Raw genomic sequence first — 179,134 nt, 5'->3', positions numbered from 1 at the left:
ATTAAAATGTCTGTCGGGTTGTGAGATACTGTACCAGCTAGTAAGAAAGAGAAGTTCATCACCATTCCGAAGAAGGCAGCTGCTGTTGTGAAACATCCAAGCATTAAACCAAGTCCTACTAACACTTCACCCCATGGAACAAGGATGTTGAAAAGGTCCGCATTTGGGATTGCGAAAGCTTGTAAGAAATCAACGTACCATCCATAAACGACACCATCTGGACCTGCGACTGGATTTGCCACTGCGCCTTGTAAAAATCCTGTTGCATCAAATCCACCTGTAACTTTTCCTAAACCTGCTGTAAACCACATATAGCCTAGATAAATTCGAATGATTGTTAAAACCCCAGCTACAACGTTATTTTTTCTTAATAATTCAAACATGTCGATCACTCCTAATTTTAGTTTTATATTGTTCATCATTTCACATATAGTTTTTCAAGAATTCTTGTTTGTGTCTTTCTATGTTTTTATATTAACACGTATAATAAGTATAGAAAATAAGTTTGTGTAATACTTCACAAATAAGAAACAAAGTTATGACAAATGCGTGAAGAATGGAAATTAATATTGACAGGTGGAAACAGGGGGACGGTTCTTGTGCACACAAAAGTGTGCACAGAAGAACCGTCCCCCTGTTTCCACCTCCCTCTGTATCGAGATTTTTAGATAATATGATTTTCCAAATGTAGCATTGGATAGTAAAATGATGGTTATGATTGAAAGTAGGAGTGGGCTATGGATAAATATATACAAACACTAGTGAAAAATGTAAGAACAAAGCTTGATGAATGGTTTAATCAACAAGAGAATATTCAACTAGAGGATTTGTATCGGTTTCTGCATTCGATAGCTGGAACTGCAGCAACGATTGGCTTTGATGAAGCAGGCGAAGCGGCAAAAGCATTGATGCTGCAATTAGAGACAGTAGAAGATCCGGAATGGACACAAGCAAAGCTCAAGGATTTCTTATACCCGTTAATTTCCGTTTTTTATTATCAAGATGTAAATGAAGACATCGAGGATTTAAAAAACGCAGTAAATACAGAGCAGAAACTCATCTTAATGATCGATGAGGATACGAGCTTTTTAATGATGATGAAGGAAGAGTTAGAAAAGAACAATTGGGTAGTTATGTCTGTTGCGAACCCCGACCGTACGATCCAATCATACTATGACTTTCACCCAGATTGCGTCATGATTAATATCTCGAATAATGATTCGATTGGGATAAAAAACTATCTCCAATTAAAGGACAATATGAGAAAGAAATTCATACCAACGATCATGATGAGTCAGGATAATGCAAAAGAAATACGTCTGAAAGCCTACCAATTAGGTGCTGACGATTTTATCCATAAAACGATGGACATGGATGAATTGACGATTAGGATTAATCGACAATTGGAAAGAAAGCAAGAGCTTGATGCGTTAATCATGATCGACAACTTAACGAATGTTTACAACCGAAATTATTTGCATCACCTATATAGTCAATTGATTCATCATCGTAAACAAAGCCGTCATAACTTTTCGATCGCGATGGTTAATATCGACGATTTTAAAGCTATCAATGATACCAATAGCCATGTAACTGGAGATTATGTGTTACAAACATTTGCCAATCATATGAAAAAAGGGCTAAGTGTGCATGATGTAATCATTCGATATGGTGGAGACGTGTTTATTTTTCTACTTCCAGAATCAACAGCAGATCAAGCAAAAGAAGTCCTAGATATTTTATTGGAAGAATTCGCTACGATTCCATTTGAATATGGAAAACACCACTTCATCTGTACTTTTTCTGCAGGAGTAGTGGAAGTAGAAGAGAATGACGAAGATCTAATTAAAAACATCGAGATGGCAGAGGCAGCCTTGCATCAAGCGAAGGCTAATGGGAAAAAACAAGTGAGACTTGTGCAACGTGAACAGTTGCCTAGTCTTCCGAAACATCTTCATATTGGGATTGTCGATGATGATCCAATTATCCGTACGATGCTAGAAGAGTTAGTGCATAAAAGTAAGATTACCGATGGGTATTCCTTGGATATCCAAACATTCACAAATGGAATGGAATTTCTGGAGTCTGAATGGCACAAGCGTTCAGAAGATCCTTACTTAATTGTGTTGGATGGAATGATGCCGAGAATGGATGGTATCGAGGTCTTGCAAAATGTAAGAGAATATCGTGATCAAGATAAATATACGGTTATTATGCTAACGTCGAGAAAAAGTGATCGTGATATCGCACGTGCGTTGACATTAGGAGCCGATGACTACATTACGAAACCTTTTAAATTGCTCGAGTTAGAAACGAGAATAGGTCATCTGATCAAGAGGATGAAATAGCGATGGAAGTAACTTTTTTATCTCTTTTTATGGTATTCGTTGTGATGCTTTTTATATTAATAAGTATTTTTCTTTACCTTCTTACGAAAAAGGTAGCAAACAATCAAACGAGAGCGAAGATTAATCAGTACAAAGAGGCGTATCGCTTGGATATGTTTCAATTTTTGCAAGCAGGAAAAGCTGTATCTTTTGGCAATTTTCAAGACGATCAGGAAAAGTTTATCGCTTGTAAGGAGTTACTGCAAGAATATGCGAATGTCATTGCTAGCGAAGATATGAAAGAGAGAATCAACGACTTCGCTAAGGATTATTTGACGTCGTATATCCAGAAAGAACTGAAACGTAGACGGTGGAGCTTAAGGATGAATGCCTTATATTTAGTAGAAGAATTTGAGATGGCGCATCTAACCAATGAATTATCTAGACTGTATAACAAAAGAAAGTTAGGTGTATTGGAAAAAACGCAACTTTTAAAGCTATTTGCCTTATTTGATCATGCCGAGATCATGGATTACTTAAAAAATAATACAGATGATTTATCTGAATTCGCACTGATGGATATTTTGTCCGTGATGACGGAAGCGCGTGTTGAGCAGCTTGCCGATGGAATGAATGACCTTCCAATGCGTTTTAAGTACATCGTTGTAGAGGTCATTGGAAAAAAACAGTTGATCGAATATCATCCACTGCTTCGTAACCTTATCATCGAAAGCAAGGAAGAAATCGAGCTTAAGATCAGAGCGTTTAAGGCGATGGTGCTTTTGGGTATGAAACTAGATAGCGACATCATAGAGGAAGCTTTGGAATCAGAACACTGGCAACTTCGAATGATGGCCGCACGGTTAGCTGGGGTTCACCGTTTGGAGGTTTTCAAGGATAAATTAATCTCACTTCTAAGTGACAGCGAATACGCTGTGCGTGCGGAGGCTGCAAAGGCAATTTTAACGTATAAAGGTGGCGCCAAAGTGTTGCAAAGGGTTGTAACCGAATCTAGTGATCCATTTGCAAAAGATATGGCCACAGAGTGGCTTGAAAAGGAGAGCGTTTTCTATTAATTGGTCCAATGTATTAGTTGTGGGTAGTTGGTTTATTTTAATTTACATGGTTCTCATTATTTTAGTCTATGGCGCGATGTTACTGCTTTCTCTTTTTCAGATTCGAAAAAGCTATCAACTAGATGATTATGAACCGTATGAGGATTTGTTGCATTCCGAAGAAACAAAGCCGGTGTCTATTCTCGTCCCAGCTTATAATGAGTCGGTCGGGATTAATAGCAGTATCAGGTCGTTGTTAAGTATTGAATACCCTGAATACGAGATTATTATCATTAATGATGGCTCGAAGGATGACACGCTTGAAAAGCTTATAGAGAAATTTAAATGTCAGAAAATCAATCGTGTGATTCGAAAACAAATTGTTACGAAACAAGTAAAAGCAGTCTACCGATCTACCATATATACAAACTTAGTCGTCATAGATAAGGAAAACGGCGGCAAAGCAGATGCGTTAAATGCCGGCATTAATTGCTCTAGTTATCCATATTTCTGCTCCCTTGATGGGGATTCCATTATTGAGCGAAGTGCATTTCTGAAGGTGTTGAAACCGATTATTGAATCGGACGATGAAGTCATTGCGTCTGGCGGAAGTATTCGGATCGCGAACGGCTGTAAAATTGAAAACGGTGAGATTGTCGAGACGGGGTTATCCAAGAAACCTTTAGTCATAATGCAAGTAGTTGAATATTTGCGTGCGTTTTTAACGGGAAGAGTTGGACTCAGTCATAACAACCTTTTACTGATTGTATCCGGTGCATTCGGTGTATTTTCAAAAAAATGGGTCGTAGAAGCTGGTGGTTATGCCCACACAGTTGGAGAGGATATGGAGCTTGTCGTTAGGCTACATCGACTCATTAAGGAAAAAAAGGTAAACAAAAAAATTGTCTACGTGCCGGATCCAGTTTGTTGGACGGAAGCGCCAGAATCGATCAAATTTTTACGTCGACAGCGGAAAAGATGGCATCGAGGCTTGTTTGACAGTCTTTGGAAGCATCGAAAATTAATGTTTAATCCAAAATACGGTTCAATTGGTCTCGTATCGATGCCATACTTCTTTTTTATTGAATTTTTAGGACCGTTAATTGAACTAATTGGTTATATTTTACTTGGCGTATCGGTGATAACTGGAAGTATTTATATCGAATACGCGATCATCTTTTTCCTATTGTCCCTTATTTATGGGTCGATTTATTCGATGGCATCCGTCCTTTTAGAAGAGTGGAGTATGGAAAGATATACAAAAGTTCGTCATTTCGTCGCGTTATTTTTTGTTTCCCTTACAGAAACATTATGGTACCGACCAATGACTGTGCTTTGGCGTGTTGAAGGAATGGTCGAGATGTTATTTGGTAAAAAAGGTTGGGGAGAAATGGTAAGAAAAGGTGTATCAAATGACTAACAAAAAAGGGTTATTTATAGGGGTGTTTCTACTGGTGCTTTTATTTTCCTCACCGGTTTGGTTATGGCAACTAAAAGGATCAGAAGAGGTAAATGTATTAATTGTAGATAAAACTGTTCCAGATCAAACCTACCGTGAACATAAAGGTTTAGTTTGGTTGTTAAATCATTTGAAGGTAAAACAGGCCGTGGGAAAGGCTTATGATGTGCAAGAAGATTATGTTGGCTTTGTTCCAACAGATCAGCCTCCCGAGTTCGAGGTAAGAGAGCTTCCTGATGATTTATCCGCCTATGACCTTTTGTATGTTGCAGATGGCTACGGGGTTTATCAAGATGAATACACGGGCAACAATCAGAATGGTGCGCGTTCTGAACTATTATATGGTGGCATGACAGCAGATGAGGTGACCCGGATACGGTCATCTTTAATCGAGAATCACCAAACATTAATTGCGGAGTTTAATACATTTGGTTCTCCAACAGAGCAACATGTGAGGGAAGGATTCTATGATCTACTAAATGTAAGATGGTCGGGATGGATGGGGCGTTATTTTGTTGATTTGCAAAATAATGAGGTGCCAATCTGGCTTAAGCAAAATTTTGAAAAGCAATACGGGGAGTCCTATGATTTTGAAGGAAGCGGACTTGTATTTGTGCATGAAAATGATCAGGTAGTGGTCATCACCGACGATGAACTGTCTGGCGATGATGCGGTAACTTTCGAACCAACTGAGGAAGCTCTAGATCTTTATGATATCGATAAAGAAATTGCTTATAATTATTGGTTCGATATTGTTGAGGCAGGTGATCAGGAAGAAGTACAAGCCGATTTCAACCTGCATTTATCGAAATCGGCAGAAAAGCAACTGACGGAAAATGAGATACCATTAACTTTTCCTGCAGTGATCCATCATGAAAATCAATCGTACGATAGCTATTATTTTGCTGGTGATTTTGCAGACCAAGAGCAGGTGCCTAGTATGCACGGCCTGAGTGGAATTGCTTGGTTACAAAAGCAATTTGCGTTTGATAAAGCAGGCAGAACAGACTTATTTTACTGGAAAGCGTATGTGCCGGTGATGAAGGAGATCGTATTGAATTTGGAAAACGAAAGAAAGGAAGAAGCAGTATCGACACCAGATATAAAAGTACAAGATGATATGAAGTACACCGGTCAATCTGGCGAAAACTACTTGCAAGTATATAAAAATGGGGAATGGCAAGATATATTAGTCAAAGGTGTCAACATGGGGATTGCCAAACCAGGTGCCTTTCCTGGTGAAACGAAAATAACGAGAGCCGAATATGCAAGATGGTTTGAGCAAATAAGTGAGATGAATGCAAACGCAATCCGAGTGTACACGATTCATCCACCAGGCTTTTATCAAGCACTTTATGAACATAATCAAAATAGTGAGAATCCGTTGTACCTGTTCCACGGGGTATGGGTGAACGAAGAGATTTTAGTTGAAAAACAAAATGCATATGACCCAGAAGTAACGGAAGAGTTTAAAGCAGAGATTAAACGAATCATTGACATTGTAAATGGCAATGCAAGCATAGAGGCTAGACCTGGTCATGCAAGTGGAGAATATGTGCACGATCTTTCCCCTTACCTATTGGGATGGGTAATTGGTATCGAGTGGGATCCAAACGTCGTGGTCGCAACCAATGATAAAAATCCGAACAAGGCAGCTTTTGATGGGAATTATTTTACGACAGACAATGCTTCTCCGTTTGAGAATTGGCTAGCGGAGATGATGGATTTCACGGCTACATATGAGGCCGAGAATTACCAGTGGCAGCATCCAATGAGCTTTACCAACTGGGTGACAACCGATTTATTAACCCACCCTGCTGAGCCGAGTGAGGAAGAAGACATGGTTTCGGTTGACCCGAACAAAATAAAGGCAAAGGATGCCTTCTATCCAGGCCAATTTGCTTCGTATCATATTTATCCGTATTATCCAGACTTTTTAAACTATGAAAAGAAGTATGTGGAGTATCTCGATCATCGCGGCGAGAAAAACAACTATGCGGGTTATCTAAATGATATGAAACAACACCATAACATGCCTTTGCTCGTTGCGGAGTTTGGTATTCCTGCATCACGGGGACTGACACATGAAAATGTGTATGGTCTTGACCAAGGGCATCATTCGGAACAAGAACAGGGACAGTTTTTAAGTCGATTGTTTGAAGATATTGTGGAAGAAGATGTAGCTGGTGGTCTTGTCTTTACGTGGCAGGATGAGTGGTTTAAACGAACATGGAATACGATGGACTATGATAATCCAGACCGCCGACCTTTCTGGGATAACATCCAGACGAACGAGCAGCATTTTGGCTTGTTAAGCTTTGAGCCAGGAACGAAAGAGAAACAATATCTCGTGGATGGGGATACATCCGATTGGCGTGCAAATGATGCAAAGCCAATGATAGAAGCCTCTAATGGTCCAATAAAAAATGTGTACATGGCTAGTGATGAACGAGCGTTGTATTTCCGTATTGATTTTGAGGATGAAAATGTATCGCTTGCGGATGTTAACACATCGATTCTTTTAAATACGATCCCAGACCAAGGACAATCTAGTATGCCAAACGTAGTTAATTTGAACGAGCAAGGCATTGATTTTCTTGTTGATCTAAACGGACAAGAAAACGCAAACGTGTTGATCGATAGCTATTACGATACGTTCTATTATCACTATGGTCACGTATTAAATATGATACCGCAAAAGGACTACGCAAGTGAGAGAAACAATGGGGTCTATCATCCGATTCGTTTGGCTTTAAATAAAGAGTTAACGATTGAAAGGCCAGATGGCGCAGAGATAATCCCTTTCTCAGCCTATGAAACGGGTGAGCTTCTATACGGAAACGGAAATCCAGCTGATCCAGATTCTAACACGTTGGCGGACTTTTTCTTGAAGGATGGTACACTTGAAATTCGTTTACCTTGGCTACTCTTAAATGTAAAAGATCCGAGCCAAAAACAACTAATGGGAGATATTTGGGGACGGCATGGCCTTGATAGCTCTGTGACTGTGGACCAAATTGCTGCCAAAATCATCACGACCAATGCTAACAACAAAGTGATGCAGAAAGTCCCTGCTACGGATGGGGAATGGATTGAGTATAGTTGGAGTAACTGGCAAGAACCAACGTACCATGAACGGTTAAAGAAATCGTATGGTATATTACGAGATACGTTTAGAGAGATAAACCTTAAATAGCGAATAGCTGGACTGGTTTTTGAAAACCAGTCCGGTGAACAAGTGCCTGTGATGTTACCTGTATTTTGTCAACTTCACAATTCTACGGGAAGTCACAGGCATTACCTTATTGCAAAAGCAAAAAAATTACAAATATATTCAAATTATTACAATTTTGTGATACTATCATACTAGGTAAAAAGTTTTTGTATGCGTTATTTCTATTGCAAGATAATATAGGGTACGAAAAGACTTCAAAGCAAGTAGTAGAATTAAAGAGTGCTTTATCTTTACTTGTAGGTAGAGGTATATGAAAATCTTTTTGCAACTACGGAACTATGTTCATTAATTTAAATGGTGTGCATATTGCACGCCTTTTTTTCGTAGAATAGAGAAGCAAAACTATATGATAAAGGCAAATCTATTGAAAAATAGAGACGCAAAACCACAGGTCTAACGTTATACATGACAATGACGGCTGGGTTACCAAGTAGTGTTTTTCCTTTGGTTTCCCTTACATTGTTTAGAAAAACTTAGGGGGACCAATGATGAAGAGAATGGAAGAAATACTTGGGACAAATAAGGCCAGAGTATTATTAAGCTTACTGGGCTTTGCGTTTTTGTTGTTTGGAACATATCGATTTTGGATTTTCTCTTCCCAGTCGTTGGAGATAAACGCAATTTTAATAATCATTATTGTATTATTTGTGATGACTATTTTTTTCAGTTCAAAAACATTTATGTCCTATGCTCTATCCACATTAATTTTGTTACTTATATTATACGTTATACATAGTAGTGATCTGAATACAGCTGAAGTTTCGCATATTGTATTTAACACGATCGTTGCCATTTGTTTTATGCAAAAAAGAGCGCTTATTCCTTGTCTGTATGGTTTCACGCTAGCGATCAATTTTTATATAAGTGATCCAAATAACTTAAACCATATTTCTATGGCAATAGGAAGCGCCTTTATGGGAACATACCTTGGTATTACTAATTATCTCGTAAGAAGAATCTACCACGAAAGAAACAAGTATTATTTGGCAAGCATCACCGACCCGTTGACAAGTGTGTACAGTTTTAAATATATGATTGAAAAAGGGCAAGCGTTGCTAGATGATGGGAAAAGTATCGTTGTTTTTGTGATAGATTTGAATGATTTCAAGATGATTAATGACCGTTTTGGGCATGTGAAAGGAAATGAAGTACTGATCGCATTTGCGGACTCATTAAGGAATGTTGTAGGAAATAGTGGACTAGTTGGTAGATTGGGTGGCGATGAATTTATCATTATAGCAGAAGAAGAACGGATTCCGCATGACCTTGAGAATCAGATTAATACGGAAGTGCTGAAAGATGCGTTTCTATCTGATCATAAACTCACCTATTCTATTGGTAAAGTAGCTTCCAATAATTATACTGCGAGTGAGATCAATGAACTGCTCCATATTTCGGATGTGAGCATGTATCAAATGAAAAATCAGGATAAACTAAAGCAAATATTATAAGTGTGTTGTGCTTGGATCACGTTAATAGGTGAGTGGAAGGAGGAATAAGAGTATGGTGCTTATTCCTCATTTATTTTTTTTGTAATTAAAAAAGCGTACAACATTTGGCTAACGGGTTCCGTGATTGCAAAAGTATTGATTGGGTTCAAATTTTGATGGATAATATACTCGTACTATCAATTAAAGGGCATTAAGAACGGAATAAAAATTAGCTTCCTTTTTTATTAGGGGTATTTTTAAATGGAGAGGCTGATTGGTTTTGACAATATTTCTATTTATTATTTCCTATATTCTGTTAAGTACAATTGGTTCCTTATCTTATGTTGGATTATTGCTATTGTTTTTTACGACCTTAAAAAAGATTTTTAATATGAATGAAGATAAGTGGACCACACTTTTTAAATATAAAAGAGGGAAAGGCTTGTATTATGTGATGTTTTTCCCTTATTTAGTAATGCTTATTATAATGTTTCTATTAAGTCTGTTTTGGTTTGAATTGATTAACTTTGAATATAGGGTTTTAGGCTCCTTAGCTGTAATTATATTATTAACGCTTACTCTATTCTTTAAATTACCTAAACTTAAAAAAATTCTAAAGGGAAGTCATTGATGCTAGTATAGTTATTTTTCGCATACAAAAAGCGCTGCAATATACAGCGCAATTTTATATACATTTTTACTTACATATTGATATACAAAAGTGTGTTTTGCAATAGAAAACGGAACTCGTTAACATTTGGCTGCACGCTTTCTTTCTATTAAACTTCTACCGTTTCTTTCCCTTCTTTTTGTTCTCTTCTTCTTGCAATAACTGTTCTTAGGTAAGGTAATACATATCTGTCTAAACCGAATTTACCAGCGTTCGCTCCAGCAACAAGGATGACTGTCCCGATTAAAATGTCTGTTGGGTTGTGAGATACTGTACCAGCTAGTAAGAAAGAGAAGTTCATCACCATTCCGAAGAAGGCAGCTGCTGTTGTGAAACAGCCAAGCATTAAACCAAGTCCTACTAACACTTCGCCCCATGGAACAAGGATGTTGAAAAGATCCGCATTTGGAATTGCGAAAACTTGTAAGAAATCAACATACCATCCATAAACCACACCATCTGGACCTGCGACTGGGTTAGCCACTGCGCCTTGTAAAAACCCCGTTGCATCAAAGCCACCAGTAACTTTTCCTAAACCTGCTGTAAACCACATATAGCCAAGATATATTCTTATGATTGCCAACACACCAGCTACAACGTTATTTTTTCTTAATAATTCAATCATGTTAATCACTCCTAATATTTTATTATGTTCATCATTTCACATTTTGGTTTTTCAAGAATTCTTGTTTGTGTCTTTCTATGTTTTTATATTAACACGTATAAAAAGTATAGAAAATAAGTTTGTGTAACACTTCACAATTAAGAAACAAAGTTATGACATATCAGTGAAAGTTGGAGTTTGGTGTTGACAGAGAGAATATGCAGGGCACTGGAAACATGGGGACGGTTCTCCCGTTCACGTTGTGAACGGGAGAACCGTCCCCATGTTTCCAAAGAAAAAGTTTTATGATGTTTTTTTTGGGAAATACAGACTAAAGTAAGCTTTAATTAGGGAACATAATCTAAGTGAGCTCAGACTATTAGCTTGAAAAGTGTGAATTATTAAAAGGAGTGTTATAGATGCGTGCAGTTGTCATCAACGAATATGGTAGTAAAGATGTGTTAGTCGAACAGGAACTACCGAAACCCGAAATAAAAGCAAACCAAGTACTTGTAGAAGTGTATGCAACTTCTATTAATCCGATTGATTGGAAGCTTCGTGCGGGTTACTTGAAGCAGATGTTAGATTGGTCCTTTCCGATCATACTTGGTTGGGATGTTGCTGGTAAGATTGTGGAAGTTGGAAGTGAAGTGAAGGCTTATCAGGTAGGGGATGAAGTATTTGCGCGTCCGGATACGACCCCGGAAGGTACTTACGCTGAATTCACGACGGTGGATGAGGAATTGTTAGCCAAAAAACCGAGTAACCTGAGTTTTGAGGAAGCTGCTTCGATCCCTTTGGCTGGTTTAACCGCTTGGCAGTGTCTTGTTGATACGACAAAGGTAAAAGAGGGAGACAAAGTGCTGATCCATGCTGGGGCTGGTGGTGTAGGTAGTCTAGCAATTCAAATGGCTAAGCACTTGGGTGCATATGTTGCAACAACAGCGAGTGAAACAAATGAAGCATATGTAAAACAGCTTGGTGCAGACAAGTTTATTAACTATCGCACACAGAATTTTGAAGAAGAACTTAGCGATTATGATGTGGTTATTGACACCATGGGTGGTGACATATTAAATAAAGGCTTTGAAGTACTGAAGCCTGGAGGCAGACTTGTTACGATTGCAGGACAACCCGATCAAGCATTAGCGGAAAAACATCAAGTAACTGCAAACTCATATTGGTTAACGCCAAATGGTAAGCAGTTGGGTGAATTAGGTGAATTGCTCGAGAAGGAAATCATTAAACCGCAAGTAGGGCATGAGTTTGGCTTTTCTGCAGAACAATTGCAAAAAGCCCATGAACTAAGTGAAACACATCATGCAAAAGGCAAAATCGTGATTAAAGTTAAATAATGCAGAAACATGGGGACGGTTCTTGTGTGCACGAATGTAATATAGTGGTAAAAACGTGAACGCAAGAACCGTCCCCATGTTTCCTAATGCTAGTTTGTAGAGTTAGGAAATGCACTCTGTTACACTCATTTTAGGATAAACTAAAATTGGAGTGAATGAATTGTTAATCGGTCATATTAAAGAAATTGTTCGTCATCCAGTGAAATCTTTCCGTGGAGAAAGTATAGAAAAAACAAAAATTATGGACTATGGTTTGTACGGAGATCGTAGCCATACTTATGTAGACGATACAAAAAAAGGAGATTTTTTAACCATATCACAATTTCAAGAAATGGTTCGATATCAAGCGAGATTTGTTGGAGAAGAATCCATGGACAAGTATCCTAAGGTTGAAGTAATCACCCCAGAGGGTAAAGTTTTTGATTGGGTTGATGAAGCGTTAATTGAAGAATTAGAAAACAAATCCAAACGAAAAATTCCCACAAGGAATTATACGCCATCACATGTGCCTATTGGACCTATTGCAGTAGAACACGTTCTGCTTGCAACAGATGCTTCATTAGATAAGTTAGAAGAGTTATGGGGACAAGGTAGAGTAGATGCAAGACGCTTTCGTCCAAATGTAATTATTTCCTTAAAGGAAAAGAAACCTTTTATTGAAGAAGAATGGATTGGCCGACGGATAAAAATAGGAAGTGATGTAGAAATGGAGTTCGTAGGACATTGTGAAAGGTGCATGATTATTACTGTTAATCCTGATAGTGCTGAGCGAGATGCAAGTTTACATAAAACAGTTATAAGAGAAAATAACAATAATTTTGGTGTTTATGCATCAGTGATAAAAACTGGCGACATACATGTTAATGATGAAATTCATCTTCTAGATTGATTTTTTTATGAAAAGAATGTATATGAATAAAATGCTCCCCTTTAGTAGTCTATTACTGAAAGAGGAGCATTTATATTTAGTATTCAGTTTGCTTACTCTGCAGGTTCGAGGTCTTCAATAGAATCAATTTCCATATAGCTTGGTACAGCTAAACCGATTCGAGCCCCTTCTACGTTCGCGCCTAAGTCTTCAAATTGACCTTCGTACTTCTCGTAGTATGCACCGTGAGTTGCAGGCATCCATGGTGATAGCGTAGCATCTGAATCTCCTGATGCTATTGCTTCAAACATAATAGATGGATCAACTGGTGTTAGCGTAACATCAAACCCTTGTTGTTCTAATACAAGTTTAGTCACATTCGTTGTAAAAGCTTCTGCATCCCAAGGTGTTAAAACCAAGTCTATGGAAGCACCATCAGCAGGCTCTACCCCTTCTGTCCATTCTGCAACTTTTTCTGCATTTTCATCCACCCACTGTTGTGCTATTGTTTCGAAATCAAAATCAATTTCTTTTGCTGCGAGTAAAGCTTCTTCCAATACTGGTAGTTCGAAGTAAATACTATCAAGAATCGTATAAGCATTTGGCATATCGTCTTTTAAGCCGTTTCTAACAATGGTTGTAATATGCTCTTCTTCACCAAAGATAAGTTTAGGGTCTTCCAAGTATTTTATATCATATTGTGCAAACATATAGTGAGGTGACCATGCTGCAACAATAATCGGTTCTTCGTTATCAATAGCTTCACCTAATGCGGTTAGCATGGCCCCTGCTGAAGAAGTTTCTTGTTCCCAACCAGCAAGACTTTCATACTCAGCTATAGCTTGATCATTTGTTTGCGTTTGTCCAGCACCAGGTTCGATACCAGTAATTGTATATTCTAATTCTTCACTAACGCTTGATGTAGTCTCCTCAGCTTGCTCATTTCCACCGTCATTTGACCCACACCCAGCGGCAAAAAGGGCTAAAGATAAGCTAGCAGTTAGACCTATTTTTTTCCATTTTGATTTAACCATGTTGAATAAAATCCCCCTAATTCTACTAATTGCTACTATTGTATTTATATTTATGTAGCAAATGTCTATTAACCTTTATCTTTATCCTCTATCATTTATCAAATCGATAAATCTATGAAGACCAAATAAAAGCTACTTATATATGTTATCTCTTTTTACTTACATCATTCAAACATCAAAAATGAATAAAAACCATACAAATAGTACGTTGGGCTCACAATCTAAAAGTTTTCTAAGTCGAATACTTACAATTGCACTACCATCCAAAGTATTATACCCCCATGTGAAATTCTTCCATTTTTAAATGGAAACATGGGGACGGTTCTCGTGTACATAACTGTAATAAAGTGGTAAAAGTGTAAACGAAAGAACCGTCCCCCTGTTTCCATCATTCTTGAATTAGCTGTTCGACGGCTGGAATGTCAGCGGGAGCCCATTGGAGGGAGGTCAGGTTCTTTCTGTTTAACCATATAAGCTTGGAATGTTCGCTTTTCTTAGGTGTGCCTTTAACGATTTTACTTTTTATAGCTATAAGATTGATAATGAAGGCGTCGTATTCATGCGTATGATCATGAAACAATTCAATTGTTTCGATTGTGCAATCTAGCTCTTCTTGGATTTCTCTAATCAAGGCGCTATGTATGTCTTCCTCTTCTTCCACTTTACCACCAGGAAACTCCCACATATTTGGAATAACCATCTCAGGAGATCTTAGCGCACATAATATTTCTTCGTTTTCATTTTCGATAATAGCCGCAACTACTTTCACAGTTTTTTTCATATAACCCCTCCAATCTTTTACAATGATAGCATGATTTTGGGTTAGACTCCTAGCTGGTGTGATATATCTTGGATCAGTTTTGAGAATTATTGGAATTTTATGTTAAAATAAATGTGAATCTGTCATCTTAAATTAAATGGCAGGAATGTGGAAGAAAAAATATCAAGCCTGATTCGCAACATACTTTGTAACTTTTTAATAGAATGTCGTTGTTGTTATAAAAAGATAGGAGAATGTATGTGAATAATAAAAAAATTGTATCATTATATTTAGCATTTATGTGTGTAGCTTTGGTATGGAATTCAGTAGGATTTTTCAATGATCAAATCGCTTGGGCAATAGTAGGGGGAGTATTTTCACTATTATTTTTTCTATCTGCAATCGGTTCCAATAAAGATAATAAATCTTTTTTATGGTTAGGAATTATTTGTGTGGCATTCTACACTTTGTATACAATCGGAGCAGTTATATGGGCGTTATTCTCTCATTCATTTCCTATATTTCTTTTGTTTGTAGTAGTTATATTTACCTTAATAAATGCCTATGCAGTTCTTCTAATGTCAAAACGACTAAATTACAATAGTTGATAATGAATAATCATCAATAAGCATAAATATTGTGAATAATTACAATTAAAATTTATTCGATTGGCAGAGAGCCCTTCGGATAATGAAAAATTAGAAGAAGTTGATTTGTTAGCAAAAGAGATTTTAGAAAGTATATAGAATTCTCTTTCAACTAAAGTAGTAATGTTGTATAAGGAAGCTGTTGAATTTTAGGGGGAGTTTATGCGTAAAAAATGGCTATTCATATTACCATTGATTATTATACTATTCTTTATTTTATTTTTAAGTGGATATAGGTTTAATGCTCTAAGTGCTGCTAAAAGTCATGAATTCCTTCCAGTAGATGCAGAGTTGGTGGAACAACATGATATAGGTTCAACTGGTATTTTCTTATTTAAGAGTGATAAAGAGAAAATGTATCATACAGTAGTATCTATAAAGAAAGGTTTTTTCTATCATAGTGGTGTATCAACCTTTACTCCTTTTAGGTCTGATAAAATTCAAACAATTGGCGGTATTAATTATTCAACAAAAGAGGGAGTGGCCTCTATGCTGAGTATAATATCCTACGATGAAGAAGTTGCATATATTGAAGCTGGTGTAGAGCCATACACGAAGAAAAAGGTTATAAAGATGGGAGAACCCATTACTTTCTTATTTTCAAATAGAAAACAAATGGACCACCTTAATGCAGTTGCAACCAATAAAGAGGGTGATGAGCTTTATTATTTTGGTTATCCTGAACATGCAACACATATTAATCTAAATGAAGATATAAGGTGGTATAAAATAGATGAACAGTAAAGTCTACCTTTTTCATTAACGAGAGCAAATATATGACAAGTGGATCGTCACGAATCGTGGCGGTTTTTTTCTTTTGAATTTAAAAAAGTTCGTTGGGATATTATGTTAAAATTTTAACAAAGAACTATTGCAATAAAGGTCGGAATGTTTAACAAGAAATATGTGGAAGCGGGGGAATGAATTTTGGAAAAAAGTATAGCTTTAACTTTATTACTATTCGTACTTTTTGTTTCGGGATGTTCCGAGAAACAAGAATTGACAATAGAAGATATCCTGTTAGCTCTCGATAATGAAGGAATAGAATATAATGAGATGTCGCAGATTCCAGAACTAAGAAGTACTAAGGAAAATTATTCCTATGAATTAAGTGAGGGTAGACTTCGTGTCCATCTTTTTTCATCAGATGAAGATAGAAAAGAGGTTCAAGCAGACCCATATCCAACAGCTATGTTTGCAACTCCAACTGCAACCTATGGATTGCATAAAGTGTTGATCTTTTATATGCAAGGTAACGATCGTTTAGTAACAAAACTTGATAGTGCTTTCGAGGATTTTGAATGAATGTTTCATAAAGCTAATTCAACTATAGGGAACTTAGTTAAGTTAGAAGTACTAAATCAAAGGGAGGTTTCAATTAGATGCTCAGATATATTGCCATTGGAATGTTTCTAGTAATTCTCTTATCAGCATGAAACTTTGGACCCTGTAGAATTGGAACCTTCAGAGGCTTATGATATGGAAGAAGCAATAAAAAGAGGAGATTTGGTCTCAACAATGAGAGATGAAGGCTATAAGAACAAAGAAAGCTTCATAGCGTTTTTTAATAATGTTAAAAATGGTAAAGAAGATAGAGTAAGGCGTACGCATTATAGCGAAGGTGTTCCACTTTTCATTGATTTAATATATAAAGGTGGAAAAATCCATGTACTAATAGATACTACACATGCAACGTTAAGTTCCGAAGATTACGTAAAAAAAACGCATGACACCTGTTCTGAACTCGAAAAGCAAGAAGAAAATAATAAGATAACTTATACTCTAGATGATTGTACTTCATCATCAAGACAAGTAGAAAAATTATTTTCGATTGTATTTGAAGAATGAATTGTGCTAACGGGTGCAAATAGACAAGAAGAAAAAATAGAGGGAGGATAGAGTCGTGATATTTTTTGACATAGATGCAACATTACTTGACCATGAGCGAGCAGAACAAATGGGAGCGATCGATTTTCATAGAACTTTTAAAAGTGATATGGAGTATAGTGAAAACGAATTTATCGAACGATGGAATAGCTTATCTGAAAAGTACTTTGAAAAGTTTCTAGCCAACGAATTATCTTTTCAAGATCAAAGAAGAATGCGAATCAAAGATTTGTTTGGCCATCATTTAAACGACGAACAAGCAGATCGTAAATTCAATCATTACTTGAGTTTATATAAAAGTAATTGGTTAACTTTTGAAGATGTGATTCCTTGCTTACAGCAACTGAAGAAACAGGAATTTCGCCTTGGAATTATAAGTAATGGTGATTATAACCAACAATTAGAAAAGCTAGGTTTAATAAAGATACATCATTTTTTTGATTGTATTGTTACTTCAAGTGAAATGGGAGTAGCTAAACCTAATCCTACTATCTTTCAAAAAGCATGTGGTAAAGCGTACGTTCAAGTGCATGAAAGTTATTATATAGGTGATCGACTGGAAACCGATGCAATAGGTAGTGAAAAAGCAGGGATGACGGGAATATGGTTAAATCGAAAAAATAACATCACGCATACTGATGTAGCAGTAATACATAGCCTTGATGAATTAACAATGTTATTAAAAGATTTGAAAGCTTAGTTGTCGTTGAAGTTTGGTTAGATTCTACCGTTTTTCAAAATAAAAATTCTTAGTTAGGATGTGAGAAAAATGAAGATTGTCGGATTTGCTCTTATCATTATAGCTCTAGTCATTTTCTTTTTGAACTCTAAGGAATTGCCACGTTTGTATTCTATTCCATTTTTGGGCTGTGGTATTGTGTTTTTGCTTGTTTAAAAAATTCACTTATCAGTTATCCACAACTTCAGGAAACGCTTTTTAGGGAGCTGGATAATGAAAAGGAATTCTTAACATAGTACATCTCATAATTTAATGTATCACTTTATGATATATCTATAGACAAATATATCATAAAGTGATACATTAAAAATAAGCAGATATATCACAAAATGATATATCATAAGAAGATATAGAAGGTGATTAGTTGAAAACGACTGAACAATTAACGGATTCAATGTTTTATATTATGGCGGCATTAACAAAACCAAGGCATGGTTACGCGATCATGAACCTAATTGAAGAAAGAACAAAAGGAGCAATAACGATAGGACCTGCTTCAATGTACACGATCATCAAGAAATTATTAAAACAAGATTGGATATATCTTTATGATGGATCAGATCCAAGGCGGAAAACGTATCTGCTTACCCAGAAAGGTAAAGAAGTTTTAGAAGCAGATGTGAAACTGAGAAAATTAATGATTGATTTAGCAGAAATGGGACTTAAGGAGGCCGAAGAATGAGAAATACAAAGTATGTAATGTCAGGTGGTTTAGCTTTTTCTGAGGGTAAGGATATGGACAAATTACGAAGATTTTCTTTAAAAGGTTGGCATGTCCGTGACTTTACATTAATGGGGTATAAACTTGAAAAGGGAATAAGCACAGATTACATTTATAGTGTTGATTATCGTTCATTAGAAGAGAATGAAGCAGAGGAGTATTTTGACTTTTTTAATTCCGCTGGATGGAGCCATGTTACTTCAGAGGGGAATATTCACTTATTTCGTGCATTACCAGGTATAAGGCCCATTTATAGTGATCGTGAAACAGTTGTTGAAAAACATGATAACTTAGGAAGTTCAATGAAATGGTTCACCCTTTCATTGCTTTTTATAACAGCACTTGTATGGCTTGGAACATTCATAAGCACAGGCTTATTACAAACGATACTCAATATAGCGGCTGTTATTCTTAGTGTAATTGCAGTTCCAACTCTTTGGACTGTACTAACGATATATAATAATAAATGGAGGGTAGAAGGAAAAAAAGGTTTATCTAAATTAATAAAATTACTGCCATTTCTATTCTTAGGTATTGCTATTATCATTTTGTTAGTGATTGATGACTCAAGCAATGCATTTCTTACCCTTGCATATATGATCATAGGAGCAGTCATACTTCCAACAGTTATATGGATTATAATGTCTCTTTACCATAGGTTGTTTGGTGAAAAAGTATAGTAAAAATATAGAGGATCTGAAAGTACAGAACATGTATGTGTACTAATAAGTATTCACATTAAAAAAGTAGTGCTTGTTGCAATATCGGGAGTTTAGTTGAATAAACTTTTCATTAAATCACTATCAGGACATATTGTTGACAGGTTGTTATAAGTAAATAAGAGAGCTGATTTCTTTTATAAGAAGTCGGCTCTCTTATTTTAAATGTTAGATTTATATTGCATTTCACTTGCGAGTAATGTAACATAAATCTAACATACTGTTACATATATATTTCATTGCGTAGGTGAGAATATGGTAAGCAAAATGAAACTAGCTAGGATTGAAAAAGGTTTAACTCAAGAACAGCTTGCAAGACGAGTGAATGCTACAAGACAAACTATCGGATTGATTGAAAAAGGAGAGTACAATCCCAGTTTGAACTTATGTATCGCTATTGCCAAAGAATTAAGTAAAACATTAGATGATTTATTTTGGGAGGTCGAGTTGTAATGAAATCTTGGATAACTTTTTTATTACCGAATGATGAGTATAAGGAAAAAAGGATGTTGTATTTTCTCTCAGAAGGGGCAATAATCCTTATGCTTACCCTTATAGGAATGATTATTATGAACAACTACCTTAAGTTAGATGCTGAAACTTATTTATTACTATCTATTGCGGTATTCCTCTTTTATGTCTCAGTAAGATATACAATGTCTGGTATTGAATATACAGATGTTTCAACAGAGAGGTCTTATAGAAAAGAGTTAAAGCACATTTTTATCAGAACAGGTAGTTTTGTAAGTATTTACATTTTGGTATATCTAATATTTACAGGTGTACCCAGCCATAAAAATGAATGGATTGATATAATCGGATTATTAGTATGTGTTGGCTTGGTTTGGTTTATCACGAGCTACATTTCTTTAAAGCGTTCCTATAAAAAAAATAAAGAATTGCTATAATTAAGGCGTTTTGAAAATATTTATTAATGTTTTTTAATCATTTTCAAAATAAGAAACTCGACAAACAATTAGTTTAATTGAAAAAGGAAACTATAATCCAACCTTAAAGTTATGTCTGGAAATGTGCTATACAGTATATAAAAGTTTGGATGAAGTGTTTTGGAAAAGAAAGGGAGAGTGATGAACAATGAAAAAAATACAAGATGAACGTTTAATCTTGGTGAATCTAAAAAACATCCGTATTACGTATGTTATTCAAACAGTTGGTATTATTGGTATATTGGGATATGACTTAGTTACAAAAGGATTAGATGGAATGAGAGAAAATCCGTTATGGATTGTTTTCGTGCTATCTATTGTCGTTTCTGCTTATCTATCAATGAATGTTAGTGTTGACCATGAAAACAATGAAAAATCACCAAGAAAAGGATTCTTTTTGTCATTGATTATAGTGTCCCTGGTTTCAATAGTTATTGGTATTCTAACATCATTAAGTGAGGGATTTACTTTTATTAACGGAGTATTGATAGGCAGTATCATGTTTGTTTGTGGTCTTATTCCAGTTATATATATTTTTTATTTGCGAACTAAACGGCAAGATTCTGATGAATAAAGGTAATCAGTTTACCTATTGCTAACGTATTTTCAAAGTAAATACGCTTCTTGACTATTCGTTAAATTACTCAACAATTTTAAAAAAATGTTAAAATTCATATATACATTAAAGAACGATCTAAACTTGTGATAAATCTAATCCCCCAGATTTATCCTTATTGGAAGGAGTAAACAGTCAATGAACAGTCCAATTTAAAATTCCCCTAGATACGAAACATTCAATTTAGATGGGGGATACAAAATGAAATTGAATAAAAACTTTTCGTTATTACTATTGGGTCAATCACTCGCTAATATTGGCGATGTATTATATATGGTCAGTGTAATAAGTGCGATTTTTATTTTAACAGGTTCTGCAACTGCATCATCGTTTGTGCCATTTACGATTACTTCTTCCATGTTTATATCCAGCCTGTTAACACCTCTTTTAATAGGGAAAGTAAATCTTAAATGGTTAATGGCAGGATCGCAAATTGGAAAAACTATATTGCTTTTTATTCTGGGGTTTATGTTAATTAAAATTACAGCATCAAATTATTATTTCATTTTCTTATTAATAGGATTGATTGCTTTTCTTGATGGATGTGCAAATCCTATAAGACAGACATTGATTCCACACTATGTTGATCGTAAATATTTAATTCAAGCTAACGGAATTGCAGAAACTGTTTCACAGGTTATACAAGCAGTTATGTGGTTTATAGGAAGTTTATTTCTAATTATTATGAGTGCTCAACAACTCGTTTGGTTAGTAGGAGGTTTGTTTGTAGTAGCAAGCATTTTACTTTGTCTTTTAGAGAGTGTGAATGATAAAAGAACGGAGCCGAAAGGGAAACTCGATCAGATTAAAGAGGGATGGTTAACTATATCTAACACTCCAGTATTAAGAAGGATTGCTTGGATTGATTGTTTCGAAACAATTGCAGGAACGGTTTGGATAGCTGCTATATTACTTGTGTTTGTCAATGATGCTCTACACGTTGGTGAAAAATGGTGGGGATTTATCAATGGAGCTTTCTTTCTAGGTTTAATTTTAGGAAGTGTTTATTGTATTAAATATTCTTCATATATTGAAAAGAAATTGGGAACCTTTATTTTTGTAGGTTCATCCCTTAGCTTTATAATCACAATACTATTTAGCCTAACCACCATTCCAATTATTGCCTTACTTTTATCACTCTGCGTGGGACTGTTTGGGCAAATAAAAAATATACCTCAACAATCAGTTATACAAACGAGCGTTTCAAAAGAACAGTTGTCAACGGTTTATACTTCATTAGGTGCTATCGGAACTGGCCTTTTTGGGATAGGTTCTCTTGTTATGGGGCTTCTAGCAGATTTAATGGGTATTAGAATCGTCTTCCTTATTTCAGGAGTGTTGCTTGCAATAGTAAGTATAATTGTTCAAAAAAATAAGATGTTATTTATAAGAAATATGGAGCAGTAAAAAATCATAAATGGAGGACTTTGGTACGCTGCAAAGTTCTCCATTTTATAATGACTGATAAAAAGTTTGTGAGTTTTGCACCTAAAGTATCCGGAGTATTAAGTATCAATTCCATTGTTACTAAGTAAAAGATTATAGAGGATCTGAAAGTATGATATTTAATGCACTAAGCGCTAAAGGTTATAATAATGTCTGAAGATGATGAGTTGAAAAGAGAAATCTTCTAGCAGCTTCTTATTTCAATAACGTAGCCATAGTCCAACAAAAGGATCGCCATTTATTATCGGTGATCCTTTTCTGTTGGAGTGGTTTTAAGAATTTTTGGAATTTTATGTTAAAATAAAAAGTGAATCAATGATCTAAAAGTAACAAAGCAGAAATCTTTAGTAAGGAAAGGACGATGTGAGTATGAGTCAACAAAAGCAAAATGGTTTTAAATTGATGCAATGGTTGGGACTTATAATTGTAGTGTTATCATTACTAGTTGATGTAAATATTATCCGTCCTGAATATGGTCTAGGTCCTATAATAGGTTTTTCATATTTGGCTTCAATAGGAATAGTGGTTGGTGCCACAATAACACTTGTTTACGCATTTAAAAGTAAGAAAATGAAAACTTAATAGTGCATATCTACAGTACACTCAATTAAAGATTGATAGAATAAAGGACTTCCCTATTTTATGTAAGAATGTATATGATGAAATTAATGATAATGCAACCACTTTTTTTCTTTTCGTTATCGATACTCACGAAAAGTGTATTTATACTAATAATTTGCATAATAACGAAGTAGCGCTTGTTGCACTAACGGTTAGTTTAAGAAGAAAAGTGAAGTACATAACGGTAATTTAAATAGTCATTTAATTACTTGTATTAGCATTTTTGGGGGGAATAAAGAATGAAGGGTAAAAGTATTTTTAAGAAACGCAAGTTTGCTATTTTAGTATTACTATTGATAATATTTTATTTCGGTCCTACCTTCTTAGGAGGGTATTATTGGACAGAGAAATCTGCAATAAGAAATGTAGATTCGATTCCAGCAGGGAAAGTAATCTTTGAAAAGGAATTTAAAAACAAAAAGGTTGTTGTTTGGGATACAGGTCAAATTAAATATGTCAGACTTATAGAAAATAATTTTTGGTTTCTGTATCGTTCTACCTCGGTAAGTGGGATAGATGGTGAAACATCAGATGAAAAGATGAAAACTACTTGGTTAGTTAGTCAAGGGAAGGATGCACTCTTTGCAGCAGAAATTCTTGATGAAGACATTGTAAAAGTTATTGTTAGTAATGAAGCAAATTTAGAGGGGGAAAATTTATCATTTAAAGAAGTAAAAGAACAATCATCTTTATTTGTAGAGATGGATGTTAAAGACGGGGTTGCAGCACAATATACCTCATTACTACATTCTGAGAGTATAAACTTTGTATTTCGTGGAGTTAATGCAGATGGTAATGATGTATCCACTTTTTAAGCAAAACAGCTAATAGTAGCTCATTGCTTATTATAGTAAAGGATGCTTAATGTTTAAAAGCTAAAGGAGATTGGAATGGGAAAAAAAGTTCTTATTTGTATGTTTATAATTGCTTTTATTGTTATTGGTTTTTACCTTTTAAATTTAGAACCCAAAGACGATATAAAGGAAATTCAAAAGGCTGTTATGGCATTGGAGCAGTATTATGACATAAAGGTAGCTCATATTGAAATAATTAAAAGAAACAAAGCTATCGCCTTTTACGAGTGGGGTCATGGTGAAGATTTATCGTTTGGGAATGTAATCTTGGAGAAAAACTTCTTAGGGTGGGAAGTTGTTCGTGGGGGGAGTTTGCATCTGTTAGAGGACTCTAAGTTGAATTGGGGGCATTTAGAGTTAGGCGATTATTTAACTAATTATACAGATTTACTTAGAGGGAAAATAACTGACCCTGAAATCGAGAAAGTACATATTATCACGAAGGACGGAAAAGAGTATCAAGCCAGAGTGGTAGAATACCATAATGATGATAGGTTTTGGTTTGTAATTGCAAATGGAGAACTACTGGATGCTACCGTAACAGGACTTTCTTTTGAAGGTGATGTAATTGAGAAAACTCAAACAAGTTATTAGTCTTCAACTGACGGGTGCGAATGTTGAATAAGGGGTTGTCGTTGCGGCAGTCTTATTGTGTTAAAGCACGCTTAGTTGAATTAGGAGCACAATCACAATCCATATACTAAATCAAAAGGAGGTATTAAGTAGGTGGTCAGATATTTAGTTTTGGTGTTATTTTTAATGATTATTTTATCAGCTTGTGACCAGGAAACTTTGGACCCTTTAGAGTTGGAACCTTCAGAAGCTTATGACAAAGCGGAAGCACTAAAAAGAGGAGATTTAGTATCAACAGCGAGAGGGGAAGGCTATAAGAACAAAGAAAGCTTCATTGAGTTCTTTAATAATGTTCAAAATGGAAAAGAGGATAGAGTAAGGCGTACACATTATAGCGAGGGTATCCCACTTTTTACCGATTTAATTTACAAAGGTGGTAAAATCCATGTGCTAATAGATACTACACATGCAACTCAAAGTTCTGAAGATTATACAAAAAAAACACATGACATATGCTCTGAACTTGAAAAGAAGGAAGAAAAAAATAAAATAATATATACCCTAAATGATTGTACGTCATCATCAAGACAAGTAGAAAAAATTTTTTCAGTTATTTTTGAAAGATAAAATATCTTGTTGTGCTAACGGGATGCGTTAGTGCAGTAGAGCTAGTTGATTCAACATAATTATCTACGTAAGAACAGGGTGCTTATCAATGATTTTATGGAGGAGGAATTTAATGAACACCTTATTTATAATACATTTTTTAATTGCGATTGCACTTTTTTATTTACTAACCAGTTGGAGTAGAGGTTTAAAAAAACGTTACAAAGCTTATCTTTACTTTCTTATAAGTGCATCTATTGTTCCAATATATTCTGAGGCAACGGAAGAGGGGGATTTTCATCTATGGTTTCCTCTGGGATTTATTTTCTTAATGCTTTACCTAATTATTTGTTTAAGGAAAAATGTGAAATATCCAGCTGCAATATGGAAGGCAACTTTACTGGGCTTTGGTGTTTCAGTTTATCTTTCTCTTCTAGCTTACGGCGTGATTATTTTATAAAGTAAAATATGCTATGATTTGTGAACTGTTGTACTTAAACAAACGGTATGCTTATGTTCAGTAACTCCTATATCTAGAAGAGCAAAACATACAATACTTTATTCATTAGACTGTATATTTTGGCTTTTTGTTATCCACCTTCATTGAATATTATCAGGATAACGATTAACATATCTCTTGCTATTAGAGGCTGAATTTAATATAAAATGGGGATGATAATTTCCAGTAAATTGTGTCTATTGATGCCAAGAGCGTTTCTTTCATAACGAAGAAACGTTTTTTTCTATGTATGCATCAAAACAGAAGGGAAATAATGTTAAACTAATGTTATTGGAAAGTAGAGGTGGAGAATAGTGACTAATAAAATGAAAAAAGTCGTGATAAGTGTAGTTGGATTATTTGTGTGTTTTGTTCTGATAATTACCTGGTTTTTCCCGTATTCTTCTATCAGCTTTTATAAAAAGTTATTCATTCACACCTGATCCAGTTGTTGTAGATCACTATATTAAAGATCTAAATAAGTTTAAAAGTTCTTATGAAAAAGATTTAGACAAATCAACAAAGGAAGGTAATTATGATTTAACAGTAGACCGTACGCAGTATTTGCTTCCTTTTTTTGAACAGGATTGGTTAGTCAGTAAGGAACCTGTAAAGATGAGTAAAGAAGACTTAGATGATATTTTGTTCGAGGTTAAAAACGCTAGAAAGACTTTACTAGAATTTATAAGTAAAGAAGACTATACACAAGAACAAAGACAATATTTAGTCACTAGTATTGAAAGTTTATTAGCATTAGAAGAAGAAATTGTTAATATAAAAACTGGGAGTGCAGAATCAAGAAAAACACTAAAAATCCAATTTAGTAATCTTCACGGGAGTTTTTTAAGCAACTTTATGATGTTTGAAATTTTTTATGAAAGGGGGTCATGAAACGGTTAGTAGTCTGCTTCTCAATGTAAACAAGAAAACACAGAAATGGAGGGAAAATGAAAGAATATGCTCAGAAGTAGTCGTAGAAATAGGGGAGGGGTAGAATGTTAACAAACATCTTATGGGGATTGTTTATCGTTGGGTTTATTGTCCTCATGATTTATCTAGATAAGCGAAATCAAAAAAAGAATTTTCACACTCCCTATCGTGACAAAACGGAACAACAAAAAGAAGTGGAGAGAGCAATTGAAATAGAAAAGTCACGAAGAGGTGGTCCTCCAGATGGTGGAGGGTTTGGTGGTATGTGATCTGTGAAGGAGGTAGTTATACAGTGCAAATTTACAATCAAATAGTTTTGTAGTTTTAGATCATTTCAATGTAATGTAATAAGCCATACACAATTGTACCAACTATAAATAATCCGCATGAAACCGCACTTAAAAGATATGTTCTATTTTGCTTAGCAAACTTCCACTTCATTATTGTGCGATAAGCAAACGTAATACCTGGACCAATAAAAATGAATAACCTAAGCTGTTGAAAATCAGTGATTGATAAAATCATTATGATCATAGTTATCCAATAGAGTGTTTTCTCACCATATTTATGCAGCTTATTTACATATTTAATCCCTAAGTCTGACACATCAATCTTTTTCTTTTTTATTTGGTGTCTATTGATAAGGTGGTCCAAAATTACGATACAAATTAGAATGATGAAAATAGGTATCATAGTAGTCCCTCCTTACAGAATCCTCCATTTATTCTTATGGAATAAACCTGCTATTTAGCACAATAAGAGCTAAGGCAACGACAACCACTTATTAGAACATACGCGCCCATTATCTCATTATTTTAATTTACCTCTTCTACTTCAAATTTTAATCTTTCTAGATCCCAGACATCCTCAGCATAATTTTTGAAAACTTTTACCGATACTTTTTGCCCTTCATCATATTCTTCTGGATTGGCAACTCGAATAGTTTGAGATTCTGACTTCTTTCTAAAACCATATGTAGCATGAGAAGTTCCTTGCTGGCTAACTGTTGACCAGAATTCAATATCAATTTTCATATCTCCACTTTTTTCGTTAATTTCAGTTATGTTACCTTGAATAAAAGTTCCATTTTCAACCTGGGAGCAACCGAACAACGTAATAGTTATAGTTGCAACAATGAAGAATATCTTGCTTTTCGGCATGAGGTAAACCTCCTAACTATTCAATAATCCTACCCATTCCAATAACTTTATTATTATCTTAAATGATCACGCAAAAGAATGAATTTCGTAGCGAGGTCTCTGCTACATCAAAATTTATATAATCTTTCCAACTTCCACTTGGACACAAACAAATATATTCGGTCTAAAGTTGGAGTTGTATATAAAACACCATAATCCTTTACCGTCCCCCTGAAATTATGTATTTAACAAATTGCCGCACCTAATCTTTAATATTTAGCACCTTGTAAAAAGCAAAGACCACAGTAGAAAGACCAATTCCCAATAGAATACTACCAGTTACTATAAAGATACTTGTATTTTTTTTAACTTCAGATAGGTAATCTGACATTTCGTATTCATTTTCTACAAGCCAACCTTCCGCTAAGCTCGCGCCAAGATTATTACTAAAAAAGATAAACAGTAGTCCGATAATCCCTAGTAATGAACCTAACATTATCAACCATTTAAAATTATCTTTTCTCATATTCCACCCTCATTGACGTACTTCTTGTTATACTAAAGCACCCCATTTGATTAATAAAGTGTTAAAAATCATATGCTATTAGAATAAACACAATCGGAGTAAGAAGACCCAAGCCAAGACAAATGATTGCTACTAATTTTGACTGTTTGGCGATTCGTTTATCCCCTTGATGTATGTTTTCAATAAAAGTAAGGGTATAAGAAAAACATAGAATAATTAGCAAAACTGAAATAATACTTATCCAACCTAAATTCACATTTACACTCTCCCTAGCTATTCAATTAAACCTCCGCGTTATAAAAGCATTTATGCTTGTTCCATAATCGCATCCCGTTAGAATTTGAAAACAAATCTAATCTATCTGAGGGAGTTTAATAAGATACTTCAATTTTTGTTTTCTTTTTAAAAAGTAAAATTACCCAATAAAGAAGAAAATAAAGTAAACCCATTACAATATAAATAGACCAGATTGAACCTTGTCGCAAATGAGCAATTAAGTGTTCATATTCATTGACACCTTTTGCTCTTCCGATGCTATTTATTATTCCTACAAATGGAATACTTATAGTTGTCACAATAGTAACAATAGATAGTCCTCTAACTTTCCCTCGAGTTACATTTATTATTGCAGTTCCCAATGTTGCCAATAAAAACAAGTAAAATATTGCCCAAAACAAACTTGGAAGTGTCTCCCAATACATATTTTCACCTCTTTTGTTTTTCTTTTTTATTTACTATTAATAATTCAGAAGGAAGATGAAACCTTTATAAACCTTCTCCCAATAACTTGCCATTTAACGAATAAGGCAGTAACCCTTGTTCCAAAGTTTACGTTTTTATCTTTTTCTCGAATAAATAATCTAAAAGCAAAACTCCTCCCAATAGTAATGGGAAGCCTATAATTATATAATATATGTTTTTGGAAACTCCAAATGCTTCTCTGAGATAACTAAAAAGAACCACCCAGATAATTATTGTAATGTATTTTACCAAAGTCCACATGGAACACACTCCGTTTAGTTACTTGAAATCTTTTTAAAGAAAACTTTACCGCTGTTCTACTAACTGCACTTTAGTTGAACTATGAAAAATGTGTATTTAGGGCTGTTTCGGAAATAAATATGACATTAAAAGTAAAATGATTCCTATGGCAAGCCCTGTCCACGTTATTGCATCAAGTGTACTATAAGCTAAATTCTGGGCTATTCCTGACACAAATAACACTATTCTCATAGTAAGAGTAATCACTACTATTGCATAAGCAATCCCCTGAATAATATTACGATTGCTTCTTTTTTTACTTTCCATAAAACACATCCTTTCAAAAACCTAATTTAATAATACTGCTCTTTACTTTAAGATCATTCATTCACAATTTATTTTAACATGAAATTCCAAAAGTTATCATCATACCAAGAAAAGAGGATCGCCAATAATATGACGATCCTCTTGTTGAACTGAAGATTTTTAACATTTATATTCCATCCTCAGAAATTCATATGTACTTCCATTTGTATCTTGCATAAAAGTCTCTACATCTTTAAATCCGACTTTTCTATATAAATGTATAGCTCTTTGATTAAAAGTTGCAACTGATAATGTGATTTTTTTAGATTTAAAATCTGTTTGAATAAAGTTAATACCTGCGCTTAAAAACTCTGCACCATAGCCTTTTCCAGTTAAATCTGGTCTCATTCCTAAACCAATTTCACAGGTTCTGTCGGCAACTTTACTAATACTAATGAACGCAACCAATGCCTTTTCTTTTGTTACAGCAAATGTTGAGTTACCTCTTTCTTCTGGGTTTAAAAATTCAACTAAATCTTCTTGATCAGCTTCCATATCATAAAATGAATATTCACCTTCATAATGCCAGTTAAATGCAATATTTTCTGCTTGTTCCTGTGTCATGATCGTAAATTCATAAGCCATTTTGTTCTCCTTCATTTCTCTGCCCCTTCGTAGAATAAGGGCTGTGGTAACAACGCATTATGGAAGATGAACGCTCCATAGAGTAGTTACTTGTTACTTAATCGTATCAAACAACTCTACATCTAGATTTTCAGTATCATTCCAACTATAAAATTTTTCTAAATGCCATTTTTCTTTTAGTCTTGAATAGTTGTTAGCAACAATCCAGTTATGTAATTCTTCATACCAGTTCACAATCTGATAATTAGCCCCTTTATGTCTTGATACAGCATATCTTTGGGGTGGGACTGTAATTGTAACCATATCAGATGGAATATCTTCATACTCTTTTACTTCAACACATACCCAATAACCATCATCTTCAGTAGTTTGGTTATCGACTACAAATGCACCATATTGTAGTAACGGGTTAACCACCTGTTTTATTTCATTGATCCGTTCACTTAAACTTAGTGAGGCTTTTGGGATTTCTGTTATGTATTGATCACCAGAACACAAAACTCTAAAACCTACTAATTTAATTTCTTCAAGTTGTTTAATAGTTTTTATCATATTTGTTGCTTCTGCCATTTTGATCACTCCTTTCAATTTAGATTCCTGCAAATCAAGGATGATTTTTTCCGATTTGGAATATGTATATTACTGCTTCGAAAGTTGAAGGTATATTATTTGCTCAGATACTTATATTAGCACCAAATTTATACCCCAACTAAATGTAATCAAAGAGGTGAAAATAGAAACGATTCCTAGAGTTCTTTCCTGTTTTTGTCTTAGTTCACTCATTCCAGAAATAAGTGTAAGAATTCCCACACCTATCAATACATAAGGTAATAATGTGTCATTGTTAGTTATAAGTCCAAATAATGAAAGAACCGTTACTATTACTGCGAAAAAGACAAAGTATTTTTTCATTGTATTACCTCCCTAAATAATATGTACTCAAACTAACAGAAACGATCGGTTCTACAATTTCCTTCTTTATAATACTATTAAAGTCTGGGTTTCTTGTTCCAGATAAGCATTCCTTTAACGAAATAACATATTCATAACTTATCTTTCTTATCCTTCTTAAAAAAGCCAACTATTACAATGAGAAATCCTATAGCTAAAAGAAAAATCTCTGAACCAGCAGTTCTAAAACCAGCTTCATGTGGTATATATATTGCAATAAGCATCAATGCAATACCTAATAACATTATTTTAGTAGAACTCATTATAATCCCCCTTATCTTATTGAACATTACTGCCACTTTACTTTAAGATCATTCACAATATATATTAACAAAAATTCCCTATAATTCTTAACACCATCTAGAAAAGAGGATCGTCCCTCATGTTAGTAGTCATTTATATAAATCTATCTTTAGTCTTGTATTACATGTGCCATATAAATAGAGCTTATCCTTTTTAAAGATTAGCACACGAGTTTATGTACCACTTTTCACAATTATTTTACCTTTCCTACTATAAAACCAACCGTAAACACGCATAGCATCGAACAATAAGCAATAATTGTTATGGTTGTCCCATGAATAACATCCGTAAACAATAATGACAATTTAGTACCAGACCAAATAAACGGTAGCATATAATATTGACTAATACTTGCTAAAAACATATTTCTGCTTTCATCATCTAAAAATACAAATTGCCATAAATATATTAAAAATGAAAGTAGCCAAACACTATTACCAATAAAGAAAATCTTCACTTTGTTTCCACTTAAACAAGATAACTTCATTCCTACCCAAAACCAAAATATTGCAAAGACAAGTTGGCTCAAAAATGGAGGTATTATCAGCATAAATGTGTTGGATACCAATCCATAGATAAGTGGGATTAGTATCCATATAAGCATTTTTTTATTTTCTGTCACTTTTTCATCTCCCTATCTTTTATTTCAGTAACCTACTGAAAAGCTCTCCATTTGTTTAATACACAGTTCATGATTTTCCCTCTAAATCATCAATTCTCTGTTCAAGTTCTTTTACTTTATTACTACTAGTCACTGCTGTTGTAAAAGCAATAAGGCCAAAAATAAATCCCATAGTTCCGAATGAGAACCCCATAATTCCGAAAACTTCCACATAATCCCTCCTCGTAATTGAAAACTTTAAGATATAACTCTAATTTTCGAGTATTACTCAACTATCCTAATCAGTCAGTTTAAGTGAAATATTTAAAATATCACCAATCATCATACTTAAATCATAACAGAAGAAAATGAGTTATTGTTCCCATCCATTCTATATATTTAATAGAATTTCTTCTTTACTACTAGCTCTTTATACTTCTGCATTCACTACTGCTCGTAACACGTACTCTTTGTTTAGTAAAAACACAGAATGGAAATAGTATATATAATAGAAAACTTTAAAAATACATTTTTTTACAAGTGCAATGGAGGAATTTTATGGATGAATGTCGAAAAGGAATAGATAATAAACCTAACAATAATTTAAAAGGGGTGATTCAAGTGAGTACAATAGCAGAAGTTAATAATCAGAAACAACAAAAAGAAACTAATCAGGAAACAAAATTCCATATCTTGAGAAAGCAAATCGCGGTTTCTTCAATGACAAAAAAGGGATTGGTAGAACTGTATAAGGAAGGTAAGTAAATGACTAACAATTTTGTAATTGAATATGAAGATATGAAGGAAATTGACTTTCAACAAGCGTCAATTTATTTGGATGCTTGTTTTATTTTGTCTTATTTAGATTCTAGTGATATTTGAGGTGACAATGTAGCCGAAATATTATCTAAATGGGAGAAAGATGGAGTTAATTATATTGCTATAAGTAATATGGTTGTTACAGAAGTTATACATAATTTATTTAAGAATCATATTCGAAATGTATTGGTAATCACTCATAAAATAATTAATAAGCCCCACTATCGTTTATCACACGAGGAAAAGATTGAAATTGGTGATATTGAAACTTCAAAGCGTCTTCATTCCCTTATTCCTAAACAGAAAATACAACGGTTGGTAAATACAGGGGAATTCAGCCACTCTATTGAACAACTTATGAAGGGCTTTAAACTTCAATTTCCTCAACATAGAGACTACCTCGAGCACTATTATAAAAATAGTGTACAAACATATTCCGACTTTGAAAGAAAGATTGGTTTCAAAATTATTACTCCTAATTCTGATGAAACGACACAATTCCATGCCCTCAATCATATAAAATTTTTTCAACTTGGTCCGGCAGATGCTATACATCTAGCATTGACTGCACAACATAATATCAATTACTTTGCAACATTAGATTCCGATTTTGTACACACCTATTATTCGGAAGTATCAATTGGAACAGTAAGAATTCTTAAGGTTGCTTGAGTTTTTAGGAAGCACAAATCGAAACACTCTAGTTTTATTTTTATAAATTTCTTAAGGAGGAAAGGATATGCCCCTATTTAAAGATAAGTGGTGGTACTCAACTGGTCTTATTCTCATACTGTCATTATTTAGTTTTCTTTTAATACCAGCAATAGTAGCTATTGCACTGTACATTATTCAATTGATCAATAGAAAAAAGGTAATTTCGATTCTTAGGGAAGATGAGCTAGTGAATACCCCAATAAAAGAAAAACAGGAAATGTTATTAGAACTAGGTCGAAGGATAGAAGAGAAAAATACGGAACTAGAAGAGAAAAATACAATCCTAAGTGATAAAAACGCTCTAATTCAAAATGTGATAAAAGAGACAGAGGATTCGATAAGGATTGAGAATAAAGCTACAATTGAAGATGCAGAGTTACAAGCCAAGAGAATAGTAGAGGAAGCGAATGAGAGCCTACGAGCAGTTGTTGAAAAGACGGCAGAGTATCAGAGTAATATAAGTGGACTTACAGTAGAATACGAAGCTTTAGAAAAAGAAGTAAATAGATATAAGAAACAAGCTCGGAAGTTCAAGTCAGAAGTGACGGGCTTAAAAAACTTTGATCAACGATTTCCTCATACCATAAATTTCGAAAAAGTAGAAAGTTCAATACAAGAAATAGAAGATACTTTAAATAAAGATTCTCTACTAGGAACCGTAATTAGGCTCTATTTACATTCAGATAATTCAAAAGAATTACGTAGTCTTTCCAATGCAACGAATAAAGAGATTAAGAACGTGTTAGAAAAATATGAAGACCGTTATACCACTAAAGGAAATAAGACCATTTACAGCTTAATGATTATAGGATTACAAGCAGAAATGCAGCTCTTACTTTTTCAACTAAGATACAATAAGTTGGAAGAATCTGTTCAGTCGGTGAAAGATATTATAACGAAATATCTAGCAATTTGTGGAAATGGTAATCAAGCAATCCTCCCGACTATAACAAAATTTTTGACCGAGATTGAGCCACTATATGTCGAATTACTTAATATTGAATACAAATACTATGTATATAGAGAACGTGAAAAAGAAGAGCAACGATTGATTAAAGAACAAATGAAACAAGAGGCTTTGGAAAGAAAACAACTTGCTGAAGAACGCAAGAAACTTGAAAAAGAAGAGCAAAAATTTGAAATAGAAATGAATAGAAATAAAGAATTGCTAGAATTAGAAACGGACCAAGAAAAGATACAACAACTATTGGATAGATTGACCGAATTAGAAAGCCAAATGAAAAATATAAATGACAAGAAAGAGGAAATAGCTAGCCTATCATTGGGTAAAGCAGGATATGTTTATGTCATTTCTAACTTAGGCTCATTTGGTGATGAAATGTTTAAAATAGGAATGACGAGAAGAATGGTTCCACAGGACAGAATTGATGAATTAGGTGACGCTTCTGTTCCATTCAAATTTGATGTTCATGCCATGATCTTTAGTGATGATGCAGTTGGTTTAGAGCAGAAACTTCATTCGATCCTAAATGAACGACGAGTAAATAAAGTGAATTATCGTAAAGAGTTTTTCAAAACGAATTTGGATAGCTTGAGAGAAATCGTTGAAGAAATTGATCCTACTGTTGAGTTTGTGACAACAATGTTAGCTGAAGAGTATAATCAGACGTTGTCTATTGAAAATTCAGTTGTTGCTTAAATTATTGCCCAGTGTCTGTCATACCCACAAATATCAAGTTGGACTTTTGAGGGTGTGACAGGCGTTTTTTTCATAATTTCATTATGAACAACGTGCTACCATAATAGTTTTTTCTTCGTGTAATTTAAGTACCTGCCCCACCGTAATATGCAGAACTCGACAATAACCGGTGGGCCAAGTACTATTTTCATAAAAAAAACCCAATTTTATGTCTATTTATGCTACATTATAAGAAACATTTCATCCATAGAGGTATAAAAATGAACACTGCATTGACAGCTTATATTACCCTTGTCTGCACATCGAGTGTATTAATTATTTATCTTTGTTTCTATGTTTTTCTTAAGCGTCATAAGTTTAGAAATATAGCAAACTGGTTTATTTTATATTCGATTAGTATTACCATCTATTGTGTTGGTTCGGCATTTGGGCTTATGTCCACCACTTTAACAGAAATGAAGTTTTGGACAATAATCCAATATATTGGAATGCCTATCTCTTCGCCGCTCGGCTTATTATTCATTATGCATTACCTTGGAATTAACATTACCAAAAGAAAATGGATTCCTTTAATCCTGATACCATTTGTTAGTTTCATCATGGTTCTAACCAATGATTTTCATCATTTGCATTATCGCGTGTATGCTTTTGATCCGGAATTAGGAGCACCTTATGTCCATCAGGAAATAGGGATATGGTACATGATTCATGGTATGTTCACCTTTGCTTGTATGTTTATCGCATTCTTTCTATTGATCTCGCATTGGAAGGAAACGGCCAAGGTTTATCGACCTCAATTAATCGCACTACTGTTTGGACAACTAGTTCCAATGCTAACTGCTTTTATTTATTTAATTGGATTGACACCACCAGGAGTTGATCCCGTTCCAATGGTATTATGGTTGACTTCTTTGTTCTATGTATGGGCGATTAGCTCCTCGCGTTTATTTACGATTATGCCTATTGCGAAAGATGCTATTTTTAATAGTATAAATGATGGTGTGATCGTACTTGATGAATCGAATAGAATGATAGAATTCAATCATGCCTGTAAAGCTATGTTTCCGAATATAAATAAGTCTATGCTTGGTGATAACTTTGTCGATGTCTGGCGTAGGATATCTGGCAATCCGTTCCCGTATAACATAGAGCCTAATATTCACCATGAATTACACCATACAAAGCCTGGAAATGAAGAAAGAATCTATCAGGTACGTTCTACCAAGATGCAAGAAACGAATAATAGTAATGGTCTCCTACTTCTGTTTACCGATATTACGGAGGTAAAAGAGCTTCAAGAAAAGTTAGAGCACCAAGCCTATTATGACGACCTTACACAGATCTACAATCGTCGTGCCTTTTTTGAACAATGTCAACAACGTTTAGACGAGACAATAGAAAATGAATTCGCATTTAGTGTGATCTTGATCGACATTGATTATTTTAAAAATGTGAATGATACGTTCGGTCATTATGTTGGTGATCAGTTGCTTGTTCATGTAGTAAATGTATGTAATGCACAACTTACAGAAGATATGCTTTTTGCTAGATATGGTGGTGAGGAGTTTGTGCTTGCTTTACAGGGTTATTCAAAACAAGAAGCTAAAGATTTAGCAAATCAAATACGTTGTGAAGTGGAGTCAAGTTCATTCCTAACACAAGCAGAAAAGATTTCCGTAACGTTAAGCCTTGGTTTAGCGGAAGCAGCTACTGGAGAGCTACTATATCAGATTCTTAACAAAGCAGATAAAGCCTTATATGCAGCAAAGCAGTCGGGGCGTAATCAAGTATGTGTGTTGTAAACATGGGGACGGTTCTTGTGTTTCCAATTTTGGAAACGCAAGAACCGTCCCTCTATTTCTATTATGGTAATAGGACTTGATCGATCACGTGAATGACACCATTAGATGCTGCGATGTCTGGGGTTACGACGTTTGCTTTATTGATTCGAACTGGGTCAAGTTTAATTTTTGCTTTCTTCTCTGCTAGCGTATCTACTTTCATTCCATCTTTTAAATCAGTAGACAACACTTTTCCTGCTACTACATGATAAAGTAGAATATCCTTCAAATCATCTCTTGCTAGTAATTCTTCTGCTGTAATGTCTAAATCTTTCAATAGCTTTTCAAATGCTTCATCTGTTGGGGCAAAAACAGTAAATGGTCCATCTCCTTTTAACGTTTCCGCCAATCCTACTTTTTCTAAAGCTGCAACCAATACAGAAAAGTTACCTGCGTCCTTAGCTACCGTCACAATGTCTTTCTCGCTTGCTTCATTCTCCGCAGCAAACACATTACCTGCAAATGTCATCCCTACTAATACAACTAACACCATCATCATTAACTTTTTCTTTAACATACGAAAATCCTCCTTAAGATTAACTTTTAAATAATACAAATTACGCATGGAACGAACTAATCTCTTTGTTTTTTTAATCCCCACCCCCAAGTAAAATAATGGTATAGGGGTAGTATTTTATTAACGTGATTTTTTATCCTAATTTTCTTAGAATTTTCCAACGGTGGAATGATGTTCTTTGATATGGTTAAGACGAAACGGCAAAGCATAATGCTTGTGCAGTTAGACATAGGTAAGATTGGATGGAAATTTGTGTTAAAATAGACGGAGGATTTGTGAAAGATTTGTACTTAAGCCTTCGGAAAATAAAGCCCACCAAATATGCTATCTGCTGAAAATAAAGTCCCTCAAATCATCAATATAATAAAGGAGAAAATGATCATGATGGAGAAAAGTGAAAAAGAAATTTTAATATTGAATAGTGAACAAAATTTAAAAACAATATTTGAGGTAATTGAATCAGTACCTAGTAAAAACAGAAAAATATCGATCGAAACGCAAGATAGAGATAAGAATTTTCGAGATGTCCTCATGCATCTGTATGAATGGCACGCCATGCTTGAGAGATGGTATAGAGAAGGTATGGCCGGGGATATTCCATTTATACCAGCACCTGGTTATAAATGGAGGAATATTAAGCTCCTGAATATGAAAATATGGGAAAGCTATCAAGATGTAACATTAAATCAAGCTATAAATAAATTGAGATTAAGCCATGAAAGAGTGGTAGATTTAATTCGGTCACACACCGATGACCAATTAATGACAAAGAAGTACTATAAATGGACGAAAACAAGTAACCTTTATAGCTATTTTGCAGCAAACACCTCTAATCATTACAAATGGGCTTATAACAAATGTGAAATTATTGCTAAGTCTATAATGGAAGGAGAAAAACAAGGAGCAAAGGACAAACTTGTGAAATAATCAAGTATAATAACCTCTTATCTTTTATAAATAAATGAGAAGTGCATTTTTTAAATATCAGACACCGATCGATAAACGACTAACCTTTTAATAGGTGCGTGATTATACCGTGTACGTTTTGTTACCACTAGTTTTTGGCATAATTCTTATCCTAGTATTGATTATTTTTATATATAAAATCATAAGAAATAAAAAGCATCCGTATTCTTGGTTTATCCTAGTAATACTTATATTCTTTTTGTACGTTACATTAAAATCGATGCTGGGATATACCAATATTTTTTAAAGGGGTCAGCCCCCTCACATGGACAGTTGTCCACGGCAGGGGTCTGACCCCTTTTAAGAATCTTTCCTTCTATATTCACCAGGTGCAACGCCGTAGTGCTTTTTGAAAACGCGGTGGAAGTAGGAATAGGCACCAAATCCGCAGTTATATGCGATGGTCTCTAGCGTTTGGTTGGTATAGGTCATTTGGTCGATTGCAGCGGATAATCTTACTTGTTGGGCATATGCAATCATTGTTTTCCCAACATAATCTTTAAAAAGATGAACGGATCGTGACACACTTAGATTTGCACATGTAGCTACATGATCAATGGTAAATGTTTGCTCTATGGCATGCTCTTCGATGTAACGCATCATTCTTGTTACAACATAAGGCCGCTTAAATCCAGGAGATCTTTCCGTGATTGTTCTTTCTAAGGATAAGCACAGCGCCCGTAACAGATGATTGGTTAATGCATCGTTTTTCTCCATGTCTGGTCGTCTAAATTCGGAAATGATAAAACGCCATAACGATAGAAATTCATCATCTAAATCAACCCGGACAGTAGTTGGTTTAGGGCTTTGGTTCCACCAATCATCCATCCATGTTCCAGAGAATAATAGGTGATAATCACCACTATTTTGTCCTTCTGCAATTAAAATTTCATATTCATCCTCAGGTTTAACTAATAATAGGTCTCCTTTTTCAATAAGTATATGTTCCCCTCTTACTACAACTTCACATGTTCCTTCGGTTTGGAGCCTGAAAAGGTATCCCCCCATACCGGTTTTAAAAGAAGAATAGAAGCCTTCCGTGTGAAAAGAGTATCCACAAAATTCAATATGCATATCCATTACCTTCTTGTATCTGATTTATAGTAAATAGCAAAATAGTTCATGTTATAATCATATCATTTATATTCAAAATACTGTATTTCTATTATCATGTAGTTAAATAAGTAATTTATGATTTCTTTTACATATATATAGCATTTTGCATAATGGAGGGGGAAATAAGGATGAATGAAAAAATAGGTGTTCCGTTAGAAGGTTTTGCTGCATTTAGTAGAAAAGTTGCCGCAGAAGGTGCAGTGCTACTAAAAAATGAGGATCATGTGCTACCAATCAAAGATGGAGAAATGGTTTCTGTTTTTGGAAGGACGCAAATCAATTACTACAGAAGTGGTACGGGGTCTGGTGGAAGTGTCAATGTGGCCTATACGACTAACCTACTAGAAGGTCTCCGTAATAAGGAAAATATAAACGTCAATGAAGATTTGGCGCATATTTATGAAAATTGGGTGAAAGAAAATCCATTTGATAATGGCGGTGGCGGCTGGGCTGCTGAGCCATGGCATCAACAGGAAATGCCTTTATCCGAGGACATCGTTTCAAAAGCTAGAATTAATTCTGAGAAGGCCATCGTTGTTATTGGACGGACTGCAGGGGAAGATCAGGACAATAAAGATGAAGAAGGAAGCTACCAATTAACGGCGGAAGAAAAAAATATGCTGAAGCTCGTAACGACGTATTTTGAAAAGGTGTCGGTGGTATTAAATGTTTCCAACATTATCGACATGTCATGGCTTAATGACACCGCGCATGTCCACCCGATCAAAAGTGTTATCTATGCATGGCATGGTGGGATGGAAGGTGGAAATGCCATTAGTGATGTCCTAGTTGGGGATGTTACGCCAAGTGGTAAATTAACGGACACGATTGCTTATTCGATACAGGATTATCCATCTACACATAATCACGGAGATGAATTTATGAATTTCTATCAAGAAGACATTTATGTAGGCTATCGTTATTTTGAGACTTTTTGTCCTGAAAAAGTTCAATTTGCCTTCGGATACGGCATGTCTTATACGGATTTTGACATGACGCCTAGTGAAGCAAAGCTAATCACAGAAAATGGAGAAGCGTATGTGGATGTAAAAGTCACGGTGAAAAATACGGGCTCCACATACACAGGTCAAGAAGTGGTTCAAGTCTATTATGAAGCACCCCAAGGGAAGCTCGGCAAACCTGCGAAAGTATTAGCAGGGTTCGCTAAAACAAGTGTACTGAGACCAGGTGAGTCAGAGAAAGTATCGATTCGTTTCTCTGTGAAAAGCATGGCTTCTTATGATGATGAAGGCGTGACAGGTTATCCATCAGCGTATGTGTTGGAAACTGGTGTGTATCATTTTTACGTCGGAAACAGTGTGAAAGATGTTGTGAAGGTAGACGTGGAGGGCAGCAGTGGATATACCGTCGATCAACTCCAAGTGGTTGAACAATTGGAGGAAGTTTTGGCACCTACGGAGGATTTCAAGCGAATGAAACCAGGTGGACAAAGAGAAGACGGTTCCTATGAATTGCTTTATACAGAAGTCCCGAAGCGAAAAGTATCATTAGCAGATCGGATAAAAGAAAACCAACCACAAACATACGAGCAAACAGGCAATCAAGGGTACACGTTACGCGACGTTTATGATAACAAGGTCAGTATCGAAACGTTTATTGCACAATTGTCCGATGAAGAATTGGCGACGATCGTTCGTGGTGAAGGGATGAGTAGTCCGCTTGTCACACCTGGAACGGCATCGGCATTTGGTGGTGTTAGCGATCAATTGTTTAATTATGGTATTCCAATTGGCTGTACAGCAGATGGTCCTTCGGGGATCCGAATGGATAGTGGGCATAAGGCAACACAAGTGCCTATCGGGACGTTGCTTGCAGCAACGTGGGATCTTGAACTAGTAGAGGCGCTTTATGAATTAGAAGGGCAAGAACTGATTCGAAATGAGATCGATATGTTGTTAGGACCAGGAATAAATATAAGAAGAAGCCCATTAAACGGTCGTAACTTTGAGTATTTTTCAGAGGATCCACTAATTACAGGTGCTTTTGCGATCGCGAATACACGTGGAATTATGACAAGTGGAGCGCATGCAACACCGAAGCATTTTGCGTGTAACAGTCAGGAGTTTTCGAGAACGAATGTAGATGCAGTTGTCTCAGAGCGTGCGCTGCGAGAAATCTACCTCAAAGGATTTGAAATGGCTGTCAAAGAGGGTGGCGCGAAAGGAATCATGACATCCTACAACCCGATCAACGGGCATTGGGCTGCTTCGAATTATGACTTGAATACAACGGTGCTTCGTAAAGAATGGGGCTATACAGGCATTGTGATGACCGATTGGTGGGCGAAGATGAACGACTGCGTAGAAGGCGGACCTGCTGATCGACAAAATACGGGTGCCATGGTCCGGGCGCAGAATGATTTGTATATGGTTGTGAATAACTACGGAGCCGAGATTAATGCGTCTGAAGATAACACGATGAAGGCGTTAGAGAATGGGTCACTAACACGAGGGGAATTACAACGTTCAGCTATTAATATCTGTAGATTTTTAATGGATGCACCAGTGTTTTCCCGAAAACAAGAAATCAATGAAACAGTGAATCATTTTACTGCTAATCCAGCTCTTGCGTCCTTAAATGCTCAATCTTTATCTGAGAATGCAAAAGTTGAGCTGCTGCATCCGGAATCGAGCATCATCCAAGTAGAAGAAGCAGGTTTATATCGGATTATAGTTAAGATTATGTCGCCTGAAACAAACCAATCCCAAACAGCTTGCAACGTCACTTTAAATGATCGATTAATGACAACGATTCAAACGAATGGAACAGATGGAAAATGGATCAGGCAGAAGCTAGTAAAAGTAGATTTAGAGCCAGGTTTATATGAGTTGAAGCTTTCCTTTATTAAGCCTGGAATGGAAGTGAAATGGATTGAGTTTAAACAGTTGTAGATCAGTCGAAATGCGTGCCTTAGTAACTCCATATATTTAGCAGTAAATTAGTAGAAGGCTCTATATTTTCTGTTGACATAAGTCACGTTATGGATGGGTGGAAAAGGTTTAATTCCACTCCATCCATCCTACTGACTTTGTCCGATCGCTGCCATTACAGCACCTATGGCTTGGATCCAACTTCCAACTACATTAAGGGTTTGTGCTTCTCCACCTCTTAGTTCCGTACCGGTAGAAATGGCTTGTAAAGTATTACCAATGACTTGTAGGATATTTCCATAAGTTATATAAATGTCTTGTATGGAAGGTTTGTGCTTCCAATCGGTTGTGGAAGTACTTACTCCAGCACCCAACGCTTGGATGAGATTACCTTTTATAACTAACTCCAGTTCAGTTGTTCGAGGAAAGTCTATCAAATATTTTGCTACGATAGTTGTATTACCAATTGCTTGTATTTCAGCCCCGATTTTATTTAGCGTTTGATTATCTATGCTATCCGCCATTATTGCATTTCCAGTTCCTTGCATTACATTACCTACTAAATTTAAGTCGTTAAGTAATTCTTTGGAAATATTTTTGTAGGGTGTACTTCCCACAGCAGCTACGATGGTACCGATTGCTTCCATCCATGTTCCAAGAATTACATTAGATTCCTTTTCCATCATTATCACACCTGATCAGCATTCTTCCATTATTGTACGTTAGAAAGAATGGAGTGTTATAGGCAGGTTGATAGGAAATGGCTATAATTTTAATAAACAGTAAAATTGGGTGGAAACAGGGGGACGGTTCTTATGTCCACAATTTTGTGGAAATAAGAACCGTCTGTTTTTTACTAAAACAAAACAGCCAACAATCAGCAGCCTTTCAAATAGGAAATACAGTACAAGTAATTTGTATTGGATTTCCTATTTTTTTTTATTAATCCGACTGAATAACTTAAGATATTACCACGATTTTTCGTCTCCAATATTTGTTGCATGGTTGGTCAGGCGACACTTGCATTTCAACTGAAGGAATCACCCTTCAAATAATAGAATCTTCTCGGTCCTAGGTGCTAAAATTCTCGCATGCGAAACGGAAAATTACCATTAAACAAATCAAAAGATTATAATATGTATTGGACGGATAAGAACTGAATTTAGTATTTCCGTGCGAAAACAGTAATGATTTGCTCTTGCCCAAATCAATAAAAATACAACTAGTTTAAGGATAAAGCGCAAAACCATAAATTTCCCTCTATGAAGAAATTACTTTAACATCAAACTAAGAAAAAAGGTGGAATACGTATGACACAAGCAAATCTCCAATCTAAGATACTTTCCGTTCTCGAAGATAAAATTCAATTAATAAAATCAGAGAAAGGTGCCATCTATTTAGTTGGACCGATCAAACTTCCTGTTAATTTGTATGGTGAGACAGTGGAGTTCAACTGGTATTGCTGGTTAAACTGTGACGAGGTAACGGAGGATTTCAACCGGGTTATCGAAAAGTTATCCTCAGCCAATTTAGCTGAATTCCAACAATCCAGTGTGTTAACATACGGCGATTTTAGCTATAGCGATGATGCGATTATTAGAATGCATTCGATTTGTCACACAGGAGATATATTCGGGAGCAAAAGGTGTGATTGTGGTTTCCAATTAAAGCAGTCCATGAAAAATATCGTCGAACACGGAACAGGCGCTTTATTTTATTTAGCTAATCATGAAGGAAGAGGCATTGGTCTATTCAGTAAAGCGATGGCATACATTCTTCAGGAGAATGACTATGATACGGTTGAAGCGAATGAAGCACTTGGCTTTGTTGATGATTCTAGAAATTATAGTGATGCCATTGATGTTTTAAAAGCATTAAGAAGTAAGCCTGTAACGCTAATGACGAATAACCCGAAAAAATTAGAGGCGTTAATCAATGCTGGTCTGCCGGTATCAGGAAGAGAACCTATATGGGGAGATCGTTCAGAATTTAATGCGAAATATTTAGAAACAAAAGTAAATCGCTCGGGTCACATTGGAGAAGAGCAGTCATGAGCTCTACATGGTTCTGGCTATACAATGAGGTGAATTAGTTTATGAAGTTTGGATTCGACATTGATGATACATTGATCAACTTAAGAGAACATGCTTTTCATATTTACAATAAAAAACTGGGTAAAAATATCCCCGTTGATATTTTTCACAAACTCGATCGAGTTGAGATACACGAACCCTTTGGTCTGACAGACGAGGAAGGGAGTACCATGTGGACATCTTCATTGGAAGAGATTTATTATACATCTTGTCCACCCTTTCCAAATGCATTAGAAACATTACGGGAATTAGATGAAGAAGGCCATGACATTTTTTATATCACATCAAGAAATAAAGCGCATGGCGAACGAACAAAGGAATGGCTGAAAAGGCGAGGGTTTCCTGTAAAGGATGATCACTTTTTCTATGGCATGAGAGATGACGAAAAGGTAGAAATTATCCAACAGCTACAACTCGATTATTACTTTGATGATAAACCAGATGTGTTAAACACACTAGTAGATAAAGGAAATACGGTGGTCTTTGTAAAAGATCAATCGTACAATCGGCACTTGGATTTCCCTAGGATAACAGACTGGGGAGATTTACAGAGAGTAATAAGTAACCAGTGATTTGGAAACAGGGGGACGGTTCTTGTGTCCACAATTTTGTGGACACAAGAACCGTCCCCCTGTTTACGAGTTGGCCATCCAACAATAAAATGGGTTGTCATAGGCATTATTTTATTGTAGGGATAATTAATGGAGGTCTGTCAAAAGTGTACTATGAAAACGGTGGTCTTTTGGTACAGTTTGTCCTATGATCGTTACTAGGCACCATTTTGGATCTTAAGGGAAAAAGGATTTAATAATTTCAGAAAAACATGTCATTTACATACATGCAACCGTGAGTTGACAAAGTGCAACTGCAACATGATGGTATCTACATCAGTATTTTCATACAATTTTGGTATCAAAAGTGGAAGGAGTTCATGTACATGATTTTCGGTGAAACATTATACAAATTGAGGAAAGAAAAGGGTTTATCTCAGGAAGCGATGGCGGAGAAATTAAATACGAGCAGGCAGGCCATTAGCAAATGGGAGAATGGGCAAGGGTTTCCAGAAACAGAAAAACTACTAATGATCTCAAACATGTTTGAGGTGTCAGTTGATTACTTACTCAAAGGAACTTCCAAAGAACAGAACAAGAATGAGCGAGGTCATTATGTAAGTAAGGAAATGGCGGAGGGTTTTTTAATGCATGTAAATAAAACAACCATACCTTTTGCATTAGGAATAAGCTTGTTAATCTTATCTACAATTCCATATCTTGTATTCAAGGATCGTCCAGAGGTTTATTCATTTCTTATCATTATCATTGCGACACTTGGGGTTTTACAAATAGTAACTGCTGTAATGAGAACAGATAATAGTTATGCAGTGTTGAAACAGGACCCGTTACTTTTTGATCATCATTATCTTGAAGCGTTGAAGCAGAGATATAAGGAAGTTAAGAAGAAATACACTACGGTAGCGACGATTGGGATTGTACTAATCGCAATTAGCTTCGTAGGTTTTTTATTAGAAAGCAAAGATATTAGTCACGGTGTTCTCGTACCTTATTATCCGGTGCTAGTTGTATTTATTGCTATCGGTGTTTCCCTTCTTATTCCGATCATTATGATGATAGAATCGTATGAATTACTCGTGAAAAACGAAGCGCATTTGGAGCGATTAAATGCAAAATCAAATAAAAAGTGGAAACGCAAATGGAAAGAATGGTTCTAATGGAGATGTGAATGTGAAAGGATTATATTCATTAATCTAGTACTAGAAGTTTTAAAATAAATAGAATGGAGTAGAGATAACTCTGTTCCATTCTTTTACTTATATGCATGTTTTCTTTCACTATACTAAAATTTCATTCGAAGCGAAGAAATACTTTCGCTCCCTTACTTTATTGTGGTAGAGTAATAAAGAAAAAGAGTTTTAGATAAAACTAGATAATAAAGTGGGGGATTATCAATGCGAATAGCTGTTTTAGGAAGTAGCGGGGGGAATTTGTACAATCTTGGCGGGAAAAATGCTAGTAAGTTGCTAAGTGAAATAAAAATACAAGCTTCCTCTGCACAGATGGAAATTGTTGCTACACAATTTATTGCAGCACAAGAATCTATGGATCATGCAAAACCTAATACGAGGGCATCTTTGTGGACGATAGATCCAAAGCAATCTTTTGTAGAAAGCGATGTTAATACATTAGAAGAGATTAATAAAAAAGTGGAAAGTCTAGATAAAGAGATTGCAGCTCAGATCAAAAATGGGGAGATTGATGGAATTATTCTCATGAGTGCGGATCCAAAAAGTGCGAATAAAGAAGCGCTTGCTGCAGCTGCAGACAGGAAAATTCCAATTGTTGGAACAGGCGGCACATCGATGGCGATTGTAAGTTCGCGGGGCGGTAACGTGATTGCGACTTCTGGCACAACAGGTACAACAAATAGAACAAGAGCCGTTTCTTTTGTGACTTCCTTAAGTAAGCATTTTGGCGTAAGTTATAAACCTTTATTGGGGAGTAGCAATAATAGTGCAAAAGCCACACAAGGTTCTGCGCTAAAAAACATTAATATACGTGGAATTATGATGTCAGCACTTCCTGGCTTTATTGCAATGGCCTTAGTATTGGCATTTAGTAAAATCCCTGGATTAGGTGTACTAAGTGATGTGTTTGATGTATTAATTGGTGCCTTACCAGTTGTAATTGCTGTAATTGCGGCTAAGCAGATTTCAGAGTTGGATGAGGTTTCGATTGTAGCAGGGGTCATTGCCGGTGTTCTGTCTGTGGATGGTGGAATTATTGGTGGAATGATCGGTGGTATTATAGCTGGTCTACTTGTCAGATATTTATTCCAAGTTTTTGTGGGATGGCGTTTTCCAATGACTACTGTAAATATTGCGGCAGGAGGACTTGCTGGTCTGCTATCAGGTCTATTAATTTACTATTTCATTGGTCCAATAGCACTCGCACTAGGAGATCTTATTAAACAAGCAATTGAGACAACAGTTGCGTTTAATCCAATTTTGGCCGGCTTAGTTGCCGGTGTGTTAATTTGGCCGGCAATTCTTGGGGGTGTCTATCATGCGGCAATTCTGCCAATTGTATTGCTTGAAATGGAGCGGACTGGTAATAGTTTTTTAGGTGCAGTGGACATGGTTGGCCTTGTGATGGTTGCAGCAGGTATCAACTTAGCAAACATCATTTCTCCTCGCGATAAAGGGGAAGCAGCTGTTGCCGCACCTGGATTTGCTATAAATATGGGATTTGGAACATTTGTTGAATCTGCTTACCCATTCATGTTCTCAAGTAAGTGGATATTTGCCGGTGCACTATTTTCAGCTGGAATTGGTGGAGCATTAGTTGGGGCTTTTGATGTAAGAGGAACGGCTTATGTACCAACGTTTACAGCACCATTATTAGCTAACAATGTTATTGGGTTCGTCATTGCAATGGTTGTGCCGTTTTTATCAGCATTCATTATTACGTTTGTTGTTAATAAAATATCCAAACAAAAAAATACGGTATTGGATGAAGGTATTAGTAAAAGTGCTTAGGCGCTTAATGTAATGGAAACAGGGGGACGGTTCTTGTGTCCACAATTTTGTGGACACAAGAACCATCCCCTTGTTTACGAGTTAACTCAATTCCCTTTTCACTTCTCTTGGCAAGTCCATGAAGGGCTGGATATCTTGCACATATTCTAAGATTCCTAGGAACTCCTCGTTTTCGTCGAACAAACCTTTATACGTAATATGAACATATTGATCTTTCTTTTTGAACCACATTGTTTCTGATTCTTTTGTCCTCGACTTCAGGTCACGGATGATTTGCATGACTTTCCCCATACTCTTAGGTGGGTGGCACATGCCGACATTTCGCCCAATGGAAGTTGGTGTGCGGATAAACATCATCTCGGATGATTCCACTACTTCATTGAAGTATTTAAAAATGCCATTTTTATCAACAAACGTTAGCTCTAGTGGTATGTTGTTGAGAATATGGTTGGCTTCTTTGATCGTTAAAAACCCTCCACCAAAACGCACATGTTCTGTATCGTTTGCTTCCGTATTTATTTCTTCTGCCTCCGCTAACTTGTCTTTCGGAATCCAGCTTTCTTCTGGTACTTCTACTGCATAGCCAAATGCTTTACTTTCCATTGTAATAGCAATCCAGTTGTCTTCATTAAACAGAGACTGGGCAACAGGTAATAGTGTGTACGCTTCTTCAAAAAGCATGTCTTTACAAGCTTTTTCTAAATCAATGAAAGCTTGCTTAACGTGTTTGAAATCGATGTCTGGAATTTTTTCCATCATGCGATTGGCACCTTTATATAATGTCCGAATATGATCATCGTCCGCCCACATGATTCGTGGAAGCGTAAAAACGCCATAACGCTCTAAAATCGGGAAAAAGAGTTTTTCTTTACGATTATAATGACTGTAAAGCTGCCCTAATTGTTTCATTTCAAGCAAGAGCTGATCTGTCGGGTGTTGTAGATCTTGATCAATCGCTTTTATTTGATCATTTATTCGCACTAGGAGGCTTTCAAAAAACTGATTTTCCTTTTTGAAAATATAAATAGGATGACTCGGATGCGCAGCAGTGGGAACATCAATATCTAGAAGCGATTGCCCGTATATGTCTTGATACATATCAAAGAACTTTTTGATATCTTCATTTGAAAAACTGTTGGTATCAAAGTTTAATTCTTGTAAAATCAACAAAATATCCAACGTGTCTAAGTGCTGAACGTGCTGCTCAAAACCTTCTTTGATGCTTTGTTCTGCCTCCTCTTGATGTATATGAAGCAATAAACCTTTTATTGAATCAATGACTTTAAAATCTAAATGTGCTTCCATCACTTTTCACCTCGTTGTGATTTTTATTGTTAAAACTCATTCTTTGTTAAGGATTGAACATGGATCGGCGGATTTTAAAATGTATGAATTTGGGTTGATAAGCCTCTTATTATTGTACTGTCTTCATTTTACTATATAGAAAAAGGAAAGATTGTGATGTGGAACACAGGTGTTTTGACTAAGGCACTTATTTTTATTTAAATGGATATAAAGCTAGGAAGATGAATCGACTAAACTGTGCACAGATTGTCGGATGAGTAAATGTAACCTTTGCTATTATTGATGTTGAAAGGGGGGCATTACATGGATTCGTTAAGCAGTATGAATCATGCACTAGCCTATATCGAGGAGCACTTGAAAGAGGAAATTGAGTCTAGCGAACTTTCAAAAATTGCATGTTGTTCGGAGTATCATTTTAAACGCATGTTTTCTTTTTTATCTGGTATTAGTTTATCTGAGTACATTAGAAGAAGGAGATTAACATTGGCTGCACTTGAACTAAAAGACTCTGATTTGAGAATAATCGATGTAGCTGTCAAATATGGATATGGTTCGGCTGATTCATTTTCACGTGCTTTTCATTCAATGCATGGTATTCTGCCATCTGAAGCAAGAAATGAAAGTGCAAAAATAAAAGCATATCCTAGAATGACCTTCCAACTATCCATTCAAGGAGGATGCGAAATGAATTATCGAATTGTTGAAAAGGAACCATTTAAAATTGTTGGATTGAAGAAGAAAGTCCCAATCATTTTTAATGGGGTCAATCCAGAGATTGCTAAAATGTATGAATTACTAACACCTGATATTATAACGAGATTTAAAACACTTTCGGATATGGAGCCAATAGGGATTATTAGTGCTTCTACAAATTTCTCTGAAGGAAGAATGGAGGAAAAGGGCACGTTAGACCATTATATTGGAGTAGCGACTTCAAGTAAGGCAACTGAAGGATTTGATGTACTACAAGTGGAAGCCAATACCTGGGCAGTATTTGAATCGATTGGTCCTTTCCCTGAAACACTACAAAACATATGGGGAAGAATATATGCAGAATGGTTTCCGTCATCAGGATATGAGACAGTTAAAGGGCCTGAGATTTTAAGGAATGAGAGCAAGGATATGAGTAATCCAAAGTACAGAAGTGAAATTTGGATTCCAGTGAAGAAAAAGTAACTCAAGGGAAACAAGCAGGGGTCAACAAGCAGGGGTCAGACCCCTTATGTATGAAAAGATTCAGGCATTTGTCATAAAAATTCGCAAAATCAGGATAACCACCCAAGAACATTCACCCAATCCTTCATAAGATCTAGTGAGAGCTTTTTTAAAGAGGAGGATGAAAGTGAATTCATATTATAATGAATTACCCTATCATGTTTGTGAACCAACTGACTACTGCGATCCAATGGATGAAAGGGGACGTCCTGGAATTGGATTTGGCCCCGGTTTTGGCCCCGGTTTTGGTCCCGGATTTGGCCCTGGTTTTGGCCCAGGACTAGGATTTGGTGTTCCATTTCTAACAGGATTGGCAGCAGGTGCTTTAATACCACCTAGACCACCAAGACCAGTATATGGATATCCATATCCGGTGTATCCACCATATCCACCATACCCATACCCACCGTATCCTTACTATTAAGCTTTGACATTGGGGTCTGACCCCTTATATGGACAGTTGTCCACGTAAGGGGTCAGACCCCTTAGTAGGAAGTGGGGCATGGTGCCCGTGAACTACTTTTGTACCAGATGTATGGTAAAATACTGATAAATCAGATTTTATTGGAGGTAAATGATGAATTGGGTCGATCCATACATATTTTTGTTAACGATGCTTGGTCTATTTGTACTATATTTATCGATTGCACTGCTTCGTTCGCCAAGAAAATTATCTCGAACATTACTTGCATGTGCTGCGGGCTTATCAGGTGTCTTTATCCTTTTAACGGTCATAGAATTAGTTATTAGTCTGCCAAGTCTCATGATAGGTTTACGGAATGTACAACAAATCTCTTTAGTCTTTACCCCCATATTTTTACTGGGGTATGCAATAGAGTTATATCAGGAAACTCCAAGGAAAACAATTCGTTTAGTGAGCATTTTATCTATTCCTTCCATTATTGATATCTGTCTTGTTTTTACAGATTCCTTTCATGGGTTAATGCGGGAGAGTGTAACAATAACTACAATTTTGAATTATACGGAAGTCTCAACGAACACAACAGCTCTTAATTCCTTTTTTGGTGTGTACCCATTTGTCATATCGTTAGTCACGATCTTCTTATTGATTCGAAATATGTTTGATGTACCTAAGCATTATCGAATGATTCATTTCTTGTCGGCTTTGGTACTTACTCTACCAATAACAATGATTATTATAACCTCGCTATTATCTTTTCAAATTCCAGGTGTGTTTGCTTTATCCTATAGTTCGATGGCACTGTTATTAATTATAGTAAATAAGCGAATGGATATTAATAAAGTTTGGCCAATATCACGACAAGAAATATTAGAGAATCTCTCAGAAGGTATTCTATTAATTGATCGAGAAGGAAAAATACTGGAATGTAATCCAGCAGGTTTTGAAATCATTAAAAATATATTTGGCTTTGATGATTATCGAAAACAAGTCCTTCATCAATCAGCAATAGCTGTGTTTCAGGATGTTACGCCACTGATTGATGCACTTGATCGGTGTACGGATGCGACATTCCAATATGAGCGAGATGGGTCTTACTATGATGTAACGTCATCCATACTTGGAAAAAAATCGAATTACTTAAGGTTAGTTGTTTGGAAGGACATAACCGATAAAAAGGAAATTGAACATCAATTGAGAGAACTAGCGGAGAGAGATCCATTAACAAAAATAACAAATAGAAGGGCATTTATGGAAGCTTACGATCGAGATATTGCCGAGCAAGAAAGGTGTTTTATGTTAATAGATATCGACCATTTCAAAATGTTTAATGATCAGTATGGACACGTGGTTGGTGATGAAGTTTTAATCCATGTTGCACGCTTGATGCAAAGACATTTCAGTGATCATCTAGTCACACGTATAGGTGGAGAAGAGTTTGCTGTCCTTATGAAAATAACTGCAGATCAATCCATTGAGCTAGCAGAGGCCTTTCAAGCTGCATTAAAAGAAGAAGTTTTTCACATGGATTCGGACATAAAGGAAGAAATAACCGTGAGTATTGGTATTTGTACAGTAAGACCAAATACGCCTTTTAAAAAAGCGTATCAACAGGCTGATCAAGCGATGTACAAAGCAAAGAATGCAGGACGCGATAAAGTACTTACTTACTAGGGGTCTGACCCCTCATGTGGCCACAAATAAGTAACTGCTTAGTAAAGCGCATAGCTATAGGAAGTTATTATAATTAATCATGTTTAGTCGTGCTTAATAAGGGAAATACTACTAAAGCATAAAGTTGGAGATGAAGCGTCGTTTATGGTGATGAACAACGCTTTACTTTAACGAAGAAGGTGTCAGATACCACAGATGGACAATTGTCTTTTGTGGCATTTGACACCTTTTTCATTTGCCTAACATATGGCACCTGCATATCAGCTTAGTTTTCGCGATAATCTCTACTAAACAAGGTATAATGAATATATGCTGTAGATTTATCTATTTTTGCATAGTGGGGGAGTAGCAAATGAATCAAGAAATTACGTTTGAAAACATTCATAAAAACGGAGCGATTGTGGAAGAAAATGAACGATATAAACAAAATCAGTTCTTAAAAATACCGAATATGTATGACGCAAATTATATAGCGTTTAAACAGATGCCTACTTTGGCAGAATTTAAAGAAGCAGAAGAGTACTTGAGAGGCTATCATATGAGACTTGGCCAAAACCATGTTAAGTTTTATTTTCCTGAAGGTATAAAAATAACGGATGAGCTAGATAATTACTTATCTACTTCTGGATATGATACAGGCTTTATGGAGTTGTATAAGGTCGATCCATCAAAATTTCCAGAGGTGCCAATGAATGATGCGATAAAAGTAAGGGAAGTTTCAGAGAAGAATCTCGAGCCATTTCTCGATTTAATCTACAAGCACACCTTAGCATTTGGAGAGAAGTTTGCTCAATATAAGAGGAGCTTGATCCGCGAGCAGTGTTTGGATGACAGTCAAAAAGAAAGACACTTGAAGCTGTTTGCAACGTATGATGGGAAGGCTGCAGGATACGCGCATGTTATTATTTCCAAAGCATTCGTAGAAATAGACAATCTAGAAGTAGATGAGGTTTTTCAGAAAAAGGGAATTGGCAGTGCGCTGCAACGAAAGGTAATGGATCTGTTCTCTGATCGAACTGTCATATTGGTTGCAGATGGAGAGGATACTCCGAGGAACATGTACCGTAAACAAAACTACCAGTATGTTGGGTTTCAGTATGAGGCGCTTAAGGTGTTGGAGTGAGGTAGCAGAGTAATCGACAGGTGCCTGCACCTGTCGATTTTGTTCAACTAGAAAAGAGCGCCATTTTTATTCCAGATGGAACTATCTTTAGGACCTTTGATCTCTTGGTGGTGATAGGCACTTTTTTCTCAACTACTTTTGAACAATATATGATTTCTTCCTTACTATATCCTGCAAGCGGCGTTTTCCTTCTTCTGTCAAATAGACATTATCATCTTTTAACAGCTTCTTTGCTAGACTGACGGTCATATCCGAGTGTTTATTTTTACTCAAATGAACTCCTCCTTACGTTTTCTACATCATATTCAAGCCAGTCTTGCCCGACATGGACAACTTAATTGAATAATCAGTGGATTTTCAGAAGATGAACGCTAGAGCAGTTATCACCTGAGATTTTGCCGTAAGATAAACATGGGGACGGTTCTTGCGTTTACGTTTTCGTAAACGCAAGAACCGTCCCCATGTTTCCATTAACCATTACCGAGAGAGTGCATTCCATTTGTCACATGATGCCTTCCTATTGGTACTACAGAAGGAGAGCCAGAAATGGGATCTTCTATCACGGTGCAATCAAGTCCGAAAATTTCTTTGATTAAGCTACTCGTTATCACTTCTGATGGTTCGCCCTCTGCGACGAGCTTACCTTCACAAAGTGCAAAAATATTATCAGCGTAACGTGCGGACAAATTAATATCATGAAGTACCATGACAATAGTTGTTCCGCGTTTTTGATTAAGATCAGTAAGTAGGTCTAGAATTTCGACCTGATAGGTGATATCTAAAAAGGTGGTCGGTTCATCCAAAAATAAAATATCTGTTTGTTGCGCCAAAGCCATTGCAATCCAGACTCGTTGTCTTTGACCACCCGAGAGTTCGTCAATGTGATGGTTGGCAAGCTCCGTAATATTCATAATTTCCATTGCTTCCGCTACTGCCTCATAGTCTTCTTTAGTCCACCCACTAAACAGAGATTGATGTGGAAACCTTCCTCGTCCAACTAAATCAGCGACCGTTATTCCTTCCGGGACTATCGGTGATTGCGGAAGAAGTCCTACAAACCGTGCGAATTGTTTAGGGGGAATTTTACTAATCGACTTCCCGTCAAAGGTTATTTTTCCGGATGTTGGTTTAATAAGTCTTGCCAGCGTTTTAAGAAGCGTAGACTTTCCGCAGGCATTTGCCCCGATAATAACGTTTATTTTATTACTAGGGATTTCAAGGCTTATCTTATTAATAACCGCTTTATCATCATAGCCAGCGACAATTCCCTCCGCTTGAAAAATATGTTTCGGTTTCATTATAATTCTCCCTTTTGATTCATTCGGATTAACAGGTAGATCAGGTACGGTGCTCCTATTATACCGGTTATGATTCCCACTGGATATCTAACGTCAAAGGCAAATTGTCCGATTAGGTCTGATGCTAAAACTAAGTTTGCGCCAACTAACCCCGCTGGAATTACATTCGAGAACCCAACACCGACAAGTCTTTTCGCAATTGGGCCAGCAAGGAAAGCTACAAAAGCAATGGGCCCTGTCGTAGCTGTCGCCAATGCAAGGATGAAGACAGCACTAATAATGAGAATGATTCTAGTTTTATCCGTATTTAATCCTAGTGAAGTAGCAGATTGTTCACCAAGCTCCAAGATACTAAGATGCTTGCCCAACAAGATAATTATAGGTGCAAAGATCACTACGAAAATAACTAACGGTGGGAGCTCATGCATTTGGGCGCCATTAAGACTACCAGTAAGCCATCTTAGTGCGGAAGGGATATCCTGTTGTGCCCCAACTAGCAGAATATAAGATATCGCAGCGTTGAGCATCGCCTGAATGCCAATGCCAACTAAGATTATTCTCCCGATGGAAAATGACTTACCCTTAGAAAACAGGTAAATGAATAGGACTGTTGCAAGACCAGCAATGATTGATGCAATCGATACAATCGACTCACTCGTATGTAGAATGACAATGCAAAAAACAGCCGCTGCACTTGAGCCAGTAGTAATCCCAATGACATTCGGATTGGCTAGTGGGTTGCGCAACATGGTTTGGAAGGTGTTCCCACCAATACCGAAAGCAATACCTGCAAAAAAGCCTGCTAACATTCTTGGTAAGCGTATCGAGTTGACTGCAAAAGATACACCTTTCAGCTCATATCCTAGTAGTGCTAACATCACATCTTTTACAGGATATATCGTATTTCCCAGTAAGAGCATCGCGCAGCAAAGTACAAATAAAAGTGCTGCAAGCGAGGTCGTAACAACGATCCATCGGCGACGTCTTTGACGTCTGCCTGCTATAATAATTTCAATAGATTTATTCATCATAAGCCACGCACTTTCGCTTTCCTAGCAATAATGATTAGGATTGGAGCTCCTATGAATGCTGTAACAACGCCAACCTCAAGCTCTCCAGGGCTACCTAGAACTCTGCCGCATACATCTGATATAGTTAAAATAATTGCTCCTGCAAACGCGGACATTGGCACAACATATCGCATGTCAGGTCCAAGAATAAGTCGTATGACATGTGTAGCTAACAACCCTACAAAACCAATTGGTCCTGCAAGTGCCGTTGTGGCACCGCACAACAGAACTGCTGCTAAAGCCGCAGTAAGCCTCAATACTCCGGTTCGCACACCCAATCCTTTCGCAACCTCGTCCCCAAGGGCTAGTGCATTGAGTGCAGCAATAGAAAGAATGCCTAACAAGATTCCTACGATCAAAAACGGAATAAACGTAGTAATAGAGCTCCAGTTTGCCGCACCAACACTTCCAACTTGCCAAAACCTGAATTGATCCATCACATAAGATCGGGGAATCATGATTGCGATCACTAGCGATGACAGGGCAGCGCTTGTCGCTGCTCCTGCCAATACAAGCTTAAGGGGCGTAGCACCGCCACGCCCCATAGAACCAATTCCGAAAACGAAAACAGCGGTAATCATTGCCCCGGCTAAAGCAAGCCAGATATATTGAGTGGCTGTGCTTATGTTCAAGAATGCAATTCCACCAACAACAAACAAAGATGCTCCTGTGTTAACACCAAGTATGCTTGGGTCAGCAATTGGATTGCGCGTAACTGCTTGCATAAGTGCTCCTGAAATGCCAAGCGCAGCACCACAAAACAAACTGAAAACAGTTCGAGCAACCCGTTGACGAACTACGTTTGCGCCGTAGGAATCGACATTTTGATGAAATAAACCGGCTATTAATTCATTAAAGCTTATTGCTCTAGAGCCAAAGACTAGGGAAGCAATAATGCATAGGACCAACATGACTAAACATGCGACTAGTACCGCTATAAAATGTCTCGGTATATGTGGCTTCAGCAAGTTGTTCTTAGAATCTATCGAACTATTCATCGACCTTGTCGATCGCGTCCCCGATTAATTCTAGATACTGATCAATCGTATAAGCGATCGAAAGTGGATTTGGATTTCCAGATGCCGCTAAAGGTGTATTGTTACCAATAAATACGACAGAACCTCTTTCGATTGCTGGAATCTTGCCAAGCAGTGAATCTTCTTTAACTGCTTCATATAAGCTTTCATCACCATACCCAATTAGTATATCAGCATCATTAAGCACATCAGCATTTTCAGCACTTAATGATGTGTGGAAACTATTCGGATCCTCAATCGCATTCAATAGACTTTCAGGGTATTCCATTCCTAGTTCAATCAGGAACGCACCACGTGGGTCAGCAGGTGTATAAATAGATATTTTAGATAGATCCTCAGCAGAGAAATTCGCAAAAGCAACTTTTAACCCGTCCATCTCAGGGTATTCGCTTGCTTTTTCTTTAATAAGGTTCTCTGTATCCTGAATAAGTTGTTCGCCTTCCTCTTTCATACCCATTCCTGTAGCATTTAACATTACTTGTTCGCGCCATGTTGTTACCCAAGGACCAGCAGTATAAGGAACAACTGGAGCGATTTCACTTAGAATATCGTAGTCTTCTTGTGTGATACCAGAGTATCCTGCAAGAATAACATCTGGGGTTGAATCGGAAATTGCCTCAAAGTCAAGCCCGTCCGTATCTTGATAAATATTAGGGTTGTCTGCACCCAGTTCCTCAAGCTTTTCCTTCGTCCAAGGCAACAATCCACTATCATCCTGGACACCGTAATTTGCCGCAGAGAATCCAACAGGTACAACACCGAGAGCAAGGGCGACATCATGATTTGCCCATTGGATCGTGGCAACGCGTTCAGGTTTGCTTTCTATTGTTGTTTCACCAAAAGCATGCTCGATCACGATCGGATATTCCGTAGCTGCTACTTCTTCATCAGAAGAAGTAGTATCTGATTCATTATTTTCAGTATTACTTGTATTTTCTCCGTTATCTTCTGTATTTGCTGAACTTGCTTCATCAGCTGCACAACCAAATAAGAATAGTAGACTTACAGCCAAAATAAATAAAAATGAGCGTGACATTTTGTGCTTTACATTCATTTGTATATCCATCCTTTTTATGTAGTTTTTAATAATTGCTAAGTTAACTTGTTTCAACCTCCCATGGATGCCCATAAGTACATTGAATCACCATGTACAACAATAGAAAGGTTGAAGTTTTCAATTAGAGCTCTTTTAATTGAAAACGATTATCATTATCAATGATAATTTCTCTTTGCCTAATTGTCAATGCTATCTTAATAGATTTATAAAGTACGAACACCGGTAGGACGATTCTATCCATATATATCTATAGGGGATATGCGGTCATTTCATTAGTTGTTGCTTCAGTAATGCTTCGTTTTTTTCCTTGAAAAGTTCGTTATGAGAGGACACCATCGCATAATTGCTGGCCTCTGGTTCCACATATTGCTTTGCTTTATTTACTGCATTAATGGCATCTTGAAATGCTCCTGCGATGAGACCAACTTTGCCATCGTACATAAGAATATCACCAGCTGCATATAAGCCATCCACAGACGATTGACTTTTCGTTGTGCCTTCTATGTAATAATCTTGTACCTGCTTAATGCCTAGGTTGCACTGGTTTAATAATTCGGCATCACGTTCATACCCGTGGTTAATGATGACATCATCGATGGGCAGGTTTGTCACTTCGCCTGTAAGGTGATTCGTTAATTCTACACTTTCGATGGATTCCTGGTCAGATGCACCATTTATTTTGGTGATAGAAGTATTGTAGAAGCACTGAGCCGAACTATTCGTCAACAGTTCCACCTGGGCTTCATGCCCTTTTAAGGATTCTTTTCTATAGGTGACATACACTTGTTTGGCGTATGGTAATAGTTCAATAGCCCAATCAACGGCAGAATTTCCCCCACCTGAAATAATAACTTTCTTGTTTTCAAATTGTTTCAAGGATTTGACAGTGTAATGTAAATGGGATTCCTCATAACGTTCGACGCCTTCAACATTAAGCTTCAAGGGTTTCAAGATTCCAGCACCGATGGCGACTATAACGGTTTTGGAATAGTGCTTCTGTCCAGATTCACCATAAAGTACAAAGATTTTATCCTCATTTTGCTCAATTTTTACTACTTTTTCATTTAAAGTCACGGTTGGATCAAAGGTTAATCCCTGCGTAACTAATTGCTCAATAAGTTTTTCACCTGTTACAGGAGTTAATCCGCCGACATCCCAAATCATTTTTTGAGGATAGACATGTACTTTTCCACCTAATTTTGGCTGAAACTCAATAATTTTAGTTTTCATCGATCTTAGCCCACTATAAAAAGCAGAATATAATCCAGCGGGACCGCTTCCTATAATGGTTACGTCATATAAATCTGGTGTCTCCATTTTTTATTCTCCTTTACCTATTTAATATTTTCCCTTGTGGTAACAAGAGCATTTTTTTACTACTGTTATGTATATGGTTTGTTGTACCACTAAATGATAATGATTTTCAATATCATCTGTATAGTATCATAGATTAGAAAGGGGAACAACATGCTATTTAGTAAAGAACTAATGTAGATAGGCTGTCAGAATCATCATGTCTTTTTTAAAAAGAGAGGCATATGAAATTACAACTTTTACTAGTGATGACAGGCGTATTTTGTTAGGAGGTGTGGAAATATGTTAAGCGGGAGGGTGCCACAGTTTATCTTCTAAAAAAAGCAGAAGTGCCATTTGTAGGCTAACTTCTGCTTTTTTTTATAATAATGTAGAAATGAAAACAATTGGAATAGCTATGATTATATATAAGATACCTTTAGGCATAAACATATTAAAAAAGTAGAAAAAAAACGTTACCTAAAAAAGTACAACTAAAATTCCAAGTATCTTTTTCACAGTAGAAAATCCTCCTCCTCTTATGCCAATAACTGAGTTAATGCATGTATTAAAATAGATAGTTTCTCACTGATTTAAGTCTTCTATCCCTACTATTCTATTTCGAATTCCTCTTATCGAAGTACGAGTTAACAAGTAGACGAATCTTTTTGCTTCAATGTTTCACCATCAGTCTACATTTCATTTCTAGTATTGATTCGGTGGGCAATCATCGCAATAATACCAATTGGAACTCCGAATAATATATATAAGGTTATAACTGGAATAAACCCGCTGATCGTCATCGTATTGTTTAGAATAATAACACTAAGCAGAAATAAAGTGATGAAAGTAAAGAATAAGCCTATTCCTTTTCTTTTTTTTAGAAAAGCAGAGATACCCGATATCAACACATGCGCTGTCACATAGCCTAGAATAAGTTGAATGAGCGGTGTTAGTAATAAACCGTCATTTTGACTAATTAAAGCAAAACTAACAAAAATCGTGGTGATAACTCCAATAAACATAGAAACACTTTTTTCGCTTAACATAAATTCTCTCCCTTTTTTATTCAAATATATATACGTTGTTGTCGATTTTCTCCAAAACTTAAAATTAATTAGGACTATTCATTACATCGCAAGTGGACGAATAACTTAATATAAAAGCATAAAGGAGTGACATGGATGCCTATCGTAAATGGTAGCTCGTTTGTTTACACTGTCAAACAAGGAGATACATTGTATTCCATCGCATCAAGCATAGGAGGAACCGTTCCACTGCTAGTAGAAGCCAATGCTATTTATCCTCCTGTGATAGACCCTTATCAAATTTTTCCTGGTCAAGTGTTAGTTATTTCTACACCAGGTAACAGACAAGTAAATCATATTGTTAGTGCTGGAGAAGCACTCTATCAAATTTCCCGGCGATATGCCACAAGTGTGGATTTACTTCAAGGAATAAATAAGCAAATAACGAACCCAACTCTTATCTATCCAAATCAAATGCTTCAAGTTCCTGCACTAATCTATCTAGTTGAACAAGGGGATACATTATATAGAATAGCTCAGCGTTTTGGTGTTTCGACATCAATCTTGCTTGAAGCGAATCAGAATCGACCGGGTTTATCGCCAGATGTCATCTATCCTGGCTATCAACTCATTGTTCCGCTTCCAACTTCTAATAATATTGTTGTTTTTCAACCTCTTCCAGGTACAACCATACAAGTGGGCCAAACGTTGCAAGGGTATGCTCGTGCATTTGAAGGAGCGATTTTGTACCGTATTATCGATCAGAATGGTCAGATTGTATTAAAGGAATCACCGATCCAAACAGCAGCAGGTGGCCCTGCGTATGGGGCATTTTCTACTTCGATTATGTTTGATAATCAGCCTACTACACAATCAGGTGAACTGTGGGTTTACACGCGTAGCCCTAGAGATGGAAGTGTTCAAGATCTAGTAGCAGTCCGTGTGATGTTTTAAGTTGATTTTTTGCTGCGTTAATTTAAAAGTGTAAGATATGGAATTAGATTAAAGGATAGACAGCAAAGCTAACATACCAATGCAAAAGACGATCAGAAACAGGTCGCCTTTTGCTACTTTTCTTTTTTCGGCTATGTCATAGGTAACTAATTTTACTCCAATAAAAGTAACCATGGCGATAGCTGAAACCTGTAAAAATGCCATTACAACAGCTTCATTAAACATGAATTGTAATAGAGGCAATAGAATGGCAAATACATACCCAAAGCCCTTTTTTTGTTTCTTATGTACTTCATCATCAAAGATCATCTCTTTTAAACTATATTCTTCATTCATGATGCAATCCCCCTCAGCCTCAATTTTAACATAAAATTCCAAATATTTGGATGCTGTCTTTATTTGATTCCTTCAGGATTAGTTCAGTGACTGCAATTTTTTATTGAGAAAACTTTTGTTTAATTTCCATGTAAAGGCCTCTTTTTAAAGTTATAATTGGAATAGTAATGGAATTTTCACATAGGGAGGGATATCTAATGGAAACTGTAAGTCATAAGCCATTTAGACCATTCATACAAATGTGGACGAAACCAACAGAAACGATGCAACGTATTTTTAATGGGGAAACGTTTAAGGAGAATAGTATGGTGATCCTGTTAGCTATGCTAGGAGGGATTAGTCAGGCTTTTGGCCAAGCTTTTAACCAAGAACTCGGTAATGATTTTTCTCTCATCGGCATTATTCTTCTTGCATTAGTTACAGGTCCTATTATGGGTATTATATCGCTGTACCTGATGGGGTGGTTAATTCAACTAACTGGTAAGTGTATTGGTGGAAAAGGGGAAAGAAAAGATATAAGAAAAGCAGTTGCATGGGGGCATGTTCCAATTGTATGGTCTCTGGTATTCATTTTGCTTAGTATAGTTTTATTTGGTAGGGAATACTTCATGACTAATCCGTCATTTAGTTCATTTCAATCGATTATGTTTTCCTACACTCGTCTTATTGAAATCATTGTGATCATATGGTTTATCGTGGTTCTAACAAAATGCATAGCTGTAGCACATAAGTTTAGTGCTTGGATGGCACTGTTGAGTCAGATCATAGCATTTGCTATAGCATTTGTTTCGATGATCTTCATTGCTGTATTCGTTGTTTTGCCTATTACACTTTTAGGCTAGATGTCTATTTATAAAAGCATCGTGCGTTTCCGGTTAGGTGTGTAAGTGGAGAGGAGGAGAGAATGAAGGTATGAAAAAAATGCTAATCCTATTTGTTGCTACTTCGATACCATTTGGATTAATTATGGGCTTACTGTTTAGGGATCTCACGCTTGGGGTCATGGCAGGGTTAGGATATGGGCTTTTTATGACGCTTATATTGGGAAGTCTTCAACTCATTCTTGGAGCTAAGCTAGGAGCTAAGCTAGGAACGAGTGTTAAACAAAAAAATGAAATGGAGTTACCATTGCCTTTAAAAGAAGCAATTCTTTCGTGCAGAAATTCAGTAATTGCAATCCATGGAGCAAAAATAGAGCAACAAGATTATACGAATGGTACTGGTATTATTCATGTGAAAACAAAGGTTAACATAAGAACATGGGGAGAAAAAATTACATTCCGCGTTCAAAAGGTTAGCGATGAAGTTACCAAAGTATGGGTGGAAAGTAAGCCTGTTATTCCAACTACCTTGTTGGAATATGGCAAAAGCCTAAAGAACATAAATGCGATTACTAGTTATCTGGAAAAGGAAAGATTTTAAGAGCACGACCAGACACCTGTCGATAAGGAAGCTGCTAGTCAGCACCTAAAATATAAACCTATCCGTTAGAGCCTGAAATCTACAAAATATGCCCTAAAGAGGGCATGTTGTAGATTTCACTTTTATCATAATTCTATAATATAAACACTCTTCCTATTGAACTTGACATTTATTGTTGGTTACATGTACTTCTTGAAGCATTGTTCAGTGTCGAACGATTGATATTGACAAGCATTTAATTAAATGGAATAATTTTGTAGAAAATCCTCTAATTATTTCCTAGTCACACCCTTCACCTAAGTACTTTTCAATAGCTTCACATAGAATACTTATCTCATTTAAACTATTTCTTTGAAATCTTCAAAACCATTGAACCGTTTTTACATATCTTCCAAGCTTGCCTGAAAGGGGTGATCCGTTCTTTTTACCTAATATTCTTTTTCTTAACATGTTGAATTTCAAAAACTAAAAGGAGGAACATTCATGAGCCACGATATTTGCGGATATAATATTGCAGGAGAAGAGATTGCGTATGCTCGTTTCACTAAGAATAATCCCTTCGCAAACATGCTTTATAGCTTACTTGAAGCATGGGAATACAACGGAGGAGTAAGTGGTATTGGTAGTCACGTGATTTACTCATTGCAACAGATGGAAAAGGCAAAAGATACTTATAGGCAAATGTTTGATGATCATGCATCATTTAATACTGATCGTAATGAATTATATTATGATCAAAAACAAATCTTAGCGTTTATTGAAAATTGTATGGCAACTGCACAAGAAGAAGGAAGCGTAAGTTTATATTTTGGCTAACACTAAACGTTTAGCGTAAATCTTCATAATAATACTTCAAACAAAGCCACATAGATGCATCCCAATCTCCAGCTAACTTAAAAATCCCACATTAAAGCTATTCCAGGAGTAACTAAAAAGAAAATATTAGATGTAATCTACATATTTTAACGTGATATAATTATAATACGAATGAAAACGGAGTGATTTTAATGGAAGAAACATTAAAATTAATAGTTGATGAGCTAAGAGAGCTTAAACAAGGTCAGCAACAACTGATACAAAGACAGACAAAAGTAGAACAAGGCCAGGAACAACTAATACAAAGACAGACACAATTTGAACAAGGTCAGGATCAGCTGATACAAAGACAGACACAATTTGAACAAGGTCAGCAGGAACTAATACAAAGACAGACACAATTTGAACAAGGTCAGCAGGAACTAATACAAAGACAGACACAATTTGAACAAGGCCAGCAAAACCTAAAACAAGGCAAAGAGCAACTGGTGCAAGGTCAGAAACATCTAGAACAAAGCCAATTACAGCTATTACAAAGCCAGAAAAACTTAGAGCAAGGCCAGAAGCAACTAGAGATGGGACAAGTAGAATTGAAGAGTGAAGTTCTCAAAATGAAAGACAATTTGATTTTTGGGCTTGGACCTTATTTTGAAAATATCGAGAAACATATCGATACCAAAACAGATGAAGTAAAAGACATCATAAAGGACCAGCAAAAAGTTATTGAAACTTTATCGATCCGTTCTGTTAAGCATGAGAGTGAAATAAGTGAGATTAAACAAAAATAATGAGGGTGGATTATTTGTAAGTGCCTGTCATCATCAGAGAAATTTTAAATTTGAAAATAGACGGGTGGTGACTAGGCACTTTTTTATCAATATATTGTGAATGATTACACTTAAACAAATGGGTGCTTTAGTGAAGTAAGATAATTAATTGTGGACTGATCGATTATTATGGATTAGTCTTTCCTTTTCTTTTCTGTTCTCCTATAAGGTACATATATATGAAACGTGTTAATCACTCGGGAAAGTACATTTTTTTCAATTTTAACAAAATCACCGTTGGAAAATAAACACTGATTATGAAAAGATAGAAAATCATAATCCAAAAGTATCATTTTAAGTCACTAATTAATGAATATTAAAAACAAACGAATTGACAGCGCATAAATTACAACTTACTATAAATTGGAATAATTTATTGATTAAACCAACTAAGGAGTGAGGATAAACGATGATTAAAGGCATTGGCCATCTTGCATTTGTAGTAGAAAATATGGAGAAGTCCTTAAGCTTTTATTGTAATGTTCTTGGCTTTAAAAAAGCGTTTGAATTAAATAAAGAGAACGGTGAACCTTGGATTGTTTATTTAAAGGTTCGGGAAGGACAATTTATTGAGCTGTTCTACGGCGGAAGCAAAGAAGTAACTACTGACTTTTCTACTATTGGTTATTCACACTTATGTCTAGAGGTAGAGGATATAAATGAAATCGCTAATCATATAAAGAGCCATGGTTTAACCCTAGATGATGAACCAAAGCAGAGTGCAGATCTTAATTATCAATGCTGGGTAAGGGATCCGGATGGCAATCGAATTGAATTTATGCAGTTGCACCCGGAATCGCCCCAAAATAATGCTTAGAGAGTGTTAATAAAAGGAAAAATGATAAAAACAATTAAAATTGATCTAACGAAATCTACTGTTACGTGCTAAAGATCCACTAGTTAGCAATATCGGTGGTATGCAGGAGCAATAGAAGGACCATTAAATGGATGAATAAACTAATTCATCGCTTAATGGTCTTTTTTCTTCCTAATAGTATTTAGTAACAATCTGTTCAAGTTAAAAAATAGCTAAAAGGATAATTATGTATGTTCGTGCAGTTATGAATATCTTTTGTCAAGAGTTGCAGGAACAGTTGGAGTTGAGGATGCCGGATAAGTATTTAGAGCACTATGGATGGAAGTAAGAAAGTATTGCATAAAATTTAAAGGACCAGACCCTTATATGGATAGTTGTCGGCAGAAAGGGTCTAGCCACTTGGTGTAAGATTAATAGATATTAAAAAAACGTAATGCCAGTCACCACCAGAGAAATGTCGAGTTCGACAATTTACGGGTGGTGACTTCACCTATTATTAATAGGATAAAAAACAGTCAGAAGCTAGTGGAAGTTTCTGACTGTTTATTTAGGTATTTTCTACTTCATTATTGCTGCCTGAAAACCGTAGGCAACTATTGCTTTATTAAGCCGTATCCTCAACTGGTAAATCATGCTTAACAATTGCCTTTTTCTCCCAAGCCTTGCTCTTCCAACGGAAATAGACAAATAATCCCCGGGCCCACTCATCTGCAATAAAGGCAATCCAAATACCGATCAATCCATACCCTAAATGGATTCCGAGTAAATAATAGAGCGGGACACTAAATAACCACACAACCGCGAGAGACTCGATCATAACGAATCTAGCATCCCCTGCTCCGTTCAAAATACCTCCGTAAACAAGGTTTAAACATCTTCCAGGTTCCAGTAAGAAACCAAGAAGGAGTAGCAGAATACCCATGGAAATGATTTCAGGGTCGTTTGTAAATAGATTGAGTAATGGTTTACTGAATGCTGTAACAAGTACAGTGACTCCTAAAGCAGTGATGATACTCCACCGTCCGCTACGCAACCCTTGTTTATATGCCTCATCCATCTCCCCTGCACCAATTAAGTGGCCGATGATAATTTGGGATCCGCGCCCTAACGAGATTCCTAAGATCATTACCAAAAATAAAATATTTAACGTATAAATTCTCGTTGCTAGCATCTGTGTACCTAAAAGTGTAATAAATCCAGTTGTAACAATCTGACTAAAAGAATAGGAAATCATGGAAATCGATGACGGAACGCCGATTCGTAATATTTTCATGATCCGCTCTTTTTGCCAGCTGACAAATTCCGTCCATCCAATTTTTAAATTCACTCGCTTATTTAGCAATATTGCATAAGCGATCATTGCTAAAAATTGACTGACTGCTGTAGAAATTGCCACACCAGGAACTCCCCACTGTGGAAATCCGAACGCCCCATAGATAAATAAATAGTTACCTGTAATGTTTAAAACGTTCATTCCCAAGGTTACCAGCATCGTTTCCTTCGTGTAACCGTGTGTTTGTATAATGGTTGCCATCGTCACACTAACTGCCTGAAACACAAGTGCCCCTCCAACGATTAACAAGAACGTATTTGCCTGCTCAAATAGTTCCGGTTCCAGGGAAAAGAAACCTAATAACTGTCTACTAAAGATCATGATGCTTGATGCAATGATTATGCCAAACATCAAATTAAGTAAAATAGCGTTTCCTGTAAGGAATTTGATATCATCGAATTTTTTAGCTCCAAGATATTGTGCGATCACAACCGATGCTCCAGTTGAAATTAACTGAAACAGGAAAAACATAAACATGATTAACTGATTGGCTACCCCTACCGATGCTACAGCTTCATCAGAAACTTGACTTAACATGAATGTATCGGCTGTCCGCAACGACATATGCAAAAGAGACTCAATAAAAATCGGCCAGGTAATGGCGATGATGGATAACTTTTTAATATCTGGATTGTTCATCTTAATCTCCTATTCTTGATTGTTCATAAAGAAGGAGTGACCTCATGATACATAGACCACTCTCCAAAACAATAGATTTGTTTTTAAACGCAGGATAAAACTTGTTGGATTTAATTCGTGTACCGAAAGAATCGATTCTTTTATATTACTACAATAGCTAGAAGAAAAGAAGAAGTTTTTGAGGGATAAATTTGGAAACAGGGGGACGGTTCTTTTGTCCACACTTTTGTGGACAAAAGAACCGTCCCCCTGTTTCCTAGTGGGGTGTAATTGGACATACCTATAGTGAACAAAGTAACATGGAAAATAATACTAAACTTACATAATTAAATTTAACGAGGTGAAACGATGTTATTTGCTGAAAATACACCTAACTATGCCGGAGTAAAAGTGTACGGTGATTTTATGGACTTTGAAAGTTTATATGATTCTCTGCATGAGATTGTAGGAGAGGAGGGGGAGTTCACTGCCTACCAAGGGGGCAGATTGCGCGTGCTAGGTGTTTGTTATGATATTCGACATGCGCTTATGGGTAATCGCGATTTTAATTTTGTTGATAATGGGTTGGATCAAGATAAGATGAAGCGCATATCGATGATAACGAGCGATAAAAACGTGTATATGTCCTTCCATGTCTATTGGCCAGAGGTTATCTTTGTTAATATGGTTCTAAACGACTTTATTAATATCTATGCAGCCAAAAAGTCCAACAAAGCCTATCGTCGACTAGAGCATAAGAACACCATATGGGATGCTACTATTGCAAACGTACGGATGTTTCAAGCAGCCATTGCAAAAACAATAAAAAGCAGCATAGCAGAAACGTCACATGCACGTGTGATGGGTTTAATGAACAGGGAATATAGTGATATGGCAGGTTTTGCTACGCAATATCTTGATTTGTTAAATGTTAAGTTTTTAAACATGGAAAAGGAAAAAAGACAGAAAAACATTACTGTGATGATCAAACGACTAGCGGAGCAGGGAAAAGACTATCAAGATGTCAAAAGTGAAGTGAGAGAAGCTGCTAAGAAGTATAATTGTTCAACAGAAGATATAAGTCTAAAAGAGGAATACCCGGAAGATGTGGAGTGGTAAGGACTTTCGGTAATGTAACATATCTTGGAGTTAGGATGAACAAGACCCCATGGGATATCCCTTGGGGTCTTTCCTATGTATTATTACTTTACCTGTCGTAGTAATTATGCTATAGTTAAATTACTACGACAGATGAAGTACGACAGGTGCAGTAATTAGATTTTGCAGAACAGGACTAGGAAGGAGGATATGAATTGATTAGTAGTGATGTTATTCGTGGATATAATGATACGATTATTCTTTATCTACTGTTAGATCATCCTTCATACGGATACGAAATATCAAAAAAAATTAAAGAAATGTCAGATGAAAAATACATTATAAAAGAAACGACACTTTATTCCGCCTTTAACCGCCTACAAAAAAATGGGTATGTGGAGTCTTTTTATCAAGAGCAATCACATGGAAAAAGGCGTACGTATTACCGAATAACGGAATCTGGAGTGAACTATTATTACGAGAAATGCCAAGAGTGGGAAGTAACAAAAGAGGTTATTAATCAATTTATTAAGGAGGTTAATTTCAAATGAATACAATAATAAGTTACTTGGATAACATGTTCAGGAACTTGCCAAAAACGCAGGAGATGGAAAAGCTCAAAGAAGAGATCCTAGCCAATATGGAAGATAAGTATCATGAATTACTAAGTGATGGTAAAAAGGAAAATGAAGCGATCGGGATTGTCATTTCAGAGTTTGGCAATATAGATGAGTTGATCGAGGAATTTGAAGTTGAACAACAGCATGTGGGAGATGAGAAATCACTTCCATTTATGAGTGAAGAAGAGGTTAATGATTATTTACGAATGAACAAAAGGTCTGCTAAAATGATTGGTCTCGGTGTCATGTTATGTATTTTAGCGCCAGCCTTACTTATTATAACTAACCAGTTTATTTTTGGATTTGATGAAAGTTTTGGTGGTGTTGCTGGTCTCGTTCCATTATTTTTATTCATCGCTGTCGCTGTTGTGCTCTTTATCTATGCTGGTATGGAAATGGAAAAGTATAAGTATATCGAATACGGAGTAGAAATTCCGCGTGAGATCCGTTCCATGCTTCAACAAAAAAATGAGGACTATCACCCAACGTTTGTGAAGTTTCTTATAGTAGGTGTAGTGTTAATTCTATTGGCGCCTCTAACTCTGATTGTTATTTCAACATTATTAGGAGCAGATGCAGGCAGTATTGGAGTTTTTGTGTTGCTTAGCATGGTTGCTCTTGCAGTTTATATTTTTGTCTATTTTGGAATGGTTCGAGATGGATATCGAAAACTATTGCGGATAGGTGAGTATTCAAAGAAAGAAAAAGAGGAAAATAGAGTGATAGATGCTGCTTCCTCTATCATTTGGCCGTTAGCGGTTGTTATATTTTTAATCAGCGGCTTCATTTACGAAGCATGGGCGATTAATTGGCTTATCTTTCCGATCACAGCTTTACTTTCTGCCATGTTTTATGGTGCTTATAAACTCTTGAAAACGAACGGAAGGTAATGCATTAGTGCCTGTCACCACCCGTAATTTGTCAGATTCGACAAATTACGGGTGGTGACTTTTATTAAACTAGCATAATGTATGAACAAAGTTAACTAATGTGCATAGTAAATAATATTGGTTGGGATACTTCTAAGACAACAATTCAAATAGGGATAATCATGGGAGATTTAAGATAAAACCACAGTAGAAGTAGGTAGGTAATTAATTGTCTAGAAATATAGAGTGAGACTTGTCGAATGGCCAGCAACTTCGATAGGTCTTACTTTTAGTTTATATAAATTGTGTTCTTTAGACAAAGGTTGGTATAGTAATTGTAACAGAGAGGGGGCGACATGGTGCTTAAGGGAATGTTACCTGCAGTTAAAAATATGAAAAACTTTGAAAAGTTGCTAAAAAGTGAGCATGAATATATTGTAATTCTAGAAACTAGATTATCACAAATAGGAGATTTAGTGGCTTATGCAAAACGAGCAAATAAAAAAGTGCTAGTGCATACCGATTTAATTCAAGGATTAAAGGCAGATGAATATGGTGTTGAGTATTTAATTCGGAACGTGCAAGTGAATGGGATTATTAGTACTAGGGGGGCGGTTGTTTCGATTGCCAAGAAGAATAAAATTATCGCCATTCAACGATTGTTCGCTTTAGATAGCCATGCGTTAAACCATAATCTCAAAATGATAAATAAGGTAAAGCCAGATTATATTGAGGTGTTACCTGGCGTGATTCCAGCAGTTATACAAGAAGTTTCTGAAACAACGAATCTACCAGTAATTGCTGGTGGGTTAATTAAGACGAAGGACGATGTTAATCAAGCACTAGATGGAGGCGCTGTTGCGGTTACAACATCTAGAATGGAATTGTGGGAACTCTAAAGTTTGAGGGAATAAATTGAGCTCATGCTCCTACTACTTATTAAACTTAAATACATAAAAAGTATTGACAACGCTTTCAGAATAGTTTATGTTTTTAATTAACAAGTTAAAGCACGTGATGGGAGATTGGAGACCTTCACTATAAATCTACTTTGGGGAAAGTATGATTTATTTAGTGGGGTCTTTTTCTGTGCTTCAAGAAATTCATGTAGTCTAACTTGTTATCTAGTAGGAATAATAAAGGGGGAAATAAGATGATGAACAAGAACAAACGCTTTTTTTCTAGACCGTTAGCAATTATCGTATCTTTAGTTGTTATTTTAATTAGTAGTATCATTGCTCACTCCGTGCAAACGAGTGGTGGAGATGTCGAGGTAAAGGATATCCGCTTTGTAGGGGATAATGGGATTGTACACAGTGCCTTAATGTACATGCCGAGTGATATGAACTTAGAAGAACAATATCCTGCTGTTGTTTCGATGCACGGTTACATTAACTCAAGAGAAGTACAGGAACCGTTTAGTATAGAATTTGCTAAACGTGGTTACATTGTTCTTTCATTAGACATGACAGGACACGGGTATTCAGAACAGTTTCCCGCAGATTTAAGTCGAGGTGTTACTTCAGGATTACACTATTTACACAACTTACCATTTATAGATGGTGACCAAGTTGCAGTTGAAGGACACTCGATGGGTGGTTGGTCAGTATTAAAAGCGGCAACTGACAATCCAGAATTAGTTAACACAGTAATTCAAGTTTCTTCTTCAACAGAGACTTTTGGTTCTGGTGAAGTAACAGCAGAAACACCCTTCAATTATGCGATCCTATTTAGTGAATATGATGAGTTTTCACTAACTATGTGGGGAACTGAGAAGGCGGCAGATGTTAATTCTACTGAAAAAATGATGAAAATATTTGGTGTAGAGGAACCGGTGGAGGAAGGTGAATTATATGGATCTTTCGAGGACCAATCTGCACGTATGTTCTTAGCACCACCTGTAATTCATCCAGGCACCCACTGGTCTACAGAATCAATTGGTGTTGTTCTTGAATTTTTGAATAATGCAATACCTGCGCCTAATCCGATAGACTCAGACCAACAAACATGGAAAGCAAAAGAATTTGCAACACTTGCAGGTCTAATCGGTGCGATTATGTTACTAATTTCGGTTTTAGGAAACTTATTACGTACTAGTTATTTTGCAAATATTGTTAGAGAATTACCTGAATCTAAGGCAGTATCAAATAAATGGGTATGGATTGTTAGTGGCGTTGTAGCAACAGTTATTCCAGCAGTAACATTTATAAAGTTTATTGAATTAGGACAAAATTGGTTCCCGGCAGGACCAATTCTTCGTCAAAACTTCACATCGGGATTTGCGGTATGGGCAATATTTAATGCGGCTATTGCTACAATCTTATTAACGATCTTCCATTACACAAATAAGAAAAATGCTGCTTCATTAAAGCATTATGGATTCACTATGGAATGGAAACTAATCGGTAAAACAATTCTATTGGCTGCTGCTTCAGTAGGAACAATGTATAGTGTAACCGTATTAGTTGGTGCTTTCTTTAATATTGATTTCCGAATTTGGGTTATGCCATTTAAAGCAATGACTGCATCCCATTTCTATCTATTCTTGACGTACTTGTTACCATTCCTAATCTTCTTTATTGTTAATGGTCTTGTGCTTCACGGACAATTACGAATGAAGGAATCCGGTACAGAAACGAAGACCTTCTTAAAATGGTTTGGTGCAAACTTCTTAATAAATGCACTTGGTATTATTGTCTTACTCGTAATTCAATATTCTGTAATGTACTTTAACGGTGCGCTATTATGGGATAAAGCATTAATTACAGTAATTGCATTCCAATTTGTATTTATTAACATTTTGGCAGCGCTAGTGTCTACATATTTGTTCCGTAAAACAGGAACAATTTGGGCAGGAGCATTTGTCAATGCGTTTTTAATTACTTGGTACATTGTTGCTGGTCAAGTTATGCATATGTAATGCTGGATAAAAATGTTTCTGGCCAGCGTTTAATCCCTCGATATCATTAGAGAGTAAAGTATATCGAGAGTGTTAAGAAAAATGTACCTATGACCACCAAACAATCAAGTTTTTTAACGTTGCTAAAAGCTTTTCTAACTACACACATGTTGCAACTAGCTGCATGTGTGATTTTTTTATAAGGGATGAGGATCTAGAGTGAGTGAAACATTTATTCTTTCAATTGATCAGGGGACGACGAGTTCTCGTGCAATTATATTCAATAAGTTTGGAGATATTGTCGAGACAGCACAACAAGAATTTGAACAATTATTTCAAAAACCTGGATGGGTGGAGCACGACGCGAATGAAATATGGAACTCTGTATTAGCATGTGTTGCGGAGGTGTTGCGTAAATCTGATGTTGAAGCACATCAGATTGCAGGAATTGGTATTACCAATCAGCGAGAAACAACTGTTGTTTGGAATAAGCATACAGGTAAGCCAATTTATAAAGCAATTGTCTGGCAATCTCGTCAAACAGAGGATATTTGCAAGCAACTACGCGAGCAAGGTCATACCGAACTATTCAGAGAAAAAACAGGCTTACTAATTGATCCATATTTCAGTGGTACGAAGGTAAAGTGGATTTTGGACAATGTCGAAGGTGCACGGGAACAAGCGGAAAATGGTGACCTTTTATTTGGAACGATTGATGCTTGGCTTGTATATAAATTTTCTGGTAATAAGACACATGTCACAGACTATTCAAATGCATCGCGGACTTTAATGTATAACATTCATGAATTAATATGGGATGACGAGCTGTTGGATATTTTAACCGTGCCAAAAAGCATGCTTCCAGAAGTACGTCAATCTTCTGAGATTTATACAAAAACGGTCGATTACCATTTTTTTGGCCAGCAAATTCCAATCGCCGGTATTGCTGGTGATCAACAAGCAGCATTATTCGGCCAGACGTGCTTTGAAAAAGGAATGGCAAAAAACACGTACGGGACCGGTTGCTTTATGTTGATGAATACTGGTGAAGAAGCGGTGAAATCGGATCATGGACTACTAACGACGATTGGTTGGGGTATTGATGGAAAGGTAGAATATGCTCTAGAAGGCAGTATTTTCGTTGCTGGCTCTGCATTGCAATGGTTACGTGATGGGTTGCGCATGATTAGAAAACCTTCTGAATCGGAAATCTATGCAAAAAGAGTAGCTTCAACAGAAGGTGTTTACATCGTTCCCGCTTTTGTAGGTTTGGGAACTCCATACTGGGATAGTGATGCTCGGGGTGCAATGTTTGGGATTACACGCGGCACGACTAAAGAACACTTAATTCGAGCTACGCTAGAGTCACTCGCATATCAAACGCGAGATGTTCTAGAAGCGATGATCACTGATTCTGGAATAGAATTGAAAACTCTCCGGGTGGATGGCGGTGCATCGAACAACAACTTTCTAGTACAATTCCAAAGTGATATGATCGGCGACACAGTTGATTTACCTGTAATTAAAGAAACTACAGCATTAGGCGCTGCATATTTAGCTGGTTTGGCTGTTGGGTATTGGAAGAGTACCGAGGAGATTGCTAGACAATGGAAGGTCCAAGAGACATTTAGACCTAATATATCTGATCAAGACCGTGAAAAATTGTATGCTGGCTGGAAAAAGGCCGTCGAGGTTACGAGGGCCTTTAAGTAATTTAGTTTTAGTTTTGTGTTATAATAGTCACAAGTTAATAATTTGGACGGAGAATTAGAGAGACCGCAAATAACTTAAGTAAAAAGCTTAAGTTGATTTGTGGTCTCTTTTTTAAGTTTCCGTCGTAAATAAATCAACATGTGACATATAAAGAGGAGCGATGGGATGTTATTGTCTAGTTTAAAACGAAGTGATACATGTATAAAAATGAAAAATGGCTCGCTTGATTTACTTGTGATCGGTGGAGGAATTACTGGTGCTGGGATTGCGCTTGATGCGGCAGCGAGAGGGTTGAAAGTAGCGGTCGTTGAAATGCAGGATTTTGCCGCTGGTACATCAAGCAGGTCAACCAAATTAGTTCATGGCGGTTTACGCTATTTGAAACAATTCGAATTTGGTGTGGTTGCAGAGGTAGGTAAGGAGCGGGAAATCGTCTATGAGAATGCTCCACATGTAACGACGCCGGAATGGATGTTACTTCCTTTTTATAAGGGTGGAACATTTGGCCCTTTCACTACGAATATTGGTCTAAGGGTATATGATTTTTTGGCAGGTGTTAAAAAAAGTGAACGAAGAAAAATGTTTGGTGTAGAAGAAGCGTTAAAAAGGGAGCCTTTACTAAAACGAGACGGGATAAAAGGTGCGGGTTACTATGTTGAGTATAAAACCGATGATGCGCGCTTAACAATTGAAGTAATGAAAAAGGCTGTCGAGAAAGGTGCGCATGTGCTCAACTATACGAAGGTAATAGATTTAATCTACACTAATGGCAAAGTAATTGGTGTTAAAGTAGAGGATCAAATTGATGGTGCTCAGCATGATATTTATGCGAAAACAATCGTCAATGCAGCAGGACCATGGGTCGATACAATTAGAGAAAAGGATAATTCTAAAAAAGGGAAGACATTACAATTAACAAAAGGGATTCACCTTGTCTTTGATGGTGAAAAATTTCCATTACGACAGGCGGTTTACTTTGATACCCCAGATGGACGTATGGTTTTTGCAATTCCGCGGGACGGTAAAACTTATGTAGGTACAACCGACACTGTCTATGAAGGCGATATTGCTCATCCAACAATGACTATGGCGGATAGAGATTACGTGTTAGGTGCGATTGATTTTATGTTCCCATCGGTGAACATCTCTGCTGAGGATGTCGAATCTAGTTGGGCAGGATTACGACCATTAATTCATGAAGAAGGTAAAGATCCATCAGAAATTTCACGTAAAGATGAAATCTTTGTATCAGATTCAAATTTGATATCCATTGCAGGTGGGAAATTAACTGGCTACAGAAAAATGGCTGAAAGTGTTGTAAATACTGTTATTAGACAATTTAAGGAAGATGGCATTCTTTATAGTGATTCCAATACGAAGCATATGACACTATCTGGTGGAGACGTTGGTGGATCAAAAGGATTCGCAGATTTTTGTATTAAAAAAGTGGAAGAAGCGTTACAAATCGGTGTTTCTTTACAAAATGCGAAACAACTTGTACAAACATACGGTTCCAATATAGACAAAGTATTATCCATCTATAAGAATGGTGAAACAGTGGCGAAGGATGCAGGGATCGACTTACTTGTATATGCACAGTTACAGTATGCAATCGAATATGAGTTAGCCTACAAACCAGTAGATTTTTTCATTCGACGAACAGGTGCCCTTTTCTTTTCGATAGACTGGGTTCGTGCACATAAAACACCAGTCATTCGATACATGTCCAACTTATTTAAGTGGACAGATGAACAGGAGCAGCAGTACACAGAGCAGCTAGATCAACAAGTGCATGAGGCGACGCATCCGGTTGAGGAATAATTAATATGTATGAATCTAAGGTTTTTAGTCCTTATTCGTCATTCAAAATCAACTTCGTCAAACTACTTTTCACTTGACTCTATACAAAATTAATAAATCGACAGGTACCAGGTACCCGTCGATTTATTGTAACTATTTTCGTATATCTAAACAAAAAGAAATAGCCGTCATCCTGACTAAGGCAACGGCTTACTTCTTATAACAACGAATAATTCGGTCAAACGCTCTTATGCGGACAATAGTTGCATTGCGGTGTTACTGCCACTTGGCTTTGTTTCTTTAATTATAATTTTTTTAAATATCTACAGTCAATTATCCCATTAGTGCCTGTCACCACCCGTAATTTGTCAGATTCGACAATTTACGGGTGGTGACAGGCACTTTTTTTAAAAAATTGGAAGGGAACGGAGGTTTAAAATGGAATATATATAATAGTATTAGAAATAAAGCTAGAGCTAGAAACTGGCTCATATGAGCTGAAGTTTTCCTTTATCAAGCCTGGAATGGAAATAGATTGGATTGAATTTAAACAAGTATAGGAACAAAACGGACACCCAAATGAAGGAGTGGATGGCATGATTAATAAGAAGTTGCCGAAAGTATGGTATGGCGGTGACTATAATCCAGAACAATGGGATGAAAAAGTTTGGCAAGAAGATCTTCGGATGTTTAAGCTAGCTGGCATTGATGTAGCAACGATCAATGTGTTTTCATGGGCACTCAATCAACCAAATGAAGATACGTATGATTTTAGTTGGTTAGATGAAACCATCGACAGACTTTATAACAATGGTGTTTATGTTTGCTTAGCGACAAGTACAGCAGCACACCCAGCATGGATGGCAAAAAGGTATCCAGATATTTTACGTGTTGATTTTGAGGGCAGAAAAAGAAAGTTCGGTGGCAGGCATAACTCATGCCCAAGCAGCCCAACCTACCGGAAATATGCTGAGAGAATGGCGACAAAATTGGCAGACAGGTACAAAAATCATCCTGCTGTATTAATCTGGCATATTTCGAATGAGTATGGTGGCTATTGCTACTGTGACAACTGTGCAAATGGTTTCCGTGAATGGTTAAAAGAGCGATATAAAACAATAGATACAGTTAATAAAACTTGGAATACACGTTTTTGGGGCCATACATTTTATGAGTGGGATGAAATTGTTCCTCCAAACGTTTTGAGTGAGGAATGGCAAGGCGGTATGAATTCCAATTTTCAAGGGATTTCCTTAGATTATCGTCGCTTTCAATCAGATACCTTACTCGATTGCTATAAGCTTGAGCGAGATGCAATTCGTGAACATACACCAGCTATTCCGATTACTACGAATCTGATGGGATTGTACCAGGAATTAGACTACTTTTCATGGGCGAAAGAAATGGATGTAATCGCTTGGGATAACTATCCAACGATTGATACGCCTATCAGTTTAACTGCTATGACCCATGATTTAATGCGAGGTCTAAAAAGTGGTCAGCCCTTTATGTTAATGGAGCAAACACCTAGCCAACAAAACTGGCAAGCATATAATGCTTTAAAACGGCCCGGTGTCATGCGACTGTGGAGTTACCAAGCAGTAGCACGTGGGGCAGACACGGTTATGTTTTTCCAACTTAGACGCTCGATTGGATCTACCGAAAAATATCACGGTGCTGTGATTGAACATGTTGGGCATGAGCATACCCGCGTATTTAAAGAAACAGCACAGTTAGGAAAAGAACTTTCCCAAATGTCTGATCATTTTCTTGATGCAAAAGTGGACGCGAAAGTCGCTATTGTGTTCGACTGGGAGAACCGCTGGGCAATTCAACTATCCAGTGGTCCATCCATCGCATTAGATTATGTAAGCGAAGTGCATAAATACTATGATGCGCTTTATCAGCAAAATATCCAAGTTGATATGATTGGTGTAGATGAGGATCTAAGCAAATATGATATAGTGATCGCGCCAGTTTTATATATGGTGAAAGATGGTTATGCGAGAAAGCAAGAAGCATTTGTGGAGAACGGAGGAACCTTCGTAACCACGTTCTTTAGTGGGATTGTTAACGAAAATGATCTCGTTACACTTGGTGGTTACCCTGGTGAACTTCGTCAATTATTAGGAATATGGGCGGAAGAAATTGACGCTCTTGATCCTAAGGTGAACAACCAAATCGTCATGCAGCAAGCTTGGGGAGATTTACAAGGTGGATATGAATGTAATGTTCTATTTGACCTCATTCATTCTGAAGGTGCAGAAGTACTGGCAACGTATGGATCTGATTTTTATAAAGGTATGCCGGTGCTGACGAAAAATAGCTATGGTAGTGGTGCGGCGTATTATGTTGCATCCAGTCCAGACCAAGCGTTTTTACAAGGATTCCTTGCTAACTTGTGTAAAGAAAAAGGAATTGCTTCTCACGTCCTCCGTGCGGATCAGGGTGTAGAAGTTTCAGAGAGAACAAAAAAAGGGAAATCCTATTTGTTTATAATGAACCATAATGATGGTAATTCTCATTTTGATTTAGGTGAGATGGAAAGGATCGATCTAATCAGCGGTGCATCTTTAACTGGCGTAGTAACGATTGAGGCCAAGGGCGTTATGGTATTAAAAAACTAGATTTCTCCTACAGGGAGTAGCCCTTCAAGAAGCAGGTATTGATTAAATATTTAACCGGAGTTTCAAATAGGAAATCTAGAATAATTATGTAAAAGAACATAGTCTACGATAAATCTATCATAATGGAGTCGAGAAACCATGACATCTTTCATTCATGTGAACAAAAGTGAGAAAAAGGAAGTGATCAGTCGACATATTTATGGTCACTTTGCAGAACATTTAGGTCGATGTATTTATGAAGGGATTTGGGTAGGGGAAGATTCTTCGATACCAAATACACGAGGGATTCGTAATGATGTAGTAGAAGCATTAAGGAAATTGAATATCCCTAATCTGCGTTGGCCAGGTGGGTGTTTTGCTGATGAATATCACTGGAAGGACGGCATTGGTCCTCGTGAATCTAGGCCAAGCATTGTCAATAATAACTGGGGAAAAGTAGTGGAGAATAACCACTTTGGTACCCATGAATTTTTGGATTTATGTGAACAGTTAGATACGGAACCTTATATTTGTGGCAATGTTGGTAGTGGAACAGTACAAGAAATGCAAGAATGGGTGGAATATATCACATTTGACGGGGAATCCCCGATGGCCAATTTAAGAAGAGAAAATGGTAGAGATCAACCGTGGAAGCTTAAATATTTTGGGGTTGGAAATGAAAACTGGGGATGCGGAGGTAAAATGAGAGTAGAATACTACGCTGATGTTTACCGTCGTTATCAAACCTTTGTAAGAAGTTATACGGATACGCCAATCTACAAAATTGCATGTGGACCACAGGAAGCAGACTATCACTGGACAGAAGTCATGATGCGGGAAGGATTAGGAAGAACGGAACCAATCCCAGACGAGGTTGTCACAGATATTTGGGAACATCACCGCCCGGAAATGGACGGACTTGCGCTTCATTTCTACACCCGTAACAGAGCAAACTATGATTCTGCCACAGAATTCACAGAAGAAAAATGGTTTGATTATATGAAACGAACATTAGTGATGGAAGAGTTAGTAGAAAAACATACGGCAATCATGGATAAATATGATCCCGAGAAAACGGTGGATCTAATTGTTGATGAATGGGGCACTTGGTTTAAAGTGGAACCTGGTACAAATCCTGGATTTCTCTATCAGCAAAATACATTACGTGATGCACTTGTGGCAGGGATTAATCTTAACATTTTCAATAACCGATGTGATCGTGTACACATGGCTAACATAGCACAAATGGTCAATGTCTTGCAGGCGATGATTTTAACGGAAGGGGAAAAAATGATTTTAACACCTTCCTATCATGTGTTTGAGATGTATAAGGTTCACCAAGATGCGACGTTACTTCGTGTAAGCGTTAGCACAGATACCTACACATACGGGGAGGATAGTGTTCCGATGCTGAACGTCTCTGCATCGCAGGATGAATCGGGAAAAGTCCACATATCTGTTTGTAATCTAGATCCAAATAATGCAGAACCATTGACATGTAACCTTGATGGTATCGGTAGCTTTTCAAAAGCTTCCGGACGTGTATTAACAGCTGAAGCGATGAATGCACACAACACGTTTAGTGATCCAAACAGAATTAAGCCTGAAGCCTTTGATGAAATAGAGCTTAAAGACAATGAAGTTTCTGTAACTGTGCCGTCTAAATCAGTACTTGTTTTTGAAGTTCAATGAGACTCTCATCACCTTAAGTGACGGATGACAGGGCACTATTTACTTGACTTCAAGTCACTCAAAAGTTGTACAATGATAGTACTACTTCACTTTTAATGTTGTATTAGTAGTACTTGCTTAATCAGATGAAAAGAGAAAAGTTTTGAACAAAAAGGAGTACATACGATGAGATATGTTGAATTAAACAATGGCGTTAAAATGCCGATTTTGGGCTATGGCGTTTTTCAAATTAACGATCAGGAAGAATGTGAAAGATGTGTATTAGATGCAATCAGTGTAGGTTACCGATCCATTGATACGGCACAAGCATATGGTAATGAAGAGGCTGTAGGTAGAGCGATTAAGAAGAGTGGTGTTCCAAGAGAAGAGCTATTCATTACCACAAAAGTATGGATTTCTAATGCTGGTTATGAAACTGCAAAAAAATCTATCGAAGAATCCTTAGAAAAACTTCAATTAGACTATGTAGATTTAGTATTGATCCATCTACCTTTTAATGATTATTATGGAACCTATCGGGCAATGGAAGATTTATATGAAGCAGGGAAATTGAAAGCAATTGGGGTAAGTAACTTTTATCCAGATAGATTAATGGACCTCATTCAGTTCAATAAAGTTGTTCCTGCAGTCAATCAAGTGGAAACACATCCGTTCTACCAACAGAAAAAGGCTCAGGAAATCATGAATAAATATGGCGTGCAAATGGAATCATGGGGACCTTTTGCTGAAGGGAAAAATAATATATTTTCAAATGAAACATTGAAATCTGTAGGTGAAAAGTACAATAAATCCAACGCCCAAGTTGCATTAAGATACCTTATTCAAAGAGATATAGTCGTTATTCCGAAAACTGTAAATAAGGAAAGAATGATAGAAAATATGGATGTATTTAATTTTGAACTTACAAATGAGGATATGGAATTGATTGCAAGTTTGGATCAAGAAGAAAGTTCGTTCTATTCTCTTCATGATACTTCTATGGTAGGATTTTTTATTGGTTTAGGAAAATAAGAGCTGGATAGAATGTAATCTCTTCATCTTCTTTTTCAATATATAGCTGCTCATTTGAGTGGCTATATTTTTTTTTGCTTATAAAAAAATAGAAGGTTTTGCGTATATTTATAGGTGTGAGGATGATCGTGTATCGAATAAAGTGAAAATTGCATATGCTGAATTGATTGAAGGACTTCCAAGAAATACGTAAAGGTGAGAGATCATGGAAAATAGAATAAATACAAAAATAATAAAAATAGTCAGCAGAAACAGGGAAACTAAATTAACCGTTGGAGTTGCGGATACGCAAAGAAAGAGAGAACAGGGCTTACAATTTGTGATGAAATTACCCGAAAATGCAGGAATGTTATTTGTGTTTCCCAAAAAAACATATGGTGGCTTTTGGATGAAAAATACATTTATTCCTTTATCTATTGCTTTTCTTGATTGGGATGGTAGCATAATAAGAATACTAGATATGGAGCCTTGTTATGTGAATACATGTCCGATGTATGATCCAGGGATTTTTTATCATTATGCAATCGAAGTGAATCGTGGTTGGTTTGAAAAAAATCAGATTGAAGAAGGGGATTATGTGCGTCTATTTTAATAGTTGTTCTGTCCAACTAGGCACTATTCTTATCCTATTCGGACTCATCCCCACTCTCCCACCATTTGCTTTCTGTGGCCAAGTCCATTGACTCTTTTCAACAAGCGTTAAGATGTCAGCCAACACAACATCAAAATAGTTAGAAAAGAACAGATTTAATACCCCGATTGCACATTATTAAGGACTAAGCATAGTAAAATGATAGGATCATAGAAAGCATAGTACAAATAATATTTCGTCCTATACATAATCTTTACTCGTTTAGGTTCCATACCTTTTCATGTGTGTGAGCATGGAAGAGGATTGGGACCTTTTTTTATTAAAAAGTTTTAGAAAATATGTAACAAACTAGAAGCAACTTCGTTATATAGGTAAACAGGAGGGGAGTCGAGTGAAAAAGGTTATATTTACAGAGTTATTTGAGCAATATCGGCTCCCGCTCTTCAGATATCTCATGCAAATGTGTCGGAACCGCGAGTTGGCAGAGGAACTCTTGCAAGAAACCTTTTATCGAGCAATGGTTTCTTTGAAAGTAAAAGATGTCTTACAAGCTAGAGGGTGGCTATATAAAGTGGCTCGGAATCTATATATTGATTCCACCAGAAAAGCAAAAGCAGAGCAGCAGATGGTTGGAAGAGTCCAGTCAGCATATCCATCCGTTAGTAGTCTAGGAGATCCGCAGCAAGAGCTAGAAAGTAAAACACGCCAACAAGAGCTTAAAGAAATTTTGCACATGCTACCCGAGCGCATGCAGACCATTTTGTATTTAAGAGAGGTGCAAGATTTTTCTTATAAGGAACTTGCTCTAGCCATGAATTTATCAGAAAGCCAAGTCAAAATTACACTTCACAGAGCTAGGGAAAAGTTTCGATACTATGATCGTATAAAGAAGGGGGATGAATTTGATGGATAAAGATGATGTGTTGAACGAATGGACAGAAGAAGAGAACAAAGTAGATAAGAAGAGTGCGAAAAAGTTGGTCTGGCGCACACGAATTTCGATTACATTTACGGTCATTCGAACGCTGCTTGCTATTTTACTACTTTATATAGTTTATATGATTCCTACTTCCATCTATTATGACACGTCAGGAAAAGCAGATGAATTTAATCGAGTGGTTACCACGATGGTGGAATTGAGGTACCCGGGCATAGCCGTAGATTTACATGAAACTTGGCATGCAGCGGAGATTACTCCTTTTTTAACACAGAAAACGACCCTTCCCATCTATAGGCAAGTGGGTGAATGGAAAGTAGCTGTGGGGGAAGTGACTGCAAGCAAGTCTATATTATTTGGCAAGATAAACTATTCCGTTGATCTGGACAATAAATATATAGACGAAGGGGAAATGGGGTTTGCTTTGTCCTCCTATGCGCTTCATGACAAACCCGCAACACCCCCTAGTAATCCAAATCCATCTCCATTATTTGACCAGTTAGAAAAAATAGATGATGGGCACGTAGCGCAAGTTAGCTTTTCGACTAGGGAAAGAATGGAACCGGAACAGTTGAGAAAGATTATTTCCAAGTATGATGTAGAGATTCACCAAATGCCAATTTATGCAGGAGAGCTTAAAGCGTTTAATGTGGGCATGAGTAGCTCAGGTAGTCTAACATGGGTTGATGGCCTCCTATTAAGACCTTTTATCGAATACGATGATAAAAACAGATGGTCGTCCAAAAATCATGCTTTAACACGACAAGAAGACTTAGCGCATGCAGTGGATCAATTTTATCAGGATTTAGAGTGGTTGATTGAGCATGGGGATTATTATGACAAAGAAACGGATGAAAAGAGACTTTCCTATCTCAAGGAAAATGAATTGGCGGTTTATGGTGCAACCGTCACTGGTCCGATCCGTGAAATTGAACGACTAAAAGAAGAAGAAATGTTCTACGAGTTTAACTTAGGTGGGATTGAAGTGTGGAACTGGGAATAATTAGTGCCTGTCACCACCTCGATAAATGTCGAATTCGACAATTAACGGGTGGTGACAGGCACTTTCTGTTCCTATTGTTCATTCCAATTCCAAAATGCTACTTCATCCACTTCTAGTTCAGCAATCCATTCTTCATTTTGTAGCTGTAATATTTCTTTCGTTGGGCCTGTGACAACTGCCCCGTAGTGCTGGAATCCGTGTTCGTTCAGATATTCCATCCGTTCGCTAAGATTCATGTTGCCCCAAACTAATTTATCCGCTTTACTTTCATGCTGTTCTAAGAACGCTAACGTTTTGATGAATTGTTCCTGAAGGACTCCATAATCACCATCTTCATAATTCGGTGACACCGCAGTTTCACCGACTACTTTACCTCCAAATAACCCAAACTTTTCTTCTGTGTGTTCCGTTACAGTAAAATCATCATCATGCCAAATAGGAGAGGTTGGAAAGCCGATCGGATCAAAAATAATTCCTTCATCTGGCGACTTATTTTCCATACCTGTATCAACAGCCAACCAAAGTAAGTCCATATTTTTTCCTTGAAAAGAATCAAACACTTCATTTGTTTCTAGTAATTCAGAAAAAGAAACATAGGCAGAAACTACGGTACCTTCAGGTAGATCCTCCAACTGGTTCCAGTCAGACATCCCTCTTGAGCCTGATTTAGGATATGTGAAGGCAGGATCGTCCTGGGTTTTCCGTCCATAATGTTTTTCTTCGGGTATTGCCATCAAGGAAAAGAGGAAATTCACTTCTAATTCACCAACTTGAATATATTCATGTCCTACCATTTTATTTAGGTCTCTAGTTGCTTCTAAGTTAAAGTAAGCCTTTGTATTCGTACTTGTTCCACCCATATAACCATAAGGGTCTGTTACTGTTAGCGTATGGTCAATGATACTGCGGTACACTTCTAACCGATCCGGTTTTCCCCAAGTAAAATAAATAGAAGTAAAGATCGACGCAATTATAGTAAATGCAATAAATAACCCAATCGCCATGAACGCAGTTTGAAACCTTGCTTTCCATTTACCACGTCGTAATATTTTTTTCTGGTTCTTATCTTTTATAGGATTTTTCACCTGTTCTTGTGGACCATTCTCTTGTAGATGCTCCTGGTATGCTTCAAATTTATCTAACTCTTTTTCAAATGCTTCCAGCTCTGTTTCAGATAATTCACCTTTTTCATAGGCTTCAAGTTTCCTTTTAAATTCATCACTCATTTTCTCCCGCCTTTCTCCGTCTGATCGCGGACCTACCTCTGAATAACAATACTTTAAAATGACTTTGCTGGATGTCCATCACCGCTGCCGCTTCACGTTGAGTCAATCCATGGAAATCATGAAGTAACACAGCATATTTATGCTTATCAGGTAAGCTATCTAGTAAAGTAACAATCTCTTCTATTTCTTCTTTTGTTACAAGAGAATCTAGAAGTAATTTCTTTTTATCAAATAGCGTTGCAAAAAAGCCCTGTTCTTTCACTACTGTGCGTTTATGCTTCCGATAATAGTCGATGTAAGCGCGGTATGCTACAGAGAACAACCAAGATTTAACTGTTTCCCCATCATAATGCTCAATGTTCAGATGGGCACGAAAGAATGTCTCCTGTACGAGATCTTCCGCTGTATAGTGATCTTTACTTAGGGAGAGCAAAAATCGGTAAATATCATGAAAATATTGATTATAAATACTATCGATGGATTTCTCCATTTGCTCCCCCCCTCATTAATAAAACGAACCAGACTCAAAAAGGTAACAGAAAAAATAAATGTATGAAAAATTAATTCCGCACTAGCTTATTTTAGGATAATCATCTAGCGACATATAAGGAATGGTTGTATCATTATGGAGAAAACAGATGTGAATGAAAATCGACAGGTGCCTGGCACCTGTCGATTTAGTATTTTCCTATGGCCGATTTTCCCAAGGTTCAAGTTGACCAACTGTATGTACTCGCTCTTTCTTTTTAATCCCTTCCATAACCCCAGCCGAAATCTCCGCATTTGTTAACCACCTTGAATGACTACCATCATTCACAAAGCCCAATTGGATTTGATAATATAAACAGTTTTCTGGTACAGATGCCTTTTGTTTTATCCTATCTAAATCTGAACTGCTGCCTAAAATATGAAATAACTCCCATTCATCTTGCTTTTGTGATACCTCATTTATAATGACGGATAGTGCATGTTCAGCAACGGAATGAATCCACGCTACTACAATGTCAATACTCCCATTCTTTTCAACTGTATAATGAATTTGCTCCTGCAATTTTTCTCCATCTGTGTAATCTACTAACAGAGGTGTTATGTTGTCTTTAAGGTGTGTTGTGCTCATTAGTTTTTCCATTCGATTAGAATTTCGTGCAATTATAGATACATGGTAACCACGATCTACTAACCAAAGTGATACGTCAGACAACATACCTGTTCCGCCAACTACTAATGCATGCTTCATTTTACTATTCCCCGCTTTCTTCCGCTGACCTGTTTTTTACTCTGTGATTATAAATTTATCTTTTATTTTAACATGAGATTCAAATAATACTTGAAAACCATGGAGTAAATTAAAGATCGCCAATTAGACGATCATTTTTTGTGCTAAAGCAAAGGAAAAAAGATTGTCATCAACTGTAAATTTAACGAATTCGATGATTTTACGGGTGGTGACTAGGCACTATTTGTAAACAAGCCGGAATCCATACAAATGGCTATCTACCCCTTGACTATAGTCCTACTCTATACTTTTAAATATAGAGGATAATAAGGTAAAGCATATGATGTGCGGAAAGGATTACACAAGATGACAGCTAATATTGAACAACTCGTTACGCTTCTTCCGGTAAACAAGGATGAGCTAGCTAATTTTAAGCAGGAATCGCGCGAAGCTTTTTTGAAAGGATTAAAGGATAGCTTTCCAGAACACCACAATCCGATTGAAATAGCACCCATTCCACCAGAAGAGAATATTGAGAAGACACTTGCGGAACCAGGTGCAGCTATTTATCATCTCGTAATGAACGGTGAAAAACTAGGTGGAGCTCTATTAAAAATTGATGAAGGCACGCAGCATAATAAAGTTGTACTTTTATATATGAACGCAAATGCACATGGTAAGGGAATCGGAACAAAAGCTTGGCAAGCAATAGAGGCTGCGTACCCTCATACTAAAGTTTGGGATCTATACACACCGTATTTTGAAAAGCGCAATATTCATTTTTATGTCAATAAATGTGGATTTAAAATTGTAGGATTTTTGCATAAAGGTAATCCTGGTCCAGACGTTGAAGTGGATGAAACGAAACCAGATACAAATTATGAATTTTTCCACTTTAAAAAAGTGATGGATTAGATTCATCTAAATTTATAGGAGAGACAAGAAGATGGATTTTAAGCTTTTACCTCTATGTACAGAGGATTTAAAACAGTTTAAAAGAGATATGCAAGAGGCTTTTCAAAAAGGTGCAGAATCTGAGTTCGAAGATTTAAATGAGGGAATTTTGCCTGAAACGGATATAAATCAATCGCTTATAAAAAAAGGAGCAATTGCATATAAGGCGGTTGTTGATGGTCAGATGGTCGGAGGCGCTATTATTGTAGTTGACGAGACAACCCAGCACAATGAGCTATATGTGAAGTATGGAATTCAATAATTGTGAGTGCCTGCCACCACCCGTAAATTGCCGAATTCGACTGGGTGGTGACTAGGTACTATTTATTAATGATTATATAGCTTTTGGTATAGCAACACCCAAATCATAAAGATTTGGGTGCAAACGCTTCATCTATTTGAACTTAAAAGCGTGAGGTACAAATAACAAGATTATCCCTTTACTCCACCCACGGTTATCCCCGATACAAAGTAACGTTGGAAGAAAAGGAATACAATAAGAATTGGAATAACAGTTAAAGTAGAACCTGTTAATAGCATGCCATAATTATTTCCATAAGGAGAAATTAATGAAGCAAGTCCAATTGGTAAAGTCATGCTTTCGTTACTTCTTAATACAATTAATGGCCATAAAAAGTTGTTCCAACTATTCATAGCTTGAATAATACTCATCGCACCAAACGCAGGTAACATCATAGGAGCCATAATTCGCGCATAGCACCCAAATTCTGTGCAACCGTCAATTCGAGCTGATTCAATAATTTCTTTTGGTAATCCAATCGCGTATTGTCTAAAAAAGAATATAACAAATGGCGTAACTATAAACGGTAAAATCACTCCTGAATACGTATCTACTAAACCAAGAAAAATCATAACTTTGTATAGAGGAAGCATTAAAATGTCCACAGGAACTAACAGTAAAAAGATAACCAATCCAAAAATTAAGTTTCTACCTTTAAATTTGTAAATAGCTAGTGCATATCCAGCAAAGGATGATAGGATAACAGAACCGATCGTAGTGATAATTGTAATAATGATGCTATTAAAATACCAACGGAAATATTCTTTTCCCTCCGTAAATAGGTAGATATAATTTTCAATCGTTAATGTGTCTAAAGCCATACTCACATTTAGTCCATTACTAAATAGTTCTGATGCGGGCTTAAATCCAGAGATAAACATAACATAAAACGGAAAAAGCACGATAAAGCTTGTGAAAACGAAAAACAGAATTAATAATGTTTTTTTAATTTTAGATGTAGTATTTTGTCCCACTTCTTAATCCTCCTTAAAAGCACCGAAGTACTTTAGTTGGAACATGCCAATGATTAGTGCTAGTAAAAGTAAGACTACACTAACTGCTGCCCCTAACCCCATAGCGTTATAGTCGAAGGCCTGTTGATACACATATCCAACAATTGTAAGTCCAATGTCATTCGGAGAACCATTTTTCCAGAAAACATAGGATTCCTCAAACATTCTGAGACCTCCGAAGATACTGATAATAAGAACAAACAATGTTACTGGTTTTAACATAGGGACGGTGATCCTAAAAAACTTTTGCACCGCATTCGCTCCGTCAATATCCGCAGCCTCATATAATGAATTTGGGATACTCTGCAAGCCTGCCAAGAAATAAATGACATTAATACCAAGTATGCGCCAACAATTCAGTGATACCATTAGAAACATTCCTGTTGCTGCCCCTAATTTCCACTGCTGAGGAGAGAAACCTATTTGCACTAATAAACTGTTAATAAAGTCTTTTTCAGTATCTCCAAACATTAGTCCAAAAAAAACACCACCGACAATTACGGATACAAGAGAAGGGATGAATAGAGCGCTTTTAAAAAAATTCTTAAATGGTAAATACTTCGAATTTAATAAAGTTGCTAGGGCCATAGGTATAGGAATCAGTATTACTATGATCCAAAATGTGTAAATTAAAGTATTCTTTACAGCAGTATAAAAATGAGAATTCATCATCTGCTTGTAATTTGCCAATCCAACCCATTCTGTTTGACCTATTAATATATTTTGGAAACTCATTCTGAATAGTTCGAAAATTGGATATAAAAAGAAAATCAAAAAAACTAGAAAGAAAGGTGTTAAGAAGAAGAAGGGTGCTAACTTTTGAGAAAATATCATTTTTTTGATTGGATTACCCTTAGTCATTTTCTTGATTTGCGTCATTTGAGCCGTCGTTTCTTGAGGCTTCACTTTGTTACCTCCTTTTAATAGATTTTGTATGAAAGAATAGGAGATTGAATCTCCTATTCTCCATTATTCTATTATTAGTTAGAACTCGATTGATTTTTAACATCTTCTTCAGCAAGTTGAAGCGCTTCTTCAGGAGTCATATTGTTATTTTGTATTACATTGAATATTGCATCTTGTATCGCTGACACACCCTTAGGATAGTCTTCAGGAACATTAGGTGCAATAACGGTCTCTGTAGCTACTTCTATTACATCAAAAACATTCTCGTTTAGGAAAAATTCAGTGAATTTTGTTGTTTCATTAAATACCTCGTTATCATAAACATGCATTGGTGGAATTTTACCCATATGCGTATATATACCTAAAACACTTTCTTTCGTTGTTTTAGTATATTGAAGAAATTCTTTGGCTAATTCAACATGTTCACTTTGTTTAATTACCGCAGTACCAGTACCACCGATACCTACAGAAGTGTAACAATCAGCATCTGAGCATGTTGGCATTGGACGAATTAATATTTTATCTTCTAAATCTGGCATGTAATTAAGAAATCTATCAATATACCATTCCGGCATTAAATTTGCCGCTACACCATTGTTGTTCATGAATCCAAAATAGGATTCCTCTGTAGGGCCACCACCTGGTGATGGGATTGCAATTTCATCTTTATAAACACTATCATGTAAAAATTGAAGCATATCTATATTTGTTTGATTTGTTATAGTGACGTTACCTTCTTCATCAAATAGATCAGACCCACGTTGTAAAATTAATTCTTGGAAAAGAACCGGATCAGAAGTTGGAACTGTAAACATTGGTTTCCCTGTAGTTTCTTTAACTGTTTTGCCAGCTTCTACGAAGTCATCCCATGTCTCAATATCATCAGGATGAACTCCAGCTTCATCCATAATATCCATGTTATAGAACATAACGGAAGAAGCTAAGTTATTCGGGGCACCATAGTAATTACCGTCTTTTGCATATAGATTTAACCTCGACTCAATATAGTCATCAGGATTGATAATATCGTTAAGTGGAGCCAGCTGAGTGTCACCTTGAAGATAGTTTGCAAATTTCTGAACCTCAATATCCACAAGATCAGGGGCGCCTTTTCCAGACTGTAGTGAAAGTGTTAACTTCTTCCACATGTCACTAAATGGTAGTAATTCTGCCTGTAATTCGATTTGTCTGTCAGGATATTCCTTATTCCATTCTTCGGCTTTATACTTATAATAATCTGAGTATGTCTCTACGAATGACCAAACTGTTAGTTTTGTTGGCTCTGAACCACCATCGTTATCATTTGATTGATTAGAATTTGAATCGTTGCCATCTGATGAAGATGTTGTTGAACTGCCATCTGATGAACAAGCTGCTAATAACAGAAACATGACAAGTAATAACAATGAAACTATTTTTTTCATAAACACACTCCTCTTTATAATTAATGAATATGGTTAAGGTTGTAAACCTTCTAGAATTTTCCTTCTTTCTTTTGTATAATTTAGTTAACTATCGTTTCCTCATTCATTATTTCTTATTAGTTTTGGATGACTAAGGAATGAGGAAACATAGTTAGTATTCTTTCAGTTATTAACTCAATTCTAAGTATTCACTTTTTTTCAATGTTCCATCTTCATTAAAGAAAACGATGCGTTGTTCTTTGGCTGACTGATAAGCTGCCTCTAATAGAGAAATAGTTTTTAAGTTATCTTCAGAACTATTTAATGCAGTCACACCAGTTTCCATCGACTCGAATAATTGCCTTAATCCTTCAAACGCTGTATCTGGTTTTAATTCTGGGCCACCTGTTGGGAATTTCCAAGTTGTAACAGGTTCTTTACTACCCCTGCGATATAGCGAAACATTAGTATAATCTGCTAAAAGTGTTCCTGTTTCTCCAACTACTACTAATTGGGTACTGTTGTATGCAGATGATAGGCTCTGGGTATAAGTGACGGGCACCCCATTTTGGAATAAAATTTGAACAGTTGAGTCAGTATCCCCAGCACATTCAACAGCAGGGGAAGAATATGTCTGACAAACGAGACTTTTTGCTTCACTACCCAAAATCCATCTAAATCCATCAAACCAGTGAATACCCATGACCGACATAGAGTTTCTCTCGCGCTGTGTTCGCCAACCTTGGTCCTGACGGAAAAAATAGTCGTGAAAACGAACGGAGGATACACTCCCAATTTCATTTTCAGCAATTAACTTTTTTACAAAGTCAAAAGAGAAATGAGTTCTGAAATTTTGATCGATACTAATTGGCACTCCATGTTTTTTTGCCTTTTCTGTAATTTCTTCTGCTTCCTCAAGCGTTTCACAGAAAGGTTTTTCACAGAAGATAGGAATACCGGCTTCAATTAATGGAAATAAGATTTCTTTTCTAATGGCTGATGGTGTACACACTACTGCTACATCGACGTTTGCTTTAGCGATAAATTCACTTAAGCTAGTAAATCGGTTCTCGATGTCATAAGCATCCGCTCTTTCATTTAGAACTTCTAAATTCGGATCGCAAATTGCAACTACGTCAACTTTATCTTTATTTTTCTTCAGACCATCCAAATGCATCCGTGTAACATTACCCGCACCAACGATACCTACTCGATAAATTTTATTAGTCAACAAAATTACCCCACCTCAGTTTAGTTTTTAAATAAATTTGTAATATAGTTAATTTTCTTACTATTTATAAGAAAATTGTTCCACACCTTTTTTCATGTGAGTGAGACACTCTTTCATCCCACCTAATATTGTTCCTCCGCTTTCTTCGTCTGCAGACATCCAACCACTAAATTCGATATCACTGATCGCTTTAAAAATTGGTCCAAAATCAATTTCTCCTTGACCAAGAACTTTCCAATCCCCTGCAGCAAAATCCTTCATATGAAAGTTATCAATTTTGCTTCTAAAACTAGTAATTACTTCGGCTATATCATTTATACCGGACTTATATAGGTGTGCAGTATCTATAGTTAATTTCACTGAATCATTAGCATTGTCAAAGAATATATCAAAGTCTTCCCGGTACATTACTGGTTGATCAAAATGATGATGAAGTGATAAAACGACACCGTACTTTTCTTTAGACTCTTGCCCTAATTCCGACAGTACTTTTGCGTAGTGCTTAATATCATCCTGCGATACTTGGTCTCTTGGTATCCCGTGGCAATACAAAATCCGCTCTGTTCCTATCGCTTTAGAAAACCTCATCAAATCTTTTAAATCCTGTTGATTTTGATTATCTAGTTTCCCGCCAAAAATAAGTCCAGATGCAATACCTTTATGTTCTCCCCACAATGCATTAAACTTTTCTGGATCTTTAATAAAAGGAGCATATTGAGCATGTTTCAATTGAAGACCGTCATATCCAATAGTTTCATAATGTCCAAATAGTTCATCACGTTCCTTATCAGAAGCTGTAGGTCGTGAAAAAGCAAACTTCATGTAATTCCCCCCTTAATTATTAGAAAAGAAAAGGGTTATGTATATGCATTAGTTGTAAGCGGATACATTAATTATTTCGTGTTCCCGGCTCTTCTTTTCGATTGATGGGTTAATTATAATTCAACAATGTTGAATATACAACCCATTTTTTCAATTTTATTAAACTTTTATATTTATTAACTGCAATTCTATAGTATAATATGCTTAGATTGTACAACTCTTTTCTTTGTGAGAGTGTTATTATACAATTATTAATATAGATATCCTTGTATGTTATTTTATTTTCATTTTATAAAATGTAGCGTGAGAGTAAACAAATAATGCTAAAGTAGAAAGGAATTAAACGAAAATGGATTTAGGACCTAAATTAGGAAAACAGATAAGATACATTAGAAAGCAACAAAACAGAACACTGGATGAGATCGCATCTACATGCGGATTTAGTAAAAGTCTTCTGTCTAAGATTGAAAACGGAGTTACCACACCCCCGATAGCTACTCTGATGAAAATCGCAGAAACTTTAGGGGTAACAGTATCTGACCTCTTAGAAGAGAACAAAGAAGTGGGTACCATTTATACACAAGCATCTACCTATAAGAATAATGATAAACTAATCAAAACGGAGAAAGGATATTCTTTCTATGCTTTTGCAGCAGCGAGGCAAGATAAAATAATGCAACCCTATTATTTTGTTGCAAGGAAAAGTGAAGTGTATAATCATGCGCTATCGCATAAAGGGGAAGAGTTCGTTTTTGTATTAGAGGGTGTAATGAATTACAAAGTTGGTGACATGGAGTACACTTTAGGACCGGGAGACTCGATATACTTTACATCGCTAGAAGAGCATACGTTAACTCCTATTTCAGATGAAGTTAAATATATGGCGATTTTCAGTTCTAATTAATCAGAAAATTCCCTCTTGTTTATTCAACAATGTTGAATTATAATTAACTTGTGTTCATGACAATAAACTTTTGAGGAGGCTATTATGGCTACGATTTCTGATTTGAATCTAGAAAAGCACATCCTAAATATGGATTGGGGTAAAATTCAATGGTTATGCGGCCAGGAAATTGACCCTAATTGCGAAATGACATTTGGCATGGTTTATATTGATGCTGGGAAGTCCAATCCGAAGCACATGCATCCAAATTGCGAGGAAATCATTTTTGTTTTATCGGGAGAATGTGATCATTCACTTGGTGACGAGATCCATCACTTAAAACCGGGTATGATGTTAAGAATTCCACGAAATGTATGGCATGATGCTAAAGTTACCAGTTGGGAACCATGTCGCATGTTAATTATGTACTCATCTCCAGACAGACAAACAATTGGTGAATAATATCCATATCGTTTAGAGAGGAGAAATAGGATGTCCGGAAAAGTTGTATTAGTTGGTGCGCTAGATACAAAGGGAGAAGAATATCTTTTTGTGAAAAACATCCTAGAGAGTCAAAATATCAAAACAATCACAGTTAATACAGGTGTGTTAGATCAACCACTCTATACACCTGATGTAGCATCTGATGTTGTTGCTCGTGCAGGCGGAAGTGATTTAAATACTTTAGTCAAATCAAATGACCGAGGGAATGCGGTTGCTGTAATGACAAAAGGTGCTAAAGTGATAATGGAACAGCTAATGGATCAAGAAGAGGTAGTAGGAGCATTTGGTATGGGCGGGACAGCAGGTACTACGGTTGCAGCTTCTGCAATGCAGGCACTTAATGTAGGAGTACCCAAAATTTTAGTTTCTACCGTAGCATCGGGTAATACGAGACCGTATGTAGGTGTGAAGGATATTACAATGATGTATTCCGTCATCGATATTGCAGGAATAAACACGTTATCTAGTAAAATACTAAGTAACGCTGCCCATTCCCTTGCTGGAATGGTGCAAGGGAACAAAAATGAAAGCGTTGTCAACAATGATAAGCCGATGATTGGAATGACTATGTTTGGTGTTACTACGCCATGTTGTACCCAGATTAGAAATAAATTAGAAGGATTAGGATATGATGTCTTAGTGTTTCATGCAACTGGATCTGGTGGATTGGCGATGGAAGAATTAATTCGGGCCGGTTTTATTAAAGGTGTGGTCGATGCAACTACAACAGAATTAGCGGATGAATTGGTTGGCGGCGTTTTTAGTGCTGGACCAGACCGGCTCCTCGCAGCTGGTGAATGTAGCATACCTCAAGTAGTTTCTGTAGGAGCATTGGATATGGTTAATTTTGGTCCTAGGGAAACAGTTCCTGACAAGTTCTCTGATCGCCAGTTTTATCAACACAACCCAACTACTACATTAATGAGAACAACTGTTCAAGAAAATCGTGAACTTGGAAGACAATTAGGGGGAAAAGTAAGTAAAGCTACATCTCCTGTTGTCGTTGTTTTTCCAAATGGCGGTGTTTCCATGTTAGATACAAAAGGAAATGATTTCGATAGTCCAGAGGCAAGAGAAGCATTATTACAAGGTATGAAAGAAACACTTCGTACAGATATTCCTTTCATAGAGTTAGAGGAAGACATTAATGATGCAGTTGTTGCTAATACAATGGCAGATAAAATACATGAATTAATCAAGGCAACCAGTTTAAAGGAGGTCTAGAAATTGGCTTTAAGTAGGAAAGAAATATTGAATAATTTAAATAATCAAATGAAAGAAAATAAGGCTATTATTGGTGGTGGAGCCGGTACAGGAATTTCAGCCAAATGCGCAGAAGCTGGCGGCATTGACTTAATCATCATCTATAACTCAGGAAGATATCGAATGGCAGGAAGGGGATCTTTAGCAGGTCTTATGCCATATGGTGATGCTAATCAGATCGTAGTAGAAATGGGAAATGAAGTATTACCTATTGTAAAAAATACTCCCGTACTTGCTGGTGTCTGTGGTACGGATCCTTTTAGATCGATGGATGTTTTTCTAGCTGATTTAAAACGGCAAGGGTTTTCAGGTGTCCAAAACTTCCCTACTGTCGGTTTATGTGATGGTACATTCCGTCAGAATCTTGAAGAAACTGGGATGGGATATGACTTAGAAGTAGATATGATTCGTAAAGCGCACGAATTGGATTTATTCACTACGCCATATGTATTTAATGAAGAAGATGCAGTTAAAATGGCAGAAGCTGGAGCAGATGTACTTGTTGCACATGTTGGGCTAACAACAAAAGGTAGTATTGGAGCTAGTACTGCGTTAACTCTTGAAGATGCTACGAATCTTGTTCAGCGAATTCATGATGCTGGCAAAAAAGTTAATCCTGACATCATTGTGCTATGTCACGGCGGACCGATTTCTGAACCGGAGGACGCTGCATACGTATTAGAAAATACAAACGGCGTTGCGGGTTTCTTTGGTGCATCTAGTATTGAGAGGTTGCCAACTGAGAAGGCGATAACGGGGCAAGTGGAGACGTTTAAAGCAATAAGAAATTAAGTGAGTGTTAGTTTAGTGGCAAGGGTAATACTAGTTAAATATAGAAAAGGTACTGATCAAATTTCTTTGATGATTGTTAACTGCTGCCTGTCACTATCCGTGAAATGTCTAATTCTTGGGTAGTGACAGGCACTTTTTAATTAAAAGTCCAATAGGGGCACTACACTTTTAATTGTAATAAGACAATCTCTCATAAGAATATCCATTCTAAAAAGGAATGGGGAGATACATCATGAATATACGAAAAGTTAAACTAGCACAAATAAAGAAGTTGGAAGAACCTTTTCGAGAAGAAAAAAGAGATGAGATGCTCGAATTAGATATATCTAGATATGGTTTGACCAGTCCACTTGTAGTAGAACAAGTATCTGAAAAAAGTTATGTGTTAGTCGAGGGATACAGAAGGTATAATGCGTTAGATTATATTGGTAAGAATGAGGCATTGTGTATCGTAGAGGAGGTAACCTCACCAGATGAAAGAATAATTAAAAGACTTAAGACAGAATTCCACACGAAAAAAAGAACTCCATATGAGCTAGAGCGTATGATAAATCATCTCTTAGCAATAAAGCCCTACAAAGTGACAGAACTATCGGAAAGCTGTAGTGTCACTGTTGAAACAATAACAAAATATATAAAAGGCAAGAATGTTAATCCGGAATGGGTAAAGACCGGTGAGGAGAAAAATTTAGGCAGACACGTAATAACTGATATCCACTACCTAAAAAACATCAAGTATCAAACGAAAGAATATATATTTGAGTTATACAAGGAAGGACAAATCACTGGGAATGCAGTGAAAGCAATTGATACTTTTACAAAAATCCCAGGCTTTAAATTATTGAGGGAGGTCACTAAAAAAGAATGCATTGATGAAGTTGTTCAATCTGGAATTAGAGATAGAGACAGAGACAAACTAGAGGAAATCATATCAAGTAAAAAAATGAATACCAATTTTGATGCCGAAAGTCATAAGTCAATCTATAAGCTATTATTGAAATATATAGATAAGATAAATAACATCCTTCGAAATACTATTTTTGTAAATCACCTTTCTTTAAGCCAGCGACAGTATTTAATAAACTATTTTGAAGGTTTTATCATTCTATTGGATGATCCAGAGGAGGAATCAGAGGGTCAAACTGATGGTGTACCACCTAACTTAGAGCATTAGGATTGTTAATTATGAGTGCCTGTCATCACCAATAAAATACCAAACTTTATCGTTGAGGAATACTGACAGGCACTCTAAATATTTTAATTTGGCATTCTTGTTGGAGTAGGAGGATGCTTAAGCATAAGTTTGACTTCAATCTGTTTTATAAAAATTTCTAAATAAGTTTTTAGTACTTCTAGGGATAGTTCATCATTTTCATTATCCCAATGATGGGCATATCCGTTTCCGAGTTTTCTAACAACATCTGCAGAGATAATGGACTCTTCACCCTTGAAAAATTTACCTATGGCATTGTTTAAACTAAGATTAGCAATACTATCTTTTGAATCTAAGTCGAAATCTAATGCATAATCCTTAATTAGCACTTCCAGACTAGCTCTATATCCCATTCCAGCTAACTCAGTATTTTTTAGCTGCTCAGCAGTATATGCTTGGTTATATAACTTGATAAATTGCGGAGATAAACCTGACAATAATTCACCAAAGGCTTTATTTTTTGCTCTTGGATAGCTTGATATAATGTTTCCTTTTTTATCCTCTACCATCTGTAATGTGAAAAAATTTTTAGAACATCCAGTACAATTGTGAAGAAGACCTAATAATGATTTTCCTTTTACATAATTCTTAACGAATAAGAAAGCATTTGTTGGGTTGTTTGACACTTCGCAATGCGGGCACAGGTAAGGTATTTCGATACTTATATTGTTAGTTATTGTATGTTGGGGGTAATGAAACTTTATTGTTTTAATATCCATTGAATCACCTTATTAATATAATTTTGTATAAAAAAAATAATCGATATGCATATAACCTCAATTATAGACTTCCGATTTCGATTTATGTTTTTGGGGAATGTTGTAAAATTATGCAATATTAATTCCAGCCTTATCGGCTTTAGTTACTAAATAATTACAAAAAGTGGAACAAGATACTAACATAAATTTAGCATCTTCAAAGTCGACTGAAGAGTCATCTTTTAATGCGTGACGTATTCCTGCTGCATCACTCGTATAATGGTAAATTTTTTTAAAACCCTCATTTAAATCATCATGTATGTCTACTAGCCCACTTTGCTTAATTTTATTTAATGCTCTACCTAATGTAGTATTGGGTTCATTAACTATTGATTTAACTACACATTCAACTGCACTGATTGATTCTTTGATTGAGTTACGATAATCAGGATTTTCTCGGTCTGATAACAATTCTAAAGCATTTGAAATATGTGTTTTTACTAGAGTATTTGTAGAGGGGTTTGTTATTGCTTCCTCTACTTCTTGTATTTCTTCAGGTGAAGTTATTCTCGTAATTTCACCTGCAACGAAGCGGTATGCGGAAACCTCCTTTTCAAGAACGCCATTGCATAGTTTCATGTAGATTGTTTCAACACCATTCTGCTTACAATTCTTTGAAATAAATTCTATTAAATCATATATCTCATACCACTCTGTGTTTTGATCAAAAAAATACTCTTTTAATTCTCTGATGCAATAACTGGACTCAAAATTAATACTGTCGATTGGTTCTTTAAAGTAACTTATCCATATGTTTTTGGATAGTTGTACAATTTCATCATGACGGTCATAAGAGAAATAATGCTCGTAATAGCAATGCCAAAATACGTTCCAGAGACTATTTTTTAGGTCGTCGTCAATTGAATCAATTTGAATAACCTTTTTCACTTCTGAAAAACCCATTCTTTCAGAAAATAACATCATACTCACCTTCTATGTAAATATTTGTTAATGTTATAATTCGTCAAGAATACATACTATTCCTCCAATTTAAACAAAAAATTTGTTTATTCGTCCCGCAAATCACCATTTAAGGAACTTAATTCCGAATAAAAGGTTTATATCTATATTTATGATCGAGATTTGGAATTTTTCGGGAAAATTACTACCATCTAACAAGTAACTAGATAAGTGCCTTATGCGATAACCCATACATACGGTTCATTGAGAGGTGTATGAGTAAATCTTGTGCAAGCTTATATTTAATTAAGAAAAGAATCAGGTGCCCACAAAAAAATCCACCCAAATCCACCCAACATAGACACCAAACCCCAACCTCCTAACGATTATAAATACGAAAGACAAAACCAAAGGAGGCCATAACATGGAACAATGTACAATCACAGTCAAAGACGTAGCAAAGTATCTAGGCGTACACACCGACACAATTTACGACCTAGTGCGCGAAGGGAGTTTCCCTCACATTCGGTTCGGAAGAAAGATTTTATTTTCAAAGGATGCAATTGATGCGTGGATACGTGCGCAGGCAGATGCATCTGTAACGAATAATGGGGAGTGATGATCATGAACTATTTGAAAGAGTTGAATGCGTTCAAGGAGTGGACAAGGTTTCATAGTCTTCCAGTGTGTGCCGTTGCCTTATGGCACACACTGATGCTATTAAACAATGCGGTCAGATGGAGACGTTCATTTAATGTTCCGAATACGACCATCGAACAGCTGTCAGGATTAAATCCCCAACGACTTTCGGAAGCTAGAAAAATTCTTGCTGCTCACAACTTAATAAGTTATCAACCTGGTACGAAAGGTAAAGCACCGATCTATCAAATGATGTCTTTGGTTGCTTATTTTGATGGGTTATCAGCATCAACGGATCAATCTATTACACAATCAGAAGAGCCACACGAAGCAATACATGCACCAATGACGGAAGAATCTCAGGATACATTCCAGGAACCAATGCCGGAAGTATATCCGGAACCATCCCGTAACAATTCCCGGGACATACATAAAGGAAAAGAAAAAGATAAACAAAAAGAAAACAGAGGAAGAGGAGACGCGCTAAATGCGTACACGGTTTACGAACAAAACTTTGGGATTTTAAAACCAATTGTGCAGGAATTGTTTCTATCATGGTGTGACGATCTGGGGGATGCGCTCATGATTGAAGCGATCAAGCTTGCTGCACAAAAAGGTGGGCGGAGCTTTTCGTATATCGAATCGATTTTGAAAGAGTGGACCCAAGCAGGCGTAAAGACGTTGGAGCAAGCACGGAATTATGAACAACAGAAAAAGCACCACCAACCAAATGTTTACCTGATGCAAAAGAAAAGCAAGAATAAAGCAATCTTCGATAAGTTACGAAAGGACGCACAGGCATGAACAGAGACCAAGCGATTGATGTGTTAGAAACAATAGATGAACTGTATCCAAAGTATGAGTTAACGGAACGAAAAGCAAACATGCTACTGCCACAGTTGATGCGCATGGATTATGATCGTGTCTTGCAAAATCTGTCTACCTATATTGCACAGTACCCGTATCCGCCAACACTTGCTGAAATAGCTGCCTATCCGAAAGAGGAACAAAACTACGTAGACCAGTTGCAACAGTGGAAGAAAGAAGCGGATCTCGTTTCGGAGGAGACAAAGCAAAAATTCAGGCAGCAAATGGACAGGCTCTTAAAGGAGTGTAGATCCCTATGACGTTAGTAAACGATGATGCCGAGGTAGCGGTGTTGGGATCGATCCTCCTTGAAGGTACACTGTTCAAAAAAGTAACGGTCACAGAAAATCAATTTGATTCCAATCCGCACAAACTCATTTTCGGTGCGATGAAACAAGTGGCAGACGCAGGTCAGGCGATTGATCTTGTCACAGTCACAACGAATCTAGGGGATGCCATTCGCGAGGTGGGTGGAACCACGTATCTATTAAGTCTTGCTGAATCTGTTCCGAGCACAGAGAGCTTTGCCCATTATGAGCGACTGCTATATGAAGCATATCGCAATCGCAAGTCTCGTGAACTAGCGATTCGCTATTCGGAAAATCCGTGTGAGGAAAAGTTAGACAAGCTAATTGGCTATTTGCAGGTGTGTAGAGAGATGGGGCCAGGGACGACTGAGACGGAAAACGCCACATCCCTGGAGGAGATTGCCCACATGGTTTTGACAGGAGAATGTGCAAGCGCTGGTTTACCTACACCCTATACGGACTTGGATAACTTAACAGGAGGATTACAGCCAGGGGAACTAATCATTGTTGCAGCAAGGCCGTCGGTAGGAAAAACAGCGTTCGCACTTAACTTAGCTGCAGGGCATTGTCGCAACCATGGCATGAGTTCGTTCTTTAGTTTTGAAATGGGAAAAAAACAATTGCTGCAGCGCCTAATTTCTGCAGAGGGAAACATCCATAATCAAAAGTGGCGCAACATGGCATTTAATGAAAAAGACTATAGCGCTGTGGCATTTGCAGTTGGTGAAGTGTCCAACTGGAAACTAGCAATTCATGAGAAGCAACGGACGATTAGTGACATTCGTGCAGTTCTGAGAAAAACGATCCATGACCATCCAGAGGAAAAGCATCTCGTATGCATTGATTACTTACAACTTATCACCCCACTAAACAAACAACAACGACGGGATTTAGAAATCGGGGAGATCACAAGAGAATTAAAGCTACTAGCGATCGAGTTAAACATACCGATTGTACTGTTGTCACAGTTATCAAGGAGTGTTGAGCAACGGCATGATAAGCGACCATTCATGTCTGACTTACGAGAATCAGGCAACATTGAGCAAGATGCCGATGTGATTGCTTTTCTCTACCGGGATGATTATTACGATCATGCATCTGATAAGAAAAACATTGTCGAAATTACACTAGCCAAACAACGAAACGGTCCGACTGGCACTGTCGAACTTGTCTTTTTAAAGGAATATGGAAGTTTTCAAAATTACTATAAGGATGCGAGGAGGGAAAGGCATGAGGAAGTCAAAGGTGTTCGAAGTTAACAAGCATGTAGAAGGAAAGGAAGTAGAGAAAGCTTTGGTACCGGAAACGGGTAAAGGCGATAGAGATAGGGTGGAGCAACTAAGTATCTTTGATTTTGTTGGGGTGGGGGAATCTATGAGGATCAAGATATTGCCTTTGTGAAAAGGGTGGTGGATGCGGATACGATTGAAGTAGATTTAAGTAGATGCACCAGAGACGGTTCATCCTGACATACCAGCAGAGCAATTTGGTGTCGAAGCGGTTGTTTTGGCAAGGAAGACGCTTCTAGGTAAACAGATTCATTTGGAATATGACGGACCTAGGTATGATGATTATGGTAGATTGCTAGCTTATGTATGGGTGGATGGGAAGTTGTTTAATGAGATGTTGTTGGAAGAAGGATTGGCGCATGTGGCTTATGTGTTTGCTCCGCCTTATAAGTATTATGAGAGGTTTGTGGTGGCGCAGGTTAGGGCGAGGGAGGGGAGGGTTGATAGTACAATAAGTTCAGTATATTATTGATTTTCCAATTTTTCAGAGCTTCACTAGTCATTATTTTAAATGAAAACGATAAAATCAATCAAATGTGATATCATAAAATTAGAAAAAACAGGAAAGGAGTCGAAAACGTGGTTTTTGGTCATAAGAAAGTAAAAGAAGATATGATAAATAATTTATACTTAGAAGACTCACCTACTATTGAAGATAGGTTTGGTTACAATGATATAGCCTTATCACTACAAGAAGCTCTTGAGCAATCAAATTTTCCTACGCATATTAGTCTGATGGGAGAATGGGGATCTGGTAAAAGTACTGTCGTGGAGTTATTAAAAGAAAAACTAAAGAGTAGTGAAGAGTATGCGCTTGAATCTATCAGTGTTTGGAAATTTTCTGATAATTCCACATCACTACAAAGAAAAATTATTCGAGAGATTCAAAGTACATTGAAAATAGAAGACAATAATGGTTTGGATTTTCAGACGGAAAATCATGAATCTTCCACAGCAACAGGGCTACCAGCATACTATTATTCATTACGATTAAATAAGAAAAGTCTGACTATTACAAGTATATCTTCATTAGCCGTAGTATTGGCTTTGTTTACACTCTTTGCAAATACCTATATTTCTAACTGGATTCTTTCGCTCTTCGCATCATTAGGAGTAGGATCAGTTTTAGTAATTTCTTATCTGGTTACGCTATTTAATTCTAAGATACAAGTTCAATTGCGTCATACTTCTAAATATCTACCCTTAGACTATGGTGACCAATTTGAGGAGCGATTTAAACGAGCTGTATCTCAATTCTTGGAAAGGGAACGCAAGAAAAAGTTAATACTAGTGTTTGACGATATGGATAGACTTCCTCCTAATCAACTATACTCAACACTTAATACAATTAAGACTTTTTTACATTCTAAGCAATGTGCGTTCATTGTACCTTGTGACGAGAAGGTGCTTAGACTAGAATTGAAAGAAGCATTTAATCAACAAAGTAATAATAGTGATGTATCGGAGTTCCTCAATAAGACATTTGATATAACAATTAAGTTACCACAAGTAGAACATACCAATATGAAAATATTTGCCGAAAACCTTCTAAGAGAAAGTGAGATTAAGTGGTTTTTAGAACCATTAATTCAGGAGAATTATCGCAATATTCTTGGAATCCTTTTGCATCCAGAGATTGATACTCCAAGAAAAGTAAAAAAAATTCTTAACTCTTTTGGAAGTGATTGGTACATCGCTAATGAACGAGATAAGGGGAACAGTTCCAATGTACTGACAAAGTACCCTGATATGTTAGCTATTTACACTGTATTTAAAACAAGTTACCTGGAAGTTTTTGAAATAATTCAGGAGAACCTCGCAATATTCAAAGATAGTGAAGATGTTGATGACTTAATTAGTCTAATAGAAAGTTTAATGCTATATAAAGAGAAGAATTCAAAATATGAAAAAGAGGAATTGGAGAATACAAGTTCTACTGTAATAAAGGACGATATTGCGAGAAAAGTACCAAGGCTTTTTATAAAAAGGGTATATGATAGATTAAAGAAGCATAACGATCCGAGACCGTATTTGTATTTCTCTAACCAAAAATTAAATGCAATAACAACAATAAAAGAATTAACACAACTAAAAGACTTAGTATTAAATGCAGATGTAAAAGGATATAGAGAGAAGTTTAATCTATTAAAAGATGAGCAAAAGACTTCATTTTTAGACTTTATTATACCTGAATTCTACTCTGATGATGAAATAATAAATGGTATAAAATGTATTTTTTCATATCCAGAGAGTTTAGCCTATGTAGATATAATGCGTGCAGAATGGGAGGATCTTCTGTCTCATCACATAACAACATCAATCAATGAAATTGGATTATCCAATACAATAGATGTTTTAGAGTATCTTCAAGGAAACGACTTAACATGGTCTAAATTAGGTGAATGCATTAAGGATGAAGAAAAAGTATTGGACTTGATGAATACTTGGGTAGAAAAACCATTCATTTATACTAAATTACCATTTAATATTTCTGGACTTATTCAAGAGCATTGGAGTATGTTAAATAATGAACTCGGAGAATACTATGTATCTTCTTTATTATTAGATCTTCCTAGTGACCATACAATGACTACTAGTATTTCGTGGGACCGTTACTTATTAGAGGATGTCAAGTCAATAGTTATTAGAAATAAGGGAATAGATAAACGTAACAAAGAAAGGGAAGAGAATTCCGAAAATGATGAGGAGTTAGAAAAGAAATTACCTCTACAACTGCCTTATAAGCTAATTGACTGGATAGAAGCATTAGAAACAAAAACCGACACTATTATTAGTGGGGAGTGGTTATACAAGTTTCTAAACGCTTATAGAATATATGGAAATATGGATACTTTATCTGGAATTGGAGAGTATTGGGGCAATAAGGTGAAAAGAACGAATGACATCAATGAGGTTAAAATTTTCACAGATTCATTGGCTCGTAAGGGAAATATACAACTTTTATTTAATCAAGATACTTGGATTATATTGAAAGAGAAAATTAAGAAAGGCTACACAACAGATGAGATCGAAAGAAATATTACTGCATTTGCAGAACGGATGCTTGATAAAGATGAAGAAGTACTTAAAGAATTCTTGTTAGAAATGAAGGATAGTAATGTTTTAACATCCTGGGCACTAGAGAACTATTCATTCAGTGAATCATCTATTGATATAGCACTAGAAACATTATTTGTGGAAAATTCTAGTAGTATAAATCTTGAGGGATTTTTTGAAAGAGCAGACGAATATGTGAAAAGTAAAGAAATAGAGGCTATCATGGCTCTTAATCGAATTATAGCTTCGTCTAAAATATTCTATAAATTCGGAGAAACAGAAGGGTACTTCAGCAATTGGTCTGATTTAAATAGTAATGACGTTCTTAACTATAAACATGATGATCTGCAAATTTTTCTAGAATTCGTGAACTTGGTTTCCGAAGACAAGTACAAATATGTAAATAACAATGTATCAATTATGGAATATCTGTTAAGTTACAGTAATTATTGGACATCTAACAATAATACTCCCCCGGGGCTTTATAGAAAGAATTGGACTCATCATTTGTCTCATCTTTATAGTTCAATTGTAAAAAATAGTTATTTTGTGGAATGGGAGGAAGTAATAGAAACGTTACAGTCTGTAAAATTGAAAAGTAACCCTAATCATAATGTATCCATTGTTTCGCATGTAAATAATACAGAGATTGAGACTTCGATACCTATTATAGCTGAAAGTACAAGCCTGTCTAGTAGAATTGTAAATGAGTTTCTAATAAACAGAATAAATATTTTGAACAGAAATCACTTGAAGGTCCTAGTAAACAGATGGAAATACTTAAAACAAGCTGAAAAAGAATTTTTGTATGACAAGATAAGAGAAGAAGATATGGAAAAAGATTTTGGAGGAGAATTTATCACATCACAAATTAAAAATCCACAACTTGATTATTTGGAGGACTTAAAACAAGAGCCGTTTAACGATAATGAAAAAGAAAAAGTTATGGAAACAATTATTCGAAATAGTAAAGCTGAAGATTTAAATAATTGGCTAGTTCACCGATTTGATAACATATCTGAAACGTTTGAGTATTGGGAAAACAGAGCAGCAGTGTTTATGATAACGGAAAAGAGAGTTACTCCAAAAATAGATGTGGAAACTATTAGAGATGCCCTTTCTTATGGAGATGTGCGAACAAGGATTGCTTTGATGTTAATACCTCTTATTTTTTCGAACTCAAAGTTGGAGACGAAGAAATTAAAGCCATATCTTCGTCAAAAAATATTGAATATTGAGAATGAAAATGATGCTATGAAAGACTTAGCTAAAGAATCAAGGTTATATTTCAATTGGCAAAACCGCGAAAGGGTAAAAATTAGATGATTGAAACAGACTGTATCTAATAAAGTTAACTTTTTAAAGAAGTTTTTTCTACAGAACTTTCTAAGAGGCGATGATTAGTCGTCTCTTTCTTCTGTTAATGATTAAGTAGTACGTAAAAGGTAATATAAATTAAGGTGATCTGTTTAATATGAACAGAAAGAAAGCTCAGAATAAACCCAAAGTGCCTAGTATAGAAAATAGGTTCAATAATGAATAAACCACCGTTTTCAACTCCTTTGGTTGGGATAAGTAATTGGAAGTTCTGTGATAGGTACTTCTATTTTACTATGAAAACGGTGGTCTTTTTGTATTTATCGAACCTATTTTCTATACTAGGCACTTTTATTAGTAGACTTCCGATTTCTTCTTTTACAGCGTTATGCAACATATTTTTCATTATTAAATGCTCCTTTAGAAATAAAGAAAGGAAGGGAAATTGCCCTTCCATAAAGTCGTGAAAAGTATTAAACTGTAGCTAACCAATTTTTTCTCGGGCGTGCTTTTTAAGAGCATGCCTTTTCTTTTGCCTCTCTTCTTCTAGAAATACCTATCCTCCCTTCTTATATTCCTATTGAATCAACAGCATCACCTCCTTTAGTGTTAAGTCAATTCCCATTTTAAGTTTGCGCCTTAGGGGGGGGCACCCAACGGCGGTAATAGCCAATCACCTGTTACCTGGTGGCCATAGAAAATATATGTAAAAAATTCTCCTTATAAGGGGTTACAAAAACTGTAAAATTGTAGTCAATTGTTGTATATCTTTGCTAAACTATATAAAATAGGTACTTTTATAAGAAAACTTCAAGATGGAGTGGTTGATAATGTCAAAACTAACGTTACAGCAATTAGAGTCACATCTATGGGAATCAGCAAACATTCTACGAGGAAGCATAGATTCCTCCGATTATAAGAATTACATATTTGGTCTTTTGTTCTTGAAACGCCTTAATGATGTATTCGTAGAAACAGCAAAACAAATTGAAGTTGAAGAAAATGATGATTACGGCTGGTACGATCGCGATGAACACCAATTCTTCGTTCCTGAACGTGCAAGGTGGGCACATATTCAAGAACAAACACATGACATTGGTAATACAATCAATAAAGCATTTGATGCATTAGAAGAGGAAAACCCATCATTAGATGGTGTGTTAGCAAGTATTGATTTTAATGATAAAGACAAGCTTCCAGATAAGCTTCTTTTACAGTTGATACAGCATTTCTCATCAATCAGTTTAGGAAATAACAATTTATCCGAGCCTGACATGCTTGGTCGTGCGTATGAGTACTTGATTAAGCAATTTGCTGATGATGCAGGTAAGAAGGGTGGCGAGTTCTACACGCCTAGTAAGGTAGTTGAATTAATCGTTAAACTGATTAAGCCTGAAGAAGGAATGCGTGTATGTGATCCGACAGTTGGAAGTGGCGGTATGTTAGTGCAGTCTGTAGATTACATAAAATCTCAAGGTGGTAATCCACGTAACTTAACACTTCATGGCCAAGAGCGTAATTTGAATACATGGGCTATTTGTAAGATGAATTTGCTTCTACACGGTTTAAGTGATCATCGTATCGAGCGTGGAGATACTATTCGTGAACCGAAACTAGTAGGTGAAGGAAAAGAACTTCTTCTATATCAACGAGTTATAGCTAATCCTCCATTTAGTTTAAAAAATTGGGGACGTGAAGAGGCAGAAAATGATGAGTATGGTCGTTTTCGTTTTGGTATTCCACCAAAGAATGCAGGCGACTATGCTTTTGTACAGCATATGGTATCTACGTTAAGTCACGATGGTAAGGCTGGCGTGGTTATGCCACATGGTGTGTTATTCCGCGGCGGTGCAGAAGGGAAAATTCGTCAAGGATTACTTGAGGATGATTTAGTTGAAGCTATTATTGGATTACCGTCAAATCTATTCTATGGGACAGGAATTCCTGCATGTATCCTTATTCTGAATCGTAATAAAGTTGATAATCAAAAAGATAAGGTCTTCATTTTAGATGGTTCCAAGGATTATCAAGAAGAGAAAAATCAAAACTTATTACGTGATCAAGACATTGAGAAAATTGCTTACGCTTATGATACTTGGGAAGATACAGGTAAATATTGCCGCGTGGTTGATTTATCTGAAATTAAAGAAAATGAATATAATTTAAATATTTCACGTTACATAGATACAACTGAACTTGAAGAAGAGATAGATGTACATGAGGTTATTAATAAACTCCATCAACTTGAGCATGAAAGAGAAAATCTAGAAACAAAGATGTATGCTTTTTTAAAGGAGTTGGGCTATGGTGGCTGAATGGATAAACAAAAAAATAAATGATATAGCAACAGTCACTATGGGAGGAACCCCATCAAGATCGGTTACAGAATACTGGGATGGAAAGATTAAATGGATGAGTTCAGGTGAAGTTCATAAAAGAAGAATTTTTGATGTAGCTGAAAGTATAACAGAACAAGGATTAACGAACTCGAGTGCAAAATTACTCCCCAGGAACACCGTTATGATGGCAATGAATGGTCAAGGAAGAACAAGAGGAACAGTTGCAATATTAGAAACTGAACTGACTTGTAACCAGTCTCTGGCTGGAATAATACCAAATGAAAATATCAACCCATATTACTTATACTATAACCTACAATCAAGGTATAAAGAGATTAGAAGCCTCACAGGAAATGGTGGCCGTAATGGATTAAATTTATCTTTGATTCGCAACTTAGATATTTTGATCCCGCCATTAATAGAGCAAAACAAAATTGCAGAAATTCTTTCTATAATTGATGAAGATATAGATATAACTGAAAAAATAATAAAAGAAATAGAAACTCTAAAAGATGGTCTATTATGTCAGCTTTTCTTAAAAGGATTAAATCACTTTAAATTCAAGAAAACTCCAGTCGGAGAGATACCTACTGATTGGGGATGTAATGATTTATCTTCATTAATAATATTAGGTCCTCAAAATGGAGTATATAAGCCTTCTGAACGATATGGTCATGGGAACAACATTGTAGTACTTAATGATTTATATGAGAACAATAGGATAATCTGTCATCCATTAATAAACAAAATTGATATTTCTGAAAATGAATTAAGTAAATATAAATTGGCTGAAAATGATGTACTAGTTAATAGAGTTTCAAAACAAGTAACAGGAGTGGCTAAAGTATTATTGGTAAAGAAATTATTTTCTGATACAGTGTTCGAATCAAATATGATTCGAATTCGTCTAAATGAAAATGAGATTCTTCCTGAATTTTTTTCTTTTTATTCATTTACACACATGTACAAAAAACAAATAACAAAAGTAGCGAAGGTATCTAGTCAGACAAGTATTAGTCAAGATGGAATAGGACAGATAAAAGTACCACTTCCTTCTTTAAATGAACAGCGAGAGATTACCAAGATTACTAAAGAAATTGAAAATAAGTTACAGATAGAATGGATTAAGCTCTCAAGGTTACGAGAATTGAAATTGGGCCTAATGCAACAACTACTTACAGGTAAAGTCCGTGTTCCTATTGAGGAATCAGAGGAGGCCAGTAAATGAATGAAACCCAAGAATGGAACGAACAAGGATTAGTTGAAAATCGACTCGTTAATCATTTAAAACAACTTGGGTACACGTATGTTCATGGATCTGAATTAGATAAAGAACGGGAAACACAGCTCGAAATAGTGTTAAAAAAACAACTTATTGATTCGATTAAAAAACTTAATCCATGGATAAATAAAAACAATTTAAATAAGGTTGTTCGTTCTATAACACATATGGAGTTTACTAATGTCATGGAAGCCAACCAAAACTTCCACGAACTTCTGATTAATAAGATGTCTGTTCAACAAGATTTAGGAACGGGTCGAAAAAACCAAACAGTACAACTAATTGATTTTGATAACATTGATAAGAATGAATTTATCGTAACAAATCAGCTGCACATTACAAGCGCTCATGGTACGATTATCCCTGATGTAATGGTATATGTAAACGGACTACCACTTGTCGTAATAGAATGCAAAAGTCCTACACTTGCACCTGCTGAGCAAATTGGACAAGGGGTGAAGCAATTACGGCGTTATCAAAAGGAAAGCGAATTATTGTTTCATTACAATCAATTTGTGGTGGCAACAAGTAATGATCGTGCAAAAGTTGGTACAATAGGTGCGAATGTCCAACACTACAGTGCATGGAAAGAGCCTTATCCAATGACAGTTAAAGAACTAGGATCACATGCAACAGCACAAGAAATATTAATCGCAGGGGTTTTAGATAAACAACGTTTATTTGATATCATTCAAAACTTTATTGTGTATGAACCCGAAGATGGTCGAGTAATTAAAAAGATGGGACGTTACCAGCAGTATCGTGCTGTAAATAAAGCTGTTGAGCGCATTCTAAGTGGTACGCATCCACAAGCTCGTGGTGGGGTTGTATGGGCTACACAGGGAAGCGGTAAATCTCTATCTATGGTCTTCTTATCCATGAAGTTACGGCGTATTAAGGAACTAAAAAACCCGATAATTGTAGTCGTTACTGATCGACAGGACTTAGAAACACAAATAACTAATACCTTTAGACGCTGCGGTTTTCCTAATCCTCAGCAAGCAGAATCTGTTGCTGAGTTGAAGGAATTACTACAAAAAGGTCCAGGTGCAACAGTTATGACGCTAGTTCAGAAGTTTCAAGAAGGTGAAGGCGAAAAAGAATACCCTGTTTTAACTGCATCCGAGAACGTTGTAGTACTTGTCGATGAGAGTCATCGTTCCCAATACAGCTCATTGGCGATGAACATGCGTACAGCGTTACCAAATGCAACATATATTGGCTTTACAGGAACCCCGATTGATAAAGAAGATAAAAGCACTGTTCGGACATTTGGTACTTATATAGATAAATATCCAATTGAGAAAGCTGTTGAGGATGGTGCAACGGTTCCAATCTTTTATGAAGCGCGTATGGTAGACTTACATGTTCAAGGGGAATCCATAGATAGCTTATTTGATCGTTTCTTTAGGGATTATTCTGACGAGGACAGAGAACGTATTAAAAAGAAATATGCAACAGAAGAAGCTATTACAACTTCACCAAAGCGAATTCGAACAGTAGTATTAGATATCATTGATCATTTTGAAAAACATATTAAACCTAATGGATTTAAAGCGCAGATTGTTGCTATATCTCGCGAAGCAGCTGTTAATTATAAAGAAGTATTTGATGAATTAAGTGATTATGAATCAAAGGTGATTATTTCTGGTGGCCATAACGATGATGATCGGATGAAGCGGCACCATTTATCACGTCCAGAAGAAAAGGAAGTTATTAAACGATTTAAGAAGCCAATGGAAGAAGATTCTCTATCCTTCCTGATTGTATGTGATAAATTACTTACTGGTTTTGATGCACCGATAGAGCAGGTAATGTATTTGGACAAGCCGTTAAAAGAACATAATTTATTGCAAGCCATTGCTCGAACTAATAGAACATATGATAAAAAATCTTATGGCTTAATAGTCGATTATTATGGTGTTTCTCGCTTTTTAGAAGAAGCTTTAGGTATATTCCATGAAGAAGACATTAAAGGTGCTCTCAACCATGTAGATGAAGAAATACCAAGGTTGCAAACGAGACATCGGAAAGCGATTCGGTTCTTTGACTATAAGAATAAAGAGAATTTAGATGCTAACCTTGCAGTTTTAGAGCCAGAAGACATCAGAAATGAGTTTGACACAGCATTTAAGAAGTTTTCAGAGAGCATGGATATGATCATGCCAAGTCCGAAGGCTCGTCCATATTTAGACGATTTAAAGTGGCTGGGAAAGATTCGGAAGTTAGCAAAATCAAGGTATCATATAGAGGATGGCATGGATATATCTGACTGTGGCGGTAAAGTTCGTGAATTAATTGAAGAGTACATTTATGCTTCGACGCCAGAGATCCTTTTTGAGCCTATAAATATTCTTTCCAATAAATTCGATGAAAAACTAGACGAAATAAAAACACCAGAAGCAAAAGCAGCTGAAATGGAACATGCAATTAAGCATGAGATCCGCATTAAGCTAGAAGAAAATCCAGTGAAATATACTTCATTGAAGGAAAGACTAGAGCAATTAATTGAGCAGCGTAAAGCGCGGCAAATGACTATCGAAGAATTGTTAGAAGAATATCAAGCAATGCGAGAAGAAATGATTAACATGGAGAAAGAAAGTGAATCATTTGGCTTGGATGATACGAAGCAATTACCTTTCTATCAGTTATTAGAACAAGAACTACCTGATGGTTATGAAGGTGAAAGCATTAAAGATCTCACGGAAATTATTACAGATACTATTCAAGAACTGGCAGTTATTGATTGGATTGAAAAAGATGACGTTAAACGAGAAATGCGAAGGAAAATAAAGAAACAACTAAGAGTAAGTGAGATACCTAATAAAAACGTTGAGAATGTAGCTAGGCAATTAATGGATTTAGCAAAGGTACATTATATGCAAATAGGATACTAACAACAAAGGGCATGAAATCCAAGGAGATTCGGATTGTCATGCCTTTTTGTATCCAATACTATGAAGCTCCATTCCATGAATTCGCAACCATTCTTTACGCTCTTCATAGTCTGGCAGTACAGAACGAACCAAGCTCCAAAACTTCTGATTATGTTCAGGAACAATTAAGTGAGCCAATTCATGAACGATTACATAATCCATAACTCGGACTGGGGCCATCACGATGCGCCAATTAATATAGATATCCCCGTTTGGCGTGCAGGTACCCCAGCGTTTATGTTGAGTGCGTAAACTGATGGATGTAGGTTTTACACCTAAGATGTTTTGGTAGTATTCAGTGCGTTCTAGTAACTTCTTATAGCCGTGTTCTCGGTACCATTGGATTAAGTTATTTTCTAATTCTAGTTGTATTTTATCTTGGTTCCAATTTTGTGGAACTGTTACTGTAAACTTACCGCGGTATAAGTTAATAGAAGCTTTATTTACAGGTTCACGATTAACTTTTAATCGATAATTGCGGCCAAGGTATGCTAGTTTTTCACCGCTGACAAATTCTTTTATCTGAACTTGTATTTTTACTTCTTCCAGATCATTTAGTTTTTGTATTATCCAGGGTACCTTCTTCTTTAATACTTTTTGAAGTTCATCATCATTAATACTAGATGGCACATAGATTTCAACACCGTTTATTAAATCAACTGAAATTTTAATGTCTTTTCTTTCTTGTTTGTATTTGAAATAATCTATATTTGTGTTCCCGTAATTAATAAATGCCATATAAACAACCTACTTTCTGATTCATAATTTTACAGCGTTTGATAATGAGTGGCAAATATAGATGTCAGATGATAATGTGTAATTAACGATTTGTAGATATTTGGAAGGTTTTTGAATGGATTTGTCGAATTTTAAAAAGAGTATAAATATGTAACAGGAGGTGAACATCATGTCATTTACTAAGACTATTTTTGAAGAGAACATAATAAATAATGTACAAAAGATAAATACAAATACCATTAATGATAATGATATTACACCCTTACTTGATGCTATCGACAATACCATAACAATAATGGAAAAATTAACTGAAATAGACCAGGAAATTTCAGGTTTATGGAATGAAATAACATCTGATGTAATAGCAAGTGTTAATTCTGCTACAGCAGGTTTTTATAGACAAGCCATAATAACCTTGCGTAGTATATTAGAATTGGGGTGCATGTCCTTTTATTATTTGGACCATAAAATTGAGTATCATTTATTTAAGACGCATGATGCTAAAGCTGATAAATATGTGAGTACTCTTATAAGAGATTATGACTTTTTCACCACCAATTATATACATGCTTCTTACCCATCTATCAAAGACGTACAAAAAGAAAATAATTCGGTAAGCAATTACTTAAATAATATATATAAACAACTAAGCGATGTAGTACATGGTAGGTTTAAAACACTTACCAAACAACAGTCTTTAAAAATTCAATATGATAAGGAACAATTTCAATTTTATATAAATAAGTTAACAACTGTTATTGGAATTTTTGCTGCAATGTATATCCTTAAAAATAACGGTACAGATGATAATAAGTTAATAGATCTAGCAAACAATACAGGAGTGGTTACACTATGAACATGGTTGAGAAATCATTAGGTGATTTTATAGCAGATCGAACAGAAAGCCTTAACAATGAATTTATTAGAGAATATTTTATTGAATATAGTAAAGAGAAAGTACAACGTTTGACTGATTCTGAGCAATATATTTTTGAAGGTAGTCGAGGAATAGGAAAAACAATGCTTATGAAGTATGCTGCTATTATCACAAATGAGGCATATAATCAAAATAGTGTATTAGGCGTTTGGGTTAGTTTTGAAGAGTCAATAAGGTTGGAAAGAATTAAAGTAGTAGACACTGGAATTGATCCTTTCTTACAATGGACAATGGGTAAAATTTTGCATGAAGTATTAACAACAATTATAAATCTACAACCATCTAACTTAGAGAGGTTAAATCAAAGATTATCAAGTATCTTTGATTCTGATCAACCTCAAAACAACTACAAAATGTATGCGAAGTTATTATCTAATTATATAACCATTCTTGAGACAGGTGACATAGAAGATAATGTGATATTGCAGGATCAAGCTCCTTCAAAAAGATTAAGTAGTATATTGGATAATCCGAACAGTTTCAAGAGTTTTTTAAAGGAATTAATATCTGATTTTGATTTAAAAAGAATAGTATTATTGTTCGATGAGGCAGCACACGTATTTTCACACAGCCAACAAGAAAAGTTTTTTTCTTTCTTTAAAGGACTTAGAGATCCACAAATAGCATGTAAAGCAGCTGTTTATCCTGGAATAACCAATTATGGGAAATACTTTGAAAAAGGGCAAGATGCTAAGGAGCTTAACCTCAATTGGTCACCAACAAATAAAGAAAATGTTAAATACATTGAGCAAATTTTGAAAACGAGGATACAGGCGTATGATAAAAACTATTGGAATAAGCTAACGGTTAACCAAGATATAATTAAAATAATATGTCTATGCAGCAATGGCAATCCAAGATTTGCATTTCACATTATTGATGAACTAGAAAGTAATGGTGCATTTAATAAAAATACAATACAAATGCAAAAAGTAATTAATAGCATTAGATTAGTCTTGGGAACAAAGTGGAAAGAGTTTAGCACGCTTAGAAACAGACTTGTGAAGTATAAGGATTATATTACTGAAGCAGAAATCCTAGTAAAAGATTTTTTAATTCCAAATTTGAGAGAGTGGAATAACAAAAGGAAAGGAAAAGGCGATAAACTTTCTTCGGGATTTTATGTCTCCACAACCGTTTATGATAAAATATCTCAGGTTTTTGAAGTATTAGCTTATTCAAATCTGTTGACAATTGATTATACGAAAAAAAGTATAGGCCAGGGTCATCACGGGTATTATATGTCATTTAATCCAAGTATTTTATACTCAGATCTAATATTTAGAGAAGTGAAAGATATTGAAAACGTCTCTGTTGCTATTGAGAACAATCAGGCTTATTATCCTACAACACAAATTATGAGTGATCTAATAGAAAAATTAAAAATCGAAGATGAGTATCATTGTTCAAATACAAAATGTGATTACAAGACAAGTAATGAAGAGTATAATTTTTGTCCTAATTGTGGAAGCAAAATGGAAATTCCTGAAGCAGAATCATTATATAAAATATTAAGAAGTCATTCTATAGACAATCTTAAGTTGTCAGAAAAAATAATTAGTAGATTAAATGAAAAATTCACTTATGTAGGTGAAATTTACGATGCAACGATTGATGAGATTAAAATGAAGTATATCAAGGATGTTAGAGCTGAAAGAGTTAAAAGTGCTGCGATAGAATATATGGCAGGATAATTTGGACAATATCAAGTAATCGGCTAACAAATATATTCCTTTACTCTTAATATAAGTTACTTTTATGAAACGTTTAAGAAAATACTATGAAACGCCCTAGGTAAGAGCCGGCATATAAAGAATGGCTTTCTCCTGATAATTCCAATCATATTGGGGATGATGATTTCTCTTCAGTTCTAAAAGCTAATGGGGTAATTTTTAACGATAATTCTAAGGGAATGGAGGATTTCCAAGGAGATTTATTTAGAGAATTTGATGAGCTTTTTGGTTCAGGGAGGGATGTTTGATGATAATGCTGGCGAATTTCTGGGGTATTAAATTATAGATGTAATAATCTAATGATTCCTTAAGTTAAACAAAAGTAGGGAGAGGAAGTTAGTAATGAGTTGGGATCAGGTTATTAATAAAATTTATTATTAGGAAAGGTAGTAGGGTATGCCATAATTGGTTGGTATACATATACTACATTCATTATGGAAGGTCTAGGCGTTGAAGAAGAAATATTAACCAAACTATTAGAAACACCTCTAATTGGTTGGATAGTAACAGTTTCAATAATTGAAGTTGCGCATAATTTTTTAGGTTTGATGGGGTTAGGAAAAGATTAATATGAGGGGAGAGGTTTAAATGTAAGCCTCTCATTTCGCAGTTATTTTACTCTATCCAACGTTATGGTGAACCGTTGAGGGGCTATTGGCTCAGACCCTCTCGAAAGACAAAATGTTTGTTTTGTCTAAAAAGAAGGAAATGTAAATTTAGAGTAATTATAACAGCGCCTTTCACCACCCGTAATTTGTCGATTTATGATAGATTACGGATGGTAACAGACACTATTTTGTTATGTAACATTCTAAATAACAAATTATAGACATGGTCTAACTCATTTTAGAGTAAGCAGTAATAAGTCATCAAAAAAACTGTACCTTATAATAATTTTGGAATAAGTCCCGGAGCCTTTTATGGCAAACACTGATGGATAACTATAGCAGTGTTAATGGAAGATTGTGTTTAATTCATCTAAGAATACTTTATCTTTATACTTCAAGTAATTTCCTCACACAGGACAGCGTACATAGCGATTATAGTTGTCCATTTTCCTCCTCTTCATCTACACTTTAAGTAATTGAGTGGTAAATAGTTGACGAAGAAATAATAAAGAATTTCGTCGATGATTTATACTGTTTTATCTTGTATCATAATTGTGATGTTATTCACATGACTGTGCAAGCATGAAAAATACAAGTCATGCTTATTTGTTAAGAAACTAATAATACGGTATTTTTTCGGAAATTTAATTCTATCTATTCATTAGATTTATCAGAATTATCCTCTAGTATCTCTTCAAATCCAACAAACAACTCAGATAGACTAATATCTAAAACGACTGTAATGTTAAGTAGTTTTTCTATGGTTGGAAGTATTTCCCGCGCTCAATTTCACTTATGTAGTTATAATGTGTATGTGCTCTTTCTGCTAATTCTTCATGAGTAAGATGTTTGGCCATACGTGCTACACGTAGTCGATCTCCTAGAAGTTGCATCAGCGCTTTCTTATTATCCAATAGTATTCTTCCTTTTTATTGATAATTATCAATTTGGGAAGAAAGGAAGACCACAAGCACAGAGCGTGAGTTTTTCGACATGAAGCTATATTTTATTGGCACAATACCAATTTGGGTTGTGTCTTTTTTTTGTTTGCGGAGTTTAGCTGTGTACTTATGTCACAAGTCTATAAAAAATGTGGTAAAATAAGTAAAAATAACTAATCTCAGAGGAGATACTATGCCCTGTTCATTCTGTGAAACTGCTAAATTAAAAATGGGAACTAGAAAATAATCTAGCAATTGCATTCTACGACAAATATCTTTCCATAGAGGACATTTGCTCATTATACCGAAATAAAATGTAGAAACTGATTTTTGATGCAAGTACAGAAAGAATGATGTCCATTTACCAGTTAATAAAGGATGGCAAGAAACTTCTAGATGAAAAGCATTCACCGAATTGATATAACATCGTATTGGGTTAACATTAGTCCCTACGGTGGACAATCAATAAATCATTTCCATTTTCATCTGATACCACGCTACAAAGGAGACGTGGAAGATCCGTGTTGGAATAGAAAAGCAATCCCTAATATATTACCTTACCCATAAGTTGAAAGGACGAGCACATATGCCGGTATATAACAAACTAGTACGTGATCTAATACCACAAGTTATCGATAAAACAGGTAAGCAATACTCTACTAGAATTCTTGACGACAAAGAGTACATAACAGAGTTAAAAACAAAATTACAAGAAGAAATGCAGGAATACTTAGAAGCGAGTAATGATCAAGATAGTATCGAAGAGTTAGCGGATCTAATGGAGCTTATTCATGCTCTAGTAGAAACACATGGGGCATCCATGGAACAGTTAGAAGAAGTGCGTCAGGAAAAAGCGGAAAAGCGTGGCGGTTTTACGGACAAAATTTTTCTAATAGAGGTTGAAGATGACTGATATAAAACTTGTTACCGAGAATGTAAAAAACCAAATAATAGAGGGGATTAGCACAGCTAGTTCTATCTTTATATTAACTTCCTTTGTAATGAAATCTGGAGTGGCGTTATTAAAGCCTTACCTTGAAGCGGCTGCTAAGCGTGGAGCTGACATAAAGATTTGTACAGGCGATTATTTGTTTGTTACACAACCGGATGCTTTAGAGGGTTTAGTATTTTCAGGTTCCGATAATGTTGAGGTTCGCTTGTGGCATAGTAATGGAACATCTTTTCACCCAAAGGCATACCTTTTCAAACAGGAAAAGAATGGGACGTTAATTGTTGGATCTTCTAACCTTTCAAGATCCGCGCTCACGACAGGTGTGGAGTGGAACTTGGTAATGGATAAGGGTGTACAGGTGGAAACCTTTGAGGATGCGGAAGATCGATTCTTGAAGATCTTTTATGATGAGCAGACTGTTCCTGTTAATGAAGAAACGATTAAGAAGTACGCTTCGCAATATGAAGATTATCATAAGAAAAATCCAAATCTAGCAACTGTTTGGGCAAAACAAGAAGAGATTGAGCTCATGCTTCCAAATGAGGAAGAAGAATCTCAAGAAGTGGTTACGGAGCCAAGTGCAGATTACAACACAAAAATAGAGCCACGTCCATCCCAACAGGAAGCATTAGCTGCGCTAGATGCTACTATGGATGAAGATTATGATAAAGCAATGGTAGTGATGGCAACTGGACTTGGGAAGACATACCTCGCTGCTTTTTTTGCCGAAAAGTTCAAGCGGGTGTTGTTTATTGCGCATCGTGAAGAGATTCTCTATCAGGCGAAACGATCGTTTAAACATGTAATGCCAGATAGAGATTACGGCATATATAATGGCAAACAAAAAGATCAATCAGATAATATTTTTGCATCGATTTATACGTTAAGTATGAACGAACACCTTCATCAATTTCCTACAGACTATTTTGATTTAATAGTGGTGGATGAATTCCATCATGCAGCTGCAAAAACATATAATCGAGTGCTAGATTACTTTAATCCGAAATTTCTACTCGGGATAACTGCAACACCTGACCGAATGGATGGTAAGGATGTCTATGCCATTTGTGATGGGAACGTTGCATTTCAATTGCATTTTATTGAAGCGATTCAAAATGGGTGGCTTGCACCATTTCATTATTATGGCGTATATGATGACACCGACTATTCTCAAATATCATGGCTAGGGACTAAATATGATCAAGCTGAATTACTAGCAGTTCAACTACGTGATGAGACTGCAAATAATGTTCTAGAGGCTTGGGAGAAGCATAAGCAAACACGCACGATTGGTTTTTGTTCTTCTATTAAACAAGCACAATTTTTATCAGGTTACTTTAACAATCAGGGTTACAAGACAATAGCACTTCATTCGCAAAGCAGTCTAAATAGAAATGATGCGATTAATAAGCTACAACGTGGTGAGATTGATATTATTTTCACGGTAGATTTATTTAATGAAGGGGTGGATATCCCACCTGTAGATACGTTGTTGTTTGTAAGACCGACTGAATCACTTACGGTGTTCACGCAACAAGTCGGACGTGGACTCCGTCTGTTTGAAGGGAAGGATCAGTGTAACATTATTGATCTGATTGGTAACTACCGTAATGCTGATATTAAACTGAGCTTATTTGATACAGAGAGAAATCAGGAAAAAGGGAAGAAGCGAGAGGTAGTGCCTGTTGTTCCGAGTGAGTGTGAAATTAACCTTGATGTTATGGTTATAGATTTGTTGAAAGAGTTAACTAGAAAAAGAATGCCAAGAAAAGATAAGCTGCTTGCTGCTTATCATGAACTCAAAGAAGAGCAAGGCCATCGACCAAGTTACCTAGAGATGCACTTATATGGTAATGCTGATTCCAGGGGGTATAAGCAAGAGTTTAAGTCATATGCAGGTTTCTTAGACTGGGCTAATGAATTAGATGAACGTGAGCAAAAAGTCTTTCGTGATTATAAAGCATGGTTAGAAGAGGTAGAGAAAACAGGAATGGCGAAGAGCTATAAGATGGTTTTACTGTCTTATATGTTAAGTAGGGGAGAGCATGAATGGTACAAAGCTGTTACGGCTGATGAGGTTGCTCCTTACTTTCATACATTTCTAACAGAAAAAGAGTATCGTAAAAGGATTGATTTTTCTGATAAGACTACGAAGGCCTTGTGGGATTATGATCAGGAAAAGGTAGCTAAGATAATAGAGAGAATGCCTATGACAAAATGGAGTGGCAGTTCTAAAGGACTCACAACATTTGAAGATGGTGTATTCCGTTTAGAGTTTGATGTTGAGGAAGGTGACTTGGTTACTTTGTATAGGATGACTAATGAGATTTGTACGTATCGATTGCATGCTTATTTTGAGAGGAAAGAGGAGAAGAAATAGGCGAAATAAAACCAGAAATGGGGAATTGTATATGACTACTACAAATAAAACAAAATACATATCAACCACTGCTCTTTCAAAAGAATTAAAACTGAATGTTAAGGAAGTTTTTCAGATTCTCCTTGATAACGGATTGATTGAGAGGATAGAAGATAAATGGGTTCTTACTGATAACGGAAGAAATATAGGTGGAACGACAAAAAAGCATCCTAAAGTTGGAGAGTATATTGCGTGGGATGAAACCATTAAAGATAACACTATGTTTAACCCTTCTAGTGATAAATTGTTAAATGCAACAACTTTAAGTAATCACTTTGGTGTTTCTAAATTTAAAATGAATCCTATTCTATCTGAGTTAGGGTTTGTAGAGAAGTCTGTGAAAGGTTGGACTGTAACAAAACTAGGCAAAAGTATTGGTGGAATACAGTTAGAGTATGACAAAACCGGTGTTCCTTATGTAAACTGGCCAGAAAATATAATCCAGAATAAACGTTTAGTAGAAACAATAAATGAGATATTAGGAAATGGACCGGAACAACAAGTAGATTCAGAGTTAGAGAAGAGCAGTACGCTTGGATTTAGAGAAAAGTTTGAAGCTAAACACAGAACTGCTGATGGTCACTATGTTCGATCAAGAGCTGAAATGTTAATTGACAACTGGTTATACATGTCTGAAATTGTACATGCCTATGAGAGAAAATTACCAATAGAAGAGGATGTCTATACTGACTTCTATTTACCTGTTGGCAAAGTGTATATAGAGTACTGGGGTTTAGAAAATGATCCGAAATACGCAGCGAGAAAACAAGAAAAGCTGAGGATCTATGAGAAATATGGATTTAACTTAATTCAAATACATGACCCCGATATTCAGAATTTGGATGATATTTTGCCTAAGAAGTTGCTGAAGTTTGGGATACAAGCGTATTAAATTGTGAGTATTTTCTTCAACATCCATATGCATATCAGATAAAATTATGATCTTTTGTTTTCTAAATCACTGCTGGTAAAAAACATTATTTGTTTAATTGTATAATAGGGGGAGAAACTATGTCATTTCAAACACCACTCACTATAAGCGAAGTAATAAACGATATTCATTCAAAGAAGTATTTGTTACCTTCGATCCAACGAGAGTTTGTTTGGAGTTCTGAACAGATTTCAATGCTATTTGATAGCTTAATGAGAGATTACCCAATCAGCTCATTTCTTTTTTGGAAAGTTCCTAAAGAAAAAGCTTCCGAATTTAAATTTTATGAATTTCTTCGCGATTTTCATCAAAGGGAAAATCGGCATAATCCGAAGGCAGATATAAATGGCAGTGATGATGTGATGGCTGTTCTTGACGGTCAGCAACGACTGACATCTTTGTACTTAGCACTTAAAGGTACATATGCTACTAAACTTGCCTATAAAAAATGGGATAATCCATTAGCGTATCCTAAGAAAAAATTATATCTCAACCTATTAGGTACTCCAGAGAATATATCATATGAATATGAATTTGAATTTTTGACTGATGCAGAAGCTGCTAGAAGTGATGCAGATCATCATTGGTTTCCGGTTGGTAAAATGTTGGACTTAAAGGAACAATACGATGTTATGAATTATATGATTGAAGCTGGATTATCTTCTAATCCTGATAAAGAAAAAGCAAAGTATGCAAACAAAGTACTTTATAAGCTACACTCAGTCATTCATATAAACAAAATCATTAGCTACTATCTTGAACAAAGTACAGAACTTGATAAAGTCTTAAATATTTTTATTCGTGTAAACAGTGGTGGGACTACACTCAGCTACTCCGATTTACTTCTATCATTTGCTACGGCTCAGTGGGAAACAAGAGACGCTCGTGAAGAAATTAATGAATTTGTTGATGAAATCAACCAAATTGGACGCGGTTTTAAAATTAGTAAAGATATTGTGCTAAAAGCGTGTTTAGTTCTTTGTGATATGTCGGATATTTCATTCAAGGTAGATAATTTTAATCGAACTAATATGTTGTTGATTGAGAAAGAGTGGGATAACATTACAAAAGCAATTCGTGATGCACTTGTCCTAATAAGTAGTTTTGGGTTTAGCAGAGAAAATATGACTTCTAACAACTTGATGATACCGATAGCTTACTATTTTAAAACGATTGGATTACCTAATAACTTTGAAACATCCACGTCTAAAATTGAAGATAGAAAGAATATTAAATTATGGTTTATCTCGGCACTATTAAAAAGAGTCTTCAGTTTTGCCCCTGATGGAGCATTAAAACCAATGAGGGAAATTATAAAAAGCCAATCATCGAATGGTTTCCCGATTGACGCAATTTTTGCAAAGTTTAAAGGGACAAATCGTGCTTTACAGTTTACAGATGATGATATTGAAAATCTACTATATTCCAAGTATAACCATGGAGAAACCTTAGTTATTCTTTCTATTTTATATCCTTGGGCAGATTTAAAACATAATTTTCACTTAGATCATATGTTTCCGAAAAGTAAATTTACGGACAAAAGGTTAAAAACATATGGCATACCAGATGAAAAAATTAGTGATTTTAAAGCAAACTGCAATTACATCGGAAATATACAATTACTCGAAGAGATCCCTAATATCGAGAAAAAAGCTATGGATTTCAATAAATGGTTAAATGAAAAAATTCCTGCTGGTGAACTAAAGGACTATAAGCAGAAACATTATGTTCCCAATGTTAGCCTGGATTTTAGCAACTTTGATGTATTCCTGGAGGAACGTGAAAAACTATTAATACAGAAATTGAAAACTGAACTTAGAAAGTAAGTACCGCTAAGGAAATGAGAAGTTTAGAATAGAAAAAAGCAAGTAAACCTAGGAGATAGTTTTGATTAACAAAACTGCTCACCTTTAATTAAATCTATGAGATCTTTAATTGCAGTTCCTGTTACTATTCGTAAAATGTTGAATTCGATAAATGATGATAGATATCAAGTGCACTGATGATCACTACCTTTTAATGAAAAATCACAAAGGTTTATCAATAATAATCGAGAGAAATTAGATGTGTTGATGATGGCTTTGATTTATGAGAATGAGAATTGGAATGATGCGTTGGCTCGTGAACATCAAGTGGCGATAAATCGGGTGTTGGATGAGTATTTGGCGATGAATAGGTAGTACTGTTAAACCTCCAGGATCAGTGAGCATATATGCTAGATGTTAATGAAGTGCATGTAAGATCATTTTGTTGAAATTAAATAGGAGTTGATTAGGTTAATGGACTTTAAATTTAATTAGTGTTCTAATTTCAGCATCTGTTGCTAATTTTTATTAACTTTACAATTATTGTATAATGTGTATGAAGAGGTGATCTCCATGCCAAACCAAGGTATCTACGAAGAAATAATCTCCAAACACCTAAAGTCTCAACTTGAACTACTAGAAAAAGAAGAATATGAAATCAATAAGGAAGCGCTTGACGTGGAAGAAGCAAGAAAGGCGCTATCCTCATACATAACGACGATCACAAGAAAAGCTCTGAACTATGTTAGAGATAATCAAACGGATGATAAGAAGGCATTGCTTGAGCAGATTGAAACATGCAACAGTATCATCGACACCTTAAGTAAACGATTAGATGATGAAGAGTTTAGTAGATTACAGATAGAAGAAGAAGGGGAAGTGCTCACTTCTATTTACTCTAGAATCAATAGTGTACGTAGTGTCAAAAGGGAAAAGGTTGTAAGGCCGGTTACATCCATTGCAGAAAGTTCTCTATTTACTGGATCGACTGCGGAGCCAGATATGTTAAGTGAACTGAAGAAAGAGATTTTATCTGCGAACGAAATAGACTTCCTTGTTTCTTTTGTTAAGTGGAGTGGTATCCGCATCATTATTAATGAACTTCAAACTTTTACTGAAAATGGTGGGAAGTTGCGAATTATCACTACTTCTTATATGGAAGCGACAGATTATAAAGCTATTATGGAACTTAGTAAATTACCAAATACAGAAATAAAAATCTCCTATGATGTAGACAGAACACGGCTACATGCTAAAGCCTATATGTTCAAGCGAGACACGGGGTTTACTACTGCATACATAGGATCTTCTAATTTATCGAATCCGGCTCTAACTTCTGGTTTGGAGTGGAATTTGAAAGTCACTGAAAAAGACTCCTTTGATATTGTGAAGAAGTTTGATGCTACCTTTGAAAGTTACTGGAATGACGGAGAGTTCCATCAGTTCGATCACGAACTAGAAGCGGATAAAGAACAACTGCAACAAGCTTTAAAGAAAAAAGAAAACCAACAAAATGATTTTCACTTTAGTTTTGATATACAACCTTATTATTACCAAAAAGAAATGCTAGAGAATTTACAAGCTGAAAGAGAAATTTTTGGTCGGTATAAGAATTTACTTGTTGCTGCAACAGGTGTCGGGAAGACAGTTATTTCAGCTTTTGATTATCGAAGATTTCTTAAGTTGAATGGAAAAAGGGCAAGACTTCTATTTGTTGCACACAGAGAAGAGATCCTCAAGCAAAGCAGGGATATGTTTCGTGCCATTCTTAAGGATTTTAACTTCGGAGATATGTTAGTTGGTGGAAATAAACCTGATGCGTTAGATCATTTATTTGTTAGTATTCAAAGTTTTAATAGCATGAAGTTATATGAGAAGTTAACTCCTGACTTTTATGACTTTATTATTGTGGATGAATTTCACCATGCTGCAGCGGATTCCTATCAAAAGCTGTTAAGCCACTTTGATCCGAAAGTGTTATTAGGTTTAACTGCTACGCCAGAGCGGATGGATGGGCAAGATGTACTTTCTTATTTTGATGGGCAAATTGCAACCGAGATGAGGTTAACAGAAGCGATCAATAGAAAACTTTTAAGTCCATTTCAGTACTTTTGCGTAAGTGATACTGTTGATTTATCGCAGCTAAAATGGCGAGGGAAGGGCTATGATTTAAGAGAGCTAGAAAATGTTTATACAAACGATAAAATTAGAAGCAATCAGATTGTCAATAGCTTGTATCGCTATGTTACAGATATGGAAGATGTCAAAGGATTAGGATTTTGTGCTGGTGTGGAGCATGCGAAATACATGGCGAACTACTTTAATCAACGTGGCATTCCATCGATTGCCTTACATGGGGACTCCGAGAAGGACCTGAGGCAATCTGCTAAACAGCAGTTAACGAATGGTGCAATTACGTTTATTTTTGTTGCGGATCTATATAATGAAGGGGTAGATATCCCTGATGTAAATACGATTTTGTTTTTACGGCCAACAGAAAGTTTAACTGTGTTTTTGCAGCAATTAGGGCGTGGGTTAAGATTAGTAGAGGGGAAAGAATGTTTAACCGTCCTAGATTTTGTTGGACAGGCTCATAAGAACTATAGCTTTGAAGAAAAGTTCCGTGCACTTATTGGGAAAACAAAGCACTCTGTAAGGCATTATATTGAAGAAGGATTCTCCAACTTGCCAAAGGGTAGTTTTATTCAATTAGAGAAGCAAGCAAAAGAATATATTCTGCGAAATATAAAAGCTGCTGCTAACTCAATTACGAACCTGAGAGCTAAAATGAAATACTTTGAACAGGATACTGGCTTGCCGTTAACATTTAGTAACTTTTTAACCCATTATCATTTATCGGTATATGACTTTTACGGGAAGAGTGGGGATCGCTCCTTTCAACGAATGTTGGTAGATGTGGGACTTGCTGATGATTTTGACTGTCCAGATGAAAAGACGATTACCAAAAGACTCCCGCGGTTATTTCACCTGAATTCAAAGAAGTTACTCGAATACTTTATTGGATATGTGAGAGGTAATAAAACCGTTGCGAATGAAGAAGAGCGTTTATTGAGAAATATGCTTTACTATACCTTTTACCAAAAGGAGCCTTTGAAAGAAGGCGTTTCATCTGTTGAGGAAGGGTTAGCAAGGGTACTAGAGAATGATCAAATGAGGACGGAGATTCTAGATCTTCTAGAATACCAGCTGAATTCGATCAAAACGCTAGAACTAAGTCATGACCTTGGTTTTACTACACCATTAACTGTTCATGCTACGTATAATCGAGACCAAATTATGGCTGCATTAGATTACTTTAACGAAGAGAGTTCACCAGAATTTAGAGAAGGTGTTAAACATTTTCAAGAGAAGAACTTGGATATTTTCTTTATTACGCTAAACAAGTCAGAGAAAGATTTTTCATCATCCACTCTATATGATGATTATGCTATAAACGAAACACGTTTCCACTGGCAGTCACAGAGTACGTTATCCGAAACAAGTCCGACTGCACAAAGGTATATTCACCATAGGGAGAATGGCCACAACATTGCTTTATTCGTAAGAGAATCTAAAAAGGAAAATGGATATACAGCGCCGTTCACTTTCTTAGGTACTTGCGATTATATAGAACATTATGGGGAAAAGCCAATTAGCTTTGAGTGGGAGTTACGCGAAGAAATGCCACCAGCGTTATTACCTAAGGCGAATAAGAGTATTGTTTTGTAGTCTTCCTTAAGGGGGAGGCTACTTTTCTTTTTTTTTCCACGATAGGAATGTCAGCATGACTAGAAAAATACCAGTATTTTATTTTTCTAATATGTTAAAATATAACAAATAGATACTGCGAAAGGAAGTGTACCATGATCACTAGAGATATGGCAGAATTAAAAGTAGGAGAATTAGTAAGAAACTCCATGAAAAAATTAGCTTTTTCCAACCAATTACCTCCAGACATCGTTTCAACTTTGTGCGACGAAAGACACTCCAAAGAGGTTTTCGACATCAATTATGCATTCTTAAAAAAACTAAACGCAAGCAAAAATCTAACCGACCAACGATTAATAAATGGTTATGCTCGCTATTGGGCAAAGCCAATAACGATAAATGGAGACAAGTATTTCATGTGCAATGATTGGTATGATAGAAATAAAACTAGATTTATTAAATGGGTTAATAGAATAGGAGAATAAGCTCTATGATCGTTGATATCAACACAAAGAAGACGGACAATGTGTTTGGAGCAGTTTGGCTCTCCACACTACTCTTAACTTACAATGAAATTGAAATCGAAAAGAGTAATGAAATTTATTTTTCTCAGACAGCAATTCAAGACCTAGCCCAAAAGATTTGTACCAAAACCGTACATAACGCAAGGATTAGTCAGTGGTGTAATGGCGATCATCCAAACAATAACTATAATTACCTCAGAGCATCAGGGCCTAAGCGAAGGTTAACGAGGCAAGGAGAGTATCTAGGAGACAAAGAGTACCCGGATCGTTTGTTTTCTTTAGATACCATTATTATAGAAACGGCTAATAAAGAAGTTTCTTATAGGGAGTTACTAGAATGGTATAGAACAACATATTCAAGGATTGATCTAGTTGTAGAGTAGGGGGCAATACAATTGACTGTAGGTAATGAGTTTAAGGGTTTTATAGATAGCGTTACAGCCTATGCAGATGCTTACGCAAACTTAGAAGAAATGCAAGCAGAATTAGATTTTATCCCAAGACATGGAGATCAAAAGACAGGACTAATCGGTGAGGTATACATATACAAATATTTAGAACAGCTAGGGTACACCAATTTAGAATATGGTAGTACTAGTAATAAAGGATGGGATATTAGAGGGTACCTCGATGGGGGAAAAGTAGATATCCAAGTAAAAACTGTCTCAGCTTTTTCAAAGACTCGAATGATCTCACCGATTCATCCTGGGTGGCAACATCTGTACTTACTATCACTAGATCGCAACTTTAAACCAGACGGATTATGGTTGATTGATCATCCAAACCTAATTTTTCAACATGGTGAGGAAAGAATTGCATCGAGAAAGATGGCGACACGAAACCAGACCAAAAGAACGGGTTCAGCAAGTCTATTTAATCATGCCGAGGATATTTTTAAGGATTTTAGAATTTGTATGGGGGAGTATTTAACTGAACAAAGGTAGATAGTTTTTATTTATGGTAAGGAATGAACTAATTGAAGTACCTGTCCCCACCTGTGAACTGTATAATACGCAAAACACTTCTTTTTGATTGAAATGTCTTTTGCAGATCTTACAGGCACTATTTTAATAAAATTGGGATGTGGAATATCTTGGATGAATATGTAAAGTTCTTAATCATTTTCTTAGTGTACTTCGCTTTGGTATTTCCGATATCAACATTTATTCATGAACTTGGTCACGCATTACCAGCATTAATATTATCAAAAGAAAAAGTAGAAATTCGTCTAGGAACTAGATTCAAGGGATCAGGCGTACGATTTGGAAGATTAACGATAAAAGTCCAACCTTTCAGTGGGTTTACGGGGGTTGTTAATTTTAATATATCGAAAGAGAGTAATGCTAAAGCACGTAATTTCTGGATACTGATATTAGGTCCTATGTTTTCGTTTTTCCTAGTTGTAGGATGTTATTTTGTAATTACGTACAATGAACTTCCAGATGTAATAGATTTTTTAATTCGTGCATTAATGTTTGCCTCGCTAGCACAATTCACACTTACAATTATTCCAATGAAATATCCAATTTTTTTTGGCGCATATAAAGGTACTCCGAGCGATGGATATCGAGTATTAATGTTGTTCAAAAAGGATGTAACATAATCAAGGCACTTCCAAATGACAATAAGTCGTGCATGGAATAACTACTGATATACGTACTTTTTTGATAGTGCCTGTGTGACTATTAAAAAAAATACTTGATTCGACAATTTACGGGTGGTGGCACTGTTTTCAAAAAAAGTACCATTTTCAAGGAATATTATATCAGAATTAAAAATGAAGAATTTAATGTTCAATTTAAAATTGCAGACAAGTCTTTTGCAGTTGTGGATTCTGAACACAAAGTTGTTATTCAGGGGAAATTGATATCATCATTTATAGGAAGATTAATGAATTTTAAAAGGTATAAAATCAATGTATTTGATAGTATATTTCCAGAGAAACTCTGGATGGCAATTGTGGCTGGAGTCTTTATTCTTGAGTAAGCATTGAAGAGCCTTATTGTGTTAACGGGTATTTTAGTACAACAAGAGGATCGTCATATCTTAATGGCGATCCTTTTCTTTTGAAACATATCAAGAATTATTGGAATTTTATGTTAAAATACAAGTGTGAATAATGATCTTAAAGTAAAGCGGCAGAAGACTTTAAGAAAGTTATAGAGTTAAAGGGAGGGGTATATACTATGCCATATTATGAAAAAGTGAAAAAAGCATCCAATATTTTACTTGTTTTTTTGTTTTGTTTCTGGTTCTTACCATCATCTTATTTTCTACCAGTAATTTTTTTGACATTATTAAATTCAATTATACCAATGATTTGAGAGGAACTATATTTACTATTTTATTTTTTATGTTTTGTGTCATCTCCCTAATAATTGCAATTTTATTACGAGTGATAGCAGATGACGGTAAAGAATATGTAAAAAGATATCATGAGTTTTATAGTGATAAAGACGATTAAACTAAAGGGAGCGCGCGACAAGTTCTGTTATAAGCGCTTTTGCAGCATGAAAAAACAGGAAGTTTACTAGATAAACTTCAACTTTATAACGGAGGATTGGAATGATGGAACCATGTTTTCTGAAACAATCCCATCAATACTCCTGCTTGCGTCATGATTGACAGATCATGGGGCTCGAACCACAGGTAGCTTCGGCAGAAGGAAGGCTAAAGCCATTCCATCGGAAAAGGTATGCTAACTGATATGCCGCATGGCTGAAAAACTAGATAAGGTGAGAATTTATACTGTTATTTATAGTGCTAAACATCGTACGTTTTAGTATGTTATTTGACTTGTTAATTTAGTTTTTCTCCACAGTATCTGAACTACTTAATTTTCAAGATATCCTTTTTTATTTCAGCTAAATATGGAAGTTACTTTTTTTATAATTGCTTCAAAACAAGGAATGTGATAATCTTTCACTATGTTAAAAAAAATTAACTGGTTAAATAAAATTATGAGGTGGAGTAATTGAAACCTATTTTGACGCTTACAGAACATGGTCAACTCAAATCCCTTAGTGATCCAATTAGAGCCGAAATAATGATGCGCTTAATTGAAAAGCCACATACTGGTCAGATGCTATCAGAGAAATTGAATCTATCTCGTGCAAAAATTCATTATCATTTAAAGGAACTTGAAAAGAACAATCTGATTAAACTTGTAAAAAAGGAAGAGAAAGGTGGAGTAATGCAAAAGTTTTATCAATCGGTTGCAAGAGGATTTTCGCCATCAACTGAATTGCTCCCTCATGTAAAAGACGTAAGTGAGAGTTCAAGACAATTACTTCTACAAATGGCAGAGAAGAATAAGAAAACAATTCTCTCCGCACCTGAAAATTCCTTTCAGTTAAACGTTTCGAGCGAGAACCCATCTGATTGGGGTTTTGTAGGTTCGATGTGGCAGGTTGAAGTTACTGACAAACAATTTAAAGAATGGATTAAAAAGTATTTTAAATTAATGGGCGAACTTAGGAGTATATCCAGAAATTCAGAAAATACAAGCGAAGACAAGAAGTATTTTTATATCTCTACTATGGCTTTCGAAATAGATGAACTTATTTTTGAAGAAATGGAGAACGAAAATGGAGGAGATTAGGTAACATTTCTTCTCTTTTTTTAATAAATGGTTAATAAAAATTAACCGGTTAAATAATATTGATTTAGGGGGTTTATAATGAACAGGTTACTAACTAACAAACGGTTTTTAGCGTTATTTTTAGGTAGGATTATTACAAATATTGGAGATAGTTTATATTATGTAGCATCAATGTGGCTTGTACATGAGATTGGAAATAATCCGTTTTATACAGGACTTGCAGGTTTTTTAATACTCTTACCCAAAGCACTTCAGTTTCTCACAGGTCCATTTATAGATAAGTGGAAAATAAGAAGAACACTCATTACAACACAATGTTTAGAAGCTGTATTAGTCTTAATAATTCCATTGGCATATTTCCTAAATGTTTTAAGTGTTGAATTGATTCTTGTTGTAATGCCGATTATTGCGTTTATAGAAGAGTTTGCCTACCCAACACAAATAAAGGCACTACCGTTATTACTAAAAAAAGAAGATCTAATGAAAGGTAATTCCTTATTTGCATTTGCTTACCAAGGAGTTGACCTTGTATTTAATGCTATCTCAGGAATAATTGTCGCTGTCTTTGGTGCAATTACTATTTTTATTATTGATTCATTTACTTTTGCACTAGCTGCAATGCTATTTGCTTTAGTGAAAGTATCCACAAAAAATAAAACTGAGAATAAAAGTGAAAAAGGACTATCTGTTGCTATAAGTGAGTATTTTAAAGATTTGGGAGAGGGGATCAAAGTCGTATTCGACTCATTATTTTGGGCATTATTAGTTGGTTCTCTTTTAACTAATTTTGCAATTGGGATTACAATGGCAATCTTACCAACATTTGCAGAACAGTTGGGTGGAGCTAGGATGTATGGAATATTATTGACTGCTTTATCAGCAGGGTCTTTAACTGGAGCTCTCTTAGGTTCATTTTTAGGGCGAAGAAACATTGGACGAACGACGATAATATGTTTCACTTTAGGAGCTTTATCATGGTCATCTGCTGGCTTTGTAGCTTCACCTATATTTACATCTTTATTGTTTGGTTTAGCATGGATACCAATTGGTGCAGTTAATGTATTATTTGCCGGAATTAGTCAATCAATTATTCCTAATAGATTATTAGGAAGAGTAAATTCAGTAATGTATAGTGGTAGTGCTATATCAATGCCTATTGGTTCATTATTGGGAGGATACCTTGCAACTGTGGTCCGAAGTCAAACCATTTTTATATTCGCAGGAGTAGGTGCATTATTCATTGCTATTATTTGGATAATCCATCCTAAATTAAGACAGCTACCGCAGGCAGACAAAATAAATACTGATACTTTTGGAATTAGGATCATAGAAAGAGAGGGTTGCAATCCGTCTGAGAAATGTAGTTCTAGTAATTAAATCAGGAATATTACAACAAATAAGGTTTAGACTTTCGGTAAAAGTGGGCGTTGATGCGTTTGATTAGTATTATAGAGAAAATACCAAGTCTAAAGTTATTGATTTGGTTGATGAAATATTAAAAGCTTATGGGGAACGCTTATTTAAAGGTTATTCATTTGGGAAGCGGTAATGAGCCCGTTAGTGAAGAAGGGATACAGTTAATGGGAGTATTTTGGTGCGCAGTACAACCATACTATTCAATAGCCATAAACCTAATTCTCCGATGACATCAAAGGAGAATTAGTTTTTTCAACTTTTATATTTCCTTAATCTATTATAAAGCCCATTGACATTAATTGATGAATCCGTAGCAACTACTGGTAAAAAACATGGCAGAGAGGTTTCATTCATGAGACTGTAATCAGTTAAATATCTACCCAAGTGTTGTCCTTCTTTCACCACATAGAACACCTATGTAAAATTATGTTAAAATAAGAACAAAACAACCGATGGGAGGGAACTGCATGGCTACAACAGTTCCTGAAACAATTAGAAGTTCTGCTACTGCTGGTGAGTGTTTACTTTTTTCAACCTTAAAAGATTATCTGCCTGATGATTTTATTGTATATTATGTGAAATATCGGGGCCAGACCCTGTCGAAAGACAAACCATGATCTTTCCATACAAGCAAATGTTAGAGCCTGTTACCATTCAAAATTTGTAAATTCGACAAATTACGGGTGGTGATAGCACTATTTTATTTTTCATTACCATATCTTTATGTTACATGTTTTGATTATTCCTTCTTGCTAATTCGTCCCTGTCTGATGCCATTGGAGGCTGTTCTAACCATCTATTTTTAATCATGATATTAGCGCCATCCTCAGCATAAAGTTGAATTTTTACTGATAACTTATTATACATTACACCTAGATCAACTCTAGGGCTTTGGGCTAGCCCTGTACCATAATACCCTACACTCAATGCTATAAGTGCAGATGTATAAAACATCATGATTTTATCAGAAAATGTATAAGTTGTACTATCTGTTATTTCTGTTGCCCAAGTCATTGGAACAGTTAAATAGCTTTCCTCTAACTTTTTCCCAAAAGTTTTAACATGGTGCGTTGCAATATCTATCCCTCTTATAAAAAATTGTTTAACATCTTTGTCCTGAGCTACCTGACTAAATCCAATTAAGGTAGCAGCTCCTAAAGCATTTCTTTGTAGATTGGAATAGAGATTGGAAACTTCTAATGCTGATAGAGGTCTTTTTTCACCTAGCATATCCCAAACAAATCCTTGTTCTTTGACATATTCAACATGGTCTAAATTAGGGAAATATGGAGACCTTAAATAGAGGCCCTTAGACAATAATAGATTCTTTGATGTCTTATATAATTCCATAGTTTCATCAAGGCATTCCTTATAATAATCTGTTATATCTGCTCTTACAGCTACAGCTAAGCTACCTGAATAAGCTATAAGTCCAATTTTTGCCATGTTATGTATGAAATTTAAAACATAACTATCTGAATATAATCTAGGTGCAGTTAAATCAACATCCTCGTCAATGTGAAATCCATGAGGAATAGCATGTTTTTCCTTTGTGAATATATGTGTTAACTTTTGTATATGTGTTTTAGATAATTCTAAAGCATGTCCGATTACAGGTTTAACCTCTTCATCCTCAGCATTTTCTAGAAAATAGGTAAGCATACATATACTCGCAGTATCATTTAAGTATTGAGTCCAAAGTTGTCCCAATTCAGCAGAGGTTAGCCTAATCTGCTTCCCCTCTTCTTCTTTCATATACCTCACCTCCAACAATCAACTATAGTTTATATTCTCCATAAGTTATTCTTGTATTCATCATGTTAGGATTGATAATTTGCATGTAGAATTCTTACTTAAAATGGTTTTAGCGAAATACTTGAAGAGGTTTTATGTATTTTCCTTACTCTTGTACGTCTTACACCACATAGAACACCTATGTAAAATTATGTTAAAATAATAACAAAACAACCGATGGGAGGGAACTGCATGGCTACAACAGTTCCTGAAACAATTAGAAGCTCTGCTACTGCTGGTGAGCGTTTGCTTTTTTCAACCTTAAAAGATTATCTGCCTGATGATTTTATTGTATATTATGAACCTGAAATCCAAGGGAAAAGACCTGATTTCGTTATTATTGGTCCGGATCTAGGTCTCGTTGTCTTGGAAGTGAAGGATTATTTGAAGAATTCTATCTTAACAGTTAACAATGATGAGTGGACTATTTTCTCAACAGCGCAAGAACAAGCTACTGTGAAAAGCCCCCTTTTACAAGCAAGACAATACATGTTCCATATTATGAATAGATTGCAGAAGGACTCTAACCTGATCAATTTAGAAGGAAAATATAGATCACAGTTAAAGTTCCCTTGTGGGCATGGAGTCGTTTTTACACGCATGCAGCAGAAGGATTTTGTAGAGAACCAATTATACAATGTTATGGAGCCAAACATGATGTTTGCTAGAGATGAAATAGATCCTGAAAGGGAAGCTTTTTCTGAAGCAAACTTAATGGAGAAACTCTTAAACATGTTTACGGTTCCGTATCGTTTACGTGAACCGTTATCTTATGACGACATTAATGCCATCCGGTATCACTTGTTCCCAGAAGTACGTATTAGTGCTGAGTTTAAACCGATCGCTCCACATCAGGATCGGATCCTGCTATCGCTTCACGATATTAAAACAATGGATCTACATCAAGAAAATTTAGCGAAACAGCTAGGTGATAAGAATAGATTAATTCGCGGCGTTGCGGGGAGTGGTAAAACACTGATCCTTGCAAGTCGGGCGAAAATGTTATCGCGACAACATCCAGATTGGAAGATATTAATCCTTTGTTATAACGTGTCTCTAGCACAAAACATCCGTCAAATGATGGAGCATATGTTTGAAGAACAAGCTGACTTATTTGATTTTGTGGATGAGAATAAAGAGAAGAACAATGTGGAAGTATTTAATTTTCATGCTTGGCTTTACAATAAGCTACGGATCAAGCCGCAAGACATACCTTCTATCGTAGAAAAGCTAAAAAACAAAGAAGCGATTTTGCCGCAATATGATGCAATCCTCATTGATGAAGGACAGGATTTTGAAGCAGAGTGGTTTACTTTGGTAAGTAATTTGTTAAATCCTGAGACCAAGTCGTTATTACTGGTAGAAGACAGAGCACAAGAAATATACAAGAGAAAAAGAAGTTATGTCCAGGATACAGGTCTAGATTTCCGTGGTCGATCTAAGGTACTATCGATCAATTATCGAAACACTGCGCAGATTGTAAAGTTCGCTTGGGATTTTTATCAGAAAAACTCTGCCTTGAAAAATAAGGTTGTAGAAAAAGATTTTCAAGGAGAGATTATTGCACCAAAGAGTACGAGAAGAAAAGGGCCAGATCCAGCAATTATTCAAGCGAGCAGTTTCAAACATGAAATTCGTCAAGTGTCTAAGATCATTCATCGATTACATAAAGAGAAACAAGTACCTTATGATGAAATGTTGATTCTGTATCGCGTGAAGAATTCTAAGTCAACGAACTATATTCAAACGATCCAAAATAAGTTGGCTGATGAAGGAATCCCTTACTATTGGTTAACACAGAACAGAGATTCCAAGAACAATTTTCAGAAGAATGATGGGAAGTTGAAAATTAGCACGATTGAATCAAGTAAGGGACTAGATTTCCAAGCTGTATTTATTGTGAATGTAGATAACATGCCGTTTGCATTAGAGGATGATGTGGAACGTGAAGTGTCTCTATTATATATTGCGATGACAAGAGCTCAGAATTATTTGAGTATTAGTTATTCCGGGGAATCGGAGTTTACGCAGTATTTTGAGAAGGTGAAAGAAGAGAGGTTGCTGGGAGAAGAGCCGAAGCAGAGTAGGTTTAGCAAATAAACTGTTAAGGGGAAGATCATGTTAAATTTCTTCAAGAAAAAAGAGAAGAAACAGGCTAAAAAAAATCCTGTTGCCAAAGAAAAAGCTCCATCAAAGTCATCCACTGGCAGAAGTCAGGAAGAATTAGCAACAGTGAAAGGTCAAATAGGAGAACACAAGATTGATATTCAACTAGCGCAACTTCCTAAGGAGTATAAATATATTAATGACTTGATGGTGAAGAATTCAAAATCGAAAACGGGTTATTCTCAAATTGATCATATCGTCATTTCACCTTATGGTATTTTTGTAATTGAAACAAAGAACTATCAAGGTACTATTTACGGTGGGAAAGATCGAAAAACTTGGTTAATAAACGGTAAGTTTAAGTTCATGAACCCTTTTCATCAAAACTATGGTCATGTAGAAGGATTAAAGCAATTGATAGATTCGAAACATCATGATGCCTTTATATCTATGGTTTCTTTTACAAAACGATGCACATTTAAGATAGATTTAGAGCTTAGAAAGATTCATTCTAATGATCTGATTGTCTATGACATTGAGTTGTCTGAATTTATTCATAGGAAGGTATCTGTGAATAAGCTGCAGAATCAAGAGCCATTTTTGTCAGAAGATGAAGTGAATGAGGTTTATAGCTTATTTATTGGTGTTAATATTACCGATGAAAAAATAAGAGAACAACATAATCAAGCTATTAAGGAGAAATCGAATAAAGCTGAGAAGGCATTGAGCAAATGTGTCGTTTGCGATAAACCTGTATCGGAAAAAGTGAAGAATTATTGTTTGTCTAGTAAGAAGTTTGGTGGGAAGGTGTATTGTTTTGAGCATCAGAAAAATATTTGCTGAGTTTATTTTTAGTGCTCATTAATTTGTGATTACCTTTAAGATCCTTAAAAGATAATGATGATATTGACAACTTACATAACAGTGAAATATATCTAGGTGATGCAATATTTACAGAAGAAATAAAGAGATCTCAACAAAGAATATTAAGGCTAAAAAAAACTTTAACAATATTAGAGTCTAAAAACGAATCAATAACTAGCATTGCATCTTCAATAAAAAGGGAAGAGAAGAATATAGAGAACTATAATAAAGGTTCTATTGCACTTCTTAATCAAACTTGTGCTCTAAGTAAGATTAGGATATACACTCCTAAGAATACAAGTGATCCTTTATTTGATTTTAGACTTCACCCAGATTCATTGAAGAATGTAGAAGAATCTTTTATAAATTTATTTATAAGTAAATCATTGACAAAAGAAACTCAAAAGTGATATGTTATTTATATATTAAAACTCTGCTCTACGGAGCCGTTAATGTTAATCATTAACTATAAAATACTCTAGAAAAGACCTCACATTTGTGGGGTCTTTTGCTTGTACCAAATGAAAGCATAATGCCTGTCACCACTCGTAAAATGTCGAATCCGACATTTTCACAAGTGGAGGCAGGCATTATTTTATTTTTTTACATAAGCATTAGGCTATTGATCATTAGCAATGTAACCGACTGTAGAATGGTTGAACATTATGGTTGTAAGGTGAAACACTTGCTTTATTTTGTTAGTATTGCTTTCATAAGCATAAAGCACATCTTCAGCTCAATTTAAATTACATACTTTAGAGATACTTAATATCTTTAATTAAGCCGAAATTTAATCCTTTAATTCGTATTCTGTGCAACGAGCATATATAAAGATTCCGCTGGGAAAAATTTCTCCGTTACCTGGAATCCTGCTTTTGCCATTTCTAGCTCCATTCCTTGCAAAGTAATTCTAGGTCCTTTATCTGAACTTCCTTTTGGTACGAGTTCCAGACAGATTAGATACCCTTCTTTTTTCAATACATTTCTCATTTGCTGTAACAGAGGTCCCAACGGCCGAATTTCATGCAGTACCAGAGAAGCAATGATCATATCGATAGTGCCATCAGGTAAATAAAGTTCCTCGATACTTTCCTGTAAAGGGACAATATTCGTAAGCTGTTCCTTCAAGGCTTTCTCTTTTATTATTTCCAACATGGCAGCATCGATATCTAGCGCGAATACTTTGCCTTTGGTCCTCTTTGCCACAGGGATAGAGAAATAACCGGTTCCAGCGCCAAAATCTAAGATGCTGTCTGATTCCTTTAAAGGAATCATATTTAGTAGCTGTTCCGGAGAGAAGTCTTTTCTTCGTTCAGGACTTTCTAAGTAAGATACTTTTCCTTTACTGTTCTTGCCATTCGGGTTTTAAGCGTGCTGTTTATCCTGGTTGAATTTCTCTTCTATCAATGCTGCATTCACAGACATGGCAGCCATAGAGCCCTCTGCTGCTGCAATAATTAATTGGGAGGGTCCGGCCATTCGTGTATCTCCGCAAGCAAATACCCCTTCCGTATTCGTGCGTTGCCAGCTGTCAGTTTCAATTCCACCATGCTCGTTTAATGTATATTGAAGTGTAGAACCAAAAGAAGCAGCCTGTTTCCATTCCGCAGTGATAAACCCTCCTTCACGAAGCACTGTCGTACCATCTTCCAGTTGGATGTTATGCAGCATGCCGTCTTCTCCAATGAAAGTGGCGATCTTCTTTTCATTTATACGAATTCCGTAGCTTTGGAGCAATGCTTGTTCTTCCAGCGAAAATAACTTATTGCCATTGGTAAAAATAATCAAATCGTTGGTCCAATTGGATACCATTTTCGCCATATGAAGTCCCCTTGGATCATTTGTAATCACTGCAAGTGGCCGATCTCTTAATTCCCATCCGTCACAGAAAGGACAGCTAAACAGGCTCTTGCCATAGAACTCTTTTACCCGCGGGATATCTGGAAGGACTTCCTTAAAGCCAGTTGCGAGAATGATTTTTTTCGCGCTATATACTTCTCCATTTTCTGTCTCCACCTGGAACAAGTTGTTTTCTTTATTTATACGATGCACCCGTTGCTTTTCGATCCTCACGTCTGGGTACTTGCTTATTTCTGCATGTGCCATCCTCTTGAATTCCTGAGGATCAGTACCGTCCCTTGTGATAAACCCGTGAGATGCTGAAACAACAGCATTTCTCGGTTTGTTGTCATCGAACAGGATAGTTTTTCGTCTAGATCTTCCAAGAACTAATGTTGCATTTAGTCCAGCTGGTCCTCCGCCAATCACAGCGCAATCTAATATCATCTTGTTCACTCCTTCTATTTTTTATTTCTGCTTAGATACTGCCTCGTTAGCAATATGGATCAAAAGTTTTGATTTAAGTTCTGCTTTCATATTTTCCTCTGCCTGTCTCATTACGTTTTCAATCAAACAGCCTTCATGATGAATGGAGCAGTCGAATAAGCTTGTATCTCCTTCCGTCGCATGAATAACATCTAAAAAGGATATTTCATGTTTTTTTCTTGAGATTTTATAGCCGCCCTTCGCACCAGGCGTCGACTCGATCAAACCTGCTTTCGCAAGTTTGGTTAATATCTTAGAAAGGTAAGTCGGGGAGAGCTGTTGCATTTCGGCTAACTCCTGCACTCCCATCGAGCTGTCCCCTGGTTGCAGCATTAAATGGACCATCGTATGCAAAGCGTAGTTTGTTGCGTTTGAATATCTCATATATAACCTCCTGATGTTTTAAAAAAGATATTAAGGACTCTTAATGTCTGTAATGTAAATGAGTCTATCACTAGACTGGAAGGAAGTCAATATCGTTGTTTTTAAACTTCGACTAAACTGCTTGTTGCTTTCCGTTCATTTTTACTATAGTCATCAAACACGGAAGATCCTTGTCGCGCAGTTTTGGTCTACTACGTAATACTAGGGTAAATCTATCGTAGGCATAGCAAGAACTGCACAAAATTATTCCGTAAAGCACCTATCATTTACTGGTACAACCTTTGGCACTCGGTGGTGAGAAATATGTTAGAGGTGGTACATTTCAGTGATCGTAATCCATTAGCGCATGTAAGATTTAGACCAGACCTTTAAAATAAAAAAAGCCTGTGACTTCTCGTGATTGTCAAATTTGAAATTCCACGAGTAGTTACAGGCACTATTTAATAACTCTTACTTATTAACCCCCACGGACAACTCAGTTACATTCCCCAATCCAAAATCCTGTTCTTCCACCATATAACTCCTGAAAAACTTCAAATCAATTCCTGTTATTCTGTGCATAAAAGAAAGTTCCACCATCCAATCATTTTCAATCATATGGCGAAGATCAAGCATTCCTTTATTTACAACCAGGTTGATGATAGACTTTACTTTCTGTGGTTTTTGTATAGGTAATGTTTCATCTAGAGGCTCTTTTTCTAAATAACCTTTACGATGAAGTGCTGCATAAAAATTACGATGACTTTTGGCATCTAACAAACCCAAGTGAAGTGCACGGTAGCCTAGGACTTGGAGAGAGGTAGTCCATTTCTCTTTTAAGTCCATATAGGCATCTGGATTTGTTGGTTGAACAATTGCTTTTAAGTCTGATAAAAGCGTTTCTTCCGGTAATAGAAATGCTCCTGCAAACTGATTTGCTTCATTTTCAAAAGTCTTATGTTCTTTACGGTCTAAGTTAGTAAATTCTGCTTTATAATGAAGCAATAAGTGGCCAAGTTCATGTGCGATATCGAAATTTCTACGAGAAGCTGATCGCTTTAGATTACCTAGAATAATGAAGGCTCGATCCTCATTCGTCCATAAACTATAAGCATCCACTTCTTCTCCGATCGCTTTTTCAAATACAAATGCACCACTTTTTTCTATTAAAAAGAGTAGATGATCATTTGTATCGGAGCGAAGGCCTAGTTCTTTTCTTGCCAATTTTGCTACGTAGTCTATTTGTGTTTTCCTATCCCCTTCAGATGTGTTTAAGTAATCAATTACTTTGTTTCGTAATTGAATGATTTTCTGAGTTGGATAAGTTAATTTAGCGGTTATATAGTTAACAAAGCTATCCAGGAACTCGATATGTTTTGCCTCGGATTGTGTCTTTGCTATCATATTCATCACTTTAGAACGGTAAGCGATATTCATGACAGAAATATTATCCGTTGTAAAATATTGGCTTAGAACGTCTTCATTATAGAAATACTTACTTTTCACATCAAAAATAGTTTTTAAATCATTTACAACTTGCATTTTAGGCGATGTATAGTTATTTTCGTATTGCCAAACTGCCTGTTCTGTTACATGTAACATATCAGAGAGTTGTTTGCGTGAATATCCATACATAATACGAAGATTAGTTAAATTTTCACCAATAAACATAAACGCTCCCTCTTATCTTAAGTACTTTTTACTTTTCTTCCGCTTCTTCAAATATTCCAATATCGAATGCTGCAGGATCTATTATATCATTGTCTTGATCTGGCGCAATGACATCTCGTTCTTCATCTGATAATTCTGCACCAGATATATACTCCGAAAGATCCTCTATTTTATAGGCTATATTATCTTCTGGATTTGGCAAATAATGCATGATTTCAGCTATTTGGTAGGCGTCATCAATTTTGTAAGTAAGAATATGAAATTCATCGTACGCTGCTTGAAAATCCTGAAGATCATTCCTTACCTGTCTTTCTGATATAAAGAATGAGAGCTGTTCACTTTTCTCGGTGGAGTTTTCTTCTTGGGGAGTAGCATTTTCAAATGTAAGGTCTTTATTGATTTTTGAAAGTTCATGAAGATAAGAGCGAATTTGTCCTTTATTTGTAGTAGGTAGTAAAGCTTGAGAGAAGCATTTTTCGTTAAAGTAGGCTGCATTTTTAATTAAGAAAAGCTGGTTTTTATCCCCATGAATGAATTGCAAGTAATCCCATGTTAATCCTGCTTTTGCTTTCTTGTAAGTGAAGTTTAGTTCACCACCAATTTCTGCAATCTTACTTTCGATAAAGTTGCCTTTGGTCCATGCGAATGCAGAACTAATTGCCATATGACGCTGACGTTCCTTTCGGTGTTCGATGTAGTCTCGATAACCCTCTACAATTGCATTTACAATCAGATTACTATCATGTCTATTAAATTTATATTGATCCATATCTATCACTCCTTTTAAAATAGACTTCTATTTTATTTTAATGCAATGAGTGTGGGAAATATATGATTTTTTTTATTATTTTTAAAGTTTTAATGATATGGATGTTATTTTTTTATAGTTGGTTCTTGGATTTCCACTCTATACCAATCGTTATACCCTCTATCACTATGATAAAATGGTATCGTGATAAGGGAGGTTATACCTTGATTTCATCAGAATTGCAAAATTATATACAGAGCCACATCTTATTAAAGAATGAAAAATTATATGTCATCGATGCCGAGGAGCAGAATGGCATTATCCATATACCAATCATGAAGCAAACAGCTAGGACCCGAAGAGTTGTTGCGAAGATTATGGTTAGTAGAAATACTAGTTTAGAAGAAAGTGATCGTATTCCTACAAATCTAATACAGACTTTTAAAAGTCCAAAAAGTAAGAAGCGTATTCCCCTTTCGGAGGAGACTTATGAATGGGTTAGAGCTGGTTGGGTTATTCGCGAAATTCGCTTAGAAAGAGATGAGCGGACAGTGAAAACAGAACAATACAGAACAGGTTTTGTTCTCTATCAGCAACAGCTACAATTACAAGCGAAAATAGAAAATGAGAATAGAGAACTACTCGTTGAGTGGAAAAATCGGTGGAGTGAAGTAAAACATACTACCGTCTTAAACTTCGATGAAGACCAACGTGTTGCTGTTGTTTCGATATTGGAAAATGTGCTAGATAGAATAGCGAGGGATACAGAGAAGGTTTTAGATGGAGAGACGAAACCTCTGGGAAATCTTTATCCGGATTGGCGCTTGAAGAAACAACTGTTATTCATGCATTTTTTAGTTGTTCTGTATCAACTAGCATGTACAGAAACGCAATTTGATTGGAAACAAATTGGGGCTACCTACTACAGACAAATTGGTGGTTCAAAACAATTCGACTCGTATAAGAAAGAATTTGTTCAAGAAGCAGAGGAATTACTTCATCGCCCAATCCAATTGTTAGGGCTAGCAAGTATGGGTACCATTACCCCATTATTTTTCGCTGGACAAATGCAAGGGAAGTATTCGAACTTTGGTTATGGTAGTGTGCATGCTACGACAGACTTAGCTGTTTTTTCGGATACGTTTCGTACAGAGTCAGATGTATTATGGTTAGTTGAAAACAGGGGAGTACTTACACGAATGGCTTACGAAGAAGCGTTTTTGAGAGAGACAAAAAGCTTTGTGTTAGGGGTGGATGGACAAGTTCGGTCTGCTCATAAAGCATTAATTACGCAATTGGTGAAGAGTGTTAACCAGGTTATTATTTGGACGGATGTGGACGAAGCAGGGTTAACAATTGCAAAATATCTCTATGAATTAACACAGGGTGCGAATGCAATGACTACATGGATTGTTCCACCATTATCGGTTGTTACCGATTGGGAAACATTTGAGCGAAAGTATAAACAGTTGATACAAACAAGTGAAGAAGAGCAGGAACAAGAAATTGGGGGAGTAGAACAGTGGAAAATGTGGATCAACCATTAATATCGATCTTTGATATGACTGACGACAAACCAGAACTACTCCAATCTATGCGTGATATAGCACAACTTTCTGGTGTGTTGACTGAACTGAGTGATAAGGAATATTTTCAATCTCCCATCCATGTACTTCGATTTTTAAGAGTGTTAAACATTATTAACCAAGAAGCACTTGGTATCGCTGAGCCGATTGAAAGTGAGGAAACTCTATTTTATCGCTACCGCAATGTCTATGGCTATGATGAAGCAATCACGCACGCGTACATGAAACATTTAGTTTTCGTTTTAGGAAAATTTAATTGGGTTACGAAGACGGCTAAACGAATCAAGATGCGTGATGTCGGGAAACGAATGATGGATGTATTGATCCGTTTAGCAAATGATTCTCTCGCATATTATCTCAATGATGACGTGGCAAGATCGCTATTTCAAGCAAAAAGAGATGCGGAATTAAGTGAAGCCTATGATGACAAAGGGATTTCTGGTGGGAATAAGCTCGCTAGCATGATTAAAAATGTGGAAGAAGCTGTCCTACTCCTGCATGAGAGGGAGCTTGAATATTTAGCCGATCGTAATGCACTAACCCAAGTAGAAGTGATCCATCATTTAATGAAAGAACTGGAAGGTAAGATGGCAGAGCGTCTAGAGAAGTTCGAAACAATCGACCAAGAGCTTGTTTTTGCAGATATTAAACAAAGAGGTACAACAGCGATAAGTGATGGAACAAAGATTAGTCTTGGAACTATTAATAAAATTCTTAAATTTGCACACTTGCAAGACACGGATTTTAACCACAGGATTCAACCAGAAGCGTTTAGAACGTTCATTGTGAAATCATTTGATCCCCCAATTGGATCTGAGATTCCAAATGCCCATCAGATCCTTAGTTTTATGGAACAAGGACAATACGAAGATGAAGAAATAGACGGTCTTTGGGCCCCGGTTAAATTTGCTGCCCCTATTTCTCCAATGGCCATTGATGAGGGAATTAGCTATATTGAAAACTATGAACCTATCACAGAAGAAATAGAAGAAACGATCGAAGAAGAATATTTAGACACAGAAGAAATTATGGAAGATCAGTTGGAGGAAATAATGGGAGACTCCAAATGGCAAATGACGAAACAAATGATTCATACCGAGCGAATTGAAGCTTATTTAGAGGAAGTAGAAGAGTCAGGACTTGATGAGTTAATTGTTCGTGCAGGTTCTTCCAAGTGGAGTGATGTTCTTAACGGGTTGATTGGGGTTTCTGCATTAGTGGCAAATAACAAAGCTGCTATTGATGAACGTGCAAAAAAGGAACTCTATGATAAGGATAATAAAGAAAATCGTGATTGGAGGTGGAGTGATGATGAACAAGGAACCTATGGAGTTCGAAAACGAGGAAGAGGAAACGAATGTTAATCCATTAGCAGCTTTACAATCGATTCAGGGAGTTTTATCCAAAGAAGAAGAGCTTGCATTCATGCAGATTCTTTTTTCTTCATCTGCAACGATTAGAAGTGGCAATTTTGGGCTTTCGCGTAAAGAAGTAGAAAAGATCATAGGAGAGTCAGAGAACCAAGCATTCTTTTCTTTTCTCAAACGAGTAAACCAAGCGGTCAGTCGTTACTTTAAAGTGATTTATGATGAGCGACGCAACCAAGTTGTGGCACTCATGCGAGTGCCGGCAAAGCAAGCGAAAACGTTGTTAAACAAAGAAAGCCTAGCTATTCTTATGTTCATTTTTTATCATCAAGAAGTATTGCAAAATGAATATACACTCTTTTCCCAAATAATTAATAGTTTCGGACATGAGTCATTGCAAGTAACTAGAAAAATCCAGGCTAATCTCGACCCACTAAAAAAAATCGGTGCCATTGAAATATACGACACAAGTTCAGAAGAAGAAGCCTACCAGCTTACATCTATAGGTGCTCATCTATTTTCAGATTCATTTTTACGAAGATATACGGAGTTTAGTCAATCGAATCAATTACACATGGACGATGTCTTACGCTTCTTTAAACGCTACAACATGAATGGAGGCATGAATAATGATACCATGGAGACTTAAGTTTTCAGGGGTTCGTGACTATACGCCAACAGTAATGGATTTTTCTCAAAAGGATGAACATATTCTTATATCTGGACCGAATGGTGCTGGGAAATCAACGGTTACGTTTTGTATGGGTGGCGTTCTTTACTCAAGTAAGGTCGACCTCGAGGGGTTAAAGTCAAACAATCTACCACAGGATAAAACGTGGCGAGCAAAAATTGAACTCCTTTTTAAAAATGATGGAAAAGTCAAAGTTGATGCCCCACAGTTTGTTCAGTTTCGGATCGATGTCGAACAGAAACCAGGTGATCCTGTAAAGAGAGAATTCTATATTCAAGAAGGTGAGTCCATTGATGAATGGGAACGAGAAACAAAATATTCATCTGGTGACCGTAACTTTAATTTCACCGAATATAAAAACCAGCTGCTCTATAAATATGCGATTGACCCAGATGAATTATATTTAATTTGGTATCAAAAAGAAGTGAACCAATTCGCTGTCATGCATCCGGAAGAACGATTTCGCATTTTTAGTGAAATGAATGGCATCGATAAAATTCAAAAAAACTGGGAAGAAAGTAAGGAACTTGTTAAGGAAACCCAACAGACTTTGCAGGTAGCAGAGAGTAAGCAAAGACTTAATAAACTGCAGTTGGATCATAAGAAAGGAGAATTAGAAAGGTATCATAGTCGAAACCAGCGATTAGAAGATGGTTTTAAACAGTATATTACGGCTCTTAAATGGTTGGAGAGATACTATCTTGATCAGATGGATGCTTTAAGAAAGCAAAGTGAGACACTTAGGGCAGACAAAGAGGAGAAAATTTCGGGCAAGCAACAAGATATCCTGCTGCAAGCCGAAAAGAAAGAGGAACTTGAACAGTATCAGGATGCTATTAGTCGGATGGAGAATCGTGAAGTAGAACTAGGCGAAGAGCTAGATAATCTGCAATCAGCCATCAAAGAAAACCAGGACAAAAAAGATGCCATTTCTAAGGAAATAGAAGAGATTACGAATCAAGTAGAGCGGATTGGTATGACTGAAGAAGAAGTAAATGCTGCATTGCTCAGTGCGGAACAAACACACACATCAGTTTGTGCATCTATGGAAGAAAAGCAACAAAAAGTGGAAAGTAACAATCGAAAAATAGATGAACTTATTCCGAACATTGCTGAACTAAAAGTAATGATTGACCAAGACAGTGAGAAAGAACAAGAAGTTCGAAAACTGATTGACGCATATCAAAGTAGTCAAGTTGTGCAAAGAGAGATGGAAGTGAATGAAAAACGGTTAGAAGATGCCAAAGATGAAAAAGGAAAACTTGTCATAAAAAAAGAAAATCTAGCAAAAGAATTAGACAATCTTAGAAATAATCGAGTATTAAATCCTCGTCAGGAAACAGCGATCCAGTATTTTAACAAACAAAATATCGAAGTCTATCCTTTGCGTGAGCTTTTGGCATTAGATGATGCAGCTAAAGCCAATGATGAAGATTTATTTGATACGATAAAATATACCATGTTTGTTAATAAGCATACTTTTCAAGCGCCTAATGATTTATATTACGTGCCTTTGCAAAGTATTGTACCTGAAAAAACAATTTCTCATCTTGCTAGTCAACACATAAAAATAAAAGAAAATCTAAGTGATAAACTCTATCCTTTTGCAGTAAAAGCATTATGGTGGGTAAAGAGCTTTTTTGAAGAAGAAAAGCCAATGATCCAAAATGGCTTTCTTATAGATGCAAGAGGGATCAGGGGACCACAAGAGGAAAAGAAAATTATCCTAAGTGAAAAAGTCCTGAAAAATAATCAAATACTCGTTGAGAAAGATCTTGAAAAAGTTGTTGAAGCAATTAGCAATCTAACAAATGAGATTGCTGAATTAAGCCGTAGAAATAGTACGTTATTTCGTAGACATGAATCACTAAAAGATGCTGAAGCTTTTATAATAAAAGAAAATGAAAGAGAATGGCGCAAGAACAAGTATGACAATCTGAGTAATGAAAAACGAATGCTTGAAGATGAAAGGGACAAGTTTCAATCGGAATGGACTCAGTTGAACGAGAAACGAGCTGACTGGAAACATAAAGTGGAGAGATATACACAATATCAGGAGACTTTTATTCAATTTGCAAAAGAAAAGGAAAAAATCATAGAAGTAACACAACTGAAACAATATATAACTGAACTAGAAGCAGAGGAGAAAAGTAAGAATACACAGTATGATGAACTAATTAATCATTTGGATTCGAAGCGACGTGAAGAAAAGAAATTAAAACGTGATTTAGAAGACATAGGAGAAAAAATTGTCTATAAAGACCGTGATATTGAACAGATAGAAAGGCAGATTAAAAATCGGTCTGAAGAATATTTAACAAACGAAGAGAATTACTCGACGAATAAGCGGGAGAGTCATAGGCTAATAGATTCTGTGAAGAAGGAGCTGAAAGATTTTGCTTTAGCTCTTACAGAACTGCCAAGTGTAACAAGATCTGATGCTGAAGAAATGCGAGAAAGTGGGAAAATCCAATACAATCATGCAGTAAACGAAAAAGATATTGATGAAGCAGCACCGGAGAATTATAGAAAAATGAAAGAAGAATATGATCGCTCCGCAAATGAAGTGAAAAAATCCAAAATCTTGTTGGAAGATTATACGGAACGCATGGAACAACTCAAAGAAGATCTGGAGAATACGATTAATACGAAGGTTATTGGTGTAAATCAAAAATTTGTTAATTATATGTCTCTATTTGGTTTTCAAGGGCAAATAGATTGGGATATGAGAACGGACAGACATAATCAAATTCACTATGCCTTATACATCAAAGCACGGAAAGAAGGACATCGAGGAAAATTAGAAGATGTAAGCGTAAAGGCAAGAGGAGGCAAGGTAGGTAAAGGTGTTTCAGGTGGAGAAGAATCTCTTAGTTCTTTATTGTTTGCTCTAGCATTGTTACAAACGATTCAGGCATCACCAGGCTATATTGTTTTAGATGAGTTTGATAGCGCACTTGATGAAGGGCGTAAAGATAAGGTGTTTGAGTTGTACGAACAAGAATTGAACCGGAAAATGATTATCTTAACACCTAAGTCCCATGAATCAGAGTATCTATACCGATTCTCTAAAGCGTATGTGGTGCATCACAATCCTAATATTCCACAGAGTAAGATTTTTAAAGTTAGGAGAAGTAAGTGAGATGTTAGTTGGGGTCAGACCCTGTCGAAAGACAAATCATAATTTTATTCCATGCCAGGAAGACATCCTACATTAAATTGTTAGTGCCTGTTACCGCTAGTAATTTGTCGACAAATTACGGGTGGTGACAGGCACTATTTCAATGGTAGTATTTGAATAAACGGTGTAGATGAAAAATCACTATTGGGGTAGATTAGACAATGACAAAAGACAAATCAAACTTTTTCCATGCTAAGAAGATAGCATGCATTACTTTTGATAAGCTACTAGTCTCCCGATGTTCCCTAATTTATTTTAGTGAATTAACAAACCGAACATACATTCTCTTTTCGCTTTTCTTTTTAGCAGAAAAACTAGTATAATAGAATTGTAACTACATAGCATGGAGGGCGGTTGGCCATCTTCCTTTTTCTTTATAGAGGGGAGGTGGTAGGATGACGACATACGAAGCACTAAGCCTAGTAGCTCAATATTGTATAACTTTATTAGCTACCCTGACACTTATTGTAACTATTGTCGTGTATCTAAACAAAAAGAAATAACCGTCCTCCGACCAAAGGAATACGGTTACTTCTTTGTACTAACTAATAATTTGGTCAACCGCTCTTTATGCGGTTTGTAGTTGCGTTGCCGAGTGGTTGCTGCCACTTGGCTTTCTTTTTTTAATTATAATAATTTTCATAATCATAGTCAAACTTGTTCTTGACTTAGGCGTACGGTTCTTTAGTGTTTAAATGGAGTAAAATGGTAAATGCAAACAAGAGAACCGTCCCCATGTTTATTTATAGTGGTACAAAGGGACCTTTTTATAGTTCAATATATGACCAATTACAATCATTCGATATTTTTTTATACACGAAAAACCTAGTTACACTGTATTTATGAGTATTACTAATCATACATAAACGAGTGGTAAACGTAAGAGATTGGGAGATCGGTCACGATGACGAATGATAGATGGGTTTGTGGAAGCAGTACACAGAATAGGACTTTTGGTGTTGTTTTTTAACGCGTAGACGTGCATATTGCGTGATTTTGAACATACACTGATCGACATTTTTTCCAGGAAGTATTCGTTATACTCATTAATTAATAAGGGAGGTGGGAAAACCAGTTTCATAGGATAGTTAGTGGACACTATTTTTAAAGCGCTTACATTGTTGGTGTGACTCCTACCAAACTGGGGGAGATTTAGTTTAGCTGGTTTTCTTTTGTGGGCGATAATCATGTCGTCAAATTGTAAAGGAAAGAGACAAGGAATAAGAGAGGAGTTGTAGGTAATGCGTAAAATAAGATCATTGGTGGCTGTTGCTCTCTTGGTTTGTTTCATTATGGTATTAGAAATGGTATCCAACTTACCCCAGGTCGAGGTGGAGGCAGCGTCAGAACCAAATATCACGTGGAGACAGGTTGACCCTGCTGACGTTCAGTTGGGCAGAAGCTATCTCATCGTGTCCGATCACGGTGCGCTTGCTAACGCTCAAACGACAATTAACACACCCGGCGATGTCACCGGCGACACTCAGATTGGCATGGTGTCCAAGCCCGTGACGATTGAAGACGGTTTAATCACTTCCGAAGTGACGGACGACATGATCTGGCAGTTTGGCCTTGGCGCAAACACTGCGGCGTCATCCGGCGTTCTTGGCGAAGGCCCAGGCTACTATTTATTGAATGATGCTCCCGGCGCAGGTGGAGGCACGGAACCCCTGAGAAGGGAATCTAGCTTCGGCGCCCAGCATGCGCCCCTAAATACAACCGGCGCAGCTAGCAATGGCAACCAGCAGAGCATGTTGCTGCATGTTCTGGATGAAGAAGAAGGCACAGTGTCCATGTACATTTGGGGCGGGAATAACCAGTGGAATTTTGCCCTGACGAGTACGGAAGACGGCTTCTCCGCGAAGAGCAAGGCTGCGAGCGCGACGAGCACGGCTCAACTGCTTGAGCAGATGCAGGAGTCACCATCATTGCGGCTGTATGAACCGAACGTGACCGTCGGCGTTGAGCACTACGTCATGGCGTCATCCGGTGAGAACGGCAGTATAAGCCCTTCCTCCCAGGCAGGCCATGTTTGGGTAAAAGATGGCGAAGATGTGACCTTCACGTTAAACCCCGACTTCGGGTTTGAAGTGGATAAGGTTACGGTTAACGACGAAGAAGTGTCTGTTACAGACAACACATACACCATAAAGAACATCACCGCAAGCGACACAAGCATCCACGTCACATTCAAACCTGCTTCAAATGCAACGGATTTACCGTTCACAGTGTATAACGAGATATTCTCTGTCGGCAACGTCACTACAGCGGTCATCATCGACCTTGGAGAAGGCAATGCGGTAAATCTTAGCGACCTGAACACCGACATGTTCAAAGCGGCCGCTAGGAACACAAGGCTTGACGGCTCGACCGTGATTTTCGACGGCATGCGTGATATCACAAGAGTATATGTAAACAATCAACCCGAACCGCTTGGCTATGTATCGCCTGCACCGGGATCCGACGACCTTGTAACAGATATGCCTGCGAGCGGACGCTACATCATCGTTGAATTTGAGTTCTGGAATGCCAATGGCTATACATCCGGCTCAATGGTTTCGGGCAACTTGCAAAACGCATACTCGGCGATCCTCAATTACCGTGTCAACGTGGATCGTGAGGTAAAGCTGACAGACGGCACTACCATAATCCCGAGATTCACTCAGGAAACGGTAGTATACCCGGCGCTCGACAAGTTTGTACCGGACAAAACGAACCCGGACGACACGGGTAACATGGACATCCTGATTTCAATCGATGAGTCCTGGGAAGATCTCGGTCCGCTTCCGCTGTTCATTTACAACCATGGCGGTGGCCGTGGCGGCCCTTCGGGGGACTATTTCGCGCCAATGCAAACCGCGAACGGTGCAGCTGTGCTTTCCAAGCACCAACTGGAGAACCCAGGCAAGTACAATGCGCACATCATAGCTACGCAGAACCACTCGAATAATCAGGACAACAATGAAGCTCTTATGGCATACGTGGAGAAACTGGCCGCTGAGGGCAAGGTGGATCTAAATCGTATCTACATGTCCGGCTTCTCGATGGGTAGCATGTACACAGTCGGTTTCTATAATCGAAATCCTGCGTTCCTCGCAGCAATTGTTCCACTTGCAGGAGGCGCTTTGCCAACCGTGGATGAGCTTAACGCGAACCCGGAGCTCGCAAAAACTGCTATATGGGCGCATACACATAAGAATGACTTCATGGGTGAAGCTTGGAAAGACTATTTCTCAACAGGCGCTGGTGCTAGCGGCTTATATACAGAAGCCAACGTGACAGTTCTGGAAACTAATCAAGCCTTTAATTTCCCATATTACGGCTTTGACTGGACGCCGCACGAAACCGAAGCCCAAGTGTTCAGTAACCTTATCAGCCAATCAAACGCCAGCTTCAAATATGGCATAGGTCATGAAGCGTACGCAGATAAGAACATCTTTGATTGGATGTTCGCGCAGTTCAGGGCTGAAAACAGGATTGATGAGCTTAAAGAGATTGTTGCAGGCCTTGATATTAATCATGGTAACAAGAATGCTCTAACGGTAAAGCTGAATCAGGCAGAAAAATTTCTTGCGGATACGAAACATGATAAATCTGCACAAGCGGTCAAAAAATTAAACTCCTTTGCCGACCAGGTTAATAATTTTGTGAAACCTGGAAAACTGACTGAAGAGCAGGCAAGCGAGTTGAATGATGCTGCGCAAGAGACGATCAGTTATATAAATTATATGAATAAGCTAAGATAGACATACAGGAATACGTAAAGATGTGATAATATAGCGACATTCTAGCGAGTTAAATTCGTTGGAATGTCGCTTTTTTGCGTTATATGTGACGTGAAATAGGGGCCTGAAATAGGGGCCAGACCCTGTCGAAAGACAAACCATAACTTTTTCCATACAGGGAAGACATCCTACTTTAAATTGTTACTGTCTGTTAACCATTTAAGATTTGTGAATTCCACAATTTAAAGTTGGTGACAGGCAATACTGTATTAGCGAGCTCCATGGCTATAAAAATAATAGAACCAAATCATAGATTTATTTTTCTAATAGAGTAGATGTATAATAGAATCTATTAGAAGCTAATTTTTGACAAAAGGTGACATCGTGGGGGAGTAGGGGAATTTGGTGACTAAAGATAACCTTAATCATATGAAGATGCCGGATATACGAGTGGTGGATGATGATTTTGAAGTAGAGTTTGGGTTGGAGCTTATAAAAAACGCTGATGAGCTGGATCCAAGAGATTCTCTATTAGATGAGATTGCTAATAAATCTAGCGAGGTTAAGGATAAGCTAATACATAATAATGAAAGATTAGACGAACTCAATTCTGAGATAGATAGATTAACAAATCATGCGGATGGCTTGGATTACATCGTTGCTGTTGGAAGTGGTGTGCTTGCGGGAGTCATTGATTCATTATGGGTAGGAGAGTTTAGTTTAGAGCGTGGAAGTGATTGGGGTAAGGAGAAGGTTGATAAATTTGTTGTGAAGGTCGCGCAGATGCAAGGGTATGAGGGCGATGATATTGAAGGTGCCATTAGAAAGTTGGAAGGGTTCGGGGCACCGAGTGATAGCAACACGATGGATTTGGGCGGTTCTTTACAGCATCATTTGAGAGATTTTGCTCATCACCCTACTCTTGTTGGCCTTATTTTTTCCATGCTAACGCAATTCACAGGGAAGGCCTATGGCACGGATACGAATGGATTATTTAAAGTTGTTGATGTAAAAGACAAAAAATTGATCGGGAAGGACATTCCGCAAAAGTTTTTGTTTGGGACTGTGTACTGGTTTTTTCATATGGTCAGTGATATGGCAGGGTCAAGTTCCACCCCTGGCGCGGGGACAGGTTTACCAGGTCCTTTGCTTTCCCTTGCAAAGGAATTGTCAGTCCTCCCTTTTTTCCAAAACATGAAGGTAGGGGAGCATAGTCTTTCTGAGTGGATTTCCAAATTGTTTAATGGGACTTTACTTGCTAAGCGTGATGCGGACGGCAGAATTGTCGAGCAGGTTCGGTTTGATTTGCGTGCAGAGTTGGGTGTGATGTATGAACTTGGACGTCAGGCCATTCCTGTTATTATCAATGAATGTATCGTGCGAGGGTTCTATTTCATTCGTAGGCTTGCGATGGAGATCAAAGAAAAGGATATTAGACAGTTCCGTGAGCTTAATCGAGTGGATTGGGATAGAGTGAAGCCTTTTAAAAATCGCACCATTGTTCGAATGCTTACGATTGCAACTGGTACTTTTACTGCTGTAGATATGGTGGATGCAGCGATTCGTGGGGGTCTGAAATCTGGTGGGAATGCGGCTCTTTTTGCGAAGGAGTTTTTGCTTCGAGTGAACTTTGTCGGCGTAGGTAGGTTTGCTATTGCCGTTTCGTCCGATGTATTCATGGGAGTGAAGCGAAGTGGTGTGAGGAATGAGCGAATGATGATCATGGGTGAGCAGCTGCATTTGAAGAATGCGCAGATTTTCTATAAACAAGCTGAAATGTGGATAGCAGCTGAAAAGACGGAAGATACGATTAATGAAGTGATTGCGTTCATGGAAAATACAACGATCTATTTTATGAATGCGCTTGAAGATAATTCTCGCTCATTAGAAAAGATCGGTAGCTATAAAGCGTCTATCGAGGAGAATGACTCTGCATTACTTGATGAGATCAACGACATTTTAAAGTGGGGGTAAGTGCGTGATGACAACGAAGAATAAGAACATGAAACTGGCTAATATGAGTCAAGAGGAGAAAATAGAGTTACGTGTAACTGGAATTAGTGATGCGGATTTGCCAGATATTATTTCTGGACAAGTTACGAAGCTTAATGAACTGGATAAGAGCGTGAAAGAAGCGATGATGAAAGCTGAAAAAGCTGTTGAATCAGCAGACTCGGCGAAAGATAAGTCTACGGGGCTTTTTAAAAAGAAAGCGGCCATAGAAGAACTACAGGATGCAGGCGTTGATTTAGCTGAAGCGGTGTTGTCTGGGGCAGAGGCTCAAAAAATATCTTTTGACTTTCAAAGAAAGTTGGCTGAAATCTCTAAGTATTTGTTCGGATTAGGGGTAAGTAATATTGCTAGCAATCGATCTGTGTTGCGTGAATTGGAAATGAAATTGAATGGTGCTTCCAAACAAAAACTATCCGCATTAGCTAAACAAGAATTAGTGACCGTTGTCAAACAGTTGAAAGATCAAGAAGATATGTTAATGAAGCAAGAAAAAATAGTTGCTGTTGTAAAAAGTCATGATGAACGTTTGGTAGAGCATTCGGAGAAAAGTGCGACCATGGAAAAAGTAATTGCCGCACAGAGTGAAGTGGACAAAAAGCATGAGGAAGAGTTGAAACGGCAATCGGAAACCGATCGACAATTAGAGAAGTTAATAAGGGCACAGGAAGAAGTGGATAAGGGCTTAGCAGAACGTGTGCTAGCTCAAGAAGAAACAGATAAAAGACTTGAAAAGTTGATCCATGCGCAAGGTGAAGTAGATAAGAACTTGGCAGAGCAAGTGGCTGCACAACATGAAACGGACCAAAGACTTGAAAAGTTAATCCATGCGCAAGGTGAGGCAGATAAGCACTTGGCAGAGCAAGTTGCCGCACAACATGAAACGGACCAAAGGCTTGAAAAGTTGATTCAGGCGCAAGGTGAGGTAGATAAGAATTTAGCGGAGCAAGTAGCTGCACAACATGAAACGGATCAAAGGCTTGAACAATTAATTAGATCTCTGGAAGAAGTGGACAAGCACTTGGTGGAACAGGTGGCCACGCAAGAAGTGACGGATGACAGGTTAGAAGCGTTGATTCAAGAGCAAGGTGCAAAAATTGAATTGCTGGAAAATGAAGTGAATGAGCTGAAGGATAGGCTTGATACGCGAGCGAGTAAGTCTTTGGGTATCGTTGCAATGGGAATAGGGGTTGTTTCGTTGATTGTTGGTGTGATTGGGTTGGTCATGTAAGGTTGGAGCCAGTTGAGAGACATGGTTTCCTTATATCCAGGAAAGCAAAAAGATATGAAGTCTGGAGGGCTGATCCTTCAAATGGGCAAGTGTCCACGAGGAGAATCTCTCACCTATTTGATAGAAAGAGAGAATGAATAGAGAGAGGGAGAGTATTTTTTGAATTTTTATAAACACGCAGCCTTATTTTTAATTGTATTACTATTTCTCACAGCTTGTTCTACTGTATCGAGCACGCATAATGCTGATAACAACGTGGAACAAGGTGCAAGCGTTTCTGATCTATCTACGGAAGAATTGCGAAATCACATGGAGGAATATGGTGATACCTATAATCCCTATGGTGATTTTATAGAAGAAAGTGTAAATATGATTGAATTTAGTATGGAAGTTTTAATTCCGTCTGCCAGCCAACTGAAAAATGGAGTTGGTCAAGGGATGGATAGTGAATATCAAGAGCGATATGATAAATCAATTGCCACACTTGAACATTATTTTAAGTTGGGTAGACAGAAAAAAGATATTCCTTTATTAGTGCAGCACATTCATAACGAGTACTTACATTACATAGATGAAATGGAAGACGCGATGACATTTATTATAGAGTCAGAAAGTGAAGATATCGAAGCATGGCAGGAACGCTATATCGGAGCAAAAAGGAAGATGGAAAACATAGAAGAATTATTCATGCAATTAGACAGAGACATTAACACTGCTCTTTATGACATGGATAACCAGAGTGGGCATTCTACTAATGAAATTGAAATAGTAAATGAACCGATAGAACCAGGCGAGGAAGTTCTGGTGGAGCAGGACGATCAAGATCTTAGTGCTGTCCGAGAAGACTATAGCCTTGTTCAAGCAGTAGAAGAAGAGGATCTCGAAGCTGTTCGAAATTTTTTACATCAACAAGTAGATCCTAATATGCACAAACAGCATTCTGGAGAAACATTGTTAGAATTAGCTGCAGTAAATGGATCTGTCGAGATCGTAAAACTTTTATTAGATTCCGGTGCGGATCCTAATATAAAAAACAACCAAGTTGATCAAACTCCCTTGGAAGAGGCTATCTGGAATCGACAACATAAAAAAACAGATCAGGAAATATTACAAATGATCGATGCTTTATTACTCCACGGTGCTAATCCGAATGAAATAAATGACAACCGTGATATAGATGGAAAACAAATGACGCCCTTAGTTTTGGCAATCCAACACATGAATCTAGAATTTGTGAAAAGGTTATTAGAAGGTAATGCGGATCCTAATATTATGATTAACGGTAATCAAACGGCGTTAAACGTTGCGGAAGAAAGAGGGAATAGTAGCATTATAGATTTGTTAAAAGCGTATGGAGCAGAATCTCAAGAAAGTGCAAATAGTGGGGAGGATGTGCCAACATTTAACTATCTGAATCAAAATGGTCAACTTGTGAGTAACCAATCCGTGTTTGGTATTGGATGGCTGGGTATTCTAATCGATACAAAATACAATGCAGCCTATGATCAAATCGGATTAACTGAAATGCTTAAAGCGAAACAGCTATTAAACGAAAGAGGGATAAACATAGGGATTCTGGCATTTACCATGCAACCTGAACATGATACTGCCGAAGTACTATCCAATTATAGTTCCGAAATACAAGTGCAAGGCGATCATGTACACTTTCTAACAGGCTATAACTCGGAAGAAATTCAGCGATTTTCAGCCGAAGCATTTCAATCGCCATGGGCAATGGACGGTGATCGATTGATTTATTCTAATCGACTCGTGTATGTTAATCCCCAGGGGGAAATCATACGTTTAAATAATCGTTCATCTGCGGAAGAGTTAGTTGAATTTATTATGGAGAATTAATGAGAAGGTGACAACTGCCCGATAACTCAATATTGTATAAATTTGTTAGCTACCCTGACACTTATTGTAACTATTTTCGTATATCTAAAAAAAAGAAATAACCGTCCTCCAACCAAAGGATACGGTTACTTCTTTTGATAAAAAAATACATTTGGTCAACCGCTCTTTATGCGGTTTGTAATTACGTTGATTAGTGGTTGCTGCCACTAGGCTACTTCTTTCTTTAATTATAATTATTTTCATAATCACAGTCAAACTTGTTCTTGACTTAGACGAACGGTTCTTAAGCACTTAAATGTAATAAAGTAGCAAATGTAAACAGGAGAACCGTCCCCCTGTTTACGAACCGTCGCCCTGTTTACGCTTTGTTATCCACAATACTCTGCAAACTCTTACTAGATTGACTTATCTCCTTCATCGACTCAACGATGCTTTCTATGCTTGCACTTTGTTCTTCCATGGAAGCGAGCATTTCTTCCGTTGCAGCAGACTGCTCTTCTGAAATACTTGCTACACTTTCTGCCTCTTCGTTGATGATTGAGAAAATCGAGGTAGTTTTATCAATCATTTCTAACTCATTGGCAATAAACTGGTCGATCTTATTAAAGGATGATTGTATGTTAAGGAAACTATCATTCACTTGACTAACAATTACATCTCCTTCTTTTGCAGCTTGATCTCCATGTTGTACTTTATCCAACACGCTTGAAGTCTTATCGTTAATGTGTACAATTATTTCGTTGATTTGTCCTACCGTATTTGCGCTTTGTTCTGCTAGTTTACGGACTTCATCTGCTACTACGGCGAAACCTTTTCCAGAGTCTCCAGCCCTTGCTGCTTCAATTGCTGCATTCAAAGCAAGTAAGTTTGTTTGTTCTGCTATGTCCGTGATACTGGATAAAAAGTTATTTATTTCACCCATATTCATCTGTAACTCACGTACTGTCGTTAATGATTCTGTTACTGCAGTAGTGATAATCTGCATTTGATTGCCCATCTGTCCAATTCTTTCTGAGCTTTCCAAAACGATTTGGCTAGTATTGGAAGATGTATCTCCTAACTGCTTGGATAGCTCTTGTGTCTCCAAGACTTTTTCATTTGCATCATTCATCATCCGACTAATATTCGTAATACTCTCTGACTGGGTAACTACTCCTTTTGCAACTTCCTGCACCGTAGTCTTCAATCCAGTGCTTGCTTCGTTCACTACTTGTAAATTAGAATTGCTGTTTGAAATGTCCCTGTTTAATGCAGAGGTGTTCAACTCGATCGACGCCATCGTTTTTTCTAATGAAGCGAGTGAGTCTTTGGCTCTTGCACTTTCCTGTCCTGCTTCCTTAATCAGATCCGTTCCTGACTTGGTAATAAAAAATAAGATTAATACAATCAGATCAATCGTAAATAGTGTTGTGTAATCAGGATCATTACTGTTCATTATGTACTGCATTACGATAAAGCCTACATTTGTGACGATGGTAGATACAATAAATAACTTTTGATTTAAATACAAAGCTGCAATAGTTATTGGAAGAAGTATTAAATAGATAGAATCAGAGCTTGCTACAAGAAATAGAATCACCATACTCATGGCAAGTGTAACAACATATGCTGCTGTAAGCGCAAATACTCTCTTATAAACGGATATACCTGTAAAAATGGCAATGATCAAAAATAGTGCTGCTGGTACCAATAGATATGTTAAATCTGAAGAGAAAACAAAATAGGTAACAACTAAGGCGAACAATACCAGAATTCCTGTTATTGTTGTATTAACTTTTCTAAAGTGATTTTGTATGATTTCAGTGTTCATTAAATTCAGCTCCAAACAAAGGTAGTTTTATAGAATCGTGTTTAATTTTTAGTTTGATAAATACAAGTGAGGATAGTCATTTTCCTACATTAATCTACCAACATACACCGAATTATAATGTATTTCGACAAAATAGTATAGTCTAAAAGTCACGCATCTAGTACTTTTGTTACAAAAATCAAAACATGTGCTAACAATGTGATTTTGGGAGTCTTTCGTAAGACGAAGTAAGAGAATTTTCCGTGGATAGATAGGGGTGATAAAGATTAATTTTCAAGCGATATGTTTTTTTGAAGTGGTATTTTTAGGAAAATCTGAAACCTGATTCATATTCAATTCGTATGTAAAGAAACTTAGCTAGCACCCCCATTGAGAGGAAACAAGAATGTTACATCTCTCAATGGGGGTGTATCCATAAAATTGAGGAGTGATTCGTTGAAAAAACTATTTTTACTACTAATAGTAAGCATAATCCTATCAGCATGTACCAATGATGAATCAACCAATCCAGATACAGAAGGATCGCAAAGTCTAGAAGAGGAAAAGGCAACGAATAAAGGTGATCTACATAATGAAATGGAATTAACAAAAGCAAACCTAGACAACTTATATACTTTAGGTAAGGTCTGGGGGTTTCTAAAATATTATCATCCTAATGTTGCGGATGGAGAGTTTGACTTTGATCAGGAACTAATGGGAATTTTGCCTGAGATCATGAAAGCTGAGAACGCAGATGAACGAGATGGAGTGCTAATAGATTGGATTGTTAGTTTAGGAGATTTTGAGATGGAAACTAATCCAGAAGAAACAGGCGGGGACATTAAAATGGAGCCTGATTTAGACTGGATCATTGCATCTAATTTTAACGAGAAGTTAGTACAACAATTGCAAAATGTAAAAGACGGAAAAAGAAATACATACCATCACTATGTTTCGCTAACAGACGTGGGATATCCTATTTTTGAAGAAGAAGCCTATGCTGACATGAGTAATCCTGAAGTGGAATATAGGCTATTGTCTTTGTATCGTTATTGGAACATGATTGAGTATTATTTTCCTTATAAATATTTAATTGAAGAAGATTGGGATGATGTTTTACATGCATTTCTTCCAAAATTTATAAATGCTTCAACAGAAAAAGAGTATGTGGTCACAGTTTCAGAGATGATAGCAAGGATTCATGATACGCATGCTCAAATAGTGTCTGATGAGCCAGCGTTACATGCGTTTTGGGGAAATAATTACGCGCCATTAATCATGGACTTTATAGAAGATAAGCCGGTTGTAACAGGCTATTACCATGTTGATTTAGGAAAAGAAACAGGTTTGCAAGTGGGAGATGTGATTACGAAAGTAGATGATAAGCCTATTGAAGCTATCCTTGATGAAAAGTTGAAATATATTTCAGCATCTAATCACACGATTAAACTAAGAGAAATGTCTAGCAAAATATTAAGGACGAATGACACGTCATTAGAAGTTGAGTTTATTCGTGATGGAAAGACGAAGACTAGGGAAATAAAAGCTGGTGTAGAACAGTATGATCCGTTTCAAAAGGATCAGGATTATTACCGAGAATTTAGTGAAGATATTGCTTATCTCTATTTAGGTAGCATTAAAGCTGCATATGCAGAGGAAATAAGGTCTAACTTAGAAGGGAAACAGGGTTTAATTGTTGATTTAAGATGTTATCCTTCTGCATTCATTACCTATGCGCTAGGTGAATATCTCCTGCCGCAATCTGAAGTGTTTGCCAAGGTAACGAGTGGTAATGTCATCACACCAGGTCTATTTTCTGAAGCGGAAGAATTACACGTCGGGGAAAATAATGAGGATTATTTTAAAGGTGAAGTGGTGCTTCTTGTTAATGAGTTTACACAAAGCCAAGCTGAGTTCACAGCAATGGCTCTTCAAAATGCACCAAATGCTACGGTGATTGGAAGCACAACAGCTGCAACTGATGGAGATATTTCTCATATTACTCTTCCTGGTGGTATAGAAACAATCATTACTGGCATTGGCATTTATTATCCTGACGGAACAGAAACGCAAAGAATTGGTATTGTTCCTGATGTGACAGTAGAACCTTCTATAGAAGGGATTAAACAAGGTAGAGATGAAGTGTTGGAAAGAGCGATTGAATTGATCAATGGTGAAGAGTAAGGTGTTTGGAATGAGGGTGCCTGTGATCATTTGGTCACAGGCACTTTTTTTTATTTAAAAGTTCTCTCATCTGCTACTTCGTGCGCATTGGTTAAAATGGTCAATGTAGCAGGTTTGTTTTCAGCAGCCAATTGTTCGCCGGCTTCAATTGCTTTATCTTTTTTATCATATTTTTGAGTAGGAGCAACATCCTCAACTTTAACATACCAAGCGGTAGCATCTTTATTTGGAGCTACGGTATAATTTCTCATAGAAAAACTCCTTTCTTCCTGAATTATTTCTCCGTTTTGAGATTCGTACACGAATTAACGATTCAAGCCGGCTCCTTTTTATTGGCTATAATTGTCCTTTCCCACTTTCTCTTATTCTCTAACATTTTTTTAAAAAATGTGTTTAGAGATAAATGCGCCGTGAAGAAATCCTACAACAAAGGTGGTAGAAAGAGCTCCATTTACTATTTGGTTTAGTGCTAATCGCTAGAGAGTCACTTTTTATATAACTTAATCAAACGTTTGATTAAATAATAAATGTCTTTTGTTTCCTATGTATCTATCGTCCGATGTCATTGGCTGTGACCACACGTGAATGATTGTATCCCACATTTTTCGGATGTTGCGGGCACTATTTGGTACCGTTTTTGGTAATAAATTTTTTTGCGCTAAAAAGATTAAGGGGGAAAGTAGTTTAAGCATTGTAAAGGTCATAGCCCAGTTGTATAATAATAAGTTAAATAACACTTTTTGTCCGGTTTAAATAAAAAGGAGTATGCGATTATGACATTTAGAGAAATAAGCCCTAAAATCAATATTAATGAAATGAAAGAGCTTGGGAAATTATCAGGAGAGGCGTTAAAGCATAAAGAGGAACGTGATAAGGAACTTCATGCAATTATGAAAGGTGAAGATGATCGCTTGCTTTTGATCATCGGTCCATGTTCATCTGATAATGAAGAAGCTGTTCTTGATTATGCTCATCGCTTAGCAAAATTACAAGAGGAAGTGAAGGATAAGATTTTTATCGTCATGCGGGTATATACGGCTAAACCTCGTACCAAAGGTGATGGATATAAAGGCTTAATTCACCAGCCAGATTCAAAAGGGAAACCTAACTTGATTAACGGTATCAAGGCTGTTCGTGATCTGCATTATAAAGTAATTACGGAGACCGGTTTGACAACAGCAGATGAAATGCTATATCCGGAGAATCTCCTTTTAATTAATGATCTTGTCAGCTACCACGCAATTGGCGCTCGAAGTGTAGAGAATCAACAACATCGATTTGTTGCAAGTGGTATTGATGTACCAACTGGTATGAAGAATCCAACTTCAGGTAATTTGAACGTCATGTTTAATGCGATCTATACTGCACAAAATGCACAAAATTTTCTATTTAATTACGCGGAAGTAGAAACGGAAGGCAATCCTCTTGCTCATGCGATTTTACGTGGAGGGTTAAATGAATATGGAAAAAACATCCCGAACTATTATACAGAAAATTTACTAGACGCAATCAAAGTCTACGAAAAAATGAATCTTAAAAATCCATTTATTATCATTGATGCGAATCATGATAACTCCGGTAAACAATATTTAGAACAAATTCGTATCGTTCGTCAAATTTTGATTAACCGTCAGTGGAATGAACAAATTAAGAAATATGTTCGTGGGTTTATGATTGAATCTTACATTGAAGAAGGACGGCAAGAAGAACCGATAGAATATGGTAAATCGATCACAGACCCTTGTCTTGGATGGGAAAGTACAAAAGAACTTATTCATGAAATTTACCAAACAGAGGCTAAATAATAGAAAGGTGTCAGAAGCTTCTTAGGGCCTGACACCATTTTTTGAAATAACATAGGGAACATATGTTCTCGTGCAATCGATAAATCTATGCTATAATCTACTAAGATAATGTTCTTTAAAGGAGAGGTCGGCTAACCCCACTAAAAAGGGGGTGATGCCTATATGAGTATGTATGAAAGTTTTGTTTCCATGTTTAGCTTTGGAACTTTTTTGATTGCATTGCTCGCTTTGATCGTTTCTTTGATCAATAGAAAATAGACCTCCCTATTTACCCACAAGTCTTTAGGTGAGGTCTACCCGCAAAAATGGTAGCCGATCCCTCTGGGGGAACCGCTTATCTTAGGCCACAGTTACCGCTGTGGTCTATTTAGTTTATTACTTCTATTGTAAATTATAACATATTTTATGAATATACAAAGTTAAAAGGAGTAGTAATGTTAATTGTGAATGCCTGCACCGACACGTTTATTTTAACAGATTACGGGTGTGACTAGGCACGCTTTTGAAACGGATTATTAACAAGTCGTAGGAGGGAAAAGATGAAGAAATATGCCGTTTTTATTGGTATTATAATATTTCTTGGTATGACGGTAGGTTGTTCAGAGAAACAAGAACAGTTTGATGGTAAAAATATTAATTTTGAAGTTGAATCTAATACAATTGAAATAACAAATGAAACAGGATTTAGCTTAGAAAACATTTCGCTGAAAATAAGCGATCCTTTTGATACTGTAAAATCAAATAATAATAATAATACTGAACGAGAAACAATTATATTTATAGAAGAATTAAAGTTTGAATCGAATGAAACTAAAGAAATATCAATTCCATTTACTCTCAAAGGGAGTATGGAGCTTGACTTTAAAGGAAATAGAGTTAAAGGGAATAACAAAGTGCCTTTTCATATAGTTGGTTCATTAATGGCACTTGTTTCAAACCCTAACCAAATTGAAATTAAATATTAATAGAAACCGTTTCTTATTTGGTGTAAACAGGGGGACGGTTCTCGTGTACACGAATGTAATAAAATGGTAAATGTAAACAGGAGAACCGTCCCCCTGTTCACCCCTTCTTATTTCCAACGATACCCATTTCTCTTCTAATATCCTCTTGATTGATAAACAGGATCCTATTTTGTCTTAGGTCAATGATGGTGATTTCGGAATTTGCTTTTCCGACTGGGCATCAGGCCAAAGATAATTGGGTTGGCAATACTATTTAAGGTTCCACCATATACTTTAATTTTTCCAGAAACAGTTAACTCTCCGATAAAAGTTTCCATCACATATCAATTTGATTATTGGACTTCCTCGACCACGTTAAATTACTTAACACTAATTGATCTTCCGAAAATCCTTGTCTTGATTCAACTTCATTTGGATCAAATACGCTGGCATCGCTTAATGGTAAAGAAAGTAATGCAAGCTGGCGATCCTTTTCTTTTAATAGTTGTTTGTATCCTGTAAACGAATAAATAAACGGGCTTGTTTAATTAACTGAAAAGGCTCCCTCTCTACGAACTTCTTTTTATCAGTTCACCTATAATGTGCACCTTCTAACTGGTGCACTCAACTCCCCAAAATACTAACTAATGCCCCCAAAAATAGCCAGTAGTTAGTATTGAATAATTCAGAATAATTAAAAAACACTGTTAATAAATCTAACAAGTTAATTGCTGGTGTACAAATATGGGTTTAATGTAATCATCAGGAAAGGCAAACAATTTGTCATAACAACATGATGTATCAACAAATTTTTTTGTGCTGATTTGTCATAACAACATAACAACATGATGATTGAACGATACAAATCAATGGGGGTGAATAGATGAGTACAATTAGTCGATCCAAGCGTTTGCCGCTGTACTTTCAACTTAAGGAGTTAATCATCGACAAGATTGAAGGTGGTGAATGGCAATACGGGGATCTTATTCCAACCGAAATACAGTTGGGTACGATGTTTGATTTGAGTAGGACAACTGTTAGGCAGGCACTTACAGAACTTGTAACAGAAGGAGTTTTGGAACGGATTCAAGGTAAAGGTACATATGTTTCTTATCCAAAACTCGAACCAATCAGGCCAGATGTTACTGGGTTTACCCAAGATATGGTTGATAAAGGACATATAGTCAGTTCGATTGTTCATGCTCAGGAGTTTGTAAAAGCAGATGAAAAGCTTAGAAGAATATTAAATTTACAACCAAATAGTGAGGTTTATAAATTAAAAAGACTTCGACTTGTAGATGGGACCGTTATTGGCTATCACGAGGCCTATTTAAATCATCAAATTGCTCCATTTGTGGATTTTAGCAAGTATGATTTTTCAAAGGATTCTTTATATCAATCATTAATGAAAGAGGGAATCACTTGGGGTGAGTCCGATGAGACTGTGGAGGCAGGGCTAGCAAGTGAGACTTATGGAGACCTTTTAAATATTAAAAGTGAATCTCCAATATTGAAACTTTCAAGAACTACTAGATTAGAAGATGGACAACCATATGAGTATGCTACGATGGTTTATCGAGCAGATAAGTACCGTTATTCCATCAAGTTAAGATAACCAATTGTAGGAGGAGATTTTTATGAGTGGAAAGGTTTTTCCCGTAAAAGATAATTTTGTAAAAGAGATATTTGGAACAGACAAGGCAGTAATTGGAATGATTCATTTGAAAGCATTACCAGGTGCACCACATTATAAGGGTGAGTCATTAGAAAGTGTTTTTGAATTTGCTTTGAATGATGTACGTGCATACGAAGAGGGAGAAGTAGACGGACTTATTATCGAAAACGCTTGGGATCTCCCTTTTGCTAAGCCAGAGGATATCGGTTATGAGACCGTTGCAGCATTAAGTACAATCGCTGAAAAGTTAAAGCGAGAAACTAATTTACCAATTGGAATTAACTGTTTAGCGAATGCTGCGATTCCAGCTCTAGCAGTTGCAAGAGCCAACGATCTCCCGTTTGTCAGAGTAAATCAATGGGTTAATGCTTATGTTGCGAATGAAGGGTTTATGGAGGGACAATCAGCTAAGGCTCTTCGTTACCGTTCCGCAATTAAAGGAGATGATATTAAGATCTTTGCGGACGTCCACGTGAAGCACGGAAGTCATTCAATCGTTGCAGATAGAAGCTTAGCCGATCAAACGCATGATGCAGTTTTCTTTGATGCAGATGTACTTATAGCTACTGGGACACGAACAGGAAACGAAACAGAAGTGGATGAGGTTGAAGGTATTAAATCAAACACAGAGCTTCCTGTCATTGTTGGAAGTGGGATGCATACCGGTAATGTTAATAAAATCCTATCAATTTCAAACGGTTGTATTGTAGGTAGTTCACTGAAAAAAGAAGGTTTATGGTGGAATCCAGTAGACCCTGAACGAGTGAAGGAATTTATGGAAAAAGTAAAACAGTTACGTAAAGAAGAAGTGTTAGTTGAACATGAATAATGAGTTAGATATTTTGCTATATGGAAGCTTAAACATGGATTTTGTATCCTTTGTTAAACAATTACCAATGACTGGTGAAACGGTTGCTGCAGATACTTTTTTAATGTCCCCAGGTGGGAAAGCAGCTAACCAAGCAGTTGCTTCAGCGAGGCTAGGTGCGAAGGTCGGACTGGTTGGTAGAGTTGGAAGTGACTATTTAGGAAAAGAAATGAAACAAGCCCTTGAACAAGAAGGAGTTGTGACCGATTACGTGCTAGAGACCGACTATTCTGAGACCGGAACAGCGGTCGTCACAGTAAATAGTCAAGGTGAAAACACAATCGTTACTAATAAAGGCGCTAATGCATTTTTAAGTAAAGATGACATTACTAAGTCAGAAACTATCTTGAAGAGGGCAAAAGCTACTATTCTACAACTAGAAATGGAACAGGACGAAGCGGAGTGGATTATTCAACAGGCAAAGAATAACGACAAGGTTGTTGTACTAAACCTAGCGCCTGTTGTACCGATTCGTAGGGAAGTTTTAGGTTTGGTAGATTTATTAATTGTTAATGAAGTTGAAGCAGCACAATTAACAGGTGTACCCGTAAACTCTGTTGGTTCAGCTATATTAGCATCGAAAGAGTTGAGAGAAATTGGCATCGATAATGTTGTTGTAACGCTTGGTGCACAAGGTGCAGTTCTTCATAACGATCAGGTTGCCAAACAGTTTATCCCTCCGCAAGTTGAAGTGGTGGATTCGACTGCTGCCGGTGATTGCTTTGTTGCAGCCTTAACCACTTTTTGGATGAAAACTGGGGACCTAGAAAAAAGTGTAGAAGATGCTGTGTTAGTTTCAGCTTTATCCGTAACAAAAAAAGGGGCGCAAACTTCTTTACCGACATTTTCTGATTATGAATCTTTTTTGGAACGGGGTGTATCAAATGGATAAGCCAATTTTAATAATGGAAGGTATTACGAAGGAGTTTCCTGGGGTTAAGGCCCTTGACGGGGTTGACTTCGAGTTATATCCTGGCGAAGTTCATGCATTGATGGGAGAGAATGGTGCTGGTAAATCGACACTAATGAAAATTCTTTCCGGTGTTTACCAACATACCGCGGGCAAAATTCTTTTAAATGAGGAAGAGGTAACCTTAAACAATCCTACAGTTGCTCAAGAATTGGGGATTTCGATTATTCACCAAGAATTTAACTTGTTTCCTAACTTATCGGCAGCAGAAAATATTTTTATTGATCGTAAGGAGATCATATCAGCTTCAGGAAAAATTAATTGGTCTAGGATGAATGCGGAGGCAAAAGCCTTAACTGAATCGATTGGAGCAGATATTGATGTAAGAAGAGAAGTACAGTACTTAGGTGTTCATAGTCAACAAGTCATCGAAATTGCAAAAGCACTATCATTCAACGCCAAGATCCTAATTATGGATGAGCCATCAGCTGCTTTACCAGAAGACGAAGTGCAGAAGATGTTTGATGTAGTGAAGCAGTTAAGGAATAACGGCGTAGCAATTGTCTATGTTTCCCACCGGATGAATGAAATTTTTAAAATTGCTGATAAAGTAACAGTACTGCGTGATGGGGGAAAAGTATCAACGAACAAAATTACAGAGACTACTGAAGATCAACTAATCAGTGAAATGGTTGGAAAAGAAGTTGGGGATTTATATCCTGATAAAACAAAACGGATTTTTAATGAGTCTGTCTTAAATGTCAATGACTTTGACATTACTAGTAAACATAAAGTCTCGTTCTCGTTAAGAAGAGGTGAAATCTTGGGTTTCTTTGGCCTAGTAGGGTCTGGAACTCATACGTTAGCAGAAAGGATATTTGGACTTAAAAAAGGTAAAGGGACCGTAGAAATTAACGGTAAGTCTATCTTAATAAAGAATCCAAAGGACGCAATGAAGCAGGGTATTGCTTATTTACCTCCAGATCGACATAGGCAAGGGCTAGTTAAAGAATCGAGTATTAGAGAAAATATGACTCTACCTATTTTAAAACGAATATCTAACGGATTAATAATCGACAAGAAGGCTGAACAAGTTATTAATGAAGAATACATTGAAAAGCTAAGTATCAAAACGCCAAGTCAAAATCAAGTTGTCAATCTACTAAGTGGTGGTAATCAACAAAAGGTTGTATTAGCAAAGTGGTTAACTACTAAACCTGATATTTTGATAATGGAGGAACCAACTAGAGGTGTTGATGTTGGTGCAAAAGCCGAGATCTACCGGTTGATAAATGAACTTTCGTTAAGTGGACTGAGCATTATTCTGATTTCAACCGAAATGCCGGAGTTAATAGGAATGAGTGATCGAATCCTCGTGATGAACGAAGGTAACATTGTAAATGAATTTAAGAATGGGGAAGCTGATCAACAAAAATTGCTAAAAGAAGCTTCCAATTCAATTGACAAAATGGTGGTGTAAGAAATGGCAAATATTTTTAAACGTCGCGAAGCACCGATCATCCTATTCACTATCGTTTTATTTTGTATATTTAGTTTAATTTCTTCAAATTTTTTAAAACCAGATAATCTTGGATTGATTTTAACGCAAATCACAACTACTGGCCTGATTTCAATCGGGATGCTAATGGTTATCTTGTTTGGAGGTATTGATTTATCAGTAGGATCTGTCTTAGCTGTTGTCGCAACTGTGGTCGGGATGTTGGTCAACGCAGGGATTAATCCGTTTGTTGCTGCCCTAATTGGTATGGTTGTTGGTGCTATCTGTGGCGCATTCAATGGATTATTTATCGCTTGGTTTAATATTCCAGAAATCATAACTACACTAGCAACCATGTTCATTTTTAGAGGTATTGCTGTAGCAATTAGTGGAGGGGAATGGGTAACTAATTTCCCTGATAGTTTCAACTTTTTTAGCCAAGGAAAAATCATTGGGATACCAGTACCTATCGCATTATTTGCAACTGGAGCTATTATGTTCGGTTATATTCTTAGTCAGACCCGGTTTGGAAGGAGAGTATATGCCATTGGTGGAAATAAAGAGGCTGCCAAGTTAGCTGGTATGAGTACAAGAAAGACGAAATTCCTTGTTTATATCTCTAGCGGTATGCTTACATCTGTTGCAGCTGTCATTTATGCTTCTCAGGTAGGTAGTATTCAAGCTTCAACTGCAGGAAGCGGAATAGAGTTTACTGTAATAGCAGCAGTACTAGTTGGTGGGGCAAGTATTTTTGGTGGTGTTGGAACGATGCTTGGAACAGCTTTTGGAGTGCTACTAATGGGCATGATTAAAAATGGTCTTGTTCTAACACAAGCATCTGTATATTGGGTAGATGCTACCACAGGTTTTATTTTAATTCTTGCTATTATCATCAATACGGTGCAACGGAGTAGAAATCTCGCATCAAGGGAGGGTGATTTAGTTTGAATCTAGTGAAGGAAGAAGTAAATACTAGACTAAAAAGACTGCCTAGTATAAAAATCAATACAATTTCTATCCTGGTTATTTTACTGGCAGGGCTATTGATTTTCTTTAGCACGCAAAGCCCATACTTTTTAACAACGTTAAATATTACAAACGTTTTAGTTCAAGTAACGACGATTGGGTTAATTGCCATTCCAATGACGTATGTCATTATATCTGGGGCAATGGATTTATCTGTTGGATCAATATTAGGCTTGTCAGCTGTAACTTTAGGCTTCCTTTATGAAAGTGGAACCAACATTTGGGTAAGTGTTGTACTAGCTTTAGTCGTTGGTGCATTAGCAGGTGCTTTAAATGGTCTGTTAATTGCAAGGTATAAAATGCAAGCCATTGTTGTAACAATTGGAACGCTCGTTATGCTTCGCGGGCTTGTCTATATTATTACAAAAGGGAAGCCAATTAGTGGTTATCCAGATAGCTTCTATTTTCTAGGTCAGGGAAAAGTTTTAGGGATTCCCTTCAGTGTAATTGTAATGATGGCTCTTTTTAGCATTGCCTATATCCTGATTAAAAAAACGAGAATTGGTAGATACACATATGCACTCGGAAACAATGAGGAAGCAGTCCGTTATTCCGGTATAAATGTAGTGAAGGTTCGATTTCTTACCTTTGTGATGAGTGGTCTTTTTGCGGGTATAGCGGCTATATTCTATGTATCTAGATATGCTAGTGCACAAGCAAGTGCTGGTGATGGTATCGAGCTTGATGTTATCACAGCAGTGTTAATTGGAGGAACACATATCTTTGGTGGCCGAGGAAGTTTGGTTGGAACGTTCTTAGGTGTCTTAATCATCGGCACGTTGCGTAACGGTTTGAACTTAATGGGAGTATCTGTCTTATTTCAGACAGTTATATTAGGCGTCTTAATCTTGGTTGCTGTAAGTAGGCAAAATAAATAGGGGGATCTTAAATTAGGGAGAGTGTCTAATTAATAGTACCATATTGTCTGTATTTAAATTCTGAATATTTAGAAAATATAAGATAAGGGGATGGATATTTTGAAAAAATCATTTTTAAGAGTTTTGGCATTGTTAACTTTAGTTTTAGGTCTAGTTGCTTGTTCAAATCAGGGTGGAGCAACTGAAACTCCAAGTGAAGGTGATACTGGAGGAGATGCTGCAAGCACGTCAAAAAGCTTCTTTATCAATCCAAAGTCAATTGGCCCTGCATATTGGGCTGCTGCTGAGAAAGGTGTTAAGCAGGCTGGCGAAGATTTAGGTGTAGAAGTTGTCTTTAATGCGCCATCTACAACCGATTCAGCTCAACAGATTAATATGATTCAAGATATGTTGACTAGACAAGTTAATGGTGTTGGTGTAGCACCAAACGATCCTGAAGCTGTAGCACCAGTCTTCTCCAATGCACTAAGTCAAGATGTTCAGGTTGTAACATGGGATAGTGATGCACCTGATACTGATCGTAAATATTATATCGGTGCAGCAACGGATGCTGAATTAGGTGAACAATTTGCTGAAATGATTGCTAATCAAATTGGTGGAAGTGGTAAAGTTGCATTTATGGTAGCCAGTTTGTCAGCACAAAACCAAACGGCTAAAGTCGATGCAGCAACTGCCTATCTAGAAGCAAACCATCCAGATGTTGAAGTTGTAACTACAGTATCAAGTGATGATGATCAACAAAAAGCTTATGAAAATGCGCAAAATCTGATAAGTACTTATCCTGATTTAAAAGGTCTAGTTGGCTTTGCTGGAGCTGAGGCACCCGCAGCAGCACAAGCAGTTGAAGAAGCAGTGAACGCTGGTAATATTGAACAAGGAAAAATTAAAATTGCTGGTTTTGCGGTACCTAGTTTAGTAAAAGAATACCTTGAAAATGGTACCATTGAAGAAATGGTTACTTGGGATCCAAGTAAACTTGGCTACACAACAGTCTATACATTAAATCTATTAACGGATGGAGAAGATGTAGAAGACGGTATGGAAATTCCTAATGTAGGAAGTATTAAGGTTAATGGTGACATCATTTTAACAGGTACTGATGTTCTTACGAAAGATAATGTCGCAGACTTTGGATTTTAATCTTGTAGGAGGTCAGAAATGCTAATGGAAATCAAAGTAGAGCCGTTAACTAAAGAAGGTTTTAAAGATTATGGTCGTGTCGTTGAAATTCCAGATGCTGAACCCTCAAAGGTGGGTGAAGGATGGGAATGTTGGAGTTATGTTCAAACAATGGATATTGATACCGAAGTAGGAATGGGTTTGGTAACTACCAACGTAAGACCATTTGAGGTAGATTCAATGGAAAGACATGACAGCAGGGAAGAGTTGTTACTTGCAATCAATGAAGATATTATTCAGCCTGTTGCCACATATAAGGAATTGTATAGTCCGGATGAGCAACCGGAAGTAGAAAATGTAAAATGCTTTTATTTGAAAAAGGGTCAGGGGATTATACTGAATAAAGGTATATGGCATAGTCCTGCTTATCCAGCTAAAGCAAGCACAACCTATCTTTTTGCTATTGAAAAGAAGCCAGATATATATGGTGATGAGCTGATTGATCCATGGGTAGAGTTCGTTGGTAGTAAGAAGATAGCATTTAAATAAGCGAGAGAAAATAGCATCTCCATGAGGAGGTGCTATTTTAGATGCTGCTCAATTTTCCTGTCTGAAAATAGGAGGCAGTGGACCTGCTTGACTGAATAGGGGTCTGACCCTGTCGAAAGACAAATTCCACAGCTGGAGGACAGTTCGTTTTGCAGTGCATGTTCACCATCCTGACCGATCCCTCTGTCCCATTTTTCCGTTAATTGTTATAATGGTCATAGTTCTTCGAAAAGAATTCCTGGTGCCAGTCACCACTCGAGAAATGTCGAAATCGACAATTTACGGGTGGGGACTGGCACCATTTGTTTTACACGAATGTCTTTCTTATATAAGACCAAATATCCTGATAATTAGTATATAATGGTAAATAACTACGATTATTTGGGGTGACGAGATGAGCAAATATGTAAGATTCAGTCTTTTTGTAATCGGTCTCACAAGTATAACGGCTATTATTTTTTTAATATTATCTTCTATGAAATTAGAACCTTTACCCTCCATTCATGACAACGAGCATATGATCCAAGTGTTGGATGAACGAATTGAAAGGATGAGTCAAAATGAAGAGGCTTATAGAGATTTCTCTATGGCTACTTCACCTAACAATGCAACTGGAAATGCTGCTTCAGCATTTTCTAGTGGAGCATCCACACCCGCACCCGCTTCTCAAACAAATGTGCAAGTGGATGGGATTGATGAAGGGGATATTGTAAAGAACGACGGTAGGTATGTGTATTTTGAACATGATAATAACATAGTAATCGCTTCAACTAAAGGAGCAGAAAGTAAAGTGATTACTAAAATTAAAAACAAAGCGTTTTACTTGAAAGAACTTTATTTGCATGAAGACTACCTTGTTAGTATCGGATATTCAGACACGAAGGGCGCTCTTCGGGAGGATGAAGGTTTATATAAAACAACAGTATATATATACGACATATCGGATATAAAAAATCCAGCATTAATAAGAGAGTTTACGATGGAAGGCACCCTTACCTCCTCTAGAAAAAAAGATAATGATTTATATCTTGTCATGCACACCAGGCCTCATCCATCATTTTATCAGTCCTATGATGATGATCATTCCGTAGATTTAAGTGAAATCGATCTACAACCATATGTAAAAGACACAGCCGTAAGTAATGAGGGGGCACCTGTTCCATTCGAGGCTATACACTACTTACCTGAGAGTACAGACCATAATTTTTTATCGCTGATTTCACTTGATTTAGACAAGTTAGACGAAAAGGCAAATATAAAAACATATTTAGGTGCTTCCGAAAACATGTACATGTCAAATAATCATATTTATGTATCGGCATTGAAATATAATTATGAAACAAACGCCGATGGGGAAATTGTTGATAGACAGCTAGATACACAGATTCTTCAATTTAAGATTAATAATGGGATCATCACTTATCGTGGATCTGCAGAGGTGGAAGGATATCTCATTAATCAGTTTGCTATGGATGAACAAAATGGCACGTTTCGTGTAGCGGTTACAGATGGATTTATTTGGCGCGATAATGAACCTTCAACAAACAATTTATATACATTTGATACAAAGTTAAAACCTTTAGGGTCGGTTGAAGGATTAGCTAAAGATGAACGGATTTATAGTGTTCGCTTTATGGAAGATGTGGCATACATCGTAACCTTCCGCGAAACGGACCCACTTTTTGTGATAGATTTGAAAGATGCCAGGAACCCTAAAGTGCTTGGAGAATTAAAAATACCAGGCTTTAGCAATTACCTGCACCCACTCGATGAAGATCACCTGATAGGTTTTGGTCATCATACTGTTTTAGAAGATGTACCAGATCAAGAGGAACCTCGTGTTCTGCGAGCTGGTTTAAAAATTTCTATTTTTGATGTAAGTGATCCTACTAATCCAAAAGAAGCGTTTATGAAGGTTTTAGGAAGGGATTGGTCTGGGTCTGAGGTGAACCGTAATCATCACGCCCTATACAAACACCCTGAAAAGAATTTATATGGAATTCCAGCACAATTGGATGAGGTTGAGCTTGTTAACAAGGAATTCCAAGTCGACACTAGTTCTAATTTTGAAGGTGCTTTATTATTTCATATTTCTCCAGAGTCTGGAATAACACTAAAAGACACGATTACACATCAAAAAAATACCTATCGACCTGAATGGGAGTACGCAACAAAAAGAATGATCTCTGTTGGAAACATGTTATATACACTTTCTGAAGAACAGATGAAAATCTATGACTTGGAAGAAGAACGTGTGATAAAGACGGTAGAGTTTTAACCCAAAGGGGTCAGACCCTGTCGAAAGACAAAATACACCTTTTGTCCACGGATAGAGGACAGTCTGTGTTTGTAATGTGATCGAATCAAAGGGTGAAATTTATCATCCCTAGAATTTCCTGGTTCCAGTCACCACCTACAAGTGGTAGCGGAAGTGATCGCTTGGTGGGAAAGGATCACCAGTGATGGTCATGAAGGCATCGTCATTAAACCTGAAACATTTATTACAAGGGCAAAAGGGAAACTAATCCAGCCTGCCATCAAGGTTAGAGGGAGTAAATACCTATATATCATTTATGTAATGGATTACTTATTACCAGAAAACTTAAACAGACTAAAGCAGAGAAACGTGTCAAAGAAACAAAAGCTGGCACTGAAAGAATTCTCATTAGGTGTGGAAGGGATTAGAAGATTTGTTGGTGGAGAGTCGATTGAACGCGTGCACGAATGTGTATTAGGAACACTAGCGATGGAATCTGACCCAGTAGATCCGAGGTTGTAGGTGTGACAGAGTGCAGGCATTACATCCGTCAAGTTCAGTAGGTTAGTTAGAATTGTTGCAACTATTCGGTATCCTTCCTTTTTAAAAAGTAAGGGAGGATAATTTTTTGGGGTGGGTTCCTTTTGCTTGATGCTTATGTCCATTATTACTTTTACCGTGTTAATTGAAAAATTGGAAGGGATTTGGGCTTTATGGGTGAATACACATACTATATCAGGAGGAAGGAAATTGTATTCTATTTATGATGTTGTTGTACTTGGGTCGCTACTTTTAATATTGTATATTATTGTTGATTTTATAAGGAATAAAACAAGGAATCTGATAAGGAGAATAATCCTTTATAGTTTTGTTTTCTATTTCCTAAATGTTGTTCAACTTACAACTGGAGGTATTGTGATTCCACCTCAAAAGGACTTTGTACCAACAACTCAGCTAATTCCATTTTATTTTATCGGAGACTTATTTAGTATGTATCGCTCTAATGGTCTAGATTGGTTTTTCTGGAATTCCTTAAAGTTAACTTTCTTTAACTTTATTATGCTAATGCCTCTAGGTATTTATTTGTCATTATTGTTTAGGGTGAAAAGAGTATCTAAAGCGCTGTTAATCATATTTCTTGTAAGTCTTTCCATTGAAACAATCCAATTCTCTTTTGCTTATTTGGGATTGGTGATGGGTCGAGGATTTAATATAGATGACTTAATTGTTAATACTTTGGGTGGAGTTATTGGCTTTTTAATTTTTGAGTTAATAAAGAGAGTGGCTTTTTGTATTTTTCCAAGTCATAAGATCATGAAGGACAGCAGTTACTAAGCTAATGGAGAGCGAATGCTTAACAAGGGTATTCGCTTTTCTTTGTTACACGACATAAATAAAAATAGATGGAGGTATAGTTATGTGGATAATATTCGGGGTTATTGCGATCGTAACAACTTTTATTAATCTTTATTTGTATAAAGCAGGAAAGGATTATAAGCTTGCTATGGCGATGGCATTATCATTTACAGCATTAACAATTTGTGCAGATTACAGTTATTTAACTCGATGGGTAAAAGCAGAAGATTGGGCGGCTTTATCGGATGTAATACCTGGTATGGCAAGGGCATTTTGGTTTTTGACAATTGTTTCTATCTTACTAAATATAGCACCCA

General features: G+C 36.5%; 165 protein-coding genes, 3 pseudogenes and 1 riboswitch (1 of these 169 running past the window's edge). Of the genes and pseudogenes, 119 read left to right on the top strand and 49 right to left on the bottom strand.

Annotated features, from left to right (window positions below; all coding sequences use genetic code 11):
* The coding region (locus NYQ66_RS03745; RefSeq protein ID WP_259866975.1) for a DoxX family protein at positions 1–383 on the bottom strand (383 nt) is incomplete at its 3' end.
* 354 nt (positions 384–737) lie between these two features.
* Here NYQ66_RS03745 and NYQ66_RS03740 point away from each other — a divergent pair.
* From NYQ66_RS03740 to NYQ66_RS03720, 5 genes are all read left to right on the top strand, one after another.
* Entirely contained in the window at positions 738–2,348 is a 1,611-nt protein-coding gene (locus NYQ66_RS03740; protein ID WP_259866973.1) for a GGDEF domain-containing response regulator, read from the top strand.
* 2 nt (positions 2,349–2,350) lie between these two features.
* A complete protein-coding gene (locus NYQ66_RS03735) occupies positions 2,351–3,403 on the top strand; it encodes a HEAT repeat domain-containing protein (protein WP_259866971.1) in 1,053 nt (350 codons plus the stop codon).
* Between the two features lie 46 nt (positions 3,404–3,449).
* The gene (locus NYQ66_RS03730) at positions 3,450–4,802 is read left to right on the top strand and encodes a glycosyltransferase family 2 protein (RefSeq protein ID WP_259867002.1); all 1,353 of its coding nucleotides are present in this window, start codon (positions 3,450–3,452) and stop codon (positions 4,800–4,802) included.
* Positions 4,795–8,037: a hypothetical protein gene (locus tag NYQ66_RS03725; protein WP_259866969.1), complete on the top strand. Its 3,243-nt coding sequence runs from the start codon at positions 4,795–4,797 to the stop codon at positions 8,035–8,037. Before NYQ66_RS03730 ends, NYQ66_RS03725 begins: the two co-directional genes overlap by 8 nt.
* A gap of 383 nt (positions 8,038–8,420) precedes the next feature.
* A riboswitch (cyclic di-GMP riboswitch) is annotated at positions 8,421–8,507 on the top strand.
* 57 nt (positions 8,508–8,564) lie between these two features.
* Positions 8,565–9,527 carry a GGDEF domain-containing protein gene (locus NYQ66_RS03720; RefSeq protein WP_259866967.1) on the top strand — a complete coding sequence of 321 codons (963 nt, stop codon included), beginning with the start codon at positions 8,565–8,567 and terminating at the stop codon, positions 9,525–9,527.
* Positions 9,528–10,285: 758 nt separating this feature from the next.
* Here the strand turns inward: NYQ66_RS03720 and NYQ66_RS03715 are convergent.
* Positions 10,286–10,801, bottom strand: a complete 516-nt coding sequence (locus NYQ66_RS03715) for a DoxX family protein (protein ID WP_259866965.1) — start codon at positions 10,799–10,801, stop codon at positions 10,286–10,288.
* Between the two features lie 398 nt (positions 10,802–11,199).
* On the opposite strand from NYQ66_RS03715, the gene NYQ66_RS03710 reads away from it, so the two are divergent.
* A complete protein-coding gene (locus NYQ66_RS03710; protein WP_259866963.1) occupies positions 11,200–12,135 on the top strand; it encodes an NADP-dependent oxidoreductase in 936 nt (311 codons plus the stop codon).
* Positions 12,136–12,295: 160 nt separating this feature from the next.
* The gene (locus tag NYQ66_RS03705; RefSeq protein WP_259866961.1) at positions 12,296–13,024 is read left to right on the top strand and encodes an MOSC domain-containing protein; all 729 of its coding nucleotides are present in this window, start codon (positions 12,296–12,298) and stop codon (positions 13,022–13,024) included.
* Positions 13,025–13,116: 92 nt separating this feature from the next.
* On the opposite strand, the gene NYQ66_RS03700 is transcribed toward NYQ66_RS03705, so the two are convergent.
* Positions 13,117–14,037, bottom strand: coding sequence for a glycine betaine ABC transporter substrate-binding protein (locus NYQ66_RS03700; protein ID WP_259866959.1), 921 nt, complete (start codon positions 14,035–14,037; stop codon positions 13,117–13,119).
* A 388-nt stretch (positions 14,038–14,425) separates the two neighbouring features.
* Positions 14,426–14,818, bottom strand: a complete 393-nt coding sequence (locus tag NYQ66_RS03695) for a (deoxy)nucleoside triphosphate pyrophosphohydrolase (protein WP_259866956.1) — start codon at positions 14,816–14,818, stop codon at positions 14,426–14,428.
* A gap of 239 nt (positions 14,819–15,057) precedes the next feature.
* Between NYQ66_RS03695 and NYQ66_RS03690 the strand changes: the two genes are divergently transcribed.
* The 20 genes and pseudogenes from NYQ66_RS03690 (at position 15,058) to NYQ66_RS03595 (ending at position 26,871) form a co-directional block, all read left to right on the top strand.
* The gene (locus NYQ66_RS03690; RefSeq protein WP_259866954.1) at positions 15,058–15,405 is read left to right on the top strand and encodes a hypothetical protein; all 348 of its coding nucleotides are present in this window, start codon (positions 15,058–15,060) and stop codon (positions 15,403–15,405) included.
* Between the two features lie 201 nt (positions 15,406–15,606).
* Complete coding sequence (locus tag NYQ66_RS03685) at positions 15,607–16,188, top strand: hypothetical protein (RefSeq protein ID WP_259866951.1); 582 nt, start codon at positions 15,607–15,609, stop codon at positions 16,186–16,188.
* Between the two features lie 183 nt (positions 16,189–16,371).
* Positions 16,372–16,749: a hypothetical protein gene (locus NYQ66_RS03680; protein WP_259866949.1), complete on the top strand. Its 378-nt coding sequence runs from the start codon at positions 16,372–16,374 to the stop codon at positions 16,747–16,749.
* A 174-nt stretch (positions 16,750–16,923) separates the two neighbouring features.
* Positions 16,924–17,292 carry a DUF4362 domain-containing protein gene (locus tag NYQ66_RS03675; protein ID WP_259866946.1) on the top strand — a complete coding sequence of 123 codons (369 nt, stop codon included), beginning with the start codon at positions 16,924–16,926 and terminating at the stop codon, positions 17,290–17,292.
* A 55-nt stretch (positions 17,293–17,347) separates the two neighbouring features.
* Positions 17,348–18,031: an HAD family hydrolase gene (locus tag NYQ66_RS03670; protein ID WP_259866944.1), complete on the top strand. Its 684-nt coding sequence runs from the start codon at positions 17,348–17,350 to the stop codon at positions 18,029–18,031.
* Positions 18,032–18,100: 69 nt separating this feature from the next.
* The gene (locus NYQ66_RS03665; RefSeq protein ID WP_259866943.1) at positions 18,101–18,226 is read left to right on the top strand and encodes a hypothetical protein; all 126 of its coding nucleotides are present in this window, start codon (positions 18,101–18,103) and stop codon (positions 18,224–18,226) included.
* 208 nt (positions 18,227–18,434) lie between these two features.
* Positions 18,435–18,752, top strand: coding sequence for a PadR family transcriptional regulator (locus NYQ66_RS03660; RefSeq protein WP_259866941.1), 318 nt, complete (start codon positions 18,435–18,437; stop codon positions 18,750–18,752).
* A complete protein-coding gene (locus tag NYQ66_RS03655) occupies positions 18,749–19,471 on the top strand; it encodes a DUF2812 domain-containing protein (protein WP_259866939.1) in 723 nt (240 codons plus the stop codon). Before NYQ66_RS03660 ends, NYQ66_RS03655 begins: the two co-directional genes overlap by 4 nt.
* A 294-nt stretch (positions 19,472–19,765) precedes the next feature.
* Positions 19,766–19,963: a helix-turn-helix transcriptional regulator gene (locus tag NYQ66_RS03650; protein ID WP_259866937.1), complete on the top strand. Its 198-nt coding sequence runs from the start codon at positions 19,766–19,768 to the stop codon at positions 19,961–19,963.
* Entirely contained in the window at positions 19,963–20,418 is a 456-nt protein-coding gene (locus NYQ66_RS03645) for a DUF3278 domain-containing protein (protein ID WP_259866935.1), read from the top strand. Before NYQ66_RS03650 ends, NYQ66_RS03645 begins: the two co-directional genes overlap by 1 nt.
* A 55-nt stretch (positions 20,419–20,473) precedes the next feature.
* Positions 20,474–20,599: pseudogene (locus NYQ66_RS03640) on the top strand (helix-turn-helix transcriptional regulator); the annotation flags it as partial.
* A gap of 6 nt (positions 20,600–20,605) precedes the next feature.
* Positions 20,606–21,031 (top strand): hypothetical protein, encoded by a 426-nt coding sequence (locus NYQ66_RS03635; RefSeq protein WP_259866933.1) that lies wholly within the window; start codon positions 20,606–20,608, stop codon positions 21,029–21,031.
* Positions 21,032–21,274: 243 nt separating this feature from the next.
* Positions 21,275–22,480: an MFS transporter gene (locus tag NYQ66_RS03630; RefSeq protein ID WP_259866932.1), complete on the top strand. Its 1,206-nt coding sequence runs from the start codon at positions 21,275–21,277 to the stop codon at positions 22,478–22,480.
* A 408-nt stretch (positions 22,481–22,888) separates the two neighbouring features.
* Positions 22,889–23,101, top strand: a complete 213-nt coding sequence (locus tag NYQ66_RS03625) for a hypothetical protein (RefSeq protein ID WP_259866930.1) — start codon at positions 22,889–22,891, stop codon at positions 23,099–23,101.
* A gap of 278 nt (positions 23,102–23,379) precedes the next feature.
* Positions 23,380–23,955, top strand: coding sequence for a hypothetical protein (locus tag NYQ66_RS03620; RefSeq protein ID WP_259866928.1), 576 nt, complete (start codon positions 23,380–23,382; stop codon positions 23,953–23,955).
* 75 nt (positions 23,956–24,030) lie between these two features.
* Positions 24,031–24,588 (top strand): hypothetical protein, encoded by a 558-nt coding sequence (locus NYQ66_RS03615; protein ID WP_259866926.1) that lies wholly within the window; start codon positions 24,031–24,033, stop codon positions 24,586–24,588.
* 132 nt (positions 24,589–24,720) lie between these two features.
* Positions 24,721–25,194: a DUF4362 domain-containing protein gene (locus NYQ66_RS03610; protein ID WP_259866924.1), complete on the top strand. Its 474-nt coding sequence runs from the start codon at positions 24,721–24,723 to the stop codon at positions 25,192–25,194.
* 112 nt (positions 25,195–25,306) lie between these two features.
* The gene (locus tag NYQ66_RS03605; protein WP_259866923.1) at positions 25,307–25,633 is read left to right on the top strand and encodes a hypothetical protein; all 327 of its coding nucleotides are present in this window, start codon (positions 25,307–25,309) and stop codon (positions 25,631–25,633) included.
* Positions 25,634–26,287: 654 nt separating this feature from the next.
* Positions 26,288–26,563, top strand: coding sequence for a hypothetical protein (locus tag NYQ66_RS03600; RefSeq protein ID WP_259866921.1), 276 nt, complete (start codon positions 26,288–26,290; stop codon positions 26,561–26,563).
* Positions 26,564–26,667: 104 nt separating this feature from the next.
* Entirely contained in the window at positions 26,668–26,871 is a 204-nt protein-coding gene (locus tag NYQ66_RS03595) for a hypothetical protein (RefSeq protein WP_259866919.1), read from the top strand.
* A gap of 55 nt (positions 26,872–26,926) precedes the next feature.
* Here the strand turns inward: NYQ66_RS03595 and NYQ66_RS03590 are convergent, their stop codons facing one another.
* The 12 genes from NYQ66_RS03590 to NYQ66_RS03535 form a co-directional block, all read right to left on the bottom strand.
* Entirely contained in the window at positions 26,927–27,295 is a 369-nt protein-coding gene (locus NYQ66_RS03590; RefSeq protein WP_259866917.1) for a DUF4181 domain-containing protein, read from the bottom strand.
* A gap of 122 nt (positions 27,296–27,417) precedes the next feature.
* On the bottom strand, positions 27,418–27,762 hold the full coding sequence (locus NYQ66_RS03585) for a hypothetical protein (protein WP_259866915.1): 345 nt from the start codon (positions 27,760–27,762) through the stop codon (positions 27,418–27,420).
* A 241-nt stretch (positions 27,763–28,003) separates the two neighbouring features.
* Positions 28,004–28,267 (bottom strand): hypothetical protein, encoded by a 264-nt coding sequence (locus tag NYQ66_RS03580; RefSeq protein WP_259866913.1) that lies wholly within the window; start codon positions 28,265–28,267, stop codon positions 28,004–28,006.
* Between the two features lie 61 nt (positions 28,268–28,328).
* Entirely contained in the window at positions 28,329–28,523 is a 195-nt protein-coding gene (locus tag NYQ66_RS03575) for a hypothetical protein (RefSeq protein ID WP_259866910.1), read from the bottom strand.
* A 115-nt stretch (positions 28,524–28,638) separates the two neighbouring features.
* On the bottom strand, positions 28,639–28,968 hold the full coding sequence (locus NYQ66_RS03570; RefSeq protein ID WP_259866909.1) for a hypothetical protein: 330 nt from the start codon (positions 28,966–28,968) through the stop codon (positions 28,639–28,641).
* Between the two features lie 397 nt (positions 28,969–29,365).
* Positions 29,366–29,575: a hypothetical protein gene (locus tag NYQ66_RS03565; protein WP_259866907.1), complete on the bottom strand. Its 210-nt coding sequence runs from the start codon at positions 29,573–29,575 to the stop codon at positions 29,366–29,368.
* A 159-nt stretch (positions 29,576–29,734) separates the two neighbouring features.
* The gene (locus NYQ66_RS03560) at positions 29,735–30,199 is read right to left on the bottom strand and encodes a GNAT family N-acetyltransferase (protein WP_259866999.1); all 465 of its coding nucleotides are present in this window, start codon (positions 30,197–30,199) and stop codon (positions 29,735–29,737) included.
* Between the two features lie 93 nt (positions 30,200–30,292).
* Positions 30,293–30,769, bottom strand: coding sequence for a GyrI-like domain-containing protein (locus NYQ66_RS03555; RefSeq protein WP_259866905.1), 477 nt, complete (start codon positions 30,767–30,769; stop codon positions 30,293–30,295).
* Between the two features lie 111 nt (positions 30,770–30,880).
* Positions 30,881–31,111, bottom strand: coding sequence for a hypothetical protein (locus NYQ66_RS03550; protein ID WP_259866901.1), 231 nt, complete (start codon positions 31,109–31,111; stop codon positions 30,881–30,883).
* A 131-nt stretch (positions 31,112–31,242) separates the two neighbouring features.
* Complete coding sequence (locus NYQ66_RS03545) at positions 31,243–31,413, bottom strand: hypothetical protein (RefSeq protein ID WP_259866900.1); 171 nt, start codon at positions 31,411–31,413, stop codon at positions 31,243–31,245.
* A 233-nt stretch (positions 31,414–31,646) separates the two neighbouring features.
* Positions 31,647–32,075 carry a hypothetical protein gene (locus tag NYQ66_RS03540; protein WP_259866898.1) on the bottom strand — a complete coding sequence of 143 codons (429 nt, stop codon included), beginning with the start codon at positions 32,073–32,075 and terminating at the stop codon, positions 31,647–31,649.
* A gap of 67 nt (positions 32,076–32,142) precedes the next feature.
* Positions 32,143–32,286, bottom strand: coding sequence for a hypothetical protein (locus NYQ66_RS03535; RefSeq protein ID WP_259866896.1), 144 nt, complete (start codon positions 32,284–32,286; stop codon positions 32,143–32,145).
* Between the two features lie 326 nt (positions 32,287–32,612).
* On the opposite strand from NYQ66_RS03535, the gene NYQ66_RS03530 reads away from it, so the two are divergent.
* The 4 genes from NYQ66_RS03530 to NYQ66_RS03515 all read left to right on the top strand — a co-directional run bounded on the left by NYQ66_RS03530 (position 32,613) and on the right by NYQ66_RS03515 (position 37,049).
* The gene (locus tag NYQ66_RS03530; protein ID WP_259866894.1) at positions 32,613–32,819 is read left to right on the top strand and encodes a hypothetical protein; all 207 of its coding nucleotides are present in this window, start codon (positions 32,613–32,615) and stop codon (positions 32,817–32,819) included.
* 186 nt (positions 32,820–33,005) lie between these two features.
* On the top strand, positions 33,006–33,545 hold the full coding sequence (locus NYQ66_RS03525) for a PIN domain-containing protein (RefSeq protein ID WP_259866892.1): 540 nt from the start codon (positions 33,006–33,008) through the stop codon (positions 33,543–33,545).
* Between the two features lie 67 nt (positions 33,546–33,612).
* Positions 33,613–35,247 (top strand): GIY-YIG nuclease family protein, encoded by a 1,635-nt coding sequence (locus NYQ66_RS03520; protein ID WP_259866890.1) that lies wholly within the window; start codon positions 33,613–33,615, stop codon positions 35,245–35,247.
* 260 nt (positions 35,248–35,507) lie between these two features.
* Positions 35,508–37,049, top strand: coding sequence for a histidine kinase N-terminal 7TM domain-containing diguanylate cyclase (locus tag NYQ66_RS03515; protein WP_259866888.1), 1,542 nt, complete (start codon positions 35,508–35,510; stop codon positions 37,047–37,049).
* 61 nt (positions 37,050–37,110) lie between these two features.
* Here NYQ66_RS03515 and NYQ66_RS03510 read toward each other — a convergent pair whose 3' ends face one another.
* Positions 37,111–37,605: a fasciclin domain-containing protein gene (locus tag NYQ66_RS03510; protein WP_259866886.1), complete on the bottom strand. Its 495-nt coding sequence runs from the start codon at positions 37,603–37,605 to the stop codon at positions 37,111–37,113.
* A 381-nt stretch (positions 37,606–37,986) separates the two neighbouring features.
* Here NYQ66_RS03510 and NYQ66_RS03505 point away from each other — a divergent pair, with 381 nt between their 5' ends.
* Complete coding sequence (locus tag NYQ66_RS03505) at positions 37,987–38,532, top strand: ClbS/DfsB family four-helix bundle protein (RefSeq protein WP_259866884.1); 546 nt, start codon at positions 37,987–37,989, stop codon at positions 38,530–38,532.
* 339 nt (positions 38,533–38,871) lie between these two features.
* Here NYQ66_RS03505 and NYQ66_RS03500 read toward each other — a convergent pair whose 3' ends face one another.
* Positions 38,872–39,645, bottom strand: coding sequence for a helix-turn-helix domain-containing protein (locus NYQ66_RS03500; protein WP_311202003.1), 774 nt, complete (start codon positions 39,643–39,645; stop codon positions 38,872–38,874).
* A gap of 170 nt (positions 39,646–39,815) precedes the next feature.
* Here NYQ66_RS03500 and NYQ66_RS03495 point away from each other — a divergent pair, with 170 nt between their 5' ends.
* Positions 39,816–42,599 (top strand): glycoside hydrolase family 3 C-terminal domain-containing protein, encoded by a 2,784-nt coding sequence (locus NYQ66_RS03495; RefSeq protein WP_259866881.1) that lies wholly within the window; start codon positions 39,816–39,818, stop codon positions 42,597–42,599.
* Positions 42,600–42,727: 128 nt separating this feature from the next.
* On the opposite strand, the gene NYQ66_RS03490 is transcribed toward NYQ66_RS03495, so the two are convergent.
* A complete protein-coding gene (locus tag NYQ66_RS03490) occupies positions 42,728–43,261 on the bottom strand; it encodes a DUF6944 family repetitive protein (protein WP_259866879.1) in 534 nt (177 codons plus the stop codon).
* A 627-nt stretch (positions 43,262–43,888) separates the two neighbouring features.
* On the opposite strand from NYQ66_RS03490, the gene NYQ66_RS03485 reads away from it, so the two are divergent.
* The 4 genes from NYQ66_RS03485 (at position 43,889) to NYQ66_RS03470 (ending at position 48,224) form a co-directional block, all read left to right on the top strand.
* Positions 43,889–44,632, top strand: a complete 744-nt coding sequence (locus NYQ66_RS03485; RefSeq protein ID WP_259866877.1) for a GTP cyclohydrolase II — start codon at positions 43,889–43,891, stop codon at positions 44,630–44,632.
* 41 nt (positions 44,633–44,673) lie between these two features.
* Positions 44,674–45,243 carry a 5' nucleotidase, NT5C type gene (locus tag NYQ66_RS03480; RefSeq protein ID WP_259866875.1) on the top strand — a complete coding sequence of 190 codons (570 nt, stop codon included), beginning with the start codon at positions 44,674–44,676 and terminating at the stop codon, positions 45,241–45,243.
* Between the two features lie 365 nt (positions 45,244–45,608).
* Positions 45,609–46,400, top strand: coding sequence for a helix-turn-helix domain-containing protein (locus NYQ66_RS03475; protein ID WP_259866872.1), 792 nt, complete (start codon positions 45,609–45,611; stop codon positions 46,398–46,400).
* Between the two features lie 237 nt (positions 46,401–46,637).
* On the top strand, positions 46,638–48,224 hold the full coding sequence (locus NYQ66_RS03470) for a PTS sugar transporter (RefSeq protein ID WP_259866870.1): 1,587 nt from the start codon (positions 46,638–46,640) through the stop codon (positions 48,222–48,224).
* 81 nt (positions 48,225–48,305) lie between these two features.
* Here the strand turns inward: NYQ66_RS03470 and NYQ66_RS03465 are convergent, their stop codons facing one another.
* Entirely contained in the window at positions 48,306–49,529 is a 1,224-nt protein-coding gene (locus NYQ66_RS03465) for a PAS domain-containing protein (RefSeq protein WP_259866868.1), read from the bottom strand.
* Between the two features lie 303 nt (positions 49,530–49,832).
* On the opposite strand from NYQ66_RS03465, the gene NYQ66_RS03460 reads away from it, so the two are divergent.
* The 4 genes from NYQ66_RS03460 to NYQ66_RS03445 all read left to right on the top strand — a co-directional run bounded on the left by NYQ66_RS03460 (position 49,833) and on the right by NYQ66_RS03445 (position 53,962).
* Positions 49,833–50,705 (top strand): AraC family transcriptional regulator, encoded by an 873-nt coding sequence (locus NYQ66_RS03460; RefSeq protein ID WP_259866866.1) that lies wholly within the window; start codon positions 49,833–49,835, stop codon positions 50,703–50,705.
* Positions 50,706–50,871: 166 nt separating this feature from the next.
* Positions 50,872–51,168 (top strand): hypothetical protein, encoded by a 297-nt coding sequence (locus NYQ66_RS03455; protein ID WP_259866864.1) that lies wholly within the window; start codon positions 50,872–50,874, stop codon positions 51,166–51,168.
* Between the two features lie 153 nt (positions 51,169–51,321).
* Entirely contained in the window at positions 51,322–52,839 is a 1,518-nt protein-coding gene (locus NYQ66_RS03450) for a histidine kinase N-terminal 7TM domain-containing diguanylate cyclase (RefSeq protein ID WP_259866862.1), read from the top strand.
* Between the two features lie 352 nt (positions 52,840–53,191).
* Complete coding sequence (locus NYQ66_RS03445) at positions 53,192–53,962, top strand: GNAT family N-acetyltransferase (protein WP_259866859.1); 771 nt, start codon at positions 53,192–53,194, stop codon at positions 53,960–53,962.
* Between the two features lie 132 nt (positions 53,963–54,094).
* Here the strand turns inward: NYQ66_RS03445 and NYQ66_RS03440 are convergent, their stop codons facing one another.
* The 7 genes from NYQ66_RS03440 to NYQ66_RS03410 form a co-directional block, all read right to left on the bottom strand.
* A complete protein-coding gene (locus NYQ66_RS03440) occupies positions 54,095–54,235 on the bottom strand; it encodes a hypothetical protein (protein WP_259866857.1) in 141 nt (46 codons plus the stop codon).
* A gap of 197 nt (positions 54,236–54,432) precedes the next feature.
* The gene (locus NYQ66_RS03435) at positions 54,433–55,260 is read right to left on the bottom strand and encodes an ABC transporter ATP-binding protein (protein ID WP_259866855.1); all 828 of its coding nucleotides are present in this window, start codon (positions 55,258–55,260) and stop codon (positions 54,433–54,435) included.
* Positions 55,260–56,291 carry a FecCD family ABC transporter permease gene (locus NYQ66_RS03430; RefSeq protein WP_259866853.1) on the bottom strand — a complete coding sequence of 344 codons (1,032 nt, stop codon included), beginning with the start codon at positions 56,289–56,291 and terminating at the stop codon, positions 55,260–55,262. The genes NYQ66_RS03435 and NYQ66_RS03430 overlap by 1 nt, the downstream gene beginning before the upstream one ends.
* Complete coding sequence (locus tag NYQ66_RS03425; protein ID WP_259866851.1) at positions 56,288–57,328, bottom strand: FecCD family ABC transporter permease; 1,041 nt, start codon at positions 57,326–57,328, stop codon at positions 56,288–56,290. Before NYQ66_RS03425 ends, NYQ66_RS03430 begins: the two co-directional genes overlap by 4 nt.
* Positions 57,321–58,421, bottom strand: a complete 1,101-nt coding sequence (locus tag NYQ66_RS03420; protein WP_259866849.1) for an iron-siderophore ABC transporter substrate-binding protein — start codon at positions 58,419–58,421, stop codon at positions 57,321–57,323. Before NYQ66_RS03420 ends, NYQ66_RS03425 begins: the two co-directional genes overlap by 8 nt.
* Positions 58,422–58,688: 267 nt before the next feature.
* Positions 58,689–59,741, bottom strand: coding sequence for an NAD(P)/FAD-dependent oxidoreductase (locus tag NYQ66_RS03415; protein WP_259866847.1), 1,053 nt, complete (start codon positions 59,739–59,741; stop codon positions 58,689–58,691).
* A 668-nt stretch (positions 59,742–60,409) separates the two neighbouring features.
* Positions 60,410–60,766 (bottom strand): DUF1129 domain-containing protein, encoded by a 357-nt coding sequence (locus NYQ66_RS03410; protein ID WP_259866845.1) that lies wholly within the window; start codon positions 60,764–60,766, stop codon positions 60,410–60,412.
* Between the two features lie 135 nt (positions 60,767–60,901).
* Here NYQ66_RS03410 and NYQ66_RS03405 point away from each other — a divergent pair, with 135 nt between their 5' ends.
* Positions 60,902–61,699 carry a LysM peptidoglycan-binding domain-containing protein gene (locus tag NYQ66_RS03405; RefSeq protein ID WP_259866843.1) on the top strand — a complete coding sequence of 266 codons (798 nt, stop codon included), beginning with the start codon at positions 60,902–60,904 and terminating at the stop codon, positions 61,697–61,699.
* 48 nt (positions 61,700–61,747) lie between these two features.
* On the opposite strand, the gene NYQ66_RS03400 is transcribed toward NYQ66_RS03405, so the two are convergent.
* A complete protein-coding gene (locus NYQ66_RS03400) occupies positions 61,748–62,035 on the bottom strand; it encodes a hypothetical protein (RefSeq protein WP_259866842.1) in 288 nt (95 codons plus the stop codon).
* Between the two features lie 197 nt (positions 62,036–62,232).
* On the opposite strand from NYQ66_RS03400, the gene NYQ66_RS03395 reads away from it, so the two are divergent.
* The 5 genes from NYQ66_RS03395 (at position 62,233) to NYQ66_RS03375 (ending at position 65,917) form a co-directional block, all read left to right on the top strand.
* Positions 62,233–62,877, top strand: a complete 645-nt coding sequence (locus tag NYQ66_RS03395) for a YIP1 family protein (protein ID WP_259866840.1) — start codon at positions 62,233–62,235, stop codon at positions 62,875–62,877.
* A 70-nt stretch (positions 62,878–62,947) separates the two neighbouring features.
* Positions 62,948–63,457 carry a hypothetical protein gene (locus NYQ66_RS03390; protein WP_259866838.1) on the top strand — a complete coding sequence of 170 codons (510 nt, stop codon included), beginning with the start codon at positions 62,948–62,950 and terminating at the stop codon, positions 63,455–63,457.
* A gap of 483 nt (positions 63,458–63,940) precedes the next feature.
* A complete protein-coding gene (locus tag NYQ66_RS03385; RefSeq protein WP_259866836.1) occupies positions 63,941–64,273 on the top strand; it encodes a hypothetical protein in 333 nt (110 codons plus the stop codon).
* Between the two features lie 191 nt (positions 64,274–64,464).
* A complete protein-coding gene (locus NYQ66_RS03380; protein ID WP_259866834.1) occupies positions 64,465–65,061 on the top strand; it encodes a hypothetical protein in 597 nt (198 codons plus the stop codon).
* 448 nt (positions 65,062–65,509) lie between these two features.
* Positions 65,510–65,917, top strand: a complete 408-nt coding sequence (locus NYQ66_RS03375) for a VOC family protein (protein ID WP_259866832.1) — start codon at positions 65,510–65,512, stop codon at positions 65,915–65,917.
* Between the two features lie 604 nt (positions 65,918–66,521).
* Here NYQ66_RS03375 and NYQ66_RS03370 read toward each other — a convergent pair.
* Positions 66,522–67,889, bottom strand: a complete 1,368-nt coding sequence (locus NYQ66_RS03370; RefSeq protein WP_259866830.1) for an MATE family efflux transporter — start codon at positions 67,887–67,889, stop codon at positions 66,522–66,524.
* Between the two features lie 348 nt (positions 67,890–68,237).
* Here NYQ66_RS03370 and NYQ66_RS03365 point away from each other — a divergent pair, with 348 nt between their 5' ends.
* The 13 genes from NYQ66_RS03365 to NYQ66_RS03305 all read left to right on the top strand — a co-directional run bounded on the left by NYQ66_RS03365 (position 68,238) and on the right by NYQ66_RS03305 (position 84,708).
* Positions 68,238–68,987 (top strand): DUF6904 family protein, encoded by a 750-nt coding sequence (locus tag NYQ66_RS03365; RefSeq protein ID WP_259866828.1) that lies wholly within the window; start codon positions 68,238–68,240, stop codon positions 68,985–68,987.
* Between the two features lie 194 nt (positions 68,988–69,181).
* Entirely contained in the window at positions 69,182–69,517 is a 336-nt protein-coding gene (locus NYQ66_RS03360) for a PadR family transcriptional regulator (RefSeq protein ID WP_259866826.1), read from the top strand.
* Positions 69,514–70,476 carry a permease prefix domain 1-containing protein gene (locus NYQ66_RS03355; protein WP_259866824.1) on the top strand — a complete coding sequence of 321 codons (963 nt, stop codon included), beginning with the start codon at positions 69,514–69,516 and terminating at the stop codon, positions 70,474–70,476. The genes NYQ66_RS03360 and NYQ66_RS03355 overlap by 4 nt, the downstream gene beginning before the upstream one ends.
* 335 nt (positions 70,477–70,811) lie before the next feature.
* Complete coding sequence (locus NYQ66_RS03350; protein WP_259866823.1) at positions 70,812–71,354, top strand: glycerol-3-phosphate responsive antiterminator; 543 nt, start codon at positions 70,812–70,814, stop codon at positions 71,352–71,354.
* A 254-nt stretch (positions 71,355–71,608) separates the two neighbouring features.
* Positions 71,609–73,375, top strand: a complete 1,767-nt coding sequence (locus tag NYQ66_RS03345; protein WP_259866820.1) for an alpha/beta hydrolase family protein — start codon at positions 71,609–71,611, stop codon at positions 73,373–73,375.
* A 198-nt stretch (positions 73,376–73,573) separates the two neighbouring features.
* Complete coding sequence (gene glpK, locus NYQ66_RS03340) at positions 73,574–75,067, top strand: glycerol kinase GlpK (protein ID WP_259866818.1); 1,494 nt, start codon at positions 73,574–73,576, stop codon at positions 75,065–75,067.
* 165 nt (positions 75,068–75,232) lie between these two features.
* Positions 75,233–76,888, top strand: a complete 1,656-nt coding sequence (locus NYQ66_RS03335; RefSeq protein WP_259866815.1) for a glycerol-3-phosphate dehydrogenase/oxidase — start codon at positions 75,233–75,235, stop codon at positions 76,886–76,888.
* Positions 76,889–77,463: 575 nt separating this feature from the next.
* Positions 77,464–79,494 carry a beta-galactosidase gene (locus tag NYQ66_RS03330; protein WP_259866814.1) on the top strand — a complete coding sequence of 677 codons (2,031 nt, stop codon included), beginning with the start codon at positions 77,464–77,466 and terminating at the stop codon, positions 79,492–79,494.
* A gap of 138 nt (positions 79,495–79,632) precedes the next feature.
* Complete coding sequence (locus NYQ66_RS03325) at positions 79,633–81,165, top strand: alpha-N-arabinofuranosidase (protein WP_259866812.1); 1,533 nt, start codon at positions 79,633–79,635, stop codon at positions 81,163–81,165.
* A 165-nt stretch (positions 81,166–81,330) separates the two neighbouring features.
* Positions 81,331–82,176 (top strand): aldo/keto reductase, encoded by an 846-nt coding sequence (locus NYQ66_RS03320; RefSeq protein ID WP_259866809.1) that lies wholly within the window; start codon positions 81,331–81,333, stop codon positions 82,174–82,176.
* A 205-nt stretch (positions 82,177–82,381) separates the two neighbouring features.
* Positions 82,382–82,768, top strand: a complete 387-nt coding sequence (locus NYQ66_RS03315; RefSeq protein WP_259866807.1) for a DUF192 domain-containing protein — start codon at positions 82,382–82,384, stop codon at positions 82,766–82,768.
* Between the two features lie 391 nt (positions 82,769–83,159).
* Positions 83,160–83,681: an RNA polymerase sigma factor gene (locus tag NYQ66_RS03310; RefSeq protein WP_259866805.1), complete on the top strand. Its 522-nt coding sequence runs from the start codon at positions 83,160–83,162 to the stop codon at positions 83,679–83,681.
* The gene (locus NYQ66_RS03305; protein ID WP_259866803.1) at positions 83,674–84,708 is read left to right on the top strand and encodes an anti-sigma factor; all 1,035 of its coding nucleotides are present in this window, start codon (positions 83,674–83,676) and stop codon (positions 84,706–84,708) included. Before NYQ66_RS03310 ends, NYQ66_RS03305 begins: the two co-directional genes overlap by 8 nt.
* 71 nt (positions 84,709–84,779) lie before the next feature.
* On the opposite strand, the gene NYQ66_RS03300 is transcribed toward NYQ66_RS03305, so the two are convergent.
* The 3 genes from NYQ66_RS03300 to NYQ66_RS03290 form a co-directional block, all read right to left on the bottom strand.
* Positions 84,780–85,934 (bottom strand): anti-sigma factor, encoded by a 1,155-nt coding sequence (locus NYQ66_RS03300; protein ID WP_259866801.1) that lies wholly within the window; start codon positions 85,932–85,934, stop codon positions 84,780–84,782.
* The gene (locus NYQ66_RS03295) at positions 85,927–86,424 is read right to left on the bottom strand and encodes a sigma-70 family RNA polymerase sigma factor (protein ID WP_259866799.1); all 498 of its coding nucleotides are present in this window, start codon (positions 86,422–86,424) and stop codon (positions 85,927–85,929) included. The genes NYQ66_RS03300 and NYQ66_RS03295 overlap by 8 nt, the downstream gene beginning before the upstream one ends.
* A gap of 198 nt (positions 86,425–86,622) precedes the next feature.
* Complete coding sequence (locus NYQ66_RS03290) at positions 86,623–87,171, bottom strand: short-chain dehydrogenase (protein WP_259866797.1); 549 nt, start codon at positions 87,169–87,171, stop codon at positions 86,623–86,625.
* A 345-nt stretch (positions 87,172–87,516) separates the two neighbouring features.
* Between NYQ66_RS03290 and NYQ66_RS03285 the strand changes: the two genes are divergently transcribed.
* Together NYQ66_RS03285 and NYQ66_RS03280 are read left to right on the top strand one after the other, a co-directional pair.
* Positions 87,517–88,065: a GNAT family N-acetyltransferase gene (locus NYQ66_RS03285; protein WP_259866795.1), complete on the top strand. Its 549-nt coding sequence runs from the start codon at positions 87,517–87,519 to the stop codon at positions 88,063–88,065.
* Between the two features lie 31 nt (positions 88,066–88,096).
* Complete coding sequence (locus NYQ66_RS03280; protein ID WP_259866793.1) at positions 88,097–88,366, top strand: hypothetical protein; 270 nt, start codon at positions 88,097–88,099, stop codon at positions 88,364–88,366.
* A gap of 170 nt (positions 88,367–88,536) precedes the next feature.
* Here the strand turns inward: NYQ66_RS03280 and NYQ66_RS03275 are convergent, their stop codons facing one another.
* From NYQ66_RS03275 to NYQ66_RS03255, 5 genes are all read right to left on the bottom strand, one after another.
* Positions 88,537–89,379, bottom strand: a complete 843-nt coding sequence (locus NYQ66_RS03275) for a carbohydrate ABC transporter permease (RefSeq protein ID WP_259866791.1) — start codon at positions 89,377–89,379, stop codon at positions 88,537–88,539.
* 3 nt (positions 89,380–89,382) lie between these two features.
* Positions 89,383–90,324, bottom strand: coding sequence for a carbohydrate ABC transporter permease (locus NYQ66_RS03270; RefSeq protein WP_259866789.1), 942 nt, complete (start codon positions 90,322–90,324; stop codon positions 89,383–89,385).
* Between the two features lie 74 nt (positions 90,325–90,398).
* On the bottom strand, positions 90,399–91,748 hold the full coding sequence (locus tag NYQ66_RS03265; RefSeq protein ID WP_259866787.1) for an ABC transporter substrate-binding protein: 1,350 nt from the start codon (positions 91,746–91,748) through the stop codon (positions 90,399–90,401).
* A 169-nt stretch (positions 91,749–91,917) separates the two neighbouring features.
* Positions 91,918–92,958: a Gfo/Idh/MocA family protein gene (locus tag NYQ66_RS03260; protein ID WP_259866785.1), complete on the bottom strand. Its 1,041-nt coding sequence runs from the start codon at positions 92,956–92,958 to the stop codon at positions 91,918–91,920.
* Between the two features lie 60 nt (positions 92,959–93,018).
* Positions 93,019–93,780, bottom strand: a complete 762-nt coding sequence (locus tag NYQ66_RS03255; RefSeq protein ID WP_259866783.1) for a sugar phosphate isomerase/epimerase family protein — start codon at positions 93,778–93,780, stop codon at positions 93,019–93,021.
* 349 nt (positions 93,781–94,129) lie between these two features.
* Here NYQ66_RS03255 and NYQ66_RS03250 point away from each other — a divergent pair, with 349 nt between their 5' ends.
* The 5 genes from NYQ66_RS03250 to NYQ66_RS03230 all read left to right on the top strand — a co-directional run bounded on the left by NYQ66_RS03250 (position 94,130) and on the right by NYQ66_RS03230 (position 98,396).
* A complete protein-coding gene (locus NYQ66_RS03250) occupies positions 94,130–94,684 on the top strand; it encodes a helix-turn-helix domain-containing protein (RefSeq protein ID WP_259866781.1) in 555 nt (184 codons plus the stop codon).
* 84 nt (positions 94,685–94,768) lie between these two features.
* Positions 94,769–95,125: a cupin domain-containing protein gene (locus tag NYQ66_RS03245; protein WP_259866779.1), complete on the top strand. Its 357-nt coding sequence runs from the start codon at positions 94,769–94,771 to the stop codon at positions 95,123–95,125.
* A gap of 30 nt (positions 95,126–95,155) precedes the next feature.
* Positions 95,156–96,391, top strand: coding sequence for a Tm-1-like ATP-binding domain-containing protein (locus NYQ66_RS03240; protein WP_259866776.1), 1,236 nt, complete (start codon positions 95,156–95,158; stop codon positions 96,389–96,391).
* A gap of 3 nt (positions 96,392–96,394) precedes the next feature.
* Positions 96,395–97,222, top strand: coding sequence for a phosphoenolpyruvate hydrolase family protein (locus NYQ66_RS03235; protein ID WP_259866774.1), 828 nt, complete (start codon positions 96,395–96,397; stop codon positions 97,220–97,222).
* Positions 97,223–97,454: 232 nt separating this feature from the next.
* Positions 97,455–98,396 (top strand): ParB/RepB/Spo0J family partition protein, encoded by a 942-nt coding sequence (locus tag NYQ66_RS03230; protein ID WP_259866772.1) that lies wholly within the window; start codon positions 97,455–97,457, stop codon positions 98,394–98,396.
* Positions 98,397–98,479: 83 nt separating this feature from the next.
* Here NYQ66_RS03230 and NYQ66_RS03225 read toward each other — a convergent pair whose 3' ends face one another.
* Positions 98,480–99,154, bottom strand: coding sequence for a DUF4145 domain-containing protein (locus NYQ66_RS03225; RefSeq protein WP_259866770.1), 675 nt, complete (start codon positions 99,152–99,154; stop codon positions 98,480–98,482).
* A gap of 108 nt (positions 99,155–99,262) precedes the next feature.
* The gene (locus NYQ66_RS03220) at positions 99,263–100,114 is read right to left on the bottom strand and encodes an AbiJ-NTD4 domain-containing protein (protein ID WP_259866768.1); all 852 of its coding nucleotides are present in this window, start codon (positions 100,112–100,114) and stop codon (positions 99,263–99,265) included.
* 403 nt (positions 100,115–100,517) lie between these two features.
* Between NYQ66_RS03220 and NYQ66_RS03215 the strand changes: the two genes are divergently transcribed.
* The 10 genes and pseudogenes from NYQ66_RS03215 (at position 100,518) to NYQ66_RS03175 (ending at position 114,088) form a co-directional block, all read left to right on the top strand.
* Positions 100,518–100,712 (top strand): helix-turn-helix domain-containing protein, encoded by a 195-nt coding sequence (locus NYQ66_RS03215; RefSeq protein WP_259866766.1) that lies wholly within the window; start codon positions 100,518–100,520, stop codon positions 100,710–100,712.
* Positions 100,713–100,717: 5 nt separating this feature from the next.
* Positions 100,718–101,536, top strand: coding sequence for a DnaD domain-containing protein (locus NYQ66_RS03210; protein WP_259866764.1), 819 nt, complete (start codon positions 100,718–100,720; stop codon positions 101,534–101,536).
* Complete coding sequence (locus NYQ66_RS03205; protein ID WP_259866762.1) at positions 101,533–101,859, top strand: hypothetical protein; 327 nt, start codon at positions 101,533–101,535, stop codon at positions 101,857–101,859. Before NYQ66_RS03210 ends, NYQ66_RS03205 begins: the two co-directional genes overlap by 4 nt.
* A complete protein-coding gene (gene dnaB / locus NYQ66_RS03200; RefSeq protein WP_259866760.1) occupies positions 101,856–103,166 on the top strand; it encodes a replicative DNA helicase in 1,311 nt (436 codons plus the stop codon). Before NYQ66_RS03205 ends, dnaB begins: the two co-directional genes overlap by 4 nt.
* Positions 103,138–103,308, top strand: a complete 171-nt coding sequence (locus NYQ66_RS03195) for a hypothetical protein (protein ID WP_259866758.1) — start codon at positions 103,138–103,140, stop codon at positions 103,306–103,308. The genes dnaB and NYQ66_RS03195 overlap by 29 nt, the downstream gene beginning before the upstream one ends.
* Positions 103,309–103,359: 51 nt before the next feature.
* Positions 103,360–103,668: pseudogene (locus NYQ66_RS21465) on the top strand (thermonuclease family protein); the annotation flags it as partial.
* A 107-nt stretch (positions 103,669–103,775) separates the two neighbouring features.
* Positions 103,776–107,579 (top strand): KAP family P-loop NTPase fold protein, encoded by a 3,804-nt coding sequence (locus NYQ66_RS03190; RefSeq protein ID WP_259866756.1) that lies wholly within the window; start codon positions 103,776–103,778, stop codon positions 107,577–107,579.
* An 821-nt stretch (positions 107,580–108,400) separates the two neighbouring features.
* Positions 108,401–109,885, top strand: coding sequence for a type I restriction-modification system subunit M (locus NYQ66_RS03185; RefSeq protein WP_259866754.1), 1,485 nt, complete (start codon positions 108,401–108,403; stop codon positions 109,883–109,885).
* Positions 109,875–111,137, top strand: a complete 1,263-nt coding sequence (locus tag NYQ66_RS03180) for a restriction endonuclease subunit S (RefSeq protein WP_259866752.1) — start codon at positions 109,875–109,877, stop codon at positions 111,135–111,137. Before NYQ66_RS03185 ends, NYQ66_RS03180 begins: the two co-directional genes overlap by 11 nt.
* A complete protein-coding gene (locus tag NYQ66_RS03175) occupies positions 111,134–114,088 on the top strand; it encodes a type I restriction endonuclease subunit R (RefSeq protein WP_259866750.1) in 2,955 nt (984 codons plus the stop codon). Before NYQ66_RS03180 ends, NYQ66_RS03175 begins: the two co-directional genes overlap by 4 nt.
* 36 nt (positions 114,089–114,124) lie before the next feature.
* Here NYQ66_RS03175 and NYQ66_RS03170 read toward each other — a convergent pair whose 3' ends face one another.
* Positions 114,125–114,865, bottom strand: coding sequence for a M48 family metallopeptidase (locus NYQ66_RS03170; RefSeq protein ID WP_259866749.1), 741 nt, complete (start codon positions 114,863–114,865; stop codon positions 114,125–114,127).
* A gap of 169 nt (positions 114,866–115,034) precedes the next feature.
* Between NYQ66_RS03170 and NYQ66_RS03165 the strand changes: the two genes are divergently transcribed.
* Positions 115,035–115,721 carry a hypothetical protein gene (locus NYQ66_RS03165; protein WP_259866747.1) on the top strand — a complete coding sequence of 229 codons (687 nt, stop codon included), beginning with the start codon at positions 115,035–115,037 and terminating at the stop codon, positions 115,719–115,721.
* Positions 115,718–117,496 (top strand): ORC-CDC6 family AAA ATPase, encoded by a 1,779-nt coding sequence (locus tag NYQ66_RS03160; RefSeq protein WP_259866745.1) that lies wholly within the window; start codon positions 115,718–115,720, stop codon positions 117,494–117,496. Before NYQ66_RS03165 ends, NYQ66_RS03160 begins: the two co-directional genes overlap by 4 nt.
* A 1,405-nt stretch (positions 117,497–118,901) precedes the next feature.
* Here the strand turns inward: NYQ66_RS03160 and NYQ66_RS03155 are convergent.
* Positions 118,902–119,057 carry a helix-turn-helix domain-containing protein gene (locus NYQ66_RS03155; RefSeq protein ID WP_259866743.1) on the bottom strand — a complete coding sequence of 52 codons (156 nt, stop codon included), beginning with the start codon at positions 119,055–119,057 and terminating at the stop codon, positions 118,902–118,904.
* Positions 119,058–119,670: 613 nt separating this feature from the next.
* Between NYQ66_RS03155 and NYQ66_RS03150 the strand changes: the two genes are divergently transcribed.
* The 12 genes from NYQ66_RS03150 to NYQ66_RS03095 all read left to right on the top strand — a co-directional run bounded on the left by NYQ66_RS03150 (position 119,671) and on the right by NYQ66_RS03095 (position 135,057).
* The gene (locus tag NYQ66_RS03150; RefSeq protein ID WP_259866741.1) at positions 119,671–119,997 is read left to right on the top strand and encodes a nucleoside triphosphate pyrophosphohydrolase; all 327 of its coding nucleotides are present in this window, start codon (positions 119,671–119,673) and stop codon (positions 119,995–119,997) included.
* On the top strand, positions 119,990–122,416 hold the full coding sequence (locus tag NYQ66_RS03145) for a DEAD/DEAH box helicase family protein (protein ID WP_259866739.1): 2,427 nt from the start codon (positions 119,990–119,992) through the stop codon (positions 122,414–122,416). The genes NYQ66_RS03150 and NYQ66_RS03145 overlap by 8 nt, the downstream gene beginning before the upstream one ends.
* Before the next feature lie 31 nt (positions 122,417–122,447).
* Positions 122,448–123,347, top strand: a complete 900-nt coding sequence (locus NYQ66_RS03140; protein ID WP_259866737.1) for a glycerol kinase — start codon at positions 122,448–122,450, stop codon at positions 123,345–123,347.
* 119 nt (positions 123,348–123,466) lie between these two features.
* Entirely contained in the window at positions 123,467–125,212 is a 1,746-nt protein-coding gene (locus NYQ66_RS03135; RefSeq protein WP_259866735.1) for a DUF262 domain-containing protein, read from the top strand.
* Positions 125,213–125,764: 552 nt separating this feature from the next.
* Complete coding sequence (locus NYQ66_RS03130; RefSeq protein ID WP_259866733.1) at positions 125,765–128,920, top strand: DUF3427 domain-containing protein; 3,156 nt, start codon at positions 125,765–125,767, stop codon at positions 128,918–128,920.
* Between the two features lie 134 nt (positions 128,921–129,054).
* Positions 129,055–129,384 carry a hypothetical protein gene (locus NYQ66_RS03125; protein WP_259866730.1) on the top strand — a complete coding sequence of 110 codons (330 nt, stop codon included), beginning with the start codon at positions 129,055–129,057 and terminating at the stop codon, positions 129,382–129,384.
* A gap of 5 nt (positions 129,385–129,389) precedes the next feature.
* Positions 129,390–129,806: a hypothetical protein gene (locus NYQ66_RS03120; RefSeq protein ID WP_259866728.1), complete on the top strand. Its 417-nt coding sequence runs from the start codon at positions 129,390–129,392 to the stop codon at positions 129,804–129,806.
* Positions 129,807–129,818: 12 nt separating this feature from the next.
* Positions 129,819–130,367 (top strand): hypothetical protein, encoded by a 549-nt coding sequence (locus NYQ66_RS03115; RefSeq protein WP_259866726.1) that lies wholly within the window; start codon positions 129,819–129,821, stop codon positions 130,365–130,367.
* A 149-nt stretch (positions 130,368–130,516) separates the two neighbouring features.
* The gene (locus NYQ66_RS03110; protein WP_259866724.1) at positions 130,517–131,026 is read left to right on the top strand and encodes a site-2 protease family protein; all 510 of its coding nucleotides are present in this window, start codon (positions 130,517–130,519) and stop codon (positions 131,024–131,026) included.
* 1,371 nt (positions 131,027–132,397) lie between these two features.
* On the top strand, positions 132,398–133,024 hold the full coding sequence (locus tag NYQ66_RS03105; RefSeq protein WP_259866722.1) for an ArsR/SmtB family transcription factor: 627 nt from the start codon (positions 132,398–132,400) through the stop codon (positions 133,022–133,024).
* A gap of 78 nt (positions 133,025–133,102) precedes the next feature.
* Positions 133,103–134,401, top strand: a complete 1,299-nt coding sequence (locus tag NYQ66_RS03100; RefSeq protein ID WP_259866720.1) for an MFS transporter — start codon at positions 133,103–133,105, stop codon at positions 134,399–134,401.
* A gap of 506 nt (positions 134,402–134,907) precedes the next feature.
* Positions 134,908–135,057, top strand: a complete 150-nt coding sequence (locus NYQ66_RS03095; RefSeq protein ID WP_259866718.1) for a hypothetical protein — start codon at positions 134,908–134,910, stop codon at positions 135,055–135,057.
* A 109-nt stretch (positions 135,058–135,166) separates the two neighbouring features.
* Here NYQ66_RS03095 and NYQ66_RS03090 read toward each other — a convergent pair whose 3' ends face one another.
* Positions 135,167–136,195, bottom strand: coding sequence for a DUF3231 family protein (locus tag NYQ66_RS03090; protein ID WP_259866717.1), 1,029 nt, complete (start codon positions 136,193–136,195; stop codon positions 135,167–135,169).
* Between the two features lie 231 nt (positions 136,196–136,426).
* Between NYQ66_RS03090 and NYQ66_RS03085 the strand changes: the two genes are divergently transcribed.
* Both NYQ66_RS03085 and NYQ66_RS03080 read left to right on the top strand, forming a co-directional pair.
* Positions 136,427–138,334, top strand: a complete 1,908-nt coding sequence (locus tag NYQ66_RS03085; RefSeq protein ID WP_259866715.1) for a 3'-5' exonuclease — start codon at positions 136,427–136,429, stop codon at positions 138,332–138,334.
* Positions 138,335–138,352: 18 nt separating this feature from the next.
* On the top strand, positions 138,353–139,183 hold the full coding sequence (locus tag NYQ66_RS03080; RefSeq protein WP_259866713.1) for a nuclease-related domain-containing protein: 831 nt from the start codon (positions 138,353–138,355) through the stop codon (positions 139,181–139,183).
* Between the two features lie 819 nt (positions 139,184–140,002).
* Here NYQ66_RS03080 and NYQ66_RS03075 read toward each other — a convergent pair.
* From NYQ66_RS03075 to NYQ66_RS03055, 5 genes and pseudogenes are all read right to left on the bottom strand, one after another.
* Positions 140,003–140,506 (bottom strand): annotated as a pseudogene (locus NYQ66_RS03075) (class I SAM-dependent methyltransferase); the annotation flags it as partial.
* 63 nt (positions 140,507–140,569) lie between these two features.
* The gene (locus NYQ66_RS03070) at positions 140,570–141,490 is read right to left on the bottom strand and encodes an NAD(P)/FAD-dependent oxidoreductase (protein ID WP_259866711.1); all 921 of its coding nucleotides are present in this window, start codon (positions 141,488–141,490) and stop codon (positions 140,570–140,572) included.
* A 21-nt stretch (positions 141,491–141,511) separates the two neighbouring features.
* On the bottom strand, positions 141,512–141,913 hold the full coding sequence (locus NYQ66_RS03065) for an Rrf2 family transcriptional regulator (protein WP_259866709.1): 402 nt from the start codon (positions 141,911–141,913) through the stop codon (positions 141,512–141,514).
* 450 nt (positions 141,914–142,363) lie between these two features.
* Complete coding sequence (locus tag NYQ66_RS03060) at positions 142,364–143,563, bottom strand: spr1629 family repressor/antitoxin (protein WP_259866707.1); 1,200 nt, start codon at positions 143,561–143,563, stop codon at positions 142,364–142,366.
* A gap of 28 nt (positions 143,564–143,591) precedes the next feature.
* Positions 143,592–144,332: a spr1630 family ClpXP-sensitive toxin gene (locus NYQ66_RS03055; protein WP_259866705.1), complete on the bottom strand. Its 741-nt coding sequence runs from the start codon at positions 144,330–144,332 to the stop codon at positions 143,592–143,594.
* Positions 144,333–144,535: 203 nt separating this feature from the next.
* On the opposite strand from NYQ66_RS03055, the gene NYQ66_RS03050 reads away from it, so the two are divergent.
* From NYQ66_RS03050 to NYQ66_RS03010, 9 genes are all read left to right on the top strand, one after another.
* Positions 144,536–145,858: a DUF2399 domain-containing protein gene (locus NYQ66_RS03050; RefSeq protein ID WP_259866703.1), complete on the top strand. Its 1,323-nt coding sequence runs from the start codon at positions 144,536–144,538 to the stop codon at positions 145,856–145,858.
* The gene (locus tag NYQ66_RS03045; RefSeq protein WP_259866701.1) at positions 145,834–147,261 is read left to right on the top strand and encodes a hypothetical protein; all 1,428 of its coding nucleotides are present in this window, start codon (positions 145,834–145,836) and stop codon (positions 147,259–147,261) included. Before NYQ66_RS03050 ends, NYQ66_RS03045 begins: the two co-directional genes overlap by 25 nt.
* On the top strand, positions 147,209–147,913 hold the full coding sequence (locus NYQ66_RS03040; RefSeq protein ID WP_259866997.1) for a hypothetical protein: 705 nt from the start codon (positions 147,209–147,211) through the stop codon (positions 147,911–147,913). The genes NYQ66_RS03045 and NYQ66_RS03040 overlap by 53 nt, the downstream gene beginning before the upstream one ends.
* Positions 147,894–151,097, top strand: coding sequence for an AAA family ATPase (locus tag NYQ66_RS03035; RefSeq protein WP_259866699.1), 3,204 nt, complete (start codon positions 147,894–147,896; stop codon positions 151,095–151,097). Before NYQ66_RS03040 ends, NYQ66_RS03035 begins: the two co-directional genes overlap by 20 nt.
* 434 nt (positions 151,098–151,531) lie before the next feature.
* On the top strand, positions 151,532–151,639 hold the full coding sequence (locus NYQ66_RS03030) for a putative holin-like toxin (protein WP_259866696.1): 108 nt from the start codon (positions 151,532–151,534) through the stop codon (positions 151,637–151,639).
* 738 nt (positions 151,640–152,377) lie between these two features.
* Positions 152,378–154,882 (top strand): FIMAH domain-containing protein, encoded by a 2,505-nt coding sequence (locus tag NYQ66_RS03025; RefSeq protein ID WP_259866694.1) that lies wholly within the window; start codon positions 152,378–152,380, stop codon positions 154,880–154,882.
* Between the two features lie 384 nt (positions 154,883–155,266).
* Positions 155,267–156,835: a hypothetical protein gene (locus NYQ66_RS03020; RefSeq protein WP_259866692.1), complete on the top strand. Its 1,569-nt coding sequence runs from the start codon at positions 155,267–155,269 to the stop codon at positions 156,833–156,835.
* A 4-nt stretch (positions 156,836–156,839) separates the two neighbouring features.
* Positions 156,840–158,102, top strand: coding sequence for a hypothetical protein (locus NYQ66_RS03015; protein WP_259866690.1), 1,263 nt, complete (start codon positions 156,840–156,842; stop codon positions 158,100–158,102).
* A gap of 159 nt (positions 158,103–158,261) precedes the next feature.
* Positions 158,262–159,959 carry an ankyrin repeat domain-containing protein gene (locus NYQ66_RS03010; protein WP_259866688.1) on the top strand — a complete coding sequence of 566 codons (1,698 nt, stop codon included), beginning with the start codon at positions 158,262–158,264 and terminating at the stop codon, positions 159,957–159,959.
* A gap of 358 nt (positions 159,960–160,317) precedes the next feature.
* On the opposite strand, the gene NYQ66_RS03005 is transcribed toward NYQ66_RS03010, so the two are convergent.
* A complete protein-coding gene (locus NYQ66_RS03005) occupies positions 160,318–161,769 on the bottom strand; it encodes a methyl-accepting chemotaxis protein (RefSeq protein WP_259866686.1) in 1,452 nt (483 codons plus the stop codon).
* Positions 161,770–162,204: 435 nt separating this feature from the next.
* Between NYQ66_RS03005 and NYQ66_RS03000 the strand changes: the two genes are divergently transcribed.
* Positions 162,205–163,932 carry a S41 family peptidase gene (locus NYQ66_RS03000; protein WP_259866683.1) on the top strand — a complete coding sequence of 576 codons (1,728 nt, stop codon included), beginning with the start codon at positions 162,205–162,207 and terminating at the stop codon, positions 163,930–163,932.
* Between the two features lie 50 nt (positions 163,933–163,982).
* On the opposite strand, the gene NYQ66_RS02995 is transcribed toward NYQ66_RS03000, so the two are convergent.
* On the bottom strand, positions 163,983–164,183 hold the full coding sequence (locus NYQ66_RS02995; RefSeq protein WP_259866681.1) for a DUF2188 domain-containing protein: 201 nt from the start codon (positions 164,181–164,183) through the stop codon (positions 163,983–163,985).
* A 522-nt stretch (positions 164,184–164,705) separates the two neighbouring features.
* On the opposite strand from NYQ66_RS02995, the gene NYQ66_RS02990 reads away from it, so the two are divergent.
* The 16 genes from NYQ66_RS02990 to NYQ66_RS02915 all read left to right on the top strand — a co-directional run.
* A complete protein-coding gene (locus NYQ66_RS02990; protein ID WP_259866678.1) occupies positions 164,706–165,737 on the top strand; it encodes a 3-deoxy-7-phosphoheptulonate synthase in 1,032 nt (343 codons plus the stop codon).
* Between the two features lie 162 nt (positions 165,738–165,899).
* Positions 165,900–165,995 (top strand): putative holin-like toxin, encoded by a 96-nt coding sequence (locus NYQ66_RS02985; RefSeq protein ID WP_259866676.1) that lies wholly within the window; start codon positions 165,900–165,902, stop codon positions 165,993–165,995.
* A 281-nt stretch (positions 165,996–166,276) separates the two neighbouring features.
* Positions 166,277–166,702, top strand: a complete 426-nt coding sequence (locus NYQ66_RS02980; RefSeq protein WP_259866674.1) for a hypothetical protein — start codon at positions 166,277–166,279, stop codon at positions 166,700–166,702.
* 240 nt (positions 166,703–166,942) lie between these two features.
* Positions 166,943–167,203, top strand: coding sequence for a hypothetical protein (locus NYQ66_RS02975; RefSeq protein ID WP_259866671.1), 261 nt, complete (start codon positions 166,943–166,945; stop codon positions 167,201–167,203).
* Positions 167,204–167,564: 361 nt separating this feature from the next.
* On the top strand, positions 167,565–168,296 hold the full coding sequence (locus NYQ66_RS02970; RefSeq protein ID WP_259866669.1) for a GntR family transcriptional regulator: 732 nt from the start codon (positions 167,565–167,567) through the stop codon (positions 168,294–168,296).
* 22 nt (positions 168,297–168,318) lie between these two features.
* Positions 168,319–169,185, top strand: coding sequence for a BtpA/SgcQ family protein (locus NYQ66_RS02965; RefSeq protein ID WP_259866667.1), 867 nt, complete (start codon positions 168,319–168,321; stop codon positions 169,183–169,185).
* The gene (locus NYQ66_RS02960) at positions 169,178–170,116 is read left to right on the top strand and encodes a ribokinase (RefSeq protein WP_259866994.1); all 939 of its coding nucleotides are present in this window, start codon (positions 169,178–169,180) and stop codon (positions 170,114–170,116) included. The genes NYQ66_RS02965 and NYQ66_RS02960 overlap by 8 nt, the downstream gene beginning before the upstream one ends.
* Positions 170,109–171,614 (top strand): sugar ABC transporter ATP-binding protein, encoded by a 1,506-nt coding sequence (locus NYQ66_RS02955; RefSeq protein ID WP_259866665.1) that lies wholly within the window; start codon positions 170,109–170,111, stop codon positions 171,612–171,614. The genes NYQ66_RS02960 and NYQ66_RS02955 overlap by 8 nt, the downstream gene beginning before the upstream one ends.
* Before the next feature lie 3 nt (positions 171,615–171,617).
* Positions 171,618–172,580, top strand: coding sequence for an ABC transporter permease (locus NYQ66_RS02950; RefSeq protein ID WP_259866663.1), 963 nt, complete (start codon positions 171,618–171,620; stop codon positions 172,578–172,580).
* Between the two features lie 5 nt (positions 172,581–172,585).
* The gene (locus NYQ66_RS02945; RefSeq protein ID WP_259866992.1) at positions 172,586–173,536 is read left to right on the top strand and encodes an ABC transporter permease; all 951 of its coding nucleotides are present in this window, start codon (positions 172,586–172,588) and stop codon (positions 173,534–173,536) included.
* Positions 173,537–173,635: 99 nt separating this feature from the next.
* A complete protein-coding gene (locus NYQ66_RS02940; RefSeq protein ID WP_259866661.1) occupies positions 173,636–174,676 on the top strand; it encodes an autoinducer 2 ABC transporter substrate-binding protein in 1,041 nt (346 codons plus the stop codon).
* An 18-nt stretch (positions 174,677–174,694) separates the two neighbouring features.
* A complete protein-coding gene (locus NYQ66_RS02935) occupies positions 174,695–175,204 on the top strand; it encodes an ureidoglycolate lyase (RefSeq protein ID WP_259866659.1) in 510 nt (169 codons plus the stop codon).
* Positions 175,205–175,598: 394 nt separating this feature from the next.
* Complete coding sequence (locus NYQ66_RS02930) at positions 175,599–177,482, top strand: beta-propeller domain-containing protein (protein WP_259866657.1); 1,884 nt, start codon at positions 175,599–175,601, stop codon at positions 177,480–177,482.
* 153 nt (positions 177,483–177,635) lie between these two features.
* Positions 177,636–177,983: a metallophosphoesterase gene (locus NYQ66_RS02925; protein ID WP_259866654.1), complete on the top strand. Its 348-nt coding sequence runs from the start codon at positions 177,636–177,638 to the stop codon at positions 177,981–177,983.
* A gap of 228 nt (positions 177,984–178,211) precedes the next feature.
* Positions 178,212–178,796, top strand: a complete 585-nt coding sequence (locus NYQ66_RS02920; protein WP_259866652.1) for a VanZ family protein — start codon at positions 178,212–178,214, stop codon at positions 178,794–178,796.
* Positions 178,797–178,878: 82 nt separating this feature from the next.
* Positions 178,879–179,134 carry the 5' portion of a hypothetical protein gene (locus NYQ66_RS02915; protein WP_259866650.1) on the top strand. 29 nt of this gene lie beyond the right edge of the window, so the window shows 256 of its 285 coding nt (coding positions 1–256); the start codon lies at positions 178,879–178,881; its stop codon lies off the right edge, out of view.

The sequence above is a fragment of the Aquibacillus koreensis genome (genome assembly GCF_025154055.1).
In the GTDB taxonomy this organism is placed as follows: domain Bacteria; phylum Bacillota; class Bacilli; order Bacillales; family Amphibacillaceae; genus Aquibacillus_C; species Aquibacillus_C koreensis.
Note: the sequence above shows the minus strand (reverse complement) of the source record. Positions and strands in the feature narration are given on the sequence as shown.

What these genes read in the sequence shown, in the direction of transcription:
- NYQ66_RS03390 (WP_259866838.1), top strand. Translation starts at nt 62,948, where the DNA reads ATGAAAAAAATGCTAATCCTATTTGTTGCTACTTCGATACCATTTGGA.
- NYQ66_RS03130 (WP_259866733.1), top strand. Translation starts at nt 125,765, where the DNA reads ATGCCAAACCAAGGTATCTACGAAGAAATAATCTCCAAACACCTAAAG.
- NYQ66_RS03305 (WP_259866803.1), top strand. Translation starts at nt 83,674, where the DNA reads ATGGATAAAGATGATGTGTTGAACGAATGGACAGAAGAAGAGAACAAA.
- NYQ66_RS03095 (WP_259866718.1), top strand. Translation starts at nt 134,908, where the DNA reads ATGGCTACAACAGTTCCTGAAACAATTAGAAGTTCTGCTACTGCTGGT.
- NYQ66_RS03070 (WP_259866711.1), bottom strand. Translation starts at nt 141,490, where the DNA reads ATGATATTAGATTGCGCTGTGATTGGCGGAGGACCAGCTGGACTAAAT.
- NYQ66_RS03350 (WP_259866823.1), top strand. Translation starts at nt 70,812, where the DNA reads ATGGTGCTTAAGGGAATGTTACCTGCAGTTAAAAATATGAAAAACTTT.
- NYQ66_RS03395 (WP_259866840.1), top strand. Translation starts at nt 62,233, where the DNA reads ATGGAAACTGTAAGTCATAAGCCATTTAGACCATTCATACAAATGTGG.
- NYQ66_RS03495 (WP_259866881.1), top strand. Translation starts at nt 39,816, where the DNA reads ATGAATGAAAAAATAGGTGTTCCGTTAGAAGGTTTTGCTGCATTTAGT.
- NYQ66_RS03505 (WP_259866884.1), top strand. Translation starts at nt 37,987, where the DNA reads ATGATGGAGAAAAGTGAAAAAGAAATTTTAATATTGAATAGTGAACAA.
- NYQ66_RS03150 (WP_259866741.1), top strand. Translation starts at nt 119,671, where the DNA reads ATGCCGGTATATAACAAACTAGTACGTGATCTAATACCACAAGTTATC.
- NYQ66_RS03145 (WP_259866739.1), top strand. Translation starts at nt 119,990, where the DNA reads ATGACTGATATAAAACTTGTTACCGAGAATGTAAAAAACCAAATAATA.
- NYQ66_RS03565 (WP_259866907.1), bottom strand. Translation starts at nt 29,575, where the DNA reads ATGGAAAGTAAAAAAAGAAGCAATCGTAATATTATTCAGGGGATTGCT.
- NYQ66_RS03715 (WP_259866965.1), bottom strand. Translation starts at nt 10,801, where the DNA reads ATGATTGAATTATTAAGAAAAAATAACGTTGTAGCTGGTGTGTTGGCA.
- NYQ66_RS03620 (WP_259866928.1), top strand. Translation starts at nt 23,380, where the DNA reads ATGAAGGGTAAAAGTATTTTTAAGAAACGCAAGTTTGCTATTTTAGTA.
- NYQ66_RS02930 (WP_259866657.1), top strand. Translation starts at nt 175,599, where the DNA reads ATGAGCAAATATGTAAGATTCAGTCTTTTTGTAATCGGTCTCACAAGT.
- NYQ66_RS03630 (WP_259866932.1), top strand. Translation starts at nt 21,275, where the DNA reads ATGAAATTGAATAAAAACTTTTCGTTATTACTATTGGGTCAATCACTC.
- NYQ66_RS03385 (WP_259866836.1), top strand. Translation starts at nt 63,941, where the DNA reads ATGAGCCACGATATTTGCGGATATAATATTGCAGGAGAAGAGATTGCG.
- NYQ66_RS03700 (WP_259866959.1), bottom strand. Translation starts at nt 14,037, where the DNA reads ATGGTTAAATCAAAATGGAAAAAAATAGGTCTAACTGCTAGCTTATCT.
- NYQ66_RS03085 (WP_259866715.1), top strand. Translation starts at nt 136,427, where the DNA reads ATGGCTACAACAGTTCCTGAAACAATTAGAAGCTCTGCTACTGCTGGT.
- NYQ66_RS03240 (WP_259866776.1), top strand. Translation starts at nt 95,156, where the DNA reads ATGTCCGGAAAAGTTGTATTAGTTGGTGCGCTAGATACAAAGGGAGAA.
- NYQ66_RS03730 (WP_259867002.1), top strand. Translation starts at nt 3,450, where the DNA reads ATGGTTCTCATTATTTTAGTCTATGGCGCGATGTTACTGCTTTCTCTT.
- NYQ66_RS03250 (WP_259866781.1), top strand. Translation starts at nt 94,130, where the DNA reads ATGGATTTAGGACCTAAATTAGGAAAACAGATAAGATACATTAGAAAG.
- NYQ66_RS03210 (WP_259866764.1), top strand. Translation starts at nt 100,718, where the DNA reads ATGAACTATTTGAAAGAGTTGAATGCGTTCAAGGAGTGGACAAGGTTT.
- NYQ66_RS03520 (WP_259866890.1), top strand. Translation starts at nt 33,613, where the DNA reads ATGCCCCTATTTAAAGATAAGTGGTGGTACTCAACTGGTCTTATTCTC.
- NYQ66_RS03550 (WP_259866901.1), bottom strand. Translation starts at nt 31,111, where the DNA reads ATGAAAAAATACTTTGTCTTTTTCGCAGTAATAGTAACGGTTCTTTCA.
- NYQ66_RS03435 (WP_259866855.1), bottom strand. Translation starts at nt 55,260, where the DNA reads ATGAAACCGAAACATATTTTTCAAGCGGAGGGAATTGTCGCTGGCTAT.
- NYQ66_RS03740 (WP_259866973.1), top strand. Translation starts at nt 738, where the DNA reads ATGGATAAATATATACAAACACTAGTGAAAAATGTAAGAACAAAGCTT.
- NYQ66_RS03080 (WP_259866713.1), top strand. Translation starts at nt 138,353, where the DNA reads ATGTTAAATTTCTTCAAGAAAAAAGAGAAGAAACAGGCTAAAAAAAAT.
- NYQ66_RS03265 (WP_259866787.1), bottom strand. Translation starts at nt 91,748, where the DNA reads ATGAAAAAAATAGTTTCATTGTTATTACTTGTCATGTTTCTGTTATTA.
- NYQ66_RS03165 (WP_259866747.1), top strand. Translation starts at nt 115,035, where the DNA reads ATGTCATTTACTAAGACTATTTTTGAAGAGAACATAATAAATAATGTA.
- NYQ66_RS03615 (WP_259866926.1), top strand. Translation starts at nt 24,031, where the DNA reads ATGGGAAAAAAAGTTCTTATTTGTATGTTTATAATTGCTTTTATTGTT.
- NYQ66_RS03695 (WP_259866956.1), bottom strand. Translation starts at nt 14,818, where the DNA reads ATGAAAAAAACTGTGAAAGTAGTTGCGGCTATTATCGAAAATGAAAAC.
- NYQ66_RS03320 (WP_259866809.1), top strand. Translation starts at nt 81,331, where the DNA reads ATGAGATATGTTGAATTAAACAATGGCGTTAAAATGCCGATTTTGGGC.
- NYQ66_RS03090 (WP_259866717.1), bottom strand. Translation starts at nt 136,195, where the DNA reads ATGAAAGAAGAAGAGGGGAAGCAGATTAGGCTAACCTCTGCTGAATTG.
- NYQ66_RS03245 (WP_259866779.1), top strand. Translation starts at nt 94,769, where the DNA reads ATGGCTACGATTTCTGATTTGAATCTAGAAAAGCACATCCTAAATATG.
- NYQ66_RS03125 (WP_259866730.1), top strand. Translation starts at nt 129,055, where the DNA reads ATGATCACTAGAGATATGGCAGAATTAAAAGTAGGAGAATTAGTAAGA.
- NYQ66_RS03465 (WP_259866868.1), bottom strand. Translation starts at nt 49,529, where the DNA reads ATGGAAGCACATTTAGATTTTAAAGTCATTGATTCAATAAAAGGTTTA.
- NYQ66_RS03410 (WP_259866845.1), bottom strand. Translation starts at nt 60,766, where the DNA reads ATGTTAAGCGAAAAAAGTGTTTCTATGTTTATTGGAGTTATCACCACG.
- dnaB (WP_259866760.1), top strand. Translation starts at nt 101,856, where the DNA reads ATGACGTTAGTAAACGATGATGCCGAGGTAGCGGTGTTGGGATCGATC.
- NYQ66_RS03300 (WP_259866801.1), bottom strand. Translation starts at nt 85,934, where the DNA reads ATGAGTGATGAATTTAAAAGGAAACTTGAAGCCTATGAAAAAGGTGAA.
- NYQ66_RS03570 (WP_259866909.1), bottom strand. Translation starts at nt 28,968, where the DNA reads ATGTATTGGGAGACACTTCCAAGTTTGTTTTGGGCAATATTTTACTTG.
- NYQ66_RS02960 (WP_259866994.1), top strand. Translation starts at nt 169,178, where the DNA reads ATGAATAATGAGTTAGATATTTTGCTATATGGAAGCTTAAACATGGAT.
- NYQ66_RS02980 (WP_259866674.1), top strand. Translation starts at nt 166,277, where the DNA reads ATGAAGAAATATGCCGTTTTTATTGGTATTATAATATTTCTTGGTATG.
- NYQ66_RS03425 (WP_259866851.1), bottom strand. Translation starts at nt 57,328, where the DNA reads ATGAATAGTTCGATAGATTCTAAGAACAACTTGCTGAAGCCACATATA.
- NYQ66_RS03595 (WP_259866919.1), top strand. Translation starts at nt 26,668, where the DNA reads ATGTTAACAAACATCTTATGGGGATTGTTTATCGTTGGGTTTATTGTC.
- NYQ66_RS03215 (WP_259866766.1), top strand. Translation starts at nt 100,518, where the DNA reads ATGGAACAATGTACAATCACAGTCAAAGACGTAGCAAAGTATCTAGGC.
- NYQ66_RS03160 (WP_259866745.1), top strand. Translation starts at nt 115,718, where the DNA reads ATGAACATGGTTGAGAAATCATTAGGTGATTTTATAGCAGATCGAACA.
- NYQ66_RS03365 (WP_259866828.1), top strand. Translation starts at nt 68,238, where the DNA reads ATGTTATTTGCTGAAAATACACCTAACTATGCCGGAGTAAAAGTGTAC.
- NYQ66_RS03285 (WP_259866795.1), top strand. Translation starts at nt 87,517, where the DNA reads ATGACAGCTAATATTGAACAACTCGTTACGCTTCTTCCGGTAAACAAG.
- NYQ66_RS03065 (WP_259866709.1), bottom strand. Translation starts at nt 141,913, where the DNA reads ATGAGATATTCAAACGCAACAAACTACGCTTTGCATACGATGGTCCAT.
- NYQ66_RS03295 (WP_259866799.1), bottom strand. Translation starts at nt 86,424, where the DNA reads ATGGAGAAATCCATCGATAGTATTTATAATCAATATTTTCATGATATT.
- NYQ66_RS03345 (WP_259866820.1), top strand. Translation starts at nt 71,609, where the DNA reads ATGATGAACAAGAACAAACGCTTTTTTTCTAGACCGTTAGCAATTATC.
- NYQ66_RS03515 (WP_259866888.1), top strand. Translation starts at nt 35,508, where the DNA reads ATGAACACTGCATTGACAGCTTATATTACCCTTGTCTGCACATCGAGT.
- NYQ66_RS02965 (WP_259866667.1), top strand. Translation starts at nt 168,319, where the DNA reads ATGAGTGGAAAGGTTTTTCCCGTAAAAGATAATTTTGTAAAAGAGATA.
- NYQ66_RS03590 (WP_259866917.1), bottom strand. Translation starts at nt 27,295, where the DNA reads ATGATACCTATTTTCATCATTCTAATTTGTATCGTAATTTTGGACCAC.
- NYQ66_RS03290 (WP_259866797.1), bottom strand. Translation starts at nt 87,171, where the DNA reads ATGAAGCATGCATTAGTAGTTGGCGGAACAGGTATGTTGTCTGACGTA.
- NYQ66_RS03040 (WP_259866997.1), top strand. Translation starts at nt 147,209, where the DNA reads ATGAACAAGGAACCTATGGAGTTCGAAAACGAGGAAGAGGAAACGAAT.
- NYQ66_RS03460 (WP_259866866.1), top strand. Translation starts at nt 49,833, where the DNA reads ATGGATTCGTTAAGCAGTATGAATCATGCACTAGCCTATATCGAGGAG.
- NYQ66_RS03580 (WP_259866913.1), bottom strand. Translation starts at nt 28,267, where the DNA reads ATGAGAAAAGATAATTTTAAATGGTTGATAATGTTAGGTTCATTACTA.
- NYQ66_RS03490 (WP_259866879.1), bottom strand. Translation starts at nt 43,261, where the DNA reads ATGGAAAAGGAATCTAATGTAATTCTTGGAACATGGATGGAAGCAATC.
- NYQ66_RS03480 (WP_259866875.1), top strand. Translation starts at nt 44,674, where the DNA reads ATGAAGTTTGGATTCGACATTGATGATACATTGATCAACTTAAGAGAA.
- NYQ66_RS02970 (WP_259866669.1), top strand. Translation starts at nt 167,565, where the DNA reads ATGAGTACAATTAGTCGATCCAAGCGTTTGCCGCTGTACTTTCAACTT.
- NYQ66_RS03560 (WP_259866999.1), bottom strand. Translation starts at nt 30,199, where the DNA reads ATGGCTTATGAATTTACGATCATGACACAGGAACAAGCAGAAAATATT.
- NYQ66_RS03180 (WP_259866752.1), top strand. Translation starts at nt 109,875, where the DNA reads ATGGTGGCTGAATGGATAAACAAAAAAATAAATGATATAGCAACAGTC.
- NYQ66_RS03685 (WP_259866951.1), top strand. Translation starts at nt 15,607, where the DNA reads ATGCGTAAAAAATGGCTATTCATATTACCATTGATTATTATACTATTC.
- NYQ66_RS02990 (WP_259866678.1), top strand. Translation starts at nt 164,706, where the DNA reads ATGACATTTAGAGAAATAAGCCCTAAAATCAATATTAATGAAATGAAA.
- NYQ66_RS03280 (WP_259866793.1), top strand. Translation starts at nt 88,097, where the DNA reads ATGGATTTTAAGCTTTTACCTCTATGTACAGAGGATTTAAAACAGTTT.
- NYQ66_RS03530 (WP_259866894.1), top strand. Translation starts at nt 32,613, where the DNA reads ATGGATGAATGTCGAAAAGGAATAGATAATAAACCTAACAATAATTTA.
- NYQ66_RS03720 (WP_259866967.1), top strand. Translation starts at nt 8,565, where the DNA reads ATGAAGAGAATGGAAGAAATACTTGGGACAAATAAGGCCAGAGTATTA.
- NYQ66_RS03475 (WP_259866872.1), top strand. Translation starts at nt 45,609, where the DNA reads ATGATTTTCGGTGAAACATTATACAAATTGAGGAAAGAAAAGGGTTTA.
- NYQ66_RS03635 (WP_259866933.1), top strand. Translation starts at nt 20,606, where the DNA reads ATGAAAAAAATACAAGATGAACGTTTAATCTTGGTGAATCTAAAAAAC.
- NYQ66_RS02955 (WP_259866665.1), top strand. Translation starts at nt 170,109, where the DNA reads ATGGATAAGCCAATTTTAATAATGGAAGGTATTACGAAGGAGTTTCCT.
- NYQ66_RS03625 (WP_259866930.1), top strand. Translation starts at nt 22,889, where the DNA reads ATGAGTCAACAAAAGCAAAATGGTTTTAAATTGATGCAATGGTTGGGA.
- NYQ66_RS03315 (WP_259866807.1), top strand. Translation starts at nt 82,382, where the DNA reads ATGGAAAATAGAATAAATACAAAAATAATAAAAATAGTCAGCAGAAAC.
- NYQ66_RS03400 (WP_259866842.1), bottom strand. Translation starts at nt 62,035, where the DNA reads ATGAATGAAGAATATAGTTTAAAAGAGATGATCTTTGATGATGAAGTA.
- NYQ66_RS03060 (WP_259866707.1), bottom strand. Translation starts at nt 143,563, where the DNA reads ATGTTTATTGGTGAAAATTTAACTAATCTTCGTATTATGTATGGATAT.
- NYQ66_RS03140 (WP_259866737.1), top strand. Translation starts at nt 122,448, where the DNA reads ATGACTACTACAAATAAAACAAAATACATATCAACCACTGCTCTTTCA.
- NYQ66_RS03525 (WP_259866892.1), top strand. Translation starts at nt 33,006, where the DNA reads ATGGTTGTTACAGAAGTTATACATAATTTATTTAAGAATCATATTCGA.
- NYQ66_RS03205 (WP_259866762.1), top strand. Translation starts at nt 101,533, where the DNA reads ATGAACAGAGACCAAGCGATTGATGTGTTAGAAACAATAGATGAACTG.
- NYQ66_RS03500 (WP_311202003.1), bottom strand. Translation starts at nt 39,645, where the DNA reads ATGCATATTGAATTTTGTGGATACTCTTTTCACACGGAAGGCTTCTAT.
- NYQ66_RS02935 (WP_259866659.1), top strand. Translation starts at nt 174,695, where the DNA reads ATGCTAATGGAAATCAAAGTAGAGCCGTTAACTAAAGAAGGTTTTAAA.
- NYQ66_RS03585 (WP_259866915.1), bottom strand. Translation starts at nt 27,762, where the DNA reads ATGCCGAAAAGCAAGATATTCTTCATTGTTGCAACTATAACTATTACG.
- NYQ66_RS03375 (WP_259866832.1), top strand. Translation starts at nt 65,510, where the DNA reads ATGATTAAAGGCATTGGCCATCTTGCATTTGTAGTAGAAAATATGGAG.
- NYQ66_RS03255 (WP_259866783.1), bottom strand. Translation starts at nt 93,780, where the DNA reads ATGAAGTTTGCTTTTTCACGACCTACAGCTTCTGATAAGGAACGTGAT.
- NYQ66_RS03170 (WP_259866749.1), bottom strand. Translation starts at nt 114,865, where the DNA reads ATGGCATTTATTAATTACGGGAACACAAATATAGATTATTTCAAATAC.
- NYQ66_RS02995 (WP_259866681.1), bottom strand. Translation starts at nt 164,183, where the DNA reads ATGAGAAATTATACCGTAGCTCCAAATAAAGATGCTACCGCTTGGTAT.
- NYQ66_RS03005 (WP_259866686.1), bottom strand. Translation starts at nt 161,769, where the DNA reads ATGAACACTGAAATCATACAAAATCACTTTAGAAAAGTTAATACAACA.
- NYQ66_RS03225 (WP_259866770.1), bottom strand. Translation starts at nt 99,154, where the DNA reads ATGGATATTAAAACAATAAAGTTTCATTACCCCCAACATACAATAACT.
- NYQ66_RS03370 (WP_259866830.1), bottom strand. Translation starts at nt 67,889, where the DNA reads ATGAACAATCCAGATATTAAAAAGTTATCCATCATCGCCATTACCTGG.
- NYQ66_RS03335 (WP_259866815.1), top strand. Translation starts at nt 75,233, where the DNA reads ATGTTATTGTCTAGTTTAAAACGAAGTGATACATGTATAAAAATGAAA.
- NYQ66_RS02985 (WP_259866676.1), top strand. Translation starts at nt 165,900, where the DNA reads ATGAGTATGTATGAAAGTTTTGTTTCCATGTTTAGCTTTGGAACTTTT.
- NYQ66_RS03445 (WP_259866859.1), top strand. Translation starts at nt 53,192, where the DNA reads ATGAATCAAGAAATTACGTTTGAAAACATTCATAAAAACGGAGCGATT.
- NYQ66_RS03545 (WP_259866900.1), bottom strand. Translation starts at nt 31,413, where the DNA reads ATGAGTTCTACTAAAATAATGTTATTAGGTATTGCATTGATGCTTATT.
- NYQ66_RS03650 (WP_259866937.1), top strand. Translation starts at nt 19,766, where the DNA reads ATGGTAAGCAAAATGAAACTAGCTAGGATTGAAAAAGGTTTAACTCAA.
- NYQ66_RS03655 (WP_259866939.1), top strand. Translation starts at nt 18,749, where the DNA reads ATGAGAAATACAAAGTATGTAATGTCAGGTGGTTTAGCTTTTTCTGAG.
- NYQ66_RS03735 (WP_259866971.1), top strand. Translation starts at nt 2,351, where the DNA reads ATGGAAGTAACTTTTTTATCTCTTTTTATGGTATTCGTTGTGATGCTT.
- NYQ66_RS03665 (WP_259866943.1), top strand. Translation starts at nt 18,101, where the DNA reads ATGAAGATTGTCGGATTTGCTCTTATCATTATAGCTCTAGTCATTTTC.
- NYQ66_RS03380 (WP_259866834.1), top strand. Translation starts at nt 64,465, where the DNA reads ATGGAAGAAACATTAAAATTAATAGTTGATGAGCTAAGAGAGCTTAAA.
- NYQ66_RS03035 (WP_259866699.1), top strand. Translation starts at nt 147,894, where the DNA reads ATGATACCATGGAGACTTAAGTTTTCAGGGGTTCGTGACTATACGCCA.
- NYQ66_RS03485 (WP_259866877.1), top strand. Translation starts at nt 43,889, where the DNA reads ATGACACAAGCAAATCTCCAATCTAAGATACTTTCCGTTCTCGAAGAT.
- NYQ66_RS03025 (WP_259866694.1), top strand. Translation starts at nt 152,378, where the DNA reads ATGCGTAAAATAAGATCATTGGTGGCTGTTGCTCTCTTGGTTTGTTTC.
- NYQ66_RS03725 (WP_259866969.1), top strand. Translation starts at nt 4,795, where the DNA reads ATGACTAACAAAAAAGGGTTATTTATAGGGGTGTTTCTACTGGTGCTT.
- NYQ66_RS03330 (WP_259866814.1), top strand. Translation starts at nt 77,464, where the DNA reads ATGATTAATAAGAAGTTGCCGAAAGTATGGTATGGCGGTGACTATAAT.
- NYQ66_RS03355 (WP_259866824.1), top strand. Translation starts at nt 69,514, where the DNA reads ATGAATACAATAATAAGTTACTTGGATAACATGTTCAGGAACTTGCCA.
- NYQ66_RS02950 (WP_259866663.1), top strand. Translation starts at nt 171,618, where the DNA reads ATGGCAAATATTTTTAAACGTCGCGAAGCACCGATCATCCTATTCACT.
- NYQ66_RS03555 (WP_259866905.1), bottom strand. Translation starts at nt 30,769, where the DNA reads ATGGCAGAAGCAACAAATATGATAAAAACTATTAAACAACTTGAAGAA.
- NYQ66_RS03605 (WP_259866923.1), top strand. Translation starts at nt 25,307, where the DNA reads ATGAACACCTTATTTATAATACATTTTTTAATTGCGATTGCACTTTTT.
- NYQ66_RS03510 (WP_259866886.1), bottom strand. Translation starts at nt 37,605, where the DNA reads ATGTTAAAGAAAAAGTTAATGATGATGGTGTTAGTTGTATTAGTAGGG.
- NYQ66_RS03195 (WP_259866758.1), top strand. Translation starts at nt 103,138, where the DNA reads ATGAGGAAGTCAAAGGTGTTCGAAGTTAACAAGCATGTAGAAGGAAAG.
- NYQ66_RS03220 (WP_259866768.1), bottom strand. Translation starts at nt 100,114, where the DNA reads ATGTTATTTTCTGAAAGAATGGGTTTTTCAGAAGTGAAAAAGGTTATT.
- NYQ66_RS03135 (WP_259866735.1), top strand. Translation starts at nt 123,467, where the DNA reads ATGTCATTTCAAACACCACTCACTATAAGCGAAGTAATAAACGATATT.
- NYQ66_RS03430 (WP_259866853.1), bottom strand. Translation starts at nt 56,291, where the DNA reads ATGATGAATAAATCTATTGAAATTATTATAGCAGGCAGACGTCAAAGA.
- NYQ66_RS03470 (WP_259866870.1), top strand. Translation starts at nt 46,638, where the DNA reads ATGCGAATAGCTGTTTTAGGAAGTAGCGGGGGGAATTTGTACAATCTT.
- NYQ66_RS03185 (WP_259866754.1), top strand. Translation starts at nt 108,401, where the DNA reads ATGTCAAAACTAACGTTACAGCAATTAGAGTCACATCTATGGGAATCA.
- NYQ66_RS03600 (WP_259866921.1), top strand. Translation starts at nt 26,288, where the DNA reads ATGAGTAAAGAAGACTTAGATGATATTTTGTTCGAGGTTAAAAACGCT.
- NYQ66_RS03120 (WP_259866728.1), top strand. Translation starts at nt 129,390, where the DNA reads ATGATCGTTGATATCAACACAAAGAAGACGGACAATGTGTTTGGAGCA.
- NYQ66_RS03405 (WP_259866843.1), top strand. Translation starts at nt 60,902, where the DNA reads ATGCCTATCGTAAATGGTAGCTCGTTTGTTTACACTGTCAAACAAGGA.
- NYQ66_RS03710 (WP_259866963.1), top strand. Translation starts at nt 11,200, where the DNA reads ATGCGTGCAGTTGTCATCAACGAATATGGTAGTAAAGATGTGTTAGTC.
- NYQ66_RS03055 (WP_259866705.1), bottom strand. Translation starts at nt 144,332, where the DNA reads ATGGATCAATATAAATTTAATAGACATGATAGTAATCTGATTGTAAAT.
- NYQ66_RS03175 (WP_259866750.1), top strand. Translation starts at nt 111,134, where the DNA reads ATGAATGAAACCCAAGAATGGAACGAACAAGGATTAGTTGAAAATCGA.
- NYQ66_RS03420 (WP_259866849.1), bottom strand. Translation starts at nt 58,421, where the DNA reads ATGAATGTAAAGCACAAAATGTCACGCTCATTTTTATTTATTTTGGCT.
- NYQ66_RS03415 (WP_259866847.1), bottom strand. Translation starts at nt 59,741, where the DNA reads ATGGAGACACCAGATTTATATGACGTAACCATTATAGGAAGCGGTCCC.
- NYQ66_RS03645 (WP_259866935.1), top strand. Translation starts at nt 19,963, where the DNA reads ATGAAATCTTGGATAACTTTTTTATTACCGAATGATGAGTATAAGGAA.
- NYQ66_RS03030 (WP_259866696.1), top strand. Translation starts at nt 151,532, where the DNA reads ATGACGACATACGAAGCACTAAGCCTAGTAGCTCAATATTGTATAACT.
- NYQ66_RS03325 (WP_259866812.1), top strand. Translation starts at nt 79,633, where the DNA reads ATGACATCTTTCATTCATGTGAACAAAAGTGAGAAAAAGGAAGTGATC.
- NYQ66_RS03450 (WP_259866862.1), top strand. Translation starts at nt 51,322, where the DNA reads ATGAATTGGGTCGATCCATACATATTTTTGTTAACGATGCTTGGTCTA.
- NYQ66_RS03100 (WP_259866720.1), top strand. Translation starts at nt 133,103, where the DNA reads ATGAACAGGTTACTAACTAACAAACGGTTTTTAGCGTTATTTTTAGGT.
- NYQ66_RS03230 (WP_259866772.1), top strand. Translation starts at nt 97,455, where the DNA reads ATGAATATACGAAAAGTTAAACTAGCACAAATAAAGAAGTTGGAAGAA.
- NYQ66_RS03675 (WP_259866946.1), top strand. Translation starts at nt 16,924, where the DNA reads ATGGAAGAAGCAATAAAAAGAGGAGATTTGGTCTCAACAATGAGAGAT.